Consider the following 230,686-nt stretch of genomic DNA (forward strand, 5'->3'; position numbering starts at 1 on the left):
ATTTATGTCCAAGGTAGAGAGCTATCGAGAAAAGTAAAAGCGAAAGAACGATCTGCATGTAAGTAAATCCAATTAGACCGGAGATATCATTTTTAATAATCCGGTATGCAGATTGAGAAAGCCAATTGTTCGGCAGCCATTTTACTATTGGTGGTAAAAATTCGTCGAAGTAAGTATCGCGGTCGTAGAATGGGTAATGTTTCATGATAGAACTTACAAGCGATAAAGGAGAATTAATTTTGAAGAAGAGAACAATTATCATAAAGTAAGAAACACCAAGTGCCGCAAAAACTTTTCTCATGCTGAATCTATTTGCGAAGCGGATTATTATCAACAGAATAATCACACCTAATGAACCGGCACTAAACATGAACGGGAAAAAATTTAAGAGGAGTAATAAAAAACCGATTGCATTTATTTTAAAATAAACAACGTACCCCGCAAGCATAGAGAGTAGAACCATTATAAGTGTTGATGAGCTGTAGAAAAAATTATCCAAAAATTTTAAGAAGAATATTTTAGAAGGTAAAATCGGTTTTGTTAAAAGAAAATTAACTTCATCTGATTTATAAAGAGTAGAATAAGAAACTATAATGTTGCCGAGATTCACTGACATAAAAAAGATAAAAAATATCATCGAAATAAATTCGTGAAGAAGAAATAGACCGACATTTATATCAACAAGAAGGAAGCGAATTAAATTTTGTGAAAAGAAAAATGCACCGACAGCAAAAGCAAAGTAGATTAGACCGCTTCCAATGTTCTTAACCAAATAACCGAATGTAAAACGTGATTCGAGACGGATGTAAGAGATCAGTTTGAATTTAAGTATGTGAATTATCTGTTTCATTCTTCATTTGTCAACTGAATAAATAGTTCTTCAAGATTATCATCTTTTCCCTTTTTCAAATTATGTAGTTTATCTATCGTGTCGCTGAAAATTATATCTCCCTTATTTATGATACTAACATGAGTGCAGATCTCTTCAACAACATTTAAACTGTGAGTGGACATAAAAATTGTAATACCGTTTCTTGATTTCTCTTCAAATAATCTTTTAACAAGAAAAGCGCTTTGCGGGTCTAACCCGATCATCGGTTCATCAACGATGATAAAATCCGGATTGTGCAGAAAAGCAGAAGCAATAACAATTCTCTGCCGCATTCCTTGCGAGTATTCTTCCGTTCGCTTGTCTATCCAACTACCAATCTTAAGCGATTCTATTTGTTCATCAATCTTTGTTTTTAAAACATCTTTCGTAAGATTATATAAACCTCCGCAGAAGTAGAGATACTCGCGCCCGGTAAGTTTATCATAGACAAACGGTTGATCGGGTATATAACCGATTTTCATTTTCACTTCAATCGGTTTTTGCCAAACGTCTGTGCTGTCTAAAAAAATATTTCCGGAAGTTGGAGATAGTAATCCTACAATCATTTTTATTGTAGTAGTTTTGCCTGCGCCGTTCGGTCCAAGAAATCCGAATAACTCACCTTTGTTTATTTTTAAGTTAATCTTATTAACAGCTACAAAATTGCCGAATTTCTTTTCAAGATTTTTTAATTCTAACATAGATCCTTTGAGAAGTAAGTGGGGAATTAAATTTTAATTTTTTGAACGTCTTCCAATGTGATTGTAATGAGATCAACATCTTTCTGGTCGTAAATGTTGAAAATCCTTTCTTCTTGATTAGTAATAGCAGAGTAAAGAATATTTCTTGCAGTTATACCGTTTTGAAATCCGTTGTTTTCTTTTTCTACAAGAGAAGAAAAGATATCCAGCAATTCCTGTAGAGCGCCTTCATCAAGTATGTAACCGTTTTTCTCTGCTAATGAAGAACAGATTGCAAGAAGCTGACGCGGAGAATAATCTTCAAAATAAAATATGTTTGGGAAATGCTTGGCAATTTCTTTATTCGTCTTCATCAATAAATTCATCTTGCTCTTAATTCCGGTAAGAATAACAACAAGTTTGCCTTTGTATTCTTCCGCTCTCTTAAGAATTGTTTCAATTGCTTCATGCCCGTATGTATCATCATTCGAGAAAAAAGTATGAACATCTTTGATGAAAAGAATTCCGCCGATTGCTTGAGAAATTATCTTTTCTGTGTTGATAGCTGTCTGTCCTTGATAACCGGCAACAAGATCGGAACGGTCTATTTCAATGATGTTACCTTTGGAAAGTATTCCAAGTTCTTTATAAATCTTACTTAATATTTTAACTATAGTAGATTTTCCCGTACCGGGATTACCAATAAATATTGAGTGCAGATTTCGATCAACTGATTGAAGTCCGCGCTCTTTTTTTAATTGAGATATTTTAGAAAAACTGATCAGTTTATAAATATCTTGTTTAACATTTACAAGTCCGATAAGTTGATTTAGTTCATCAATATTTTCTTGAAGTCTAAGAGGATCGCCTTTCACTTCGAACTGCTTTGCTTCAATATCACGGTTAAGCACTTCATTGATATCGCTAAGTTCGCAAGTATTCATTATTACTTCGGTTCTTTCAACAACAGGAAGTCCGGAAATTCGCAGAAGCATTTTTTGTTTAACTGATTCTAAAATATTTCTAACTATTCTCGCATTACCGAATTTTTTATCACGGTTCTTATATATTTCTTCAAAATATTTTTGAAGTTTATCTTCCGCATCTTTAGTAAATTTTTTCTTTTCACGCTCAAAACTTCTGCGGACAATCTCCATTAATTCGGCGGGGGAGTAATCTTCGAAAGTAAATGATTTGCTGAATCTTGATTTAATCCCTGGATTACTTGCAATAAAACTATTCATTTCATCAGTATAGCCGGCGGCAATTACTGCAAATTTACCACGGTCGTCTTCCATTCGTTTAAGCAGAATATCAATAGCTTCTTTTCCAAAATCATTTCCACTATCATTCTTTTTAGCCAGAGCATAAGCCTCATCTATAAATAACATTCCGCCAAGCGCTTTATCAATTAGGCTAGTTGTTTTTTCTGCTGTCTGTCCAACATAACCGGCTACTAATCCTTGCCGGTCGGTTTCAACGAGGTGTCCTTTAGGTAAAATTCCAAGTGCTGAGTAGATACGACCGAATATTCTTGCAACAGTAGTTTTACCAGTGCCGGGATTTCCTAAGAATAATAAATGTTCATTCAATGTCTTTCGAATATCTTCGCCCTGCTCGCTGAAATAACGGGCAAGTTTAACCATATCTTCAACTTCTTTTTTAAGGGAGGTTAAACCAACCAAATTTTCCAATTCTTTTAATGCATCACTTAGCGCTTCTTCGTTGATCGGAATCTTAATTTCTTTTGACAGAGATTTTTTAAGTGTAGCATTAATTACTTCTCCGGTAATTGTAGTTAGAATTTCTTTAGAACGTTTTTCTTCAGGCAGTTGTAGATAAAATTTACTTAAGTTGAGCTTAGATTCATCAAATAATCTTTTTACCAATCTAACATTGCCGAAAGTTTTATCCCTCTTGCGGTAGAGTGCAATAAATTCTTTTTTAAGAAGTTCTTCAGCCTCGGCAGTTATGATATAATCTTCATTGTGAAGAAGCTGTCTTAATATTGTAATAAGTTCGTCGGGTGAGTAATCTTCAAAAACAAAAGTTTGTGCAAAACGTGATTTAAGTCCCGGGTTTGAATTTAAGAAGGATTCCATCTCTTCGGGATATCCGGCAACTATAACAACAAATTCACCTTTTCGATCTTCCATGCGCTTGAGAAGAATATCAATTGCTTCTTGACCAAAATCCTGAGCACCGCCTTTTTTTACAAGAGTATAAGCTTCATCAATAAATAATACTCCGCCCATCGAATCGTTGATTATTTTTTCTGTTTTCTGAGCAGTTTCACCGATATACTGCCCGACAAGACCTGAGCGGTCAACTTCAATTATATGTCCGCTTGGTAAAATACCCATCGCGTAAAAAATATCACCTAATAGACGGGCAATAGTAGTTTTGCCGGTTCCCGGGTTACCGAGGAACACAGCATTGATTGCTATTTTATCTTCGGCTTTAAGTCCTAATCGTTTTCGTTCTTTCAAAAATTCGAGATATGATATAAAACTTTTAACGGATTCTTTAATTGATGAAAGCCCGGTGAATGAATCGAGATTTGCGATCAATTCATTTAGAGGTTTTACAGAACGCTGTTCTTTAACCGGCTGAATATGATCTTCATCTTTTTTCTTTTCTTGTTTCAATGGTTGCGAGATAGCTTTTTCATCTTCTACAACAGTTTCACCAGCTATATAAAAATTCTTAGTACACACTTTAAAATTATTAATGTAGATCTCAACTTTAGCTTGCCCGTTTTTCCATAACCCTTGATCTTCTGATCCCCATACTTGAATAAAGATTGCAGAATCCCATTCTTTCTTAACATTAAGTTGAAAATTATTTCTTCCTATTTCGAAATCATTTAAATACCAGACAGCAGAACAGTTGAATAATTTATCTGCATCAACATAGAACGGGTTATTAAAAATTACTTCTGCAGCGATTTTCAAAATAGAACGGGAAAAACTTTTGCAATAAATTCTGTGGCCGTGTTTTTTCTCTTCATCAACATCAAAAACCTTGATTGAAATAATTTCGATGTTATCATCCGGGTAAAGTACTGAATCAGTTCTGTAGTTTGATGCTGGTAAAGAAGTTGTAGTCTTTTTTATTTCATTTCTGCTATGTTCAATTGTTTTTCTTTTTTCAACAACTCTGCTAACTTCATTCTCCAATTCCATATGATCGTACTTTTTAAGAGCATTGTATATAATCAAAAAACGATCGTTCTTTTTAAATTTACTTTCCAGTAGGTTTGCTTTTTTTAATGCCGGTTTAATCTGGAAAAGATAGAGCATAGATTCTAGTTCGATTAATTCAGCTTCATCGTTTTTATTTTTTTCAAGGATTTTTCTTGAAGTAATAAGTGAGAACCAATACTCTTTAGCTTTTAGCGCTTTATTAGCATCGTGTAATATTCGTTCAATATTTTTTGAATTTATTTGTGTTTTACTCTTCAGAATTTCTTGAGCTTTCAAAATCCAATTGTTTAATTCTTTCCAATTAGGATTTTGACCGTTATCAATTACTAAAGCAAGATCAAGTGTTTTTTTTGCTTCACCAAATTTGCACAATCCGGCAAATGATTTTGCTTTATTAAGATAAGTCCATGCTAAAATTTCTTTCTGTTCTTCAATCGAATGATCAATATCAGCAATAGCACCTTCAAAAATGCTCATTCGATAAAGAAGGTAAGCTCTATAAACTCTTGCTTTAACTGAATCGTTTTTCAACTCAACAGCAAGATTAGCATATTCCATTGCTTTAGTTGGATTGCCGTTTTCGAGTAGAGCCCATGCAAGACAAATAGTTGCTTCGCTATCATCGGGGCGGGCAAGATATACTTTCTCTGCAGTTGTTAATGCTAGGCGGAATCTACCGTTCCATAAGTGATCGTAAGCTTCAGCTTGTAACGTATTTAATTCATCATCAAACAATATTAATCTCTAACTTTTGTGATGAAATCTATATTTCTAAAAATCAATATAAGAACTTAGATGGATTAACTAAAGAACTATCACATATTGAAAAATCGCTTATAAATAAATTTAGAACTATTTTTAGCTATATCCGTCTAAAGCAACAAAGCTTGGAGGCAGTATGAAAACAAAAATAACGCTTATAATTTCATTGGTTGCATTTATTGTAAGCGGCTGCGGTTTTTGGGGTGTTAGAGGAAATGGACGAGTAAAGGATCAGTCACGTGCGATTATGGAATTTGATAAGATTGATGCAGGAGGCGCATTTACATTAAAAATTAAAGTAGGTCCATCACCTTCGTTAAAAATAACTGCCGAAGAAAATTTAATTAATTATATCCGGACTAATGTAAAAGGGAATACTCTAGTAATTGATACTAAGAAAAATATTTCTCCGCGTAAAGAAATTTATATTGAAATCACTACACCATCTTTAAGAGCTATTGATGCATCTGGTGCAAACAATATTACAGTTTACGGAATCGCTGGTTCTGATTTCGAAGTTGATGTAAGCGGTGCTGGAAATGTAGATCTAAGCGGGGAAGTAGATCGGTTTAGAGCTGATCTTTCCGGTGCGGGAAGTATTAATGCAAGAGAATTAAAAGCCAAAGATGTTAGAGTTTCTGTAAGCGGAGCGGCTAGCGCTGATGTTTATGCAAAAGATTATCTTGATGCTTCGGTTTCTGGAGTTGGTTCTATTAGTTACTACGGCGATCCGGCTAAAATCAGAACTGATGTTTCAGGAGTTGGTTCTATTACAAGAAAATAAAATTAGGATAACTCTAAAAAAGCGGAATTAGTTTTACTGATTCCGCTTTTTTATTTATTATTTTACAATCAGAGATTATCTTTGAAATAGGTTTTGAATTAAATAAAATATTTTTGGAAGGAAAATGAATAAAGTACAAGTCGCAATATTGATGGGAAGTGATTCAGATTATCCGGTTATGCAAAAATCTGAGGAAGTTCTTAAAGAATTTAATATTAGTTATGTAACCAGAGTATTATCAGCACATAGAACACCTAAGCAAACAATTCAATTCATTTCTTCTGCTGAAAAGAGAGGTGCTAAAGTTTTTATAGCGGGTGCGGGCGGAGCGGCACATTTGGCAGGTGTTGTAGCTTCTTACACAGTGAAACCTGTAATTGGTGTACCGATAATGAGTAAATCAATGAACGGATTGGATTCATTACTATCGATCGTACAAATGCCTCCCGGAGTTCCGGTTGCTACTGTGGCAATAGATGGATCTAAGAATGCGGCTTTACTTGCAATCCAAATTCTTGCTATATCCAATAAAGATATCTCGAAAAGATTTTCCGTTTATAAAAAGAAGTTGGAAAAAGAAGTCCTAAAAAAAAATAAGTTGCTTAATAGATAAATTAAGATTTAGCAAGCATTTTTCCGTGAGCAATATATACGGGGTCGCCGATCATTAAAGAAGTACTCCAATTATAATCAATAGACTTTTCTTCTTTCCTTACATCGCATTTTTGGTAATTACAAAACTTACATACTTTATCGTTACAATAATCCATATGTATCCTTACACTGCAGTTAGGAAATACTTCTAACAATTTCTTTTCTATGTAATTTTCTTCTAAATGTGATTCCTTAATTGTAAAGTAGTAGGGTAATAAAAAATGAAAATCAATAACTACCATATCTCCGGATTTCCAAAACCTTAAATGATGAATATCAATCCAAAAATCTTTACGAATGTTTCTTAGTTTTTCGCTAATTACTTCCAGCATTTGTTTATCAGTTTCATTCATTAATCCGCCAATGGACTCTCGAATTAATTTATATCCAGTAACTAAAATATTTAGAGCTACAAGAATTGCAATCAATGGATCCAGTAAAAGAAACCCGGTTACCAAAACCAATATTAAACCAATAACAACTCCTATACTTGTGTAGGAGTCGGTTAGAACATGTTTTCCATCTGCAATAAGTGTTAGTGAATTTGTGGCTTTACCTTTTTTAACAAGATAAAGACCTAAAAAAAGATTGACTATTCCGGCAAAAGCAATAATTATTGTACCTATGTCGAGACTTTTTGTCGTTACGCCATGGATCAAATCCTCTACAGCAAAATAGATAATTGTAAAAGCTGCTATGATAATTAAAAGTCCCTCAATTCCGGCTGAGAAAAATTCAACATTACCGTGTCCGTAAAGATGTGATTCATCTGCTGGCTTTGAGCTTAAATAAATACTATAAAGAGCCATTGTTGTAGCCACAACATGAACAACCGATTCTGCTGCATCTGAGAAAATCGCACTAGAACCGGTTAAAAGATAAGCAGAGATTTTAGAAGCGAACATTCCCACTCCCACAATTAATGAAAGCCAGGCTGCTCGCTGTTTATCCGATAACATATTTGTTGAGGTATCCATTTATCAATCTAAAATAATTCATTTATAAATTAGAAAAATTTGATCAAGAAAAGAAACAAATGATTCTATTTCTGGCTTTCTTATTCATTTTAGATAATTAAATTTCGAAAACAAAAGAAAATCGTTCTCATACTTAGGAAATGAGACTACTTCTCTTGGTAAAATAACCATTTATTAAAATGAATCATTAGAACGGGTTGATGGCATATTATATGCTCTCTGAAAAGTGAAGATTACTAATTAAGAGAAAAAGATGAACAAACATTTTATTAATGAAGAAGCAAACATAGAGGTAAGTGATCTATTCAGAAAAAATATAATAAGAGTTTGCCGCGGTACAATTTGCCACATTAAAAATTCTGCTAATATTCTTAAAACACTTGAAAACGAATTGAATAAAAGAGCAGGTGAAACAAACGAAGATAATAATTTTGAAATCGAAATTGTTTCTTGCATTAATGCATGCAGTATATCACCGGTTATAAGTATTAATGATGATTTTTACGGAAGAATAACTATAAATGAAATACCAAAAATATTAGATAAATATAAGAAAGAAGAAATAGTTAATTACAGTATTGAACAAAATGTGAGTGTTTAATGAATTCTTCAGATCATAAACGAGAAGACATACACATTAGTAACATTCAATATTTTTGAAGTTAACAATTAGGAATACTTAAAAAGTTAAAATAATTGTTAGGTAAATTATTTTTTGCAACGTTTGCTGATTCAATATCTTTAAAAATACCATAAACAGAAGAACCGCTTCCGGACATCAAAGCAAATAGAGCCCTGTCTTTATATAACTGTATTTTTATCTTTTCAATTTCCGGATATTTTCCAAAAACAAATTCCTCAAAATCATTTTTAACTCTCGATCTAACTAAATCATAGTTTAATTTTTCTTTTTGTATTACCGATTGGAAATCAATATTTGAATTGTTAGCGGAAATATTTTGGAATGCTTCTTTAGTGGAAATATTAATCCTTGGATAAACAATTAGTATTGGTTCAGTTATTTCAAGATCAACATACTCTAATATTTCACCGCGGGAAGTTCCGATAGCCGGTTTAGATTTAATAAAAAATGGAACATCAGAGCCAAGCTCTAAAGCTAATTCATTTAATTTTTTATAATCTAATTCCAGTTGGAACATTTCATTTAGAGAAATCAAAGTTGCTGCTGCATCTGAACTTCCGCCGCCAAGTCCGGCTTGAAACGGAATATTCTTCTCTAAATTTATTTTAACATTTATTTTCTTTCCGGATATTTTTTCTAAAAGATTCTTTGCTTTTACAACAAGATTAGAATCATTGTTAGGAACAGTATTTGTGTTACAATTAAAAACGAATTTATCAGACATTTTAAATGTTAATAGATCATAAAGATCAACAATAGGGTAGAAAAGAGTGGAAAGATTATGGAAATCATCTTTTCTTTTTTCCAGAATATTCAAACCGATATTTATTTTCGCCGGCGCTTTAATTTCTATATACTTCATTGAAATATTCCTTAATTGCTTTTGTATGATTCGTATTAGAACCGCAGCAAGTTCCGACGAATAAAGGATTAGAATCCAAAAAGGGTTTAATCACTTTAATATAGTCTTTTGGTTCGATACCGCATGAAATATTTTTATCTTCAACACTTCCTGCTCCACAATTCAAATAGAATCCCCATGATTTAGGAAAAACATTATTCTCCGAATATTTGAAGAATAGTTCAGGCTTGATACAGTTGAATCCAATACTAACAGGTGAATAATCTTCCACCATATTTATCGCTTCAGTTAAAGGTTCACCGCTCAAAAGATTAAATTCAGAAGTAAAAAAGAAATTCAATACGAAAGGAATGGAATTGGATGAACAAAATTTTGAAATGATCTCAATCTCATCCCATTGACTCTGAGTTTCATTCCAAATAACATCAACTCCGTTTTCCCATAAAAGTTCGATATGTTTTTTATGATTGTACTCAAAATCATACTTTGTAATTGTCCGCTCGATTTGATAGCAATCTTCCGCCGGTGGATTTGAACCTGCAATAATAATTTCCTTCCCGTTGCGCGCATCTGTTGCTAGTTGAACACTTCTACGGACGAATTCTTCATTCGATAAATTAATATTCGAATGTCTATACGCAGTAGGATTTGTTCTAAAAGTGTTAGTAGTTATTATATCCGCACCGGAAACTATATACTCTTTGTGTAGAGCAATTACTTTTTGCGGATTTGTGATGTTAAGAATTGATGACCAAAGAATATTATCTTCGAATTTTGTGGCTTGCTTTAGCAAACTTCCATTGGCACCGTCCAGAATAAGTGAGCGGTTAATTGATTTCTGTTTTTTAATAATATCAATTCTGGACTTATCCACTTCTCTTGCTGTCAAAATATTTTGTCATTTCGTTTACAATTTTTTCAAGATCAATCATTTGAATGCACTCTAAATTATAGGGGCAAACTTTTTTCCAGCAAGGTGCACAGAAAAGCCCATCCGGAATTAGTTTTATACCGCGATCATATAAATCAATTTCGGTCCAGCAGCTTAAACCAAACCATGCGATAACATATTTTTTCATTGCTATAGCCAGATGCATTCCAAACGAATCACCCGTAATTATAACTTGTGGAATGCTTTCGTAACAAGCTCCTTTACGAACGCCGTCTTTAGTTGGAGTATTAATAATTTTTCCGTAGAAATTAGATGTAATTTCATTATTGCGTTCTTCATCTTCGGGACCGCCGAGGAGCATTATCTTAAATCGTTTAAGCGATAAAAATTTTTCAATTAGAGTTACATGCTGTTCAATAGTCATTTTTTTATTTGGATAGAGATTGGAACAGCCGGTGTTGAAGCCAATAACTTCATCCATATCACTAATATTTATTTTCTTCTTGTACTCATTAATGAATTGTATCTCAGATTCACTAAAGTTGAAGACGTAATCATCACGTTTGTAACTGAGATTAAATGTTTCAGCAAGATAATCCTGCCCTAATCGTTTGTTCATTTTAAACTTTAGATTATCATTCATGCCAAGTTCGTAATTATACTCAGAGCCTTTATTTAGAGGAATTATCTGTCCATGTTTATTGATTCCAAATCCAAGTCGTTTTTTTGCATTCACCTGCATTGCAATTGAACCTGAGCGCAAGGATTTATCTACGTTCATCACAATATCAAAATCTAATGATTGAATAATCGAAAGTGTTTCAAAAGAGTAGGGCATTACTTTATCTATGAATGGATTATTTTCAAGCAGACCAACAGCATTATTAAGAGTGATCCAATAAATAGTTGATTGCGGATATTTTCTTTTGATAGCTGGAAGCTGGGCAGTTGTCATTAATACGTCGCCCATAGCATCGAGATTAATAATTAGAATTCTTGTTCCCATCGGATTATATTCTTTACATCCGTCTTTCCAACAATCATGATCGGGGAAGCAAGGTTTATAACCGCTAAAATTTTTACACGTTTTAATCTGTTTTAGTTTATCTTTCTTCGGCATTTAAGTTAGACCTATTTCGTTTATCAGACTCTTCAATTTAATAAAAACTTCTTGAACAGAGATGTCATTTATATTTTCAGTAGATGACTTAATTGAGCGGTAAGCAATACGATATGGCTGCCAGCTGATATAATTCCATTCTGGGTTTGGATAAAGTGCGAGTGTAGGAATACCAAAAGCAGAAGCGATATGCACTGCAGAAGTATCCGGAGTAATTAGCATATCTGAAGATTTTATATAAGTGGCAAAGTGTTGAATGGAAGCAAGCTTACCTTCGATACAGTTTTCAGTTCCTAAAGAAAATGCAAGTTGTCTCTGCAGCATTCGATCTTTTTCTGTTGAGAGGAGAAGGAAGAAACAATTCTTGTACGCATCATTGATGGAATGTAAAAGTTGATTCCATTTTTCAATATCCCAGTAACGGATCTTTGCACCGGCAGAAATATTAACGGCAATAAGATGTTTACTTTTTTCCATAGAGCTAAGCTCAAATTCGACTTCAGAGAGTTCTTTCGAACCTAAGTAAAAAAAAGGCTTTACAAGTTTTTCGTCAGCTATAATTCCTAATTGAAAAAGAAAATTATTCATGCGCTCGATGATGTGAGAATTTTCATTCTTAATCGGTGTTATTTTGAAATTGATATACCGTTCATATTTAGAAAAATTATAACCTGCTTTGATCCGAGCAGACAAAAACTTAAAGATCAGTGCGCTTGTAGTGGATGGACCGTCATTGAGATCAAGAATCATATCGTAAGATTCTTTGCGAAGCCCGGTTAGTTTTAGATAAAGAGAAAGATTTTTTTTAGTATAGATGACTTTAGTTAATCTTGGATTATACTTTAACACATCTTTGTTAGAAGTAAGAGTAAGTAAGTGAATTTCCAGATGAGGGTATTTTTCCTTTAAGACTTCAAACACAAAAGATGTAACAACAAGATCGCCGATCTTTCCCAGACGTACAATCAAAATTTTCTTGATAGAAGAGAAATCAACTTTTGTTATTGACTTTGAATTATCCATGCGAAGGAATCACGATATTATTTTTTGATATGAGTGACTCGACTTTGCTCAACACTTTCTCAACCGGTAGATCGCGGAAACATTCATGCTTACGCGGACATACAAGCAGATTACATTCAATACATTCCAATTCATCCAAACGGATCCATTCATTTTTGTCGCCGAATGGTCCATGCCTATAAGGATTTGTAGGGCCGAACAAACCTAAAATCGGCGTTCCGACTGCTGAAGCTATGTGCATTGGTCCGCTGTCATTGGCAATTAAAATTTTACATCGTGCAATCATTGCAGCAAGTTCTTGGATTGTTGTCTCAGGAGCAATAAATGATTTCTCTCCAAGAAGTGAATGTATCTTGAACGCATCTTCTTTATCAGATTTCCCCCAAATGATAAAAATTTTTGCATTGAATTTATTTATAAGAACGTTCGCAATCTCGGCAAATTTATCAGGGTCACATTTCTTAGAAGCCCAGCCGCCAGTGGGACAGATCCCGATAACAAAATCATTTTCTATGAAATTGTTACTAAAATACTTCTCCGCCGTATGTAACGCAGATGAGTTAATGAAATAATGAATTTCTTTATAAGAATGGTTTAAGCCGAGCAACCTCAAAGTTTCAAGATGAAATTGTGTAGAATGAAATTTCTTCCCGAGCTCTTCCGAGCCGAATAAATTATAAGCGTATTTTCTTCCGCGGTAGGGAAATCCTACTCGGTATTCTGCTCCGCTAAGAAAAGTTATTAATGCAGTCGAGGGATTGGTAAAGAAATCAAGAACTAAGTCGTACTTGGTTTTTCTAATTTGAAAGATTAGAGAAACCTTTTTCCAAAAATCATTCCGTTCAAAGAGATGAACCCGGTTAATTTCTTTCAAACCGCGTAGTCCCAGTTCTGATGGCGCTTCGACAAGATAATCTATCTGAGCATTTGGGAAATCTTTTCTAAGATTATCTAACACAATAGTTGTAAGAACTACATCACCGATTCCGCGAAGATTGATGATGAGTATCTTATTGATCTTTTCTTTGTTGAGTTTTGTCAATCTATAACCGTATTTGAATTTAGAATTCAGACTTATTGGAAAATGATGGAGTTAAAAATGAAAACATTTTCACAAATCTTGTTTTCAATTTACGAAGTTTCAATTACTCCATCAATGAAGTGCCAGAATAAAGAATATTTATAATGTTTATTTTCAAATACAACAGTATAGAAAAATAAAAGGGGAGGAATAATAAGCAACATAAAACTTTTTGAATCAAAAAAAATCCGTTCCGTTTGGAACGAGGAAGAACAGAAATGGTATTTCTCTGTTGCCGATGTTGTTGAAGCATTAACGGACAGCACAGATATTAAACAGTATGTCAAAAGACTTCGGCAGCGTGATGAACAGTTGAATTCCAACTGGGGGACAATTTGTCCCCCCCTTGAGTTGGAAACAAATGGGGTACAATTTGTACCCCCTTATCAATGAACTACTTGGAAACTATCATTAGAACAACCTAAATGGAGCCACAATGGACTTAAAAGGAAAGACTGTCATCGTAATTGAGGATGAGCTGAGAATTGGTTTGGTGCTTTAATACAAATAATATTTTTTCAACTGTGTTTGACTAAATTCGAGTTTTCAATTTTTCTCATCGCTCTTTCACTTAATGCAAGAATAGTAAGAGACGGATTAACACCTGGATTTGCAGAAATCATTGAACCATCGCACACATATAAATTCTGATAACCAAATACGTGATTATCTTTATCAATTACACCTTCAGATCTATCTTTTCCCATTGTTGCACCGCCGAGAATATGTGCGGTTGTTGGAATTCCTAATATAATTTCCGATAACAACGCCCCCGGTGTTCCGTTAACAATATTTGCATATTTTTTTACCAGTTTATTTGCTTCGGGTAGAAATGCGGTTGGCAATGTTCCTTCTCCCAATTTAGTTTTCATTCTAAACCAACCTTTTGTAAATCGAAGCGTTCCGCTTATGGTACGCATATATAATAGTATCTGGGTCTTTTTTGCCCAGTCCCAAACAAAATAAAATTTAAAATAACGGACGGGGTGTTTATTAATTTCCCAGATTGCTTTTACTAAACGAATAAAAACATTACTTCCTATTACGAGCGGTGCAATTTGTAATCTCCAAAAACCTGATCCAGAAGGATAACGGACGGGTTCAAGATGACTATGTTCATCGGTATGAAGAATTGATCCTATAGCAATGCCATCTGAAAAAACAGTTTCTTTTTTAGGTGATACAACACCCATTAAACTTTCTGAATTTGTGCGAACATTAAAACCGATCATATCGGATAAATTTGGTAGGGTAGTGTCTTTCAATTTAAGCAAGAGTGGAATCGTTCCTAATACGCCGCCGGCAAAAACAATTCCTTTGGATCTAAACTTACCTTTTGATTTGAAAAATTTTGTTGATCTTTTCCATTCAACTTCATAACCATTAACGCCATCTTTATTCTCTAAGGGAATTATATTGTAAACTTCAGACTCGGCTTGAATAACAGCTCCTTTTTTCTGAGCTAGGTAAAGATAATTTTTATCAAGTGTGTTTTTTGAATTGTGCCGGCATCCTATCATACATGCGCCGCAGAATGTACAGCCTGAGCGATCCGGACCTTCACCATTAAAGTAGGGGTCACTTACGGTTTTTTCCGGCTCTCCAAAAAATACTGCTACATCAGTCGGTTCAAACTGATCTTCTTTTCCAATTTCTTTTGCCAAATTCTTTAATGCTTTGTCGCCGTTTTCCAATCTCGGATTTATTGTAACACCCATCATTTTTTTACTTAGTTCATAAAATTCTCTTAATTCATTTTCCCAATCGGCAAGATGAGACCACGAACCGGTTTTGAAAAATTCTTTCTTGGGAATTGGCAATGTGTTTGCATAAACAAGAGAACCGCCGCCAACTCCAACACCGGATAAAATTCCTACATGACGATAGAATGTTATTTTGAATATGCCGTGAAATTTTACTAATGGAATCCAAAGCCAGCGTTTCAAATTCCAATTTGTTTTGGCAAAATCATTTGAAGAAAACCATTTGCCTTTTTCGATCACTAAAACTTTGTAACCTTTTTCAGAAAGACGAAGAGCAGAAACCGATCCGCCAAATCCGCTGCCAATTACGATGTAATCGAAATCATATTTTTGTTGATAAGTTGCCATGAGATAATTTTTTTATTGAACTAATAACTTTGTCGTTAATTCTAATTAATCTTAATTTAATATAAAGAAAAGGTTGCAAAAAACGCTGGTAATGAGAATAAATTTTAGACACAAAGATTTATGATTCTTCTTGGCGTACATAAAAGTATGGAGAGTTGGAAGGGAAGGATGTAAACAAAACGAATCGACTTCTTACATCTTAGATAATATTCCTAACTTTATTTAGTAATACTTCTACTAGGTAGTGTTAGAAAATTTGAAATAAATAAATTCATTATAAAATTTAGATGTCTAGAAAATATAAAACATGGAGTAAGTACAGTAACAGAAGCGAAAATATTTTCCACCCCGAATATATTTTTCAAGAAAATCCTTTTAAAGACATAAGTGTTGAAGAAAAAGATAATATATTGAAGGAAATTGGTGAAAAAGTTTCAATAGAGTTACCAAAGTTATTCCAAGAGCTAAGGGAACAATTGCTCGAATTCATGCCCCTGCATCCTTTATGCTTACTCTCTTATTATTTTCTTACTAAACCAGTTGGAACTAATAAAAAAAACATCATTAGGATAGAACAATTTCAAGTGGAATTGTTACAAGCTTTCTTCCTAACAATTCCGATCGAGGATTACAAACATTTTAAACCCTTGACCCCTGATAAGGTAGATCCTTTTATTGAATTGATCAATAAATTTACTAGCTATAAAGAGTTATTAAAGGTTACAAACATTGATAGAACTCTATCTCAAGAGGAACTGAGTAAAAAAATGATTCTTGAATTGATAAGATCAAATACAGAAATTGTTCGGAATTGGGCATATCCTGAAGCTACTTATAGAATGTTAACAGAAATTTATTCACTCGTGAATAATGAAATTTATCAGAAAACAAAAATTGATATTCTGGTTTTAATAAATTTTTTTAAAGAACTAACAGAATCTATTGAGGAAAGGATCAACGAGCATTGGAGAAAACTTAAAGAAATAATGAAAATGAATGATAAAAAAGAGATTATTTCAAAATACATTAAATATTTTCCTTTAAAAAACACTGCTGAAGAATTGCTTGAATTTAGTAGACGGTTTCCCTCAAGAAAAGATTTTAAATACTGGTTGTTTGGTCATTCAGACATTTTGTTGAATGATTTATTTAAAATTGATTTCGATAAATTCGAGAAAAAGTATGCAGATAGATTAACAGATAACTTTATAATATTGCTAGACCATCTTTCCAATAAATTAGGAGATCTTAAAGAATTCAACACAGATCATATTTATTTAGCCAATCCTATTTGGCTAAAACCTTTTATTAAAATAAATGATAAAGAATATTACTATACAATACCGAATATGTTTCAACATAGTAGTTTTCAACTTATAGAAAACTTAATCTATCCAAAAGATGAAGAAATCAAAAAAAAGATCGGAAAGAAAAAATCAAGTTTTCTAGAAGATTCAATTGAAAAATTATTCATTAATTCCTTCCCAGATGCAATAATTCATAAAAATCTTTATTGGTTTAGTACTGATGATATGAAAGATTATGAGAATGATGTTTTAGTAATAATCGATAATGTCTTTATTATCATTGAAGCAAAAGCCGGAAAATTCAGTGATTCTTCTAAAAGAGGATCGCTTCTAAGAATTGAACAAGAGTTTAATGAATTAATATTAGAACCAGCGATTCAATCAAAAAGATTTGAAAAATTTCTTGAGGTACAAGTTGGGATAACGAAATTAAAAGATAAAAATGGGACTGAGATTAAAATTGATTGTAATAATATTCGAAAGATTATTCGATTAAGTATTACTTTAGAATTTATTCCAATTTTATCGAGTAGTAAAAAGGATTTATTAGAATCTGGATTCATTAACGATATTGAAACGCTCACTACGACAATGTCATTAAATGATCTGGAAATAGTATTAGATTTATTACCAAAACAAAGTGAAAAAATACACTATTTTTCAAGAAGATTTGATTTTGAAAAAAATTCCCTTTTCAATGGTGATGAGTTAGATATTTTAGTATTCTATCTAGAAACTGGTTTTAATATTGGTGACACAGAGTTCAATCAAGAAATGCTAATGCTACAAGGAAATTCTGAAAAGTTGGATGATTATTATCTTTTTCATTATAAAGATAATACAATTCTAAAACCTACTTCGAGAAGAACCCCATTTTGGAATGACATTTTAGAAAGATTTGAGAAAACACAGAAACCAGGTTGGACAGAAATAGCTTATTCTTTATTAAATGTTAATTATGAAGATCAAATAAAAATTCAAGAAGCAGTAGAAAAACAAAGTAAAATTGTAATTCGAGATTGGGGAAAACCAAAATTAAATAATGCTGTAATACTAACTTATGGTCCACCTCAAAGAAAAGAAGTTTTTGTTTGGTTTCTTTATCTGGATATGCCGAAAGAAGAGCGTGATAAGCAAGTTCATAATATTGTTGGAAAAGAAATGGAAGAATTAAATGTTTCTAAGGTCCTAGTCATAGGATCAAATTTATCACATAGTCATAGTCATTATCCTTATAGTTTCATTGCTTTGGTAACATCAAATATTACTGCTAATTCTGAATAAATTAATCCAACAAAATCAATTACCTAAACTGAACAATACTTTGGAAGTGAAGAGAAAAAACTTAATCCACAACCATCACACAACTAGTCGGCATTTCAGGTTTAACAGAAAAAGAAATAAAAATTTAGAAAGCAAAAAGAGTTAATTTCAATCTTAGATAAAAAAATAAAAGACAAAATAGCCAACGTGTGGGGAGAATAGGAGAAACATGAAAACATTAGCAGAAATATATTTACCGGCAGAAGAACTATTGACGAACCAGTTGTTCAATATGATTCTGGATATAATAAAACAGAAGAAGAAAATTCCATATCTGGATTCAGATAAAAACCCTAAAGAAGAGTATCTGGAATATTTCATAGTAACTGATGCTTTGATTTCTTTTAATAGAAAAGGCGGTAACAAAAAGAATAATAAAGTCACTGGCAAACAATTAAAGGATGCTATTAAATATGCTTTGAGAACCGATGAAGAATTAACCAGGCAAAGCTTTAATAAAATGTACGGTACCTCGGTGGGTACTTCACTTTATTCATTTATTAGCTTGGTTAAAAAAGAGATTACAAAATGTAGAATAGTCGGACACGAAATTTCTCATCAATCTTTTGGTAATGGTCTAATCTCCAAGATCGAAATGCAAAAGGAATTTGTGTGGTTTAAGTATAATGATGATCTCAAAATGCTTTCTATGGATCACTTCTCACTTGGAAAAGAAGATGAGCAAAAAATTAAAAAAATATTAGACAGCGAGTGGGGAGAGTAAGATGGAAGAAATAAAAATTGTAGAAGGTAACTGACCACCCCCTTTAATTTCCCCTCCTTTTTTTAAGGAGGGGAACGAAAGCCTGCCCGCCGTTATTTTGGCGGGGGGTGGTCAAAACAAATACAACATTACAAATGAAAAACTCTAACATAGAATTTATAACGTTGAAAAGGGGGCTTTAGATGAGCAACATAAAACTCTTCGAATCAAAAAAAATCCGTTCCGTTTGGAACGTGGAAGAACAAAAATGGTATTTCTCTGTAATTGATATTATAACTGTATTAACAGAAAGTAACCGTCCAAGAAAATATTGGAGCGATTTAAAAAAGAAATTACTTAATGAAGGTTTTGAGCAGTTGTCCGAGAAAATCGGACAACTGAAATTAGAAGCAGATGATGGTAAAAAATATCTCACCGATGTTGCAGAAACTGAAACGTTAATGCGGTTAATCCAATCAATTCCATCCCCCAAAGCCGAACCGTTCAAACTATGGCTCGCAAAAGTTGGCTACGAACGTCTGGAAGAAATCGAAAATCCTGAGCTCGCTTCAAAAAGAATTAGAGAAATATACAGAGCAAAAGGTTACAGCGATGAATGGATTGAAAAAAGAATACGCGGTATTGCAGTTCGTGATGAATTAACTGATGAATGGAAGAAGCGTGGTGTAAAAGAACATATTGAGTTTGCTATTTTAACTTCCGAAATAAGCAAAGCTACATTTGGTTTAACCCCTTCGGAATATAAAGAAGTAAAAAATCTGCCCGGTAAAAGTGAAAATCTTAGAGATCATATGAACGATCTCGAATTAATTTTTACAATGCTCGGCGAAGCTTCAACAACAGAAATAACAAAAGAAGCTGATGCAAAAGGATTTATTGAAAATAGAACTTCCGCAAAGAAAGGCGGTAAAATTGCCGGCGATGCAAGAGAAGCTCTTGAAAAAGAAACGGGCAAGAAAGTTGTTTCGAAAGAAAATTATCTTCAGTTAACTGAAAAGAAAAAACGGAAATTGAAATAAAAATTGTAGAAACTAACTAACCACCCCCTTTAATTCCCCCTCCTCAACAGAGGAGGGGGAGCGCATAATTTCCCCTCCTTTTTTTAAGGAGGGGAACACAAGGGGTGGTCGAGAACAAGGGGATAAACATCATGCCGAGATTACACAACAAAAAAATATTAATCACACATAGGAAGCAGTTAAGAAACGATGCCACACAAGCAGAAAAAATGCTTTGGTACGAACTGAAAAATAGCCAATTAGACGGACGAAAATTTAGGAGACAACATAGTGTTGGAAATTATATTTTAGATTTTTATTGTTCGGAAGAAAGATTAGCAATAGAATTAGATGGTGAACAACACGAGAACGATAAACAAAAAGAACATGACCAATTAAGAACTGAATATTTGAACAGTCTTAGAATATCTGTCATTCGATTCAAGAATACAGATGTAATATTCGGAAGAGATTCTATTGTTAAAAAGATATTAGAAAAATTTAAGGGAGACAAATAACCTCACCGGTTCCCGATAAATCGAGACCACCCTCTCCTTACAAAGGAGAGGGGTAGGGGTGAGGTCAAAAAAGAAATTTAATCCATCACCATCTCACACCCAACCGGGATTTCAGGTTTAGATGAAGAAGAAATAAAAATTGTAGATGGGCAATTAATATAGAGACGACATACATGCGTCTATACAAAAATAAATTCCGCCGTAAATAATTTGCAGCGGAATAATGTTTTGTTTAAAAAATTTATTATTTCATCAACATCATTCTCTTTGTTAAAGTTAAAGAGTTAAATTGAATTCTGTAGAAGTAAATTCCGCTGGCTATCTTATTTGCGTTAAACTGAATTTGATGTGAACCGGCATTTTCAATTCCGTCTATTAATGTTGCAACTCTTTGTCCAATCATATTAAAAACCTCCAGAGTAATATATCCTGTGTTAGGCAATGAATATGTAATTGAAGTAGAAGGATTGAACGGGTTTGGATAGTTCTGATTCAAGATAAAATTATTTGGGATTATCTCACTAATAGTTTTTACATCGGTAGCATTATTGACTGTTATGGTACCTTTCATCCCAAAAGATGCATGGGGTACACAAACATAATAGTGTATGCCTACTTGATTAAGCACAACTATTCCGCCGCCATTGGGAAGGTCAAATCCTCCATTGGAAGTTGTTCCATTCGCATTCCAAGTTGCCTGACTAACCTCGCGTGCATTATGAATCGATTCAAGAACAAATTTTACAGTATCACCAACATTGATCGTAATACTGCCGGGTGAGAATGATGTACCGGAATTGTTAATGATATACGTCTTTGAAAAACTAATACTTGTGGCTGTAAGTGTTATTAGCAAAACAATAAACGTTTTTTTCATATTATTTCTCCTGTTGATACCTAAATAACACTTTTAAAAGCAATTTAGTTCTCAAACATGCATGCCAATATTTTGGTGGGGTGTGGTTAAATATAAAAGATGAGAAGAAACTCAATCCGTTACCATCTCGCAGCCATTCGGAATTTCAGGTTTAATAGAAGAAATAAAAATTGTAGTAGGTAAATGACCACCTCATGATTCTTTCAAAACTGCGGTAGATACTACTTCATTAAGTGGTAAGTAATTCTCTTCCAATCACTATGTAAAAGATGTAGTCCCTTTTTCATCCCTTTGCTCTATTGAATTTACGTTAAAATTAGTGGCATCTTAATTGCGTAGTTAGTGAAGAATGCTAAAACAAAATAGATAGGGAAAATCTAAAAATGCGAAGAATCTATTTTTGCAATTTTGGGTTTGTTCAAAAAGGAGAGTTTTCAATGAAACACAAGAAAGAAAATTTAATTCGTTTGGTTGTCACTTTAAGTTTTTTTGCAATAGTTATATTCATTTTCGGTTGTTCTACATCGCCTGAAAACGTGCAGGGACAAATAAGGATTACAATGGTTGATGCCCCTGCTAGCTTTGATCACATAAATATTGTTGTTACCAGAGTTGAAGTTCATAAAGCAAACGCTGATTCAAGTAGCGGTTGGGTTGTAATAAACAATGTTACAACAACTTATGATTTGCTCACTTTAAGAAACGGTGCAAGTGCTATTCTTGGTAATACCTTACTTGATGCCGGGCACTATACACAAATAAGATTAATACTTGGAACAGGAAGTAATATTGTAGTAAACGGTACTGTATTTAGTCTTGATGTATCAAGTGGTGCGCAAACAGGAATAAAATTAAATCATGAATTTGATATCCAACAGGGACTTGTTTACGAATTAACGCTTGATTTTAATGCTGAACATTCAATAGTACTTACCGGAAACGGACAGTATAAGTTGAATCCTGTTATTAGAGTTGCACCTATGGTAATCTCCGGAACCATTTCAGGCACGATAAACCCAGTAATCACTAAAGCATCTGTCTATGCAATAAGCGGAACAGATACAGTAAGTACAGTAGCAGATATAACCACGGGAACTTTTAAACTAATGGCAGTAATTCAGGGAACTTATACTGTAAAAGTTGTTTCAGGAAATGCTCTCTATAACGATAAAACAATTGCTAATGTAATCGTTGTTGCAAAACAAAATACTGACTTAGGAACGATCAATTTAGTCCTGAAATAATATTGATTTATAATCTAAGAAGATTACATTCAGCTATCGGGTATTTTCCACCGGCTGAATTTAAATTCTTTTTCTTAATATCTTCCCCTCTTTTTTTTAAGGAGGGGAACACAAGGGGTGGTCAAGTAATCATTTCATTGAGAAGCGAGATATATTAATCCGTAACCATCTCACAACCATTCGGGATTTCCGGTTTGACTAACAAAACTTTTTCTTTAGTTACCGTAACTTGTCCGGGTTCGTGCCTTGCATTTTTTACTACATATTTTTTTAGCGTATAAGTTACGGGAACAAGTTTGGAAGTTTTTGCTTTACTGTAAAATGCGGCTACGGAAGCCGTCTTATGCAAAATATTCTTTGGTACAGTTTCTTTTGTGTTTTCAACTCTTAGAACAACATGCGAACCGGAAACAGAACGCGCATGAAACCAGAAATCATTCTGCTTTGCAAATTTAGTTGTAAGCATATCGTTGTTCTTGCTGTCCTTGCCCACATAAATGTGGTACTTGCCGTCAATTAAAAAATGTCTGTATAACATTTTATCTTTTTTGTCGTCTGTTTGCGCTGACTGTGGTTTCATCTTCAATTCTTTTTTTATTTGGAGAAGTTCTTCCTGATCTTCCGTGCGCTCAAATTTATCTCTTATTTTTATTAACCGTTCATATTCTTTTGCATTTAGATTTAGCAGTTCACTCGATCTCTGATATTCAATCTTTTCTGCGCGTGATTTATCATAATAGCGGTCAACATTCTGATTCGGTGAGAGTTTTTCATCAAGCTTTATTTTATATTTTTCACCTGTGGAATAATCTTCCAATTCAATTTCTTTCATTCCTTTTCGCAGCAAATTTAAATTTGCAATCAACAGATCGCCGTACTGATGATAAACTTTTTCCTTAGTGCCGGCATCAACACGTCCTTTTAAGTTATTCAACTTACCAGTTAATGATTCAATGGATTTTGTAAGAAACTTCTCAATTTCTTTTCTCACATTCTTAACCTTCGTTTCCGAGAAGGAGAGTGTGAAATATTTGTTCAGAGCGCTAAAGTAATTATCAAATAAGAAGTGCTCTATAGGAATAGGATGTGAAATGAACGAAGCCGGATGAAAACTTGGTTTGCCAAGATCCTCATCATAGTAAACTGCTATCTTTTCTTGAATAATTTCCCACAACACGACGGAAAGATTCTTTCTAAAATCATTCTTACGAGAATCTGCTTCTCTTAGAATATCTTTACCAATGGAAGGTAATTTCCGAATTAAAGAATCATCTGCTGTACTTTCTATGAATGAAGTAACTAAAGGAAACGAATCGGTAAAATTCAAAGCCGGCAGTTCATTAAGAAATCTTTCTCTTTCTTCTTTATCAACCTTCTTGAATGGATATAAATTATTCACAGAGTCTATAAGATATATATTGCTTTGTCCGCCGCGGAATACAACATATAATTTTGAATTGTTGAGAGTGAATTCAATTATACGGTCGCCCAATGCAATTTTTATCGAGTTGACTTTAGCCGGTAAATAGGTTTCAAAAAAACTTATTGTGTTTTTCTTTGCCTTATGATGCACATCTTTAGTTGTTATATAATGCTGCTGAGGATTTGTTGAAATGATTACATGGAATAAAGGTTTATCTTTTAACGGGATATGAAGAAATAGTTTGTCTTTCTCCTGAGTATAAGCTTCAAGTATTTGCTTTTCGTGAATTGCGGCAGATAATTCTTTGATACATCTGAAAATAAAAAAATAATTTTTATACATAAGTTAGAGAATAATCTTGAAAGGGAATTGATAATTAAAAATTAGTCACGTCTATCATGCATTGTTAACTTAAAAACTTCTTTGAGTAAATTAATCTCAGCTTCTGAAAGATTCACACTTCTTCTCTTTGTAACAATATTGGCAACTTCAATTGATTTACTAATATCATTGGTTCGTAAAAAAGCAGATCCGCCCCAGCTGAATGACGGGATATTACGTGCGGGAAATCCTGCGCCAAAAATATTACATGATACACCTACAATTGTCCCGGTATTAAACAATGTACCAATTGCAGTTTTAGAATGATCGCCCATAATCAAGCCGACGAATTGTGAACCGGTATCAACATTTTTACCATTGAGCAGAACAGTAATATTCTCGTAATTATTTTTGAGATCGCTGTTATTCGATCCCGCTCCGATATTAACCCAGCTTCCTAAATAAGAATGACCAAGGTAGCCATCGTGCTGTTTATTAGAATAAGAATGAATGATTGAAGATTCTATCTCGCCGCCGACTTTACAAACTTCACCAATAGAAGTACCGTGATAAATTGATGCATGAGTTTTAATAATTGAACTATCACCAATAAAAGCTGGACCTTGAATATGCGATTGAGACATGATCTTTACATTTTTGCCAATGTAGATCGGTCCATCTGATGCATCTAAAAATACAAACGGCTGAATCTCCACACCTTTTGAAATAAAAATTTTATTCTTATTAAGGAATTCAACAGAACGATATTTTTTTGAATCAATTTTAGGAATCTTATTTACTAGTAAATTGAAATCATTAACAATTTCCTCCCCGTTAGCATTTACCAAATCCCAAGCATAGTTTATTAACGAACAATCAGATTCTCTTTTCGCTAAAATATTCAAAATATGAAATGGTAAAAATTCTTCTTTGCTTGTAATTAGAGTTCTTAAATTATCTCCTGAAAGATTTGCAGCTGCAATAATTCCGTCTTTCACAAGTGCCGAATTATTACCAAGCTTTTTTATCTCTTTAGCAATTTTCTTATTAATTAATAATCTGCCATTAATAAAAAGAATATTATCTGCATCGTATTTGTTAATAGGAAAGCCGGGATACCTTTCCGTAAGAACTTTTTGTAAAGAGGTCCTGACATGAAGTATTACATTTTTAGAAGTTAATTGTTTAGTAATCTTCTCCCTTAATGTTATCATACCGCACTTCAGATCATAAACCGGATGTAAATATGTTAACGGCAGGAGATTACGAAATCCTTCATCTTCGAAGATGCAAATGGCTGTTTTCATAAATATGCAGTTTGTTATAAAATATTTTGATTGCCTTAATAAATTAATCAAAAAGTAGAACTATAAGCAAAGGGGGAAAGAGTCTATTTACGTTCTAAAATTGAGATGTTTCTTCCGATGAATCGGGAGAAGAATCTAAAAATTTTAATTGTTCAATTATCAGATTCTTCACTCCTCCCGACAAGTCGGGATCCGTTCAGAATGACTCCTTGCTTAACGTGAGTCACTTTAATTATATTTCAGTTATGAAAAAGCCCTCAAAAATATTTTGGAAAAAATTACTGTACGTCTTTGGAGGCATCTTAATCTTTCTTCTTGTAATTGATTACATCATTTTACCGCTTTATGTAAGCGGAAGTGAGCATCAAATACCTAATGTTATCGGTAAACAAAAAGATGAAGCAATAAAAATTCTTGAAGATGCCGGTCTTAATCCTATTATACAAACATCCCGATTCGATCAAAAATATCAGAGAGATCATGTAATATTTCAAAATCCGTCTCCTAATATGGCTGTTAAAACTAATCGAAGAGTATATCTAACAATCAGCGGAGGAGATCCGCAAATCAAGATGCCTTCGTTAGTTGGTAAAACGATTAGAGATGCAACTGTAACTCTTGAACGACTTGGTCTTTCTATCGGAAAAGTTGATTCAGTAGAATCTGAATTTCCTGCCGGTATAATTGTAGAGCAGCAATTTCTTCAAGGAAAAGAAATTTCAAAAGGATCGGCGGTTAATTTTAAACTAAGTATTGGACCTCAGGTTGGTATGGTTCGTGTCCCAAGTCTATTTGGGCAAACATTATCGGAAGCAGAAAAAATCCTTAAGAATAATTCACTAAGAGTAGGTAATAAAGTATATATCTTCTCACAAAATTATTTACCAAACACTGTTGTAGATCAATATCCAAGTATAAATACGTTGACTAAAATTGGCGACAGTGTGACAGTTACTTTAACAAGAACAAAATAGAGTGATATAAATGAGTCCAAAGAAATTAATAGCTTCATCTATTTTAACCGCAGATTTTTCTAATCTTTCACAGCAGATTCGTTTTACAGAACTTGGCGGAGCTGATTGGATTCATTGTGATATTATGGACGGTAAGTTTGTTCCTAATTTAAGTTTTGGACCTGTTGTAGTACAAGCCGTAAGAAAAATTACCAAACTTCCGGTTGATGTTCATTTAATGATTAAAAATCCCGATGCTTTACTGGAAAAATTTGTTGAAGCCGGAGCTAATTGGGTAACAGTTCATCAAGAAGAAGTTGTTCATCTTAACAGAACGTTAACAAGAATTAAAGAGTTAGGAGCAAAAGCCGGAGTTGCAATTAATCCTTCTACACCAATTACAACTTTAGTAGAAGTAATCAATCTTGTTGATTTGGTATTGATTATGTCGGTCAATCCAGGTTTTGGAGGTCAAAAATTTATTCAATCCTCAATTAGCAAAATTCAAGAACTTAATAATTTAAGGACAAAAACTTCTTCTAACTTTTTAATTGAAGTTGACGGCGGTATCAGTAAAAATAATATCAAAGGACTTGCGGATGCCGGTTGTGATGTATTTGTAGTAGGGAATTCTATATTTGGTCAGGATAACATCACTGCTGCTACGATCGAATTGAAAAATATGGTCATGTAAGAAAAGTATCTTTCTTATTCTTTTCTCAAATCCATTCAAGATTTTTTTTTAATTTATATACGAAATTTGTGAAATTCTGTAATCTCATTAGTAAGAGGTTAACTGTTGACTATCCAGCTTGTTGATATTTTTTATCCTAATGTCTTTCGAAGATATAGTGCAAAGTATAATATTTTTCGTGAATTATATGAGAAAGATCTTGTTGGAATTGAGATACGCGGGATTGAATTCAAACTTGCTCAAAATATAAAACGAATTATTCTGACCAATAAAGAGATCTGCTATACAACCGGTAAGAAAGGCGATCTTATATGTGATCTATTGGTGATTGGCACATATGGTATTTTTAGAGAGTTATCAAAAGAAATTATTTCAATCGGCAACGAAGATTTAGGGCGGAAAGTAGCACGTATTCTTCAGAATATTACAGATTATGAAAACCAGACTATACAAATTGGTAAACTTACTTTTCCGTTAGACCGTGCATACACTGTTGGAATTCTAAATGTTACACCGGATTCGTTTTCCGACGGTGGAAAATATTATCAAAAAGAAAATGCGGTCGAACATGGACTTAAATTATTAGAGCAAGGTGCTGATATTCTTGATATCGGCGGCGAATCTACAAGACCGGGCGCAGATCCTATAAGTGAAGAAGAGGAGATTAAGCGGGTAATACCTGTAATCGAAGAAATTATTAAAGCAAAACCGGATTCGCTAATTTCAATTGACACATCAAAATCTGAAGTAGCTCATGAGGCATTACAAAGCGGTGCTAAGTTAGTCAATGATATTAGTTCATACACATTAGATCCAAAAATTTTAGATGTCACTAAACAATTTAATGCAGTATTGATTTTGATGCATATGAAAGAAATTCCCAAGACAATGCAAGATTCTCCGTACTATGAAGATGTTGTTTCTGAAATTTATGATTATCTAAAAGCCAAAGTTGAAACCGCAAAAAAAAATGGTATAAAAAATATTATTATAGATCCCGGAATTGGATTCGGGAAAAGAGTAATGGATAATTATGAATTAATAAAACGATTAAATGAATTCAAAGGAATAGGGCAACCGATTCTTGTGGGGCTTTCTAGGAAATCATTCCTTGGCAAAGCACTTGAACTTAATATTGAAGAAAGAGGTGAGCCTACTCTTATCGCTGAAACACTTGCAATTAAAAACGGTACACGCTTTATTCGTACTCATGAAGTTAAGAAAACAATATATGCATCTAAGTTAAACCGCTTTTTTGATAATCCGGAATTACTGCAGAATGTTTGAAATAATCAAAATAGGATTTCTTTCAATATCATTCCTTGATCTAATTGATATTCTTCTGGTTGCTTTTATTTTTTATAAAGTATATACAATTATTCGTGCAACAATTGCAGCTCAAATATTTTATGGTTTGATCTTTGTCCTTATTCTTTCTTTTCTAGCACAAGCGGCTAATTTTAAAGCTCTCGGATGGCTGCTTAGATTACTAACCGATATTTGGGTAATTGCATTTGTAATCCTATTCCAACCTGAAATAAGAAGATTACTAATAATTATAGGAAAGAATCCGATTTTTAGAATGTTTATAAAAAGTGACGAATCAAATCTTACAGATGTAATCACAGAAACGGCATTTGAATTAGCTCAACACCAACACGGTGCTTTGATAGTTATTGTAAAATCAGTTGGTATCCGTAGTATTGTAGAAACGGGTGAATTGATCAATGCAAAAGTTACAAAGAATTTATTGCGTTCTATCTTTTTCCCGCATTCACCTTTACACGATGGCGCAGTGATTATTATGAATGATACAATTGAAGCTGCACGATGTACGCTGCCGTTATCAAGTGAGTATGCAAAAAACGGCAAACCTCTTGGAATGCGCCATAAGGCGGGTCTCGGTATTTCAGAACAAGCAGATGTTATTAGTGTCATTGTATCAGAAGAGACAGGCAGTATTTCTGTCGCCGAAGACGGACAAATTAAAACCGGTTTATCTAAAGAGGGACTAAGAAATTATCTAAATAATTCACTCAGTGATTCTAAAGGGAAAGGTTTGAAAGTGATATCACAAATGTTTAAGAAGAAAAAAATGTTTTCTGATTTAGAGTAAATAAAATTCATCATCTTAAAATTGAAATGATTAATTTTATTGCTGATAAGACATTAGTAAATTTCTATTAGAATAGGAAAGAGGGAAACAATGAAATTAAAATATTTTTCTCATTCAGCATTTCAGATCACAACTGATGCCGGTAAGAAAATATTGATTGATCCGTTTTTGGATGGCAATCCAACCTCTCCGGTAAAATCGAAAGATGTTGATGCTGATTTTATTATATTGACACACGGTCATGGCGATCATATTGGTGATTCATTTAGCATTGCAGAAAGATGCGGTTCACTTTTTATTTGTTGTAATGAATTAGCCAATTATTGTTCTTCGAAAGGATTCAAAGCACATAGTATGCATATTGGCGGAAGCCATAATTTTGAATTCGGCAAAGTTAAATTCACAATTGCTCATCATGGCTCAATGACTCCCGATAATTATTATGCCGGTGAAGCATCGGGAGTGATCTTATCAATTGACGGGAAAAATTTATATCATACCGGTGATACAGGATTGTTTTACGATATGAAATTAATTGGAGAAATGACACCGCTTGATTATATGCTGCTGCCAATCGGAGATAACTATACAATGGGAATAACGGATGCAGTCAAAGCAGTTGAGTTAGCTAATCCTAAAACTGCAATTCCAATCCATTATAATACATTCCCGGTGATACATTCAGATCCCGAAGAATTTAAGAAAAGAGTTGAAGCTCTCGGGAAAAAAGCGATTGTACTTAAGTTTGGACAAGAAATTTTATTGTAATTTAATTATGTAATTAAAAATTCCTATTTATGGCCAAAAAAATTGTTATTGCAAATCAGAAAGGCGGAGTTGGAAAAACAACTACCGCTATAAATTTATCTGCATCTGTTGCTGCGGCAGAATTTAAAACACTATTAATTGATATTGACCCTCAAGCAAATTCAACTTCGGGAATCGGTATTGAGAATTATAAACTTTCCGTTTATCAAGCTTTAATCGGAATAGAAGATGCAGAAGACTGCATTATAAATACATATATGCCGCATCTTGATATTATACCATCAACTATAGATTTAGTCGGCGCAGAAATCGAATTGGTTTCTATGGAAGAAAGAGAATATTTATTAAAAAAGGCGGTTGCAACTATAGAATCACGATATGATTTTATTTTTATTGATTGTCCTCCTTCACTCGGTTTACTAACACTAAATGCTTTGACTTGTGCTGATTCGGTTTTAATTCCTGTTCAGTGTGAATACTTTGCATTGGAAGGTTTGGGACAATTATTAAACACAATTAATATTGTTAAGAAAAATCTGAACAATGATCTTTCCATTGAAGGCGTGTTATTAACTATGTTCGATACAAGATTACGGTTGTCCCATCAAGTTGTAGAAGAAGTAAAAAAATATTTTGGGACAAAAGTATTCCAAACGATCATTCATAGAAATGTTAGATTGTCTGAAGCGCCGAGCCACTCTAAACCTGTAATACTTTACGACGCAAGTTCAGTCGGTGCACAAAATTATATAACGCTGGCATCAGAATTAATTCAAAGAAATAATCTAGAACAAAAGAGTATAGCTAATTGAGTAATTTGAAACCGGGATTGGGAAGAGGATTAGACGCATTAATTAATCCTCAAATGAAAGATAAAATTGATGCGCCTGTAGCGATCTCTAATAAAGACTTGCAAAAAGATGACGGCACATCTTACGATGTATTAGCAAAAATTCCAATCGGCTCCGTAGCTCCAAATCCTTATCAACCAAGAACCGAATTCGACCCCGAAGCTCAAGATGAATTAAGAAAATCAATACTCGAAAATGGTTTGATCCAACCTGTAACTGTTCGAAGAGTTTCAAAAGACCATTACGAACTAATTTCGGGTGAACGCAGACTACGTGCTTGTAAAGATGTTGGATATAAAGAAATACCAGCATACATAATCAAGGTAGAAACAAAAGAAGCGATGCTTGCTCTTTCCCTTATTGAAAATCTTCAGAGAGAGGAGTTAAATTCAATTGAAATTGCAAATGCATATAAGAGATTAATGGAAGAATGTAATTTAACACAAGAAGAAATTGCCGATAGAGTAGGGAAGGATCGAACAACCGTAACCAATACAATTCGCTTATTAAAATTACCACAGAAGATACAGCAAAGTTTGATCAAGAATGAAATTTCAGCCGGTCATGCACGAGCTTTAATAAATATTCCAAGTGAAATAATCCAGTTAGAGATCTTAGATAAAATTATTAGTCATAATCTTTCGGTTAGAAAGGTTGAGGATATTGTACGAAAATATATAAACCAAAAAAACGGATCGAAGAAAAAAGTTTCTGTTCATGTAAAAAGTTTAGGTAATTTATCTCAAAAAGATCTAGAAGAAAAACTCCAAAACATTCTTGGCACTAAAGTAATTTGTAAGCAAAAGAAAAATGGAGCCGGCGAATTAATAATTGAATATTATTCATTAGATGAGCTAGAAAGATTATTTGAACTATTTGAGATTATCAGCAAAAACAATAATTAAGTTAATCATACTTATTTTCTTACTGCATTTATCCGCTGAAAGCACATCTGCACAAGTGCAACCTTTGGATTCCAATAGCGTTAAAATTGATACAAGTAAATTTGTAATGAAAAAGTCTGCATGGGGAGCTGTGATTAGAAGTGTTGTAATTCCCGGTTTCGGCCAATTTTATAATGAATCTTATTGGAAAATTCCTGTTGTATGGGGATTTTTGGGCTGGTTCGTGTATCAGTGGAACACTAGTAATAATTCGTATATCAATTATCGCGATCTCTATAACAGAAGCTTAAGCCAAAATAGTACCGGTAATGCATCTTATCTGAGTATACGAGAGTTTTATAAAGATCAGCGTGATCTATTTGCAGTATTTTTTGGATTAGCTTATTTACTAAATTTAGTTGATGCTTATGTAGATGCACATTTATTTGATTTTGATGTCTCGAAGATTAGAACAGATGATTTATATCGAGTTTCTCTTAAAATAAAATTATAACCGCAGCAAATATGAAAAATGTTTTAGTCTGTAATAACTGTAATAAAGAAAATGCATTTTATTTAATGATTTGTTCGAACTGCAATTCGTTTCTAAGATCCAAAATACCAAATATTGATTTATGGGAAACTATCGGTAAACTTATCGAATCACCTTTACAAGCATTTGATAGAATAATCCAAGCGGAAAATAAAAATTTTGTTGTGACATTGATGATCATTGTTTGTGTTAAATTATCATTGACTGCTATTATTATTCACAATGCACTATATAGTGTAAATGGTGAGCCAATTACTTTTCTGAATGGATTATTGCTCGGAGGAGTGCCATCAATCGTTTTACTTTTGGCTTTTTCTTTGATTATTACTTTCTCAAACAAATTATTTGGTATTGAAAATAGATTCAAAGATAATTTTGCAATTTATATTTTTGCTTTTATTCCTCTTATTGGCGGAATGGTTGTTTTAACTCCGATACAATTTGCTCTATTTGGAGAATATTGGTTTACATTTAATCCTTCTCCTTTACTAATGAAACCCACACCTTCTTTGATTCTTCTAATAATTGAAGGATTACTATTCTTGTGGAGCAGTGTACTTTTTATTGTTGGAACATACTCTCAAACGAGAAACAAAATTTATTCTATTTGTAGCGGTATGATTTTAACGTTGTTGGTAATGGGTGTAATTTATTTTAGAAATATAGTAAGCTATTTTTAACTAGAAAATCAACTACAACTCCATATCTTAATCCTTTTGTACTTACTCTAACTTGATCAATATTTATTTGTTTCATAAACGAAACTAGTATTAAACAGCCAGCCAAAAGAACATCTTCTCTTCCTTTTACAACTTGACCATACCTTTCCAACACTTGATTTTTAGTTAAGTTACAAAGTTGTTTGATAATAGTTTCTATGTCGTTTAATTGTATGATAGAATTCTCTACTTTAACTTCATCATAAACTCGAACATTTTGCTTGATACATGAAAGTGTTGTTGGTGTTCCAGCAACAGCAATTGTGTCAATACTTCTGGAATAATTGCCAACTATTTCAGAAAATATTTTCTTTGAATATTCCAGAGCATGTACAATTTCTTTTTCTATGGGGGGATAATTGCTAAAATATTTTTCTGTTAGAGAAACAACTCCTATGTTAAAGCTTTTCTTAAAATTAATCGAAGAAGGATTCCCATGAATAAACTCGGTACTGCCACCTCCGATATCAATTACATTATTCACCGAATTAATTTGGAAAGGGAAGATAGATCCGAGAAATGTTAAACGTGCTTCTTCATCTCCGGATATTATTTCAATATCCCAACCAAACAACTTGTTGATTTCATAAATGACCTCATTACTATTAGAAATTATTCTGAATACATTAGTTGCAACAATCAATACTTTTTCACAATTAAAACTTTCAATATGTTGTTTATAAAGACTTAGAACTGTTATCAAAGAATCAATTTTATCTCTTCTAAGTTTATCACCCAAGTTTATTCCTTCACTTAATCTTGGTGATTCGTAAAAATTGACTAAAGTTTTGATGTTGTTTTCTTTTGTATTGTATTCTGCAATAAGCAGCAAAATTGTATTTGATCCGATATCAATGGAAGCAATAGTCATATTTTTTTTTTATTTTTGAACAAATGAAATCATACATGAAGGATCTAAGTATTTTTTCGAAAACAGTTTTATTATTCACAACTATTTTTTTTACTATTTGGCTAGGAGGATATATAGCCCGTCAAATAGCTGTGTACCAACTATTTGAACCTGTTGAATTAAATCTTAAAACATTTTATAATTCTAATAATTTATCATCAGCAGTTTCTCTTTTAGTTCCGTTAATTATTTCAAATTTCATAACATACACGTGTTTTCTATTATTTTTTTTGACTTTTATAGTAACATCAAAATTAAATCTTAGAAGAAACGGCTGGTTATTTATTGTAACCTTGATAATAATTATCACAGCTCCATTTGAAATATACTTATCTTTGATTGATTATAAAATTATTAGACTTGGATTAACAAACATTAATGAATCAAATTTTATTTTAGAATTAACAAAAGAACGGCTTACAAAATTGAATAGTTTCTCTTTAATAGAAATATTTTCTTACTTGGCAATTATTTTTCTAGTACTCTTTAGACCTCTTCAAAAGTCGAATGAAAATTAAAGAAAAAGAATTCGAGACAATACTTCAAGACTTAAAACTGATTGCACAAGAACTTGGAGCAAAAGTAAGATTTGAGAGAGGGGATTTTAAGGGCGGTTATTGTATTGTGAAAGAAGATAAAACGATTGTCATAAATAAATTATCAACTCTGCAAAAAAAAGTAATGATCCTTACATCTGCATTAAAAGATCTTGGTATTGATGAGAAATATCTTCCTCCAAGAATTAGAGAAATAATAGAAGAGATTACTGAAAAATGATTAAGATACTTGTTATAAATGGTGTTAATCTTAATAAGTTAGGAAGCAGAGATAAAATGAATTATGGTTCTCTAACTTTAAATCAATTAAATTCTCTCATCAAAGAAGAATTTAATGAATTAGATTTTACTTTTTCCCAATCGAATCTTGAATACGAATTAGTTAATAAAATTAACGAAGCTTCCAATTACGATGGGATCGTAATTAATCCAGGAGGATTTACACATACCTCGGTAGCAATTCGCGATGCACTTGAGAATATAAAAATTCCAAAAATTGAAGTACACCTTTCAAATTTAGCGACTAGAGAAGAATTCAGGAATACATTACTAACAACTTCAAAATGCGATGGTTTCATTTCCGGTTTTAAGGAAATTAGTTTTCTTTCTGCTGTTTATACATTGACAAAACTTATTAAGAAAAATTGAATTAGATTTAAACACAATTATTGCGAATATATTTTTCTTCATCTATCTTAACTATTAGATTTTAAGGATAAAGCCATGAAAGATTTTGGACTAAAAAAGTTATACTACTCTATAAGTGAAGTTAGTAAGTTAGCCGGATTAGAGCAGTACATATTAAGATATTGGGAGACTGAATTTGAACAATTAAAACCCGGTAAGAATAGAGCCGGTAATAGAATTTATACAAACAAGGATATTAAACTGATTCTTCAGATAAAAAGATTATTACGTGAAGAAAAATATACTATTGAAGGTGCTAAAAAGATTTTAAGTGATCTTGTACTAGAACCTAATTTGCAAAACACACCAAATGAAAGTGAATCAAATAAACAAAAAATCGTTTCACCGCGTCCATTAAAAAAAGATTTAGAAGAGCTAAAGAACTTTTTACAATATTTACAGGCGGCAATGTAAAAACCGGAACGTAGCGCAGCCCGGTAGCGCACTTGAATGGGGTTCAAGGGGTCGCGGGTTCAAATCCCGCCGTTCCGACAATATACAAGGCACATAGAGAATGTGCCTTTTTCATAATTGACTAAAAATTTTAGGACCATGATGATTGATCTTACAGCTGACAAACCAAGATGTAATTGTGGAGTATTTGGATTTTATGGCGGTAAAGATGCAGCGATAACAACTTATTATGGTTTGTTGGCATTACAGCATAGGGGACAAGAAGCTGCAGGTATTGTAACGCTTTCAAAAAATGAATTAGGAAAATCAATTTTTAATATTCATAAAAGTTTAGGTTTAGTTTCTGAAATTTTCAATGATGAAAAAATTTTTGAAAATCATCTTTCAGGAAATGCAGCTATAGGACATAACAGGTACTCCACTACAGGAGCTTCTGATTCTTCAAAGAATATTCAACCATTTACTGTTAATTACCGATTAGGAAATTTAGCAATAGCCCATAATGGAAACTTAACGAATGCTAAATTACTTCGAGAAGAACTTGTGAACGATGGTGCAATTTTTCAAACTACAAGTGATACTGAAGTAATTTTACATTTAATTGCACGGAGTAAATTAGAAAATCAGATTGATCAGATCAAAGAAGCATTACAAAAAGTGCAAGGAGCCTATAGTATTGTCATTCTAACAAATGATAAACTAATTGGTGCGAGAGATCCGAACGGTTTCAGACCATTATGTATTGGAAAATTAAACGGTTCGTTCATCATTACTTCTGAAACATGCGCATTAGATATTAATTCAGCCATACTTATTAGAGATGTTGAGCCAGGCGAATTGATCATCATTGATCAAGCATCTTATCAATTAGGTGAGTTTAATTCGCAATTTATTTTTGATTATCGTGTTCAACCAAAACACTGCATTTTTGAGTACATCTACTTTTCACGACCAGACAGCAGAGTGTTTGGTTCTAATGTAGATAAGATGAGAAGAAAATTGGGAAAAGTACTTGCTCAAAAACATCCTGTTGTTGATAAGGATGGAGATAAAATAATTGTTATAAGTGTTCCTGATAGTTCGAATACCGCTGCAATAGGATTTCAAACACAATTAGCTAAGCAAGGAATTAATTCACGACTAGAAATTGGTTTAATCAGAAGCCATTATATAGGTAGAACATTTATTCTTCCTGGGCAAAAGGCAAGAGAAGTTGGTGTTAGAATTAAATTTAATACCGTTAAAGGTGTCTTGGAGAATAAAACCGTTGTTCTAATTGATGATTCAATAGTACGTGGGACTACATCAAAGCAATTAGTAAAATTATTGAGAGAAGCTAATCCAAAAGAAATACATTTAAGAATATCTTCTCCACCAATTATTAGTCCATGTTATTACGGAATGGATTTTCCATCTAAAGAAGAATTGATTGCAAACAAATTTAATAGCGATATAGAGGAAATAAGAAAATATCTTGAAGTTGATAGTCTTGAATATCTGACCATAGATGAACTACTCGAAGCAATGATTGACCATTCACCGGAAGATTTTTGTACAGCATGTTTTTCTGGAAAATATCCATTAGATGTTGATATGACTATTACAAAAGATATTTATGAAAGTTAATAATATATCCGATTGCAGATCATGAAAATAAACTATAAAGAGATTATACTTTTACCAAATTTAATAAGTTCATTCAGATTGCTGCTATTTGTTCCATTCCTATATTTATTTAATAATTATTCTTCAAACCAAAATGTTCGAATTTATATTTTCATATTAATTATTGTTGCTTTCATTTCTGATCTGCTGGATGGTTATGTAGCAAGAAAAACAAATTCAATATCAGAACTTGGAAAGATAATAGATCCGCTTGCAGATAAAATTCTTGTTGCTTTGATAATAATTAATCTTTATTTGCTAAATGAAATACCTGTGTTTTATTTCTGGATTGTAATAACAAGAGATATTTGCATCTCAGTAGGAGGAATTATTGTATCCAAAAAAATTGGGAAAGTATTATCTTCAAACTTACTCGGCAAGTTAACTGTATTATCAATCGGAATATTTATTATAACAACTTTATTAAATTCTAATCATTTCGATATTTTCTATAAATTAATATTAGTTATAAGTTGCGCTCTGTGTGTGACATCTTTAATTGGATATTTAATGAGAGCAATTGAAATGATAAAATGGAATAATAATGAAAATATTTCCAAACCAGACTCTTAATAAATTAAAAGAGGGTTTATCAAAAACTCGTAATAATCTTTTCAATAAGATATCTGAAGTAATTTCAAGAAAAGCAATTATAGACGATGATACATTTGATGAACTAGAAGCAATTTTACTTAGTAGTGATTTAGGGAGTGAACTTACAGAGAAAATAATCAGTAAAACACGCACTTCTTTATTAAACGTTAACGACAGATCTCTTGAAAGCATCAAAAATACTATGAAAGATGAACTATTAAGTATTTTTGATAGAGGTATTAATCCAAATTATCACTCAGAACTAGAAAAGTTCAAACCTTATATAATTTTAATTGTTGGTGTTAATGGGTCTGGCAAAACAACTACAATAGCAAAACTTGCTAATAAATATAAATTAGAAGGGAAGAAGGTTATAATTGCTTCTGCTGATACTTATCGTGCAGCCGCAAATGCTCAACTAAAGACATGGTCTAAACGAGTTGGTGTTGAAATTGTGGAAGTTAACTCAAAAGATCCATCTTCTGTAGTATTTGAAACTATAAATATTGCATTGAATAATAACTACGACATAGTTTTAATTGACACAGCAGGACGACTCCACAATAACAAAAATCTAATGCTGGAACTAACAAAAATTATTAAAGTAACTAATAGATTATTACACTATGCTCCTAATGATGTACTATTAGTTCTCGATTCTAACTCAGGTCAAAATATTATTTTACAAGTTGATGAATTTAATAAGAGCACAAAAATTTCAGGTTTAATACTCACAAAGTTGGACGGTACTGCTAAAGGAGGTGCAATTTTACAAATAGCTTCTCAAAATAAAATGCCTATCAAATATTTAGGAATTGGGGAGGCCATAGAGGACATTCAAGAATTCAATGCTGAGTTGTTTATAGATGCAATAATTAATTAAACAATAATGCAGTTTACATAATATACATTATGCGCATATATCAATATTCAAAAAAACCAGTTTTCGTTTTTCTCCCTAATTTTCCCGCATTTACCATTTTCTTAAGTAATGGGCATGGTCGGTATTTAGAATCATTAAATCCCTCATATAATACTTCCATTATAGCCAGACATACATCTAATCCTATGAAGTCAGCTAATGTTAAAGGGCCCATTGGATGATTCATTCCTAATTTCATAACGATATCAATATCTTCAGCTTTTGCTACTCCTTCATATAAAGCAAATATGGCTTCATTTATCATTGGCATCAAAATTCGATTAGAAATAAATCCAGGATAATCGTAAACCTCCACTGGTTTTTTATTAATTTTTAATGTTAATTCGTAAATGGTTTTAAATGTTTCATCAGATGTAGAATATCCTCTTATCAATTCAACTAATTGCATAACTGGAACAGGGTTCATGAAATGCATGCCTAAGAATTTATCACTACGAATATTTTTACCTAATTCAGTTATTGAGATTGAAGATGTATTTGAAGCTATGATACAATTATTATTTAATAAATTATCTAATTCCTTTAATATCAATAATTTAGCTGGTTTATTTTCATATATTGCTTCTATTGTAAGATCAACATTTCTATCAATATTTTTATGCCCAATTATAGGAATAACATTACTTAGAAAGCTACTTTTTTGTTCAGAAGTTATTGAACCTTTCTTAATCTGCCTATCCATGTTATTATTAATGGTACTCAATCCTCTTTCAAGAAAAACTTGCTCCGAATCAACTAAAAAAACTTTAAATCCATATTGTGAAAAAACATGAGCTATACCACTGCCCATTGTCCCTGCACCAATTACTGCAATCTTATTAATCGTACTCATATTTAGCCTTTTATTATTTTATATAAAGTATGCTGTACGAAAACAGAGGTGTTCTTCTATGAAGCTACTTCAAAGGAAAGACAACATTTCAATTTACCACATGGACCACTAAGTTTTCCCATGCTAGAAAGAAGGTTTTGTTCATTAGCTAACTGTGTAGATATCCTCTTAAAACTAGATAAGAAGGATATACAGCAATATTCTCTGCCGCACGTTCCTACTCCACCAACTTTTTTAGCTTCATCTCTAACTCCAATCTGCCTTAATTCAATTCTTGTTTTAAATTCCGCTGCTAATTCTTTTGCTAATTCTCTAAAATCAACCCTTCCATCTGAAGTATAAAAGAAAAAAAGCTTTTTACGATCAAATTGATAATGAATACTGACAAGTTTCATATTTAGACTGAATTTATCAACAGAAGTCCTGAAAAACGGAACTGCTTTTTCTTCATCTTGAATATTTTTCCTTACTCTTTCAAGATCTTCCACAGAAGCTTTTCTAACCACACTAGGTAGATAATCGTCATACAATCCTAAATATTGTCTCTTAAGTTTTACCATTTCACCAATTAACTTAACCTGAGCAACTTCTATAGAATCATTATTTTGAACAATAATGAAATCTTCAGGATAAAGATTGACATCTAAAATAGCGGGTATTTCTACAAAACAATTATTTAATAATCCACTGCAAGAAATTTCAACAATATTCCTATTATCAGTTATTATTTTATCACTGTAACAAATTCCACAAGCGAAACATGAACTGACATTAATATGCCTGGCATTGATGTTATTAATTACAATAGATTCAATAAGGGAATTGTTAATAGAATTATGCTGATTATCATCTGTTGGAATAATTGCAGGTTGAGTGTATTTAGGATCTATATGAAACAAAACTTATTTCCTAATTGATATAGAAGCTATTTCAAATATAAGATTAAGACATACTACATTCAAGTTGATGTTTTTATCTTCACATTCTTCGATTTTATCAATTGAATCAAATATATTCCAAACCATTGTCTGATTAAATCTCTCATTAAATTTTTCAAGTGTTTCCTTATAATCCTCAAAAAAGTATTTCATTAAAGAATATTTGTTTCGCACTACATCATTTAACCATACTTTAATAAGTCGAGTAATTATTTTTATTGAACCATTCGGGCTTTGTTTCGAGATAAGATTAAGTTCTCTATATGCTAGATTATATTTTTTGCCAAGTGAATACCTCAAAAACGATATTGTTTTTTCAAGTAAAAAATTAAAATCAGTATTCAGTAAGCTAAGTGCAGAAGTAACTGACCCTTCTGAAAAACTAGATATTTTAGCAGCTATTTCTTTTCCAATAGAAAAATATAGTATAAGTATACCTCTAATGAATTCAGCAGATAAAGGTTCGAAATTAATCTGCCAGCAACGTGATTGAATAGTTGGTAAAAGTTTATCTTTATTTGAGGTTAATAGAATAAATATTATACCATCCGGCGGTTCTTCTAAATTTTTTAATAATGCATTTTGAGCTTGATCGTTCATCAAATGTGCATCTTCAATAATTACAAATCGATATTCAAGTTCTTCTATTGCAGTATTAACAAATTTTGTTATCTCTCTAATACTATTTATTTTAATATTGTTGGCATCTTCAATAAATATTTTATGATAAGGATTATTAATTTTTTCCCCAATTTCATCTGTTATAGTTAATAAAACTTCTTTAGATAATTTTTCTGTTGCATTATCATCCCCTGTTTCCCCTTTCCCTCTTGGAAGTGGTATTATTAATTTCAAGTATGGTTCTTGTAACGAAGAGATTTTACGATAAATAATATCTGACTTTGTTTGATCTAATTTCTGATTTAAGATATTTGCGAATTGAATTGCGGTAAAAAACTTCCCTATACCATCATGTCCACAAAAAAGAAAGGCGTGTGGTACACGCCTAGATTCACAAATTTTAGCTAAAATTTCTTTAGCTTTTATCTGTCCTGGTATTTCATCCCATAACTGGTTCATTCTTTTGCCAAATATTACGACTTAAATTCGTCATCATCACTGTAAAAGAAATCTTCATCACTTGGGTAATCTGGCCATATATCTTCGATTGTCTCATAAGGTTCATCCGAATCTTCTAACTCCTGCAAATTTTCAACTACTTCAAGCGGAGCTCCAATTCGTTCTGCGTAATCTATTAATTCTTCCTTAGTAGCCGGCCACGGAGCGTCATCTAGATAAGATGCTAATTCGACGGTCCAAATCATTGTCAATTCTCCTGAAATGGTTTATTATTTTTTGACAACTTCAAAAATATTTACATCATCATAAATAAAATTTCGTGGATCTAATGCGATACCATTATGTCTTACTTCGTAATGAAGGTGGGGACCTGTAGACAGTTTCCCTGAATTTCCAGAGGTTGCGATTAAATCTCCTCTTTTTACTTTTTGCCCTTGCTTTACATGTATTCCATCTAAGTGAGCATATATAGTTCTATAACCATAACCATGTTCAATTTCTAATGTAAGTCCATAACCACTTCTCCATCCAACAAAATCAACAGTTCCACCACCCGGACAATATACTTTTGTTCCTATATCAGTAATAAAATCAATACCGTTATGCATTCTCATAATCTTAAGAATTGGATGAAATCTCATCCCGAAATCATCAGCCTGAGTTCCTTCACAAGGTCTTATTGCAGGAAGTGCATCATACATTTTTTCGTTTTCTTTTAATGTCTTTTCTATTTCTTCATAGTTATTTTTCTCTAGTTTTACTTTAAGTGATATTTTATTTACAAATGCATCAACATCTTCAAGATAGTTATCAATTTTACTTACACTTGATGTTTTAATCGGTTCAAAAATACTTCCGCCAATACCATAAGAGTTTTGATCGGTTTGAAGGGGTTCTAGATTTGCTTTTAGTCTTAAATCATGACTCTGATTTGAAATTGCTGATATTCTCTCATCTAACTGTTTGTAATTTTCTAATAGGTTATCAAATTTTTCTCTAAGAAGTGTATTGCTCTTTTTAAGCATTTTAACTTCAGAATCGGGATTGATAAATTCATTGAACACCATAAAGATGCCAAACATAAAGAAAGACACCAATACAGAGAAAAATAAGACGAGAAATACAAATTTCTTATAGAAACTGTGTATTTCTACGAATTTCAGCTTAGTCTTTGAAAAGTAGTAAAATTTTTTCATATCAAATTAGGGTGCGAAGATAATAAATGATCTCCCTGTAGTCAAGAAATAAAAACCGGAACAATATTATTCAAAATCATGCTCAAAATAATCTATTGCCCGATTCATTTCCTCATTTTTTAACTGAATTTTTTGGGTAATTCTATCTTGTAAAACTTTAGCTGCATCATAACCATAATGTTTAAGTAGATAATTGAGAGCAATTATTTCAGAGATAACCGTAATATTCTTACCTGGTATAATTGGTAACTTCACGTATGGTATTTCAATATCCATTAATGTAGTAAAAGAGTCGTCCAAACCGGTTCTTGTATATTCTGTTTGATCATTCCAAACTTCTAATTCAATCATAACCTCTAATCTTTTTTGAAATCGTATGGCTCTGACTCCAAACATACTTTTTATATCTATTATTCCAATACCGCGTAATTCCATAAAATGTTTTACTAGATCCGTACCGGAGCCCATTAGAATGCCTTCACCTTTTTTAGTCAGGATTACAACATCATCAGCAACTAATCTATGGCCTCTTTCAACAAGATCGAGTGCAACTTCACTTTTACCGATTCCTGAATTACCTACAAACAACATTCCCACTCCATAGACATCAACAAAAGATCCGTGAATTGATAAGCGCGGTGCGAACTGATCGTCTAGAAAATCTGTAATAAGGTAAAATAATTTTGTTGTTGAATAACCTGAACCGAAAATTGGTGTTTTATATTTATTAGCTAACTGAATCATCTCGGGAGTTGGAGAATTATCATTTGTAATTATTAGGCAAGGTATATTGTATTTAAAAAACCTATCAAGTGATTTTACCCTTTCTGCTTCAGAAAGATTAGATAGATAACGCATTTCTGTATTACCAAAAACTTGAACGCGGTTATGCGAAAACAATTCCAGAAAACCAGCTAATGGAAGACCTGGTCTATGTAGATTAGGTTCTTTAATAAGTCTTTCAAGACCAACCTGATCGTTTAGTAGTTTGATCTTGAATCTATCTTTTGTGCTTTTGTAGAAAAATTCTACAGTGATATTTTCTTGTTTAGTAATATTTTTTTCATCAACTTTCATTTTTTGGCCTTGTTAAGCGCTTAGTTTTTATTTTTCTTAATTGTTTTCTAATTTTCTCTATCGCCATTGGAATTGATTTTTCAAACTCATTACTTTCTGTGGTAACTGTTATTATTTTCCCCGGGATTCTAACTGTGATTTCTGAAGTTTTAATGCTATCCTTCAAATGTGTGAAACTCAATATAACTTTTACATCTAAAATCTGATCATTAAATTTTTCTAAGGATTTTACTTCTTCGCGGATAAAATCTTTTAATGAATCTTTAGCTTTAAATTTACGGGATGTGATTCTAATATTCATAGCGTCTCCTTTAAGATTTTGGATGTGCTTTTTTGTATGATTTCTTTAATCTCTCGATACTAACGTGGGTATAAATTTGAGTTGTTGAGAGATTTTCATGACCTAAGATTTCTTTCACTGCCATAATATCTGCTTCCCTATCAAGCATATGTGTTGCAGCACTATGCCGTAATATGTGAGGACTTTTTTTATCTATATCAGTAACTAGCGACAAATAATGCTTTACAATATTATAAACCGAGTGACGAGAAATTCTTTCTCCGGATTCGTTCTTAAATAATGGCTCTGATCCGTTGGATGAAGATGTACTTTTAAAATACTCTTTTAGTACAACAGCTGATTTCGATCCTAAAGGAACAATTCTAACTTTCGATCCTTTGCCCAATACTCTTATACTCATACTATGAAAATCAATGTCTGCAAAATTGAGAGAACATAATTCAGAGACACGAAATGCACATCCATATAGTAATTCAAGTATTGCTTTTATCTTAATTGATGATTCGTCCTTCTTTTCATCCAGTAATCTATAAATTTCTAAAAAAGAGTCAAGACTAATTATTTCCGGTAATTTTCGTTTTACTTTTGGATTAGGGATTTTTGATATGGGATTATTTTCGATAAGATCATTTCTTAGTGCAAAATTAAATAATCTTCTTAAGGCAGAAAGTTTTCTGGATATTGTGCTTTTCGTGACTCCCTTCTCACTAAGGTTTATTACAAAATGCCGGATTGTCTTTTCAGTTATCAGATTGAACGATGAGATTTCTCTATCATTACAAAATTTGATAAATTCATTTAGATCTCGAGTATAAGCATCAATTGTATTTTGTGATGCGCGGCTTACACCGGAAAGTTCGGACAGCATTTGAGTTAATATTTCTTTAATCCCGAGCTGGATCATTTATAACCGGGTTGTTAGTTTATTATTAAAACTCTTCTTCAGATGTCTCTACTGTTTCTTCCTCTTCTTTAGGTTTTGGCATTGTCCAACTTGCAAAGTCACAATCGGGATATTTATTACAACCGTAAAATATTTTTCCGCGTTTGGTTCTTCTCGTTATTACTTCACCATCACTGCATTTGGGACACTTTAGACCAAGTGTTACAACTTTTGTGAAATCACAATCCGGATATTTTTCACATCCGATAAATCTTCCAAATTTTCCTTCTCTAAAAACTGTTTTTGATCCGCATTTAGGACAAATTTCACCAGTCTCTTCTGGTGCACCTCCGTTTGGTGCAAAATCTTTAAGCGATTTTATATTCTTGCATTCAGGATAATTTGTACAAGCCAAAAACTTTCCAAAGCGGCCCATTTTAATATCCATATCCGAACCGCATTTATCACATTTTATTTTTTCAAGATTTGATTCTACTTCAGCAAGTGTTTTGGAAAACGGTTCATAAAAATCATTTAATACTTTTAGGTAACCGATTTCTCCATCTGCAATGAGATCAAGCTCCCCTTCCATCTGAGCCGTAAAGTTCACGTTAAAAATATTTCCAAAATTCTTTACTAAAATCGTATTTACTTTTCTGCCAAGTTCTGTAGGAACTAATTTACGGTCTTGTTGCTCTACATACTTGCGGTCTATAATTGTCCCCATTATCATGGCATAAGTACTGGGGCGACCGATACCATTACTTTCCAATTCTTTAATCAGAGAACTTTCGGTATATCTTGGAGGCGGTTTTGTAAAATGTTGATTCGGAGTCAACTCTTGTAAATTCATCTTCTGATTTAATTCTAATCCGGCTGGAATTAATCCGCTGTTTCCATTCTGATCATTACTGTCTTCCAGATCTTCATCATAAAGAGTTAAGAATCCATCAAACAAAATAGTTGTGCCGGAACTTCTGAAGACATATTCATCAGCCGCAATACTAACAGTGGTAGTTTCCAAACGTGCTGATTCCATCTGGCATGCAATAAATCTTTTCCAAATTAACTCATAGATTTTGAATTGAGCTTCATCTAAATATTCCTTTACAAATTCTGGTGTATATTTTAGTGATGTAGGTCTGATAGCTTCGTGAGCGTCTTGAGCATTCTTTTTATTTTTAGATTCATAACCTTTTGCTTTTTCCGGTAAATAATTTTGACCGTACTTTTCTGAAATAAAACCTCTCGCTTCTGATACAACATCTTCACTTAATCGCATAGAATCCGTTCTCATATATGTAATTAATCCGGTTGTTCCTTCACCACCAAGATCAATTCCCTCATATAGTTGTTGTGCCAGCATCATGGTTCTTCTTGGACGATAACGAAGTTTGCGTGAGGACTCTACCTGTAGACTACTGGTAATAAACGGTGGATAAGGATTTCTCTTGCTCTCTTTTTTTGTAAGATCACTGATTGCATAATTATTTTTTGATCTTAGAGTTTCCGCAATTTTATTTGCTAACTCAGCTCCGGAAATTGCAAAGTTGGTTTTTAAGAATTCCTCCCAATCTCCTTCAGTCATTTGTGGTCTTGGAGGAACTTTAATTTGCTTTCCATTAACCTCATATAACTTTGCTTTTATTTCTTCGCCTTTTTCGGTTTTAAAAACTGCTACTATAGACCAATATTCTGTTGCAACAAACTTTTCAATTTCATCTTCGCGCTCACAGATCAATCTCAATGCAACTGACTGCACTCGTCCCGCAGAAAGCGAACTTCCGTATGCTTCAATAACTGCTCGCCATAAAAACGGACTAACTTGATAACCAATAATTCTATCCATAACACGGCGGGCTCTCTGAGAGGTGACGAGATGATCATCAATTTTAATGGTATGATTTAAAGCTTCATTAACAGCTTTCTTTGTAATCTCATTGAACATAACACGTTCAATTTTTTCTTTCTGTGCATCGGTTAAAATATCAACAACATCTTGCGCAATAGCTTCACCTTCACGATCAGGATCGGTTGCGATATAAATTTTATTGGATTTTCCGGCTAATGATCTGATCTTCTTAATCACATCACCTTTACCGCGGATATTTACAAATTTCGGTTCAAATCCGTTTTCTAAATCGATCCCGAGTTTTGTCTTTGGTAAATTTCTGATATGTCCAACAGTTGCTTCAACAATATAATTTTTACCGACGTACTTATTTATAGTTTTTGCTTTGGAAGGCGACTCCACCAGTATAAGATCTTTACTCATTATGAATTACCTTTTAATTGACAGTATCTGAAGAGTATAATGTTAATCTGCTTCCAGGTAAAATACCGGATTCATATTCAACCAAAGATAAAAGAATTATCCAGTTGATTTCTCTTCTGGAAACTCTACTCTCAGGAAACATTGTTATTTGATCTAATATCAGTTCCAGATTCTCAGCATCTAATAAACCTACATTTAATAAGTGCATTATGTAGTTATAATTTTCTAAACCTAATATTTCTTTTTCAAGTTCCGATAATAAGCGAATACTTTTACTATTTAAATTTTCTTTATTAGTCTCAACTGTTTTTCTCGTTAATATTTTATCATAGACTAAACTAAATGCGATCCCTAATGTTTTCTTGTCGAATTTTTTATTCTTCATCAATTTACTATTTATATCTTCCATCGAAGAATTATTGCTCAATCCTTCTAATATTTTCGCTAATACTTCAACAATTTTGCCGGTCATGTTTTTTCTACTAATCCTTTAGAAAGATTTTGTAATTTTTGCACAAGAACATCTTCAACTTTTTTCATCTTTTTTCTTTTTGCTAAAGTAACGTCATCATAACCTGCCATATGAAGGATTCCATGAATTACTAATCTTAATATTTCATTGTTAAGTGTTACATGATACTTCTTACTGTTCTCAAGAGCATCATCAATAGAAATAAAAATTTCGCCGTCTAAATTATTCCTTTCATTCGAATAATCAAAGGTGATTATGTCGGTGTTGTAATTATGATTCAAATATTTTTTGTTTATTCCCAGTATCGTTTCAGATGGAACAAAATTTATTTCAAGTACAGATACATTGATTTCAAGTTCATTACATAATAGTACAACTATTCTATGCAACGATCTTTTATTTATTTTAATTCCCTTCTCAGTGTATATAAATAAATTCTTCACGTTCTTTTTACTCTGTTGGATATATTACTTTGAAAACCCGCTTAACTTCTCAGCTTCGTCGAATAATGAAGCTGCTTTCTGAAATTGATGATCTGATTTTAACAAAGTTAAATACCAGCCGTTATTCTTAAAGAGATCACGCGCAATAAATGCTTTTAATCTTTGTCTAATATTTTCTTTATCCTCTTCATAACCTTTAGCATCATATTTCACTTTTAGTGATTCCGCATACTTAACAAAACTTTGCATCTGTTCATTACTGATCTGAAATTCATTTTCGAACTTTCTAAGATCACTGGAGTATTTTTCTCTGAGTACTGTGCCGTCTTTATCAAGAAATTTTCTTACAAATTGATAGTAAACATTATTCTTTCTTAACTCTGCGGAATAATTGGAAACTGTACCGGGTTCTACAATATAATCCGGAGTGATACCGCCGCCGCCGTATACAGTACGTCCGTTCTTAGTCTTAAATTTTGGTTTAGTAGAATCCTTTTCTGTTTTGTGATCAACATTATCTCCTTCAGTTTCTTGTCTATCCATTACCTCTTCATAGTATTTATTCTTGTCTTTATAATCTCTCTGAATTTGTCTTCCCGAAGGTGTAAAATATTTTGCAATTGTTATTCTAACTGCAGAGCCGTCTTTTAATTGTATTGGTGTTTGCACAAGACCTTTTCCAAAAGTTGTTTCACCAACAATTAAACCTCTATCCCAATCCTGCACAGCGCCGGATACAATTTCGCTCGCTGATGCAGAACCGCGATTTACTAAAATTATTAACGGAATTTTTTCATATGGATAAGATCTTCCGGCATGATATTCTTCGCTTGATTGTTTTGATCTACCTTTATTATAGACAATCATCTTATTGCCATCTATAAATAGATCAGCGACATTAGATGCTTGTACTTCATATCCGCCGGGATTATTCCTAAGATCGAGCACTAATCTCTTCATTCCTTTTGATGTAAGATCCTGGAGCGCATTTACCATCTCTTCAGTTGTTGTTTCTGAAAAGCGTGTAAGATTTATATAACCCGTTTCGTTATCATACATTAATGAAGCATCAACAGAAAATAAATTTATTTTATCACGTGTAACTTTAAATGTTGTTACTAATTTCGAACTTGGTCTGAAAATAGTCAGATCCACATTTGTTCCTTTACTGCCGCGTAATTTTTTTATTACATCTTCGTTTTTCCAGCCGATACTACTTTTACCATCTATCTTAACAATACGATCGCCTGAAATAATTCCTACCATTTCACTCGGTCCGTTTGTAATTGGTGATACAACAGTGATCGTATCATTTACAATTTGAAACTCAACACCGATTCCCTCAAAATTTCCTCTGAAAGATTCTTCTTCGGCAGTTTGATCTTTTGCAGAGATATAAACTGTGTGCGGATCTAAACCGCTGAACATTCCTTTAATTGCATCTTCCGTTAATTTTTTCGAATCAACTTTATCTACATAATAATCTTCAGTGAATTCCATTACATCGCTGATCTTCTTTAGCTGCTTTTTACTTTCAGAAAATGAAACGACATCGCTCAGTTTCAAACCGATAAATAAACCTAAAAGCAATCCAACAATTATGTACGGAAGATGCTTACTTATATTTTTCATTATATCCTTTACTTTTGGGGACGCATTTGTGGGAATAAAATCACATCGCGGATGGATGGTTGATTTGTTAGAAGCATAATTAATCGGTCAATCCCAACTCCAAGTCCGGCGGTTGGCGGCATTGCATATTCAAGTGCACGCACAAAATCTTCATCAATCTGATGAGCTTCTTCATCACCGGCTTCTTTCATTTTTGCTTGATCTTCAAATCTGGTTCGCTGATCAATCGGATCGTTTAATTCTGTGAACGCATTACATATTTCACGACCGAGAACAAATCCTTCAAATCTTTCAACAAGTCCTTTTCTCGATCTGTGTTTTTTTGCAAGTGGTGAAAGTTCTACGGGATAATCTGTTACAAAAGTTGGTTGAATTAATGTCGATTGAATTGTTACTTCGAAAAGAAGATCAATCAATTTACCTTTGTTTTCTCCGCCTTCCATTTCAACATTTTTTGTTTTCAATAATTTTATCAACTCTTCATTTGATGCTAGAAGAACATCAATACCAACTTTTACTTTTAATTCATCAACCATGGAAATTCTTTTCCACGGTGGATTGAAATTGATTTTGTTTCCTTCAATTTCAAATTCTGTTGTGTTAAAAACATTTTTAGCAATATTAGAAACCATATTTTCTACGAACGACATCATCCAGAAATAATCTTTGTATGCAACGTACAGCTCAAGCATTGTGAATTCCGGATTATGCGTTTTATCCATTCCTTCATTGCGGAAGTCTTTTGATATCTCATAAACTCCGTCAAATCCTCCAACGATCAAGCGTTTCAAATAAAGTTCATCTGCAATTCTAAGATATAGGTCTATATCAAGAGCATTGTGGTGAGTAGAAAATGGACGGGCTGTAGCGCCTCCGTATAACGGCTGTAGTATCGGCGTTTCAACTTCAACTAATCCGTTTTCATCTAAATATTTTCTAATCTCGGTTACAACTTTCGATCGTGTTTTAAAAACCGATTTAACTTCCGGATTTAAAATTAAATCCAGATAACGCTGGCGGTAACGCATTTCTTTATCAGCAAACTGATCATGCACAACTTTATTTCCGCTTTCATCAGTTGTCTCTTTCGGAATTGGAAGCGGTCTCAATGATTTTGACAGAAGAGTAAACGACTTAGAATGAACCGAAATTTCTCCGGTCCTTGTTTTAAAAACAAATCCTTCTACTCCAACTATGTCGCCAATATCAAGAAGCTTAAATACTTCGTAAGATTCTCCAACGTCGTCTTTCTTTAAATAGATCTGAAGCTTACCGTCTTTATCCTGAATGTGTGCGAAAGATGCTTTTCCCATTCTGCGTATAGCCATAATTCTTCCGGCAACTTTAACATCTTTGTTCTCATACTTTTCAAAATTGTTTTTGATGCTTTCCGAATAATTATCAACTTCAAAACTGTAAGCAAACGGCTGAATACCTTTTGACAGCAATTCTCTCAACTCGTCATGTCTTCGTTGTATGAGCGCATTAGGATCTAATTCTTGATTTATTGGTTCCAATATTCCTCCAAAATTATCTTCCTTAAAATATTTTACGAATTAATTTCTAATAAAATTTACGAGACGGTGACAAACATTATCCTCTATATAATTTGCAAGTGCCGGCGGAACTAAATAATTATTGACCAGCATAGAAAAAACAAGCTGCTCGCCGGAAACTGTTTTTAAATAACCAGAAAGTGCGGAGACATTATTGTTGTATCCGGCTTTAGCTCTAACGTTGTTTTCAGCAGAAGTTTTTTTCATTCTGTCAATTAATGTCCCATCAACTCCTGCTATCGGTAATGATTCATAAAATTGTAAGAACTCATCGCTCTTATTCATGTATGATAAAAGATTTACAATCTGCCTTGGCGTTACCAAATTTAATCTTGATAAACCTGAGCCGTCTGCCATTACCATATTCTCCGGATTAATTCCCATCGTATTAAAAAAATCATTGCACGCTTTAACTCCGTTTTCTATTGTACCGAAATTGTAAATCTCAAGACCAATTGTTTTGAGAATCTGTTCTGCATAAAAATTATTGCTGTTCTTATTTAATTCTTTAAGGATCATTTTTAACGGAACAGATCTGTGTGTAAAGATCGGAGTAAGATCATCGGATGGAATATTTTTTTCTGCACTGTCAATTCCGCCAATCCTTCCTTTTATAATAATTCCCTTTTGTTCTAACACTTCTTTAAGAACTGTTAGGAAGAACATTGTAGGATCAGTTATTGAAACATGCTCGCTAATCGGTTTGGAATCTTTTTTAATATTGCCGGTTACACTAATTAGATTTGTCCCGCGCAGTCTGCGAACGGAAACAGATTGTTCCGAATTCTCATCAACAGTAATTACTTTTGGCGCAAGCTGAACAAATTTAGTATCCGGAATAATAGAAATTTTTGCCGGATAATTAATTTCGCTTGGATCAATCTTTATTTCAATACTGTTATCGTCAAAACTTAAAGCGCCGCTCGGAGCTTCGAACCAGCTTGATTCGTAATCAAGCGTCCAACCTTTTCCGAGTCCTACATTATCGAAGTAAGAATCATCGCCGTAAATATTTCCTGTTATTGCCCAGATACCTCTTGCTTTAAGCGAGTCAGCCCAATCTTCAAAAATTTTTGTCCGCGAACCTTCATAAAACCGGTTTGATATTGTAGGATCTCCAGAACCTTGTATGATCAAATCTCCTTTAAGTAAACCTTTTTCGATATCTCCGTTCACGTAAAAATTTGTTTCATAAGTGAAATCGGAACCGAGCAGAATTATTGCAGCAGCGCCTGTAAATAATTTCATGTTAGAAGCAGGAATAAAAAGTTTATCGGCGTTCCGTTTGTAAATTACCTCTCCTGTCTTCAAAGATTTTATCATTACACCCCAAACAGCATCGCTGAAATTCTTATCGTTGAAATAATCATCAAGTTGATCACGTAATTCTAAGAGAGAATTTAAACTTTGTCCGCTCTTCTTTTCATTTAATGAATCTTTCTGCTGTGAGAATAGAATTGAGGTGAAGACGAGCAGAACAAGAAATATTTTACTTACCGTATTTATCATAAATATTTTTTATCTCTGGTTGAGATAATTTTCTATAACCGCCTTTTGGAATTCCTTTTACTGTAAATCCGCCGAAACTTTCCCGGTCTAAATCATCTACAAAATATCCGAGCGCAAGAAACATATTTTTTACAAAATGATTTCTTCCTTCAACTGTTGTTACAACCAATTTGTCGTAACGGTTTTGTGAGACAAATTTAATTGCTTCAAAACGGCTTCTTCTTCTATCAAGAGAAATTCCTTTGAGCAGCTTAAGTTTATCTTCTTCTTGAAGCGGTTTATTCAAAGTTACTTTGTATTCCCGCGGAACATGATTGCTCGGATGAGTAAGAAAATTTGTAAAATCGCCGTCGTTAGTTAAAAGAAGAACGCCGGTTGTGTCGTAATCCAATCTTCCCACGGGAAAAATTTTTTGGTTTGTATCTATAAGATCAAGAACGGTCTTTCTTCCTTTATCATCATCCGTTGAAGTGATAATTGCTTTCGGCTTGTTCAAAAGGAAATAAACTTTCTTCTGCGGTTTTATTTTTTCTCCGTCTAAGGCAATTTGATCAGTCTCAGGATCAAGAAAGAAAGCAAGATCAATAACAGTTTTTCCGTTTACCTGAACTCTGCCTTCTAGAATAAACTCTTCGGATTTTCTTCTTGATGCAATCCCGCACTCGGAGAGAAACCTATTCAATCGTATTTTCATTATCTTCTTCTAATTCTGATTCTATTTCGCTGTCTCGCTCAAGCTCAGACTGTAATTCTTCTTCTTCAGCTTTTTCTTCCAAACCGCTCATCATTATTCTTCGTTTCTGTTCAAGGAAATCTTCATCTTTCATTATCTCTTCAATCTCACGCGGTTTTGGCAAATCGCTTATCTGTTTCAATCCAAAATATTTTAAAAATTCATCGGTAGTTACATAAAGAAGAGGACGGCCGACAGTCTCTGCTCTTCCGGCAATAGTAACAAGATTTTTTTCCAATAAAGTATTGAGAGTATAATCCGAATTCACACCGCGTATTGATTCCAATTCCGGTTTAGTAAGCGGCTGTTTGTACGCTATCATTGCAAGCGTTTCAAGTGAAGCGGGACTTAATCTTCTTTTTGTTTTTTCTGTTGAGAGATATCCAACATACTTTGCATGGTCCGGTTTTGTTGCGTGGATATAACCGTGTGCGATCTTCAAAATTGTAAATGCAATTCCGTTCTGATCATATTTTATATTTAACTCATCAACGGTTTTTTCTATATCATCTTCAGTGATTTCACTATCCGATCCGTCAATTTCTTTGATCGCATTAATAATTTCAAGCGGAGTCAACGGATCATCTGAAGCAAAGATCAATGCTTCAATAACCGAGTTGTAAATATTATCCATTTGCTAATCCATAAATGATAAAATCATTTAGTTTATTTGATGCACGCAAACCAATCTTACCTGCTTTAACCATTTCCAGCATTGCAATAAAAGTAACTACAATTTTAATTTTTTCACGCAGATCAATCATTAATTCAAGAAAACCAATTTGATTATTTTCTCCGAGTTTTGCGGAAATATAATCCATCTGCTCGTCAATCGTTATATTCCACTTTTTAATTTGATGAACCGGTTCAGCAGGTTTATCAAGTAAAACTTTTTTGAATGCTTTTATCAAATCATAAATTGTAATATTCTTAAGAAGAACACCGTAATCTGTTGTCGTTTGTTTCGGATCTTCATCAAAATTACTGCGGTAATTATATTTTCTCTGGTTCGCTTCCATATAAGAAAGTTCTTCCGACATCTCTTTATATCTTTTGTACTCAAGAAGCGCTCTAACCAATTCAGCACGCGGATCAACTTCTTCCCCTTTCTCATCAATTTCTTTGGGCAGCAGCATTCTAACTTTAATCTGCATCAGCGTAGCAGCCATCAAAATAAAATCACCGGCGACTTCAAGATCGAGTTGTTCGAGAAGATGCAGATATTCCATAAACTCTTTCGTAATCTTTGAGATTGGTATATCATAAATATCCAATTCATCTCTTCGAAGAAAGAAAAGAAGCAGATCAAGCGGACCTTCAAAATCTTGTAAACTTATTTTATACACATTAACCCATTTTCATTTTTTGATGAACTTCGTTCATTGTCTGCTGTGCAATTACTTTAGCTTTTTTCTCGCCGTCATTCAAAACATCTTTAACAAGATTAAAATTCTTCTCGTAAGTTTTTCTTTTTTCAAGTATCGGCGCCAATATTTGATTGATCTTTGAAGCGCAATTTAATTTACAATCAACGCAGCCGAGCACGCCGCTTCTGCAGTCTTTTTCAATTAGCGGAATTTCTTCCGGATTAAATTTTTTGTGATAAGTAAATACCAAACAGACTTCCGGTCTTCCCGGATCGTTCTTTCTTAATTTCTGCGGATCGGTTACTGCTTTACGCAATTTTTGTTTTACTGTTTCAGCATCATCAGAAAGTAAAATTACATTGCCAAGCGATTTGCTCATTCTATGACCGTCTAAACCCGGCAGGCGCGCAAAGTTTGTTACCATTCCTTCAGGTTCAGGAAATACCGGATCATTAGGAGCGTACTGCGTATTAAATCTTCTTGCAATTTCACGAGTGATCTCGATATGCGGAAGCTGATCTTCACCAACAGGAACTGCATCGCCTTTGTATAACAAAATATCCGCCGCTTGAAGTACCGGGTAACCGAGATGTCCGTAAACTAAATTCTCAATATTCAGATCGCGCACTTGCTCTTTAACTGTAGGATTTCGTTCAAGCCGTGCTTTTGTGATCAGCATAGAAAAAATTAAAAACAGTTCAGTATGCTCTTTGATCTGCGATTGCCTGAACATCGGCGATTTTTCGGGATCCAAACCTGCTGAGAGCCAATCTGTGACCATTTCAAGTGTGTTCTGGTAGATCTCTTCGGTAGATAGATCAGTCGTTAAAACATGATAATCTGCAACAAGATGATAATTCTGATATTCATCCTGAAGTTTTATCCAATTTTCCAAAGCGCCTACATAATTGCCTAAATGCAATTTGCCTGTAGGACGCATTCCGCTAAGAATTCTTTTCTTTGCCATAATAGGATTTTATTGAAATTTAATTAGATGTGCAATAATAATGAAAAATTAGTTCAATTTACGATTGGAACAGGTACTGTTTCCATGATTCATCTAAACGTCCCGCGTTATTCCTAATAAACATTATATGGTTAGGTGCATACGGTTTAATTTTCATTTTCAAGTGAGCTTCATCAGGAGTGCGGTCTCCTTTTCGATTATTACAAGGAAGACAAGCCGCAACAAGATTTTCCCATGTATCATCTCCGCCTTTTGATCTTGGAACAACATGATCAAGCGTCAACGGAAGATCGGCTCTGCCGCAATATGCGCATTTATGTCCGTCACGTTTCATAATATTTCTTCTGGTTAGAATAATTTTTTTGTAAGGTAATTTTATATAATCATTAAGCCGGATAATACTTGGCCATGGGAAAGCTTTGTAAACTGTATGAATGCTTTTTTTTTCGTTATTAACTACAAGTTCTGCCTTACCGAGAAAGATAAGGACAACAGCTTTTTTTACATTGCAGATAGTTAGCGGTTCATAGCTTTGATTGAGGAGTAAAACTTTAGCGTTAAGTGATCCATTTGTTCCGAATTTCCGTTCGAAGACTTACCTCCAATTATAAAACGATTTATTGTTGGTTTAATATCTCACCTTAAAACACGTTGCAAATATCGTAATTACATCCAAATAATGAAAGTCTATTGCTAATTTTTTCTAATTATCCCGCCGGCAAGGACATAACCCTGTTCATCGTACAAAACGAGCGATTGACCCGGAGTAACTGCATTCTTAGGTTCTACAAATTTTACTTTAATTTGATTTTCATCCGCATAAATTATTTCTGCGGCGGTTGCTCTATCACTGTAGCGGATCTTTCCGAAAACAATTTCGCCCTTATTCAATGATGATTTGCTTACATAATTGATTTCATCAGCAACGCAGAAGCTTTCAAGCAATTCTTCTTTGTCTCCTAGCTCAACAACTTTTGTATCTTGATCAATGTTTTTAACATAAACCGGTTTACCGAAAGAACCCAAACCTTTTCTTTGTCCAATTGTATAGAACGGGATTCCTTTGTGCTTGCCGACTTTCTCTCCGTGATAAACAATATCTCCTTCTTCAATTTTTTCCATTACTTCCGGAATTCTTTCTCGTAAGAATCTTTCATAATTATCATCGGCAACAAAACAGATTTCCTGGCTATCGGGTTTCTTTGCGGTTTTCAAACCGAATTCTTCTGCAAGTTTGCGTACTTCATCTTTTGTGTAACCGCCAAGAGGAAAAAGTGTGCGGCTTAAACTTTCTTGAGTTAATCCCCAAAGCGCGTAAGATTGATCCTTCTTCTGATCGGACGAATACTTTAATGAATATCTGTTCAATACAGGGTTGTGTTCTACAACTGCATAATGACCGGTGGCAACATACTTTGCATCGAGAGAATCTGCTTTCTTAAGAAGTTCTTCCCATTTTATTTTTCTGTTGCAGACAACGCAAGGATTTGGTGTTCTGCCGTTTAGATATTCATCAACAAAATTTTCTATTACAGTTTCTTCGAATGCTTTAGTGAAGTCAACTGTGTAATGCGGGATGTTGAAAGAGTTTGCAACGTTCTTCGCATCAAATATTGCATCTAATGAACAGCAGCCGGATTCATGTTTAGGAGCGCCGCCCACTTCCATAAAGCCCCAAGTCTTCATCGTAATGCCGATTACTTCGTATCCTTGTTTATGAAGCAATGCCGCTGCTACGGATGAATCCACACCACCGCTCATTGCTACTATTACTCTCTTATCGTTCAAGTGATCCCTTTCTTATAATGTAAACCGTTGAACTTGTCTACCGTAGGTAGAACGGTTAATCAAGGTTTGGTTTCTGTTAACCCCCGACTTAAGTTGGGGGTTACTAGTAAAAAACCATAGGTTTAACTGTTTTAACAGTTTCAACTTATTAACAACAAATATAAAGAAATAGTTTAGCTTAATAATATTGTTTGAATGATTTGGTTTTTATGCTAATTTAAAACCGAATTAAGGGGAACTTCTGTAATGATTAAGAATTCTACTCTGCTATTCTCTAAATGTAAAACCAGTTTATTCCGGATGATAGATATTCAACTGCATAGTTTATTCCGATTTGTCGGGAAATATCTACGTTCCTTAACTAATCATTTCATGCAGTATAAGTAATAGTTAGGTGGTTGAAATGAAAATATTCTTTTTTTGTGTAATTATTATTGCCATGCCAGCTTGTTCCTTAATTCAAGTTGGTGGATATAATCCTCCTTCTAAAAATGAAGCCCTTTCGAATTCATTATATAATTGGCAAAGAGATTCTACCAGTCATTTTAATTATTACTATGAGCTAAATTCAATTTGTGCCAACTATGTCGATTCAACTAAAATATATATGGAAAAAGGTTATCCAGAATTACTGGAATTCTTAGGAGTAAAGAATTATAGAAGTAAGCTAAATTTATTTATGGTTGATTCAAGGGAGAGAATGAAAAAAATAATTGGAATGGAAACTAATGGTATAGCAAAGGTCGAGGATAACACAGTTTATTCAGTTTTCAGCCCAACTATTAGAATATACGGCAAACATGAATTTTGCCATGTTATTACTTGTAATGAGTGGGGAATGTATAAGGAAATCTGGTTAAGTGAAGGATTAGCTGTTAATTCAGATAATAAATGGTGGGGGTATGATTTACATTCATTAGCAAACTATTTGAAAGTAAAAGGCAAACTTATTCCTATGAATGAAATAGTAGAAAACTTTCACAAATATGAAAGTTTTATAACTTACCCTGAATGCGGAAGTTTTGTTAAATATGTCAAAGAAAAATATGGACTCGATATTATTAAAGAATTGTGGAAAGCAGGAAGAATTGGGTTTGAAAATAAATTAGGCAAAAATATATCAGAGATTGAGAAGTATTGGATACAAGAAATAAATAAATATGATTATGCTAAGATCGATTATGAGGAAAAAGTATTTGCGATGTTTGGACAAAAGTTATAACAACTACCACCTATCTCGCGCCTCAACAACGACCGCTTCTCCACCTGAGGTGGACAAGTTCGATGCGGTTATATTGAGTCGCATTCGGATTTGGTTTTTCAGTCCGTCTTCGGCGGATAGTTTGTTGTGTAAAGTTGATTTAGTTGTAAAAGCTGATTTATAAATTAAAGTTGCGTTGACAAAACTTAGCCGTTTGTTCTGGGCGGCGTGTTAGGCGCAACGCCGTTATAAGTCTTTAATTATTTTAGAGGAAAAATGAAAAAGATATCATTTTACTTAATAATAAATCTTATTCTCATTTTATTAGGCTGTTTGTTAGATAATAATTATGGACAGAATAAAGAAACGGAAATTTTTAACAAGTTGAATCAATGGATTTCTGATGAAAAAGAAATTGATTCAGTTAAAAATTATCTTATTCAATTTGATAAATTAGAATTTGCCGATAGTAGAATGTATTTTGTTCATAATTCCTTTGCTCAGTATTTTATTTCAAATGATAAACAAGACATAAGTTATTATAAGAATTTGTTAAAATTTCTTTCAAGCGATAGATTACCAATTCTATCAAAACTGACGAATTCCTTAAATATTTATTGTGAAGCTAAGAGCTCAGATAAATCCATTAAGAGTATGCAAGATTATGACAAAAAGCTTGTTTTCTCGGATGCATCACTATCAGAAAGATATAGAATATTACTTTTTAACTTGGATCCAATAATTCAGAATGAATATTTATTAGATGAAGTAATTACAAATTCTAAAAACTATCTGGCTTCTAATAATTATGATAAAAATGATCGTAGCTTATACAGATATTTTATTTCTCATTCATATTATCTAAAATCAAATCTCGCGACAAAAAGTGCCGATAAAAATAAGGCATTACAATTTCTTGAATTATCAAGTCAATTTAGCCCCGATGCAATAGATATGAAACTGCCATTTAAATATTTTTACGAGATTCATTTTTTAAATGGGAAAGAAGATTATACTCCTTTTTTTGTTGAAAAATTATTAATAAATGGTGATTCAACTAAAGCACTTAATTCTTTAGCCCCAAAGGCAATATATGATTTTAACTACATTGATAAAACAAAATTACTTTTTGAAAAACTTTATCCCGACTCAGCATTTATGAATTATTGGAAAGAAAGACTACATGAACAATTACCGGAAGCTCCCTCGTTTTCACTTAATACACTTAATGGGAGAAAGATAAATTCAAAAGATTTTCTTGGAAAATGGATAATATTAGATTTCTGGGGAACATGGTGTGGTCCATGCCGAAAGGAAATGCCTAAAGTTCAGAAGTTATCAGACAAAATAAAAACTGACTTTTCGAATAAAGCAGTTTTGTTCACAGTAGCATGTAAGGATAAACAAAATTTAGTTGAAAAATTTATGAAAGATTACAAGTATGATTTCACAGTATTGCCCTCTGATATAACTATTGAAAAAGAATTCAATATCACTAATTATCCAACAAAGTTATTAATTACTCCAACTGGGCAATATTTTGAAATATACTTCTGGACTAATTGGGAAAAGATTATTGAAGCATATGTTTTTGATGATAAATTGTACGGCTTATAACCCGTCGCTCAACACGGACAGCGTTTATCAGTGCGGCATTTGTGTAATTGTAAAGTTGCGTTGACATAGTTTAGTTGCTCTTTATGGTAGTTTATTCTAAAAACATTTTTACAATTAAAAGTAGTTGTAACTATTTGGCATTGTTGTTCTGGGCAGCGATTTAGTTGCAACGCCGTTATACGTTTAGGAGATATATGAAAATCGGAATCATTTTAATTCTACTTTCAGTTTTATCGTTTGCACAAGAACGAAATGAAAATTTTATTTCCCGTAGTTTCCAACCGGGATTACCAAAAGAAATTCCCTTCAAATGGGATAAAACTTCTTATGCACAAATTAATTCTGGTGATTCATACAAAGCTATATATATTGTTTCTCGTGATTCATTGCTCACTCCAAATGAATGTTTACTAATCACTATCGGGAAAGATGGCATTAGCCGTAATCAAATTGAGTTTTCGAATGACGGCAAAAATGAAAGCACAATTAGTTTGTTCAATGCGGATAGAGATGAATTAACTCCTTTAAAACTAGTTCTAGATTTGACTAAAAGAGAAATCAATTATAGATGGAAAAGTGAAAAAACAAATGAATATGAGAAACCATCAATTGTTAAAGAGTATAATTTGAAGGTTGGGAAAACATTCCCAATTATTAGAATCAAAACAGAACTAGGTGATTGGACAAATGATCATAAGAATAAAATTATTGTGATTAATTGGTGGGCAACATCATGCTTGCCTTGTAGAGAAGAAATACCTGATCTAAATAAACTTGTTGAAAAGTATGGTGGTAGAGATATAGAATTCGTTGCAATTATTTATGACAAGGAAAATCTTTTAAGATTTCTGAAAAAATATAAATTTAGTTACCAACAAGGTTACAGTGATAATGATCTTTCATTACTTTTTGAGAAATCATTCCCACGACATTTGGTAATTGATAAAAATGGTAAGATAATATTTAATGTTGGAGGATTACCAGATATTTATGAAAAACTTGATAATATTATCAAATCAGTTTTATAAACGTATAACCCGCAACTCAAAGCGACCGCCCGTCGAAGCCGTGTAAACTTCTTCGATGCGGCCATATTAATAATTGGAAAGTAGGTTTATAAAATTATAGTGAGAGAAATGAAAAACTGTATCAATCATCCCGAAAGAAAAGCAATTTCTGTTTGTCACATCTGCGGCAAAGAGTATTGTGAATTATGTTTGGTAGAAGGAAAAGAATATTATTACTGCAAAGATCCGTTATGCCAAGACTCACTTAAAAAAGAACAACCTCCGATATTACCTTCACAAATTGTTTGTCCAAATTGTAATACTGCAACAAAACCATCAAAAGAAGAAAGAAGAACAGGAAAATTCCACTGTCCGGAATGTGAGTTATTCATAGATTATAATTATGACCCTCCAAAAAAATTAGAAACGCAAAGTTATACAGAACTGCTTCCTTCACTGAATCAAGGAGATATCTCATTAATAAAATCGGTATTAGAAGACGCAAAGATTAATTACTACGTAACTGGCGAAAACTTTTTAAGCGTTGATCCGTTAATCGTTCCGGCAAAGTTCTTTGTTTTATCAAATCAGCTTGAGGAAGCAAAAGAATTATTAAAAGATTTTAAACTTCACATCTTCGGTACATCCAATAGAAATGACATAATAGAATAAACGATTTATAAATATTAACGGAGGAAATATGACATATAATTTCCAAAAGTTAAATTTTTGTTCACACCTCACCGTACTCACTTTTATCCTAGTTTTCAATGTTCAACTTTATGGTCAAGATGATGATGAAAAGTCATATAACAGATTTTACTTAATTGTTCAATCATCAATATTTGCCGGAACTAATTATCCAACTTTCTTTGATGCATACAAGGCAACCGGTCCGGCAGCTGCAAATTATTTTTATGCACGTGAATTTGGGACATCAAGCAGTAAAGTGGGATTTGGCGGAGGTTTCGGGTACCAATTACGCAATGATATTTTTATGATTTCAATGGAAGTGAATTATTCAATTAATTCTCATCCGGATAGTAAAGAAGTATTATCAGAAGAATTATTTAATGGGACAGATTTTTCGCGTCAGAATTTTACAACTACTTTCTCTCAAACAGAACTCAAAAATTCAAATTTACTTTTGTTTGGAAGTGCTGGAGTATTTCCATTTGCACAATTAGATCTATCATTTTATATAACAGGCGGTCTTGGATTTGAATGGCAATCATTTAAATCTGATGCCGCTGCATATGCAGAAACCAGAGGTTATGACATCAGTACAATTGGAAAAGCTGATTGGTATGATTTAGGTGATTATGAAAGAGGAGGAAAATTCAGCAGAAGTTCTTTTGCTATGATGCTTGGTTTAGGATCAGAGTTTTTTATTACAAACAATATAAGTTTAAAAGCGGATTGGCAATATATCTTTAGTTCGTACACAAGAGAAAATGTTCTTATTAGTAGCGGTGCAGTAAATGTATATCAAAATAGTAAGGACTATGAATACAAAGTCGGCAACAAATTAGCTCTTGGTGTAGCATATTATTTTAATATTGGTGAATAAAAAATCTAAAAATGTTTTGAATTGTTGTAAGATTTTATGACTTAGGATGAAGAGTAAGAATTGCAACGCATGTAACATAATGTTCGGAATGGCTCATAGAGATTTTCAATTCTTTACCGTGATTAAGATAATCTTTAAGTGCGCCGTAAAATTTTACTTTCGGAAGTCCGTTTAATTCATTGTAGATTTCAACATCCTGCCAGCTGTAAGCTGTATTGGTATCGTTGGAGAGTGCTTTGTAGATCGCTTCCTTTGCGGCAAAACGTGCGGCAAGATGTTGGTATTTATTTTTTCGTGAAAGCGAGTAATCAAGTTCTGTCTTTGTGAAAATCTTTTTTAAGAAAGCATCGCCGAAATTATCAACGCTCTCTTTAATTCTTTCGATCTCGATTATATCTATTCCAATTCCGAGTACCATCTTACCATCCTTCCGCTTTTCCGTAACCGCGCGGATCAGTTGCACCGTAAAATGTATTTGTACTGTGATCTATTATAATGCCTTCCATCCTTCCCAAAGATTTTTCTTTACCAATTTTGTGTCCGCGTGCAAGAAGATTTTTTTGTACATCATCAGAAAGAGCGAATTTTTCAAAATCAATTTCATCCGGCAGCCATTGATGATGAATTTTAGGAGCCGCTATTGCATCGTAAATATTCATATTGAAATCTAATACATTTAAGATTGTCTGCAGAACAGAAGTAATAATTGTAGAACCGCCGGGAGAGCCAATAATCATAAAAGGTTTATCGTCCTTCAGTATTATAGTAGGCGTCATCGAGCTTAACATTCTCTTTTTCGGCTGGATGGAATTGGCTACACTTCCAATCAAACCATATAAATTCGGTTCGCCGGGTTTTGAACTGAAGTCATCCATTTCGTTGTTGAGCAAAAATCCAAGTCCTTCAACAACAATTCTATTTCCATACCCGCCGTTAAGAGTGTAAGTTGTAGCTGCTGCATTACCAAATTGATCTGCAACCGAGTAGTGAGTTGTCTCTTCATGTTCTCTAAGTTGATGGAGTTTTAGCGCTTTTATTTTTTCTGAAGGTGCTGCTTCTTCAGTAATCTCATTTTTTATTTGTTTGCCGTAACTTTTCGCAATCAATTCTTCAACCGGTACGGGGTAAAAATCCGCATCGCCCATATGCTCGGCGCGGTCAGCATAAATTCTCTTCATCACTTCAACCAGCGTGTGAATATATTTAGAACTTCCCCACTCATTTTTCTTAAACGAAAAATTTTCCAAAGCATTCATAGCTTCGATCAAACAAATTCCGCCTGAAGATGGAGGCGGCATAGAAATTATTTTGTATCCGCGGTAAGTTCCTTCAATTGGTTCTCTTTCAATTGCGCGATAATCTTTTAAATCATTCATCGTAAATAATCCGTCATGCCTTCGGGATTCTTGAACTAACTTCTTAGCAATCTCGCCTTCGTAAAAAGCGTCTCTACCGCCGTTTTGTATTAATCGTAAAGTATTTGCCAAATCTTTTTGAACGAACAGATCACCTTCTTCTAATTTCTTTCCGTCTTTTGTAAATATTTTTTTTGTTGATTCTATTTTAGACAATTCCACAAATGCAGATTTTCCAGTTTCGTAATTTTTATAACTTAGTGCAAATCCTTTTTCAGCAAGATCAATTGCCGGCTGAATAACATCTTTCAGTTTCATCGTGCCGTATTTTTCAAGTGCATAGATTAATCCCGCAACCGTTCCAGGAACACCGGAAGAAGTCCATCCATCCTGGCTAAGAGCAGGAATAAAATTACCAAGACTATCTAGAAACATTTTTTCATGTGCAGCTAATGGTGCTGTTTCGCGGAAATCAATTGTAGTATTTTTTCCATCGGCAAGATGAATTACCATAAATCCGCCGCCGCCGATATTTCCGGCACTCGGGTATGTAACTGCAAGTGCAAATCCAACTGCAACTGAAGCATCAACTGCATTACCGCCTTTTTTTAGAATTTGCACACCAACTTCAGTAGCTAAATTATTTGCGGTAACAACCATTCCATGTTTGGATCTTACCGGATTTTCCGCAAACGAAATAAGAGAGTTTGAGAAGAATAATAAGAAGAGAAGTGTTGATCTAATTTTAGAAGATGTGAGCATTTACTTCAACACCTTTAGATTTCAACTGATCAATAAGGATTTTTGTTAGATCTTTTGCCTGCTGAATTGTTGTTTTTAGATCATTCATAAGACCGGTATCATTTAAAAGTTTACCAAAATTATTTTGATTCGTATTTGTCTTATCCATGAAATCATTTAATTTGGTCAAAAGTACTTTTGATGTTTTCATAACATCGTGAACCGAATTGATCGTTAGAGCGAGAGTATCGCGATTTGCATCCATGAAACTGTTTAAGTTTTTGGTCACTTCATTTCCGGATTTCAATAATTTATTTAATTCATCTTTATTGTTTACAATAAGTTTGTTGAGATTATCTGTCAGTATGGCAAGATTATTAACGGATGTTTTAAGATCACTTGTAAATTTTTCATCTGTGATCGTTTTGTTCAATGCGGTAATTGAAATCTTCACTTCTTTAATAACATCTACCAGATCGTTCTGAACAGAACCAAGCATAGACATTGCTGAGGCAATATCGCCTTCAAAGTTGCCTTGCTGAAGTTTTTTATAATCCAATTCATTAATTGATAAGCCGGGATTAATTTCAACTTTCTTCCCGCCCATAAGATCAAGCATCATAATAGAAAATTTTGCGTCTTCTTTTATAATTATATCGGATGGAAGATTTAAGAGTGTTATTACTTTACTGCCGTTAATTATTATATCTTCTACATATCCTTTACGGACACCGTTAATCGTTACCGGATCGTTAACTTCGAGTCCTGCAACAGAACTAAACTCAACGGAGATCTCTTTACGATTTGAATTAAACGACCAATTTTTTGCCCAGCCCAGGACCCATAAGAAAATAATTATAGCAAGTAAGAATGTTACGCCTACTTTAATTTCTGTTTTTCTCTGATCTTTCATAACGTTTTATTATTTGTTTTAAATGATTAAAATCCGCTGAATCAACTATCCCGTCGTGATATAAGAAACGGGCTTCATCCATAACATCTTGTAAACGCGAAATCGCAGAATCAAAATTATATTTCTTTGATTCATCCAAAAAATTATGAACAGCTATTTTCATTGAATCGCGGTAAACCGATGCTTTCACATCTTTTAATTTCTTATCGAAATCATCAACAGCTGCACCAATGATCTTATCTTTCGAAAAATTCTTAAAAAAATCTTTTTTATATTTTACAAAATAAACCACAGTCCCTACAAGAATTGTAAACACAACAACAGCAGAAATAAAGCATCCTTTTTTCATTTATATAAGTTAGTTTACTTTTTCCACAAGAACTTTGTTTACCCGTTTGTTGACAACTTCTTTAACAGTAAATTTATAGTTATTGTGGATTAAGTGAAACCCCTGCTGTGGAATTATCCCGGCTTGATTAAATATAAATCCGCCGACAGTATCATAGTCGTCATTCTCTGATGAGAAGTCTAGATTCAGCAATTCATTCAATTCATCAATTGAGACCTTGCCTAAAATCATAAAACTATTTTCATTCAATTTTACGATTTCATTTTCTTCACGGTCATATTCATCCCTAATTTCACCAACAATTTCTTCAAGAATATCTTCAAGCGAAATCAAACCCGATGTGCCGCCATATTCATCAACAACGATACCTAGATGCATATTCTTTTCTTGGAAATCATGAAGAAGAACATTAATAAGTTTTGTCTCCGGAACAAACATTGCTTCCCGGGCAATATTTTTAAGTGAAAGTGATTTACGAATTTCCGGATTACTTAAAAATGGAAGCAGATCCTTTGCATAAATTATTCCAATTACTTTATCTAAGCTATCTTCATAAAGAGGAATCCTGCTGTGACCAGATGCATTAATTATCTTCATCATCTCATCAAAATCAGTATTAAGTGAAACAGCTATGATATCCACACGCGGAGTCATTACTTCTCTTGCCGTTACAGTTTTAAATGAAACAATTCCGTGGATCAGCTCATGCTCGCCTTCTTCAATTGTTCCAGTTTCAATACTTAGATCAGCAAGATCTTTTATATCGGTTTCATGAAGAGCACTTTTAGTTCTATCAAAGTTTATTTTTGAAGAAAGCAGTCTTAGAAGGTCAGTTAGTATTTTTGATATAGGATATAATATGATCCCTAACCAATATAAAGGCACAGCAGTAATTCGTACACATTGAGCCGGATACTTATTAGCCCATAACTTTGGAGTAACTTCACCAAATAATAAAATAAGAATTGTTAAAAGAGGAATTTGAATTAATAATGCTAGTTGAACAGAAATATTAAATATGCGAGCAGCTTCGAGTGCAAGCATTACTGCTATGATCGAAGCTGCTACATTTACAACTGTATTACCAATAAGAATAGTTACAAGAATTCGGCGCGGATTTTCTAATAGTGATTGTAGATAACTGCCGATAATTTTATGCTGCTTCTTAAACTCTCGTAACTTCTTTTTATCAAAAGAAAATAATGCAACTTCAGAGCCGGAAAAAAAAGCCGAAAGAATAAAACAAATTAATAAAAGAAGAATTTTTATAGACCAGCCATATTCCAACTAAGATTGTATCCTTACTTGTTCAACATACGCATTAAAATGGAAGATCATCATCAACACCTTGTGAAGCTGCATCCGGTTCACTTGCTGAAAATCCGGATTTATCTCCAGAACTTTCTCCTCCGCCTGCTTCTCGACCTTCAAGAGGTATAAGTTTTTCAGATATAACTTCAGTAACATATCGTTTAACACCTTCTTTATCAGTATAATCTCTTTTTTGAATTCGACCTTCAACATAAAATTTCTTTCCCTTCTTTAAGGATTCTTTATAAAAATCCGGAAGGTTGAAAGAAACTACATTATGCCAAGTTGTTTCATTCACCCAGTTACCATCTTTCCCTTTATAGCTATTTGATGTAGCAATTGAAAAAGATGTAACTGATAAATTATTGGTAGTAAATCTTGTCTCGGCATCATTACCGAGGTTACCAATTAACATTACTTTGTTTAATGAGAAAGCCATAACGCCCCCTTATTTTAGTTATTAATGATTACCATGATTAATTTATCATAAAAAGAGATAATAGACAATCATTGAAGCAAAAGGAATTAAAATATTATCTATGTCTTTTGGGCTAAATCCTTCAATAACTGTAGTTACAACTGCTGCTGTAATTAATAATAATATATTTATTTGTCCGAAGAATAGTAAATTAAAAAACAATGCACCGATAAATCCGAAGAAGAAGAAAGCAATGCTTCCTTCAACGGTTTTATCAGAAAATATATGATATGTATGTTTGCCAAATCTTTTGCCGAAAACCGGTGCTAATCCATCACCCCATCCAAGAAAACCCATTGATAAAAGTGCACCCGGTGAATAAAAGAATATTGTACCCATAATATTCATAACTAAGGAAAATATAACGGACCTTTTAGAAGTTCTCTTCTATCACCTGTTCTTGTCATAATTTTAACAGCTCGATCATCCGGCTTAGCAGTAAATCCTTTTATGAGAAGTAATATAGTCCAGATTAATGCCGGAGTAATATTTAAATATTTAGTCCAATGATCTGGATCTTAACTGCAAAATCCATTATTGCAACTATTCCAAACACATATACTAATCCCCCGAGAGTAATAAGAATATTTTGTAAAACCGGATTCATAGATTATTCGACTGTGATAATAAAAGAATCTTTGAAAGACGGGATCTGCCAAAGATTATTGCGGGTCTTTTCTGCATCTTCCTTTGTAGCAAAAGACGGAAGTTGAACTGCGAAAAGTTTTATTTGCTCACGATAAATTATGTTCATAACTAATTCAGTCTTGCTTTTGTTTTCATTAATAAACGCTTCCGCTCTTTCTTTAGTCGTGAAAGCACCTAATTGGATAATAAATTTTTTCACACTAACTGTCTGTTCCGTTTTTACCGGTTCTGTTTTCACAGGTTCAGCTTTTACTTCTTGAACAGATGGAACCGCTTTAGTAGTATCATTAATATTAACTGCATCTTTCTGTACGTCATCGAAAATATAAACATCCGGTTCTTTCTTCTCAGATTGTTTAGTAGTTTCTTCAGAAGTAGAGCATCCAAAAAATCCTATTATAATAAAAATCAAAAAAACTTTTAAAGTTTTCATAACATAACCTGTATAAATTAAAAAAGGATGACTAATGTCATCCTTAATGTACAAAAACAAAAAATAAATCGTGTAACTAACTCGTAAATCAAAAGAGGGATGAATAGTATCCATCCCTCATAGCTAAGATATTATAAACTATAATTTAGACTAAAACCAAATAGATGTGCACTTTCAGAATATGTTCCGTTAAATTTAAATATTGAATTATTAACTATTCTATCACTAAAACTGAGATACATATATGAAAGATCCATGCTTAAATGTTCAGTAAGCTTTCCGCCAAATCCAATGTTGAATCCCAATCTGTCAGCATCAGGTAATGATGGCTCAACATATTCGTCTGTAACCGGATTATGATCGTAAAGAAGACCGAATCTAACAGCGAAAGCATCAGTTGCTTTATATTCAAAACCTAATCTTGCTATGTAAGTATCTTTATAATTTCTATCGACTGAACTTGTATAAGAACCTGTGAAAGTCGGACTTGTAGGATTATAGTTATCAAAAGTAACAGCCAATTTATCGTAACTTGACCATCCAACATATTGGAAATCAAAAGTTGTTGTCCAATCTTTATTCGGCATCCAAGCAATACCTAAAGTAGCACTTGCAGGTGTTGTCAAAGGAGCTGATACTCCACCATTAGGCCAAGGAACTGTTACAGAGACATGATATACTGGATGTACGAATGTGAAATTTGTAGGATCACTAACTACAGTTCCGGTAAAGTTGAATTTAGTTTGGCTTCTATAACTTAAACCAAATTGCCACATATCGTTTAGTTTATATAAAATACCAGCTGTGAATCCAACTGCAGTAGATGTGTTACTTTCTAAAGTAGTTAAAAATTCAGGGTAAGCAGCATTGACCCCATTTACATTTTTATGAGAAATTTTGACACTAGCCATAGCAATCACTGGTCCAGCACTTACAGAAAGATTATCAAATAATTTATATGCTAGTACAGGAGTTAAGTAAAATGATTTAACTGATGTTTCGACTGCTAAATATCTTCCAACCCAATTCGGATTCCATCTTGTACCTAATCCAAACTGATTATTAACTCCTAATCCAACAGAAAATTTATCTGAGAATGCATGAGTTAAATAAAAATTAATCAGAGTGAATACCTGACTATCCATATCAGTTAGTGAACTACTTGGCTTTGGAAGCTGAAAACTTGCTAATGGCAGAATCATCGTTGAACCCAGCGAAAAGTTTGTTCCGCTAAGTTGTGTAATACCTGCTGGATTAAAATAAATTGCAGAAGGATCGTTAGCCAAACCGGTGAAAGCACCGGCCATTGCCATTGCTCTAGCACCTTGTTCGTTTAATTGAAAACCGCCGGCATAGGTGCTTCCGGCAAATATACTGCATACTAATAATAATGTAAGTAATTTCTTCACACAACCTCCTCTTGAATGAATTAAGTTCTTAGAAAATATAAGTAATTGTATTCTAAAAGCAAATAAGATTTCTTATTCAAATGTCATAATAATTGAATTCTTTTCTACCGATTGCCCTTCCTTAAAGAGTATTTCTTTTACTATTCCATTGACCGGAGATCGTATTTCATTCTCCATCTTCATTGCTTCCAGTATTAATAATGGTTCTCCTACTTTTACATAATCACCAATACTTTTTCCCAATTTTAGAAGTAACCCGGGCATTGGTGCTTTAATATTCAATTTTCTAGCTGATATATTTTTTTTCTTTTGAAGCTCATTAGCCCTTTCCTGAAGTTGTGTATGGACTAAAGCTTCAAAGTAACAGCCGTCTATTACCACTCCATATTTATCTTTATTCAGTTTGTGAGCTGTTATTTCGAATACTTTATTACCTAATTTTAGTAAATAAGCGTTGTTGTTAATTTGTGATACTTCCGCGTGTATCTTTTTATTATTAATTATAACTTCATTTCCGTTATTAATTTTAACAGAATGTTTTCTATTATTGATCGTAATTATCATTTCATTCATTATTCTGATCCCGCCATAAGTTACTAATATCAATCTGATTTTTTGATAATGATAATTCCTGTTCTTTAGATTTCAATAAAGCAGATAGCACTGCAGCAGCATCTTCATACTCCTTCGATGAAGTGTCTTTCCATTTTTCTGGAACAAGCGGCATGAAATCATTATCAAGAAAATTAATATCGAATGTTCCGTCTAAAAAAACTTTTTGTTTAAAAATCCATCTGAAAACTGGAATGTTTGTAATGACTCCGCTAATTTGATACTCACCCAAAGCTCTTTGCATTCTAACAATCGCTTCGTCTCTATCTATTCCCCAAGCAATAACTTTTGACAACATAGGATCATAATAAATCGGGACTTCACTCATTACATCAATTCCTCTGTCAATTCGGATTCCTGGACCGGAAGTTAAACGATGATGAACAATCTTACCTGTTGATGGTGCGAAATTATTATCAACATCTTCAGCATAGATCCTGCATTCAACAGCGTGACCATGAATTTTAATATCCTCTTGTATTAGAGTAAGCTTTTCACCGGAAGCAATTTTTATTTGCTGCTTTACTATATCTATCCCGGTTATCATTTCTGTAACGGGATGTTCTACTTGAAGCCGTGTATTCATTTCTAGGAAATAAAAACTTTTGTCAGAATCCATTAAGAATTCTATTGTTCCGGCATTGTAGTAGCTACAGGCTTTAGCTGCATCTATAGCAGCGTTTGTAATTTTTTTTCTAGTTGATTCGTCAACTGCTATGGAAGGGGCTTCTTCAATTACTTTTTGATGCCTTCGCTGTACAGAACATTCCCTTTCAAATAGATGCAGATAATTTCCGAATTTATCTGCCAGTATCTGTACTTCAATATGTTTTGGATGTTCGATGAATTTTTCAAGATAAACATCATCATTGCCAAATGCTTTAAGTGATTCATTCTTAGCTCGGTTATATGCGGATTCAAATTCTTCTTCACTAGAGATTTTCCGCATTCCTTTGCCGCCGCCACCCGCCGCTGCTTTAAGCATTACAGGATAACCAATTTCTGCAGCGATTTTCTTCCCTTCATCTATACTTTCAATCGGTTCAGTTGTACCGGGTACGATTGGGACATTATTTGCTTTCATCAATCTTCTTGCAGAAGTTTTTTCTCCCATCATCAATACAGATTTGGATGAAGGACCAATGAAAATAATTCCCGACTCTTCCACCATTCTAATAAATTCCGCATTCTCAGATAGAAAACCATACCCGGGATGGATTGCATCCGCACCAATTTCTTTTGCTAGTTTAATAATCTTTTCTTTGTTAAGGTATGATTCACTTGCCGGTGAAGGTCCAATTAGATAAGCTTCATCAGCTCTTCGAACATGCAATGCTAATTTATCAGCTTCAGAGTAAATTGCTGCAGACGTTATATCTAACTCCCTGCAGGCTTTAATTATGCGATGAGCAATTTCTCCGCGGTTTGCAATTAGTATTTTTTTTATCATAAAATTATTTGAATTCAACTATTGTAATACCATCCCCGCCGTACTCTATGTTTGCAAAATAGTAATTTTTTACCGTATGATTATTCCTCAAAATTCCAAGAACTAATTGTTTAAGAGCGCCTGTTCCCTTTCCATGAAGTATTTCAACTCTATCGGTACCACTTACATACGTGTTGTCCAAAAATTTTATTATTTCAAATTCAGCTTCATCGGCTCGTTTGCCACGGATATCCAAACGATAGCTTATTTCATCTTGACCTATGTTAAATGATCTTTTCTCTCTGTGGTCGAATTCGGATTTTTTTGCATGAACTAAGTCAGAATATTTTGTTTTGATTTTTAAAGATCCAACACTAAGTACAGCTTTATTTTTTTCTTTATTTATTTCTTCGATTACACCAACTGAAGTTGTATCCTTAATCGAAGCATAATCTCCCTTCCTCAAATCAACTTTTTCTTCTTTGCTCTTTTTCTCTTTTTTAAAAATCAGAGTGCTTTCTTGTTTAATCTCTTCAATCTTTTTCTTCTCTTCTTTTATTACTTCTTTCTTTGCTTGAGATTCGCGAATGTTTCTAATTGACTCTTCCACCTTTTTATTTACTTCGCTTAGATATGTTTCAGCTTTCTCTTTTGTCTGAGCTAATATTTCCTTTCTCTGATTTTCAAGTTTTTCAATCTTATTTTGATAGAGATTTGTTAATCCTTTCAGTCTGGAATTCTCTCTTTCGGTTTTACTCAATTGTTCTTTTAAGTTTTTTGATTTCTTTTCAAGTGCAACTAGAAAATCTTCAATCTTTGTTTTATCGGTATCCAAATATTCTTTTGCAAGTTGAATAAATTTTTCATCGAACCCGATCCTATTAGCAACCTCAAAAGCGTAACTTGAGCCGGGCATTCCTTGATTAAATTTGTAAGTCGGTTTCAGTTCATCAGTATCAAATTCCATAGATGCATTTTGAAATTTATCCAACTGATTTGCAATCAGTTTCAAACTGCCATGATGAGTAGTTGCTAATACTTTAGCGCCTTTATCACGGAGTGTTATTAACATTCCGGCTGCAATCGCCGAACCTTCTGCCGGATCAGTACCTGTTCCAATCTCATCTAGAACTACTAAAGTTTTATCATTAGCTTCTTCGATAATATGTTTAATATTTTTTAGATGTGAACTAAACGTGCTTAGATCATCTTCAATAGATTGCGCATCGCCAATATCAACTAAAACTTTTTCAATAAAATGAAAATTGGAATCCGGATGTGCGGGAATCGGAATTGCGGCAAGAGCCAGACAGATGAGCAGACCGGTTGTTTTTAAAGTTACTGTTTTGCCTCCTGCATTCGGTCCTGTAATAAGAATAATATTTACGTTCTCCAACTTCAAGTTCATTGGTACCGTATTCTTATGCCCGATCCGTTTTATAAGAATTGGATGATGTGCATCAATGAATGCAAAAGGTTTGTCTTCGTTGAATCCAGGATGAGAGCCGATAATTTCTATCGAGTATTTTGCTCTTGCAAATATTGAATCCAAATCAGCAATTGCTTGAAGTGAATTTTTTAACTCAATACTGATTTGCCCGATTCTTTCCGTTAATCCTCTTAAAATTTTTTCGATTTCCCTTTTCTCAGCAAAGCTGAGCGACAATATTTCATTGTTTAATTCTAAAGTTTCTTCCGGTTCAATATAAACCGTCTGCCCCGATGAAGACTCTGAATGAACAAATCCTCTTACATGTCTCTTATGTTCCGACTTAACCGGCAAAACAATTCTACCATCACGCTGAGTGATATATTCTTCTTGAACTAAATAAGAATCGCTAAGTTGTTTCAGTAATTTTTGAACTTGTTTGCGAAGAGCAGCATCTTTTTCTCTTATCTCAATTCTTATCTCTCTAAGCTTTGGACTTGCATCATCTCTAATCTCGCCATTCTCAGTAAACACTTTTCCTATTTGATGCTCAAAAACTTTATCCACTAAAAGTTGATCGGTAAATTCTTTTAAATATGTTTGTGAATCATCTTTCGATTTTAAGAATTGAAAAAGTTTTCGTGAAGTCTCGGCAAGTTTCAGCACATCTAAAATTTGTTTTGAAGTAAGAACTGCACCTTCTATTCTGCTTCGAGAAAGGATATCATTTAGATCGGGCAAATATTCGAATGGCGGTATATCATTCTTAATAAGAATTTCTTTAGCTTCATTTACTTGCTCGCCTCTTTTTTCAATTTCATCAATCGATTCAAGCGGAACCAAGTTTTGAATAGCACTTTTCCCGTTATCAGTAGAACAGTACTTCTCGATATGGGTTATAACTTTATTAAACTCTAATTTTTCTAAAACGTCTTTGGTTATCATTTTTTTAGAGGAAGTGAGTCGATTTGTGATGTATTGTCAATATCTTTTTTTTCTATGTATTGTTTTAAATAATCAGATGCTTTTGATTTCTGACCCATTGCAAAATCTATCGTCGTAGGAATTAAATTAAGAACAAAGTTATATGAAAGTGAGTTATTCCTTTGTTCGGTCTTAGGAAATCCAAAAATATTAAGAAATAAAAATACAGCGCTCATAAAATAAATAATCTGAACAACACCAATTACACCACCAAGTAATTGGTTTATCATACGATTTACTTTATCAAACGGGTGTACAATTCTTTTTATAATTGTTGCTACGAGAATGACAATTAGAAATATCAAAATACCGGCAATTACATTAGCTAAGTATTCGTCATTGTTAAAGAAACGAGTTAGAAATTTTCCGACACTTCCGGAGAACTGAACTGCTAATGCAATCCCGAAAATCAATCCAAGCAATCCAATGATCTTTCTTACAAGTCCGTCCTTAAATCCAAGTAAAAAACCGATCAGAATTATAACAATGGTTATATAATCAAGATAATTCAATTACCGCTCAACAATTTTTCAACGATCTCTTTAACAATTTTTCCGTCTGCTCTACCTTTAAGTACTTTGGCAGCAACGGGCATTAATTTTGGGAAATCTTCTTTTGCCTTTGCACCAACTTCAGAAGCTATTTTCTTTACCTCTTCTAAGATTTCATCTAAAGTAAGCTGTTTTGGTAAATATTCTTCAATGATCTTCAATTCGGCTTCTTCTTTCTCGGCAAGTTCATTTCTCCCACCGTTGCGAAATTGCTCGATTGATTCTTTCCTTTTTTTTGCGGCTGTTGTTAACATTTTTATTTCTTCTTCGGAATTTAATTCTTTACCGCTTCCACTCTTTTCAAATTCGAGAATCAAAGCACGGATTGAACGAATTGTCTCTAATCGAATTTTATCTCCAGAACGCATTGAATCTTTTAGATCTTGATTTATTTTTTCATTTAGACTCATAATTACTCCAATTATTCAAACCAGAATTATTTTACTAAACAAAATAACCTTTTCAACCGATACTTCCTGGAAGTTCAACAATATTTCCGGTAACGGTTTTATAGTTTTGGAAAAATGAATGAGCTATGTTGCAAATTTCAGAAGTAGTAACCAATTGTGTAGTATCTTCGACCCATTCACGATTTGCAGCACTATCAATGATGTACGGGGCAACAGCGTTAGCACTTAAATTAATTCTCTTCCCTTCAAATGAAAGTGTCTTAACTAAAAAATTAAGTGCATGTTTGGAAATATTATAAGCTGCTCTATTTTCTTCCGGATATAAACTTGATTGTGCACTTGTAAAACATATCGAAGAGCCGTTAGAATTTTGAGTTAGCTTAGAGAAATGTTTTGATATTAAAAATGCAGTACAAAGATTTATGTTAAGCATTTTTAAGAAATCTGCATACTGAGTATCTATTATTGGTTCACCACCTATATAAGCGCCGATTGTACTAAATAGAAAATAATTTGCTTCTTCTTTACGAATAACATTTTGAAAAGCTTTTGCAACATTTTCTTCTTTTACCATATCTGAAATTAAAATCATCTCATATTTTTTGTTGGAAGATTTCAAATCATATTTCTCTCGGGTAAAGAAATAATATTGATCATAATCTTGATTTAGGAAAAAATCTACTGCAGTTCTTCCCAAAGCGCCGGAAGCGCCAAATAAAAGAAATACCCTTTCGGATTTCATTTTTTCCCTTTCACTCTAAATTTTGCACCAACGGGATAGTGGTCGCTATAACCGCCTACATAAATATTTCCGTTAAAAGTTGGAATTGCGCCTCCCTCTCGATTTCCTTTTTGTGAAATCATAAATGGCGGTTTTATAATATCAAATGAATTACACTCATACTCAATATGTTTTCCATCTAAAAAAGTTGTAGAAATAATTATTTGATCTATCATATCGAACTTTCCACCGAAAAGATAAGAACCCTCTTTATTCGAAAATTTCTTATAAGCCAGATTTACAAATGTTAAATTAGTTTTACTGCCGCAATTAAAATCTTTTGCACCTAAATGCTGTTCAATAGATTCATTATTAGGTTCATCGTTAAAATCGCCAAGAATAATTACATTACTTTTCGGCGCAGTAGATGCTAATGTATCCAAACTGCTTTTTAATACTTCTGCCGCTGTAACACGATTGATATTTGATTTTTGTTCTCCGCCTCTTCTCGAAGGCCAATGGTTAACATAAACATGGACTTTTTCTTTACTTTTTTTATGAATCAAAACAACATGGAGAATATCTCGAGTCGGATTGTGATCAGGCAGTTCAACATGAATTGCAGCTAAACTATCAATATCAAATATACTCCTATCATAGAGCAGTCCCACATCAATTCCTCTTGCGTCCGGAGAATCGCGATGAGCAATCATATAATCTCTGTCTCTTAATTTATATATCAATCTTTTGAGAACGACTATGTTTTCAACTTCTTCAACAGCTAAAATATCCGGGCCGCATCCGTTGTTCATATAATTAATAACCTTAGCAAGATTGGTAAGTTTTTGTTCAAATTTTTCATCGTTCCACTGACGTGGTGAATCCGGTAAGAATTCTTTATCATCTTTTACAGGATCATGAATTGTATCAAACAGATTTTCCACGTTCCAATTCGCAATGTAAAATGAATCTCTCTGAACATTTTGACAATTCGAAATTAATGGAAGAAAAAGAACAAGTATGAAAGATACTTTTAAAAATATCCGCATAAAGAATTTCCTATTGTTTTGTAGATATTGTGTGAATGTAACTATATTCTCTATCGAAAATATAACCAAAATAACTAAACGAGTTAAGATGGTCACCGTTAAAAAATCAAATGACAGCAGCAATTCAATAAAGAGAAAATTCGTGATTATTGATGCTATGGCACTTGCCTACAAAGGATACTATGCATTTATTTCCCGTCCTCTTATAACAGCAGCCGGCGAACCAACATCTGCAGTGTTTGGGTTTCTTAATCAACTCTTCAAAATTATTGAAGACACTAAACCTGATTATTTGGCAGTTGGTTTTGATTCTAAAGAAAAAACTTTTAGACATGAAAGATATGAGAATTATAAATCATCACGCCAAGCAATGCCTGAGGATATGATCCCGCAAATTCAAAGGATCAAAGAAATTATTGAAGCGTTTAACATTCCAATTTATATTTTACCAGGTTACGAAGCCGATGATCTAATCGGCACAGCAGTTAAAGAAGCTGAGAAACAAGGATTTGATTGTTATGCTATCACTCCGGATAAAGATTACATTCAACTAATCTCTGAAAATATCAGAGTTGTTAAACCGGGTAAATCAACTGATGAGATCGTAATTCTTGATGAAGATAAAGTACGAGAAGAAATGGGTTTTGAACCGATTCAAATGATAGACTATCTTGCTCTGGTTGGAGATTCATCCGATGATATTCCGGGAGTTGCGGGAATCGGTCCCAAAACCGCTGTTCCACTTATTCAGAAATTTAAAACACTTGAGAACATTTATAAAAATTTAGATCAGATTGATAAAGCAAGTATTGTTAACAAACTTACAGAAAGCAAAGAGAATGCATTCCTCTCGAAAGAACTTGCAACGATTAAGACAGACACACCTTTCCATATGAATTTTGATGAAGCAAAATTTCATAACCCAAATATTGAAAAACTTCTAAAAATATTTGGTGCGTTAGAATTCAAATCATTTGCAAACAAACTTAAAAAACTTTTTCTAGAAGATAATCCGGAAAAACCAACAGAGATAAAAGAAGAAATTAAACAAGTGGCAATTGCAGAAGTTGAAAATGAAGAGGTCTCTGTGTTTGATAAAGGTAAAGTTAGGTACAAACTTATATTGACATATAAGGAAGCAAAAGAATTAGTACAGAAATTATCGATTAGTGATTTATTTGTGTTTGATACTGAAACAGATGGACTTGATACATTGAATGTAAATCTTGCCGGATGTTCTTTTGCAGTAAAACCTAAAGAAGCATTTTTCGTTGCAACTAATCCTTCTGCTGAATCTTCTTCCCTGTTCTCAGCAGATATGTCTGATCGTTTACCGACAGATGACTTTGTAAAACTTTTTAAACCGTTATTTGAGAATAATAAAATTAAAAAAGTCTGTCAAAACGGTAAGTATGATATTGGAGTACTACGTCATTACGGAATTGAAGTAAAGAATTTTTATTTCGATACGATGCTTGCAAGTTATGTTATTGATCCGGATGAAAAACACGGTATGGATGATTTATCAGAAAAGTATTTGAAGTACCGCCCCATCGCCTTGCTTGAATTAATCGGCTCTAAAAAAACTCCAGAAAAAATATTTGAGGTTGACCCGAACCAACTTTCCGATTATTCTGCCGAAGATGCAGATATAACATTTAGACTTTACGAGCTATTGGATAAACAACTAAGAAAAGAGAAATTAGAAAAACTTGCATACGATATTGAATTCCCTCTTGTACCGGTATTGGAAGATATGGAACGAACCGGGATAAGAATTGATACTAAAAGTCTAAAAATATTTAGTGATGATCTACAAATTCTGCTTGAGAACTATTCCAAAGAAATAATAAAACATGCCGGAGAAAATTTTAATATAAATTCCACACAGCAACTTCAAAAAATACTTTTTGAAAAATTAAAACTTCCCCAGACAACTAAAACTAAAACTGGATATTCTACTGATGCAAAATCTTTAGAATATTTACGCGGCACACATCCGATCATTGATATTATTTCCGATTACCGCCAGGTAGCAAAATTAAAATCAACTTATGCAGATTCACTTCCGTTACTGATTCATTCTAGCACTGGAAGAATACATACGTCTTACAATCAAGCAGCAGTTTCAACCGGAAGATTATCAAGTAATGATCCTAATCTTCAAAACATTCCTATCAGAACGGATCTTGGAAAAGAAATCCGAAAAGCGTTTGTGCCGCGAGATAAGAACTACGTAATTCTTTCTGCAGATTACAGCCAGATTGAATTAAGAATTATGGCAAGTATTTGTCACGATGAAACATTAATGAATGCGTTTCAATCCGGAGAAGATATTCACCGAAGAACAGCCGCATTAATTTTCAAAGTTGATCCAAAAGATGTTACACAAGATATGCGCCGCAAAGCTAAAGAAGTAAATTTTGGGATTCTTTATGGACTCGGACCATTTGGCTTAAAATCACGATTAGGTATTACGCAGGCAGAAGCGAAAAATATTATTGATGATTATTTTTCTTCATTCAAGAATGTAAGAAAGTTAATGGATGAATTAATTGCCAAAGCCAAGAAGAAAGAATATGCAGAAACACTTTACGGACGAAGAAGATATTTAAAAAATATTAATAGTAAGAATAGAGTTGTTCAGCAATTTGAAGCACGTGTTGCTATTAATATGCCAATACAAGGAAGCGCAGCAGATATGATAAAACTCGCAATGATAAAAATTCATAATGAGTTGGAAAAAAGGAAGGCAAAGACAAAAATGGTTTTACAAGTTCATGATGAATTGGTATTTGATGCACACAAAGATGAGGTTGAAGAGTTGCGTCCGTTAATTGTAGAACTTATGGAGAATGCTTTACCATTAGATGTACCGGTGGTTGCAGAGACCGGTGTTGGCGATAATTGGTTGGATGCACATTGAAATTTTTACTGTGGAGACGCGATATATCGCGTCTCTACAAATATTTTTTATTAGACAACGTTTACCATCCTCTACAACAAATCATAGATATTTTCAGAATCATCTTTTTCTAATTCCCATTTTAGCGGGTTCTGTTCAATATATTTTCTGATGTTATATAATTCTTTTTCGTTTCGAATTATGCGGTCATAAAACCGTGGTTGCCAAGCAAAATTAAGAGACCCTTTATCACGAGCAGATTGTGTAACTGCAGATTTGAAAGAACCAACGATATTTGATAATGAAAGTTTTTTGTTTTGTAGAGACGGGGCATGCCCTGTCTCTACGTTTGGGTTAATGATAATTATTCCGTGAAGATGATTTGGCATTATTACATAATAATCTAATTCAGCATTGGGAAAATAAATTGGAATATCATCCCAACATTTCTTAGCTAATTTCCCTAATTTATTGAATATCATTTTTCCATTTTCAACTTGACCAAAATAACTAACATGATTCTTCGTATTTATTGTTACATAATACCACCATGGATTTGAGTAATCCCATTCTTCTAATCTTGCTGATTCAATGCGAAATGTTTCTTTGAATTTTGTCATATTAATTAACTAGGTGTTAAATGTAGTACCTCAACCCCAAAACGTAAAGACTCACTACAAACAAATCTTTACAAAGATTAATCTGTTAAAAACTTATAGATCAAATAACCAAAATTTATTTGCAACAATCCGAAAGCCACTCCGCTGTATAGATCCAAATGATCTACTTCATCAAGTGTAGATTGATTTTTTGTTTGAAGATAATCATCATATTTTCTATCGGCTTTGATCTTGAAATATGCCGCAACACCGCCTAATACAGTTGCACTTCCAATCAAAATCTTAAAAGCATTCGAACTGAAGAAATTTTCCGTTTTGTTTTTATTTATATACTCATAAATGTCTGGTTGAATGGAAGAATATTCAGTCGGTTTCATATTATAGTTGAAATGATAATCTTTACCACACTCCGGAATTCGAAGAGTATCATAAATATTTTTTTGGCCCCATTTAAAAGAGGAATTTTGAATAAATAATAAATGATTTCCTTTGGTAAGATTAACCTCAGCTTTCTCCTTCCCAATTAATAAAGTATCAACATAAATACGGGCATCAGGTTTGTTCGTAACAATTTCAACCTTACTATTACAGTCCTGTGCGAAGCAGTTTACAGAAGAAAATATAATAACCGCAATAAATGTTAGTGCTAAATTATTATTCTTTATTTGAGATCTGATACGCATTAATTATTCCCTTATCGGCACCTAAATATAAAATGCCGTCATAATAAACAGGAGATAGTTTAACTCTCTTTTCAAAATCATAAGTTTTAGTTATCTCTCCGCTGTTAGTATCAATAAAATAAATTTTTCTATTCAGATCAGGTTGAACAAGATAATTTTTGAAAAGTAAAGGTGTAGTATTTATCACTCCGCCGGTCTCTATTTCCCAATTTATCTTGCCCGATGATTTATCGATACAAAATATTTCTCCTGCAAGATTTCCAACAAATACTTTATCCTCATTTATAACCGGGGTAGAAAGAATTTTACTTTTTGTATCAACTGTCCAAACAATTTTCCCATCATTAACTAAGACACAAAATAATTTTCCGCTGTTATCTCCGAAGTATGCATAATCCCCATCGATCGAAAAATTTCCTTCAATGCCATTACATATATTTATTCTATATTTTATTTCACCGGTATTAGACGAAACTGCGATCAACTCCCCCTTTTCATTTCCAAAAAGAATTAAGTTTCCGTTAGATGCGGGTGAAGATTTTGTTGCAGTTTTTATATTCAAACTCCATTCTCGTGAACCGATAAAATTAAATTTAATTAATTCTCCTTGATCTGTAAGCACAACAACACCATCATTCAATTTTATCATTTCATTTTGTACGCTGCCGTAAAGATTTGATTCAAACAAAACCTTTCCATTTACGTAATCAAAAATTTTAAGTACTGAATATTTTTCATTGAACTGATTTAGCAAAATAAATACTCTAAAATTATTAATGATTGGAGCAATAGAAAGAGAGCCGGAATATTTTTCATAACCGAACATTTCGCCTGAGGTTCTATCAAACGCATATAACTTGCCGGATAAATCTCCAACAAAAAGAATATTATCATAAATAATAACAGATGTATTAGCTTGGCTACCATTTGTTTCAGCAAACCATTTTAATTTTATGTTGTCTTCAACTGATATATTTTGAAAAAACTTTCTTTCTGAATTTTCCCCAAACATAAAATAACCGGAACCACCGACTATCATATTTTTCAAAACAATTGAATGAGAACAACTTAAAAGAATTAAGACAATAAATGGTGAGATATATTTGATATGTGTCTTTTTCAAAAATCCCATCCGAAGAAAAACTGATAAAATAAACCCTGTTGTAGTTGAGTAAAATCTTTTTCAATTTTTTTGCCAATATCATACCTCAAAGCAAAAACATTGAATATGTTTATTCTAATTCCAGCGCCGATGCTTCCTAATGTTTCTTTGTAATCTTTATCCCATGCGGCACCGGCATCAAAAAATACCGCTCCTCTGATCTGGGAAAAAGATAAACCTAAGAATGGGAAATTAATAGTGAATTGATCAACAAGCGGAAATCTTAATTCTATAGAGGATAACCACATTTTCTCACCACGTATAGACCAAAGATTCCAACCGCGCAAGTCCCAACTTCCGCCCGCGAAATACCTTCTTGCTTCTTTACCATCATTAATAAAAATTGCTGCTCGAGTTGCTAAGCTGCTTCTTAAACCTAAGCGGAAATATTTTCTATAATCGGCTATAATGGAATAGTAGTTTACATTACTGTATTTCACATCGCTGGTGTAGCCGAGTAATAATCTAAATCGTGAACCGTCAACCGGACCGGTAGCAACCCAAATTGCATTATCATGAACAAAAGAAATAGTATTAGTTACCAGAAGAGATTTTCTAGTAATGAAACTTCCGGATAATTCTTTATCAGAATTTGCAATATCCATTTCAGCTTCAAGACGCTGGAATGTTGAGAACGGATAAACAAGAGAAATGTAACCACCGAAAACTCTTTCGTAAAAATATTCGTCTGACTCTCTAATATCGTAGCGTCTTCCCGAATAGTTGAAAACCCCGAAACCGTAATTTGTTCTATCTTTCAAACTAACACGGGCAAGTGATAAATTAAAATTTTTCAGAATCTCACTTTGTACTTCTGCTGTATTAGAAATATAAAATACATATTGTTCATCGCCTAAGAGATCGCTTAAGCTTAATAACGCACCGCCTCTTGTTCCGTAAACCGGATCGGTTACTAATTGACTAACTGCATAATCTAAATTGTATTCCTTTTCATATTTAAGTCGGTCATACTCGGCAGTTAGTTTGATCCTATCAGAAGTCCACATCGATCCTAAATTATCAAAATTAAATGATACGTACTTTTCGTTTTTTGTAGTATTTAAATCAAGAGAATAAAATTGAAACGAAAAATTTTCAAATCCGGAAGTAACAAGAGTATTCTTATCAACAAATGAAAAATCATAAACACTTGTTATGAACTTTGTAACTTGAGTCATTCCGTTTGCTCTATCTCCGCTTACGGGAATTTTCCAAATATTATAAGTGCCGTCATAATCGCTTGTAAAGTAGAGCTCTGAAAAATCCGGTGAGAAATGCGGAGTAGAAATATTTGCGTTAACATTTGTTAGGTAAGATATTTCATGTGTAGTCAAATCGTATTCAAACAGATTATACTTTTGCTTAAAAAGTCCGTCAGTTCGGTCTGACGAAAATATTATTTTACTTCCGTCTTTATTAAATGTAGGATCAATATCTTCGTAATAATCATTAGTTAAACGAGTCAGTTGTTTTGTATTTAGATTATAAATAAATAAATCGCTAAAACCTTTTGTATCAGTTGCAGTAAAAACGATTTGATTGCCATCTGTAGAAAAACTTGGAGCTTTAATTCTGATCAATCCGTCAAACTGAAAAGTATTAATTAGCTTTTCTTCTTTGACTGAATAAACATGCAGAACATCGGTAGCTTGGCTTCTTGTAATGAAAGCAAGTAATCCGTTGGAAGAAACTGAAAAAGTATTTTCTAGTAGATGGAATGCTTCAAAAATTGCATCACGTTCGCCTTCAATTAAAACTTCAGCTTCGGCATAATCTGAACTATCCGGTTTATAATCCATCCGCATAACGGAAGTGTAACCGACATGATTACCGATGAAATAAATTTCTTTTTTATTACCATTCTGAAAAAATCTTGGAGCAAAATTGAAACCGGCATTAGTAATTTTTTTTGCTTGAATGAAATGCGGATAGTTTTCTTTGTATAGTGGGAAATATTTTTGTCTTAAATCGTAGGTCCACTTATTATCAAGATCATTTATTTTTTCACCGGTTACAAATTCTAATAGATCTGTGAATTTATTAAACCTCCAAAAGTTTTCTAACAAAGCAAGTATTTTATCTTCACCGTAATTCTTTCCAACAAATTCAAGAAATTTTTGTCCTTCTTTATACATTAAGTATCCGGCGAGATATTCAAGATCAGTAAGTGGAATAAAATTTCCATTAAGAACAGCATCACGCATTACCATTTCGGATTGTGTGTCCCAATCGGACGACCAATATTCTGCCAGACCTTCTACAAACCAAAGCGGCGGCATTTTATCCGTGTTGATTCTGTGATCGTTCAATTCATTATAAATTTTGTTTGTCATGAAAACATGAACCAACTCATGTCTGATCACATGTTTAAATTGTGCAAGATTTCCTAGATAAGGAATAACAACTCGTCCTTTCATAAATTCAAAAAAGCCGCCGATACCTTCAGGAATAAATCCAGGAGAAATATTTGTTTGCTGGAAATGTGTATGCGTGTTGTAAAAGATTAAAGGAATTTTATTTGTTACGTAGTGATTGAATTTTGTTTTGTGGGATTCGAATGCTTCTTCGGCATACTTAGCACCTATCTCAGCAATTTCTGTAAAGTCATCATAATAATAAATGTTGAAGTGTTCAGTCTTAAGAACTTTCCAATTAAATTTTTCGTATTGAACTTTGTTACGTCCGAAGAAGTAAAATTGGGCGGAAATAATTTGAGGAGTTAAAAATATAACTAGTAAATATATCCGCCAATTTTTTATCAAAGATGAGCCTTTAAGTAATTTATACTATCAATACTTGTCGGATCAAATTCGCGTAATACTGCGTGGTAAAAAGTTGCCCAATCACCTAAATAAATTAAATCAACCAATCTTAGTTTTGCATTCGCTTCGTTACTTGTAAGATTAATAACTTCCGCTCCGGCTTTTCTAACCATTTCGGAAGTTAGATCAAATCGTTTCTTAACTTGTGGATGATAATCTTCATCAAGAATATTAATTAATTTTAAATTCATTGTAGGTTTATATCCTTCCCAACCTAAAATCTCATTGTGATCGAGTTCCGGTAAATATCCAAAGAACGCATGATGTTTTGCATTCTCATTAAACTGCCCTTTTATTCTTGTTCCCACAACAGATGTATAATCGCTAACTGCATAAATCAATGGAATAAAACCAAGCATCTGTTCGGCTAAATTCAATGCAGCATTATTTTCTTTCGAATATTCTAATCCTTTTCTTTTTAATAACTCGATGACTTGTTTAACATTCTTAGTTTGACTGGGAACTAATTTCAATGAATGGACAATCTTAAGCAATGTAAAAAAATTTATCCAAAGAGCAAATCTTGGTTGATAACCTTTTAAAAGTTTTGCAAATGGAATTTTCTTTTTCATTGCAATCTCTTCAAGCTTACCACCGGTTGATAAACAAACAATTTGGCATTTCTTTTTTATTGCTTGATTCAATGCTGAAATTGTTTCTTCAGTATTGCCTGAGTAAGAAGATGCAATTACTAAAGTATTTTCATTTGCATAAGGAGGCAGTTCGTAATTTCTGTTAACGGTGTAAGGATATTTTAATTCAGTGCGCAAATAATTTTGTAAAAGATCACCGCCGATTGCAGAACCGCCAAGACCAGTAAGAATAATATTTTTGATCTTAGAAGTTTTAACGGATGATACTCTAAACTTATTGTTCCATGCATATTCCACCTGCACATAAGAATCAGTTAATACTTTGAATTGATTATGGACATCATATTTCGAAATCATTTCTTGTAAGTTCATTATAATCCTCAATAAAGATTTATTATTTGGTTTTTTATTTTTCTGTTATAATACTCATGAATTGCATCGTTTATTTCTTTTTCAGTCTTGAGTTCTAAACATTTATTTGCCAAAAGTTCTACTTCTTTCAGATCAATGCTTCTTATTATTTTTTTAATGTGAGGAATAGCAGAAGCTGAAACACTTAACGATTCCAATCCTAGTCCTATTAATAACGGAACTGCAAACGGATCGGCAGCCATTTCACCGCACATACTAACCGGTGTTTTCGTTTTTTTACCATTATTAATTATGTGGTAAAGCGTTCTAACTACAGCAGGATGAAATTCTTGATAGATATTCGAGACAATATCATTTCCTCTATCAACTGCAAGTAAATATTGAATTAAATCATTTGTACCAATGCTGGCAAAATCAACTTCATCAGCAAAATCTTGCATCATCACAGCTGCGGACGGAATCTCGATCATAATTCCAACGCTCATATGCTTATCGAAGTGTTTCCCTTCTTTTTTTAATTCGGATTTACATTGATCAATAATTTCTTTTGAAGTTCGGATTTCATATAGAGAAGAAATCATAGGCAGCATAAATTTTATATTTTTATGTGTACTTGCTCTTAAGACTGCACGTATTTGAGTTTTGAAAAGTTGAGTATTATCTAACAACAAACGAATTCCTCTCCAGCCTAAAAACGGATTTGGTTCTTTTAGATCAACAGGCAAAACTTTATCTCCGCCGATATCAAATGCACGGATTATTACAATTTCAGGATAGATCCTTTCCGCAATATTTTTATAAACACTGAATTGTTCTTCTTCATCAGCGAATGTTTCGTAGACTTCGAACAATTGTTCTGTGCGTACCAGACCAACACCTTTTGCCCTGTTCTGTACAATAAATTCCATCTCTTCAATTAGATCAAGATTTGCCAACAGTTGAATCTCTTTCCCATCTAATGTCGTTGCAGATAAATCGCGGAGTTTAATTAATTCATGATCTTCTTTCGTAAGCTTATCAATTTTCTTTTGATAGTGTTGAAGCTGTTTATCGTTAGGATTAATAATTACTTCACCTTTATATCCGTCAATAATTATAAGATCATTTTCTTTAATCCTATTAGTTGCATCATGCAGACCAACTACTGCCGGAATATTTAACGATCTTGCAACAATCGCAGCGTGAGAAGTTAAACCACCAAAATCCGTTACGTATCCTTTAACATTTACACGTGAGAATAAAACCGTATCTGATGGAGTTACAGTTGTAGTAATTACTACAACATCATTAGTAATTCTGGATTTCCATTTTTTCTTTTTGAGATTTCTAATAATTCTATTCTTTATGTCCTCAATATCATGAGAACGCTCTTTCATATAAGATTCATGCGAGAGGTTCATAAGATCTGTGTATTTAGAAATCTCATCATTTACAATGTATTCAGGGACGCGTTTCTCATTTTTAATTCTACTTTGAATAGTTGCTACAAGAATCGGATCGTCAAGAATCATAATTTGGGCTTCGAATATTGCGGCTCTCTTTTCACCTAGTTTATCAACAGCAAGAGAAAATATTTTTCTTAATTCTTTTTTTGATTGGTGCAGAGCTGTTTCAAGATTTTGTAGAGCTTCATTTACATCTGTGATTGGATCATTAACAATTTCTTCTTTTTCTTTTTTGTAAAGAAATGCCTTCGATATTGCTATACCAGGTGCTGCAGCAATCCCTTTTAAAATATTTTCTGATTCAGATTTCATATTATAGCTCGTCAAATCCTCTGTTGAAATAATCTACTATTTCTTTTGAAGCATGTTCTTCATCTTCCCCGTCAAAGATCAACAATATTTCAGATCCTTTTTCAGCAGCAAGTGTCATAACACCAATTATACTTTTTCCGTTTATGTGAAGACCATCTTTATTTAGGAAAAAATCGCATTTGTACTTTGATGCTAATTTTACAATTGTCGCTGCCGGACGGGTGTGCAAACCGGCATTATTTATAATTTTAATTTTATATTCGATCATTTGTTCCTTGTAATAAGAGCATTAGCTAACCAGATCATTAAATTTTTACCATCACTATCTTCTAATGAAGATAAATTCTTTAATGCCAATTTAGTGTATTTCATAATCTCGTGCTCAGCATCTTTAATAACTCCTAATTTCAAATAGAGATTACTATACTTATGAATTTCACTTCGTGAAATTCCCTTTTGCTTTATAACTTTGATAAGTTCAGTCCGATCTTTAACATTAGATTTTTCAAGTGCACGTAAAAATAAATAAGTCTTTTTCCCTTCAACTAAATCACTTCCAATTGTTTTCCCAATTTGATCTTCTTCGCCAACAATATCGAGCAGATCATCTTGTATTTGAAAGGCCATGCCGAGATTTTTACCATAATTTGAAACTGCTTTAATTTCTTTTGCTGAAGCACCACACAGTTGTGCACCGATGGAACAGCACATTTCAGCCAACGCTGCAGTTTTCTTATAGATCATTCTTTGGTATTCAGTTATAGAAACGTTTTGTCGAAGTTCAAAATCTTTATCTAAGCTTTGCCCTTCACAAACTTCAATTACACCATGTGTAAATGCTGAAACAATTTCTTTTACATTATTCTTACAATCTTTTAGAAGACTATCGTAAGCAAGTGCAATTAAATTATCACCAGCGAGTATTGCAGTGTTAACATCATACTTTTTATGAAGAGTTTTTCTTCCTCGACGTTTTGGGGAATTATCCATTATATCATCATGTGCGAGAGTAAAGTTGTGAAGTATTTCAACTGCAATTGCTGCATTATATACATTCTGGAATTTTCCACCAATAGCTTTCGATGAAATTAGAACAAGAAACGGACGAAGACGTTTTCCTCCTCCATTTAGAATATAAGAACAAGGTTCATACAGAGATTTTGGTTCTTTCCCTTTGAGAAGTAAACTTAATCTCTTTTCAATTATTGAAATTTCAGCGTGATAAATGTTATTAAATTTTCCCGAATTAGAATTCAATACAGTTCCTCTTTTCTTATCAATCCAACTTTCTTGAAATTTTGAATATTTTTACTTCCTGTTAAGTACATAATTCTTTTTACTATTGAGAACCAAGATTGAATTAATTCTACAACACTATTTATATCATTCTTCACAACTTTTTGTAAAATAATTCTTGCAGATGCAGCAAGATCAGCACCAAGTGCAATTGATTTCGCAATATCAGCTCCGTTTGAAATTCCGCCGGAAGAAATAAGTGTAAAATCAAAATCTTTTTTTAATTCCTTAACTTTTCTAACACAATATGATGTAGGTAAACCCCATTCTTGAAAATAATTATCGGTTTTATTACTTCTTTTTAATTCCACAGCAGCCCAGCTTGTTCCACCTGCACCTGATACATCAATTCCTTTTACACCAGCTTCCAAAAGTTTTTTTGCTGCCAGTTTGCTTATTCCGGAACCAACTTCTTTAACAATCACCGGTGTTTCTATTTTTAAACAAATCTTCTCAATATTTTTAATCAAACCCTTAAAATCCGGTGCACCTTCTGCTTGCAATAATTCTTGAAGTGGATTAACATGGATGACCATTGCATCAGCTTCAACGAGATCAATTAGCAATTTGATATCGTTAATCAAATTTTTAGATTTTGCAACTTGAGCTGCGCCAATATTTCCGAGTATAGGAACCTTTCCGGCATTCTTTCTAACTACTCTATAAGTGGAGTGATACTTTTTATCTTCTAAAGCCTGTCTTTGGCTGCCAACTCCAATTGGAATTTGTAGTTCATTAGCCACGATTGCCAATTTTTCATTAATTCTTTTAGCTTCTTCAGTTCCGCCAGTCATACAAGAAATTAAGAATGGATAATTAATTTTCTTTTTAAGGAACCTAGTTGATAGATCAATTTTATTAAACTCAACCTCAGTTATTGCGTAATGTTCAAATTCATAGTTCTCAAATCCATTAGTCTTTGTCTTGAATGAAACCTTCTCAGAAAGACAAAGTTCTATGTGATCTTTTTTCCGCTTTGATGTATTACTTTCTTGCATGAATATTACTTTTTTATTTCGTGAACAAAATAAATATTTTTTAAGTGAGATTCTTTGTTTGCTTTTATCTCATTTAACAAGAATCTATTTTTTTAAGTCTATTGTTAATTCTTTTCTTAGAATTTTATATAACAATCGGTTAAATTGCTTTTAAAATAATTATTAAATCATAAGGTAACTTTATGGCAAAAGTACGATTAAATTTCTGGCAAGTTTGGAATATGAGCTTTGGGTTTTTAGGAATACAATTCGGTTTCGCTCTTCAGAATGCAAATGTCAGTAGAATATTTGAAACATTGGGAGCGAGCATAGATCAAATTCCAATCTTATGGATTGCAGCCCCTGTAACTGGATTAATCGTTCAGCCAATCATAGGTTATTTAAGCGATAGAACGTGGGGAAAATTAGGCAGACGTCGCCCATATTTTCTAATTGGTGCTATACTTGCTTCTCTTGCATTATTAATAATGCCCAACTCTCCAGCACTTTGGGTCGCCGCGGGTATGTTATGGATTATGGATGCATCAATAAATATTTCTATGGAACCTTTCCGTGCTTTAGTTGCTGATCTCCTGCCTTCAGAACAACGAACTACTGGGTTTGCTGTTCAAAGTTTTTTTATAGGAACTGGAGCAATCATTGCATCAGTCTTGCCATATATTTTTACCAACTGGCTTGGAATTAGTAATACTGCACCAGCAGGACAAATTCCACCATCAGTACGCTATTCTTTTTATATAGGCGCATTTGCATTTATATCAGCAGTTGGTTGGACAGTCTTCCGAACTAAAGAGTATCCTCCAGAGAATATAGAACAATTTGAACATAACAAATTGCAAAGTAAGGGTTTACTTAAGGGAGTTGCTGAAATATTTAAATCTTTTATTGGAATGCCTAAGACAATGATTCAACTTGCTGTCGTACAATTTTTTTCTTGGTTTGCACTTTTTGCAATGTGGATTTACACTACACCTGCCGTTACTCATCACATATATGGTGCAACAGATACTTCCTCTAAACTATTTAATGAAGGAGCAAATTGGGTTGGAGTTTTATTTGCGATCTATAATGGTTTTGCAGCACTTACAGCATTTTTACTTCCATGGATTGCAAAAAGAACTTCCCGCAAAACTGTACACATGATTAGTCTAATTTGTGGAGGAATCGGGCTTGCATCATTTTATGTTATTAAGAATCCAAATCTTTTACTCATTTCTGAATTAGGAATTGGTTTAGCTTGGTCATCAATTCTTGCAATGCCTTATGCAATACTCGCAGGTTCCATTCCTTCTGAAAAGATGGGTGTTTATATGGGCATCTTTAATTTCTTTATTGTAATACCCCAAATTACTGCTGCAGCTATACTTGGTTTTTTTGTTAAACATTTTTTCAACAATGATGCTATATACGCATTACTTATTGGAGGTGCGTCAATGATTATTGCAGCTGCTTTAGTAATGTTTGTAAATGATTTAGATGAAGTGAAGTGAAATAAAATGCAATGAACTAAATAGACAAAAAATTCATAGGACTATTTTAAGTTCTGTTTTTGTGCTTTGCGATTTATTTTAACTTCAACACTGTAATTATTCTTATACTTTTGGTTTGATCCGGTATAATCATATAATTCAACAACTATGTAGCGAGGTTTATCTTTTACATTTTCAGTAAATGTAACAGACTTTTCTTTATAATCTTCAATAGTTAGCCAGTTGGATGATTTCATTTGCCATTCTTTACCAACACACAATTTAATTTTGTCAGTTATTGTTTTGAAAAAAATTTCAGCTTTTTGTAATTCATTGCTATTGTAAAATGATGCATTATATGAACCATCCTCTTCATCAATAAACGCATCTACAGCATCATTGAGTTTTACTAGTTGTTGAGTTGCCAAATTCGGGTTCTCTAATAAAAAGAAATATGCAATAGAGTGTGCAACTAGAAAATCTAATGTAGAGCAGAAATCTGATGTGCTGTCAAGCGATAAAGCATTTGGTTCTGCTATTGCAGTTTGCAAAATGTAATTTCCTAAAGAATTCTCGGATCCAATTACGTACAAAACATATTTACCTGAGATTGTAATTGTGGTTACTATATTTCCATAACCTTTATTATTTCGATCACTTTGTTTGAATATCTTTCCTTGAGAATTAACCAATGCAAGACTCGGTTGAAATTTTTGTGTGTACACAACAAAATTTACAGCTTCTCCTTCGAAGAGTTCAATTTCATAACCATCATACCGACCAAAATCTTTTTTATATAAATCCTTGGCTGTCAACTCTCCTTTAATTTCATTAAAATCAACTTGGATTTTTTTGGGTTTCTCTTGAGCATAATTGATCTGAGAAAGAATTATCATCAAAACAAAAACATATTTCCATACTTTCATTTAATTGCCTCTTGAATTCAAAACTAATGTCCTTTTGCAAATGATTTTTCACTTACAGTTTTAACTTTTGAATCATGTACCATTAACCAGAGTAGAGCGGACACGGCTAATGAAATAGCACTTATAATAAAAATAATATTCTTGTTGCCGGCATTTTGAACAAATGTACCTAAAACTAAACTGACAAATAATTGTGGCAACACAACCGAAAGATTAAATACGCCCATGAATAATCCCATACGATTCTTATTTACTTTTTCAGACATAATTGCAAACGGTAAACTTACTATTGCGGCCCAACCAACACCAGCGACAGCCATTAATATCCAAACAATTAGTGAACTAGTACCCATCAAAACTATTCCGAAGTAAGCAAGCGACATCACAGCTAAACATAAAAAGTGAGTTTTTACTCTTCCAATTTTTTCTGTGATCGGCTCAAGAACAAATGCCGGTAGAATAGCACCTACCGCACTCAATATTAGAAATGAAATTGATAATATTTGTCCAGTCTCAACCGGTGAAGATGGATTTAATTTCTGTTCGATATAACCGATCATATAAACAAACATTGTTTGCACACCGATCCACGAAAATGAATTTGCGGCTAGAACTTTTTTATATGAAACTATCCCATACTTATCATTTTTATCATCTTCTTTTTTAACAACTGTTTTTAATACAAAGAATAAAGAAACTATTAGGAGCCAAATAATAATATACTGATTAACATCAGGTGATAACTTTACAAATGAAGAAACTATAAAATGAATTGCTAACAGAATAAAACCATATAGTGGTTCTAAGATAGATATGAATTCTTCGAATGAATACGTAGAACTTTTGGAATCTTTTTCAACTTCTGAAATCAATTCACGAGGTTCATCAATAAAAAACATTGGTATTAATGAAAAAGCAAGGACAAGAAATACTCCAAAATAGATCAAAAAATAATTTCCAAAGATTGCCCCGAGCGCATAAGCAAGAACTCCAAATGAACCGGATATTGTTTGCATCCAGGTATAACCTTTAGTTCTTGGTACACCTTCGGGAGTAACATCAGCAATTATAGCCCTTGTTGGATTAAATGAAACGTTGATCGCCAAATCCAAAGTGAGAGCAACAAAGACTGCGACAACAATTATATTACTCACTCCAAAAAATCCGCTGATCTTGTCAATATTGGGAAGTGCAAATAACATTAATGCCGCTATTGTTCCGCCAATTAAAATAAATGGTCTTCTTCTTCCATTCCAGAACCAAACTTTATCACTTATTAATCCTACAATCGGTTGACCGATTATTCCGGCTAAAGGTCCCGCTGCCCAGACAAAGCCAATCTCATGAAGATCTAAATTATATTTTGTCCGCATTAACCAACTAAGTGCAGCTATTTGAATTGACAGAGCAAAGCCCATTGCTGTGGAAGGTAAACTAAGTATTGAATAAAAAGTATTGGAGAGTTTCTTCTGCATCTCTGACATTATGACCTCTAACTATTTCAAGTTTTGTGTAAAGATATTGATTGCATAATTAATTAAAAAGGTTTTTTCTGTAACAAAGTTTCGCATCCAAAAGAAATATACTCTTTTAATATTGGAATCTTCGGGAGTTTGATCGTTGGTAAACCAAATCGTAAAGCGTATATAGGTCTAAACAGAAAAAAATCTTTTTTGATCGGTATGAAATTCTGCAGTAAACACTGAAATTCAAACTCGTGAACGGTACACCCTGTGCCGTAATGCAGCTTGATTTCATCAATATATCCTGCATCCTCACCTAATAATTTTGCAACTGGTTTTAAAATAGACTTTGGAAGAATGTGTAAATAAGGAATCGTCTTTAAGAAACTTTTTCCGATTTGCTGATGACCGGCAAATGGTGATCGTTTTGGAGGAAAGCTTATAAATAGAAATCCATTATAGTTAAGTAGTTTACCAAGGTTGTCAAAAGCTGCTTTTTTATCCGACACATGTTCTATCACTTCACGGATAATTATTACATCAAAGGTTTCGGATAATTGTCCCGGTAGTTTTGAATCAGTAATATCTCCAACTATAATTTTAAGATTATGATTTTTCTTTATGGCTGTTTCAGCACGTGTGGGACTTAGCTCAACTCCAACTACATGCATTCCGATCTCTTGCAGAGTTTCCAATAAACCGCCTTCGGCACATCCAACTTCTAAAACTTTCATTTTATGAAAATCCGAAATCATTTTTTGGAAATAAGGAAGTAAATATTCTTTTGTATATTGTTTTTGTTCGTAGAAATGTTTTTCAGCCATAGTATTCTTTTAGAAGTTATATGAAAATTTAATCAAACATTTCGAACGAGCCAAAATTCCTTAAGCAATTTGGCTCATAAAATCTTTTTTTTGTGATAATGTTAATTCCTTGCAATTAACTCGCAATAAAAATAAATTTTGCCATCAATTATAGAATTATGACTGAGAGTTCGACAGAAAAGAACATTACCGTTAACCGAAAAGCAAAACATGATTATTTTATTCTTCAGACTTACGAAGCGGGTATTGTTTTAGTAGGAACGGAAGTAAAAGCATTAAGACAGAACAAAGCTAATCTTGTTGATAGTTACGCAACTCTGGCAAACGATGGAGTTTGGTTACATAATGCAAACATATCCGTCTATGAACAAGGTAGTATAAACAACCACGATCCGGTTAGAAAAAGGAAATTACTTCTTAATAAAAGTGAAATTAGAAAGTTGGACAAAGCTGTTACAGAAAAAGGAAATACATTAATTCCTTTACGGCTTTATTTCAAAGATGGTTTAGTAAAAGTAGAATTGGCAGTAGCAACCGGCAAGAGACAGTACGATAAACGCGAAGATATTGCCAAGCGAGATTTAATTAGAGAAATGCAAAGAAAATTTAAGTAGCTTTTTCAGGAGACAATATTGAATAAAAAAACTCTCTTCCCACCTCTTAAAGAACAGATGGACTTGATCAAAAGAGGCGCTTCTGAAATTATCCCTGAAGAGGAATTAGTTCAGAAATTAGAAAAATCTATAAAAGAAAATAAACCGCTTAACATCAAACTTGGCTGCGATCCTACACGTCCAGATCTCCATCTCGGTCATTCAGTTGTATTACGCAAGTTAGCTCAGTTCCAACAACTCGGACATACAGCAATTTTAATCATTGGCGATTTTACCGGAATGATTGGTGATCCGTCCGGCAGAAACAGTTCACGTCCTCCCCTTTCTTTTTCGGAATCGCGCGAGAATGGAAAAAGTTATTTTGAACAAGCATCAAAAATTTTAGACCAAGTAAAAACAAAAATTGTTTACAATTCTGAATGGCTTGGAAAGATGACTTTTGAGGATGTGATTAAACTTGCTTCGAAATATACTGTTGCAAGGATGTTGGAACGTGACGATTTCACAAAAAGATATAAAGGCGGAATACCAATAAGTATGCATGAGGTATTATATCCATTAGCACAAGCGATGGATTCGGTTGCAATTCAAAGTGATGTTGAGTTAGGCGGAACGGATCAAAAATTTAATTTACTTGTAGGACGTGATATTCAACGTGAGTTTGGAATGCAGCCGCAAGTGATTCTTACTTTACCACTGCTAATTGGTACTGATGGCGTTGAGAAGATGAGCAAATCTCTCGACAATTATATTGGAATAAATGAAACTCCAAAAGATATTTACGGTAAAACACTTTCAATCTCTGACGCTCTGATCTATACTTATTTCGAATTAACAACTGATATTTCAAATGATGAATTAATAGCAATCAAACAAAATCTTTCTGATAAGAAAGTCAACCCGAGAGATATTAAAAGAACTTTGGCAAGAAAATTAGTGGAGATGTATCATTCGGTAGAAGCAGCAATCGAAGCTGAAACCGAGTTTGATAATATCTTTGTGAAAAAAGGTTTACCGGATGAAGTTGCAGAATACAAAATAGATCCTAACACGAAGGCAATGGAGATAATAGATTTAATTGTAGAAGTAGGATTTGCACCATCCAAAGGAGAAGCAAGAAGACTTGTGCAACAAGGCGGTGTAACAATTGACGGAGAAAAAATCAGTAATATTAAAGAAGTAATTCGGTTTGATAAAACTAAAATTCTTAAAGTAGGAAAAAGAAATTTTATTAAAATAATAGGTAAATAAAATGGAGGATAATAACTTGTACGTTCCAACAAAAATCTTTTTTACGAAAGGTGTCGGTAAACATAAAGAGTATCTTGCATCATTCGAGCTTGCTCTTCGAAATGCCGGCATTGAAATATGTAATCTAGTTTCAGTCAGCAGTATCTTCCCTATCGGCTGCAAGAGATTGAGCAAAGAACAAGGTTTAAAATTACTCAAGCCGGGACAAATTACACATTGTGTGATGGCACGGAACGCAACATGTGAACCGAATAGATTAATTGCCTCCTCTCTCGGTGTAGCAATTCCTGCCGATAAACAAATGTATGGATATCTATCAGAACATCATCCTTATGGAGAAACCGAAAAAATTGCCGGAGATTATGCTGAAGATCTTGCCGCAACAATGCTTGCAACTACTTTAGGAATAGATTTCGATTCTGATAAAGCATGGAACGAGAGAGAGCAGGTTTATAAAATGTCTAGAAAAATTGTTAACACTTTTAATATTACTCAATCTGCTCAAGGTGATAAAAAAGGACTTTGGACAACTGTGATTGCAGTTGGAATTCTACTTCCTTAAGAAAGATTATGCATAATCATTTTATTTTTTGGGTAATATTTTCAGTTATCATCATAGTTATGTTTTATATTGACCTTTCTGTAACTGCTCATAGAAAAGGTAAGATCAGTATAAAGTCAAGTCTGATCTGGAGCGGAGTGTGGATTGGTACAGCACTTCTATTCAATCTCCTTATACTTCTTTTTTTAGAAAACGGGAAACAAAAAGCGATTGAATTTCTTGCCGGTTACCTTGTAGAAAAATCACTTTCATTAGATAATCTTTTTGTTTTTCTTATGATTTTTAATGTGATGGGCATTAAAGATGAGAACCAACCTCACGTTCTTAAGTGGGGAATTATTTCAGCCATTGCAATGAGAATCCTTTTTATACTTGCCGGAATTGCTCTCATAAACATGTTCCATCCGATTATTTATTTCTTTGGTGCTCTTCTGCTTTATGCTGCATATCATATGGCGTTTGGAGAAGAGACACAAATTGATCTTGAAAACAACCGATTAGTAAAATTTGTTTCGAAGGCATTTAGAATTTTACCAAAGTATGAAGGTAGAAAGTTTTTTCTTACACAAGAAGGTAAATTATTTTTTACTCCGCTTTTTTTAACTTTAATTTTAGTTGAAGCTGCTGATGTTATATTTAATCTTGATTCTGTTCCTGCGGTTATAGCTATCACAACAGATTCATTTATTGTAATTACATCTAACATATTCGCCATACTTGGTCTTCGTGCATTATATTTTGCTTTAGCAGGAATTGTTGATTTGTTTGTTTATCTCAAATATGGTGTTTCAGTTATTCTTACTTTCGTAGGATTGAAAATGTTGGTTGCAGATTATGTTGTAATATCCACAGCTTTATCATTAGGAATAATTATTCTTTGTATTGCTGTTTCTGTTATTCTTTCTTTGATGAAAAAGAAACATGTTTCTTAAAATTAATTATTCCAATTACATGGACAATAAAAACGAATAATAATCCGGCTATCATTGGCTCGATTTGTTGTAATAATTCGTTTTTCAATTTCTCTCGTACAAAAAACCAAATCACACTTGAAGTAACTCCTCCTATAATTTCTACTATAGCATAATTTTTTGAAACTCTTATTTTTTCATAGTAAGCACCAAAGACAAGAAAAATAATTCCCGGAATACAAACACTTCCGATCAAATACCAAATAGTAATTACTGATTGAATAAAATATGCGATTAGAATACTTATACATGCCGTTACGATTAATCCAACTCTTGTATAATTTGGAATTTTTTCTATTGTTGATTTCTTTTTGAGCTTAAAAACAAAATCTCTTCCGAAAGTAGTAGCACTAAGAAAAATGAAACTGTTAAGAGTTGAAATTATAGTTGCGAACATTGCTGCGTAAAAAATTCCTTTAATTCCGCTTCCTAATATTTTTTCTGCATAAAGTGGAAATGATTGAACAGGATTTGGAAGATTTGGTAATGAAGCTCTTGCAAATAGGCCGGTTGTTGTAGTAAGAAAATCAAACAACCCCATAAATAGAACTGAAATAATAATTCCCCACTTAGCAACGTTTCCATTTTTTGCCGCATAACATCGCTGATGGAATCCTGGATCAGCGAAGGTCCAGAGTGCTATTAAAAACCAGACTAAAATGTAAATTGGAGAAACATTTGAAGTTAATGACAGATGTTCTTTCGGCAAATTTTGTTTTAAGAAATTCAGATCACCTACTTGAGAAAATGAAATGTAAACAATCAAGATGAATCCAATAAACATTATAAAAAACTGAAAGACATCGGTATATAAATCTGATTTATACCCACCTTTAAGTAAGTAAATTCCGGAAACAATGAAACTAATGATTAAAGCCGGAAGTAAGTTAATGTTGAAAATCATACTAAGAAGGCTAGCTACCATTAATAAATATGGCGCAGGCGAAACAAGTATGAATACAAGAACTGACGAGAATATCCCTACAGTTTTTCCATAGATTTGTTCTAACTTATCGGGTATAGTAAATAATTCTGCACTACGAATTTTTTTAGCAAAAAATATTGCGAACAAAATTGCAAATATGTAGTAAGGTAAACCTTGAGTGAACCAACTCAACAGTCCGTACCGATAAGTAAATTCACCCACACCAAGTATTCCACCATACCAGGTTGAAACATTTGTCATTATGAACAGAAATAAACCAACATTTCTACTAGCTAATAAATACTCGGAAAAATTTCCTTTCGGTTCTTTCTTAGGCAAGAAACCAATTAGAAATAGGATAGCAAAGAACACAGAAATAATAATAAAATCGAGTAGACTAAAAGAGACCATGTTTTTCCAATAAATCAAAATCACGTATAACAAAAATTATTCCGCCCTTAATTTGTAATTGCACTTTGTTATTAACTGCAATATTACTTGTACTTTCCTTTTGCCCAAACGGAAGAGTAATATTTTTCAAAGGATATTTTAATCCGGATGATTTAACACGAGTTTTAAAATCAAATCCATAAAGTGAAATGATTTCGTTTGGGATAGTTGTTAGAATAATATTTCCGGTATATGCTGATAGTAATGATTTTTGATGAATGATCAATATTTTAATTTTATTAAAATATTTTAATACAATACCAAGATTACAGAAAGAATGATCCAATCTGTCTCCAGTTGCACCAAGCAATATCACTTCATTATATCTCTTCTTCATTACAAATTTTAAACATTTTTCAACATCAGTATCATTCTGCCGATTAATTTTTATTATGTCACACTTGTTACTGTAATACTCATAAACATCCGGTCTTATGGAATCAAGGTCTCCAATAATATATTTTGGAATTAGATTTAAAATTTTAGCTGAATTAGCACCACCATCGGCACATAATAATGTTTTATAACCTTTATCTTGCAAAAATTTGACTGTATTCTTACTAGGAAGAAACCCATTAGCAAGAATTATACATTTCTTCATTATAGACCTAATTTAATACCAAATAAATAATTTCTTTCAGCTGCCGGGAAAAATTCTTTACCAATGCCATAAGCTGCATATAAATTATTAAATACATTAGTAATTTGGAAAAAGATTCTCATATTCTTTGCTGCTGGTTCCATTGTCAAATTATAAGATAAAAAAAGATTCGCAACAAAATATGGATCTACTCTATTATCCGAGTAATCAGTAAATCCCGGATAATTATTATTAAGTGATGAAAGTTGAGTATAGTAGTTATCTGTATAAAACTCGCTTACATATTTTGTAGAAAATTGCAAAAGGAAATTTTCTGAATGATATTTTAATATTGCATTAAAAGTAAAGTAAGGAAATCCGCTTATGGAGTTTCCATCAAGATTAAGCACGGCTGATTTACTATTACCATTTTGCTGATCAGTGTAATTAATAAAAGCAACACCTTTACTAATGTAATTCTTCGATAAAGATGCATTAGAAATAAATTCTATATTCTCGTTTAATTTAAAATTACCAAGTAGTTCAGTTCCATAATGAATTGTCCTATCCATATTGCCGGTTATTGGCTGGCCGAAGCGATCAACCTGACCTTGTTGAACAATCTCGTTATTAAATATCATATAGTATAAATTAAACGACAAACTCATATTTGTTGAAGAATACATTGAACCAAATTCAAAATCATTCATGGTTTCAGGTTTAACTAAAGGTTTTGAAAAATCATAATTCCCTAACGAATTAATTTCGAATAGTGGAGCAGCTCCTCCGCTTGATTCTGCGGCATCATAATAATTATTCAATCTTGGTTCTCGAGATACTCGAGCATAATTTAGATAAAAGTTAAAATCGGGTGATACTTTAAAATTAAAACCTAACCGTGTATTTAGAAAAGTATTATCAACTTTAAAATTATTATCTAAATACTTTTCATTAGATAGTTTATAAATGCTACTTATAAGCTGAACTTCTGCTTGTAAATTTGTTTGTTCATTTAGGTTATACTTTTCATTAACATAAAAATTGAAAATATCTTTACCACCGTTGTATTCATAATAACGATAATTTTTATTCAATCCGTCAGGTAATCCGTCCGCGAACAAAATGCTCCCCCAGTGAAGGGATTTATGAAATCGTAATTCTCCGCCAACGATTAATTCCCCATTATCATGTATAATATTTATCCTAGGAATCCAGCCCCATTGTTTATTCTCAACCATAGCTCTTATTAAAGCATTCCCGGGATTTTGTGTTGTATTGAATCCGAAGTTTTTAGTTATTCTGAAATAATTTGTATCAGCCCAAGATCCATCATAATCAAAGAAACCATTTCCAAGTACTAGAAAAAGTGCTGAGTTGAAAGTTATTTTCTCATTTAGTTTCAACTCGTTTAATAATTCAAAATGCGGTTGAGAAAAATTTTCAATCTCTTCAGGGCGTCTATCAATTGAATAAGTAATTTTCTTATCATTTGCTTCCCAGTAAGAGTAGTTTGCTTTTCGTAATTCATTATTTTTAATAGCAAATTTCGGTAAACCAGTATATGCAAGCCCATCCTCTATCGGACCACCATAAATATTAATTTGAGTCGTTAAATCTCTATCATATCTTACTGCACTTAAATGAATAGATTTAAAATCTATCCAGCTAGAATTACGGTAACCACTACTCAATGTTTGAGATACTTTAGCATAAAAAGAATATTTATTCGAAATTAACCCGCTTGAAAATTGTGCAGAATATTTTCGTGTATTAAAACTTCCAATCGAACTCGAGAATTCCATAATAGGTTTATCCGAAAAAGTAGAAGTTATTATATTAATCGAACCTCCTACCGCAGGATAACCAGCCATTCCGGAGCCGGCACCACGCTGAATTTGAATGAGTTCTGTACTTTCTAGTAGATCAGGAAAATCAAGCCAGTAAACATTATTGTCTTCAGGATCATTTTGAGGAATGCCGTTAATCGAAACCGAAATTCTTCTTTGATCGAATCCACGAATACTCAGATAATTATAACCAAGTCCATTCCCGTTCTCAGAATAAAATGTTACGGATGGTTGGTAGCTTAAGAATTCAGGTATATCTTGATTAGTATATGTTTCTCTTAACGTTAGTTTACTAATTTTTGAATATGTAACCGGTGTAGTTCCTTCATTACCGATACTACCCTTAACAAGTATTGTTTGGCTGGTAATAATTTTACTTTTTAGATATACTATATCATTATACTGCTTCTGAAATTGTTCAACACTAACTTTTATTGGCTCAAATCCAACATGAGAAAATAAAATTATCTCATCGGGTTTTATATACTCGCGAAATTCAAAATCTCCTTCTTGATTTGTTGTTACAATTTCTTTTTCCGTTTCAATTGTAACGGTTACAAATGGAATTGGTGATTTATCATCGCTATTTAACACTTTACCTTTGAGGACTATATTTTGTGCTAATATAACAGCAGTATTAAACAAGAAAAGAACAATTAAGTATTTCATTTTATTTCTCCTTTCAGAAAGAAATTAAAAAGCCGTTTGGGAAAACGGCTACACTTAATTATTCCTATCCCGTTTTCCTACGCTGGCATTACCCAGATCAGGTTTAAGGGTTTTTTCTCAGCCACTCTATCTTACGAGGGCACCCCTAACAGCTTGAATTTATTTATTAGAACAATTTAATTTTGAATTTTTATACTTTGACCAATTTTCACACGTTCGTCTTTTAACTTATTCCATTCAATTAAATCTTTTACATGTACTTGATATTTCTTTGCAATTGTCCAAAGAGATTCACCTTCTTTAATCTTATGCATAGTAGATGAACTTTTTGAAGATCTTTCATTAGCATTCTCTTTAGAATTATTTTTACTGACTAACTCTTTTTTGGATTTTTCAACTTTAGATGCATCAATATCAGAATAAATTGAAATTGATTTTCCAGCAACGAGTTTATTACTGCTTAAATTATTCCACTGTTTAATATCAGCAATAGTTACTTTGAACATTTCTGCAATTTCACCAATAGTGTTGCCTGGTTTAATTTTATAACTAACAACATTAGATTCTTTTCGAGTTGTATTATCACCTAACGATTTTGCTATGTCTTTACCGTGTACTGCTAACATAGAACCAATTACAATTTTATTAGATGAAAGTTTATTCCATTTTCTTAATTGAGCTGTCGTTGCACCAAACTTTTCTGCTATCTCACCAAGAGAATCACCTCTTTTAACTTTATATTTTGTAATTCTTCCATTATTGTTACCGCTTGAATTATTGCTCGCGATTCTCTTTGTATCACCTGAATAAATCATTAATTTTTTACCGCGCACAAGTCTATTACTTTTTAAGTTATTCCATTCCTTTATTTGTGAAGTGGAAACACCATATCTATTTGCTATACTTGAAAGTGATTCACCATTTCTAATACGGTGCTCTACCCAAGTATCACCAGAATTAACAAATATTAGATTATTCTTTTCTGCTTCACTCATCTTATCTAATGAAGAAAAATATTCGACTTTTTCATTCGGTTCATAAATGCTAAGTTCTTGCCCTACTTTAATTGTAGTTGTATAAGGCAGATTATTCCAATTTCTGATATCTGTTACACGAACTTTGAACAAATCAGCAATATCAATTAAATTATCTTTACTTTTAACAGTATAAGTTACCGGCGATTTTCCTTCCGGTTTAATAAACTTAACTGAATCACCAGCCATTGCTTGATACATTTTTGTAAATTTATCCTGATCAACATTATTTGTAAGTTCTAATTTATACGATGGACTTTCACCTAATGATTTAATTTCTTCTTCAACTGCAGGAAGAATATCAGTATTAACTGCTATATCGTTCTCATTTATTTTGGATACCGGAATTCTTAATTCGGTACCGGGTTGAAGTTTTGTTCGTGTAGAGATATTATTCAAATCAGCAAGTTGAGTTATGCTTACATCGTACTTTGCTGCAATTCCAGATAATTTTTCTCCGTGTTTTACAGTATGTGATGAATATAAAATCTTTGCATTGTCTGGAATATTTTTTAGATTTTCTACAAAAGCATCAAACGATTTTGATGGAATGCGCAGTGGATAACCACCGTCGTAATCTGTAGGAGTAATACTTTGAGTAAGTTCCGGATTCATCTCACGCAATAGTTCAACACTTATCCCGGCACATTTAGCTAAAATTCCAAGATCAATCGCCTCATTAATTTTATAAATAGTAAACTCATGGGGTTTTTCATACTGAATATTTGTAAAGCCATATTTTTCATGTTGACTTGCAATAAGAGTAACAGCTATATATTGTGGAATATAATTTCGTGTTTCTCTAGGTAAGTACGGCCTGATAGCCCAAAAATCACTTGAACCTGATCGTCTCATAGCTTTGCGAACTCTTCCTTCACCGCTATTATATGATGCTACAGCTAAATACCAATCTCCTAATGAAGAATATAAATCTCTAAGATGTTTGGCAGCAGCACGTGTCGCTTTTGCAGGATCTCTTCTTTCATCAATATTAAAACTTACACTTAGATCATACAAACGTGCTGTTCCTTTTACGAATTGCCACATTCCTACTGCTTTTGCCCATGAACGAGCAAACGGACTCAGACCGCTTTCAGGCATACTTAGAAAGATTAATTGCTGAGGTACTTTTTCTTCTTCAAAAATTTTAGCCATTAATGGAAAATATTTACCGGAACGAGAAAGCCAACTTTCTATATAATGTCTTCCTTTGCCAGTAAAATATTCTATGTACTGTTCAACATAGCGATTAACTTCTAATGGAAAGTCTCCAACAACAACTATAACACTCTTTTCAACCGGTACAGGTTTTGTACTATCTTCCTCTGCTATAACATCCGGAATTTTCTTATTCATCCACTCGTCTAAAGCACTGATAGATGCATTTTCAGGTAATTCTTCCAAACCTTCAATATACTTTTGGTAATCTTCCACAATTGAATTTTCTAACTCAACGTAGGTTGTGTTTTCTTCTATATCTGGATAATAGCTAAGTTTATTTACTGAGGATAGAGCTGATTCAAAATAATTAAGAGTCTCAACTTTAAAACCGAGTTTTTGTTGGTATAACGCATTAACATAATCTTTACGGGCACTTTCCAACAATTCATTAATATTAGAAGAAGATTCTACTGTGCGTACCGTATCTTTAATAGTTTGTGTTGTAAATTTTTGTGATGATTTGAAAACTGAACATGAGGACAAAACAACTGTAACAAACAAAACTATTGGTAGGAATAGCAGTTTTTTCACACAGACTCCGTTGTATTGAATTTTGATTGCAATTTAATCTCTTACGTTTGGATTGTCAAGTTACTTATCATATTCCTGAACTTTAGTAATTGATATTAAAGGAGTTATAAAAATAATTTTTCGCCGAAAAGAATTTACTAAAGTGGAATATTACAATGTTTTTTCTTTGGATTTGTATCAACTTTCGTTTTTAGTAATTGAAATGCCTGAATGATCTTGATTTTTGTTTCTCTGGGGATTATAACTTCATCAATATATCCACGTTCTGCTGCAATATAAGGATTCGTAAACTTTTCTATATACTCGGATAGTTTTTCATTTAATTTAGCTTCGGGATTTTTATCTGATGTAATTTCTTTCTTGAAAATAATTTCAACAGCTCCTTTCGGACCCATCACAGCTATCTCAGCACTTGGCCAGGCAAAATTAAAATCGCCTCTAATGTGTTTTGAATTCATAACATCGTAAGCACCACCGTAAGCTTTGCGTATTATTACTGTGACTTTAGGAACTGTAGCTTCACAGAATGCAAAAAGCAATTTGGATCCATGACGGATAATACCATTCCACTCTTGCTCAGTACCAGGTAAAAATCCCGGTACATCTTCCAAGACAAGTAACGGAATATTAAACGAATCACAAAAACGAATAAAGCGGGCTCCTTTTACTGATGAATTAATATCCAAAACTCCTGCTAAAACCATTGGCTGATTTGCAACAACACCAACTACTACTCCGCCAACTCTTCCAAATCCTACAATAATATTTTGAGCATAATTTTCATGTACTTCTAAGAAATCACCATCGTCAAGAAGCGTGAAAATAATTTCTTTCATGTCATATGGTTTATTGGGGTTATCTGGAATTATTCTGTCTAATTTTTCTTCTATAAGATTTTTTGTTAGATCAAAATCCTTTTCAGGGGGGAGATCTTTCCAATTCAATGGAAGATAACTTAAAAGCTTTCTGATATTATCCAATACTTCCACTTCACTATCAAAGATAAAATGTGCAACGCCACTTTTTGTTGCATGAGTATCGGCTCCTCCAAGATCTTCAAAACTAACTTCTTCATGAGTAACTGTTTTAACTACGTTGGGACCAGTAACAAACATATGGCTTGTGTTTTTTACCATGAATACAAAATCTGTAATAGCCGGTGAATAAACAGCTCCGCCTGCACATGGACCCAATACAGCAGAAATTTGGGGTACAACACCTGAAGCTAATGTATTACGAAGAAATATTTCTGCATATCCGCCAAGACTGACAACCCCCTCTTGAATTCTAGCACCGCCTGAATCATTTAGACCAACAACCGGAATACCAATCTTCATTGCCATATCCAACACTTTACAAATTTTTTCTGCATGAGATTCTGATAACGATCCGCCAAAAACTGTAAAGTCTTGACTGAACAATGCAACTTGTCTTCCGTTAATTTTTGCAAAACCCGTAATTACTCCATCTCCGGCAATTTTTTGTTTGTCTAATCCAAAATCACTTGTCCTATGTTTTACGAACATATCAATTTCATTAAAACTTCCTTCATCAACTAATAATTGAATTCTTTCCCGTGCGGTTAATTTTCCCTTACCATGTTGTGCTTTTATTCTTTCACTTCCACCGCCGAGCTTCGCTTCTTCACGCAGCTTTATAAGTTTATCAATTTTTTCTTTCACAGATTAATTCCTTTATATAGAAAGATTGAACAACTGTGAATCATTTTTTTTGAAGGATTTTTCGATTTGCGATCTTAACTGAATAAATTTTTCGGAATCATAAATTAATTCGTTACGTTCTTTAGGAAGATCTACCATAAGATCAGCTATAATCTCTCCAGGACTTTTTCCCATTAGGTAAATTTTATCGGATAAGAATAGCACCTCGGTAATATTTGTAGTAGCTAAAAGGAAAGTTGTTTTCAATGTCTTTTGTGTCTCTCGTATCAGCAATAAAATTTCTTTCTTAGTTTGAATATCCATTTGGTTGGATGGTTCATCTAATAGAATTACCGCCGGGTGATGTGCCAACGAACGAGCCAAAGCTATTCTAAAACGGAAACCAAAACTTTTATTATTCGGATGAAACGAATCATATCCTTCCAATCCGACAAATCTTATAATACTTTTTATTTCCGAAGAATCTTTTTTTAGTAATCCAAGAGAAATATTTTCCTTAACATTTAACCAAGGGAATGATGACGGCTGCGAAGGTATATAAACAATTTTGTGATCCCCATTTTTCATAACATCGCCATGCGTTGCATATTCTAATCCGGAAATAATTTTCAGTAATGTAGACTTTCCTGAACCGCTTGGTGCAATAATAGAAGTGATTTTCTCAAAAGGTACTTTTAATGAAATATTATTCAACAAAATATTTTTGAATCCATTATCATCAGTATATATTTTGGAAACATTTTTAACTTCAATCATTCGGCACCCCAGTAAATAATTTTATTGTTGACAAATCTTATTACTGAATTACCCAGCCAAATCAATAACGACAATATTATTGCTAAAGTATATAATCCTGTAAAATCTTTATAATCTAATGCTGTACGGAATATAAATCCAAAACCATGAGTGTTATCAATAAATTCATAAGTTAAAATTAATGTCCAAAGCGATAAGTGTACTTTCTCATAATATTTTGTCAATGCTGGCAATGCGGATTTCCAATAAACCTTTTTATTAATATCACTTTGTGATAAGTTGAGATTCCGGGCTACGAGTAAATATTCTTCTTTTATTTTCTTTGATTCATCAAACAATTTATTCATGGAGAAGAAAGCAGTAACCGAAAATCCAAATAATAATTCTGCAAACAGATTATTAGGCAACCAGAAATTGAAAAGTACAACAATAAAAAATATCGGTATGAATCTGAATATTTGGAATGACAGAATTGAATATCGCATTTCAATAAATAATTTTATAAAGTATTTAGCTCCGACATAAACAAATAATACGCTTAATGTAATAGCGACATATATTACAGATGTGGTTGTAGTAAACGCAAAAAGTAATTTATAATCTGACCAAATATGAATGAAGGATTCATACAGTGAGCTTGGTTTAGGCAGTACTTTGTTAATCGGCAATATGAATTCGAATAAAACGATATAAACAAAAAGTAGAGTAATAAATAATACAACACTATTTTTGAGTAATATTTTTTTCTCTTTCATTACTTTTGAATTGCATCCTTAATATTTCCGTAATCAATTTATCCATTAATCGCCGTTAAATCAATTATCACTTTTTGAAAAAAGGATTGTTCTTTTTCTCATCTACAATCGTGCTTTGTGATTCATGCCCGGGATAGATAATTGTTTCACCTGGCAATGTGAAAAGTTTTGTCCTTATGGAATCTAGCAACATTTCATAATCACCGCCCCAAAGATCAGTTCTACCGATGCTTCTTCTAAATAATACATCACCGGTAAAACATATTTTTTCTTTTTCGAAATAAAGACAATATTCTCCGGGCGTATGTCCTGGAGTAAGAATAAATTTTCCTATTGATTCACCAAGAATGAATGGCTCTGTTTCATCAATGAATTTATCTGGTTTAGGCGAAGGTGAAAAATCCACTCCATAATTTTTTGCGGCATCAATCATTAAATCTAGCATAAATAAATCTTTTTCCGGTGCTAAAAATGTTGGATTATATTTTTCTTTTACGTAAGCATTACCAAAAATATGATCAATGTGGCAGTGAGTATTAACAAGATATTTTATTTGCAGCAATTCTTTTTTAATAAATTCATTTAATACACTTCTTTCTTTATCATCGTTACATCCCGGATCAATAATTGCCGCATACTTTGTACTTTCATCCCAGATTAAATAAGTATTTTCATAGAAAGGACTGAAGACGAATCGTTGAATATTGAGCATCTATCCGCCGCTCCCAATTTTCTCAACTATCTTATAATGTGTAATTGTTTGGCCAATCATTCCGGCAGCCCGACTTTCTTAACGAGTTCTTTAAATCTGGGATCATTGCGAATAGGATCGTAGAGTGGGTTTACGCTAAGCTCAACAAGTTGCTCATCGCGCTGCTCGTATGCCTTCTGCAGCGCATCGAATGCATGAACAAGCTCACCCAACTCGATATAAATTTCAACAAAATAAAGTGCACGCACAAATTGTTTTTTTTCTCTGGTATGAAGCTCACTAATGATCTCCTGTGCTTCGCTTTTTTTTCCTATTTTTGCATACACCCGCCCCAGGGCAAAAAGATTATCATTCGTACGACCATACTTGGTTGCATTGCGTTCAAGCAAAGCGAGTGCCTCATCATACCTTTTTTGTTCTGCGTAGCAATCCGCCATGTATAATTCGTCGAGGGCGGGATCAATATCAAGATCCACCATGTTCTGAAACTGGTTGAGCGCACTATCATACTGCTTGGTGTAATATAAAATCGTGCCTACAAAATAATTAGCGAGAAATGAACGTCGATCAAGATCTAGTACTCCCTTGGCTTCTATGAGAGCATCATCGCTCTTTCGTTCAATAATCATGCGGTAGTAGGCATGCCAAGAGTGTGCCTCTGCATCGTTCGGTTTTAGCTCGATTGCTCGCTTGTATTCCTTTTCTGCCCCTTTCCAATCCCAATCGTAAAACATCTTTACAACGCCAAGGTAGAGATGTGCTTCTTGAAGATTGTCATCGAGCGATAGAGCCTTTTCGAGAAATTCTCGTGCTTTGGGCATTCCCTCTGTATGTGGAAAGAGTATGCCAGATCCATCGTAGTAACCTTTTCCCAGTCCTGCGTAACCGAGGGCGAAATCTGGATCAAGCTCTACTGCCCTCTGGAGATAGTCCAAGCCTTTCCTTGCCCCATCGGGCGTCCAGAGAGATGTCTGATACCGCCCTTTCAGATAGAGTTGATATGCTTCTGTGTTTTCGGTAGAACGTTTTGTAAGTTTTTTTTCGTCTTCGTCGATTAGTTTCAAGCTCAGTTTTTGGGATATTTCTTTCGATATGTCTTCTTGCACAGCAAGTATATCCGACAGTTTCTTGTTGTACTGCTCGCCCCAAATGTGAGTGTTGTTCGAAACGTTCACAAGCTCGGTGCTGATCTGGAGATTGTCTCCCCGCTGAGTGACCCTGCCCGCAAGCACAGCCTTCACACCCAACTCCTTGCCTATTTTCTGCGGATCAATGTCTTTACCTTTGTAATGGAACACAGAACTTCTCGACATAACTGTGAGATTGGATAACTGCGACAGTGTATTTATGAGGCTTTCGGTGATACCGTCGCTCAAATATTCTGTGTTCGGGTCGGCACCGACATTCTCGAAAGGCAAAACTGCAATGGAATCTATTGATTGATGCTTACCGAAAAATGATGTGTACCCAATGAACCCAGCAATAAGAAGAACAAGAATTATCCCTAACCCAACGAGTAGTCGAATTCGTTTTTGTGATTGAATTGTTTTCCGAATTCCCGATGTAGTGTGTTCGATGTCAGTCAATTCATTAGTCTTCCCACCAGATGGATAGACAGATGTTTCTCCAAGCGTTTGGTGGGAAACTCTATTCGATTGTTTTTGTACTCTTCGTAACTCGCTAACCATGTCATCAATGTGCTGGTAGCGATCCCCGGGATCTTTTTCCAATGCACGGTTTAGTACATGTAGCATTTCTGATGAGACTTCCGTTAAATATTTATTTATCGGTTCTGGTTCTTCATTCATTAACGAGTACATCATTGATGCATGATGTTCTCCCCTGAACGGCAGTCTGCCAGACAACATTTCATAAAAGAGAACGCCTAAAGAAAATATATCTGCTCTTCCATCTATTTTTGAATTTGATAACTGTTCAGGTGCCATATATGAAACCGTACCCGAAGTGCTCATTGTTCGTGTGACACCTAATCCTTCTTTCAACTTTGCAATTCCAAAATCCATTACCTTAATTTGGTTCTTGCTGTTGATCATTATATTATCCGGTTTTATATCCCGGTGGATAATTCCCTTTGCATGTGCTTCTTCTAATGCTTCTCCTATTTGTATTGCATAGTTTATAGCTTCTTCGATGCTCAACCCTGTATCTTTTATTTTTGTTCTAAGTGTTACTCCGTCAACAAATTCCATCGCAATGAATTTTGCTTCATCAGCTTCTTCTATATCATAAATAGTACAAATGTGAGGATGATTTAACTTTGCGGTCATCTGCGCTTCGTTGAGCAAGCGCGCATTGTCTTCATTAGAAATAGAAAGATGATGCGGTAAAAATTTAAGCGCTACTGTTCTGCGAAGTTTAGTGTCTTCTGCCTTATACACAACACCCATCCCGCCTTCACCGAGTTTTTCCAAAATTTTATAATGTGAAATTGTTTTGCCAATCATTTTTCCAATCCCATTTTCTTTAGCAAAGTTGTATAGCGGGAATCGGAGCGGAGATTGTCCCACATAGGATGAACCTTAAGAAATCCCAAATTCCTATTTTGCTCATTGTATCCTTTCTCGAGCCACTCGAATGCCTGATCCTTATCATCTAATCCCGCATAGACCATGGCTATTTGATTCGAGAGTGTATAACCCTTCTTTGAGAATTCGAACAATTGATTGAGAACCTTAATTGCCTCATTCTTCTTTCCTGATCTTGCATACGCATAACCCAAGTTTCCCAAGCCAAAAGGATCGTCAGATCCAACGATCTGTCTGACTTTTTGATGTTCACTGATAGCTTCATCAAATTTGTTCTGCTGTACATAGATATTACCTAGGAATACGTGCACATAAAGAAAATTCTGATCGAGCTCAAGGACCTTTTTTATTTGCTCTATCGCCTGATCGTAGTGCCGCATGTAGTAAAGAACTCCCCCCGCCAAAGTGGCAATAATAGGAGAAAGAGGATCAAGTTCTTGTGCCCGTTTAATTTCAGATAAGGCTTCTTCTAATTTGCCCTGTTGTTCCAGAATTTCTCCATACCAATGATGAGCTGTAGGATAATTCGGATCAAGTTCTATGGCTCGTTTATATTCTCTCTCTGCACCTTTCCAGTCCCATTGATTATTCATATTATATCCAAGCGCAGCATGGGGTTCAGCCAGTGTTGCATCCAATTCCATTGCTTTCATTGCCGCCTTCTCAGCTTTCGGTATGAAATCTTTAGGCGGTTTACCTGAATATTCCGGAAGAAGACTATAGGTCGAAGCTAAACCCGCATATGCAAGTGCATAGCCCGGATCCTTTTCAATCGCTAGATTGAAATAGTTAACAGCTTTTTCAAGATGATCGGTGTTGCGTTTGTTCCAGTGAAATCTTCCTTTGAGATAGAGCTGATATGCTTCTGTGTTTTCGGTGGAATGTTTTGTAAGTTTTTTTTCATCTTCGTCGATTAGTTTCAAACTCAATTTTTGGGAAATGTTTTTCGATATTTCTTCCTGAACTGTAAGAATATCAGAAAGTTTTTTGTTGTACTGCTCGCCCCATATGTGACTATTGTTTGAAACGTTCACAAGTTCCGTACTGATCTGGAGGTTATCGCCCCGCTGAGTGACTCTGCCTCTAAGCACGGCCTTTACACCCAACTCTTTGCCAGCTTTTTGCGGATCGATGTCTTTCCCTTTGTAGTGGAACACAGAGCTACTCGACATCACTGTAAGATTGGATAACTGCGACAGTGTATTGATAAGGCTTTCTGTTATTCCGTCGCTCAAATATTCTGTGTTCGGGTCGGCACCGACATTCTCGAACGGCAAGACTGCGATTGAATCTATTGATTGATGCTTACCGAAAAATGATGTGTACCCAATGAATCCAGCAATAAGAAGAACAAGAATTATCCCTAACCCAATGAGCAGTCGAATTCGCTTTTGTGATTGAATTTTATGATTGGTTTCCGATGTGTTGCGTTCTATGTTAAGTGTTTCAGTAGTCTTTTCACCTGATGTATGGACAGATGTCTCTCCAATCGTTCGCCGGGAAACTCTAGCCGATTGTTTTTGTACTCTTCGTAACTCGCTAACCATGTCATCAATGTGCTGGTAGCGATCCCCGGGATCTTTCTCTAATGCACGGTTAAGCACATGAAGCATTTCTGATGAGACTTCCGTTAAATATTTATTTATCGGCTCAGGTTCTTCATTCATTAACGAGTATATCATTGATGCATGATGTTCTCCCCTGAACGGCAGTCTGCCCGACAACATTTCATAAAAGAGAACGCCTAAAGAAAATATATCTGCTCTTCCATCTATTTTTGAATTTGATAACTGTTCTGGCGCCATGTATGAAACCGTGCCTGAAGTGCTCATCGTTCGTGTGACACCTAATCCCTCTTTCAACTTTGCTATTCCAAAATCCATTACTTTAATCTGGTTCTTGCTGTTGATCATTATATTATCAGGTTTTATATCCCGGTGGACAACTCCCTGTGAATGCGCTTCTTCTAGTGCTTCACCAATCTGAATTGCATAGTTCACAGATTCTTCAATTGTAAGGTTATTCTCTTTTATTTTTTTTCTGAGTGTTACTCCGTCAACAAATTCCATTACAATAAATCTTTCTTCATCTGCTTCTTCAATATCGTGAACAGTACAGATGTGAGGATGATTTAATTTTGCAGTCATTTGGGCTTCGTTGAGCAGGCGCGCATTATCTTCATTAGAAATAGAAAGATGATGAGGTAAGAATTTCAGTGCAACAATACGCTTGAGTTTGGTGTCTTCTGCTTTATAAACTACTCCCATTCCCCCTTCGCCGAGTTTTTCCAAAATCTTATAATGAAGAATAATATTCCCTATCATTTTAATATCTTTATTTCTTAGTTAAGGTTTGATTTTTTATTTCATCGGTCCAGTTCAGAACTAATGATATATTTTTGAAACTTATCCCTTTAACCAGGCTTGTTGTAATAAAATACTTTCCGTCAGAAGTTATATCGAATGTTATTCCGCTATCTACATTCATAGCCGGGAAACCACTAAACATCACTTTTGGTATTCCGGCTGCAAAGGTAGGCGATGTGGAAATTGGGACTGAGAACATTTGTGAACTTTTTCGATAGTAAATAGTTTTTCCGTCCGGTGACCATCTTGGTTCTTCAGCCACATCGGTGGATATCTGCCATTTACCTTCTTTGTTTGGAAATGAGCGAACATAAATTTGGTACAAACCTGATTCATCTGTCAGATAGGACAACCATTTTCCATCAGGAGAAATACTAGCTTCATATTCATCTTTCTTTGAATCTAAATATTTCCACGGTTTCTTGTCCCCTTTTAACGGAACAACAAGAAGGTCAGATTGGGCACCATTAGTTAGATTATCAATAATTAAATTTGCACCATCTCGTGTCCAGTAATCTAAATATAGTCTCGTGTCCCCTCTGTATACTTCAACTTCATTTCCGCTACCATCATACGATTTTATATAAATCCCAAATTTTCCTTTTTCAAGTTGTTTCATATACGCAATATTTTTACCATCCGGTGACCATTGCGGTGTTCGATTTATACCTCCAAATGTTAACCTGTTTAATGCTTTTCTCATTATATCAAAAATCCAGATGTCAAAATTTTCTTCATCACGAATTACAAGAGCAATTTTTTTGTTATCTGGAGAAAGTCGTGGTTCGAGATATGGATGCCCGACAGAATCTAAACTTGTAACTTCACCTTTCATATTTATTTTTACAATTTTTCTGCTTCCTCCTTCTATGGCACCGGGTATATAAGCTAGTGTGCCATTATCCGAGACCATATAGTTAGTAATTCCAGTTGTAGTTTCACTGAATACTCCCTCAACCACGGGGACAGGCTCACCTTTAACCTCAAGTCTGTCTACATCAAATGGAACTAAATAAAGAACTCCGGAACGGGAAAAAAGAATATGCCCGGAATTTATGTATCTCGCTGTGCTAGCATTTTTTATAAGTGTTTTTCTCTCGCCGGTTTCTATATCTACAACATCAATAGAAGCATTTTCGTAATAATCGGGACTTGTAAGTGTTCCAACTGTAAATAGAACATGTTCACCATCAGGTAGAAATGAAGGCCAGCGATGAGTCCGTTCTATTTTTTTTGTAGAATCAATTGTCGTAATTTTTTTTGCAGTCCCTCCGGCTTCGGATATGAGCGATAAACCTTCAGTTGGAGAAGCTGAATAAACAATACTGCCATTTTTACCCCAGGTTCCTCCTCTATTATCTCCAACGTCTGCTAGTACAACAGGCGTTCCACTACCTAACGAAATTTTTTCCAACTTTCCATTTGTGAAAAATCCAAGCCATTTATCATCTTGTGAAAAGAAAGGAGTTGAAGCATTTTCTGTTCCCGGTATAAGAACGGGTTCTATCGAATCCATTTTACGGATATAAAATTTACTGTTTGCCTTAAATACCAATTTACTTCCGTCGTGTGATATTGCCATGGCTGGGTATGAATTTAAATCAAGTATTTTATCATCACCGATATCAAGTGAAAATTTTGTTATAATTTTTTCTTGGGATGGTTTGTTAAGAACTAACCAAGTGGAAACTAGCGCTATTAATAATATTATAGAAAAAATCCATGGGAAAATAGATGAGCGGAAGAATTTTGATAAATCAATTCTGCGATTCAAAATTTCAACAGTGAATGATCCTGAAGGAGTAACAGCTGTTATTTGTCCGGTTGCAGTATTAAATAAAGCGGGATTAACATTATATTTTTTACTTGTTCTTTGTCCAGAAGATTTTTTTATTTTCCTCAAATCTTTTGCTAATTCTTTAGCAGATTGACATCTATCATCTTTTTCTTTTTCCAGACATTCAAGAATAATTCCGTCAAGTTGTGGATCTATGCCTTCTTTAACAGAAGAGATTGGTGCAGCATCCACATTTACTATCTCATACATTATTGCCGTTTCATGCATACCCTTAAATGGTGATTCTCCTGCAAGCAATTCATAGAGCACCACTCCAAAAGAAAAAATATCTGTCCTGTGATCAACATCGAGTCCTTGCACCTGTTCGGGTGACATGTAACCCATCGTTCCCATTGTAGTTCCTAGTTTTGTAAGTCGGCTTGCATTGCTTGATGTGTAAAGTTTTGCTAGACCGAAATCCATTATTTGAACGATGCCGTCTTTCCGGATCATTATGTTTTCTGGTTTTATGTCTCTGTGAACAATCCCTTTCTCGTGAGCCGCTGCAAGACCTTCAGCCACCTGTACACCGATATCAAGAATTTTTTTCTCTGAAAGATTTTGTTTGTTATTTCTTAGAGTAACACCGTCTATAAATTCCATTACAATGAAAAGTTGTCCTTCGTGTTCTTGTATGTCATAGATAGTACATACATTCGGGTGGTTCATAGCAGAAGCAGCTTTAGCTTCCTGAACAAATCTTGCTTTCGCATCCTCTGTGGCAGTGATCTGAGATGGGAGAAACTTCAGTGCAACAAAGCGGTCAAGTTTTGTGTCTTGAGCTTTGTATACAGTGCCCATCCCGCCTTCACCGAGTTTCTCCAAAATTTTATAATGTGATATTGTTTTACCAATCATGTCTTAACTCCTAGTTCAAATGAAATATTGGAACGATATAATTCTATAATCACTTCTAGCTGTAACTTTTTACAGCTTCATCCACAGAGGGATAATTTTCGAATACAGTAATAAGCTTTGTGATTACGAGCAGGCTTGTAATTTTCTCGGTTGCGTTAGCAAGCTTTAGATTACCGTCTGCATTCTTTACTGTTGTATATCCGCTAATCAACATTCCTAAGCCCGAACTATTTACATATCCGGTTTCTTTAAGATCAATTATTAAATTTTTCTTCCCCTCTAATATCAACTTACGAAGAGTATCACTAAACTCTTCATTCTTAGTTCCGCCTGTGATATCTCCTTTGAGCTCGATAACAACCGATGTGTACTTTTCAACCACATTGATTTTCATGATAGTTCTCCATTTTATTTTTATTCAATCCGTTTAATTACCATTATTGTTATGTCATCCGATTGTTCCACCCTTCTGGAATGTTCTTTTACTTCATCAAGTATTTTTTGAACAATTTCTTCAGCTGTAGATTTCAAGTTTGTGCGGACAATATCTAACATTTTTTCTTCCCCAAATTCTTCAGCCGCCGCATTCATTGCTTCTGTTACACCGTCAGAGTAAAGAATCAATACATCGTTTTCATTTATTTCAATCATACCCTCTTGAAATTTAGAATTAGGAATCATTCCAACAACCACACCGCCAATTTCTAATTTTTGAGTCTTTGAGTTATCAGTAAAAAGAAATGGCGGATTGTGTCCGGCATTGCAATACTTTATAATATTTTCTTTCGTATTTAGTATTCCATAGAAAAGTGTAGCATATTTGCTAGAATCAGTATTTGTGTAAAGAAGATTATTTGTAAAAGAGATACAATTAGTACAAGATACGTTTAGAAATGTCTGTCCTCGTAAAGTAGCTTGTAGATTTGCCATTAATAGTGCTGCTGGCAACCCTTTTCCTGATATATCTGCAACACAAAATGCAACAGAGTCATTGTCAATTTTCATGAAGTCAAAGTAATCTCCACCAACTTCCTTTGCCGGAATACTTCTCCCTGCAAGTTGATAACCTTTAAACTGTGGTATTTCTTTTGGAAGCAAATCAGTTTGAATCTTATTTGCCAGCCTCATTTCTTCTTGGACTTTAATAAGAGTCTGCTCTCTAAGGGCGAGTCGTGCGTTTTCTATTACCTGTGAAGATTGCCCAGCAATGATTGAAAGTAATCTTTGATCTTCATTAGTGAATTCTCTTTCATCGCGTTTATTGAATAGTGAAACCACACCGATCAATTTGCTTTTCAACATAAGGGGCACTGCTAAAATTGATTTAAGATCGGCTCTCTTTTCAATAAATTTTATTCGGTCATCGTTTTTGAAGTCATTTACAAGAAGCGGAGATTTGTGAAGAATCATCCAACCGGAAAGCTGAGTGTCTAGATGGAAAGAATTTGTATCTATTATACCAGTGTTTTGCTTACGAATGAATGTGTGGAAGGGATTTGTTTCATCAGTCGAATCAATGAGCATAACAGCACCTTGTTCAACATGCAGATGCTTAACACATTTTTGGACAATCAATTGAATAATTTGTTCAAGCGACAAAGTTGAAGAAATTGCGGTTGCAATTTCGTTGAGGATCGAGAGTTCGGCAATGGCAGATTTGAGTCTTTTATTTTCTTCTATAATAATCTGCGCAGAACGTTTTTCATCTTCCATGAAAAGCTCCTCAAAGATTGCTTAGTATAATTTATATATAAGTGTAGAAGGAAAATCAAAGGCTATCTTTAATAATAACTTAAGCAAAATAAATGATTGTTTTGAATTAAAATGTGAGTCTATACTTATATAAAATTCTGTAAGAATTAAAAGAATAGAGCAATAAATAAGATTTTTATAAAGTGCATTATTATTAAAGAGTGTTGGGAAAACAAAGCAATTCCTTCCTTTTACAATCGTAATAATATTGAATCGCTAATTCCTTGTAAAATTTTTCTTGGTTCTGCTATATAGTTTTTCTGTATAATTCTTATAGTTATCCTTAACATCTTCTATCGAGTCGCCGCTGAATTTTTGTAAGAAGAAGTTCGCAATTGTCCAAGCAACCATTGATTCAGCAATAACTGCACAAGCAGGAACAGCAACAAAATCACTTCTCTCTCTTCGTGATTCTATTTTTTTCATTGTTGATAGATCAATTGTCTCCAAAGGATTCATCAAAGTAGAAATCGGTTTCATTGCACCGCGGATTATTATCGGCATTCCGGTAGATATACTTCCCTCAATTCCACCAGCGCGATTAGTTCTTCTCGTAAACTGTTTTCCACTTAAAGTAATCTCATCATGAACTTCTGAACCAAATCGTAGTGCTGATTCAAAACCTAATCCAATTTCAACTCCCTTCACTGCTTGAATTGACATTATTGATCTGGATAACTCCGCATCAAGACGTGAATCGTAATCAACAAAACTTCCAAGTCCAACAGGGACACCTGTTGCAACTACAAAAAAAGTCCCTCCGAGTGTGTCTCCTCTTTTCTTAGCCAGCTTAATTTTATTTATGATCTTCTTTTCCTGTAGAGGATCTAAAACTCGTACACTGCTTTTATCGGATTGACGATTAATTTGCTCTGCACTAAGTGAGTCTACTTCTTTACCATCAAAATATTTATTTGCAAAATCTCCTTTTGAAAATATACCGCCGATGTTTTCAACATAACTTCCGACTTCAATTCCAAATTGACTTAACAATCTACGTGCAATAGAACAAGCCGCAACTCTTGCGGCAGTTTCTCTTGCGCTTGATCTTTCAATGGAATTCCTTATATCATCATAATTATACTTAAGAGTTCCTACCAGATCTGCGTGACCTGGGCGAGGAATAATAATCTTTTCAGTATCATTATTATTTTTTGCAACACTCATTATGTCGGTCCAATTTTCCCAATCTTTATTTTTAATAAACATAGAGATTGGAGAACCAAGCGTTTTATTAAAACGCACTCCGGAAATAATCTCCGCAGTATCAGATTCAATTTTCATACGAAGACCGCGTCCATAACCTGCCTGTCTTCTTTTTAATTGTTCGTTGATATATTCTTCAGAGATATTAAGATTGGAAGGAAATCCTGAAACAACAGAAATTAATCCTTTACCATGGGATTCACCTGTAGTAACAAATTTTATCATAATAGTCTTCTTTGAAGTGTTATGTGCAAATATAAAAAAAGCGCTCATCATTCGAGCGCTTTTATTTTAGAAGATATTATTTTATTTATTTTGGAATATCAATTCCGACTAAACGTGAATTGCCTTTACCATCAACAACTTTCAGAAGAATTGCATCTCCTTTCTTGTTATCATAAATTGCTTTTAATTCTGAGACTGAATTCATTTCTTTTTTATCTGCTGAAATTATTACGGCACCAGCAGCCAATCCTTGATTAAATGCTTTTCCATAATTTTTAACACTAGTTATCAATAAACCGTTTTTAACATTATATTCTTCACGTTCATCACCGGTTAAATTTCTAACAGTAAGACCGATATTATCAAATGACATTTCTTTTGCATCAACATCTTTTCCTTTATTGAGTTTATTTGATGCAGTAACGGCCTTCGATTCATCACCATCGCGTGCTTTCAAAGTAACATCCCGCTCGATCTGCTTTCCATCACGGAAAATTATTAACTTAACAACAGTTCCTGCTCTCTTAGAAGCAACATAAGATTGCAGTTCGTTTGCTTGGTTAGTTTCTTTTTGATCAACCTTAAGAATTATATCGCCTTCTTTAATATCAGCTTTAGATGCAGAACCGCCTTCAACAATATCTTGCACAAGAACACCGCGTGGTTCACCCAAGCCGACAGCTTTAGCTGTAGCTGCGTCAACTTCAGAGATTTGTACGCCAATATATCCGCGGCTTACTTTTCCATTTGCGATTAGATCATTTGCAACTGACTTAGCAAGGTTAATTGGAATTGCAAATCCATAACCAATATATGTCTGAGAATATCCGTTAGTAGCAATAGCAGAATTTATTCCAACTACAGCACCATTTAAATCAACTAAAGCTCCTCCGCTGTTACCCGGATTAATAGCGGCATCGGTTTGTATATAATCTTCAACTGCATATCTGTCTTGATTAATATTTATGTTTCTACTTTTTGCACTTATAATTCCGGCAGTTACTGTTGAAGCTAAAGAAAGCGGATTTCCAATAGCCATAACCCATTGTCCGACTTTTATTTTATCAGAGTCGCCTAAATAAGCAGTCGGTAAACTTTTTGCATCAACTTTAATAATTGCTAAATCTGTTAAAGGATCTGTACCTATTACAGTTGCATCCAATACTCTTTTATCATGAAATGTAACTGTAACTTGTTTAGCTTCATCAACAACATGATTGTTGGTCAAGATATATCCGTCATCCGATATAATTATACCGCTACCCCCGCCCTGTTGTTCTTGCGGTTGATTGTTATCTCCAAATGGTAATTGAAAAAAGAAATGTGGATTGTTTTGATCTTTTTTAACTGAAGAGACAACAGTTATTTGAACGATAGATGGAGTAACTTTTTCTGCCACTTGGATAAAAGCATTATTGAATGCTGAAGCATCTGCATTTAATTGTTCAACCGGCGGTTTATCCGCGCCGATTTTTACATCGCCATAACTTGGTCGGACCCAGCCGAATCCGGATACAAGTACGGCACCGAAAACAATGCCGATAATAATAAGTGAGGCAGTGCCTATTAGATTTTTCTTACGCATATATATTTTTCCTCCTAATATTTAATTCAGATTAAAAGTTTTCAATCCTTTGAATTCATGTAATTGGTACATTAAAAATTTTTCAAGCATTCTCATAATTAGATCAAGATCTTTTTCTGAATATTTAATGTTATTTCTTTTGCTGTTTAGACAAGTTAGTAATTCAAAAAGTTCCTCAGTAAAATTAAAATTTGTTAATCTATCTATACGGCATTCTGTACATATTAGCCCGGTTTCGTAATTGTAAGATGCCTGGTCGCCTAAATTAATTTTCTTCCCGCATACATTACAATGCTCTATCTGGAATTCATAGCCGATTTCCTTTAAGAAAAAGAAAAAATATTTAATAAATAAGTACTGTGGATTTTCATCTATGCTATCCATTAATGTTAGAATACGGACGGTTCCATCGAAGAGTTTAATGTTGTGTTCATTCTCGGATGTCATAGTTGTGAGAAGTTCGATTATAGCTGTTGCATATTTTAATTTTTGAAAATCATCTTTTATATGAGAATAATGTTTGATTAGATCAACTTCGCTGATAAGCTGAACTTCTCTTGCATCTTTTTTATAGAGAATAAGCTGCAGCAGATTAATCGTATCAACCATAGAACCGATTTTAGATTTTGAAGAACGCGCTCCTTTAATTATTCCCGATATTTTCCCAAAGTCTTTTGTGTAAAATAGTGCGATGCGACTGCTGTCACCAAAATTTATTTTACGTAGTACAATTGCTTCTGTTTTAATTATATCAGACATTTTTAAATTCAAACGGTGGATAGTGAATGGATCTTTCCGTGATGATTGCAGTGATCAATTTGTTTGGTGTAATATCAAAAGCAGGAGTGTAAGCCGGATAATCTTCCTTAGTAATTTGCTTCTCATTAAAGTAACTCAGTTCATTTTTGTTTCGTAATTCTATTTTGATCTCATCACCGCTTTTACAATCCTTATCTATAGTAGTCGTTGGTGCTGCAATAAAGAAAGGAATTTTATGATAGTAGCATAGCACAGCAAGATTATACGTCCCGATTTTGTTAGCTGAATCTCCGTTAACGGCAATTCTATCTGCGCCAACAATAACCAGATCAACTTTATTTTGCTGCATAAGAAAAGCTGAAGTTGAATCTGTATTAATTGAGAATGGAATTCCAAGTTTATTTAATTCCCAAGCAGTCAAACGAGATCCTTGTAAAAGCGGACGAGTTTCATCAACATGAACGTGTTCTATTAACCCATTTTCAAACGCTTTGCGAATTACATTAAGCGCAGTACCGTCTCCCCCTGTAGCTAATGCACCAGTGTTGCAATGAGTTAGCACTCTGCTTTTTTTAGTAAAGATTCCCAATCCATTATTTGCAATTCCTTCACACAAATCAATATCATTTTTGTGAATAGAAACAGCTTTTGAAATCAGTCGGTTATAAAGATCATCTTCATTCTTTTTTTCATCAAATACTTTTTTAATTTCATTAAGAGCAAAAAAAAGATTTACTGCTGTTGGTCGTGTAGAAGCTAATCTATGATATGCCTTTTCAAAAACAGTAAAATATTTTTCTTTAGGAATTTTCTTTAGGGAAAGTGCTAATCCATAAGCGGCTGCAACTCCAATTGCCGGCGCACCGCGTACTTCCAACCGCTCTATTGCTGTAGCAATTCTTTCGTAATCGTCGGTAATGATAAATTCTTCAAACAGAGGAAGTTTTGTTTGATTTATGATGTGAAGTTGTTCATTCTTAAATTCAACCGCTCGTTGTGTTTTCATTTTAGCTAAAACTTGATAACTCTCTAAATTCAATAAAGCGATTTCTAATTTCTAATGGACTTAGATTTTCCAAACCTTTTGTGCTAAATTTTTCAACACAGAAGGATGCCATTATACTTCCATATACAACAGCACGTTTTAAGTTATCAAAAGAAAAATCTCTGTTCTTATGAAGATAACCTGTAAATCCACCCGCAAAAGCATCGCCTGCACCGGTTGGATCGAAAATATTTTCCATCGGATACGCTGGTGCTGAGAAAACAGTTTCTGCTCCAAACAGAAGCGCTCCATGTTCCCCTTTTTTTATAATTAAATACTCTGGACCCATCTTAAAAATTTTGTGAGCGGCTTTTATCAAATTTGGTTCATTTGAAAGAAGTCTCGCTTCCGAATCATTGATGATTAAAACATTAACGCGTTTTAGTACTTTAAGTAAATCTTCTTTCGCACCGTTGATCCAAAAATTCATTGTATCACAAACAACAAACTTTGGATTTTGTAATTGATCTAAAACACTTAGTTGAAGTTTTGGTGCAATATTACCAAGAATTGCATAACTGCTCTTCTTGCTTTTATCAGGTAATTGAGGATTAAATTTTTCAAAAACATTTAGGTGAGTAAAAAGTGAATCACGAACATTTAGATCGTAATGATATTTACATCCGTAACGAAAAGTTTTAGCTCCTTCAACAATTTCCAATCCTTCAAGATCTACATTATGGTCTTCCAGCATTTTCATATGTTCTTTCGGAAAATCATCGCCGACTATACCAACTATTTCAATTGGTCCCGTAAAATAACTTGCTGCAAGTGCTATATAAGTTGTTGAACCGCCAAGTGCATTTTGTACTTTATCAAAAGGGGTTTCGATATCATCTAGCCCAATTGAACCAACTATTAATAGTCCCAATGTTTCCTCAAGTGATTGTTTGAATTTTTCCGTCAGAAATATAAAGAATTAGATACGATTTATTCGAATTACTAAAGATGAATTTCTACAAACTTTAGAAAACTTTGCTGGTTCGTAAAATACTCATAGATTATTTCAACAGATTTTCTCTGACCGGGCCATGCAAGTAGTTTTATTGCTTCTTCTTTTATTACCCATTTATATTCTGAATGTTCTTCAGATATCATTACTTTTTGGTTCTTATCAACTAAAACTGCAAAAACCGGTATCATAATAATTACATCTTGTTCCGGAGAATAGAACGAGTTAATATTTGGAACAACCCAGAATTTTATTGGAGTTAAACCTGTCTCTTCTTTAATTTCTCTTATAGCTGTTTGGTGTGCGCTTTCACTTTCGATTGAACCGGTTACCATTTGCCAAACATCGGCGTATTTTTCATTCGAAGCTCTTTTCAAAAGTAAAAACTCTAAATCATTTCCAATCTTTCGAAAAATATGTGCTTCTACTAAAGTTGATGATACATTCATAATTATCTTTCGTTTTTGCTAAAAGCTAACCGCTAATAGCTAAATGCTAAAAATATGCTCTCGCTTCTGCACGCATTGTTTGAATCACTCTGCTGCTGCCCTGAAGTCTTGCATCATAACTCAATGATGTTTGAATAAAGCCGGACAAACGATAATCGAAAAAGACTCTCCAAAAATAATTCTTTCCGATTACATTTCCCCGAGTTATCTCATAAGGAATATTAAAATTATTTGAAGAAGAAGTAAGTTCGGTTCGTTCTGCTTCAATTCGCAATCGTCCTATGTTTTCAAATGAAAAATTTACACGCAGCGTAACCGAATTTTGATCTACAATTGTAGGAGTTTTGGTAAAATCATCTTGGCTTTTTCCGGTCGCAATCTTAAAACCAACTTCAATATCTCTGACGGGTCTGTATGAAAAGTCCGAAGTAAGATCATTTCGTGTAACTGTTCTTGCACGGTTTGATGTAGGAGGAGAAATTAAATTATCGGTTTGATTGATGAACTCGGTTAGATTATTAATTTCTTCAACCATTCTAAATCTAATTCTCAATCCTCTTTCACAAAAGTATCCGCGTTCGACTCCTCCGCTAAATTGATTAAGTGATTTTCTTTGAAGATATCTCAACCGAAAAGATAATTCACTGCTGTTTTGAAAAAGATTTATATCATGCTGAAAAAGTTGTGTACCGCGAATGGTGGTTGAATCATTTAAGAAGTGTGAAAGATTCAGCAGATATATTTTTTTTGTATCAGGTTCTTTACTATTCTCCTCTATCCGCCATGATGTTTCGGTTGCAATTGGTTTCAATACGTTTGCTAAGAAAGTATTATCAGTAAACATGCGTGAAAAATCAATTCGTAAACGAGTGTTTGCTTTTAAATCCATTACCGGAAATAATTTATCCGTTGGAATTGTAACTAAAATAAAATCACCTTCGTAAGATGTAATTTGAAATTCATTTTCATCAGGTATGCCGTTATTATTAAGATCACCAAGATAAATGTAGTTACCTGTTCCTTTGGGTACACGTAAAAATACTTTTTCAAACTTAGCCGATTGTTCCGTAGCTGCTTGATAATAAATATCACCCTGAACTGAGCCGTTCCATAGATTCAGTCTGCTCTGTGAAAGCAGTAACACTGTTTCGTTATCAGAAAATCCTTGTCTTCTAAAATCTTCCGTGTATTTTTTATTTCTGAATGTAACTGAAAGCGATGTTGAAAATTCTTTTAATCCTTTGTAATTCAACTGATAATTCTGAGCAACAGCATTCGATTGTTTGATCATATTCCCTAATAATGGGAAGGATTCTTCGCGAAATGAATAACTAATTCTTCCATCGAACCCGGATATTCCAGTCATTTCTATTGTTGGTGCTATTTCTGAATATTTTAGACTTGTTATAAGGAGACTATCTTTGCCAGAATTTGTTTCCTTTTTGTCTTCAGCTAAAAAATCAATTCCCGTTTTGAAATCACCAAAAGAATAGAATGCTTTTCCGTTTTGCCTTAACCAACTGGAATTAATTGTGTTGTTCTTTGAATTAACATAATCTAGATCATAATTAAGTTCATACAATTTCGGTTCTGATATTTTTAATCCGGAAAATATTCTATCTGAGGAGAATTGATCTCCCTGCTTAAGAAAACCATACTTTGTGTTCAGAGAAATATTTTTTGAGGGCAAATAATTTAAAACTGCCTCCCTTAGTGTTTGATCCTGTAATAACTGAGAAGGAAGATTATAGTTGCGGTTAAATTCTACATCATCAATTCTATCAAGAGATGTAAACCTGCTCTGAATAAATCTATCCTTAAAACTTAGTCCAACTTTTCCCAAAGATAAATTTCCGATCGTCACTTCTCTTGGGATTACGTCTAACAAAATTTTTCTGGCGTAACCGTAATTATCGTTATCATCAATTGCCGAAAACTTATTTTTATCCCAACTACTTCCAGAAAGATCTAAATCAATCTTTATACCTTCCAAAATATTTGCTGATAATGAAATATTACCGAGTTGTTTTAATTGCGGTAGAGGTAGAAATATTATCGGCAAGTAAGAACCGCCGTTCTTACCGACGAATTTATAATTTCCTAAACTTTCTTTTATGTAATCTCCGCTTCCATCACCAACATAAGTGAACGACACATTATAGATAGAAGAAATATTTCCCGGTGCATATTTGTAATACGAAAACTGCTGCGATGAAATTACAGTATCTACTTTCGAATAAACTCCGTGTACTTTTCCTGTAGAATCCGGTAATGCTAAACTAACTCCGGATCTTGCTGCTTTATAACGATCATTACCGGCAGATCTTAAAATATTTAAATCATCTTCGCTGAATGAAAAATCAATCGGACTGTTTTCATCGTCACCTTCTCTGAAATAACCAATCCCGACTTTCAGTTTATCGTTCAAAAGTTTAGTGGAAAAATCAGCACCAAAAAAATTACGACGGTAATTTTGATCCGTGTATTCAAAATCAACAGAAATTCTGCTAGCTGAAGTAATTAATCGTTTAGGAGTAAAAATTATTTCCGCATTGGAATAATCAATTATGTAATCATTACTTTCGCCGCGCTTAAGCTGTTCACCATCTAAATATATTCGTTCACTTCCACCAATAATTATGATTGCTCTCTCATTGTTAATTCCGCTCAAACGATACGGACCTTGATTTCCATCAGAACCGTTAAAGCGATTTGTATTAAATTTTCCGCGTGAAGCTGCAATAGCCACAGTACCTTTTGTATCCCCAAATAAGAATTCACCTTTTAGTCCTTGAAGTTTTCTAGTTATTTGTGAAAACTCATTGTCTCGAATGTTTAATTCATAATCACCAAATGTACCAACAGCATTCTTATGACGGATCTCAATGAATACTTTATCAAGTTCATCAAGTTTTTCCGTATTGCCTTCAGGTTGAATCGGAGTGTTTTCATCGGTTAACGCTGCAACTAAATCAATTTCATCCGAAAGCTTTCCTGAAAGTTGCAATCGTAATCCACTGTTCAAAGTAAAGTCTCTATTTGTCCCGATTGTAAAACCTCTTACAATTGCGCCGCTCTTCTGCATATTACTGCCAAAAATAGTTTCGCTTGTAAAAGGAATTTCTCTTTTCGCAATACGAATTGTATCTAAGTTTTTATCGTCATAACGAACGGTTAAACTTCTTCGTTTGTATTCTTTATTCAGATTTAGTTTTATGGTTTGATAAGAAATAAAAAGTGTATCGAGTAGAGAGCATTTAGAATTTTCTGTTAGTGAAATTACTCCATTTGAGTAATCAATTTTATATTCTGAAGTTGTTAGTAAACGAGAAGATATTCTAATCTTTTCCGTGGATGGAAGAATATTAAGAGATCGAATTCTGTAAGTATTGTTTATGTTGATAAGAAGAGTATCTTTAGTAAAAACTGATGGAGAAAGTCCTTGCGCTGAAATTTGCGAAGCAAAAAAAGAGATATAGAGTAAAAAGATTAGATTTTTTTTCAAGAGTATGTTTCTATTAATTCTGTAAAATAAATCTAAACCTATACTCCTTCTAATTCAAGATGATTTGGAATTACTCGTAACGGAGAGCTTCAATTGGATCAAGATTGGAAGCCTTCATTGCAGGATAAACACCGAATACTACTCCGACAAATGTTGTTACAAGCACACCAATAATTATCCATTCGACAGGTAAGATAATAGAGACACCTAATTGCAAAGCAACTAAATTCCCGCCAAGAACACCAAAAAATATTCCGATTAAACCGCCGAACCAGCTAAGTGAAACTGCTTCAACTACAAATTGAGTTAGTATTGTTTTCTTTCGTGCGCCGATTGCTTTTCTAATTCCAATTTCGCGCGTCCGCTCTGTTACACTGACAAGCATGATATTCATAATACCTACTCCTGCGGCAAGCAAAGAAATAAAAGCAATGACTGCGGCGCCAAGTTTAAAATATTTTGTCAGATCATTAAACTGTTGTATCAACTGTTCATTTGTAATGAGTTCAAAATCATTTTCCTGTCCGCTCCCAACTTTTCTGATTTTTCGCATCGCTCCAATTACTTCATCCATAGTTGCATCGATTAAATTTTTATTCTGACACATCACAATAATTGAAGCGCTCCTTTCGGTACCAAAACATTTTTCAAATGTTCCTAAAGGGATAGCAACAAAATTATCTTGAGATTGACCAAAAATTGAACCTCGTTTCTCAAAAACACCCGCGACTTCAAAATTGAAATTATCTATTTTGATTTGCTGACCAAGAGGTGAAATATTTTTAAATAGCTTATCAACTATATCTGTCCCGATAACAACTGTAGGTCGAGAATATTCATAATCGGCAGCAGATAAATTTCTTCCTTCACCAATTTTTAACTCTCTGGCAGTGAAGTAATCTTTATTTACACCGGCAACACTAACATTCGGGTTTGTTTTTATATTATTATATTTTATGGTTCTGCCACCAGTGCCGATAGCGATTCCGATAGCAGCCGGAAGTTGTGTCATCCCTTTTAATTTTTCACCTTGATCTATTGTTAAATTTTTACGGTTGTGGTTTCTTCCTCTATCATGCGGACCAAGTTGGATTGCAGGCCATTTTGAAACTATAAAATTATTCGAACCGATTTGATTAAAAATATCTTCAAAGCTTTGTTGAATTGCACTGATTGCCGTCATTACAATAATTATTGAAAACAATCCGACTGCGATTCCAAGCAAAGTTAAAAATGATCTTAGCTTGTTTGCTATGATAGAACTAAATGCGAGTTTAATACTTTCAAAAAAATGCATATCAATTACTCATAACGTAATGAATCAACCGGATTAAGTTTTGAAGCTTTCCAAGCCGGTAAAAATCCGGATATTACACCAACTAATGCAGAAATTAATAACGAAATAAAAACAATATCTAAAGGCATTGTTGTAGGCAAAAATTGATTAATAACTAAACTCAAAGGGAAAGAAATAATTAATCCAATAATTCCGCCCATAATACAAAGTATAGCAGCTTCGGTTAAAAATTGAAAAAGTATAGACCACGTTTTTGCACCGATAGCTTTTCTTATTCCAATTTCTCTTGTCCGTTCAGTTACGGAAACAAACATGATGTTCATAATTCCAATAGCTCCGACAAAAAGCGAAAGAGCTGTAATTACTATTCCGGCTACAGCAACAATTCCAATTGTTTTATCATACATATCTTTTAGTGCTTCTTGTTGATTTATTGCAAAGTCATCAGGTTTATCCAAAGGAACTTTTCTGATGACACGCATGGCAGAAATAATTTCTTCTTTTGCATCTTCAAGTTTTGAAACATCACCAATCTTAATATCAATTCTTAATCTTTGATGCCTGTTGCTAATAACTGTCTCAAAAGTTTTCAAAGGCATAATTACCTGTCCATCCATACTAAAAGCACCCATCATACCGCTGCCTTGTTTTTCCAGAACCCCAATAACTTGCATCGGGACATTATTAATTTTTATGTATTGATTAAGCGGACTTTCCGTAGGGAATAATTCATCCGCAATATCTTTACCAACAACACAAACTCTTCTACCGGCTTTAACATCAAGATCACTTAAAAATCTTCCTTCTGCCGGATTAACATTGCCGGTTTTTTGATAATCTTCTGTGGTACCAAAAACTAAAGTTGCTTGAACAGATTTATCTTTCCTTTTTATTCCAGCACCAAACGTACTTTTACTTGGTGCCATTGCTTCATAATTTTTTAGCACAGAACGAAGTTTTTCATACTGTTCATAAGTAATATCTTTTCTGTTTCTGTACTGACTCCAGTCACCCATTGCAAACCAAGGAAACTTATCTACATAAAGTACATCGCTTCCAAAGGATGATATTGAACTAATGAATGCTTCACGAAGACCAACAATAGCCGTTGACATTGTTGTTACGGCAACAATTCCAATTATGATTCCCAATGTTGTTAATACAGAACGGAGTTTGTTTGCACGCATTGCTCGAAGAGCGATGGACAGGATTTCTTGAAATTCAATAAGGAAAATTCTCATGCCGTTAAAATATTTATTACGGACATTAATATGCAATTTTAAAATCAAAAAAAAAGCAGTCCTACATTTATACTTGACTGCTTTTTGTAAAAAAATCTTATTCGTATCTGAGAGCTTCTATAGGATCAAGATTGGCAGCTTTGTAGGCGGGATAAGTACCAAAAGTTACTCCAATTAACACACAAAGAAATACTCCAATAAGAACCCAATCAATTGGAATTACAGCAGATGCTTTTAATAATGAACCTGCTAAATTTCCGACAGCCACCCCAAGGATAATTCCTATTATACCTCCCATCAAACTTAATGCAACTGATTCGATTAAGAATTGAACTAGTATATTAAACTTTCTTGCACCAATAGCTTTTCTAATTCCAATCTCTCTTGTTCTCTCAGTAACAGATACTAACATAATATTCATAATACCAATACCGGCAGCAAGAAGTGCAATTGCAGCTATAACTATTGAACCGATTCGAACACCATTTGTTATACCATTTATCTGAGTTAAAAGTGATTCATTAGAAAAGAAATCAAAATTATTTTCTTCGCTGGCTTTTAACCCTCTTACAACTCTAAAGTATCCTTCTGCAAATTCTATAACATCATTATAGGATTCTTTATTGTAAGTCATTACTGTAATATTCACACTGTTACTTCGTCTTCCATAATAATTTTGAAACGTTGTAATTGGAACGATCGCAATATTATCCTGACTTTGACCAAATACAGCACCTTGAGATTCAAGAACACCAATTACTGTTAATTTATGTCCATCCAATGTAATAATGTTATCTAAAGCATTTTTATTTGGAAATAATTTCTTAGCAACATCAGATCCTAGAACTATGAAATTTTCATACCGTTGAATGTCGCGGTCGTTAAATGCACGCCCGTCTTCAATATTCCATTTGTTATTTGGAAATGCTTCAATTGTACAACCACATATTTGAATATTAGGATTTGTTTCTACGTTACCAATTTTCATTTGCTTACCGAAGTTCCATTGTTCAGCTCCGACAGATTTAGCTTCGACAAGTTTTTCTTTTAGTCTGTAGTATTCATCCAAAGTGATATCCGGTCTGTTGCGGAACTTAGCTCTTTCTGATGGTCCGCCAGTATTGAATGCCGGGAATTTTTGAATTTGAAAAGTATTTTGCCCTAATTGTGATACTCCTTGTTCAATACTTTTCTGCAAAACTTCAATTATGGTACTGATTGCTATAATTGAAAATATTCCGACTACAATTCCAAGAATAGTTAAAGAAGAACGTAATCTATTTGTACGAAGTGAATTTAAAGAGACTTTTACTACTTCAATAATTTTCATTACTCATACCTCAAAGCTTCTACCGGATCTAATTTTGCAGCCATATAAGCCGGTGCAAAACCGGAAAGTATTCCTGTGATTATCGAAATTACGATTGCAAGAATAAACGCATCCGCTTGAATTGATGTAGGAAGAAATTGATTAATAACTAAACTCAGTATTATTGCTATTACCAGTCCTATCATACCTCCTATCAAACATATAATTGCAGCTTCCGTAATGAACTGACCAAGGATAGTTCTTCTTTTAGCGCCAATAGCTTTTCTAATTCCTATCTCCCGGGTTCTTTCTTTAACAGAAACAAACATGATATTCATAATTCCTATTGCACCAACAAATAAAGATAAACCGGTAATGAAGAAACCCGCAATCTGAATTACTCCAATTGTTTGATTGATAGTTTTTAATAACGCTTCTTGTTGATTGATAGAAAAATCATTTATCTCGTTATACTTTAATCCGCGGACTCTTCTCATAATTCCAACAGCTTCTTCTTTAACAGCTTCAACCATGGCACTATTTTCGGCGCGCACGTTGAAAGTAACACTTCTTAAATTTTCATTCTGGAAATACTTAAATACATTTTGTATTGGAAGAAAAGCTTGGTTATCAGGATTAAAATTTCCCATAACCCAACTTCCTTGTTCAGAAAGAACTCCAACAATTTTAAATTTATGTCCTTTGATTTTGACAAACTGATCTAACGCCCCGCCTCTGGGGAAAAGTTTTTTTGCAACTTCACTTCCAAGAACAACAACTTCTCTTCCACCGTTGCTTTCTATTTCATTAAAAAATCTTCCTTCACTAAAAGATAGATTTGTTGTTTTGATGTAATCTTCATTTGTACCTTGAAGGATAATAAACTCAACACTTCTCTCTCTGTATTTAACTGTTTGATTACTCCATACAGTTGGGGCTGTGGCTATTGGTAATTTAGCTAAGTCTTTATACTTTTTATATTCATCTAAAGAAAGATTACGTCGGTTTCTCATTTCCCACCAAGGAATATCATTGCTGAACCATTGCCATTTATCAATGTATAAATTATCCGAACCGAGAGAAGCAACTCCCTTCTGAAAGGCATTGTCAATTCCTTTAATTGCGGTTGACATGATAACAACTGAAGCAATTCCTATTACAATTCCGAGTGTAGTTAAGACAGCACGAACTTTATTGGCGCGGATAGCACGTAAAGAAATTGCCAAACCTTCTTTCAGTTCAAATAAAAAGTTGTTCATTTATATTCCTTTATACCTTTGAGAAACCGTTTTTCTTCGGTACAAATCTCTTTGTTACTATTTCGTCTTTTTCAATTAGTCCATCTCTTAATCGGATGATTCTTGCGGCATGTTCTGCAATATATTCTTCGTGAGTCACTAGAATTATTGTGTTTCCTAATTCATAGATATCGTTGAAAAGTGCCATGATGTCTTCGCCGGTTTTAGTATCGAGATTTCCGGTTGGTTCATCTGCAAGAATAATTGAAGGTTTTGTGACTAATGCGCGAGCAATCGAAACACGTTGTCTTTGTCCACCTGAAAGTTCATTGGGTTTGTGATGAATACGGTCGGATAAGCCTACTTGCTCTAGTGCAAGCCGTGCACGTTCTTTCCTTTCGGATGATGAAACTCCAGCATAGATTAAAGGAAGTTCAACGTTGTGTAAGGCATCCGATCTTGCTAATAAATTGAATGTTTGAAATACAAACCCAATCTCTTTGTTTCTGATTGCAGCGAGTTCATTATCATTCATCTGACTAACATTATTCCCTTTGAAATCATAAATACCTTTTGTGGGAGTATCCAAGCAGCCAAGCATATTCATTAAAGTTGACTTACCGGAACCCGACGGACCCATGATCGCAACGTATTCATTTTTATTTATCTTCAGCGAAACATCTCTAAGCGCATGTACTTCTTCACTACCCACCTGATATATTTTAGCTATGTGTTCAATATTTATAATATTCATTTTTGTTCCGTTCTTTAGTTGAATTACTTTTTCTCGGTTCCTTTACGCTTAGCTTGCATAGATACTTTTGAGCCATCTTCTAATTCTTTTGATATAGCACGATAAGGACCGCTGACAACTTCTTCGTCTTCTTTTAATCCGCTTAGAATCTCGATATAAGTATCGTCACTAATTCCTGTTTTAACTTCAATCATCTTTGTTTTATTTTCTTTAATTACAAAAACAACTTCTTTAGGTTTATTGCTTCTGTCTTTTTTAGCTTTTACTTCGTTTTCAGGTTGCACTCCCTGTGGTGTGCTTGTAATCGGTTTATCAATTCTTGCAGTAACACTTTGTATCGGCACTGTTAATACATTTTGCTTTTTCTCTGTTTCAATATCAGCATCGCAAGACATTCCGGGTCTAATACTGTTTCCTGCATTTACAATAAGCACCTTTACTTCAAAGTTTACAACTTCATCCTGAGTTCCAAGACCTTTTGTTACAGCACTGTTTCCAATTTGAGTAACTACTCCTTTGAAGGTTTTATCGGAGAATGCATCAACATGTACTTTTGCTGTATCACCAACTGAAATTAAGACAACATCATTTTCATCTACATTAACAGTAGCTTCCATTTTGCTTAGATCTGCTACGGTTAGCATTTCAGTTCCTGGACTGAAACCGCTTCCTAAAACTCTTTCGCTCAGATCAATATTTCGTTTGCTTATCGTTCCATTCATAGGAGAATAAACAATCGTTTTATTAAGATTTGTAATAGCGTCTTTCAAAGAAGCTTCTGCTTGAGTTACACCGGATTTTGAAGATTCGTAATTACTAAGTGTTTGCAGATAAGTTGATTTAGCAGCTTCGAGTTCAGAATCGCTTGCCAATTTTTTCTGAGCTAAACCTTGAATTCGTTTATAATCGGATTCAACTTTATCAAGCTGTGCTTTTGTAGAACTCAATGATGACTTGGCTTGATCAAGCCGAGCCGCAGCCATGTTACGTTGGGCTTCATAATTATCAGGCTTTATTCTTAAAAGTAACTGCCCCTTTCTAACAACGTCTCCTTCTCTCACAGCCAGATCAACAATTTCTCCGGTTGCCTCGGCACTAATCTTAACTTGATAGACAGGATTTATTTTGCCGGTTGCAGAAACAACTTGAGTTACATTTCTCTTTTCCACTTTTTCAGTTTGGACTGTTACGATATCTTCTTTATTACCGCTGAAGACAACAAGCAAGAGTATAACAAGAAGAAGAAGTCCCAATCCTCCAAATATAAAAAGTTTCTTTTTTGATTTTTTCCCGTTAGCCATTGTAATTAACTCCTTAATATAAATTTATTCATATTTTGAAAATTCTAATCTACCGATAGCATTGTTTAGCTTATCGTGCTGGCGATAGAAATCATAACCAGCATTAATTTTATTTCGCAGTGCATCTTGATAATCTCTGCTTGCTTGTAGAACATCAAGTATAGTAGCTGAACCAAGGTTATATCTTTCTTGATTAATTTTTCTAGTCTCTTCAGCAGCAAAAACGCTCTTAGAAGCAACGTCTAAACTTTTTTTAGCCGCAACTAAATCTAAATATGTTTGTTTGATTTCGATTTTAATTTGTCTCTCTAATGCAAGAAGATCTTCTTGAGCATTTAAAGCGTTAACCTTTGCAAATTGTATTTGGCTTTCAATCCCGAAATTTGAAAAGATAGGAACATTTAGCGAAAGACTTACAGACAGCTGTTTTCTGTTAAAGAGATCGCCGGTAGTAATTGCACTGGTGCCGTAAGAATAATTACCACTTAAGGATGGGAATATTCCGCTCTTAGCAATTGTAACTCCGCTTTCTGCTGCACTTAGATTTAACTGTGAACTTTTATAATCAAAACGATTATCCAAAGCTGCATTTACCATAGCTTGTATATCTTCAAAATCTTTCATGTAGGAATCAGTATCTAAAGTTTTTTTGGCAACAAAAGGATCTACAAGTGAGTAATCCTCGAGAACATTTAATGAAAGATAATTTAACAGTGCTGCTTTAGAAGATTCATAATTGTTCTGAGTTTGAATAAGTAATAGTTCTGCACTTCCCAACTGAACTTGGGCCGAATAAACATCCGCAAGTGTAATAGATCCTAAACGATTTCTTTCTTGAACTGTCTCGTAAAATTTTTGGAAATACTTAACATTTTCTTCACGAACATTCATAAGTTCTTCTGCATTTAGCACAACGTAAAAATAATCTGTTGTGGTAAATACAATGTTCTGTTTTAGTTTTGAAATATTATACTCGCTTGCTTTCACATTATCTTTTCTTTCAGAAATTGTAGCGTAGTTTGCAAGACCATCAAAAAGTGTAACACTACCACCAACACCAACACTGTAACTTCTATTTTCGGCAATTGATGCAGGAATATCAGTTGTGTTTCCGAAGAAATCTCTCTGGACTCCACCTTTGTCATCTGTTCTTTGCCAGTTCCAGCTAGCAGAAGCTCCAAGACTTGGTAATAATGAACCATACGCATTCTTTAATTGAGATTCACTAGATAAAAGATTGTTCTTAGACTTAATTAGCAAAGTATTTTTTTGAAGAGCAATTGAAATTGCTTCATCTAGAGTTAGCTTTTTCTGAGCATATACCGGTAATGCTAACAACAAAACAATAAATAAAATTAAATATCTTTTCATTAGTCTCTCCTTTTGAGAACAATTAAGATTTACTTTCTTAAGTATTATGACGAGATAAGTACTGAAAAAGTTACATTCTAAAGATAAGAAGATGTTTACTTTTTATTTTTAAGATATTCATCTTTTATTGATAAAAAATAAGCATAAGCTTCTTCATAATTATTACCAATTTTGCCATCAAGAATTGCTTCCTCAATTGTAGTCTTTATATCCCCAACAAGTTTTGAAGGAGGAATGTTACAGATTTTCATAATTTCTTCTCCTCTAACCGGAGACTGAAACGCTCGTAATTTATCTCTCTTGCGAACATCTTTAACTTTTTGCATTACAATTTCATAATTCTCAAGATACTTCGTTACTTTATTTGGATTCTTACTTGTAATATCAGCGCGGCAAAGAGTAATTAAATCATCCAGGTCATCATCAGCAGTAACTATAAGTCTTCTAATTGCTGAATCAGTTACTTCTTCATCCACCAAAGCAATCGGTCGTAAATGTAACCGAATTAACTTTTCAATGTAATCTAATTTGGTAAGAGGAAGTTTCATCCTTTCAAAGATTGATTTCATCATTCTTGCACCGAGTTCTTCATGCCCATGATAAGTCCAACCTGTTCCCTCAACAAATTTTTTGGTTGGCGGTTTTGCAATATCATGTACTAAAGCCGCAAACCTCAACCAAATGTTATCACTAACTAAAGCAATATTATCAACTACTATACATGTGTGGTAGAAAACATCTTTATGGTGAAAATCATTTCTTTGTTCTACTCCGGCAAGATTATGCAATTCGAGAAGAATTACTTTTAAAACTCCGCTCTCAAATAATAATATTAACCCGATCGAAGGTTTATCAGCTGCAAGTATCTTCATTAATTCATCTGTAATTCTTTCTTGAGAAACAATCTTAAGACGGTCAGCCATTAAGCTTGCGGCTTTCATAACAGATTCATCAACTTGAAAATTCAACTGCGCAGCAAAACGAAATGCACGCATTATTCGAAGTGGATCGTCATCAAAAGTTTTTTCAGGTCTCAGTGGTGTACGAATTAATTTTCTCTCGATATCATTTATTCCGTCAAACTTGTCAATCAACTTTCCAAATGTATTTTCATTTAATGAAACAGCTAAACTGTTTATTGTAAAGTCGCGTCGATTAAGATCATCATCAAGCGTACCTTTTTCTACTTTAGGATTACGACTGTTGCGTTTATAAGATTCTTTGCGAGCCCCAACAAATTCAAGTGCTATTCCTTGATAATTAAAATGTGCTGTCCCGAAATTTTTATAGACAGTTACTTCTTTTATTCCCAGATCATTTGCTAATTGCTCGGCAAAATTAATTCCGTCACCTACCACTAAAAAATCCATTTCATTCTTATTTCGTTTTAATATAATATCACGAACAAATCCGCCGACAAGATAAAGTTCTTCGTTTCTCCTCTCAGCGAGCGATGAAGCAATTTTTAAAAACTTATATTTATTTAATATTGTTTTAAAATCCATTACATCACTTTGTATAAGTTATTTTTATTTCTTCATGGTTATTCTTAAACCAATTTACCATTTTTAAGTTTTCTATAAACATATGATCACTATTATCATCTTTCCTAAAATCTAATGATCTTACTGCAAAATATTGTGCTGTTTCATAATCTAGATTTCTTAAAGCGTACTTTGAAATTTCCAATGCTGCATAACTTGAGGAGTAATCCTGAACTTTAATGCTTCTTTTAAATTCAGTTACTAAATCTTCTAAACTATTGTTGTCATTCGTAGAATAATTGATCAGAGTTGGTATTAAAAAATATTTTATTCCTTTCGAATTAAGAGATAGTAATTTTTGATACTTCTGTTTTTGATTATAATTCAAGTATTTTTTTAAGGAATCAACTCCTTCTTCTAGAATAGATTTTCTAATTAACACTTCATTTGTAAAATTGATGTGGGGACTCTGTACAATCAGCGAATCATACTCAGAAACCGCTTTAACATATTGATTCGTTTGGATCAACAAATCCCCTAAGATCAATTCTAAATTATAATAGAATTGACTTGTTCTAAAATTAACTATTTGATTATTCAAAAACTCTTCAGCTGTTGCATAATTTTTTTCAGCTGAATATGATGATACTACCCCCAATAATGACTGATAAGAATTTGAATAATTGTAAACATTCTTAAATAAGTTAAAAGCTTCCGAATATTTTTTATTTTTATATAATTCCCAGGCCTTATTAACTTCGGACGCAGCCATTCGAGGGCAATATTTTTTAAATATACTTACTCCGCCGAAATAAAGTTGAGCTCTACTCTTATTGAATTCAATTTGATAATTCTCCATGAATAATTCGTAATCTTTGACAAGTTCATTAAGTTTTTTCCCATATACTTTTTGAAAATCATTTACTTGATATAAATATTTAATTTTTGATATACCAAATTTATCTTCAAGATATTTTAGAAAAGACCCGGCATATATATATGAGATTGATGATGTCCGTGAAAAAAAATTAATTCCGCTAAACAGTTTTGCAATAGGGTATTTATAACCAGCTGTAAAAGCAAGTTTAGCCATGTATTGAATCGGGTAATCATCATAATTATTTTCAATTGCCATAGCCAAACCTTCAATCATTGCCGGATTAAAGTCTGCCGAAACTTTGAATGGTGTTTGACCAAATTCCCCAGCTAAAATATGTACTAGTTCATGTTTTAGAGTTCTTCCATAATTATAGTAATTCGAAAAAATTTGTTTCAACCATGGTTTTGCAATATCAGCATTTCCTGAACCTAATAATTCTCTTTTACTTTCTTTCCCGGGAAATAGATATGAATCAATATTATGCGAGAATGGTAATGTAAGTTGAATCTTAATCTGGTCTAAGTAATATTCATGAAGAAGCGCATTATATCGGTTTTCTTTATCTCCTCGAAGTGAATCTGGTAAATGAATTTGGAAATTATTTGTAATTATGGTTGAAGCAAGTTCTTTTTCAATACGTTTTTTATCAGTAGCAAAAAATAATTTCGGTTTCAATATCGAGAAGAAAAATGAGAGGAAAATCAGAATAAAAACAATAAGAGTTTTATTCTTTTTCTCATTATTTAAGACTATTCTTGATGAGTAAAACAGTAGAATGAAAAAAGCTACATTGAAAATTCTATATGCTAATAAAATGCGATCAACGGATAAATCTTCATCGTAAATAGTACCAGGGAAATAACCAAATATTGGATTATAGAAATAGATTTGCGGATTAAAGAAGAACTCTGTTAATGGAGAAATTATTAATCCAATAGAAATTATAATGAAGAAATAAAAAGAATATTTTCTTGATAATGCTGTGCAGAAGTTCCCTAATGCACCGCCAAAAAAAAAGGAAGGAATTGAAATAACAAGATAGAAAAGTATACCATCTTTAATTGGGCAATTAGAGTTTAGGACACTTGATAAAAATCCAATTAGAAAAGGAATGATAATTGAAAAAGAAATAAATAATTTGTTCTTCAGCAATAAATCTATAGCACCTATTACAAAATCTTTTCTTTGGACTATAATAATCTGTAATCCGCCAATGATAAATAAGAAAATTCCATTAACAACAGAAAATTCGTAACCTAAAGTTTTTGTAAGAGGCAAAAATGTTAATAAAAGATTTATTAAAACTAGAAAGAAGACTAAAATTTTAGAAATATTTGAATGAAATTCTTCTAGTGAAATTCTCAAATTAAAATTCCGATGTTGAAACACGTTCTATATCAGCGCCTAAAGCTTTTAATTTTTCTTCTATTCTTTGGTATCCTCTATCAAGATGATATACTCTTAAAACTTCTGTGGTTCCTAATGCTGCTAATCCAGCTAATACTAATGAGGCACTAGCTCTAAGATCAGTAGACATTACTTTTGCACCTTTTAACTCTTTCACTCCTTTTACTACTGCGCTATTATTTATGATTTCAATATTTGCTCCTAATCTATTGAGTTCTGGGACATGATTAAATCTATCGTAGTAAATTGACTCTGTAATTGTGGAAGTACCATCAGCAAGAGACATGTATGAGGTCCATTGAGCTTGCATGTCAGTTGGAAATCCTGGGTAAGCTGAAGTAGTTATGTCAACACTTCTAGGGCTAATTGATGTGGCATCTATTTGCACTAACTTATTGCAATATGATAGAATAACTCCGCTATCTTCTAGTTTAGATAATATCAATTTAGCATTCTCAAAATTGCGGTAAACAAGATTAATCTTACTCTGTGTAATCGCAGCTGCCGTTAAAAGAGTTCCTGCTTCAATCCTATCAGCAATGTTTTCGATCTTTGAGGAACTTAATTCATCCACTCCTTCAATCTCAAGTATCGTTGATCCTATACCAGATATTTTTGCTCCCATCTCTCTTATATACTCAGCTAATAATGTTATCTCAGGTTCCATTGAAGCATTAGTAATTAATGTTGTTCCTTTAGCAAGTGAAGCTGCCATTAAAGCATTTCCCGTAGCTCCTACAGAAGAAATATCAAAGTGCAATTTAGTCCCTTGCAGTTTTTTTGATTTAGCTATTATGTATCCCTCTTCCAATTGAATCTCTGCACCTAACTTTTTCATAGCTTCTAAATGAAGATTTATAGGTCTTGGCCCCCATGCACAACCTCCAGGCATAGAAACTTTTGCATATCCATATCGTGATAATAAGGGTCCTAGAACATAAACAGATGCTCGCATTTTTTTTACATGTTCATAGGGTGCAATTTGATTGATAATGTGACTTGTATCCAGCGTTAAATTATGATCATGAAAGTTAGTTGCAACACCTAAATGATTAAGTAATTTAATCATTGTGTAAATATCACTTACTTCCGGTGTGTTATTAATGATATTTTTTCCTGAATTAAGGAGAGTAGCCGGCATTAAAGCTAACGCTGAATTTTTAGCCCCGCTTACTTCAACTGTACCGCTTAGTTTCTTACCGCCGTTTATTACAAATTTATCCAATGAATACCTTACTGAATTTTGAACATCATTCCTTTAACACCTGCTAAAAAGATTTGTCCCATAGGACTAATGGATAATCCATTCATATTGGAAGAAATTTGAGACTCAACTTGACTCCAATTTTCTCCTTTATCCTTCGATACTAATATAGTCCCAAGGTTTCCAATAATTATAGCATGGTCTTCCGAAATGTATTTTACTTTCTGAAATCCGCTTGTCAATTTAGTTTCAACTTTTTCCCAAGAATTACCGTAGTTATTTGTCCATAGTACAGTCCCATTACCACCTACAATCAAACCATATCCATTTTCTCTTAAATCAATTGACTTTAGATAATTATCAGTTAAAGAAGTCTCCACTTTATTCCATGAATTACCACTATTTGTAGTTGAAAGTATAATTCCATCCCATCCTACTGCAAATCCTCTCTTTGAATCGAAAAAAGAAAAATCGAAAATAATTTCATTAGTATTAGTAGTTACTTTATTCCAATTGACTCCACCATTTGTAGATTTTAGAATAAGTCCTTTATTGCCAGTAATAAAGCCAGTATTATTATCTACAAATTTAATCTTAAAATACTTATAACCTTTTTCTAAAGGTATTGATTGAAGTGAGTCAAGATTATTAATTCCTAATAGAAGAGAAGATGAATCTCCAACTATTAGAGCCTTTCCATTGGGGAATATATAAACATCACTTAATGGAATTGTTCGGTTAAGATTTTTACTTACCCAAGATTTTCCATTATCAGAGGAAGTTATTATCGTCCCAGAATCACCAACAGCAACGACAAATTTTTCGTTTGCAAAATAAAGAGAATTCAAATTGTTCTGCACACCACTTTCAACTTTAGTAATCTCACTAAATTTGAATTGCTTACTCTCTGATGAAAAGAGTTGCTGAATACTGTATTTCTTAAATTTATCTAATTGATTTGATGTTATTAGAGCATTCACTTGATTATAAACAAAATAAGAAAGTGCTATCATTAGAATTGTAAAACCCACAAATGCTGATACGGCAAATATTTTATATCTTTTTGAACGTGGTTTTGAACGGTTGAAATAGCTGGTATATAGTTTAGCAACATGTTTATCTAATTCTTGAACATCATTAAACATTTCTTCACATGAGCTATATCTATTCAAAGGGATCTTTTCCATAGCTTTAAGTAGAATCTTATCAACCAGTTCAGGAATTCCAGTCATCTTTTCAGAAACTCTAGGCGCAGTTTTTTTAAGATGACTATCCATAACTTCATATTCGCTTTGATAATCGAATGGAGGTTGACCGACTATCATTTCATAAGCTGTGCATCCTATAGAGTAAATATCACTCCGGTTAGTTACTTCTTCTCCTTTAACTTGTTCGGGACTCATATAATAAACAGTACCAATTTTAGAACCGGTTTTAGTCATATCATTTTCAACAAGCGATTTCGAAATTCCGAAATCCATTATTTTGGTTATGCCTTCCTTATTTAAAATGATATTTGACGGTTTAATATCTCTGTGAATAAATCCTTTGGAATGTGCATAACCTATACCGAGCAATAATTGTTTGATAATATAGATTACATCATACAAATTAAATCTGCCCTGCCGCTCAATAACTTTTTCAAGACTTTCTCCTTCTACATACTCCATCACTATACCAAGCAGATTTGAATATTCGATAAAACCGTGTACTGTTACTATATTGGGATGAGATAGTTTAGCATGGTTCTTAGCTTCGCGTTTAAATCTTTCAATAAATCTTTCTTTATCTAAGACTTGCGAGTTTAACATTTTAATTGCTACATATCTGTCGAGCTTTGTGTCAAAAGCTTTATAGACAATCCCCATGCCTCCTTTTCCAAGAACGGAGACAACTCGATAATTTTCGATCATTTTACCAATTAAATTATCCATGCCTTATCACTAACAATTTTTATTTTCAATATAACAATTTCTCCTTTTTCTTTTGTTATTACAAACTGAAATAAGTGTCAAAATCGGTTTCTTTGTTTTTTCTTATCATTTAACTAATTTTGCGAGCCCAATGCGAGACTGGCGGAATTGGCAGACGCGCTAGACTTAGGATCTAGTATCGAGAGATGTGGGGGTTCGAGTCCCCCGTCTCGCACTAATTACTAATTAAAACACTACAATAACGAGGTATTTTTGGACATTAAAGTGAATCAACTATCAGATTCTCAGCAAGAAGTTGAAGTAAATCTGAATTACGATGAAATCCTTCCGGAAATCAATGATGCTTACGATGAAGAAAGAAAGACCATTACCATAGACGGTTTTAGAAAAGGGAAAGCGCCGATGGGAATGATTAAAAAACTTTATGGAGAAGCTATTGAATATAAAGCAAGTGAAAAAATTGCGAATAAAAAATTTTGGAATGCTATTGATCAACAAAATTTAAAACCTATCAGTACTCCGCAAATGATGGATCTCGATTTTGTCCCGGGGACTAAACTATTCTTTAAGGTTAAGTATGAAATAAAACCAAAACTAAATCTTAAAAGTTATAAAGGTTTAGAAATTGAAAAACCCATTTTCAAAATAAAAGACGGTGAAGTAGAACGTGAAATTGATTTCTTATTAAAACCGCATTTTAAATTTGAAGCTGCTGATAAAATAGAAAACATAAATTTTAGGATAACAGTCAATCTGCAAAGAATGGATGCTCAAGGTATACCAATGATTGGACACCGAAGCGAGAATATGATTATTGATTTAACTGACGAAAAAGTTAATCCGCAAATCAAAGAAAACGCACAAGGTAAAAAGGTTGGTGAATTATTTAATTTTACTTTTACTGATGAACATTATCACGGTGAAGAACTTCATAGAGAAGAGTTTAATTATTTAGCTGATGTTATTAAGATAGAAAAACAAGTTAAGCCTGAACTCACTGAAGAAATTGTGAAAAAGATCTCCGGTGATAAAGCTTCAACTCCAGAAGAACTTAATTCATTCCTCAGAAAAAATATTGAAGATTACTACATCAAACAATCTGATGAGATTTTTACTAACAATTTGCTCGGTGAAATTGTAAAGAATAATGAATTCACTCCTCCGCCCGGTTATGTAAGTTCTGTTCATAAGAGAATGGTAGAGTTGGAAAGAGAAAATTCTAAACGTTATAAAATGCCTAACTTTGATGAACAAGCAGTTACTGAATATTATAAACCAAGAGCTGATTGGAATTCTAAATGGCAAATCATTTTAGAAAATCTTGCCGAAGCTGAAAATATTAAAGTTGAAGATTCAGAATTAGAAGAATTAGCCAAGAAGGAAGCTGAAACAATTGGAATTTCAGTTGCCAAGCTTGTAAAATATTATAAAGACACTAATCGTTCGGAAATGTTACTGGAAGAAAAAGTGATTAAGTACTTGAAAGAACAAACAAAGATCAAAGAAGTTAATGCTGAAGAAAAAATTAAAGAGAAAAAGGAAAAATCAAATGAAGCATAATATTCTTACACAAACTCAAATGAACCAAAAATTTGAAATCTATAACCAGCTTGTTCCTTATGTAATTGAACAAACAGGCCGCGGTGAAAGAGGGATGGATATTTTTTCCCGTCTATTGAGAGAACGTATCATCTTCCTTGGAACTGCAATTGATGATCATATTGCAAGTTTAACAATTGCACAATTACTTTTTCTTGAAGCAGAAGATCCTGATAAAGATATTTATCTTTATATCAATTCACCTGGTGGAAGTGTTTCTGCCGGTCTTGCAATTTATGATACAATGAAATATGTTCGCTCAAAAGTCTCAACTATTTGTGTTGGATTAGCAGCAAGTATGGGTGCTGTTCTGCTTGCCGGAGGTGAATCAGGAAAACGTTCTTCCCTTCCAAATTCTAAAATCATGATACATCAACCATGGGTTGGCGGATTGCAAGGACAAACTACTGATATCGAAATCCACGCAAAGGAAATGATCAAGACAAGAGAAACACTTTATAAAATTCTTGTTGATAATACCGGAAAAACTTATGACCAGATTTCGAGAGATTGCGACCGCGATTATTTTCTTAATGCTGAAGAAGCAAAAGAGTATAAGTTAATAGACAATATTTTGGTTCATAGAGCCAGTCCAAACAATAACAATAAAAAGTAACTTTTCGAAGGGGTTTATAAACCCCTTTTTTATTTTAAACATAATTTCATTACTAATACTGATATTGGAGAATTAACATGAATCCTCTAAAAATGTTTACTGTTTTATTATTTGTAATCTCAACTCAAATAATTCCTCAGGAAAAACTTTTTACTGTAGAAGATGTTGTCCAAGGTTCATTTAACAGATCGGCTTTATCAGGCATGAGACAACTTAATTGGATTCCAAATACAGATAATTATGTTTGGACCGACGGAACGGATGATAAATCCGTTTTACTAGTTTCAACACCAAAAAGTGCAAAAGCTGATACTCTTCTGAAATTAGCTGAACTAAATTCATTTTTTACTAAGCAAAATGAAAAACCATTACTCTCTATGCCATCTGTTATTTGGTCGTCTGCCAATGAATTTTACTTCCGTAGCGGATTAAAATATTATTCCTTCAATTTGAAATTTAAAAAACTGACAAATGTAAATTCAGTTGCAGATGGAGCAGCTGATCAAACACTTTCACCTAATAAAAAATTAGTTGCTTACACAAAAAGGAATAACCTCTTTCTTAGTCTCGGTGATACTCAAATCATTCAAATAACTGCTGATAAAGATACTAACATAGTTAACGGGCAATCAGTGCATCGGGATGAATTCGGAATTAACGGGGGAATTTTTTGGTCGCCGAATAATAACTACATAGCATTCTATCGAATGGATCAAACTATGGTAACAGATTATCCGTTGGTTGATCTCACTTACACTCCCGCCCGTTTAAAATTCATTAAATATCCTATGGCTGGGCAAGCAAGTCATCATGTTACTGTTGGTATTTACGAGATCAAAACTGGAAAAACAGTCTGGCTGAAAACCGGTGAACCGCTTGATCAGTATTTAACAAATCTTGCATGGTCCCCTGACGAAAAAATACTTTTTATTGCTCACCTTAACAGAGATCAAAATCAAATGCAAATGAAAAAGTATGATATAGCAACTGGTGAAGTGATCAAAATTTTATTTGAAGAAAAAGATAATGAATATGTTGAACCGTTAAATCCAATCGTATTCTTACCGAATTCTAATGATAAATTTATTTGGGAATCGCAGAGAGACGGATATAATCACATTTATCTTTATGATGTTGAAGGCAATTTAATAAGGCAAGTAACAGATGGTCATTGGGTTGTAACATCATTTAACGGATTTGATAAATCCGGTAAAAATATTTTTATATCTGCAACAAAAGAAAGTCCACTGGAAAAACATTACTACAGAGTAAATATTGAAACCGGTAAAATGGATCGTCTTACAAAAGAAATCGGAACACATAATGTTGTTGTAAATTCAAGTTCAGAATATTTTATTGATACTTATTCAAATGTTACAACACCGCGTTTAGTTAATCTTCTAAACAAAAAAGGTGAATTAGTTAGAAATCTTCTAACTACAGATAATCCATACAAAGATTACAGGATGGGAAGCACAAAACTTTTCAGTATTAAAAACGATGAAGGGACTGAACTGTTTTGCAGAATGATTACACCGCCAAATTTCGATCAGACTAAAAAATATCCGGTAATTGTTTATGTTTATGGCGGACCGCATGCTCAAGAAGTTACAAATATTTTCGGCACTGGAAGATACTTTTTATGGTTCTATTTAATGGCTCAGAAGGGTTTTATAGTTTTCACTTTGGATAACCGTGGCTCAGCAAATAGAGGTCTAGATTTCGAACAAGCAGTCTTTCGTCATTTAGGAACAAATGAAGTTAAAGATCAAATGGCAGGTGTTAATTATCTTAAGTCACTTCCATATGTTGATGGAAATCGTTTTGGTGTTTACGGCTGGAGCTACGGTGGATTTATGACGACTTCTTTAATGCTAAGAACAAACGGCGCTTTCAAAGTTGGTGCTTGCGGCGGTGCTGTGATTGATTGGAAGTTTTATGAAGTTATGTACGGTGAAAGATATATGGATACTCCTCAGACAAATCCTGATGGATATAAAGAAGCGAGTTTGCTCAATTATGTAGATAATCTAAAAGGAAAACTCTTATTAGTTCATGGAACAAGCGATCCAACTGTAGTTTGGCAAAACACACTTCTATTTGCTAAGAAATGTTCCGAACTAAACAAACCGCTGGATTATTATCCATATATAGGATCAGGGCATGGTGTTGGTGGAAAGGATGCCCTTCAACTGTATTACAAAATAACCAACTACTTTTTAGATAACCTTTGATGCAATTTTACCGGGCAGAGATGTGAGTTAAGTTTGCCTGGCATTTTCAAGTCTTCAATAAAATGGTTATTTTCAATTTAGAATCTGTTAATAATTTTGATAATTTTTTAAAGTGAGATTTTTTTGACCGGTGCAAAATTAGACCTATTAATAAAGCTAAATGAACTTGCCGAATATGCTCGCCGTGGAGATGAATTTTTACCGGATGAGATATGCAATTTCCTTTCCAATGAATTTGATCTAAATGGCGCTGCTCTTTTTTCTATAGGTGATAACAATTCTTTTCATCCAATAGGTAAATCTGCCGGTGTTAAGAAAAATCAGCTCAAAGGCAATTCTTTCATCTGTCCTAACTGTAAACATTTCGCCGGAGTTCAAAGCAACACTTTAATTCTTGATAGTAATTGTTCAATCCAAATTTCAGATAACATAAGTAATGAGGGATGTTATTTGATCAATCTTTCAGATTTAGATAAGATGATGATCAAAGTAGCTAAAAAAACTGCATTTAAACAAAACGATAAAGACAACTTAGAAAAAGCCATTCAGCTTATTTCATCATTAATATTGTTATGGTTAGAAAAACGCGGTGGTACAAAACATTCAACAGCTTCTCTTGCTAGAATTGTTACAGAAACTACTAATGAACTTAAGACTAGTTCCAATAACATAATGAGTTCTACTTCCGCATTATCAGGCTCAGCATTATCTCCATCGAATTCTGAAAGCATTAATTCATTAAAGAAAAATGCTCAGAATATTCTTTTGAACATTAATGATCTTAATGAAATTTCTAAGATCGAATCTAACTCTGTTACCAGAAATCAAAAAAGTGTAGAACTTATTCCGTTTATCAATGAGATAGTAGAATTATTTAAAAGAAATCTTGGTAATCGTAAAATTACGTTTTCAGTTAGCGTAGATAAGTTATTAAATAAATCCGTGATATTAGATGATCAGAAACTGCGTTACATCTTGAGCAGTTTCCTTTTTGTTTCAACAAACCTTACAACTAAAGGTGAAATTTCGGTTATAGCTTCTGTCATTCAGAATAATTTAGTAAGATTTGTTATCTCTGATTCCGGAACTGTTATTGAAAGTAAGATAATTGATAAACTATTCGATCCATTTACTCTTTTTCAAATGGAGGGATTTAAAAACTCTCCTTTAACAGGACTCAGTTTAACATTGGTAAAAAAATATGTACATTATTTGGGTGGAGAAATTTCAACAACAAGCACTGCGGGGAAAGGAAATACTTTCACGTTCACTATTAATGGAGAAGTAATGGCTGAAATAGGAAACAGTATCTCACAATTACCCAAACCAACTTCGGTAAATAAAGTTCTTGTTATTGAGGATGATTATGCAACATCGAAGCTTTTAACAAATTACCTAAATAAATGGGGTTATAATCCAACCATTGTAAGTACAGAAGAACAGGCTTTTGGCGTTATCAATAAAGAACCTCTACTCGCCATTATCTTAGATATCGAACTTCCGAATATAAACGGTCTCGAATTATTGAAGAAACTACATGATAATCCTCAGACAAAAAATACACCGGTAATTGTTTGCTCTATTGAACCGGAACAACAAAAAGCATTTATGATGGGTGCCGTAGAATATTTTATTAAACCGATAAATTACAATTACCTTGTTGAAGTTCTAACAAATTATAAACTGAGAAAAAATTCAAATGTCCTTTGTGTTGATGATGATTTACCTACTCTAAATTTAGTTAAGCAGGCAATTGAATCTGCAGGATTTATAGCTATTGCTGAAAATGTTTCTGCAAAAGTTATGGATAGAATTAAAGATAAAGATGTTGATTTGGCTATTGTTGATCTGGATATGCCAGAGCCAAACGGATTTGAATTGATCAAACTGATTAAGTCAGATAAAAAGTTTGCACACCTCCCAATTATAATTTATACCGGTAAAGAGAATTACAGAGAAGACCTCTACAAGATTGAAGGATTATTTGAAGAACTGCTTGATAAACACTCTACGAATATTGAAGATCTCGCAGATACTATAAGTGCAATGATCAACCGCTATGAAACACCTCCTTCAGTTGAAGAAGTAATGCACAGAGATAATGTGATAAAGATATTATTAGCAGAAGATTATAAACACTCACAAATAATTGTTACACGATTGTTAAAGAAAAATGGTTTTGAGAATGTTATAGTTGTTGAAAACGGCGAAGATGCGGTTAAAATGGCTCATCAAGAAAAATTTGATTTGATCTTGATGGTTATGCAAATGCCCATTATGAACGGCTTTGAAGCAACAGAGAAGATTCGCGAAATACCCGAGTATCGAGAAGTTCCGATAATTGCATTAACAGCTTTTGCTATGAAAGGTGATCGTGAAAAATGTCTAGAATCCGGTGCAACCGATTATATTCCAAAACCAATCGACAGCAAAGAATTCATCGAAAAAGTGAAATACTATACAAATGTTTCTGCCTAATTATTGATTGAAGTTATCTTCTGATAAATAAAAAGTCCCGCATTAGCGGGACTTTTTTTACATCAATATTCAAACAAATATTATTTTTTCTGTATGGCCATTTTTGGTAACGAAGTAGTACTTGGTTGAAAATCATTAATAGTAGTTATCGTCACTACACCATTTGCATCTACATTTAATTCGAATACTCGCCAAGTATTATAACCGTTCGGATTGCTTGTCGGAACACTAAATGCGTAAAGCTGTGCGCCAATTATTAAAGTTACCTTTGCATTAGAACCAGCTAACGGTGCAGAGCTTTCACCCGAATAGTTGTGAACTATGTACTTATACACTCCCGGGAATTTTCTGTAAATAGTTACTACTTCCGGTCCATAACTATACCTATCATCAGTATCTAAACTAGCAAAAGGATAACTAGTAGCAGATCCCATTGAACTCCAATAAACATGTCCCGGACCTTGTGAATTATATGCAGGAATATATAAATGACTGTCAACATCATAAGGAGTTAGTCCCCATGTTAATGTAATGGAAGCTATAGGTGGAGATAAAACAATATCACCAATAGCTTTTGTTCCGCCATTAGTTGTAGGTGTCGTTATTGTTAATGGTGAACTTGTAGTACCATCTTTTGTAGCTTTTACAATTACTGTTGAATTAGCACGTACTCCGATTGAAAATGTTCCATCAGAACCTGTATATCTGTATGATCGTCCGGTATAATCAACTCCATCTGCAGTTACATAAGCATTTTGAATAGGAATACCATTACCATCAATTACTCTACCTGTAATGTAACATACATCATAAACACGATCCCAATTCCATGAGGTAAAATGTGTAACAGGACCTGTGTAACTATTTCCTGATTTAGTGGCCACACCTTCTTCTCTCCATACTGCTGCCGTTGTATCATACCACCACATAGATATTGTAGCTGGTGCAGAACTTTGCAAAGATGTTGGAATTGGAATTGTTAGAGTAGCTGTCTTTCCGCTGGCTAATTTAAGAGTAGCACCGCTTGTGGATTTTAAATTAGCATCTATAAAACCAAATGATTGGATGGCGGCTTCCGTGCCGGATGTAGTTATGCCGCTAAAATTACCCGGGAACACTTGATTATATGTTGTGCTTGTTGGATCAAAATATTTTGCTGAAACCATAGCCGGTCCTGTAAATGGATTCCCGTTAGCATCTGCAAAAGAACCGGATGGGAATGTAATCTGTCCACCTCCGGTAGGAGTTATTGTCCCACCAGTGTTGGCAACAGTTTGAGAAGTTGGTGCTGTCGCCAAAGTTGCATCTATAAATGAACTTTGTCCAGTATTCACATCAACGACTTTATAAGTTGATATATATCCGGATTTAGAGAATGAAACTTGCTTTTTGGTACCTGCGGTCAATTCAGAAACACTAAACCACCCCTGTTCATTAGTTAGTACCGTTTTACCTTGAATAGTAACAGTAACAGAACCTAATAATGTTCCGGATTCATTTTGAACTCTGCCAAGAAGTAAAGCGTAATTTTGTGCAGGAGGATTGTTAGTGTTGTCTGGTCCGCTTGGATTGTCATCTTTTTTGCAACTTGATGTTAGAATTATTGCAAAAAGCGTTAACAGTACGAAATAATACCAAGTATGTTTCTTCATCCCTTCTCCTTTGAAGTTTATGAATATTTATATTAAAGAAAAGCTGAGTTTTTTATTTAATAAACAGAGCACAGGGTAATTCAATAATTATTAACTGTTACTACAATTTAACATATGGAATTTTTATTCAAAAGAAAATAGATGATGATAGCTATCACAAAGTTTAATTCAGATTCAAATGTAAACACCGTTCAAATTATTATAAGAAACACATTAACTTTTTTATATTTGTAAGAAGACATTTTTCTAAGGAGTATTAGTGAAGTCAGTTCGTGTTCGATTTGCCCCAAGTCCTACAGGATATTTGCATGTAGGCGGTTTAAGAACCGCATTATATAATTATTTATTTGCTAGAAAGAACAACGGTAAGTTTGTCTTAAGAATAGAGGATACCGACCGCAACCGCTTTGTAGAAGGTGCCGTTGAAAATTTAATATCTGCTTTAAAATGGTGCGGACTCGATTTTGATGAAGGGCCGGAAACTGGCGGCAAGTTCGGTCCGTATTTACAATCTCAGCGTCTCGGTATATATCAAAAATATATACAAGAATTAATTGTTAAAGGAGATGCTTATTATTGTTTCTGTACCCACGAGCGTCTCGAAGCGTTAAAAGAAGAACAACAGAAGCAAAAACTTCCTCAGGCAAAATACGATAAACACTGCCTTTCTCTTAGTAAAAGTAAGATCGAAGAAAATCTTGCAAACAAAATTCCGTTTGTCATACGTTTGAATGTTGTACCGAATCAAAAAATTATTTTTGATGATATTGTCCGCAGCCGTATTGAATTCGAGAGCAATAATGTTGATGATCAAGTTTTGATAAAAAGCGACGGCTACCCAACTTATCATTTTGCAAATGTTGTTGATGATCATTTAATGGAGATAAGCCATGTTATCCGTGGTGAAGAATGGCTTTCATCAACTCCGAAACATGTATTGTTATATGATTCGTTTGGTTGGGAAAAACCGATCTTCGCACATCTTCCGTTATTATTAAATCCTGATCGATCAAAATTAAGCAAAAGACAAGGCGATGTTGCAGTTGAAGATTACCGTGCAAAAGGATTTTTAAGAGAAGCTCTTGTAAACTTTGTCGCTTTATTAGGATGGAACGCCGGTGATGATAAAGAATTTTATTATATGAATGAATTGATAGAAAATTTTTCTTTAGAACGGGTTAACAAATCCGGAGCTGTATTCGATATTGAAAAATTAAATTGGTTAAATGCCGAACATCTTCGTAAAAAATCAAACGATGAATTATTAACAATGTTAAGAATAGAAATTCTCAATTCTCAATTTTCAACTCTCAATTTGCCTGATGCTTATCTGCTAAAAGTAATTTCTACTATGAAAGAAAGGGTTAGTTTTGTTAAGGAATTCCTGTCAAATTCTCCCTACTTCTTTGAAGCTCCTTCCGAATATGATGAAAGCTCTGTTTTGAAAAATTGGAAATCTGAAACTCCTGATCAGATGAAAAAACTTTATGAATCGTTTGCAAAACTTAACACACCTGTTAAAGAGGATTTTGAAGCTTCTCTAAAAGAAACTGCTGCTGAATTAAACATAGGTGCTGGGAAATTAATCCATCCCCTTCGCCTTGCAGTTTCCGGTATGAGCGGCGGACCCGGAGTTTACGATATTCTGGTTATCATAGGATTAGAAGAAACACAAAAGAGAATTGACAAAGCAATAAATACTATTTCTGTTAACTAAATACTTTTAAGACAACATACATTATGATTAACAATAGAAGAATAATAGTAGTGCTTCCGGCTTATAATGCTGAGAAAACTTTGGAAATGACCTACAAAGAAATTCCCTTTGATATAGTTGATGATGTAATTCTTGTTGATGATGCAAGTCTAGATTCAACTTCCATGGTTGCTAAACAGCTGGGAATTAAATATGTAATAAGACATGATCGCAATCTTGGTTATGGCAGCAATCAAAAAACATGTTACAAAAAAGCTCTTGAACTAAATGGAGATATTGTGATTATGCTTCATCCGGATTATCAATATACTCCCAGACTTATTCCTTCAATGGCTTGGTTGATTGCTAATGATGTTTACCCGGTTGTATTAGGGTCTAGAATTTTAGGCTTAGGAGCTTTAAAAGGCGGTATGCCTTTCTATAAATACTTCTTCAATAGAACACTTACATTAATTCAAAACTTGCTTGTAGGTCAAAAACTATCTGAATATCATACAGGTTATAGAGCATTTTCAAAAACTGTATTAGAAAATATTAATTTCCAAATTAATTCGGATGATTTCATTTTCGATAATCAAATGCTATCTCAAATTATTTATGCAAAATTTGAAATTGCAGAAATAACTTGCCCCACAAAATATTTTGATGATGCTTCTTCTATAAACTTTAGAAGAAGTGTCAAATATGGTTTAGGTGTACTTTCAGTTTCATTTAAACACTTTATGCAAAGAATGGGACTGGCAAACTTTAGTATTTATAAAAAATAATTCAGAATATTTTTTATTTGTTTTTTGGAAGCCGTTTAAAGAAAGCAAATCCCCCCTCTTCTTTCATTAATTCAATATTTGGTAAAGTCTTATAATCATTTTGATCTTGAACTTTGCATACAGAATAAACTGGTTTATCTATTTCGCCTTCTTTAAGCCATTTCTCATAAACGTCTTGATCCAGACCTAATGCCTTAGAACTATTTTTATATTGTTTTTTTGAATAGAATAAATGAGCATAGCTTTTAAAACCAAGAACATTCAAATAAACATCTTCACCAGCAATGCTTTCATAAAAAGCAATTGGTGCACCTTGAACATGTTTTTCTACTTTTGGTACCACTATCGGTAAAAATAATGAGAGTGCAATAATTGTATTTAAAAATAGTAAGTACAATCCTTTTCTGTATTGCTGCTTAAATAGGAACACGACTGACACTATCAACAAAATCAAGAAAAGAACTCCAATTAAATACTCTAAACCGGACCAATTCACATTCATGCTTAAGTTGCCTTTAACAAAATCATCTGTAATATATGGCATCAGTTTATTTCGGTAAATAAATGCCAGAGGTAGCGCAATCAGCAATACAGAGTATATTAATCCTAATAAAATTATTCCCGCATAATGCCCTGCATTAAGTTTTCTCTTCTCTTTAATAAGATCATAAATAGTTATGGTTGATAAAAATGTAATTGGGTAATATGCTAAAGAGGAATAATGAATGATCTTTGTTGTGACTATTGAAAAAATAACCAAGACAACTGCTAAAAGAACAATCATTATTATTCGTAAATTATTTTGATCATTTTCAATATGCTTCCCTTTTCTAAAATGATTAAATGCAAAGATTGAAGCAGGAAAACAGCCGATAAGTAAAATGACAAAATGATAATAAAATGGTCCGCTATGACCGGCATCTCCGGTAGTCAACAGCCTTATTTGATACTTAATAAATTCATTAATGAACCAGGTCCCATTCGAAATTATTTCAATTCCGAACCAAATTAAAGAAACAAATACTGTAGTTATGACAAAAAGTATTGCATCTATAACCGGAATTTTTATTTCCTTGCGGTTAATTATCCAGAAGATGAAAAATGTAATTGATGGGATTAAAAATCCAACCGGACCTTTTGTTAGTACAGCCAATCCTGAAAATACTCCGGCAAGTAAAATCGGAGTTCTGTTTTTGTTTTTCGGCAGATAATTTTTATAGATGAAATAAGCAGATAAGAACATGAAGAGATTAAACATTGGGTCTATAATTCCGCTCCTAAAATAGAAGAGAGGTAAAAAAGAACCTAGGTATACCAAACACCATGTCCAGCCAAATTCTGTATTAAATACTTTTTTCCCAATGTTGAATAATACTAGTAAAGTAATTATTCCTATCAAAGCGTTTGGTAACCGTGAAGCAAATTCATTTATTCCGAATATCTTCATAGAAAGGACTTGAGCCCATATAAAAAGCGGCGGCTTTTCCCAAAAAGGCTGATAATCAATTTGAACTCTTAAATAATCACCAGTTGCTATCATCTCTCTAGCACACTCGGCAAAATTGATTTCATCCCAATCAAAAAGATGAACCCTTCCTAATAGAGGGATTAAAATCAATGATCCAATAAAAATAATTACAGCATAAGAGTTTTGGCTGAATAGTTTTTTCATATCTTAATTTATAGAATTTTTTCAAAAATAATAGTTAATTATTTCATTACTAATTTCAGTTTTTCTTATTATGCGCTTACAATATTACACCAACCTTGGGCTACAAGCCAAATATTATTAATAATTAAAAAGGTGATTTTTTCCTTTTGAAGAAATTAAAGAAAATTTTAAAAATAATAGGACTCGTTATTAGTTTCATAGTGTTGCTTCTATGTTTCCCCTATTTAATCAGTCCTATTTATGATTTTCCTGCGGCGCATAGCTTTTCCGGTAATAAGCTTTATAATCCTTATTCAGAATTAAATGGTATTAGAATTAAAGCTAATTTTCACGCGCATACAAAAGCATTTTTTGGTCTTACTGCTGGGAAAGACGAACCGGACAGTTTATGGAATGCATATAAAAAATTAAATTACGATTTACTTTCTATCAGTAATTATCATTCATTGACTCCTAGATTGATTTCCCAAAACATTTACATTCCAAATTACGAACATGGCATAAATCTTTTTAAGAACCATTTTTTAATGATTGGCGCCCGTTCAATTGATTATTTTAATTTTCTTTTCTATCAAACTATTCATCAGAAACAATTTCAAATAAACAGATTAAAAGACAAATGTAAATTCTTAGTTATCAATCATCCTAAGTTACGATATGCTTATTCTTCGCACGAACTAGCTAATCTAAATGGTTACGATGCTCTTGAGATTTATTCCCATTTTTCTGAAGCAGAAGATTTTTGGGATTCCGTGCTTTCTAGTGGTAGATGTGTTTGGGGTTTTAATGATGATGATTCACACGATAAGAGTAAATATTTAGAAGTTGGTAGTTACTGGAATAATATCTATTCAAGTTCGGAAAAAGAAGATGACATTATCTCTGCATTAAAACTTGGTAGATATATTGCCGTTCAGGGCCACATGGGATTTGAAGATAATTATCTAAAAAATTTTACTCTTGTAGATTCTACAATAAATATTGGATTAGAAAAACCGGCAAAGCTTATTACTTTTATTGGTCAAAATGGGAAGGTAAAGCACATAGAGAAAAATAATTCTAATTCTTCTTATACATTTACTTCTAACGACACATACATTAGAGTCGTTGTTAAAAATGATTCATCTAAGTTTTATTTTAATCCCGTTTTCAGATATAAAACTTCTCCAATCCAAATGTCTACCGTAACAATTAATTATTTCTACTCTATCATTTATTGGATTGTAAGTTATTCACTATTTCTTTTTATTGGATTTATATTAATAAAAAGAATCAGGTTGTTGGTTAAGAATCGCTAACTTATTAACTTTTTTCTCAGTTAGATAATCCACAAAAAGAAGATTACGAATACACCTTGACAACATTAGCTGAAAAATTAAATATCGGCAAAGGGAAACGTATACATCCTCTCCGTCTAGCGATTTCGGACTTAAGAACCGGACCAGAAGTTTTTATATAGTTACAATACTTGGTAAGAATAAAATTAATAAACGAATTGACACAGAATTGGATAGGATCAAATAGATGGGGAGCTGACTATAAATTTTTGCGGATAACATACTTCGAATGCAGTTCCATCTTTCTTTGTTGATGTAAAAGAGATTATCCCATTCAAATATTTTTCAGTAAGAAATTTCATACTGTAAATTCCAATTCCCCGCCCAGCTCCCTTTGTAGAGACAGAACGATTGAATAATTGCAATTGGATATCTTCCGGAATAAAAGACGGATTGTGAACAGAGAAATAAACCATACCTTCTCGATTACCACAGTTCAATGTAATTGTTTCACCTGCAGAAGAAGCTTCGATTGCATTCTTTATCATATTACTTACTACTCTTCCAAGTAAAGTTTCATCAGTATCTATTTCAGAATTTTTACTCTCAGGAGATATCTTGAGTAATTTATTTCCCAAGATGTCTGAGTGATTAAATGAATCATACAAGCGTTTTAGAAAATTGATCGAACTAATTTTTTGTACATTTAGTTTGATCTTACTCTTTTCGGATGACACAAGGTGACGATGAGTAATTATTTCATCTATGATTCTTTTTGCGATTTCATCTAATACTTTCATTAACTCTTTCCGCTCTTCGCCGCCTAATGTATCATCATCAAGTATTTCTAATATATTGTTTAAACTGCCGGCAGTATTTAAAATATCATGGAAGAATATTCGCTCGATCTGTTTACGTTCGGTAATGTCTTCAAATATTCCTACACCACCGCTGATCGTTCCGTTATCAAGTATGATTGGTGCAAAGTTTACTCTAACTGGAGTGATCTTACCGGAAGTTTTAGATAGATATTCACCTTCGTAATGACCAATCGTTCCGGCAAGTGTATGCTCGATTGCAGAGACCATATTAACATCTAAAGCTTCAGAAAGTAACGCGCCGATTATTTGTTCTTTTTTTGTATCGCTTATACTGATAAAATTATCATTGCAGGCGGTGATTCTTCCCGTTGAATCAAAATGGAGAATGCCGAGCGGTACATTTGAAAATACCATTCTGTACTTCTCTTCACTTTCGCGAAGAGCTTCTTTAGTTTCTTTTAAATCGGTTATGGATTGGGCAACAACATCTAATTCGATAATTGATTCCGGAATAGAATCGAGCACATCAAAAATGATTTCTTTATTCTTATATGATGAATCTTTTTCCGGAGAATTATCTTTCATAAATTATTTTTTACCCCAACTGTCTTTCAACGTAACAGTTCTGTTGAAAACTAATTTTTCATTCGAAGTAAATTTTGTATCAACACAAAAATATCCATGTCGCTCAAACTGAAAACGATCTCCTTTAATAGAATCTTTAAAATACGGTTCGATCAAAGCGTTAGGTATAATTTCCAATGAGTTAGGGTTCATAAAATCTAAGAAACTTTTTTCTTTATCAGAATCCGGTGACTCAATAGTAAATAATCTGTCGTATAAACGGACTTCAGCTTTCAATGCATGTTTGGCAGAGACCCAATGAATTGTTCCTTTAACTTTCTTTTTACTGGTGCCCGTTCCGCTTCTTGTATCGGGATCGTAAGTACAACGGAGTTCTATAACTTCACCTTTATCATTCTTAATTACTTCTTCACATCTAACTATATATGCGTAACGTAAACGTACTTCTCCTCCTTGAACTAAACGATGATAACCTTTCGGCGGATCTTCCATAAAATCTGTCTGCTCGATATAAACTTCATTTGTAAACGGAATCTTTCTTATACCCATTGATGGATCTTCAGGATTATTTACTCCATCTAGTTCTTCTTCGCCTACATAATTTGTAATTACCACTTTAAGAGGACGGAGAATAGCCATAGCACGTTGAGCATGTTTATTCAGATCATCTCTAATAGCAAATTCAAGTAGAGCGATATCAGTAAGTGCATCGCGTTTAGCTACACCGATTATCTCTGCAAAATTCCGTATTGATTCCGGTGTATAACCTCTTCTTCTAAATCCGCTTATCGTTGGCATTCGTGGATCATCCCAGCCATCTACATAATTTTCTTTTACTAATTGTAAAAGTTTTCTTTTACTCATTACTGTGTAGCTTAAATTGAGTCGTGCAAATTCAATCTGCTGCGGATGATGAATTCCAAGTTCATCTAAGAACCAATCATACAACGGACGATGATTTTCAAATTCAAGTGTACAGATCGAATGTGTAATTCCTTCAATCGAATCTTCAAGTCCGTGTGCCCAATCATAAGTCGGGTAGATGCACCATTTGTTCCCTTGACGATGATGTTCATCATGAACTATTCTGTACATGATCGGATCGCGCAAATTTATGTTTGGAGAAGACATATTGATCTTAGCACGCAAAGTTTTTGCACCGTTGGGAAATTCTCCTTTACGCATTCGTTCAAAGAGATCAAGATTTTCTTCAATGCTTCTATTTCTGAATCGAGATTCTTTACCGGACTCTGTTAATGTTCCGCGTGAAGAGCGTATTTCGTCTGCGTTAAGATCATCAACATAAGCTTTCCCTTTTTTGATCAGATCAACTGCCCATTGATACATCTGTTCAAAATAATCCGAACCGTATAATATTCTCTTCTCAAAATCAGCGCCGAGCCATTTTACATCTTCTATTATTGAATCAACATATTCTTGTTCTTCTTTTTCGGGATTTGTATCATCAAAACGTAAATTAAATTTGCCTTTGAAGTCGCGGGCAATCCCGTAATTAAGACAAATTGATTTTGCATGCCCGATATGAAGATAACCGTTCGGTTCCGGAGGGAAACGTGTACAAACATTTCCTCCCCATTTGTTGGTCTTCATATCTTCATCTATAATTTCATAAATAAAATTCTTCGGTTTTGATATTTCTTTGGATTCATTACTCATTTTATTCTCGTTATTCATATTTTCTATTTTATTCTATAATTGTAAAATTACTGAATTACAATTCAGCGCCCAAACTTTCTATAAAGCGTTTTTCCCTTTATTACCCTGAAAACTGCGATTAATCAACTAAACATTTCATTCGTTTATAATATAATAGAACTCCTTTCTCCACTACTAATAATATTTTGATTGACTATCAAACTGATATCAGATAATTTACTTACGAATTCCATTCCTCAAATTCAAAATACTTTTTGAAAGGAGTAACAAATGCAGCACAAAATTAAATTTTTGTTTATCTGTTTTCTAATCTTGTTTACCAGTGTTAATTTATTCTCACAGGAGAATAAAAAACCAACCAGATTACTGGTATTACAAGATGTTGTATTCCCATATAAAGTTATGGAATATGAGAACGCACAGAAAGGGATAAACGAATTTTTTAAGAAAAATAATATGGGTATTTCATGGGATGTATTACAAACAGACGAATTTACCTATATGTATCTGGTACCATTTTCCGGATTAGGTGAAGTTGATGAATTATTTAAAATGTGGGACGATAAAATTAAAGCTTCCGACCAAAAAGAATTCGGTAAGTTATACAGTGCTTTTGCCGGTACAATAGATCGGAATAATACTCTTATCGTAGAATTAAAAGAATCATACACACCAAAAAATCCTTACTTGAAACCGGAAGATGCTGGTTTCATTCATTGGGACTTTTTTGAACTATTGCCTGGTAAAGAAACGGAAGCTAATGCTTTGCTAGTCGATTATAAAAAAATGAATGAGAAATTGAATATCCCGGTTGCTTACAATCAATGGTCAGTTGTTTTCGGAGATAACAGTACAACTATCGTCTTTACTACCCGTGCAAAAGATGATGTGGATTTTTATACTCACAATAAAGAAACTGATAATAAGATGAATAAAGAACCGGGCGGAACTGAAATGTATATGAAATTTTTGTCATCAGTCCGCAGTTTCCATCATATCAATGGGAAACCAAGACCGGATTTATCTATTCCTGCTAGTAAATAATTATAGCGAAGGGTCTTCACAGAAGACCCTTCGTTTATTTCTTTTCGAAAGAAGTTTACATTCCATTTGGATATGCATTTTAAGTTTTTTAGTTTTCCAACCCGAAATAATGTTTTCAAAAATATATTTGCCGAAGTGGCGGAATTGGTAGACGCGCTGGACTCAAAATCCAGTCTGGCTCACACCAGGTGCCGGTTCGAGTCCGGCCTCCGGTACTAAAGCTCAACAAAAAAACTGTTGAGCTTTAATTTTAGGTATACTATTTATGTTATAAAAAGTTTAACGAAGAAATTTACTTATGTTGGATTTACAAATAATCTTTAACCTGCACCCCGAAGTACTGTGAATATATAAGACAGACTTAAATTATAGAATGAGTTTTGAATAATCAGATTATTATTTTAACTTGTAATAAGAACACCCAAGGATAAAATAAATGCTTTTAAGAAGAGAGATGAATACACTCCGAAATAACCTCTTCGAACAACTCCAAATTATTCTCATCATAAATTGTTATAGCTACTGCTCAGAAGATATAATTCAAAAAAGTAAATTATTCGTCTTTTATAAATAAGGCGGTTGAATGTTACGTAAACAGTCTAACCGGAAAAACAAATAACTAAAAAGGAGAATAAGACTATGGAATGGTATCTAAAAGTTGTAAAAGATAACTACTCAAACTTCAAAGGGCGCGCAAGGCGGAAAGAATATTGGATGTTTGTCCTGTTTAATCTCCTCTTTGCTATAGTTGCAATTATTCTTGATAATATTTTGGGCACAACATTTAAAATTAGTGGTGTATATTCTGAAGTGAGTATGCCTTACGGCTGGATATACTTAATTTATATTTTAGCTATCATTATACCTGGTCTTGCTGTTGCTGTTAGACGACTACACGATGTTGGAAAGAGTGGCGGATGGATATTTATTGCATTAATTCCGATTATTGGTGCTATATGGTTATTAGTGCTTTTTTGCACAGAGGGAAATAATGGTGATAATATATACGGACCATCACCCAAAGCTGTATAAAAAATTGTTTAACTAATCAATTCAATTCGACCGCTTCTTGGAAGCGGTCTTTTGATATTATTTTTTGAATCACTCGACTTACTGATGGGTTATGGAATTAAGTAAAATTCGTTTACCTATTGTTTTTAAATAAATTATCCATCAGCATTACGAGTTAGGGAAATTTGAACACTGAGTTAATTATTATTGTTTACCTTTAACTATGTTATTGGTTACTGGATTTAGCTTTTAAAATCGTTTCTTTTAGTGTAAGAGATTATTTGAGTAAGATCATTTTCTTGGATTGGATAAAATCACCGGTTTTAATTCGATATAAATACACTCCACTTGGAAAAGCTGAACCATCAAAGCTAACTTCGTGATAACCGACTGAAAGCTCTTTGTTAATCAGTTGCGCTTTTTCTTGCCCCAATAGATTATAAACCTTTAGCGATACATGAGATGATCTAGTTAAAGTAAAATTTATTTTTGTGTTTGGATTAAATGGATTAGGATAATTTTGGTATAATTTAAACTCAGTTGGTACAACTTCATCCTTAGAAACATCTGTTAATAAATGAATTGGTGTATATTTGAAATTACTTATAATTAATTCAGCATCTTTCTGATTTATTGGAGCCAATCCCTTCATTAACCAAAAATTAATATGAGGTTTTAATTGATTTGGTATTGGAATGTTTGAACCTCTATAAGACCATTCTTTAATCAAATCACCCGATGCTTGATAACTTTGAAACTTTATACCCTGCTTTGTCCATGTAAATTTATGAGTAGAAGATGACGCCGTAAGATTTAAGGGAAAGGAATGTGAGCTTATTAATGGTTCTGATGGTTGCACAACATACAAACCCGCATTACTACCGGCATCACCCCATCTTGAAAATTCAATATCAATTTCAGTTGAATCATTCTCATAAATAAATAAACCTACAATTATATTAGGGTCATACAGTTCTACATTACTTGAAACAGAAAATGAATATTCGCCGTAACCCGTGGTATCTTGGGCATAAATACTAGAGCAATACCATTTATCACCAATTTTTCTAATTGTAAGGTGTAGGTTTTCTGAATTATCAATCCATATACTATTTATTCCGTTAAACCAATTATTTGGTCCGGGTCCGCTAACACCATTACTCACATTCCATTTTAATCCTGCAAAATTTCTTGTAGGTATTCGTGTTTCATTAATCATAGTAGTAAAACTTCTTACGGACCAATTACTTGTTCCTCCTAAGTTCGTAGCATTTACTCTCCAAAAATATGTAGTACCATCTGATAAAGCTGAAGTTACATTTAATGAAGTAACGGTTATTCCACTTAGATCAAATATATTACTGCTAAAAGAAGAAGTGGTTGATATCTGTACTTGATATGACGAAGCTCCAATCGATGCGGCCCAACTTAAAGAAGGCGTTGTTGATACTTCCGTCTCTAAATTAGAAGGCGATAATAAAACTGGTGGTAATGGTGCTGAAGTCCCATCTATGTTTTTTAAAGTAAGAGTAATATTTCCTGTTTGGGCATAAAAAAATAATGATGATCCTGAAACAAAGAAAAAGACACTGGTTGTAATTAATAATTTTTTAATACTTCTCATTTATTTCGAATTCCATTTACTCAAAGTTTTCTCAAATTCTTTTTCCAAATTATTAAACGCAAAAATCATTTGAGAAGTAGGCGGCATATCACTTTGCTGTAATAAATTATGCAATGAAGTGAATGCCCTTAAATACTTGGAAAATTCTTTCCCAATTTCAGAAGACCTATTATCTTTCATTTCGGAAATTTCTTTTAACGCACTTCTACATTTTTTGTTATTAATATAGCAAGTTAAACTCAAATCATGTTGAAGTTGCAAATCCTTTTCGCTTGTTTTTACTCTTGGATCCATCTTTATATTTAGCGTTTGAGTAAATTGTTTCCCATCAACTATTAATCTAACAGTATAAGATCCAGACATAACCCAAGGTGATGTTGGATTAGGTACAGTATTCTTATAAATAGCTGACATTGGATATGATGGCGGAACGTTAAGAGGTGTATATCTCATATCCCACAAAAATCTGTGTGAACCTGCTTCTGCTGAAAGTATTTTCTGAGGACGGATCCAATATAGTGGAATATTTAGATCCGGAATCTTGTATAAGGTATCATTATTAGTATACATCCTAATGATTGTTCCTTTTGAATCTAAAATTTCTAAACTAACATTATTTGCTTTGATATCTAAATAATAATTTATAACAGCTCCTTCCGGTGGATTTTGCCCTGCAGGTTCTTCCTGCGGTAACGGTGTATCAGTATTCATATTCCATCTTACTCGATAAGCATTTTGCGGTTTAAACAAAATCGTGTTCATCTTTTTTGATTCGACACTGAGTTGACGTAATGGAGTTATATCATCTAATATCCAAAAACTTCTTCCATGAGTTGCTATAACCAGATCATCATCTTTAATTATTAAATCTCTTATAGATGTTGCAGGCATATTTAATCGTAAGGATTGCCAATTTTCTCCATCATCAAATGAAACATAAACAGCAGTTTCACTGCCGGCAAATAATAATCCTTTTCTATACGGATCTTCTTTTACAACATTGATTGGATCGTTGGGTAAACCGTTTACAATTTCTTTCCAGGTTTTACCGCCGTCATTTGTTCTATAAATATACGGGCGCATATCATCTAACCGAATACGGTTCACTGCTGCATAAGAAGTGTTTATATCAGTATGGCTTGCATCCATCAATGAAACTTTACTCCAACTTGTTATTTCCGGAGGAGTAACATTTTTCCATGTCTTACCTCCATCTCTAGTAACATGAATTAAACCATCATCCGTACCGCACCAAATAGTATTTATATCAACATATGATGGAGCTACCGTATATATAACTCCCCGTCTTGGCATTTTTTTCATTTCGTCTTTAGTATAAATACCAACACTAGCCGGTATATCCCAACTTTCTCTTGATAAATCCGGACTAATTATTTCCCAACTGTTTCCGCCGTCTAAAGTTTTAAATAAAACATTTCCGGCATAGTACAATGTTTTATTATCTATAGGATTGAATAAGATTGGCGCGGTTCTAATAAAACGAGACTTCCCGCTGCGAACTGCTTCAGGTGATATATTTTGTGTCTGTCCGGTTCGTTTATCATACTTGGAAATTTTCCCGCCATAAATAATATTTGAATCTTTCGGATCAGCAATAACGTAACCATATTCTTCAGCACCCACCGGATGCCATTCTCTAAAAGTTATTTGTCCGTCATTGCCACGCGATGCAATTCCGATCGAACCGCTCTCCTGTTGTCCGCTATATACGTTATAGGGGAATGCATTGTCTGCGCTAACATGAAAAAACTGAGCAGTTGGTTGATTATACCAGCTTGAAAAAGATTCACCGCCATTAACTGTGACGATAGCACCCTGATCACTTGCGATCAGCATGATATTACTGTTATCAGGATTAATCCAGATCCGGTGATAATCATCTCCGCCAGGTGCACCGCGGAATCCGCTCCACGTTTTTCCTCCATCAACACTTTTCCATACCACTACATTTGCAGAGTAGACAATGTCTGAATTAAAAGGATCAACTTTTATTTCAGCAAAATCATCACCTCTTCCCCAAAGTCTTCCATCAGAGTTGATCATTGTCCAAGATTCGCCTGCATCGTCACTTCTGTAAATGCCGCCGTATTTTCTCGAATCAACTGTTGCATACATTCTATTGGAATTAGAAGGTGCAATGCAAAAACCGATTCTTCCTAATCCTTGCTCTGTAGTTGGCAAACCCTTAGTTAATTTTTTCCAGGTCGAGCCACCGTCTGTAGATTTAAATAGTCCGCTTTCCTGTCCGTTCCATTCGCCATTTTCCCACGGACCTTGTCTGCCTGCCCAAAGATCAGCATAAATTATATTAGAATTATTTGGATCAATACTAACTTGGATTGCACCTGTGTTTTCATCTTTGTATAAAACTCGTTCCCAAGTTTTTCCGCCATCGAGAGTTCTATAAACTCCGCGTTCGGTATTTGGTCCGTAAGGATGACCAAGAGCTGCAACAAAAACACGATTTTCATTTTTAGGATCTATTGCAAGTCCGCCAATCTGCTGAGCATCTTTTAATCCGGTATTGATCCAAGTTTTACCCGCATCGGTTGATTTATAAATTCCATCACCGATAGAAAGGTCCGGACGCTGCACACCTTCACCGCTTCCAACATAAATTACATTTGGATTTGAAGGTGCAACTACTATATCACCAATTGAGCCTGTTGGTTGCTGATCAAAAATCGGGATCCAGGTTCTGCCGAAGTCATTTGTTTTCCAAACGCCGCCGTTATTTACACCGATATAAAAAACATTCGGTTGCTCACGTACACCAACTGCGCCAACAGTTCTTCCTCCACGGTGCGGACCAATCATTCGCCACTGAAGACCGTTGAAATACTTTTGATCGATAGTTTGCCCGTTGATGATTTTGAAAAAGGAAAGGCTCAAGAGAAAACAAGTGAGATATTTAACCAATAGATCTTTTTTCATAACCTACTTTTTAAGAATATTGTTGATAAATTTAGTTAACAATTGCGCATAAAAAAAATCGGGAGAGAAAAAAAATCTCCCGTCTTTTTTTTAAAACACTATTTTTTAATAATTATTTGATCAATAACATTTTCCTTAACTGCATAAAATTACCGGCAGAGATCCGATAAATATAAATTCCACTGGTTAAATTACTCGCACTAAAATTTACTTCGTAAAATCCCGCATATTGAAAATCATTCACAAGTTTTGTTATTTCTTCTCCCAGGATATTATAGACAGTTATAACGACATTACTTACCTGGGGCAATCCATATCTAATTTTTGTAGTTGGATTAAAGGGATTCGGATAGTTTTGTTCAAGTCTATATGCATCTGGAATACCTAAATTTAGATTTTCAACGTAGGTTACAGCTGCACCTTGCCTGATCTCAACACTCTTTGGGCTACCAGTAATGCCCTCGGCAGTGATCGTTATTGTTCCGGCTCTCGAAACACTGTTATTCTGATTATAACTTATATCAATGATTCCATTGTTAGTGCCGTTAGCTCCGCTAGTAATTTTTATCCAAAATATATCTGATATAGCGATCCAATTCATTGTTCCGCCACCGGTATTAGATACATTTATCGAAGCAGTACCGGCAATCGGACCTATAGAAAGAAAATCCGGTGTAACTGTTAAGATTGGTAGCATCATAAAATTAGCCACCAAATCTTGGCTGTTGGTGATTATAAATGTATAAGTAGATGAAGTTGAGACTTCAGTACCTCCGCTTGTCCAATTAACAAATGAATATCCTTTGCTTGGAGTTGCAGTCACACTGACCGAATTACCGTAATTAAAAGTACCGCTTCCACTCGTGGTTCCACCTTCAGCAGGGTTTGAGCTTGTTGTCACTGTGCACTGTATGATCGCAAAATTAGCAATCAACAATCTGTTAGAATTGATTATGAAAGTATAACTCGGGCTCGTTGAAACTACCGTTCCTCCTTCTGTCCAATTCACAAAAGTGTACCCAGTGTTTGGAGCTGCAGTAACTGTTACAGAATTTCCCGGATCGAAAGTTCCACTACCATTGGTTGTTCCTCCATTGGGTGGATTTGAGATAAGAGCAACTGTATATACTGGAGTAATGTTTATAGTACGGGTTACTTCATTACTTTCTTGATACGGATCAGACGCTTTAAAACTAACTGTTCTAGGTAGTGTACTTGGGCTACTGCTAATATTATGGTATGTAACACTTTTTAATGCAGTCTCATAATTTGATAATGATAAACCTAAATTCAGGACTAATACTCCTTGAAAGGGATACCATGTTCCTACAATTTTATTTTGCTTTGTGAAACTAAGAACATCTTCGTTGTTTTTGTAATTGTTAGAAATTTTAACAACTGCATATTGTAAGTTAGGAATTCCATTGTCAGTTATTGTTAGTCCATTTGTTATTATTGCAGGATTATCACCTTGTTTATATTCTAATGGGTTTGATTCCACTCCTGCCAGGACAGGCGGTGTGTTCCCTAAGTTAACTTCTCTGCTAACAACATAACTGTCAGACGCGCCGTCATTTACTTTGAAACTGATTGTCCTTATGTATAAGTTCGAAATGGCACCTTCTGTATATTGATAAGTAACGCTTCTTAGTGCTGCTTGATAATTAGTTATTGATGATACACCAGTAAGTGTTATGGTTCCATTTGAAGCATCCCATGTTCCTATAATTCCGTTAGCATTAGTAAAACTCAAAACATCATTCCCATTTTGATAGTGAACTGCTATTTTTACTTCAGCACTAGCCAAATTGATGTTATCAGGATCGCTTAATGATATAGTCTGCGTAATTGTAACTGCCGGGCTTCCGGTTGAAAAAACCAGTTGGGTTTCTTCCAATGATGTTATTACTGGTGAATTGTTAACTACTACAACATTTATGTTTCTTGTTACAGTATTACTATTTAACGCCCCATCATTTACAACAAAGCTCACTGTGCGGACTGATGTATTAGGATTTTGAGAGGTGTTCTGATAAGTAATACTTCGTAAAGCTGTCTGATAATTCGCCTTTGTTGTTACACCACTTAAACTCATTGTCCCGGTAGCTGCAGTCCATACACCCGTTATTCCATTCTGATTTGTAAAGGAGAGAATATCTTGACCGTTTGAATAGTTACTAGTTATTTGAATTATAGCGCTACTAATTGTTGTATTGTCAAAGTCGCTCACGGTTATGGTATCAATAATTTGTTTTGCAGCCTCTCCTTCAGTGTAATTCAGATTTGGGGCCTCAATAGCGGCAAGCGAAGGAGCGTTGTTAACAGACGTAACAGAAATATTTCTTGTAACAGTATTGCTGTTTACAGTTCCATCATTGACTGTAAAACTTATTGTTCTATGCGAAGTATTTGGAATAAATGATGTATTCTGATATGTAATACTCCTTACAGCAGTTTGATAATTTGCTACTGAAGTTGTTCCACTAATAGTTAATGTTCCAGTAGTTGCATCCCAACTCCCGGTAATGCCGTTTTGATTTGTGAAACCGAGTAGGTCTTCTCCGTTTTGATAATTGCTTATAATCTGAATAACTCCACTTACGAGGTTAGCTTCTACTGCTGCTACAGTTGTTGCACTTGTTATCGGAGTCGCATCATCTCCTTCAGTATAATTTAATGTTCCGGCCTCCATTGCATCTAATAAGATTGCCGTCGGTTGAAATGCGTAATTAGTACCAGTAACAGTAACTGCGCTTACTGTTCCCGCTGATACAGTAATATTCGTTTCTGTAAAAGAGGGTTGAACATTTGAAGTTGCACCTGTCACGGATAAATCAATGTCTGTCACAACAAAAAAATTTGTAGGAGTATCTGATAACGCTTCTGAAAATCCGCTAATTTGAATTTCTGTGGCTGTCTGGTTAATTGTAAGTCCCGATACTTGAGAATTATCTCCACTTGTGGAATAATCATTATCTGTGGATTTGAAAACTTTGATATTAGTTAATTTGCCGACTGATGTTGATGATGTCTGCACATTAATTGCTGTGAAGTTTGGAGTTCCTTCAGAAGTAAGTGAAAATCCTATTGTTGCTTTATTAACATGCCCGCCAGATAAAGGGGAGGTAGCAATACCATTTGTGAGCTGAACTGTCGTTGTTGCAAATGGACCAACTGTTCCACCAATTGCTAAACTGTTAGTTGTAACGGCCGATCCATATCTTCCGATAGCAAATGTTCCTCCAGTTGTTGTAGCTCCCCACGCATACAAACGAATCGTAATTGTTGTACCGCTTAAAACATTTTGTAAGGCCGATATAACAGTCAAATTTATTTGTGATTGATCCACACCGTCTACGGTGCTAGTAAAGCTCACATCGCTTCCAATATCTGTAAAGTTCGTGCCGTCTACACTGTATCGTCAAATATAGGAGTTGGGACCAGTGCCTGACCGCCTGAGCCTAACGTCTAATGTTGAAAGTGAAGCTTTATACCATGATTGTGCACTTATTGTAAATTGGAAAAACCTGTTGTTGGTAATGGCATCGGCTTTTGTCCCTGACGCCGGAAAATTAGTGGCAGAAAACCCTCGTGCCAGAGTAGACACATTTATTCCGGTGCCTCTAGAAAGAGTTGAAGTATTGAGGTTAGCATTGTTAGTGGTTGCGTTGTAAATCACTTCACTACCCGTAGACGCAGGACTGCCAAATTGCCAGGCAGCTATCTGCCCCCAAAGCAAACTATTAAGCAGTAATAAAACTAAAATAGTAAATGTTCTTTTCATAACTACCCCCGTAAAAATCTAAATATTTTAGAATACACTTATCTTCATACTTATCTTTTCAAATGTTCAGAAAAATTATTTTATCAAAATCATTTTCTTTCTCGAAAGTAAAAGAGACATGTAATAAAAATTCAAATGCAGAAAACATGGATGGATCGTTGTATAAATTGCTGAATTTTCCTTGAACATTTCGATGAGTATTTTGCACCATCGCTGAGATTTCGGAAACGCCAAGCAAAATGGAACTAATTCATCAATGATCAAGCGCCATGCTTTAGATTTAGGTAATGTCCAGAGTCTTTTATGCCCCATTTATCCCCCAAAACAAAAATCAATTTCATGTATACTATTCGGAACTAAAATAATTTACATTTTGATTCTCTTCACCAATAATCGGTTGACTACTCTCAAGTGTGTTTAAATTAATTATACTCTATCAAAAAATCAATCATTACATCCTTTTTAGCTTTATAAAACTTTGAGAGGTTTTAGATTTTGTTCTTTCCATGTTCTTTTATATTTAAAAAATAATTTATGAGGAATAAACAACAAATCACTACTTTCCTTTCGCTCTTTCAACGATTGGTCTTTTTCCTTTATCCTTAGAGTTGAGCTTACTCAAAATAATTTCGGATTCTTTTGGCGGTACGTTAAAGAATGAAAACGCATCCGATATTTGAATACCTGTAACTAATTCAGGACTAACATTGGCTTTTTTCTTGAGCATCAGTAATAATTCTTTTGGATTAAGATCATCTTTCTTGCCTAATGCAAGAAACATTCTAGATTTACCTTTATCAGAGCTAAATTTTCCTTTTCTTTCAAAACGATTTTCTCTTGAATCACCTCTTTCATTTCCTTTTTTACGATCATCCCTACGTGAATATTCTTTTCTTCCCATCGGGCGATCATCTCTAGAATCGAGTGATCTTTTTCTTTCAAAGAGATCGTGGATCTTTGCATAATTTTCTTCTTCAAGTTCGTTCTGATATGTGTATTTTATCAAAGCTGCAACAACATCTTCCGGATTGTGATTCTTGATCATCTCTTTTGCTAGTGATACGTAGTTATGCGCCAATCCTACTTCCATCATTGATTTCAATTGCGCAGCGATTTTCTCTTTCTTAAAATTGATCACATCATGAATTTGAGGAATTCTTTCTTTGCGTATCTCGGTTTGTGTAAAGTTTTTTATAAACATTAACTTACGATATTCTTCCGGAGTGATAAAAGTTACAGCTGTTCCCTCTTTGCCGGCACGTCCGGTTCTGCCTATTCTATGTAAATATGCCTCTGGATCTTGCGGCAATGCATAATTTATAACGTGTGTTAGTTCCTCAATATCGAGACCGCGCGCTGCAACATCGGTAGCAATCAGCACGTTTATTTTTTTATTCCTGAATTTCGTTAATATCCTTTCACGAACATTTTGGGTAATATCACCATGCAAACCTTCCGTATCATAACCCCGGTCATTCAGTTTAGAAGTAACATGATCAACATCATTTTTTGTGCGGCAGAAAACCAATCCGTAAAATTCAATTGTAGTATCAATAATTCTGCAGAGTGCATCTAATTTATCGGATTCTTTTACTTCATAATAGATTTGATCCGTAAGCTCTGTTGTCTCACCGGAATGTTTTGTGCGGATAATCTCGCGTTTGCCCATATACTTCTTAGCAAGTGTTGCAATTCTTTCGGGCATCGTAGCCGAGAAAAGAAGTGTTCTTCTATTAGGATTTGTTCTTGAAAGGATATCTTCTATATCTTCGACAAAACCCATGTTGAGCATTTCATCAGCTTCATCAAGAACAGCGAATGCAATTTCCGAAAGGGACATACTTTTTTTATTGAGTAGATCAATCATTCTACCGGGAGTTCCTACTACAACATCCACACCTTTCTTCAATCTTCTAAGTTGAGTATCGTAAGATTGCCCGCCGTAGATCGGAGCCGCATGAATATTTTTATTCCCCCGAAGAGAATTAAATTCCTCGGCAACTTGGATAGCGAGTTCGCGTGTAGGTACGAGCACCAATGCCTGAAGATGACCAGCTCTTGGTACAAGCTGTTGTATAATAGGAAGTGCAAATGCGGCAGTTTTGCCCGTTCCTGTCTGAGCTTGTCCTATTAAATCAACTTTATTTTCTAATATAAGAGGGATAATTTTTTTCTGAATTTCGGTCGGTTCTTCAAATCCTTTTGAATGGATCGCATGAAGTGTTTCTTCCGTAAGTCCAAGATCTTTAAAGCCATTTTTAAGCATATTTTGTTTATCCTAAACATTTATAATAATCCTAACCTTAATATACGGTTATAAATTGAAAATGTTTTTTAGTTGTTCGTTTTTCGATGTATTCAGCAACTTTCTCCAATCTTTAGGGAATAGAAATCGGCTAAAATATCGTGTCTTAATTTAGGTAAGTTAAAATTAGAGCGGATCAGAATTATTTAATAGCTTAGTAATTTTTTTGATATTGATAGTATTCTCATGAAACTGACCCATCCATCTCTGGCAGCGATTGGCATCTAACTGGAGACCGATTACAGGGACATGAGCTTTTTGGCACATTCTCATTCCATTAACTAGTTCCGGAATGCATGCTACACCTAATACTCCAACTTTTTTATTTTCAAGTTTAAGAGTTCTAAATAATTTTTTAAGATCGGATTGCATCCAGAGATAAGGTTTTATTTTATTTTTTCTGAGGAGTTTACTCATTTCATTGATGGGACAGATTTTTGAACAAGCTTTGCAGACATAATCAAGATTATCGGGAGCCGATAAACATTCTTGCGAAAAATCCCTCATGCAATGCGGAAGGAATGCGTATTTTAATTCACACTCTAAAAACTTTTTTTGATTGAGTCTATTTGTCAATTCAATTTCCAACATGGACAAATGATATTGCTCAGTGGTTAATGTTTTAATTTTTTCAAATCTCTTAATAACCGAGAGTGTTCTTAAATGTTCTTTGACGGCTTCAGTATAAACTGAGAGATTTTCGTTTAACTCATGAATAATCTGTGATAGAATCGTTTGATTATTATTTTTTAACAGACTTTTTAAAAAACGTTTTTGGCCACTAGCTTTTTGAATTATGGCGTGAAGTTCTTCTGTACTATTTATATTCTTTAGAAATCTACTAGCTAAATCAGATATTAATTCAAAATAAGAATCACTTGAGACCGAATTTCCATAAAGTGAGTATGTCTTGCCAATAATCGGTTCAGTTATTGTTTGAGAGGAATGCATTCGGTTTATAATCTGCGATTAATAATTATTACGAAATATTTTGAAAAAGTTTAAATAAAAAAAGCCATTAGGCAGTTCAAATCTAATGGCTTCTATAAATTAATCAAATATTAATTAAGCGATTTATAGCTCTGTAAAGTTTTCATATAGTTTGCACGTTCAAACGCCGCAGGCTGAGCAATTTTCTTTTGACTCATACTTCCCTTCATCATATCAATCGAATTATATTCTTTTTCTTCCATCCATTTTTTCATTCCGTCTAAAATTTGTGTAATGCGTCCAACACCATTAAGTAAAAGTTCAGAAGCCATCATTGCGACATCGCCGCCTGCCATCATAATTTTTAATACATCTATATGATTATGAATTCCGCTTGTAGCTCCCAAACTTGCTTTTATATTTCCGTGAAGAATTGCGATCCATCTTAACGGAAGTCGCATTTCCCAATTTGTACTAAGTAAAAGATTTGGAACAACTTCAAGTTTATCAAGATCAAAATCGGGTTGATAAAATCTGTTAAAGAGTACAAGGCCGTCAGCACCCGCATGATCGAGTTTACGTGCCATGTTCGACATCGAAGTAAAAAAGGGACTTAATTTTATAGCAACCGGAATCTTCACGTTCTTTTTTACTTCTTTTAAAACATCAACGTACATATTCTCAACTTCAGGCCCGGTAATATTCTGATTTGCAGCAACATAATAAACATTTAATTCAAGAGCATCGGCGCCGGCTTGCTCAATATTCTTAGCATACTTAATCCATCCGCCGGTACTAACACCGTTCAAACTTCCAATGATCGGAATATCAACAGCTTTCTTTAAGTTGGCTATATGATCTAAATACTGATAAGGTCCAAGAGGAAATTTTTCCTGCTCGGGGAAATAACTAAGTGCTTCAGCAAAACTATCAGTTCCAACGGAGAGATAATGATCAAGCTCACCGGATTCATGCGTGATCTGTTCTTCGAATAAAGAATAAACAACAACGGCAGCAGCTCCTGCATCTTCCATTGCTTTTACAGTATCAATACTTTGTGATAGCGGAGAAGCAGAAGGAACGATCGGGTTCTTTAATTTCAATCCCATGTATTTTGTTGTGAGATTCATTTTTACTCCTCAAATATTTTTTAGAATATTCAGACACCTTCCCGATTATCATCAGGCTCGGAGTGACTTCGTCAGTTTTTAGTTTCCTCTTTTCCGCTACCGTCTTTGCCGACTTCGAACGAAGACATCTGTTCGTAGAATTTCCATTTCTTAAATACCTCTTCCTGAGCTTTTACTAATAATTCTTTTGCTTCGGTCGGATGAGATTTAGTTAGCATCTTGTATCGTGTCTCTTTGTAGATATAATCTTCGAGTTTGATCTTAGGAGCTTTTGAATCTAACTTAAGCGGATTCTTTCCTTCTTTGAAATTTTCCGGATTGTATCTGAACAACGGCCAGTAACCGCTATCAACAGCTGCTTTCTGACTCTCCATTCCTTTCGCCATATTTATACCGTGTGCTATGCAATGGCTGTAAGCAATAATCAAAGAAGGTCCGTTATAAGCTTCGGCTTCTATGAATGCGCGCAATGTTTGAACATCGTTGGCACCCATTGCAACTTTTGCAACGTAAACATTTCCATAAATCATTGCCATCATCGCCAGATCTTTCTTAGCATTTGGTTTACCAGCTGCGGCAAATTTTGCAACTGCACCCATTCCAGTAGCTTTAGACATTTGTCCGCCGGTGTTAGAGTAAACTTCAGTATCTAGGACTAAAATATTTACGTTCTTGCCGGATGCAATAACGTGATCAAGTCCGCCGTAACCGATATCGTAAGCCCATCCGTCGCCGCCGATAATCCAAACGGATTTTTTAACGAGGTAGTCTGCAACTTCCAATAATTTTTCTGCGTCTTTAGATTTTATTTTTTCAAGCTTCTTTTTGAGCTCTGTTACTTTTTCTCTCTGTTCATAAATTCCGGCTTCGTCTTTTTGATCTGCATGAAGAATTGCATTTGATAATTCATTTCCAACTTGATCTTTTAATTTTGAGATCAGTTCAATTGCAAACTCATTTTGTTTATCAATCGAGAGGCGCATTCCCATTCCGAACTCAGCATTATCCTCGAACAACGAATTAGCCCAGGCTGGTCCCCTTCCTTCATTATTTTTTGACCAAGGAGTTGTAGGTAAATTACCGCCGTAAATTGATGAACATCCAGTTGCATTTGCAATTATTGAATGATCACCGAATAACTGAGATACTAATTTTACGTATGGAGTCTCACCGCATCCAGAGCAAGCACCCGAGAATTCAAATAACGGCTGCTGTAATTGCTGAGCTTTAATAACACCAGTGTTGATAAGTCTTCTATCTAATTCTGGCAACGTCAAGAAGAAATCCCAATTTGCTCTCTCTAATTCTCTGATCGGAATTTGAGGAGTCATATTAAGCGCTTTGAGACGCGTTTCTTTTTTATTTTTTGCCGGACAAACTTCTACACACATTTCGCAGCCGGTACAATCTTCAACGGCAACTTGAATTGTATAAGCATAACCATCGGGGAATTCTTTTCCTTTTGCATCCATCATTTTAAAAGTTGGAGGAGCTTCATCCAAATATTTTTTGTCATAAGATTTAATCCTGATACAAGCGTGAGGACATACCATAGCACATTTACCGCATTGAATACACCATTCCGAATCCCATGAAGGAACATCGAGTGCGATATTTCTTTTTTCCCATTGTGTAGTAGCAGACGGAAACGTTCCATCAATCGGCATTTCACTAACTTTTACATTATCACCTTTTCCTTCCATCATTTTGCCGAGAACATTGCGTACATAATCCGTAGCTTTATCAGAAACGATTGAAGGAATTTCGATCTTGCTTGTTACTTTTGATGGGACATCAATCTTAAATAAATTTTCAAGAGTTTGATCAACAGCTTCAAAATTTTTCTTTACGATTTCTTCGCCTTTTGCACCGTAAGTCTTCTGAATTGATTTCTTGATCTGTTCAATCGCTTCATCTTTAGGAAGTATTCCCGAAATAGCAAAGAAGCATGTCTGCATGATTGTATTAACTCTGCTACCCATTCCGGTTTTATTAGCAACTGCATAACCATCAATCAAGTAAAAATTTAATTTTTTATTTATGATCTGCTGCTGAATTCTGATTGGAAGATTATCCCAAGTCTCATCTTTACTGAAAGGACTATTAAGTAAGAATGTTCCGCTGTTTTCAATATTTCCAAGTACGTCAAATTTTTCTAGAAGTCCGAACGTATGACAGCCAACAAATTTTGCAGTTTGAATTAAATATGTTGAACGGATCGGCTTCTTACCGAATCTTAAATGCGATACTGTTGTGGAACCGGATTTTTTAGAATCATATACGAAATAACCTTGTGCATAATTTTCAGTTTCTTCACCGATTATCTTTATCGAGTTTTTATTCGCGCCGACTGTTCCATCAGCACCTAATCCATAGAACAAACACCGAACTACTTCATCACCTTCGATCATAAAGTTTTCATCGTAATCAAGACTTGTGAATGTTACATCATCATTTATTCCAACAGTGAAATGATTTTTCGGCTCCGGTTTTTTCATATTATCGAAAACTGCTTTTACCATTGCCGGAGTAAATTCTTTTGAAGATAAACCATAACGTCCACCTACGATTTTCGGCATCTTTGCAAACGGAGGATTGTTTGAACTCATTGCCTCTGAAATTGCAGTTACAATATCAAGGTATAATGGTTCGCCAAGCGAGCCCGGTTCTTTTGTTCTATCAAGTACGGAAATGTTTTCAACTGTTTTTGGAATTGCAGCAAGTAAATGTTTTGCAGAGAATGGTCTATATAATCTTACTTTTATTATACCGACCTTTTCTTCCATTCTTTGTGATAAATAATCAACTGTCTCTTCTGCTGCTTCAGCTCCGGATCCCATCAAAATAATAACACGCTTAGCATCCGGTGCACCGTAATAATCGAACAAGTGATATGGACGACCTGTAACTAAAGCAAATTTATCCATCGCTTTTTGAACAATCTCAGGACACTCGTCGTAGAATTTATTTACCGTTTCTCTTCCTTGGAAATAAACATCAGGATTCTGTGCTGTTCCCCTTATGAAAGGATTTTCCGGCTTCAAAGCTCTCTGCCGAAACTGTTTTATTTTTTCATCATCAATCATAGCACGAATATCTTCATCGGTTAACTCTTCCATCTTAACAACTTCGGCTGAAGTTCTGAATCCATCAAAGAAATGAATGAATGGAATTCTTGATTCTAAAGTTGCTCTGTGAACAATTGCAGCAGTATCCATAACTTCTTGAACTGAATTCGAACATATCAAACCAAATCCGGTTTGACGTGTTGCCATAACATCACTATGATCGCCGAAAATTGATAAAGCCGCGGCAGCAATCGAACGAGCGCTAACATGAAAAACGGCAGGAGTTAATTCACCGGCAATTTTATACATGTTTGGAATCATCAGAAATAATCCTTGAGAAGCTGTAAATGTTGTAGTAAGAGCACCGCTTTGCAAAGAACCATGCACGGCTCCGGCAGCACCGCCTTCACTTTGCATCTCTGTAACGCTTGGAACTGTTCCCCAGATATTTTTTATTTTTTTAGCCGACCACACATCAGATAACTCACCCATTGTTGAAGATGGTGTTATCGGATAGATAGCAATAACTTCGCTAACACGGTACGCAACGTGAGCGGCAGCTTCATTTCCATCAATCGTAATTTTCCTTCTTTCCATTTAATCCTCAATAATTTATATAATTATTTTTCCCGATTTTAACTTGTTACGAAATTCAAATATCTTGCCATCAAGAAGAGTTTATAATCTTTCTTTTTTGTCTAATTTCTCAAGATTCTGTAAAAATTTTAAGGAAAGCTTCTTTGTTTTAGAAATTATCCTACCATCAATCTTGTTTTTAAGAAAACTTTTAAAAAAGGCGATTGAATAATAGAAATTAATGGAGTTAAAATAAAGACGATGAGGTCGAAAAATGGATGGGAATAAAAAAGTTTTGCGATTTTTGTAATCAATAAACTATAGCTGGTATGTTACAACTATTTAGCTAAATCTTAAAATTAGCTCAAAGGATAATATGGAGTTTCTAACATACACTCAGTGAGCAGACACCAAATAAATATTCAAAGTCTTTCCATGTTTCTTTTGATAATGGTTTGAAGGATATGTTATTCATTTGATTCCAATAAAATATTTATAAGATCAGTTCCAACTGTTTTTCGTTGTTGCTAAATTTTTGCTCGTGATCTAAAAGCCATTTCTTCCGCCACAATCCGCCACCATAACCAGTTAGACTACCATCGCTTCCAATTACACGATGGCAAGGAATGATGATCGAAATTTTATTTTGTCCGTTAGCATTTGCAACTGCTCGAATTGCTTTTTGATCACCGAGTATTTTTGTGATTTCCATATATGATCTTGTTTCACCGTAAGGTATTTTTAATAATTCATCCCAAACCCTTTTTTGGAAATCCGTTCCTTCTGGTTGAATATTTAGTTCAAATATTTTCCTCTTACCTTTGAAATATTCATCAAGCTGTTCTACATATTTTTCAATATATGGATTCGATTTCGCATCGGGATTAAATTCTTCATCTATAAAGAACAATGATGTAATTGAGTTTTCCGTCCCTCCTATCTCAATTAATCCAATCGGAGAATTGTAAAATGTCTTATAATTCATAACCTGACAAAATAAATGATCGTCTACGATTCAACCTATTAAGCATAGGAAGAAATGTCAAGCGAAATAATTTGTGAATTATTAAATGCAGTTAGAAATGAAATCAGGTAAAGAGAGTTTTTAATACTTCCATTAATTTATCTCTTAATAATGGTTTAGAAACAAAATCATTGAATCCGGCTGCAATAAAACTATCGCGAGCACCGGGTAATAGATATGCGGTTGATGCAATGACCGGAACATTTTTATAACCGGGCATCTTCTGAATAATTCTTAATGCATCTAGTCCGTTATACTCTCCTTGTAAATTAATATCCATTACAAGGAAATCGAATTTTTTTGTTTTGAGAAGAGGCAATGCATTTTCAAAACTTGGAGCGAATTCAATATTCTTAAGGTCTTTCATCTGACTCTTAAACAGCATTTGTGAATCAACTTGATCTTCCAAGTAGAGACATGTAAGCTGTGTGAGATCCAACGGTTTCTTTTCTACTGAGACTAAAGACGGAGTAGAAACTTTTTCCGGTTGTTTGCCGCTAACTTTTTGCTGAGGAACAGTTTCCACTTCTAATTTTTTCATATCATTAATAACTAACTTAAGCGGTATTACCAATGCAAATTCAATCGGATCAGCATCTTTAGTAATCGTTTCTTTCCTAATTGATAATAAATCAATCAATTTTTTGGCGAGCTTAACAGAGAACCGTGAGAAGCCGTAATTTCTTCTGGTCATATTCTCTTCATCCGCGAAAATATCATTAAATGCTTTTAACAAGTAAGGAGTAATTGTTTTAGAAGTATCCTTAATGCTGACTGCGCAGTAATTATCCTGATAAACAGAAGCCGAAAGAAATATTTTGTCTTCTTTGGTAATCTGGATTGCAAATTTGATAAATAAGCTTAGTAATGAAACGATCTTCTGACGATCTGTTTCGATTTCCAATGCAGAAGAAATCTTGCCATATGAAAGTTCAACTTTTTTATCTTCAGCAGTTTTCTTAGTATTCTCTTTAAGTTCATTTAACATATCTACGAACTTGATATGTTCGGACTTAAGTTTTACAACTTTCTGTTCAAGTGTTGAGTATTCAACGGCGTTATCCATAATCTGAAGAAGTAATTTTTGATTTTGTTTTATAATATCAACAGCTTCTTTTTGTTCTTCATTTGGTTTTTGAATGCTTTCTCCGAGCTCTTGTGTAAAACCGAGTATTACATTAATTGGTGTTAGAAGCTCATGAAAAACATTTGAAAGAAACGGAGGATCAATCTTCTCGATGGAATCTTCTTGGGTTTTCTTTACATCTTTAGTTATAACTGGTTCATCAATCGGTTTGATAACCCAACAGAATGAATCTATATCGCCGCTGAAATTTTTTATAGGTGTTGCAATCGAATTAGTTTTAACAAATATTCCTGAAGGTTTTTTTATTTCAACATCTAAAATGGTCGGCTTCAGAATTCCAGAATGAAAAATATTTTTATTTATCTTAGCACGATCATCATCTGCGACGAGAGAAATAAAAGGACGTGTCTCCAAATCTTTTTTTGAGTAGCCAAAGCGTTTTGATACCGGTTCATTAATTTCAGTAATAAAACCATCTTTGTCAGTTATAATAACCGGATCGCTTGTATTATCAAATGCTGATTCTATAATCTGAGTTCTTTTTTTAGACTCTGCTTGTTCGGAAACATTCCTTACAAGATTTAGATGTGATTTCTTCCCTCTAAACTCAAGTGAAGATCTTCTTAATTCAACCAAAACAGAAGTGCCGTCATTCTTCTTATGTCTCCACGGTCCGCTGTAACTTCCCTGAACAATTTTACTATCACCGGTTTGAATCAATGTTTGGATATCTTCGGGAGCGTAAAGATCTGTCAGATCCATATTTAAAAAATCATTTCGTTTATAACCATATAATTTTAATGCAGCATCGTTCACATCAAGAAATTTTAAATTCTCTATATCATAGATAAACATGGCTTCTGGTAAATGTTCAATTAATGCTTCGTACATTTTTGCTTTTGTTTCTATCTGTTGATCCGCATCCAGTTTTTGAGTTATAATAATCTGCGTCCCGTAAAATTCACCGTTCAGATCAAATATTTTCTTAAAGCTTACTTCTGTATTAAATTGAGCTTTTTCTACAAATAAGTAATTGGTTTTTACGTCCGGATGTCTATCTGCATTTTTCAGATAATTTTCGAATTGAGATATAAATCCCTTTTCAAATATTTTACTTAAATCCATCAGTGATAAATCTACTTTATCATTGAGGTTTAACAGACGAATAAACTCTTTGCTGTAAGATGTTATTTTAAAATTTTTATCTATTAATAGAATAGCAACAGGCAAATCCTTAAATATAAAATTGCCCGATTCAATTTTAGTCTCTTGAATATGATGTTCTTTCTTTTGTGAAAATCCGATAATTGCAACTACATTATTATCAAGATCGCATAGAGGAAATTCTACAACAGAAATATTTCTATTAGTACCGCTTGTAACCGGAGTAACAATGCCTTCAAATATTACTGAATTTGTAGAATCAATAATATATGCATCAACTGTTTTATAAAGGTTTACCAAATATTTCGGAAGGTAATCCTGTTCATTTTTGTTTTCTAATTGATTGGACTTAAATCCTAACGAATCTGCGTATTTATCATTTACCAAAACTAATTTTCCGGATGACTCTTTAATCCAGAAATAATCATCAAGTTCATTTATATCTTTTTGAACTTTTGCCTTTTCAATAAATGAGAAAGGATAATTAAGCTTGATTTTATTTACGATCGAAACAATTCTTTTATCATAAGCGATCTTTTCGAGTTCCGACGTAGATATCCAAAATTTTTGTGTCTCGGTTGTATTTTTAACAAATGATTCATGATTAAGATTTATCAGGAAGTAAACATTATTTTCACTACGCAAAGGTGAGAATACAACTTCAAAATTATATTTAACTTTATCCATTTCAAGATCTATTATATCTCTTACGGGAGTATCATATTTTCTTACATCAATGAACATTCTTTGAAGTGTTAGTAATTTTACTTCATCAAAAAGTTCGAAGAAATTAGATTGCGGAGTTATTGAAGGTAATATTTTTTTAAAATCATTACTAAAGGCAATAACTCGACCTGTTTTATCAATAATCAAACTGGGAGATATATTAGGGCTATCTATCAGAGTTTTATATTTTGTTTCGCTGTTCATAATCATCAATTAAGGAAATCGGAGTATAGCTGAATATGGTGTATAAACTTTATTACCGAGCTTTTGCCTGACTCTATAAGAATATGTTGTACCGCTAATAATTGTTCGATCGGTAAACTCAAAAACATCTGAAGCCGTACTCCCGATCTCTATAAATTGACCATCCGGTTCTACCTTTCTTTCAATCACCGTTCCTTTAGAAAGATTCTTACTGTTATCGGTCCATGTTAATTTTAGAGCAGGGCCCGACAAAAGAAAAGCGCTTAAATTTGTCGGTGGTAAAACGTCAGTGTAATAAGTAGAAATAGATACTTCGTTTGAATAACCACTTTGAGTAGTTTGTGTGAAATAAGCTACACGATATTTATAAGAATTACTAGCAGTAACAGAATTATCTATATACTCAGTAACATTGGGGCCCGTAATAGCAAGAACTTTATAATTATTTGTTGATGGATCTGTTCTTTCAATTTGAAAACCTAGTTCGTTAACAACAAAATCAACCCATGTTAATCGTACTAAATTTGTTCCGGTTGCTTCTGCTTGTAAATTCCATGGACCATCGGGTAAACTGCTTGTACTTATCTCGTTACTATAATCAGAAAGACCGGATTCATTGACCGCTCTAACTTTATAGAAATAATCAATATATGGAGATAAATTGCCATCGGTTGTACTAATTGTATTTACAGGGAGTGTTTTAATTTTTCTATAATCTATTACTGTACCGTTACCAAGATCTTTTCTCCATAATTCAAAACTGGTTTCGTTTATTGAATTATCATTCCATTTAAGAGTAACTGAGAAATCATTTATTCGTGTTAATAAAAGATTTGAAGGAGCAATCGGTAACTTATCCTTCACAAAAATATTTTCTTGTAATTTACTTTCTTTAGACTTACCGATTGTATTAAAAACTTTCAAAGAATAATTAATTCGAGTGTGAATTAAAGTTGAATCAACTTCGAGATAGATTATAGGGTTAGTCCCATCGGTATTCTGTGTATATTTTTTTACAAAAGTTTTATTTACATACAGTTCATAAAAAGAAAGTCCTTGTCCGCTGGAACCATCGGCTGCCTGATAATTAATCGTATTTTTCCCGACTTTAACCGTGTCATTAGTCTTTGGACTCCAAACATCAATTGTCGGTGTGGTAGAAGTTTGAGTATCAGTAATTGATTCAACACAACCAAATGTAATTGCTAATAGAAGGAAAAGAATAGACTGAGGAAATTTTTTAATATAGTTAATCAATTTCATTATTTCTCTGTGAATGATTTTTTTACAATATTCAATTTAATAAATGGATATCAGTTTTGATAATTATTATTAAAAATGATTAGACTTTTAATAGTACTACACAACTGCAAATTATACAAAAAAGAATAATTCTGTTTAAAAATATTGGCAAGCTTTTTTGGCTGGTACTCCCTTTTTTGTTTAGGGTGAAAAGTGCCATTGCAATTGTAAAAATTTCTTATCAGTGTTTAAATAAGTTTTAGTCGTTAAATGTCAACGTTATCAAAATCTATTAACAACGAACGTGTTTCATGAGCTTCCATTTTATCTAAATAGAAGTAAATAGTTTTGGAATCGATATCTAACTTATATTTTGGGATCCTAGTATTAATTATATCAGATGAAACAGAAACATTTTTTACTCTTTTATTAATATTTACCTGTACAATTAAGTCAGATGCTTTTTCATCACGGGGATTATTTAGCTCAACAGCAATTCTTCTTTTACTTCTCGTTTCATAACGGACTTCAACACCCAAGCGATGAACCCACCAACCTCCTAATTCTTGAAGTGAAGTGACCCAAATTTTCTTGCTCTTTGCATAATTAATTATATCTTTTATAACCGAGGAATATTGAGGCTGTAATTGGTATTCAGTATGAACTTTAAAAACATAAAGTCCACCCTCAAATAACACACGATCAATATCTTCTTCGTAAGTATATCTTTGAAATGCAGGATTTACTAAACCATAATTGCGAACAACTTCATAATCATCGCGTGCTGTTTTGGTAATGATCATGATCGGTTTATTATTTCTTATACGTATTTCAGGAACAGAGCGGTCAGTTAGTGAATCAGTGACCAAGAATTCATAATTTAGCTGAGACATAGATTGTAACGTATTATCATCATAATAACCATTTAACGGCATTAATGCTTTTACAGTTTTTCCTGACACTTTCTTTAACGTATCAGCTGCAAATTTTAAGGTAGAGTATTGGACTTCCTTGCTAAAAAGTTTATTGACTGTATCATCTGCAGATTCAAGAAATCCAATATCAACAATAGCGCCGAGATCTCCTTTTTTTGCAATTGATTTTAACAATCCGGGATTTTGTTTTGCAAGTAATGGATCAACAAAGATAGTTGTAGGGGATTTAGTAAAGCTTAAAACATTACCAAGATAATTAATATTTTCAGACTGTTCTTTTACTGTTGGAACTATTATCATAGCAGCATCATAAGAAGTCGGCCAATCATTTATGAAAGCTGTGGGTTGATAAATAAGCCAATTAACGGAATTGTTGAAAAGTCTTTCGAAGTAGATATAATCTTTTTGAACACCAAGAACGGAATTTAATTCAAAACCATACCAAACAAATCTGCCTTTACCGTAACTACCGTATGCTATTCCTGCACTCTTCTGAATTTCTTCTCTAACAAGTCCCGCTTCCCTTCTGAAATCATACCAGAAACTAACTTGTGTAGTACGCGGTTCTAATACTTCTGCATAAATAGGTCTATCCCAGGTGGCGATCTTAAGAGCATATCCGGTTGGAATTTGTGCAGTAAGCGGTAAATTGCCTCGCAGTGTGTGAACTTTATATAATTCTTCCGGTTTGATTTCTCTGTTAAAGTTCATACCAAAAACTTCTTTGAAAAAATCCCATCCTCTCCACTTGCCTTCATCTGAATATGTTGCAGGACCGCCAGTAACGAACAAACTACCACCATTTTCTACATAGCGTTTTAATTGCATAATTTCTTTGTCGGATAATGATTTTGAACCGGGAAGAACGATCATCTTATAATTAAAGTGTTCACCTAATTCAATAGTCTGATCTGAGATAACATCATAATCTAATTTGGAATTTTTGATAAATTTTTTCCAAGTATCAACATTATCTCTTAACCAAGTACTTCCAGAAGGAAGCATAATTTCGGTATACTTTGAATAAAGTATTCCTGCCTTTTCTTTTTTCTCATCGGTTAAAAACTTAAGGTTATTTTTTGTAGGTAGGATTTCTTTCAGTTCGTAATTACCGTATATATTTTTTACGATGAGTAAAAAAACAAGAAAAGCGGTGATAAGTAATACCAATCCGCTTAAGAAAATAATAAGGTAATTAACTTTGAGCCCTTTGGCTTCTCTTACCGCCACCTTAGATTATCCTCTTGTTTACGATCTTGACGCGTTGGTTCAACATAACCTTCATTAGTATAACGCATATATTTCTTCTTAGAGCCTGATGCCGAACGTTCAGATTCGTTAGTTCGAGCATTTTCACCAGTTCCTCTTTGGCCATTAGTCGGAGCCGAACCAACGAATGTAGGTTTTAGCTCAGGACCTCGCGATTGTTCTTCTTGAGGAATATATGCAGGTTGACGCTGATACTCATAACCATACTCTTGTTGAGGAGATTGCGGCTCAAATGTTCTTCTCTCAGGAGTAATGATTCTTTGCTCTTGCATTAAAGGTGCAGGAGCTACAAGTTCGGCAGGAATTGCAGAAGGCTGCGCAGCTTGAGCTGTAATACCTTTACGTTCCCTAACCTTATAGAGGATATATGCACCAACAGCAAGAATAAAGGTTGAGATAGTTGCGACCAAAATGATTAATGAAAGTATAGGAATTAATTCCATATTAACCTCTGTTAAGTCTTTTCATTTTATCTGACACCGGCTGTATTATTTGCTGTTTTTGGTAATCCTCCGAGTCCGGTTCGCTCGAGTTTTCCCCATATCATTCTTATACCAAGAAATTCTTCCACTGTTGCCATTGCTTTTGTAACATCAATTAAAAGAATGAATACTACACGATAAATAATTGCATATGGTACCAATCGAAATTCTTCTTTTTCAGCAGCTATGCAATAAACTGCCGCCATTAAATCAAGCACGGCTATACCCATCCACCATAAAAAGATAAAACTTGATAATCCATAAAATAAAGCTACGATAATAAAATAAAGATTAACAAAAATATTCATAGTCGGCCAAATTAGTGCTTCATAAAACATTTGCCATAATATTATACTATTGTTAAAATTTACTGTTGGATTGATTAAGTGTCGTTTATGTTTTCTAATAGCTTGTAATATACCGCGTGTCCATCTATATCTTTGTTTCAATAATTGATAAATTGAAGCAGGAGCTTCAGTAAATGCGATAGCATTTGGTTCATAAACAATTTTCCAATTTTGGGCAAGGATTTTCAATGTTATATCTGCATCCTCAGCAAATGTATCGCTTGAATAAAAACCGGCATCTCTCAATGCTGCTTTTCTAAATAAACCGATTGGTCCAGGTATAATGTTAACCATTTGAATAAAGCCCTGGGCGCTTCGCGGCATATTTAGTCCTTCTAAGTACTCAAGTGCTTGAAGATCAGTTAAAAGATGTTTTCTATTTTGGACTTTTACGTTTCCGGCAACTGCACCTACAGCAGGATTTATAAAATGTCTTACAGCCATTCGCAATGAATTAGGTGTTAATTGTGAATCACCATCCATACACAATACAAACTGAGCTTCCGAATATTGTATACCAGCATTAAGAGCTTTTGCTTTACCGCTATTAGGTTTATTTATTAAGGAAATTTTAATTAATCCACTTCTTCCTCTTTGATGACCGACAAGTTCTTCAGCAATAGCAGCAGTATCATCAGTTGAGCCATCATTAACAATAATTATTTCATAATTAGGATAATCAACGTCTAGTAAAGATTCGATTGAATGTTGTAGAACTACTCCTTCATTAAAAACAGGGACTATAATAGAGATGAACGGGTAGAATCCTTCTTTTTCCTGAACAGTATATCTTGCTATATAAAAATAAGCCATGAATAGTGTACCAAAATATCTTATCAATAAAATAAATAAGAAAATCACTAGCGATACGATAGAAGCATAAACAAACAAGCCACTCCAAGTCAATACTGTAAGCGGAAGAGTTAGAATGATCGTGATAATTAAGAAGAGAGAAAAAATACCTGATAAGAAAATCACTTTTAATTTTTCAGCTCCAAGATTTCTATTAGGAGGTTTTAACTCCCTGTTATCTAGAGCTATCTGATATTTTTGATTGTTATTATTCACTTACAAACATCATTTATTAACAATATTGTTAAACAATATGAATGCCATAATTATTAATGATTAAACCAATTTTTCAAGAGTACAACTAGTTTAAGCTGTCCCAACTTCGTACAATATAGTTTTTTGGCTCAATAGTGAACAAATCCTAACGGAATATAATTTTTTTTATAACTTATTGCAACAAAATAAGTTATTCATAAGTGTTAAAGAAAGGATGTAACAAAGTTCTATAAATTCTTTCTTTTTATAGAATGCTATTCTGAATATTTTTTAAAGACGTCAATAAGACTTTCTATAGAATAATTTAACTACTCTATCATTACCTTCCTGTGTTAGTGTTACTTTTCATTTTTTAGATTATTTTTTCTTAATGGCTTAAAAAATACCCCAAAAAGCAAAAGCTGATGCAGTTATGTTTTTGTAGCTTGAGTCATATCTAAAACTGTTTCCAATTCCTATTCGAGCAGTTATGGTTAATCTTAATACGGGATTATATATTGCTTCTCCAAATACTTCATTTATTATATAATCAGCCTTTGGAACGTATCCAATTTTACCGCCTGCCTTCAACTTAAGGTTCTTAAATCCCCAATTCAGTTCTACCCAAATACTATGCGAATCAAAATTTTGAGGTGAAAAATATGAAGGCGAGATAAAAGCAAAATCTGAGAAATAATATTCATAACCAAAAAATCCATTAGAAAAAAATTTCTTACCTAATTTTAACTGAATGTCATTGCCTTCATTATTGTCACCTAAGCTGAAGTAATTATAAAATCCCGACACACGATAAATATGATTATAAGTATATAATCCACTAAAACGATAATAATTTGCGTTCAATCGAACGTTAATTAGATTTTGAGAATAAAGAATTGTACGGGCATCATTATTTTCAAAAGAAAGTACAAACGAAAAGTCATTCTCTTGTTCATACCGAAGTGATATATCTCCAATTCGTCTATTAGGTTCTCCAAATATGTTTAACGCTCCGTAACTGCCGGATAAGATTAAATTTTTTTGTAAAAAAATTGATGCAATTCCCTTAAGCTGAGTAAAGTTACTATTAATTGTCGAGTTCCCTAAAATAGTCATTGACCATGAAGCACCTAATGATAGGAATCCAATAAAATTACCATCTAACTTCATACCAGAATTAAATAATTTAAAATTCTGATTATCAATGTAATAAGTTGAAAAAGGTGATAATTCAATTTTTGTCGGAAGAAATAGAAAAATGAAATCCCTTATACTTGATAAGCCGTTACTTAATCCTGATTGCGGCAGCCAATTAATTCTCTCTTTAACAATTCTAACTTCCGATGTGTCTTGTACTTGATTTAATAAATCTTTGTAAACACTTTTTGCATCACCATATCTTCCTGCTATGACATATGAATCACCTAAGAATAATCGGTTAGTATTTAAATTTTTTCTTACATCTGGATTTGTTATTTCCTTATCCATCTCATCAAAAATTTCCTCGGCTTTCTCATATCTTTTTTCCTTAACAAAATATTTACCGAGGTAAACCATTCTGGGAATGATTATTTCCTGCTGCTTTGCATCATTTTGCATTTTTGATTTAAGATCCCGATAGATTGCTTCTGATTTATCGAGTTGATTTGTTACAACATAAGTGTCAGCTAAAATTATTCTTGCTTCGTCATCTTCAAGGATTAATTTGCAAATATTTTCTAATTCTTCTAATGCTTTAGTAGTATCCTGATTAAGATAATAATTTTTAGCTCTATGAAGAGCTGCTGTATAATCAAATTGTTCGTTTAATATTTTATTGTAATACTCAATCGCTAAAGAATATTCTTTAGCACAAGAGGCAATAGCAGCATATTGAAACATTTCATCACGGGTTAATGCGGTTCGTTTGGAACGATAGTCATCGTACTTTGCTAAAGCTTCTTCACATTTGCCTGCTTCACTCAATCTTTCGGCCTTATTTCTTATCTCAAAAACTTTTTGTCCCTCATATGCTGCTAAATGAATTTCATAATTACTTTGTGCGCTTTCAACTTCAGGACTATTGGGTGAGATTTGACGTGCTATATCTAAATATTTTTTGGCTTCGCTAAAATTTTTCTTCCATGCATAAAGTGAGGTAAGTGAAATTAGAGGACTCATTTCTCTGGATCTTACATCATGTACGTTAAGTAAATATTTTTCTGCAAGATCCAGATCCTGCGCAGTCCATACTCCAATTTGCCCCCGCAAAAGTTGATAATCCAAATTATTTGGATCAAGCTGAAGTAATTTATCTATTTGTACAATTGCTTTTTCCCATTCATAGTTCCATGCGGAGTACTGAGCATATTTATAACGTGCATCAAGATCTTGATCTTCCGGAATATCTTGAAGATATTCTCCAAGTACCTCAATTGCACTATCGTAATAGAACAAGTTTGCGTATGATTCTGCAAGTTTCATAACAGCTTCTTTATCTGAAGGATTTTCCTTCAAAGCAGTTGTATATTGTTCAACATTTTTATTAAACGTACTATCTCTGTATTCAGTTACATTTTTCCAAAGCTGCTTAAACTGATCTTCTTCAGTATGTTTTGGTTGTAAATATTGTAACTGTTGATAAGCTTCTTCATAGCGATTTTTTGCTATCAATTCATTAATCAAATCAAATCGAATAGGATCATTTTCTGGATCTTTTTCTAACAACCGATAAAATTTGTCAATGGGATATTCTATTCGTTCGAAAGCCCTTGGAACATTTTGTGTTGTTAAATAACCTTCCCGTTTAGCAAGATCTAATCCGTCTTCTGCTTCCTTAAAAAATGGTTTAAAATCAAGAGAAGTCTTAAAAGCATCTTCTGCTATTTTATATTTGCCGAGCCATAAAATAAAATATCCATACCTACTCCAAATGCGCCAATCGTCAGGATACCGTATTGTATATTTTTTTAATATTCTTTCTCCCTTAATTATTGATCCGGTCTTTGCTAAAATTTCTGTATAGCGAATTATCTCATCTGGCGAAGCATTATCATCACGTTTTAAGTATTCATCATACCAAATTTCTGCATTCCTCCACTCTTCCAACCAACGGTAAGATTTTCCAATTTCTAAATAACTGAATGCATAATTAGGATCTATTGCAATGTCTCGTGTGTGGCCATCTATCTTTTGATAAAGTTGTTTGTGCCAAATTCCAATTACACGGTTAAGGTCTTTTTTGATTTCGGAATTTTTAGGATCTAATCTTACTGCACGGCGTAAATCAAGAACGGAGTATTGATATTCTGGTCTTTGTTCGTAACATAATCCTCGTTTATGATATCCATCGGCTTCACGTGGATTAGCTGCTATATATTTATTTAATTGATCAATCGCTTCGCTAAATCTTCCTGCTGTCATCAGCAAAACTGCTTGACTTTTGAAAATTTTATACTTGTTTTGAGAAAAAATAGGAAGTGCGATAATAAATAAAAATAAAAAAAATATTTTTAGATATTTATTCATTACCCAATATACTTATTGAGCGGCTGATAACTCTGCTGTAAATCAGCATCAGAAGCAATAACAAATTCCATCATTGTTTCAGCGTTATCAATCCGATCATCAACCTCTAAATTATATATTGAAATATACCCTAAAATTGCATTAATATAATCCTGATCATGGCTTGGTAGATTATTTTGCATAGTTGTCATAAGATCAATAGCGCTTTTTAAACTTCCTCTAACCAATAAAACTATAACTTTGTTTTCAACAACACAGATTTTATCTTTTTTGCTGGTAGAGAGACGAATGGCATTTTGTAATTGGTGAACACTTAATAATCCTCTCATCTGAGCAGCAGGGTCTAATTTGAATGAAATCAAATTGAATGATTGTCCCGTACTTTTATATAATGCAATCTGATTATTAAGTATCAAAAGAAAATCGTTATAATTATAAATGTTTGAATATGCATATGGTTCAGATGGGATTTCTATTCGAGTCGGTTTGTTGAAATTTCTACTTTTCGGCATACTCGGCAATTCTTCCGTAACATGTGTTACTGGAGTAAATTCTGTAGTAACACCTTTATAAGGTTCAATTTTATATTCTGCAGTAAATTGACCTTCTGTATGTCCAACATTCGGTGTTATAGTAACTAATCCGCCTTGAAAGCGATCTCCTTTTTCCGATGTTTCTTTTTTCAGTTGAATTATTGCAGTAACATACTCCGATAATCCATTAATGATGGATTGAGCTTTTGGTGTAGCCGGTTCACTAATTAAGAATAAACTTGTTATATCTTTCTCTTCAATAGTTTCCAAAGTTCTCACAAATGAATCTCTTAAATAATTTTGATTCTTAAATCCTACAAACGGAGTTAATTCATCAAAGATTATTCTAGTCGGATGGTATTGATCTACAACAGTAATAATGTCATTAATATATTCAACAAGATAATCATCAGGATTATACATTTCATAAACGTTATTAGGTGGAAGAACACGTACTACGATTAAAAGATTCTGATTCATGTACGACTGTATATCAAAATTCAATGAAGCAGCTTGAATCATTAAATCTTTCGGACGCATTAGTGTAAAATACAAACAAACCTCGGAAGACTTTGCAGTTTCGAGAGCAAATTGCAGACCTAATAATGTTCTACCGGATTTTCTAGGTCCGATCAATAAGTAGCTTCCGCCTCGGTAGATTCCTCCCCAATTTTTATCAATAAAGGAAAATCCAGATCGGATTAGCTGTATAGAATTTGTCATTTAAAGACCTGTATTAGATTTTAGACATCGGATAAAAGCCAACTCCTATGCCAAAGAAAATTCATTTTTCAGTCGAAAATGTTAATTTTTAATACACTGAGAATCTAAAAGTGAGAATAGAGAATTGTGTGCATCAAAATAAAACACAGATTTATTTCTTCTTTCCAAAAGACAAATTCCCAAAAACGAATATGGCAGTTGCATTTCCTGTTATTGTCGGTTCATTTGTAATATAATCCATTCTATCGTCACGGTAATAATCATTTTCTGTCTGAAATTTTAAATATTTATCTGGCTTATTATAACTGATTTTTGCTTTATCTACAAATGCTTTAGCTGCAGGACCAGCTGAAAAGCCACCGGGCAATTTCCCTTTCAAAAAAGAAATTTGGTGATGAAAATTTTTCGTGTAATTCTTACCAAAGCCCGATACAAAACTTACACCCCACGGATTTTTTCCTAATATATAATCTCTCTGTGAAGATGCAACTGAATCGTATTTGGAATCATTTGTTAATTTTTTATAAAGAATATTCTGTAAAGTTATTCCTAACAAAGTAACATTTGTTCCCCAAGCCAGGTCAGTACCTTTTTCAAAAAGATTCTGTTTCTTTTTTTTGTTGAACTCTTCTAAATTTTTTACAATAAAATCCGTGAATCGGGTAATAAATTTTGCCAATCTGTAATGTGCAAGAGAATTCAGATTACCCCAGCTCCACCAAAAATCAGAACCGGCTTGGTCTGCTAATAAAGTTGCATCATTTAAATAATTTGTTTTAAATGTTGTCATATAAAGTTCAACAGCACCGAGTGCAAGTTTCCCTTCATAATTTTTGTCAAGATACATTCCGCTCCCGCTGCTATCTACGTCCTGAACTTGATTTCTGATCGAGTAAATATTTTCAGCAGCAGTTAAACATTGCTTTGAAAATTCCGGAAAGTGAAATTTATCATTCCATATTCGTGAAGCTAACGCCATTGTTGCAGCGTAAATTCCAATCAGGTTTTTTCCGATACCAACAAAAGCTGGACGGTCAAATCCAAGCGTATCTTTTTCCGGCATACGCCAACCGACTTCATGATCGCGTAAATCCTGAACTTGTGTAACTAATTTATTTTTTGAGTAGTAACTTCGAAGCATCCAATCCAGACCAACTTTTGCTTCTTCGAGAATATCAGGTGTTCCGTTATTGTTTGAATCAAATCCGAATTTATCAGGATCGAATTCATAAGAAAATAATAACAAGTAAGTTGCAACAGCAGTAGTATTAAGAAATTTTACATAATCACCTGCGTCGTGCCAACCGCCGGTTACATCTATAGTTTTTGTAATTGTTTTTTTCCCATCAATAATACTTGTCGCATCTGAGATATGACAGACTTTATGTAAGAGCGGATCTGTATACCCGCATCTTTGAACTCGGAAAAATTGAAGAAGAGAATCAGCTAATCCATTATAAATATTTTCACTAATTCTGAATGTATAAGAATTTTGCTGAGCATATTTAAAATAATATTCTCCTATAGATTTAACCGAACTGAAATCAATTGTATAAGTAAAAGGAAAATTACCATATGCACCAAGATTATTTCCAAACTTTGTTGTAAAGACTTTTTCTTTCCCTTTATTGCTATAAACAAATATTGATTTTCCTTCCAGCTTATTGTAAGAAAGTATTACAGCTGTCTTTACATCGTTTGGAAGATAACCCAACTGATTGAATCTGATATATATTTCAGGCTCAGCCTTCAAGTTCAACGTACAACTCGGAAGAGAGAACATAATGACCATACTAAGTATTATCGAAACACGGAGCGATCTCAATTTCAGTCCTTGTTATTCTAGTGGAAAATTTCTTGGATAAAAGGAATTTAATTCACAAAATATTTCTTACTCAACCGGTTCATTCACAATGCTGTCTTTCTCCGGAAAGGTTGTTCCAAAAACATAATCCCATGTAGGTTGACTAACGCCATATCCTAGACCCGGATTTCGATAATGATGCTTTGAATGATGGTTTTTTATCGTCAACAAAAATTTGTTATGCATATTAAAATGATGAATAGAATAATGAGTTATATCATAAAACAAATAACCAACTAGAAATCCGGCAAAGAATGGAAGTACATACTCATTATCCATGATAGTGTCAAACATAATAAAAAATAATGCAGCTAGCGGAAGACTAACTGATGGCGGCATTACTAATCTTTTTGAATCCTTTGGATAATCATGATGTATGCCGTGAATCAAAAAATGAATTCTTTTGCCCCATTCACTCTTGGGCATATAATGGAAAACAAATCTATGTAGAAAATATTCAGTGAAGGTCCAAACAAATAATCCAGCTAATACTAACAACAATGAACTGGATATTGATAAATAGTAAATGTAAAAACCGCGGAATAATAAAAATGAAATAATTGGTACAAATACCCATAATGGTACTGTCCAATGAACTCTTGACAACGCTTCCAAAAAATCATTCTCAAACAATCTAATTGTTTCATCTCTGTTAGAGACATAATTCTTCGGCATAATACGCTCCTCATTTTTAATGGCAAGAATATAATCAAATGAATAAATAAACTAAACTGAATTGTATGAATTTTCAAAACTACAATTCGGTAAAAGGTAAGTCCTCTTTTAAATCAATGCCAAGACCATTTTTTCCAGATAGATGTAATCTACCATCATCTACTGTAACCGCATTAAAAGGATCATTTGTAAGCAGAAGATTTCCATCAAGATCGGCAAAATCAACCAACGATGAAAGCTGAGCTGCTGCACTTATTCCACATGAAGTTTCAGTCATACATCCCATCATAACCTTCAAATCACATTCTTGAGCTTTCATAATCATTTTATATGCTTCATTAATTCCGGTACATTTCATTAGCTTGATGTTGATTCCGTTAAACGAGTTTTTAATTTTTTCAATATCGGAATATCTTTGCACGGATTCATCTGCAATAATTGGAATTGGAGATCTTTCTGATAACCACGCTGATTTTTCGAAATCATTTTTATTGAACGGCTGTTCGATCAATAAAATATTTTGCTGATGCAACCACTCAGACATTTCCAATGCAAAATATTTATCTGACCAGCCCTGATTAATATCAGCATAAAGTGGTTTATCGGTTTCTTCTCTTACTGCTCGAACAATTTTTTTATCATCTTCAGTTCCAAGCTTTATTTTGAAAATCTTAAACTTACTTGCTTCGGCAATTTTCTGTTTCAATATTTTCGGCTCATCTATTCCGATCGTAAAAGAGGTCATAGGTAAAAAGTTAGTTGTAAGATCAAATAATTGATAACATGGTTTTTGATTTATCTGCCCGAATAAATCGTGTAAAGCAATATCAACAGCAGCTTTTGCGGCAGTGTTATTTTCAGCACTTCCATCTATTGTATTAATAATATTTTTATAATCGGAAATGTTGCCGATATTTTTTTTTGCAATCGATTTCAAAAAAGTAATTACTGTTTCTTGTGTCTCCTGTAAATAAGGCGGAAGCGATGCTTCTCCATATCCAACAATTCCATCATGTTCAATTTTAATCAGTACAATTGGAGTTGACTTCCTAGAATTATAAGAAATTGTAAACTGATGCCTCAGTTCTAATGAGTATTTCGAATAAGATATTTCCATTTACTATCTGAAATTATTTATTGAAATATAGAAGAGTCTATTGGTTTAAAGCAAAAAGGTCATCCCGACAAGCCGGGATGACCTTTCATAAATCTATGATCTTCTAATTATATATCAATTAGAGTTATGCAAAATATGCCTGGTGACAAGCGTAAAGGGCAAGACCAATTACTGCTATAACAACCAGGAAGAATATTGTTGCACTTAATTTTTTCATTTTATCCTCTACTCTTTTTGAGTTATCTGATATTTTCAATTATTTAATTAATACCATTTTTTTAACTGCAACAAAGCTGCCTGCGGTAATTCTGTATATGTAAGTTCCGCTTGATACTTTGTAACCTAAATTATTCTCTCCATTCCAATCTACACTATGATTGCCTGCCAACGTCTCATTATTTACAAGAGATTTTACTTCACGTCCTAGCATATCGTAAACTTTTATGCTTACGTATGAATCCTTAGAAAGTGAGTATGCAATCCTTGTAGTTGGGTTGAAAGGATTCGGATAATTTTGTGATAACTCAAACTGAGTTGGGATAACTTCTTTATCATCTACTGCTGTTGTGCCGCTTGTCTTAAATGTTCCCGTTGAAGAATAATTCGAGACCGAACCGCTGTCGTTCTTCGATAATACTCTCCAATAGTAAATTGAATTTGATTCTAATCCGGTTACCTGTGTTACCGGTTCATCTATATTCGTTCTACTTACTGAATTACTGAAATCCGCATTCTTGGAATACTGCACATCATATTGAAGATGTGTCTCTGATGGAACAGGAATTCTCCATGTTAAAATTGCGGAAGTATTATTAATCGGCTGTAAGTAGTTCGGACTGATTACTAGAGGAACTACTGATGAAGATCCAGCGGCGGTTGAAAAACTAGCGATCATTGACCAAGGTGACACAACTAAATTATTTGCTGTTAATCTCGATCTTGCCTGCCAATAATAAGTAGCACCAGCGGTTACAGTGTATGGTATCGCAGTTACTAATATTGAGTTAGTTGGATCAGTAACAACAAATCCGGAAGAAGTTGCCAGAGGGTGATTTAACTTTCCAAGTCCGTCTACACTCGAACTTTGTGCTATTACTATTTCATAATCAAGAGATTGTGTTGATGATGCAGACCAATATAATGTTATTGCAGAAAGAGGACTGTCTATTATTTGTCCTCCGACCGGGGTAGAAGGAATTGGAGTTGTAGCCGCTCCGCTTGCTGTGACCGCAACAACAAAATTTGCCGCTGAAGACCATGCAGAAATTGAAGCATGATTTGCTGCCAATCTTGATCTTGCGTGCCAATAATAAGTCGTACTTGGTATTAATGAAGTCGTTCCTTCTGCGAATAAGTTTGCAGACCAACCTAAAATTACTGGAGATGTTGTAAAATTACCTCCACCATCAACAGCAGAACTTGAAGAATATTCAACTTGGAATTCTAAACCTGTTGCGTAAACATCAATGTAATAATAAAACGTTGGAGGATTAACATAAACTGTAGATCCGCCGTTTGGCCACGCTGTATATGGTATAACCGGAGAACCTGCTAAACTGGTATACATTACAAATGATGAATCACCTGCTGTTGACCAGAGGGACTTATTACCGCCGATCTTAGATCTTACCTGCCAGTAATAAGTATGACCCGCTATAAGATCAACAAGAAGTGTCTTATACGTATGGTTCGATGTTGATGTTATCTGCGGTGCAGGATAAACTTCACTAGCGGTAAAATCTCTGTACCGAATTTCATAATCTAATCCGGGTTCATTTCCTTTTATGTACCAGAAGAATGTCGGCTTTAATGCATAACTTGTCGCGCCGTCAATTGGATAAGATCTGTAACATATAGGCGGACCTGTCGGACTGAATCCTGTGGTTACTGTTGAGTAAGAAATAATTATTGTACCTGCAGTATTCTTAGCACGTACTTGAATATAATATGTTGAGCCCTGTGTTAATCCAGTTAATGTGTACGTGGTTGTATCTAATCTTGTAACAGACGTATAACCACTCATGTTTGCGCTTGTAGACCATAAGAGATCATAATATAAACCTGAAGAGAACGGCACAGGATGCCATGATATAAAAGCTGTTGTCACTCCAGATATTACCGGATTTATAATTGGTTTGGCTGCATTGACTGTTGTAAATTCTCTCGTCGGAGTCCAATCGCTGTTAGGCGGACCGGTTTTTCTCACTCTCCAATAATAAGTTCTACCATTTGCAAGTACACTGCTGCTAGTTGTACTATAAGTGAAATTATAAAAAGCGTTAGTTGCAACGTAAGCTGGATCAAGAGCTATAGGGGAACTAAAATCACTATTATCATCTATTTGAAATTCCCAGGTTGTACCGACTGACCAAGCAAATGATGGAAGAACTGTAACGCCTACTGCGTAATTTGCCGGACTTGCACCAATTGTAGGCACTGCAGGACCAGTAGTAGGATTTTGTGATCCAGAATTTCCACTTGTACCGCTTGCATTGTAAGCACGAACTTGATAATAATATGGTGTATTAATAGCTAAACCAGTGACAGAATAAGTTGTAACGTTACCCACATTTAAATTACTAAACCCAGTAACAAAGGATGCGAAATTACTGACTGTTGAAACATCTAAATAATATCCTGTAGCACCAGTTGAAGCACCCCAATTTGCTGAGAAACTAGTCCCTGCAATACTTGAAGCCGCAGAAGAAACTGGTTCTAGGGGTACTGTAAGAACTGTAATAGTATTAGAATATGGTGGTGTAGCAGCAGCTGTACTTACTCTATATAATAATAAGTTGTACCGGCTGTTAAACCACTTACCGGAATAGTTGAAACTGCACCAAAGTCAAAGGCTCCATTATAATTACCTCCTATGTTACCGGCAAAAGTTGGTGAAGTTGAAACTTCTAAAAAATTATTTGCAGCAGCTACTGCCCAATTTGCCTGGAAAGATGTTTGTGTTATCAATGTTGCTGCATTTGCAAGAGGACCAGTAGTTGTAGTTTGTGGTCCAGAATTTCCACTTGTTCCGCCGCTACTGAAAGCTCTTACTCTATACCAATATGGTGTACTAGCAGATAAACCTGTAACAGAATAAGTTGTAACAGCACCAAGAGCTAAGTTGTTAAATCCTGAAACAAATGAAGCAAACCCGACATCGGTTGCAACATCTAAATAATATCCTGTTGCCCCTGTGGAAGCGCTCCAATTTGCTGAAAAACTAGTCCCTGCAACATTTGTAGCCGCCGCAGAAACTGGGTTAGCAGGAATCGTTGTAACAGAAATAATATTTGAGTTGGCGCTCGGACCGTTTGAACGCACCTGGTAAAAATATGTTGTACCGGCTAAACCAACAACCGGAGATGTAGTTACTAATCCTACACTCGAATTATTTAATATATCAGTACCGCCGGAAGTTGTTCCGACATCAAGAAAATATCCTGTCGCACCTGCTACAGAATTCCAATTAGCTGAGAAGCCAGCATTTGTAACGGAAGTTGCTGCCGTTGCAATTGGAATACCAGCTACTGTAATTGTTGCAGAGCTTGCGCTGCTTCCGACTCCGTTTAATCCTCTTACACGATAGTAGTAAGTTGGACCGGCAGTTAAACCGGTAACACTAAATGTAGTAACTAAACCCACATTTAAATTATTATAACCGGAGACAAATGAAGCAAAAACATTACTAGTAGATACATCCAGATAGTAAGCTGTTTCATTTCCCGGTGCTCCTCCCGAAGCCCAGTTTGCAGTAAAAGAAGTAGCAGTTATTGAAGTTGCCGCAGATGCTGTTGGTACTGCGGGAACTTGAGCAAATACAACGTTAAAACTTATTAACGTCATGATTGCAAAAACAGTTAATTTGTTTTTCATAAGTACCCTCTTATATGTAGAAAAATTTTTACTACTCGGCTGTTATTTTTTTTCGGCTGTTGGCTGGCGAAAATTTGTCTTAATACTTTAGAACAAGAACTCTCTTTCATGATATATTTTATTATTTATACCTGTGATATCAAAAAGAACTAGAATCTTGTCGTTTCGGCTGGAAACCGAAAGCAACATAATTTTATAGATTTAAATAGTCAAGAAAATTTTTATTTAATTATTAATCCCATAGAATAGAATGTCTGATTATCATTTTATCAAGGGGATATTGCTTGTATTTCCATGTTATAAAGTCTATTGGGATATATAAAAGGTAAAATATATTTTTCACCCGAAGAAAGTACTTGCAACCTCAAGCAGATTAAGATCAACAGTTTTTAATTGCCCTGTTGCTTCGGCAAGACTTACAGCAACAATCTCATTACCTTTTAATGCTGCCATCATACCCCACTGCCCTTTCTCAGCAAGCTCTGCAGCAAATACTCCAAACCTTGTAGCTAATACTCTATCAAATGCTGTTGGACTACCACCTCTTTGAATGTGTCCAAGTACTGTAGCCCGAGTTTCAAACCCGGTTCTTTTTTCAATTTCCTCAGCTAGCATATACCCAATTCCACCAAGACGGACATGACCGAATGAATCTAATTTTTGATCTTGAAGAATCATATCCCCTTCTTTACCACTATTAGATTTTTTTGCTACAGCACCTTCAGAGGCAACAACAATACTAAAACTTTTCCCCGTTGTGTGCCTTTTCTTCAAAAGATCACATACTTCTACAATATCATATTGCTGTTCAGGAACTAAAATAATATCCGCACCGCCGGCAATTCCTGAATAAACTGCGATCCATCCTGCATGACGACCCATAACTTCCACAACCATAACGCGGTTATGTGATTCAGCAGTGGTATGAAGACGATCAATAGCTTCAGTTGCTACATTAACTGCAGTGTCAAACCCAAATGTAAAGTCTGTTGCGCTTAGATCGTTATCAATTGTTTTAGGAACACCTATTACATGAACACCGGCTTTAAATAATTTTGAAGCAACACCCAAAGTGTCTTCACCACCGATTGCAACAATAGCATCTATATGTGCTTCAAGCATATTTTTTATTACTGTTGCCTCACCATCTTTCTCTTTATAAATATTTGTCCTTGATGTACCGAGAATGGTACCTCCACGATGTAATATACCGGATACAGAATCACGATCTAGTTTAACAAAATTTTTTTCTAATAATCCTTTCCAACCTTCACGGATTCCAATTATATCATGATTTGATTGCAAAGCTTTTCTTACAACGGCTCTAATTACTGCATTTAATCCGGGACAATCACCACCTCCGGTTAATACACCAAGTTTCATTTTAGATCTCCAAGCAAATATTTATATGATAGATCATTATACTAGTTTAAGATTTGCAAACTTAGTTAACAATTGTTTTGGTCCAAATTCCTCAAAAGAAATCGTCACTCGCTGCATATCTCCTAAACCAGTTATCTGTAAAATTTTTCCCATCCCAAATACTGAATGTGTTACTCGGCTTCCAACTCGAAGTGAACGTCTTTCCTGATCATACTCATCGTAACTTCCCTGATAAAATTCATCGTAATAAGTTTTTTTCTTTCTGCCCGCTTTTCTACCGCTGGCTCCGTTCGCCTCTTCGTATGTGGATTCATCTAATTCATCTAAAAATCTTGATTTACTTTGATAAGCAACTTCACCAAAGCGATATCTTGAACGTGCATAACTTATAAATACTTTTTCTTTTGCGCGCGTTACTGCGACATAGAATAATCTTCTTTCTTCTTCCAACTTTGAATCGTTATCAAATTTCTGACTAAGCGGGAAAATATCTTCTTCGCATCCAGTTACAAATACAACAGGGAATTCCAATCCCTTTGCACTGTGTATTGTCATCATTGTTACGGAATTTACTTTTTCATCATATTGATCAACACCGGCAATAAGTGAAACTTCAGAAAGAAAATCGTCAAGTGCAGCATCCGGATTTGATTTGCTGTAATCTTGAACCGCAGAAACTAATTCTTGAATATTATCATACCTTGACATTGATTCTTGAGTGCCTTCTTCTTTATAAATTTTTAGAATGCCAAGTTCATCAACTAATGCTGCGGTTAATTCACCGATTGATAATTTATTCTTAAGATCAATATATTTATCAAGAAGAAGTTTGAACTGCTTAACATTTTTTTGAATCCTTTCTTTCACTTCAATGACTTCAAATACTCTAGACATAGTTGTGAATAACGAAATTTCCAATTTACGGGCAAAAGCAATCATTTTGGAAATTGATGTATTACCAATTCCCCTTTGCGGAAAATTCATTATACGTAATAAACTTTCTTCATCATTTTGATTTGATAGCATTCTTAAGTATGCTAATACATCTTTCACTTCTTTTCTTCTATAGAATTCCACACCGCCTACAATTTTATATGGAATTTTTTCTCTTCGAAATGCATCTTCAAGTGCACGTGATTGAGAATTTATTCTATAAAAGATTGCTATATCATTCAACGATAATTTACGAGCAGATATTTCTTTCTTAATTCTTTTTGCTATCTGGAATCCTTCGTCTTTTTCATCAGAAGCTTTTAATATTGTAAGCTCTTCACCGTCATTATTATTGGTCCAAAGTGTTTTTGGAATTTGCCCGACATTATTTTTAATAACTGAATCTGCAGCCATTAAGATCATCTTAGTTGAACGATAGTTCTGTTCTAAACGGAATATTTTTGATCCTTTAAAATCTTTTTTAAAGTTCAGCATATTTTTTATTTCAGCACCGCGCCAGCTATAAATACTCTGAGCATCATCTCCGACAACACAAACCTTATCTTTTAGAGGACTTAACATTTTTAAGAGTTCATACTGAGCTTTGTTTGTATCTTGATATTCATCAACCAAGATATATTTAAACATCTTTTTGTATTTGTTCAGAATTTTTTCGTCGTTCTCAAAAAGTTCAATCGGTTTTAAAAGCAGATCATCAAAATCCATTGCATTGTTTTCAAATAATCTTTTATTGTATTCAGTATAAATCTCGCCAACTTTTTTATCTGATGGAGTAGTTGCTAAATGTTTTAAATACTCTTCCGGTGTAACCATCTGATTTTTTAAGTAACTGATTTTATGCTGAACTCCATTAGGAGAGAGATTATCAATATTGATGTTAAGATTTGACATAATATTGCCAACAAGCGATTGCGAATCTTCACGGTCGTAAATCGAGAAATTAGATTTGTAATTAAGTTTATCAGATTCCACACGTAATATTCGAGCAAATATTGAGTGGAATGTTCCCATCCAAAGGTTTTCTGCCTTTTTACCAATTAGCCCTTTGATTCTTTCTTTCATTTCTTTAGCGGCTTTATTCGTAAATGTTAATGCAAGAATTTCGGCTGGATCTAATCCTTTGTCGATTAAAAAAGCGATTTTATGCATTAAAACACGTGTTTTACCGGATCCAGCACCGGCTACAATCATGTGTGGACCGGAATTGTATTCAACAGCTTGACGCTGTGCATCATTGAGTTGGTTTAGTATTTTCATATTCTTGGGATTTTTTTGGTCGGCAAATATACGAAAATTAGCGGTGGCTTTTCAATTTTATTTATTTCAAAATTTTAGGCGGGAATTAATTCTAGATTTGAAAATTAATTATATAAGCAGTTTTCCATTTTTCATTATCATTTTTTCATCAAAATAGACCGTTGGTTTTTTAACAACCCCGTCTAAATGAATAGGAACATTTACCAATCCGCCCATGGATTTGTTATCACCTAATGCAATATGTATCGTTCCCATAACTTTTTCATCTTCAAGTAATATACCGCTCAGTTTAGCTTTATAATTTGTTCCAATTCCAAATTCTGCGATATTTCTTGCAAGCTGATCATACTTATTTAAAGTAGTATCCAACTTTTTTGCTTGATTTCCACCGGATACATTTACAGCATATCCATCTTTAACTTCTATTCTAATTGGTTTTCCTTTTATAACACCGATGCTTGCCATTGAACCATCAACATAAAACACACCGTTGGTCTTACCTTCTAACGGTGCTATGTATGCTTCACCTGTTGGCAGATTTCCGCTTTCACCTTTTTTGTGGAATAAACCTTTACTCGGTAAAGCTTTTCTTCCGGAGATATCCATTGTAATATCGGTTCCGATGGAAGAAGTAACTCTAATAATATTAACATCGTTCATAATTCCTTGCAGTCTGATTGTAAGCGTAGCAATTTTATTATAATCAGCATTTAAACCGCGGATCATAATATCTTCGGTTATTCCGGGGAACGTTGCAATGCGGGCTCCAAGTGCTGATGCATTTCTGCGAGCATTTGTATGAGTTAGAGATTTTGCAGTTGGACATAAAACTACATCAAACAGTTTCATCATTTCTGCAATTTGCTCTGGAGGTTCCTGACCGTGCATTTCTCTTGATTTAAATTCAAGATAAACCGTTTCATGCCCAAGTTGTTTTGCATTTTGATAAAGTGATAAACCAATTTTTCTTTTGAACTCATCCGTTACAATAAGAACAGTTTCGTTTGGTTGTGTTCCCATGCAATCACGGATTGCTATTACTGATGCTTTGTCAAGTTTTGATAATTTCATTATTCGATTATTGTTAAAGTGGAAATCCTACATTTAGTTGTAGAGTAATACTTAAGTTCCCTTTTTCAATTGCTTTTTTAGAAGAAGAAGCTGGTGGGATTGTTGTTATTGTTGTTCCGGAATCGTAACTAAATTTATCTATTTGAATAAAATTAAAACCTGCAGTTCCTTCTACGCTGATATAATCCGGAACAAGATGTAAGACGAGTCCAGTACCAATAAAATATCCAATATTATTTTTATCAGGTTTGAATTTTATTTCACCTTGAGAAACACTGCTTAAAAATGTTTCTTGAGAAAATTCGGTATTGTAAAACGTTACGTTGGCTTCAGCAATTTTCCAATCAAGAATCCAGAACAAAGGTACGCCAAAATCAATTCCAACTCCCCAATGGTTCATAGTTAACTGATATTTTTCTCTCGTATCTATATTTTGTAATTGAGCAGAAATTTCATGTGATTCTTTTAGAAATTGATAATAACCTTTAGCAGAAATAAAGAATTTATCCCACTTTGCCCTAAAAAAATTTGCACCGACTCGATAGCCGGTTCCTTGTGTAAATTCTACTTTATCAGTAATTATAGTTTGGCTTTGGCTGATGTAATCATTTAAGCCAGGACTATCATAATTTTGTTTTGAGAATCCAGCATAGAATCCGCTTAGACCTAAACAACCGAAACCAAATGATTGAGCATTTACATTAACACCGGTAAGAGCAAAAACCGCAATAAATATTATTTTATTAAAAGATTTCATCGAATAACCATTCAATTCAAAACCAATTTAATAAAAATTATCTTGTTTTGGAGATTCCTTTTTCGAGTCCATGGCCATGCGCCCCTAACTCACTACGTCTAAGTAAAAACGCAAATAATAATCCAAAGAATCCAAGTGAAGAGAAAATCCACATTCCGGTTGTATATCCGCCGCTAAAATCATTTGCCCAGCCGACTAAAAAATTAAATCCGGCAAGACCAATATTTTGAATCATGGTCATCAGTCCGTAAGCAGTTCCGAGTTTTGCTTCATCTACAATTAATGCAACTGAAGGCCACATCACCGCCGGAATAAGTGAAAATGCAATCCCCATCATTGCCATTGGTACATAAAGTGAAATATGTGTATATGCCATTAATAAATAGACAGGAATTAAAATTAATGAACCGAACATCATCAGCAAAGATCGTTTTCCTATGTAATCTGCAAGAAGACCAAAAAGCGGAGTTAAAACCATTGCAGAAAGTGTCAGCATGCTTGAAAGAAATCCGCCCATCTCTCGTGTGGTACCGTGTGTCTCCATGAAAAATTTAACGGCAAAAGTTTGGAATGGAAATATCCCCGAGTAAAAAGTAACGCACAACATTACAACGAACCAATATGAAGTAGAGAAACTAAAAATCTCTTTAAAAATAATTTTGTCCTGCTTAGGAACAGGACGCAATGAAAAATTTTTCTCTGAGTATGCATCCATTCCCCAATAAATTATTACTGCCGCAATAGAAATTACACCTGCAACTACGGAGATTAAAAGAGGTGTCTGCCAATATTCATAAAGTGATTTAGCCCAAGTTGGAGAATTAAGTGCGGCGAATGAACCGAGCCGAGCAAGTGTAAGATTCAATCCGAATGCAAATGATAATTGTCTTCCTTTGAACCAACGACCGATAACAGTTGTAACTGCAACTATCATTGATTCAGCCCCGAGACCAAACACAAGACGTCCAATAGCCATCATTGTTATATCGCTGAAAGATGCTGTGATGATTGCACCAGTTAAACAAAGCAGTGTAAAAATAAAAGTAGAAATACGTGTGCCGATTTTATCTATTATTATTCCACCAATAAGAACCATAAAAACATTTGGTACGCTATAAATTCCTTGAAGTAATCCAATATTGGAATCAGAAAATTTTAATTGTTTTGCCAGAAGGTCTGCAAGCGGACTTATGCTATCATAAATGTAATAATTGCCGAACATTGCAAGACTTACAAAGAGTAGAATTCCCCACCGGAAGAAAACACTTGGTTCGGGTTTAATAGTGATTTGATTTTCCATGTAATCTCGAATTAGTCTTAATAATAATCTTGCTCTTACTTTTTCTTAATCGGAATTAGATTAAGAGCACGAGTAAGAGCAAGATTTAAGTAGATTATTTTGAAGGCACATTCTTTAAAACTGCTGTGAGAAGATTCCAGAATTTATTTACAGTGCTAATTAGAATTTTTTCATCCGGTGAGTGAACATCCATGAGTGTTGGACCGAACGAGATCATATCCATATCAGGATAACGTTCTTTAATTATTCCGCATTCAAGACCCGCATGAATTGCTTTAACTTCCGGATCACTTCCATACATCTGATGATACACATTCTTCATGGTAACAAGCACCGGTGAATGAATATCCGGTTTCCATCCCGGGTAACCATCACCCTGAATTACTTCTGCTTTTGTGAGTTTTAAAAATGCAGCAATTGAATTTGAGATATCATTTTTCTCAGATTCAACAGAACTTCGCTGACTCAGAGTAACTTCAACTGCTTTTCCTTTTGTTACTACAACGGCAAGATTTGTTGATGTCTCAACTAAACCCGGAATATCAGCGCTCATTTTTATTACACCGTTAGGAACTGCGTAAAGCGAATCAATCAAAATTTTCGCTGTGGTCTTATCCATTATTTTAGACTTTGATTTCGATTCTGCAGCGGTAACATTTAAGTTTGGTTCAACCGTAGCTAGTTCTGCTTGCACGATTTTATTATATCTTTCGATATAAGCGAAAGTCTCGGCAACAATTTTTTTAGCCACGCGAATAACAGCAAAAGTTTCTCTTGGAATTGCGTTGTGTTTACTTCCACCGCTAATATTTACAAGACGGATACCAAATGTGTAGTTCAATTCGTGAAGTAAACGTGTCATCAATTTAATTGCGTTACCGCGACCTGAGTTTATATCCAGTCCGCTGTGTCCACCTTTCAAACCTCCAATTTTAATTTCAAGGGCAATTGTATTTGCCGGAACATCATTCAAATTAAATTTGTATTTCACAGAAGTAGTTTGTCCGCCGGCGCAGCCAATATATAGTGCACCATCTTCTTCGGAATCTAAGTTCAGCAATATTTTTCCGTTTACAAATCCAGGTTTAAGCGCCTGAGCACCGAATAATCCGGTCTCTTCATCAAGTGTAAATAGTGCTTCGATAGGACCGTGTTCAAGATCTTTCGATTCCATAACCGCTAAAGCAGCAGCAACGCCAACTCCGTTATCACCACCAAGAGTTGTACCTTTTGCTTTTACCCAATCGCCATCAATGTACGGTTGAATCGGATCTTTGTCAAAATCATGTTTAACATCTGCATTCTTTTCAGCTACCATATCAAGATGACCTTGCATAACCACCGGAGTTAAATTTTCTTTTCCAGGTGTTGCAGATTTACGAATTACAACGTTGCCAAAATCATCAGTCGCATATTGTAAATTATTTTTCTTTGCGACAGAGATTACATATTGCGCAACTTTTTCTTCTTTACGAGAAGGACGTGGAATTTTGCATAGTTCTTCAAAATGATTCCATAATAAGTTCGGTTTTAACTGACCTAAAATTTCTCCCATAGTTAATCTCCTTTATTTATTTCTTGGAATGTAATTAGACGCTGTTCATAAAGTCCGGTTAAAAATCTTGTTAATCTTTCATTAACAGGTTCAATTTTATCACCAAACTTGTTCAGAAGTTGTTTTGCTATTTGATCTACTGTTTTTTCCCCGTCAAGTGATAACCAAACTGCTGAGCCGAGCTCATCTAATTTTAATTTGAATACATCTGATTTTAATTTGGGGACAATAAAACGTACAACAAATCTATTCTGAAATTTTGGAATTAGAACTGTAACTAAATTTTCTTCTGAAATTTCTTCTTTGTGCAATCTTAAAGGAGTGAGTTCCAAATAGTTCGCACCTTTTAATATTCTTCTTCTTTCGGAAAAACTTAACTGCATAGAGTTCCTTAAGGAAATTAAATGTCCCGATTATACTATCGGGACATTATAAAAGTTACATAGAAACTTGAGGAGGTGCAGGATCATCCGGCTTACCTGCATTCTTCACAGGAATTCTGATTAGCAGCCATGCGATCAATGCAAATACTAATAAGCTTACATAGAAACTTGGCACTTCAAAAATATGAAAGACCGGGATTTCAAAAAATGCCAACCCGGCAAACAGAAGACCTATTAACGCTTCCCCTGCAATTAGTCCGGCTGCTATCAATATTCCGTTATTTTCTACTCTTGATTTTTGTGCATCATTAAATTGTTTTTTCGCATTTACTTTTTCAACAACTCCTTTTATCAAACCACCAAGAAAAATCGCAAATGTTGTTCCTAAAGGAAGATACATACCAACACTTACCAACATTGGACTTTTGATGTTCATCATAATGAATCCGACACCCATTAACATTCCCGTAAATATTAAGATCCATTCCATATTTCCGGAAACAATTCCTTTAGAAAGAATTGCCATCAAACTAGCTTGAGGCGCAGGAAGATGTTCTCCGCCAAATCCTGTTCCGCCCATTTTTATATCACCTTCATGTAAAATAATTAACGGTATGAACATAACTGCTGCTGCAACAGCTACACCGATAAGATCACCAACTTGCATTTTCCAGGGAGTACCGCCAAGAATATGTCCGGCTTTAAGGTCTTGAAGCATTTCACCGGCAACAGCTGCAGCAACACATACAACCGCCGCAACTCCAAGAACAGCAGCCACACCTTGTACTCCTTTCATACCGAGTGCAACCATTAACAATGCTGCTATTACTAATGTTGAAAGTGTAAGTCCGCTTATCGGATTATTTGATGAGCCAATAATGCCAACAAGATAACCTGATACAGCCGCAAAGAAAAATCCGGCAACAATCATTACTACGGTTGCAACTAAAGCTGCTAAAATATTTTGTGCGAAATAATTATAAATAAAAAATGTAGCAACACCGGTTAAAAGAATTCCAATAACAATCCATTTAAATGAAATATCTTTTTCTATTCTATCAACAACATGCTCTCCTGCGGCAGCCTTTTTAACATCACCTATCGAGCGTGAAATTCCAGTTATTAAATTTTTTCTCATTCTCCATAATGTAAATGCAGCACCAACTAACATTCCACCAATGGCAATTGGTCTTACATAACTTTTCCAAACTTGAACAATAGTTGCAGTCCAATCAAAAATTTTTGGAACAACAGTTTCATGACCAAAAGCTGCTAACCATGCAGCTTCACCATTTGGTAGAATAGATCCAAATTTGAAATAAGTAATAAGCGGAGCTAATAAACCCCATGCAAGAACACCACCACTAAAGTTCAAGGCGGCTAAACGTGGACCAATAATATAACCCACTCCCATGTAGGCAGGACTTACATCAGGAGAACGGAATAATATATTTCCTTTACTTAGTGAGATCAGCCCATCGGCACTGGTAGCAAATAATCTAAATTGACCTAATGCTTGTATAGCGGCACCAAAACCCATTGCACCAAATAAAAATTTTGAACCGGTTCCGCCGTGACGACCAGCTTTATGTATTTCTGCAGCAGCAACAGATTCTGGAAAAGGAAGTTCAATATCCTCAACCATAACTCTTCGTAACAATGCAACAAACATAATTCCTAGTACACCGCCTGCCATCATTATTGCTGCAGACAGGACATAATTACCAGGAGTAAAGAACGGATTCCAAATTCCGGCTATAAAAAAAGCAGGTAATGTAAAAATTGCACCTGCAGCAATTGATTCCCCTATTGAACCAACAGTACGAGCAAAATTTTCCTCAAGTATGGTTCCTTTGAAAAGTTTAATGATTGCCATTCCAATCACAGCGGCAGGATAAGTAGCGGCAATTGTCATTCCGGCTTTTAATCCTAAGTATGCATTTGCAGCACCTAGAACAACCGCAAGAACAAGTCCAATAACAAGAGCACGCAATGTAAATTCTGCCATGTTTGTTTCTGATGAAACAAATGGAACATGTTTCTTTTGTTCCGCCATATTTTTCTCCTGTAAATGGTGATGTAGTTTATTTAGTGAAGATCATTTGAAAACTATTTCATAATGCGTTGGCTAATATAAATACGAATAAATAACCGAGCAACATCATTATTCAGTAATTGTGAATTGAGAATTGCAAATTGAGAATTACAATTATTCTCTATTTGTATTTTAAAAACTCATCCTTCTCATTCCAATGTGGCAAATGGCAAAATCATATTTTACTGGATCGCAAGGATCAAACTTTCTTAATTTTTCGGTTATTTCTTCAGCCATTTTCCATGATACTGCTTTTTGCTTTGTAAGTTTAAGTTTTGTACAAATCTTTGCTACATGTGTATCTACAGGGATTACAAGTTTAGACGGAGGAATTTCAGTCCATAATCCAAGATCAAGTTCATCTTTACGAATCATCCATCTAAGGAATAAATTCATTCTTTTACATGCGCTTCCTTTATAAGGATCAGGAAACATAAATTTAATCCCATGTGTTACTCTTCCCTTCTTAGAAATAATCTCCAAAAAGTGATGTGAGAAAAATGATATTGCATTCTTGAGATTTAAATCTTTTTCGAAGTAGTAAAGGAGAAAGAAATATCTTGATGAACCGTAATTGCTGTAAATATAATTCAAAGCAAAAAATAAATTTGCAATGTCTTCGCTTGTATAGAAACGGTGCTTAATTGAACGAAATAATTTCATCCCACTTTCGAAAGAATAATCCGCGACAAACTTATACGGTTGATTATCCATCAGTCCATGAATTTTTTCTAGAGAGTTGATAATTTGTTTTACATTTCCATACGCAAAGACAGAAGAGATGAATGCGGAGATTTCTGCATCGTAAAAATTTTTATACCTGCGCGGGAATTCTAATGGATCAGGAGAGATTTTACTGCTATCAAAATATTTATAATGATGATCTAACTTTTTCTTGAGCAGAATTTCTTTTTGTGATAAAGACAAAATGTTATCTTATTTTCTTATTTGTTCTAAACGAAATTGTCAGTCCGTAGATTAATCTATGGACTGATATAAATGCATGAATATTTTTTTCTAAAAAACCGATTCATCGGTTTTAAGAAATTTTTATTTCATTCTTACCAACGCAATCATTTCTTTTATTGCTTGCTCAACACCAACAAAAACTGCGCGGGCAAGAACAGCATGACCAATACTAACTTCATCAATTTCTGATATTGCGACAAACTCTTTCATGTTATTGTAATTCAATCCGTGTCCGGCATTAACACCAAGACCAAGTTTCTTTGCATGTTTTGCCGCAATACGCACACGTTCTAGTTCATCAAAAATATCTTCCTCTCCAATAGCGTTCGCATAATGCCCGGTATGGATTTCAATAAAGTCGGCATTAATTTCTGCCGCCGCATCAATTTGATTAATATCAGGTTCAATAAAAAGAGAAACAGAGATTTCTGCATCATGTAATCTCTGAATTGTTGTGCGGATATTTTTTATATCATCAAGAACACTTATTCCGCCTTCAGTTGTTAATTCTTGTCTTCGTTCAGGAACAAGAGTCGCAAGTTCGGGTTGAACATCACACGCAATTTTAATTATCTCATCCACTGCTGCCATTTCAAGATCAAGTTTTGTAGTGATAAGTTCGCGAAGCAATCGTACATCGCGTTCGTTGATGTGTCTTCTATCTTCACGGAGATGAACAACAATTCCATCCACACCATACTGTTCTGCAATTAGAGCAAATGTTACAGGATCGGGTTGTGTTTCTCCACGTGCATTTCGCAATGTTGCAATGTGATCAACGTTTAAACAGAATCTCATTTAATTACCTTTCACTTTTTTACAAATCTAATAAATAAAGAAATCAGATATAAGAAATAAGGAATCAGAAATAAGAAGTAAGAATTAATCGCTACATAATTCTGACTACTGATTTCTTATTTCAGACTTCTGTTTCTCACAAATCAAATTTAATTCCTTGTGCCAGCGGAAGTTTAGTACCAAAATTGATTGTGTTAGTTTGACGACGCATATATTGTTTCCATGCATCTGAGCCGGACTCACGTCCACCTCCGGTTTCTTTTTCACCACCAAATGCACCGCCGATCTCTGCACCTGATGTTCCGATATTCACGTTCGCGATTCCGCAATCACTTCCCCAATGAGATAAAAATGTTTCGGCTTCTCTCATATCTGTTGTAAAGATCGAAGAAGATAATCCTTGTACAACTCCGTTCTGAATTTCAATTGCGTTTTGAACATCACCTTTGTATTTGATTAAATATAAGATTGGCGCAAATGTTTCTTCTTGAACAATCTTAAAATTATTTTCAGCTTCAACAATTGCGGGTTTAACATAACAACCAGATTCATATCCGTTCTCACTCAAAACTTCTCCGCCAAAAATTATTTTCCCGCCTTCCTTTTCAACTTGTTTTAGCGCATACTTAAATTCTTCAACGGCTCCTTTATCAATTAAAGGTCCAACATGATTTTTTTCATCAAGCGGATTACCAATTTTTAAACTTTTATATGCATTAACCAAAACATCTTTTACTTTTTCATAAATCTCTTCGTGAACTATCAATCGTCTCGTTGATGTACATCGCTGCCCGGCAGTTCCAACGGCACCAAAAACTACAGCCGGAACAGCAATTTTGAGATCGGCATTTTTTGTCATGATGATTGCATTGTTCCCGCCAAGTTCAAGAATTGCTTTGCCGAATCTTTTCCCAATTACTTCCGATGCATGTTTACCAACATTTGTTGATCCAGTTAATGAAATGAGAGGAACTCTTTTATCATTTAAAAACTTTTCTCCAATTGTAGAACCTTTACCAATAATAAGAGAAAATAATCCTTCCGGTAAATTATTTTCTTTAATAACATCTGATAAAATATTTTGTACAGCAATTGCACAAAGCGGAGTTTTCGAAGACGGTTTCCAAAGATTAGAATCACCACACACTGTTGCAAGTGCGGAATTCCAAGCCCACACTGCAACCGGAAAATTGAATGCAGTAATTATTCCAACAACTCCAAGCGGATGGTATTGATCGTACATTCTATGATTCTCGCGTTCACTCATCATTGTGTTCCCATAAAGTTGGCGCGAGAGCCCTACAGCAAAATCACAAATGTCAATCATCTCTTGAACTTCGCCTAATCCTTCCTGCAATGATTTTCCCATTTCGTAAGAAACAAGCGTACCAAGCGGTTGTTTATATTCTCTAAGTTTCAAACCGATCTGACGAACAACTTCTCCGCGTTTTGGTGCTGGAACAGTTCTCCAATATTTAAATGCTTCGTGTGCTTTCACTACGATATTATCATAATCTTTTTCTGAAGCTAGAAAAACTTTAGCGATCGGTTTATTGTCTGTTGGAGAAATAACATTAATCACACCTTGATCTTTTGTATGAAACCAATTTAACCCGGTTGAAGCTCCAAAATTTTCTTCTTTAATACCTAATACTTTTAAGAAATCCATGATTACCTCTTTATTTCAAATTAATATTTCGAAACAATTACAAGTGAGCCTACATTGCAGAATTTTTCTTATGCAAGTTAATCAGAATGGATTTCTATTAGCAACTTTGGATGGAGAACAAAACTTAAATACAAATATTATTATGATGTGAATATTTACATCGGTTGGATAGAACCAACGGAAGATTTAATGGAAAGTTGGGCATTCTCTAAAAAATCTTTAGGAATTGTATAATCAAATTGGATCATATCGCCTGAGGGATTTTCAAAGACAATTTTGAAAGAAATGAGATTTTCTTTCCGGAATTTTAATTGTGTAAAATAAATTTTTGAGTGAACAAAATTTCCAATAGTGAGATCATTTTTTTTATACTTCGTGTTAAGAAGACCTTTGTAATAATTCAACCGTGCGTTTTTCGATATAGTAGTATCGCTCGTTTCTACTTTGCCAACACTTAATAATCCGCCAGTTGTATTATCGAAGAAAACATAAATTGGCTGATAGAAAAAATTATCATTTGGGTTTGTAGAAGAACCTCGTGATTCAACTTTTCTGGAAATGGAAGATTGTTTAAGTTCCCAGCCGTTCGGAGGGAAAAATTTTATTCCAAGACTTTGATCAACTACTTCAATTCCAAGCTTTGATTTATCAAAAGCGATAAAATCGCTCAAATCTGTTTCGTCGTTTTTTCCCTTTCCGCATGAGATCAGAAATAAAGACGATGAAACAAAAAGTAAGACAAGATGGAAATAATAATTCTTTTTACCGAAACTGCTTTTCATATACTTTCCATTTTTTACAAGATTATCAGTAAAATTGAAAATACGATCAAATATAAGTATCTTTAAGGAGAAAATTGAAAAAGCTATGCATAAGTATAAAATTTTTTTCAGAATAACAGGCAGAAAAAACCTTCGTAACTACATTGCTTCCCGTTTTGAGCAAGTATTTTAATTTATATCCACCTTTTCTTTTTCACTCAACTATTTCATTCACACTTTATTTTGAGGTGGAATATGATGGATACATCAATCAATATAATGGAAACAGAAAAAATAAATTCTAAAATTACAGCACAAAATGTGCATGATGTTCTTCGGAAGAAAATGCTCGTTGACGGTTTTAATTTTGTACTCGATCTTGAAAGAAGTCACGGATTAACAATAGTTGATAAAAAAACCGGAGATGAATATTTAGATTTCTTTTCTTTCTTTGCATCGTCACCTGTAGGATTAAATCACCAGAAGATAAACACGCCTGAATTCCGCGAAAAACTTGCTGATGCTGCTATGAATAAAACATCTAATTCAGATATTTATACAGTAGAAATGGCAAAGTTTGTTGATACATTTTCACGAATAGCCGTACCGGATTACTTCAAACATTTATTCTTTGTAGATGGTGGCACCTTAGCAGTTGAAAACGGCTTAAAGGTTGCTTTTGATTGGAAAGTAAAAAAGAATTTTATCCGCGGATATAAAGAGGAACGCGGGACACAAGTTATCCATTTCCGTGAAGCGTTCCATGGTCGTTCCGGATACACAATGTCGTTGACAAATACTGATCCGGCCAAAATTGCACTATATCCAAAATTTAATTGGCCACGAATTACAAATCCAAAAATTACTTTTCCACTGAGTGAGAACATAAATCAGATTATTAATTTAGAAAATCAAGCAATAGACGAAATACATACAGCAATAAAATATAATCGTGATGATATAGCTATTATTATAATAGAACCGATACAAGGTGAAGGTGGTGATAATTTTTTCAGAAAAGAATTTTTTATGAAGCTTCGCCAGATAGCAGATGAAAATGAAATTCTATTGATGTTTGATGAAGTTCAAACCGGACTTGGAATGACCGGTAAGTTGTGGGCATTTGAACATTTTGTTGAGCCAGATATAATTTCTTTCGGTAAAAAAGTACAAGTCTGCGGTATTATGGTGAATGATCGGATAGACGATATCTCCGAAAACGTATTCAAGAAATCGAGCCGCATTAATTCCACATGGGGCGGAAATTTGACGGATATGGTTCGATCAGAAAAAAATCTCCAAATTATTGAAGAAGAAAATTTGGTCGAGAATGCTCGTATCATAGGGAATTATTTGCTGGATAGTCTTATTGATCTACAAAATGAATTCCCAGAATATGTTTCTCAAGCTCGCGGTTTAGGATTGATGTGCTCGTTTAATTTACCATCTAAAGAAATTAGGAATAAATTTTTAGCTGAACTTTATGAAAATAAGATGATTATGCTCGGCTGTGGAGCTCATTCTGTACGGTTCCGTCCTTCTCTCATCGTAACCAAAGAAAATATTGATGACGGAATCTTAAGAATTAAAAACGTATTGCATAATCTGCATAAATCTTAAAATTGAATTCTTCAAAGAAAAACTCCGATTGTTATTGGGGTTTTTTTATTTTTGTAAAAAAGAGTTATAGATGGATAACGGAAAATTATATGTTGTAGCTACACCAATCGGCAACCTTGGTGATATTACATTCCGAGCAGTTGAAACATTGAAATCTGTAAATTTTATAATTTGTGAAGATACACGCGTAACAAAAATTCTGTTAGATCATTACCAAATCAATAAACCGCTGCTTGTTGTAAATGCCCATAACGAATCAAAAAGTATAGAGAAAATTTTGACAAAGATAATCTCCGGAGAATCTTGTGCGCTAGTTTCAGATGCCGGCACACCATGTATATCAGACCCGGGGGTTCGTCTAATAAATAAAGTATTATCGGAAAACATTGAAGTTATTGGAATCCCAGGTGCGAGTGCTGCAATTTTAGCGTTAAGTATTTGCGGACTTCCAACTGATTCTTTTGTATTCGAAGGATTTCTTCCTCAGAAAAAAGGAAGACAGAAGAAACTAAAACAACTTTCAGAAGAAGAAAGGACAATTGTCTTGTATGAATCAACATATAGAATTAAAAAACTGCTGGAAGAATTAAACTTAAGTATGCCGGATCGTTTAATAGTAGTTGTTCGAGAATTAACAAAAAAATTTGAGGAAACTTGGCGAGGGACAGCTTCTCAACTTTTGCAGAATTTTGAGAAAAGAATAACAAAAGGTGAATTTGTTATTTTGTTAGCACCTCTGAACTGGAAAGAAATTTAGTCTATTCAGAGTCGTACTGAATTATTGAGCGTACATCATAATTTTTTAATTTTTCCCTACCACTTAAGAAATTGAGTTCAATCAGAAACGAAATCTGTACAACTTCCCCGCCTAATCTTTCCACTAATTTACACGCCGCTTCCATTGTTCCTCCTGTTGCTAGAAGATCATCATGGAGCAAGACTTTGTCATCTTTTTGAATTGCATCTTTGTGAATCTCAATTTTATCAGTTCCATATTCAAGTGAGTAACTTTCTGAGATACATGCGGCAGGTAATTTCCCGGGTTTTCGAATGGGCACAAATCCCGCTCCGAGCTTTTGAGCAACAATTCCACCTAATATAAAGCCACGCGATTCTATTCCAGCTACCTTTGTTATGTGTTTATTATGAAGGAAGTTAAGCAATTCTTCTACTACCTGATTAAGACCTATTGGATTTTTAAGAAGTGTAGTTATGTCCTTAAAAATTATTCCTTGTTTCGGAAAATTAGGTACATCGCGTATTAAACTTCTAAGTTCCATTTTAACCTCAACGATTAACTAATATTTTCAATTTGTTCATGGTATTTGAGTTTATTAAGATATCCTAAAAGAATTTCTTCTATGGGAGCATATTCAGTTTGCTTGTAAAGTTCTTGCCTTATTTCTTTAGAATTGTTAAGACCTTTCAAATAACCGGTATAATATTTCCTAAAAGGAATTATAGCAGTTTTCGTTTCTTTCATTTCTAATGAATATCTAAGATGGCGCAATGCAGTATTAATTCTTTCTTCAACAGAAACAAAATTAATATTTTCCCCACTTAACAATTCTTTTGCCTCTCTAAATATCCAAGGATGTTCTATCGCTCCTCTGGCTATCATCACAGCATCAGAATTTGTTACCTCAAAAGCTCTTTTGACATCTTCTGCAGTATAAACTCCGCCGTTTAAAGCCACTGGAATTTTTACAACTTCTTTAATCCTAGTAATCCAACTCCAATCCGGTTCTCCAGTATGTCCTTGAGTTTTAGTTCTGCAATGAATTGTTAAAGCAGCAGCTCCTGCATCTTCAATCCTTTTAGCTACTTCCAATATATTAATTGAATCCGCATCCCAACCAATTCTAGTTTTAACTGTTACCGGTATTTGTACTGCTTTCACTATTGACTCTACCATTGTTTGCATATAACAAGGGTCCTTAAGGAGCCCGGCACCAGCTCCCCTGTTTGCAATCTTTTTTACCCAGCAACCTGCATTAATATCAATTATATCAGGATTTTTCGATTCAGCAATTTTTGCAGCTTCAATCATTGGATCAAGATTTCCACCATAGATTTGAATTCCAACCGGATGTTCATCTTCTGTAATTTCAAGTTTTCTTTCTGTTTTTTTATTTGACCGAATTAATCCGTCTGAATTGACAAACTCTGTGTAGACTATATCAGCACCTAATTCTTTACAAAGTCTTCTGAATGCAATATCTGTTACATCTTCCATCGGAGCTAGAAGAAGTGCTTTTTCAATATTTATTTTTCCTACTTTAAACATTTTCTACAACTTTCATTTTATAAGACTTCAACATGAAAAAAGAAATAATAAATGTTATTAACGTAAAAAATGCACCAGTAATAAATGGAAATTGGTAACCTAAAACATCATAAGAAAATCCACCCCACAGCGGACCAAGTACTCGTGCCAATGCGGATATTGATTGGCTGAATCCTAATACAGCACCCTGCTGAATTTCAGGAGAGTATTTTGAAATCATACTAGGAATAATCGGTTGAAGAATTCCTGTACCAACAGCCATAATTGAAATTACTATTGCAACACCAGAGAAATTACCACCGTACGGAAGAAAACCTAATCCAATAATCATGAAAAAAATGCCGATAAGTACAATTGTTTTGTCTTTTAATTTTTGAGAAATCAATCGGATAAGTCCGGCTTGAACAATAGCACCAACTAATCCCACAATACCAAAAAGCATTCCGTTTTGCTGATCTGTAAAATGATAGAATTTGTAACCTAGTATGGCAAAAGTTCCAAAAACATTTGCTATCGAAAAGATGATTAGAAATAAAAGAATAATTAAAAAACTAATTGAAGGATTTGTTAATACTTGTTTGGCAAATGTAAAATCAAAAATTTTAATTTTAATTTTTTCATCATTCTTTTTTTCTTTTAACGACTCGGGCAATCTAAAAAACGCAAACGAGAAAGCACTTAGAGTGAAAAATGCACTCCCTAATCCTGCAACGTGATAACCGTATTTTGCAAGATATGCACCAATAACAGGTCCAAAAACAAAACCTAATCCGAATGCAGCGCCAATAATTCCCATTCCTTTTGCACGTTCTTCTTTTGTTGTAATATCTGCAATATAAGCCTGGGCAACGCCAATGTTACTTCCGCCAAGGCCGGCTAACATTCTTGAAAAGAAAAGGAGTAAAAAGGAATTTGAAAATGCAAAAATTAAATATGAAATAGCAGTCATCAACTGTGTTACTAATATTACCGGGCGTCTTCCAATCTTATCAGATAGTTTACCCATAATCGGATTGAAGATGAATTGCATCAGAGAATAAGCAGCAACTACTGATCCGATTCCAAAATTTGATATTCCAAGTTCTTTACTTGCAAAAGTTGGCAGAATTGGAATCAGAATACCAAATCCCATCAGATCAATAAAAATTGTTAAGAAGATTATGCCGAGCGTTGCTTTATTTTTATTAGCCATTAATTTTCATTTAGAATTTGTTACAAAGATAAAAAGAAATTGTGACTTAATTATACGAACAACTCATTCTACTTTTTTGTTCATATACTTAATGGAATTATTTTGAACTTCTTCCAAGATTTTGCGGGTATCTTTTTCAGATTGTAAAAGTTTTACTCTATCACTCTCAGTTAAATAATTCGGTAGAGAATTAATTGTAGTTGAATCAACCGGAAGAATTACAAATTGATTTTTATTTTCTTTTTTCCCTTTGAAAACCCAAGTAGTGATAATTGTCTCATTTGTAAGTTTAATGTCTTGAGTCAAAATATTTTTTGTTATTGTAATATTAAGGATTACTCCGGCATCAGAATATCGCCATCTTTGATTTGAAATAAAATTACCAAGAGAATAGGCAATCAGACCTTTGCCAATTTTATTTTTGATTGAACTGAAATATTCTACCGGCTGAATTACATGAGGATGACTGCCGATAATTAAATCCGCACCATAATCAATCGCTCGTTTTACAATTTCTTTTTGAAACGAATTTGGTTTGCACTGATACTCATCTCCAAAATGAAAGTAAACAAGAATTACATCTGCATTTTTATTACGAGCATTTAGAATATCTTGTTTCATTAAAGTTGTATCAATTACATTAACTAAATATTTTTCATTCTTAGCGATGTAATTCCCGTTCAATCCGTAAGTATAAGAAAGAATTGCGATCTTGATTCCTTTAATGCCAAATACTCGAATTGAATCCCGGTCTTGTTGTGAATGATAAGATCCGATTGATTCCATCCCATTATTTTTAATCATATCCATGGTTCTTAAAGCACCTTTCTTTCCTCGATCTAATGAGTGATTATTTGCTGTCAACAAAATATCAAACCCCGCATCTTTCAAAGCTTCAAGATATTCATTAGGCGAGTTGAAAAGCGGATAACCACTATATCTACTTTCCTTACCTGAAATAGTAGTTTCAAGATTTCCAATTGTTAGATCTGCTTTGGTTAAATATTTTTTTATTTCACGAAAGGCGGGTTTGAAATCAAAACTATCTTGTGATACTTGCGCAAATTTAAATTGCGGTGAATGGCACATTAAATCACCAACAAAAGAAATTGTAACGGAAGTTGTAGAATCTTGATCAACTGATTTTCCATCAAGTTGATTCAAAAATAAATGCGATGAAAAAATAACCGAATAAAAAAGTATAAATAAATTCTTCATATTAATATTGAAAGAATAATTCCGCGTTTGATAAATAGGTATATAAATAAAGGTTGGGCTATTTCTAACCCAACCTAAAACAAATCGAAAACTTAAAAATCAGCTTCCGCCTTTTGCAGCTTTGCGTTGTGCTTTTACTTCTTGCACATCATTACGCAAGTCTTGAGCAAACTTCTTTAGTTCGCTAAGACCTTTTCTTAAACGAGTACCGGCGGCTGACTGTCCTTTTTCGTAGAACTTTGCTACGTCAGGTTCCAGACCTTTTAAGAAGTCGATAAGTTTTAAATATTTTTCGTTCATGATACCTCCTGCTTTTAGTGAATGAATAATTTATAGAATAGTGTTCTCGAGAATTATTTCTGCAACATCTTTGACAATTACTGAATCTGATTTTTCAAATGATTTGATACCGTCCGTTAACATTGTCATACAAAACGGACAGGCTGAAGCGACTGTGTCTGCTTTAGTACTTATCGCTTCTTCTGCTCTATTATTATTTATTCTTGTACCCTCCTTTTCTTCAAGAAACATTCTTCCGCCGCCTGCACCGCAGCAAAAACCTTTTTCACGATTTCTTTCCATCTCAATCAGCTCGGTTCCATTTATCATTTTCAAAGGATCGCGTGGTGAATCATAAATATTATTATATCTGCCGAGATAACAAGAATCGTGATAAGTGATTTTAGATTTAACTTCTTCATTTTTCAGTTTGATCTTTCCTTCTTCGAGAATTTTCCGGATCAATTCTGTATGATGAACAACTTCAAAATTTCCACCGAATTGCGGATACTCATTCTTCAGAGAATTATAACAGTGAGGACAACCAGTAACGATTTTTTTCACTCCATAGTTATTAAGAGTTTCTACATTTTCATGCATCATCATTTGAGCAAGATATTCATTACCAAGTCTTCGGGCAGTATCGCCATTACATTTTTCTTCAACGCCTAAAATTCTGAAATCAATATTTGCTTTCTGCATTAGTTGAGCAATAGATTTTGTAACCTTCTGATATCTGGCATCGAAAGAACCTGCACATCCAACCCAAAATAAATATTCTGTGTTTGGATCTTCAGCCATTGTTTTAATATTCATCCCCTCAGCCCAATTTGCTCTATCCTGTGCATTGAAAGCCCAAGGAGTAAAATTTGTTTCTATGTTTTTGAAAACAACATTTAGTTCCGGAGGAAAATTTGATTCACCAAGAACTAAATTCCTTCTCATATCAACAATAGAATCAACATGTTCGATCGTGACCGGACATTCATAAACACAAGCCATACAAGTAGTACATGCCCAAAGTTCTTCATCAGATATGTAATTGTGAACTAAAGTTTTTTGAATTAACTCGTTTTCTTCGCCAACTTTTGCTATAAGTAACGGTGCTTTTTCCTCTGTACGATGACGGATACTAACAATAATTTCCCGTGGCGATAATTTCTTTCCTGTAGCAGCGGCAGGACATGATGCGGTACATCTTCCGCATTCGGTACAAGAGAACCCATCCAGCACTTGCTTCCATGAAAGATGTTCAAAATCTGCAACTCCATATTGCGCAACATTTTCATCTTCTAGATTTAATTTTTTAAGCGCGTTTTTATTCGTGCCAATCTTAGAGAAATAAACATTTGGTATAGAAGTAAATACATGAAAATGTTTTGAGTATGGTAAGAAATTCGTGAAGCCAAAGATTATTAGAATGTGTGTCCACCAAAAAACTTCATACAAATCTTTTGAAGATTCACTTACACCGTTAAAAAATAATCCGGCTAACTGTGATGAGATCGGTCTAACTTCAAAATCAGTAAGTACAAAATTTGAATTAACTATATGTGTAATGTTCTGACCGAACATTGACACAACAACACCAAGAATAAGAAATAAAATAATTGCCGCATCAAGTTTATGTCCTTTAACATCGAGTCGCGGTACCTTTTGGATAAATCTTCTGAAAAGCGCCCATAGCACAGAAACAATTACCAACAAACCAAAAATATCTTGCACAACTGTTATAACAGAAAAAATTGGTCCTAGAAAATGAAGTGAGAATGCAGGATAGAAACCTTGAATGATTGATTCAACCACAGCAAATAGAAAAAGTATGAATCCCCAAAAGATCAAAAAGTGGATTATGCCTGCTGTCGGATCTTGCAAAAGTTTTGACTGACCGAATGCAATCTTCAAAACATTTTTTATTCTTTCGTTAGGATTATTGAAACGGTTTTCCTGCTGACCAAGTTTAATGTAAGAAAGAATTCTTTTCAGATTATAGAAAAGAAATCCAAATGCTAGAAGAAATATTATAGAAAAAATTATCTGTTTCATTCGGTCGTATGCAACACTTATGGAAGTTTAGGATATTTTTTTGAAACAGCTTTATAAATACTAAATGCAGCTACAGTTTTTATAATATCCCAAACTGAAAAGATAATTGCACCGCTGAATAACGCTTTATAGAAATCCCCGCCCATAAATACAGAAAGATACAATGCCCCGGCAAGAAAAATTAAAAGTTGTCCGGCAATAAATGAAAGTATTATTAAAATTGAATTATTTTTCCCTTCAAGAATATATCCGACTAAAAATGCTGCGAATGGAAACGTGAGTAGATATCCACCAGTTGGTCCAAATAATTTTGCAATACCAAAAGTGAAACTAGCAAATACCGGCACTCCCATTACACCAACAGCTAAATATAATATTTGACTATATGCACCATTACGCGAACCAAGAAACGCACCGGAAAGTAAAACCAGCATTGTCTGAAGTGTAAAAGGAACAGGTTGAGTTGGAACCGCTACCTGTGCTGATAATGCTGTTAGAACTGAAAATGTTATTATCCAAAATAATTCAGAGCTTCTCACATTAATAAGTGTTGTTAACAGTGAGTTATTTTTTACTTTTTCTTTCGAAGCCATAAATTCCTCTAATTAAGATGATTTACAAAAAAATTAGTTGTTTTATCTAAAAGTTTGTCAAACTTCTCAGATGTACCGTTAAACGGATGAACAATATCAAATGTGTGACCGGTACTAAATAGTTTATAAAATTCTGTTCTCGATTTATCAGACCATTTATAAAGTTGCTCTGCTTCTACGATTGGAACTGCAAGATCCTGTTCGCCATGAGCAATGAGTAATGGTATATTTAGATTTTTTAATGCGTTTTCAATATTTAAAGAACTATTTGAGTTATTCTCAATATCATTAAGTAACTTGATATCTAATCTCATCATTTGATTAGTGCGTGTATTCAAAATTTCAAAAAAACCTTTTTTCCGCCATTCTTGATTTTGCCTTTTTGAATAGCGATCTAACCTCGATATAGCAGCCCAAGTAACAATTGAATCAATATCATTTCGTTTTGATGCTGTTAAAAGAACTATTGCCCCTCCACGGCTATGACCAATCAACCCTAATGGAGTGTTTCCTTTTACTTCAAAAAAATCATTTCTGAAAGCAGAAATGATTTCATTTAACTCTTTAATCTCACGAGAGAATGTGTTTTTAGCAAATTTCTCAAGCTCTGTAAATTCTGTTTTATTTTCACCTACTCCATTATGCGAAAAATTAAAAGTAATTACAAAAAATCCTTTATTTGCTAAATATTCGCCTAAGTAAGGACCAAATCCCCAATCCTTAAATCCTTTGAATCCGTGAACAAAGACAAGAGTTTTACCGAAGAAAAGACTTTTATCTAAATAAGTTGTTATTCTAAGTTTTTCTCGGTCAGAAGCAGAAAAAATGTAGTCTTTATTCATACAGTGTCAAATATGAGGTTTTGAGGCGGTAAAGTCAAGAATTCATTCACGCGAGTGTTATAACCAAAAACAATAGTATTGAATAACTTATTTGTTTATTTATTTGATTTGAGAGATTGGTTCGATGTATTAAATTTTCTTTTAACTCCCATTTCCCTATTTTTCAATTGTCACTCAAAAAACTTCCTTAATTAAATGGCAAAAATCTTAGTTATACCTTCGATTGATATACAAGACGGCAAAACAGTTCGGGTCGTACAAGGTATTCCGGATTTAGGTTGCATAGAATACGCAAATGATCCGGTTGATATGGCTATGATTTGGCGGGCAGAGAATGCAAAATGTATTCATGTAGTAGATTTTAATGCGGCACATGAACATACACATACAAATTTTGAAATTATCAGAAAGATTTGCGAATCCGTTGTTATCCCGATTGAACTTGGCGGCGGAATTAGAACTTTTGATGATGCAAAAGAAGCATTTGATTTAGGAGTTGCACGGGTTGTTATTGGATCAATGGCATTTGAGAATCCAAGAGAGTTCATAAAAATATTAGATGAATTTACTCCGAATAAAGTTGTTGCTGCTATTGATGTTATTAATGACGAAGTCATTACCAGAGGAAGACAACAAAGAACTCACTTACGCGCAATTCAATATGCAAAATTCTTAAATTCTTGCGGTGCAAAAAGAATTGTTGTAACTGATGTTTCTACTAACGGTATGATGACGGGACCAAACATTGAGTTATCAAAACAAATTGCCGAAGCTGCTGAAACAAAAGTAACTCACTCAGGAGGTATTGGCAGTTTTGAAGATTTGATTAAATTACAGCATACTGCTTCTGAATATGTTGATTCTGTTATAATTGGACGGGCGCTTTATGAAAATAAATTTCCGTGTCAAAAAATTTGGCGCGTTGCCGAAGCCGGAATTTTTAATTAAGAGGTGATTATGGAAAACAATTATCAAGGGATGACAAAAAGCAGTTTTTGGGCAAACCTTTTTAAGACCCCGACTGAAAAAAGTGAATTAGAAGAAGTATTACTTTCCATGCCTCCCTTTAAAAATCTAAATAATAAAAAAATTAAACTATTGATGAAGGTAATTCATAATAGAATTTATGCAGCAAACGAGTATGTTTTTTTTCAAGACGATCCCGGAATTGGATTATATATTATTATTAGCGGAGAAATTTTAATAACACAAGCTACTATCGGCGAAAGATTTGATCTTGCAATGTTAACACGCGGCGATTTTTTTGGTGAACTTGCCTTACTTGATGAAGAAAAAAGATCTGCATCGGCAATTGCATTGAAAGATTCTCAATTAGCTGTAATATTTAAACCCGATCTTGATGAGTTCGTTGAAACTCATTCTAAAGAAGGGATACAAATATTAAGAGGTATATCGCAAATTATTGCAACAAGATTACGAAATTTGAATCAAGATTATTTTACTCTTTACAATAAAACACTTTCAAAGTAAGGAGAAAGCCATGGAACAGATAAAAAAAATCTTAGTGCCAATTGATTTTTCAGACTATTCAAAGAATGCACTTAAGTATGCAGCCCAGTTTGCAAAACAGTTCAACGCAAAGATCTATTTGATCTATGTTGTAGAGCCAATGATCTACCCAGCGGATTTCAGTATGGGTCAAGTTGCAATTCCATCAACCGATATTGATCTTCATTCACGTGCAGAAGAGGAATTAAAAAAACTTTCTAAAGATATTATCAACGGTAATTTAAAAGTAGAAATTTTAATCAAAACCGGAAAACCATTCGTTGAGATTATCGAGACAGCTTCTGCTAATGATATTGATCTGATTATAATTGCTACTCACGGACACACTGGTGTTGAGCATTTATTATTTGGCAGTACTGCAGAAAAAGTAGTTCGCAAAGCTCCTTGTCCGGTATTAACTTTAAGGGAACCTGTAAAGGGATTTCAGTATAATTCGAAGATGTAGAATTCTTAGATGAATTTTGACAAAAAAAACCCAACATCTTAAAGAAGTTGGGTTTTTACTTTGCTGATGATAAATTATTTTTTCGGAGGCATCTGATCGAGTTGTTTTGCAAGTTCTCCCGCCATATGTCCGATTTGTGTGTTTGGGTATTTCTTCGCTAAATCAAGCCAAATACTTTTTGCTTTTTGAAAATCTCCTTTTGCTTGAGCTAAACCACCAAGATTATAATTAGCAATCATATTGGTTTTATCAATACCTAAAACTTTATTATTGTACTCTTCCGCCTTTTTTAAGTCCCCTTTATTGAAATAAAGAAAAGTAAGTTCCAAGAGAAGATCTGTTCTTTTTGGTCCAACTTTTAAAATATTTTCATAAAGTTTGATCGCTTCATCAGGATCGTGAGCTTGAACCATTTCCGCATATTCACGGACTTTTAAAGTATCATTGGGATTTTTTTCAACTGCAGCTTTAAGTGTGTTCATTTTTTCGACAGCTTCTTTCATCACATTAGATTTTGATGGCATATCGCCGTTGCCCTGCTCTGTCATCCCTTTATGAACACCGTCGCTGGGTATTTGTGCATTAGGATTTAATTCTCTTGCCGTATTAGAATTTTTTGCTGCATTCGAAAAGAAAAGAACAGCCGCAATAAAAATCACAAATACACCTAAATAAATGTAAATCGGTTTAATCTTCATAAATTCCTCTTAAGTTGAGACTAATTTGAGTAACTAATTGTTGAATCAGTGGTTGCAAAAATAACTTTTTTTAATCAGCAAAAAAATCTTTATTTTGTTATAGGACAATACGAAGTAGAATGAACAAAATTTATAAAGAAATAACGAAAAAGTTTGCTTTTTTTATTCTATGTCTGCAATTGATTTTTACATTAAGCGGATTTATTGCAAATGTAAATCCATCCGATTGCTGCCACAATAAAAAAGAAATCAAGAAAGTTCATTCATGCTGTGAAGAAATAAATGAGATGGCTGATGAAACTCATTCAAGATGCGATATCAACGAGCCATTTACAAGTCACAGTCTCTCTAACTGCGGATGTATTCACACCAATATTGATAAAAATTCAGATTACACTGTTCAGAA

Annotated in this window: 190 protein-coding genes, 3 tRNA genes and 1 riboswitch (2 of these 194 only partly in view); of the genes, 53 read left to right on the forward strand and 140 right to left on the reverse strand. The window is 33.8% G+C overall.

Annotated elements, in window-relative coordinates; all coding sequences use genetic code 11:
• The 3 genes in view from NTZ27_02925 to NTZ27_02935 are tightly spaced (at most 26 nt apart) and all read right to left on the reverse strand, a layout consistent with a single transcriptional unit that may run on beyond the window.
• On the reverse strand, positions 1 to 850 hold the 5' portion of the coding sequence (locus NTZ27_02925; protein MCX6173688.1) for a hypothetical protein. 839 nt of this gene lie to the left of the window's left edge; only the first 850 of its 1,689 coding nucleotides appear in the window; it begins with the start codon at positions 848 to 850; its stop codon lies off the left edge, out of view.
• Positions 847 to 1,572, reverse strand: a complete 726-nt coding sequence (locus tag NTZ27_02930; protein MCX6173689.1) for an ABC transporter ATP-binding protein — start codon at positions 1,570 to 1,572, stop codon at positions 847 to 849. The genes NTZ27_02925 and NTZ27_02930 overlap by 4 nt, the downstream gene beginning before the upstream one ends.
• Before the next feature lie 26 nt (positions 1,573 to 1,598).
• Complete coding sequence (locus NTZ27_02935; GenBank protein MCX6173690.1) at positions 1,599 to 5,492, reverse strand: AAA family ATPase; 3,894 nt, start codon at positions 5,490 to 5,492, stop codon at positions 1,599 to 1,601.
• Between the two features lie 163 nt (positions 5,493 to 5,655).
• Here NTZ27_02935 and NTZ27_02940 point away from each other — a divergent pair, with 163 nt between their 5' ends.
• A complete protein-coding gene (locus NTZ27_02940; GenBank protein ID MCX6173691.1) occupies positions 5,656 to 6,303 on the forward strand; it encodes a DUF2807 domain-containing protein in 648 nt (215 codons plus the stop codon).
• Positions 6,304 to 6,427: 124 nt separating this feature from the next.
• A complete protein-coding gene (purE, locus tag NTZ27_02945) occupies positions 6,428 to 6,916 on the forward strand; it encodes a 5-(carboxyamino)imidazole ribonucleotide mutase (protein ID MCX6173692.1) in 489 nt (162 codons plus the stop codon).
• A 1-nt stretch (position 6,917) separates the two neighbouring features.
• On the opposite strand, the gene NTZ27_02950 is transcribed toward purE, so the two are convergent.
• On the reverse strand, positions 6,918 to 7,934 hold the full coding sequence (locus tag NTZ27_02950) for a cation diffusion facilitator family transporter (protein ID MCX6173693.1): 1,017 nt from the start codon (positions 7,932 to 7,934) through the stop codon (positions 6,918 to 6,920).
• Between the two features lie 253 nt (positions 7,935 to 8,187).
• Here NTZ27_02950 and NTZ27_02955 point away from each other — a divergent pair, with 253 nt between their 5' ends.
• A complete protein-coding gene (locus NTZ27_02955; protein ID MCX6173694.1) occupies positions 8,188 to 8,535 on the forward strand; it encodes an NAD(P)H-dependent oxidoreductase subunit E in 348 nt (115 codons plus the stop codon).
• Between the two features lie 61 nt (positions 8,536 to 8,596).
• On the opposite strand, the gene ispE is transcribed toward NTZ27_02955, so the two are convergent.
• The 6 genes from ispE to NTZ27_02985 form a co-directional block, all read right to left on the reverse strand.
• Complete coding sequence (ispE, locus tag NTZ27_02960; GenBank protein ID MCX6173695.1) at positions 8,597 to 9,439, reverse strand: 4-(cytidine 5'-diphospho)-2-C-methyl-D-erythritol kinase; 843 nt, start codon at positions 9,437 to 9,439, stop codon at positions 8,597 to 8,599.
• Positions 9,420 to 10,313: a homocysteine S-methyltransferase family protein gene (locus NTZ27_02965; GenBank protein MCX6173696.1), complete on the reverse strand. Its 894-nt coding sequence runs from the start codon at positions 10,311 to 10,313 to the stop codon at positions 9,420 to 9,422. The genes ispE and NTZ27_02965 overlap by 20 nt, the downstream gene beginning before the upstream one ends.
• The gene (locus NTZ27_02970) at positions 10,306 to 11,451 is read right to left on the reverse strand and encodes a lipopolysaccharide heptosyltransferase family protein (protein ID MCX6173697.1); all 1,146 of its coding nucleotides are present in this window, start codon (positions 11,449 to 11,451) and stop codon (positions 10,306 to 10,308) included. The genes NTZ27_02965 and NTZ27_02970 overlap by 8 nt, the downstream gene beginning before the upstream one ends.
• Positions 11,452 to 12,474 (reverse strand): glycosyltransferase family 9 protein, encoded by a 1,023-nt coding sequence (locus NTZ27_02975; GenBank protein ID MCX6173698.1) that lies wholly within the window; start codon positions 12,472 to 12,474, stop codon positions 11,452 to 11,454.
• Positions 12,467 to 13,516, reverse strand: a complete 1,050-nt coding sequence (locus tag NTZ27_02980) for a glycosyltransferase family 9 protein (protein MCX6173699.1) — start codon at positions 13,514 to 13,516, stop codon at positions 12,467 to 12,469. Before NTZ27_02980 ends, NTZ27_02975 begins: the two co-directional genes overlap by 8 nt.
• A gap of 557 nt (positions 13,517 to 14,073) precedes the next feature.
• Entirely contained in the window at positions 14,074 to 15,666 is a 1,593-nt protein-coding gene (locus NTZ27_02985; protein ID MCX6173700.1) for a GMC oxidoreductase, read from the reverse strand.
• 287 nt (positions 15,667 to 15,953) lie between these two features.
• Here NTZ27_02985 and NTZ27_02990 point away from each other — a divergent pair, with 287 nt between their 5' ends.
• From NTZ27_02990 to NTZ27_03005, 4 genes are all read left to right on the forward strand, one after another.
• Positions 15,954 to 18,257 carry a hypothetical protein gene (locus NTZ27_02990; protein ID MCX6173701.1) on the forward strand — a complete coding sequence of 768 codons (2,304 nt, stop codon included), beginning with the start codon at positions 15,954 to 15,956 and terminating at the stop codon, positions 18,255 to 18,257.
• A 208-nt stretch (positions 18,258 to 18,465) separates the two neighbouring features.
• Positions 18,466 to 19,020, forward strand: a complete 555-nt coding sequence (locus NTZ27_02995; protein ID MCX6173702.1) for a hypothetical protein — start codon at positions 18,466 to 18,468, stop codon at positions 19,018 to 19,020.
• Between the two features lie 182 nt (positions 19,021 to 19,202).
• On the forward strand, positions 19,203 to 20,039 hold the full coding sequence (locus NTZ27_03000; protein MCX6173703.1) for a BRO family protein: 837 nt from the start codon (positions 19,203 to 19,205) through the stop codon (positions 20,037 to 20,039).
• A 131-nt stretch (positions 20,040 to 20,170) separates the two neighbouring features.
• Positions 20,171 to 20,536, forward strand: a complete 366-nt coding sequence (locus tag NTZ27_03005) for an endonuclease domain-containing protein (GenBank protein MCX6173704.1) — start codon at positions 20,171 to 20,173, stop codon at positions 20,534 to 20,536.
• A 244-nt stretch (positions 20,537 to 20,780) separates the two neighbouring features.
• Here NTZ27_03005 and NTZ27_03010 read toward each other — a convergent pair whose 3' ends face one another.
• A complete protein-coding gene (locus NTZ27_03010) occupies positions 20,781 to 21,413 on the reverse strand; it encodes a T9SS type A sorting domain-containing protein (GenBank protein ID MCX6173705.1) in 633 nt (210 codons plus the stop codon).
• A 437-nt stretch (positions 21,414 to 21,850) separates the two neighbouring features.
• Between NTZ27_03010 and NTZ27_03015 the strand changes: the two genes are divergently transcribed.
• Positions 21,851 to 22,657 carry a DUF4382 domain-containing protein gene (locus NTZ27_03015; protein MCX6173706.1) on the forward strand — a complete coding sequence of 269 codons (807 nt, stop codon included), beginning with the start codon at positions 21,851 to 21,853 and terminating at the stop codon, positions 22,655 to 22,657.
• A 154-nt stretch (positions 22,658 to 22,811) separates the two neighbouring features.
• Here the strand turns inward: NTZ27_03015 and NTZ27_03020 are convergent, their stop codons facing one another.
• Positions 22,812 to 24,422: an NFACT RNA binding domain-containing protein gene (locus NTZ27_03020; protein MCX6173707.1), complete on the reverse strand. Its 1,611-nt coding sequence runs from the start codon at positions 24,420 to 24,422 to the stop codon at positions 22,812 to 22,814.
• 41 nt (positions 24,423 to 24,463) lie between these two features.
• The gene (locus NTZ27_03025) at positions 24,464 to 25,708 is read right to left on the reverse strand and encodes a putative sugar nucleotidyl transferase (GenBank protein MCX6173708.1); all 1,245 of its coding nucleotides are present in this window, start codon (positions 25,706 to 25,708) and stop codon (positions 24,464 to 24,466) included.
• A 245-nt stretch (positions 25,709 to 25,953) separates the two neighbouring features.
• Here NTZ27_03025 and NTZ27_03030 point away from each other — a divergent pair, with 245 nt between their 5' ends.
• From NTZ27_03030 to NTZ27_03070, 9 genes are all read left to right on the forward strand, one after another.
• Positions 25,954 to 26,682, forward strand: a complete 729-nt coding sequence (locus NTZ27_03030; protein ID MCX6173709.1) for a PASTA domain-containing protein — start codon at positions 25,954 to 25,956, stop codon at positions 26,680 to 26,682.
• A gap of 10 nt (positions 26,683 to 26,692) precedes the next feature.
• A complete protein-coding gene (rpe, locus tag NTZ27_03035; GenBank protein ID MCX6173710.1) occupies positions 26,693 to 27,355 on the forward strand; it encodes a ribulose-phosphate 3-epimerase in 663 nt (220 codons plus the stop codon).
• A gap of 105 nt (positions 27,356 to 27,460) precedes the next feature.
• The gene (folP, locus tag NTZ27_03040; protein ID MCX6173711.1) at positions 27,461 to 28,642 is read left to right on the forward strand and encodes a dihydropteroate synthase; all 1,182 of its coding nucleotides are present in this window, start codon (positions 27,461 to 27,463) and stop codon (positions 28,640 to 28,642) included.
• Positions 28,635 to 29,471: a diadenylate cyclase CdaA gene (gene cdaA, locus NTZ27_03045; protein ID MCX6173712.1), complete on the forward strand. Its 837-nt coding sequence runs from the start codon at positions 28,635 to 28,637 to the stop codon at positions 29,469 to 29,471. The genes folP and cdaA overlap by 8 nt, the downstream gene beginning before the upstream one ends.
• Before the next feature lie 90 nt (positions 29,472 to 29,561).
• On the forward strand, positions 29,562 to 30,239 hold the full coding sequence (locus tag NTZ27_03050; protein MCX6173713.1) for a metal-dependent hydrolase: 678 nt from the start codon (positions 29,562 to 29,564) through the stop codon (positions 30,237 to 30,239).
• 29 nt (positions 30,240 to 30,268) lie between these two features.
• Positions 30,269 to 31,051 (forward strand): AAA family ATPase, encoded by a 783-nt coding sequence (locus tag NTZ27_03055; protein MCX6173714.1) that lies wholly within the window; start codon positions 30,269 to 30,271, stop codon positions 31,049 to 31,051.
• Positions 31,048 to 31,995: a ParB/RepB/Spo0J family partition protein gene (locus NTZ27_03060; protein MCX6173715.1), complete on the forward strand. Its 948-nt coding sequence runs from the start codon at positions 31,048 to 31,050 to the stop codon at positions 31,993 to 31,995. Before NTZ27_03055 ends, NTZ27_03060 begins: the two co-directional genes overlap by 4 nt.
• A gap of 106 nt (positions 31,996 to 32,101) precedes the next feature.
• Positions 32,102 to 32,488: a DUF5683 domain-containing protein gene (locus NTZ27_03065; protein MCX6173716.1), complete on the forward strand. Its 387-nt coding sequence runs from the start codon at positions 32,102 to 32,104 to the stop codon at positions 32,486 to 32,488.
• An 11-nt stretch (positions 32,489 to 32,499) separates the two neighbouring features.
• Positions 32,500 to 33,207 (forward strand): YIP1 family protein, encoded by a 708-nt coding sequence (locus NTZ27_03070; protein MCX6173717.1) that lies wholly within the window; start codon positions 32,500 to 32,502, stop codon positions 33,205 to 33,207.
• Here the strand turns inward: NTZ27_03070 and NTZ27_03075 are convergent.
• A complete protein-coding gene (locus tag NTZ27_03075) occupies positions 33,182 to 34,117 on the reverse strand; it encodes a hypothetical protein (GenBank protein MCX6173718.1) in 936 nt (311 codons plus the stop codon). The two genes, NTZ27_03070 and NTZ27_03075, sit on opposite strands and share 26 nt — an antisense overlap.
• Positions 34,118 to 34,152: 35 nt before the next feature.
• Between NTZ27_03075 and NTZ27_03080 the strand changes: the two genes are divergently transcribed.
• The 8 genes from NTZ27_03080 to ftsY all read left to right on the forward strand — a co-directional run bounded on the left by NTZ27_03080 (position 34,153) and on the right by ftsY (position 38,956).
• The gene (locus NTZ27_03080; protein MCX6173719.1) at positions 34,153 to 34,674 is read left to right on the forward strand and encodes a hypothetical protein; all 522 of its coding nucleotides are present in this window, start codon (positions 34,153 to 34,155) and stop codon (positions 34,672 to 34,674) included.
• Positions 34,664 to 34,933 (forward strand): hypothetical protein, encoded by a 270-nt coding sequence (locus NTZ27_03085; GenBank protein ID MCX6173720.1) that lies wholly within the window; start codon positions 34,664 to 34,666, stop codon positions 34,931 to 34,933. Before NTZ27_03080 ends, NTZ27_03085 begins: the two co-directional genes overlap by 11 nt.
• Positions 34,930 to 35,361 carry a 3-dehydroquinate dehydratase gene (locus NTZ27_03090; protein MCX6173721.1) on the forward strand — a complete coding sequence of 144 codons (432 nt, stop codon included), beginning with the start codon at positions 34,930 to 34,932 and terminating at the stop codon, positions 35,359 to 35,361. The genes NTZ27_03085 and NTZ27_03090 overlap by 4 nt, the downstream gene beginning before the upstream one ends.
• 75 nt (positions 35,362 to 35,436) lie before the next feature.
• Positions 35,437 to 35,814, forward strand: coding sequence for a MerR family transcriptional regulator (locus tag NTZ27_03095; GenBank protein MCX6173722.1), 378 nt, complete (start codon positions 35,437 to 35,439; stop codon positions 35,812 to 35,814).
• 4 nt (positions 35,815 to 35,818) lie between these two features.
• Positions 35,819 to 35,892, forward strand: a tRNA-Pro gene (locus NTZ27_03100).
• A gap of 63 nt (positions 35,893 to 35,955) precedes the next feature.
• Positions 35,956 to 37,440, forward strand: coding sequence for an amidophosphoribosyltransferase (gene purF, locus NTZ27_03105; GenBank protein ID MCX6173723.1), 1,485 nt, complete (start codon positions 35,956 to 35,958; stop codon positions 37,438 to 37,440).
• A 21-nt stretch (positions 37,441 to 37,461) separates the two neighbouring features.
• Positions 37,462 to 38,052, forward strand: coding sequence for a CDP-alcohol phosphatidyltransferase family protein (locus tag NTZ27_03110; protein MCX6173724.1), 591 nt, complete (start codon positions 37,462 to 37,464; stop codon positions 38,050 to 38,052).
• Positions 38,024 to 38,956 carry a signal recognition particle-docking protein FtsY gene (gene ftsY, locus NTZ27_03115; GenBank protein MCX6173725.1) on the forward strand — a complete coding sequence of 311 codons (933 nt, stop codon included), beginning with the start codon at positions 38,024 to 38,026 and terminating at the stop codon, positions 38,954 to 38,956. Before NTZ27_03110 ends, ftsY begins: the two co-directional genes overlap by 29 nt.
• 40 nt (positions 38,957 to 38,996) lie before the next feature.
• Here ftsY and NTZ27_03120 read toward each other — a convergent pair whose 3' ends face one another.
• The 20 genes from NTZ27_03120 to mnmA form a co-directional block, all read right to left on the reverse strand.
• Positions 38,997 to 39,848, reverse strand: coding sequence for a 3-hydroxybutyryl-CoA dehydrogenase (locus NTZ27_03120; protein ID MCX6173726.1), 852 nt, complete (start codon positions 39,846 to 39,848; stop codon positions 38,997 to 38,999).
• Positions 39,849 to 39,904: 56 nt separating this feature from the next.
• Positions 39,905 to 40,747 carry a regulatory iron-sulfur-containing complex subunit RicT gene (ricT, locus tag NTZ27_03125; protein MCX6173727.1) on the reverse strand — a complete coding sequence of 281 codons (843 nt, stop codon included), beginning with the start codon at positions 40,745 to 40,747 and terminating at the stop codon, positions 39,905 to 39,907.
• Between the two features lie 3 nt (positions 40,748 to 40,750).
• Positions 40,751 to 41,866 carry a hypothetical protein gene (locus NTZ27_03130; protein MCX6173728.1) on the reverse strand — a complete coding sequence of 372 codons (1,116 nt, stop codon included), beginning with the start codon at positions 41,864 to 41,866 and terminating at the stop codon, positions 40,751 to 40,753.
• Positions 41,867 to 41,880: 14 nt separating this feature from the next.
• On the reverse strand, positions 41,881 to 42,111 hold the full coding sequence (locus tag NTZ27_03135; protein ID MCX6173729.1) for a DUF2795 domain-containing protein: 231 nt from the start codon (positions 42,109 to 42,111) through the stop codon (positions 41,881 to 41,883).
• 24 nt (positions 42,112 to 42,135) lie between these two features.
• Positions 42,136 to 42,948: a peptidoglycan DD-metalloendopeptidase family protein gene (locus tag NTZ27_03140; protein ID MCX6173730.1), complete on the reverse strand. Its 813-nt coding sequence runs from the start codon at positions 42,946 to 42,948 to the stop codon at positions 42,136 to 42,138.
• Between the two features lie 180 nt (positions 42,949 to 43,128).
• The gene (hprK, locus tag NTZ27_03145) at positions 43,129 to 44,139 is read right to left on the reverse strand and encodes an HPr(Ser) kinase/phosphatase (protein ID MCX6173731.1); all 1,011 of its coding nucleotides are present in this window, start codon (positions 44,137 to 44,139) and stop codon (positions 43,129 to 43,131) included.
• Positions 44,129 to 44,440, reverse strand: a complete 312-nt coding sequence (raiA, locus tag NTZ27_03150; protein ID MCX6173732.1) for a ribosome-associated translation inhibitor RaiA — start codon at positions 44,438 to 44,440, stop codon at positions 44,129 to 44,131. Before raiA ends, hprK begins: the two co-directional genes overlap by 11 nt.
• A gap of 10 nt (positions 44,441 to 44,450) precedes the next feature.
• The gene (locus NTZ27_03155) at positions 44,451 to 45,344 is read right to left on the reverse strand and encodes a tyrosine-type recombinase/integrase (protein ID MCX6173733.1); all 894 of its coding nucleotides are present in this window, start codon (positions 45,342 to 45,344) and stop codon (positions 44,451 to 44,453) included.
• 25 nt (positions 45,345 to 45,369) lie between these two features.
• On the reverse strand, positions 45,370 to 47,598 hold the full coding sequence (gene topA / locus NTZ27_03160) for a type I DNA topoisomerase (protein MCX6173734.1): 2,229 nt from the start codon (positions 47,596 to 47,598) through the stop codon (positions 45,370 to 45,372).
• 13 nt (positions 47,599 to 47,611) lie between these two features.
• A complete protein-coding gene (locus NTZ27_03165; GenBank protein MCX6173735.1) occupies positions 47,612 to 48,070 on the reverse strand; it encodes a DUF494 family protein in 459 nt (152 codons plus the stop codon).
• Complete coding sequence (gene ybeY, locus NTZ27_03170) at positions 48,067 to 48,513, reverse strand: rRNA maturation RNase YbeY (GenBank protein ID MCX6173736.1); 447 nt, start codon at positions 48,511 to 48,513, stop codon at positions 48,067 to 48,069. Before ybeY ends, NTZ27_03165 begins: the two co-directional genes overlap by 4 nt.
• 24 nt (positions 48,514 to 48,537) lie before the next feature.
• Complete coding sequence (locus tag NTZ27_03175) at positions 48,538 to 50,145, reverse strand: S41 family peptidase (GenBank protein ID MCX6173737.1); 1,608 nt, start codon at positions 50,143 to 50,145, stop codon at positions 48,538 to 48,540.
• A gap of 8 nt (positions 50,146 to 50,153) precedes the next feature.
• Positions 50,154 to 51,653, reverse strand: coding sequence for a lysine--tRNA ligase (gene lysS, locus NTZ27_03180; GenBank protein ID MCX6173738.1), 1,500 nt, complete (start codon positions 51,651 to 51,653; stop codon positions 50,154 to 50,156).
• A 48-nt stretch (positions 51,654 to 51,701) separates the two neighbouring features.
• Positions 51,702 to 53,210 carry a D-alanyl-D-alanine carboxypeptidase/D-alanyl-D-alanine-endopeptidase gene (dacB, locus tag NTZ27_03185; GenBank protein MCX6173739.1) on the reverse strand — a complete coding sequence of 503 codons (1,509 nt, stop codon included), beginning with the start codon at positions 53,208 to 53,210 and terminating at the stop codon, positions 51,702 to 51,704.
• Positions 53,191 to 53,904: a pseudouridine synthase gene (locus tag NTZ27_03190; GenBank protein ID MCX6173740.1), complete on the reverse strand. Its 714-nt coding sequence runs from the start codon at positions 53,902 to 53,904 to the stop codon at positions 53,191 to 53,193. Before NTZ27_03190 ends, dacB begins: the two co-directional genes overlap by 20 nt.
• Positions 53,885 to 54,577 (reverse strand): SMC-Scp complex subunit ScpB, encoded by a 693-nt coding sequence (scpB, locus tag NTZ27_03195; GenBank protein ID MCX6173741.1) that lies wholly within the window; start codon positions 54,575 to 54,577, stop codon positions 53,885 to 53,887. The genes NTZ27_03190 and scpB overlap by 20 nt, the downstream gene beginning before the upstream one ends.
• On the reverse strand, positions 54,570 to 55,289 hold the full coding sequence (locus NTZ27_03200; GenBank protein ID MCX6173742.1) for a segregation/condensation protein A: 720 nt from the start codon (positions 55,287 to 55,289) through the stop codon (positions 54,570 to 54,572). The genes scpB and NTZ27_03200 overlap by 8 nt, the downstream gene beginning before the upstream one ends.
• 1 nt (position 55,290) lies before the next feature.
• The gene (gene trpS, locus NTZ27_03205; GenBank protein ID MCX6173743.1) at positions 55,291 to 56,277 is read right to left on the reverse strand and encodes a tryptophan--tRNA ligase; all 987 of its coding nucleotides are present in this window, start codon (positions 56,275 to 56,277) and stop codon (positions 55,291 to 55,293) included.
• 58 nt (positions 56,278 to 56,335) lie between these two features.
• Positions 56,336 to 56,611 (reverse strand): HNH endonuclease, encoded by a 276-nt coding sequence (locus NTZ27_03210; protein ID MCX6173744.1) that lies wholly within the window; start codon positions 56,609 to 56,611, stop codon positions 56,336 to 56,338.
• 359 nt (positions 56,612 to 56,970) lie between these two features.
• Positions 56,971 to 58,065: a tRNA 2-thiouridine(34) synthase MnmA gene (gene mnmA / locus NTZ27_03215; GenBank protein ID MCX6173745.1), complete on the reverse strand. Its 1,095-nt coding sequence runs from the start codon at positions 58,063 to 58,065 to the stop codon at positions 56,971 to 56,973.
• Between the two features lie 403 nt (positions 58,066 to 58,468).
• Between mnmA and NTZ27_03220 the strand changes: the two genes are divergently transcribed.
• From NTZ27_03220 to NTZ27_03240, 5 genes are all read left to right on the forward strand, one after another.
• On the forward strand, positions 58,469 to 59,287 hold the full coding sequence (locus NTZ27_03220) for a hypothetical protein (GenBank protein ID MCX6173746.1): 819 nt from the start codon (positions 58,469 to 58,471) through the stop codon (positions 59,285 to 59,287).
• 255 nt (positions 59,288 to 59,542) lie between these two features.
• Positions 59,543 to 60,883, forward strand: coding sequence for a TlpA disulfide reductase family protein (locus NTZ27_03225; GenBank protein ID MCX6173747.1), 1,341 nt, complete (start codon positions 59,543 to 59,545; stop codon positions 60,881 to 60,883).
• A 194-nt stretch (positions 60,884 to 61,077) separates the two neighbouring features.
• Positions 61,078 to 61,911, forward strand: a complete 834-nt coding sequence (locus NTZ27_03230; GenBank protein MCX6173748.1) for a TlpA disulfide reductase family protein — start codon at positions 61,078 to 61,080, stop codon at positions 61,909 to 61,911.
• Positions 61,912 to 62,019: 108 nt separating this feature from the next.
• Positions 62,020 to 62,562, forward strand: a complete 543-nt coding sequence (locus NTZ27_03235) for a hypothetical protein (protein ID MCX6173749.1) — start codon at positions 62,020 to 62,022, stop codon at positions 62,560 to 62,562.
• A 28-nt stretch (positions 62,563 to 62,590) separates the two neighbouring features.
• Entirely contained in the window at positions 62,591 to 63,460 is an 870-nt protein-coding gene (locus NTZ27_03240) for an outer membrane beta-barrel protein (protein ID MCX6173750.1), read from the forward strand.
• Positions 63,461 to 63,494: 34 nt separating this feature from the next.
• On the opposite strand, the gene acpS is transcribed toward NTZ27_03240, so the two are convergent.
• The 16 genes from acpS to NTZ27_03320 form a co-directional block, all read right to left on the reverse strand.
• Positions 63,495 to 63,878 (reverse strand): holo-ACP synthase, encoded by a 384-nt coding sequence (gene acpS / locus NTZ27_03245; GenBank protein ID MCX6173751.1) that lies wholly within the window; start codon positions 63,876 to 63,878, stop codon positions 63,495 to 63,497.
• Between the two features lies 1 nt (position 63,879).
• Entirely contained in the window at positions 63,880 to 65,577 is a 1,698-nt protein-coding gene (gene ggt, locus NTZ27_03250; GenBank protein ID MCX6173752.1) for a gamma-glutamyltransferase, read from the reverse strand.
• Positions 65,561 to 66,469: an MlaD family protein gene (locus NTZ27_03255; protein MCX6173753.1), complete on the reverse strand. Its 909-nt coding sequence runs from the start codon at positions 66,467 to 66,469 to the stop codon at positions 65,561 to 65,563. The genes ggt and NTZ27_03255 overlap by 17 nt, the downstream gene beginning before the upstream one ends.
• Complete coding sequence (locus NTZ27_03260; GenBank protein MCX6173754.1) at positions 66,441 to 66,818, reverse strand: hypothetical protein; 378 nt, start codon at positions 66,816 to 66,818, stop codon at positions 66,441 to 66,443. Before NTZ27_03260 ends, NTZ27_03255 begins: the two co-directional genes overlap by 29 nt.
• Before the next feature lie 9 nt (positions 66,819 to 66,827).
• Positions 66,828 to 68,105: a hemolysin family protein gene (locus NTZ27_03265; protein ID MCX6173755.1), complete on the reverse strand. Its 1,278-nt coding sequence runs from the start codon at positions 68,103 to 68,105 to the stop codon at positions 66,828 to 66,830.
• Between the two features lie 34 nt (positions 68,106 to 68,139).
• Positions 68,140 to 68,568 carry a single-stranded DNA-binding protein gene (gene ssb / locus NTZ27_03270; protein MCX6173756.1) on the reverse strand — a complete coding sequence of 143 codons (429 nt, stop codon included), beginning with the start codon at positions 68,566 to 68,568 and terminating at the stop codon, positions 68,140 to 68,142.
• Positions 68,569 to 68,613: 45 nt separating this feature from the next.
• Positions 68,614 to 68,946 (reverse strand): hypothetical protein, encoded by a 333-nt coding sequence (locus tag NTZ27_03275; GenBank protein ID MCX6173757.1) that lies wholly within the window; start codon positions 68,944 to 68,946, stop codon positions 68,614 to 68,616.
• Between the two features lie 271 nt (positions 68,947 to 69,217).
• Complete coding sequence (locus NTZ27_03280; protein ID MCX6173758.1) at positions 69,218 to 69,688, reverse strand: SPOR domain-containing protein; 471 nt, start codon at positions 69,686 to 69,688, stop codon at positions 69,218 to 69,220.
• Positions 69,689 to 69,819: 131 nt separating this feature from the next.
• Positions 69,820 to 71,097, reverse strand: a complete 1,278-nt coding sequence (locus NTZ27_03285; protein MCX6173759.1) for an outer membrane protein transport protein — start codon at positions 71,095 to 71,097, stop codon at positions 69,820 to 69,822.
• A gap of 72 nt (positions 71,098 to 71,169) precedes the next feature.
• Positions 71,170 to 71,670, reverse strand: coding sequence for an acetyl-CoA carboxylase biotin carboxyl carrier protein subunit (locus NTZ27_03290; protein ID MCX6173760.1), 501 nt, complete (start codon positions 71,668 to 71,670; stop codon positions 71,170 to 71,172).
• Entirely contained in the window at positions 71,663 to 73,159 is a 1,497-nt protein-coding gene (locus NTZ27_03295; GenBank protein MCX6173761.1) for an acetyl-CoA carboxylase biotin carboxylase subunit, read from the reverse strand. Before NTZ27_03295 ends, NTZ27_03290 begins: the two co-directional genes overlap by 8 nt.
• Before the next feature lie 4 nt (positions 73,160 to 73,163).
• Positions 73,164 to 75,512 carry an endonuclease MutS2 gene (locus NTZ27_03300; protein MCX6173762.1) on the reverse strand — a complete coding sequence of 783 codons (2,349 nt, stop codon included), beginning with the start codon at positions 75,510 to 75,512 and terminating at the stop codon, positions 73,164 to 73,166.
• The gene (locus NTZ27_03305; GenBank protein MCX6173763.1) at positions 75,509 to 76,063 is read right to left on the reverse strand and encodes a CvpA family protein; all 555 of its coding nucleotides are present in this window, start codon (positions 76,061 to 76,063) and stop codon (positions 75,509 to 75,511) included. The genes NTZ27_03300 and NTZ27_03305 overlap by 4 nt, the downstream gene beginning before the upstream one ends.
• Positions 76,060 to 76,512 (reverse strand): GatB/YqeY domain-containing protein, encoded by a 453-nt coding sequence (locus tag NTZ27_03310; protein MCX6173764.1) that lies wholly within the window; start codon positions 76,510 to 76,512, stop codon positions 76,060 to 76,062. The genes NTZ27_03305 and NTZ27_03310 overlap by 4 nt, the downstream gene beginning before the upstream one ends.
• Positions 76,513 to 76,564: 52 nt before the next feature.
• Positions 76,565 to 77,254: an SDR family oxidoreductase gene (locus NTZ27_03315; GenBank protein MCX6173765.1), complete on the reverse strand. Its 690-nt coding sequence runs from the start codon at positions 77,252 to 77,254 to the stop codon at positions 76,565 to 76,567.
• Positions 77,251 to 78,282: a hypothetical protein gene (locus NTZ27_03320; protein MCX6173766.1), complete on the reverse strand. Its 1,032-nt coding sequence runs from the start codon at positions 78,280 to 78,282 to the stop codon at positions 77,251 to 77,253. Before NTZ27_03320 ends, NTZ27_03315 begins: the two co-directional genes overlap by 4 nt.
• An 88-nt stretch (positions 78,283 to 78,370) precedes the next feature.
• Here NTZ27_03320 and polA point away from each other — a divergent pair, with 88 nt between their 5' ends.
• Positions 78,371 to 81,208, forward strand: a complete 2,838-nt coding sequence (polA, locus tag NTZ27_03325) for a DNA polymerase I (GenBank protein MCX6173767.1) — start codon at positions 78,371 to 78,373, stop codon at positions 81,206 to 81,208.
• 71 nt (positions 81,209 to 81,279) lie between these two features.
• Here the strand turns inward: polA and NTZ27_03330 are convergent, their stop codons facing one another.
• From NTZ27_03330 to fni, 9 genes are all read right to left on the reverse strand, one after another.
• Positions 81,280 to 81,807, reverse strand: coding sequence for a hypothetical protein (locus NTZ27_03330; protein MCX6173768.1), 528 nt, complete (start codon positions 81,805 to 81,807; stop codon positions 81,280 to 81,282).
• Positions 81,808 to 81,884: 77 nt separating this feature from the next.
• The gene (locus tag NTZ27_03335) at positions 81,885 to 82,490 is read right to left on the reverse strand and encodes a hypothetical protein (GenBank protein MCX6173769.1); all 606 of its coding nucleotides are present in this window, start codon (positions 82,488 to 82,490) and stop codon (positions 81,885 to 81,887) included.
• Positions 82,462 to 83,613 carry a PQQ-binding-like beta-propeller repeat protein gene (locus NTZ27_03340; protein ID MCX6173770.1) on the reverse strand — a complete coding sequence of 384 codons (1,152 nt, stop codon included), beginning with the start codon at positions 83,611 to 83,613 and terminating at the stop codon, positions 82,462 to 82,464. Before NTZ27_03340 ends, NTZ27_03335 begins: the two co-directional genes overlap by 29 nt.
• Positions 83,610 to 86,414, reverse strand: coding sequence for a hypothetical protein (locus tag NTZ27_03345; protein ID MCX6173771.1), 2,805 nt, complete (start codon positions 86,412 to 86,414; stop codon positions 83,610 to 83,612). The genes NTZ27_03340 and NTZ27_03345 overlap by 4 nt, the downstream gene beginning before the upstream one ends.
• Positions 86,411 to 87,439, reverse strand: coding sequence for a bifunctional phosphoglucose/phosphomannose isomerase (locus NTZ27_03350; GenBank protein ID MCX6173772.1), 1,029 nt, complete (start codon positions 87,437 to 87,439; stop codon positions 86,411 to 86,413). Before NTZ27_03350 ends, NTZ27_03345 begins: the two co-directional genes overlap by 4 nt.
• 8 nt (positions 87,440 to 87,447) lie before the next feature.
• Positions 87,448 to 89,196 carry a phosphoenolpyruvate--protein phosphotransferase gene (gene ptsP / locus NTZ27_03355; protein ID MCX6173773.1) on the reverse strand — a complete coding sequence of 583 codons (1,749 nt, stop codon included), beginning with the start codon at positions 89,194 to 89,196 and terminating at the stop codon, positions 87,448 to 87,450.
• A gap of 1 nt (position 89,197) precedes the next feature.
• On the reverse strand, positions 89,198 to 89,464 hold the full coding sequence (locus NTZ27_03360) for an HPr family phosphocarrier protein (GenBank protein MCX6173774.1): 267 nt from the start codon (positions 89,462 to 89,464) through the stop codon (positions 89,198 to 89,200).
• Entirely contained in the window at positions 89,461 to 90,453 is a 993-nt protein-coding gene (locus NTZ27_03365; GenBank protein MCX6173775.1) for a polyprenyl synthetase family protein, read from the reverse strand. The genes NTZ27_03360 and NTZ27_03365 overlap by 4 nt, the downstream gene beginning before the upstream one ends.
• Positions 90,450 to 91,490, reverse strand: a complete 1,041-nt coding sequence (gene fni, locus NTZ27_03370) for a type 2 isopentenyl-diphosphate Delta-isomerase (protein ID MCX6173776.1) — start codon at positions 91,488 to 91,490, stop codon at positions 90,450 to 90,452. Before fni ends, NTZ27_03365 begins: the two co-directional genes overlap by 4 nt.
• 182 nt (positions 91,491 to 91,672) lie before the next feature.
• Between fni and NTZ27_03375 the strand changes: the two genes are divergently transcribed.
• Positions 91,673 to 92,980, forward strand: a complete 1,308-nt coding sequence (locus NTZ27_03375; GenBank protein MCX6173777.1) for an MFS transporter — start codon at positions 91,673 to 91,675, stop codon at positions 92,978 to 92,980.
• A 41-nt stretch (positions 92,981 to 93,021) separates the two neighbouring features.
• Here NTZ27_03375 and NTZ27_03380 read toward each other — a convergent pair whose 3' ends face one another.
• Genes NTZ27_03380 through NTZ27_03390 form a run of 3 tightly spaced genes read right to left on the reverse strand, consistent with a single transcriptional unit; the run spans position 93,022 to position 96,172 of the window.
• Positions 93,022 to 93,885, reverse strand: coding sequence for a hypothetical protein (locus NTZ27_03380; protein ID MCX6173778.1), 864 nt, complete (start codon positions 93,883 to 93,885; stop codon positions 93,022 to 93,024).
• A 23-nt stretch (positions 93,886 to 93,908) separates the two neighbouring features.
• Positions 93,909 to 95,369, reverse strand: coding sequence for an MFS transporter (locus tag NTZ27_03385; protein MCX6173779.1), 1,461 nt, complete (start codon positions 95,367 to 95,369; stop codon positions 93,909 to 93,911).
• A gap of 53 nt (positions 95,370 to 95,422) precedes the next feature.
• Positions 95,423 to 96,172, reverse strand: a complete 750-nt coding sequence (locus tag NTZ27_03390) for a methyltransferase domain-containing protein (protein ID MCX6173780.1) — start codon at positions 96,170 to 96,172, stop codon at positions 95,423 to 95,425.
• Between the two features lie 158 nt (positions 96,173 to 96,330).
• On the opposite strand from NTZ27_03390, the gene smpB reads away from it, so the two are divergent.
• The 4 genes from smpB to NTZ27_03410 are packed head-to-tail and all read left to right on the forward strand — an operon-like array spanning position 96,331 to position 99,531.
• Positions 96,331 to 96,786 (forward strand): SsrA-binding protein SmpB, encoded by a 456-nt coding sequence (gene smpB, locus NTZ27_03395; protein MCX6173781.1) that lies wholly within the window; start codon positions 96,331 to 96,333, stop codon positions 96,784 to 96,786.
• A gap of 18 nt (positions 96,787 to 96,804) precedes the next feature.
• Entirely contained in the window at positions 96,805 to 98,037 is a 1,233-nt protein-coding gene (gene tyrS, locus NTZ27_03400) for a tyrosine--tRNA ligase (protein MCX6173782.1), read from the forward strand.
• Position 98,038: 1 nt separating this feature from the next.
• On the forward strand, positions 98,039 to 98,599 hold the full coding sequence (locus NTZ27_03405) for an arginine decarboxylase, pyruvoyl-dependent (protein ID MCX6173783.1): 561 nt from the start codon (positions 98,039 to 98,041) through the stop codon (positions 98,597 to 98,599).
• A gap of 8 nt (positions 98,600 to 98,607) precedes the next feature.
• Positions 98,608 to 99,531 carry a TerC/Alx family metal homeostasis membrane protein gene (locus NTZ27_03410; protein MCX6173784.1) on the forward strand — a complete coding sequence of 308 codons (924 nt, stop codon included), beginning with the start codon at positions 98,608 to 98,610 and terminating at the stop codon, positions 99,529 to 99,531.
• Here NTZ27_03410 and NTZ27_03415 read toward each other — a convergent pair.
• From NTZ27_03415 to NTZ27_03565, 31 genes are all read right to left on the reverse strand, one after another.
• Positions 99,494 to 100,906, reverse strand: a complete 1,413-nt coding sequence (locus NTZ27_03415; protein MCX6173785.1) for a sodium:solute symporter family protein — start codon at positions 100,904 to 100,906, stop codon at positions 99,494 to 99,496. The genes NTZ27_03410 and NTZ27_03415 overlap by 38 nt on opposite strands.
• A complete protein-coding gene (locus NTZ27_03420; GenBank protein MCX6173786.1) occupies positions 100,893 to 101,546 on the reverse strand; it encodes a thiamine diphosphokinase in 654 nt (217 codons plus the stop codon). The genes NTZ27_03415 and NTZ27_03420 overlap by 14 nt, the downstream gene beginning before the upstream one ends.
• A complete protein-coding gene (locus NTZ27_03425) occupies positions 101,546 to 104,041 on the reverse strand; it encodes a TonB-dependent receptor (protein ID MCX6173787.1) in 2,496 nt (831 codons plus the stop codon). Before NTZ27_03425 ends, NTZ27_03420 begins: the two co-directional genes overlap by 1 nt.
• 57 nt (positions 104,042 to 104,098) lie before the next feature.
• Positions 104,099 to 104,198: riboswitch (TPP riboswitch) on the reverse strand.
• A 19-nt stretch (positions 104,199 to 104,217) separates the two neighbouring features.
• Positions 104,218 to 106,827, reverse strand: a complete 2,610-nt coding sequence (locus NTZ27_03430; protein ID MCX6173788.1) for a LysM peptidoglycan-binding domain-containing protein — start codon at positions 106,825 to 106,827, stop codon at positions 104,218 to 104,220.
• 137 nt (positions 106,828 to 106,964) lie between these two features.
• On the reverse strand, positions 106,965 to 108,509 hold the full coding sequence (locus tag NTZ27_03435; GenBank protein ID MCX6173789.1) for an acyl-CoA carboxylase subunit beta: 1,545 nt from the start codon (positions 108,507 to 108,509) through the stop codon (positions 106,965 to 106,967).
• A gap of 12 nt (positions 108,510 to 108,521) precedes the next feature.
• Positions 108,522 to 109,265 carry an ATP-binding cassette domain-containing protein gene (locus NTZ27_03440; GenBank protein MCX6173790.1) on the reverse strand — a complete coding sequence of 248 codons (744 nt, stop codon included), beginning with the start codon at positions 109,263 to 109,265 and terminating at the stop codon, positions 108,522 to 108,524.
• Positions 109,262 to 110,020 (reverse strand): ABC transporter permease subunit, encoded by a 759-nt coding sequence (locus NTZ27_03445; protein MCX6173791.1) that lies wholly within the window; start codon positions 110,018 to 110,020, stop codon positions 109,262 to 109,264. Before NTZ27_03445 ends, NTZ27_03440 begins: the two co-directional genes overlap by 4 nt.
• 67 nt (positions 110,021 to 110,087) lie before the next feature.
• Positions 110,088 to 110,732, reverse strand: a complete 645-nt coding sequence (locus NTZ27_03450; GenBank protein MCX6173792.1) for an MBL fold metallo-hydrolase — start codon at positions 110,730 to 110,732, stop codon at positions 110,088 to 110,090.
• Between the two features lie 56 nt (positions 110,733 to 110,788).
• Complete coding sequence (locus NTZ27_03455; protein MCX6173793.1) at positions 110,789 to 113,197, reverse strand: protein kinase; 2,409 nt, start codon at positions 113,195 to 113,197, stop codon at positions 110,789 to 110,791.
• The gene (locus NTZ27_03460) at positions 113,194 to 115,602 is read right to left on the reverse strand and encodes a protein kinase (GenBank protein MCX6173794.1); all 2,409 of its coding nucleotides are present in this window, start codon (positions 115,600 to 115,602) and stop codon (positions 113,194 to 113,196) included. The genes NTZ27_03455 and NTZ27_03460 overlap by 4 nt, the downstream gene beginning before the upstream one ends.
• A gap of 10 nt (positions 115,603 to 115,612) precedes the next feature.
• Positions 115,613 to 118,339 carry a protein kinase gene (locus NTZ27_03465; protein ID MCX6173795.1) on the reverse strand — a complete coding sequence of 909 codons (2,727 nt, stop codon included), beginning with the start codon at positions 118,337 to 118,339 and terminating at the stop codon, positions 115,613 to 115,615.
• Positions 118,340 to 118,394: 55 nt separating this feature from the next.
• Positions 118,395 to 118,733 (reverse strand): STAS domain-containing protein, encoded by a 339-nt coding sequence (locus NTZ27_03470; protein MCX6173796.1) that lies wholly within the window; start codon positions 118,731 to 118,733, stop codon positions 118,395 to 118,397.
• 20 nt (positions 118,734 to 118,753) lie between these two features.
• The gene (locus NTZ27_03475; protein ID MCX6173797.1) at positions 118,754 to 120,052 is read right to left on the reverse strand and encodes a SpoIIE family protein phosphatase; all 1,299 of its coding nucleotides are present in this window, start codon (positions 120,050 to 120,052) and stop codon (positions 118,754 to 118,756) included.
• A gap of 255 nt (positions 120,053 to 120,307) precedes the next feature.
• Complete coding sequence (aroC, locus tag NTZ27_03480) at positions 120,308 to 121,522, reverse strand: chorismate synthase (GenBank protein ID MCX6173798.1); 1,215 nt, start codon at positions 121,520 to 121,522, stop codon at positions 120,308 to 120,310.
• A gap of 85 nt (positions 121,523 to 121,607) precedes the next feature.
• The gene (locus NTZ27_03485; protein ID MCX6173799.1) at positions 121,608 to 123,107 is read right to left on the reverse strand and encodes a Do family serine endopeptidase; all 1,500 of its coding nucleotides are present in this window, start codon (positions 123,105 to 123,107) and stop codon (positions 121,608 to 121,610) included.
• 21 nt (positions 123,108 to 123,128) lie between these two features.
• Positions 123,129 to 123,866 (reverse strand): DNA repair protein RecO, encoded by a 738-nt coding sequence (gene recO / locus NTZ27_03490; protein MCX6173800.1) that lies wholly within the window; start codon positions 123,864 to 123,866, stop codon positions 123,129 to 123,131.
• Positions 123,859 to 124,872, reverse strand: a complete 1,014-nt coding sequence (gene mtnA / locus NTZ27_03495; GenBank protein MCX6173801.1) for an S-methyl-5-thioribose-1-phosphate isomerase — start codon at positions 124,870 to 124,872, stop codon at positions 123,859 to 123,861. The genes recO and mtnA overlap by 8 nt, the downstream gene beginning before the upstream one ends.
• A 1-nt stretch (position 124,873) precedes the next feature.
• Positions 124,874 to 125,782, reverse strand: a complete 909-nt coding sequence (locus tag NTZ27_03500; protein MCX6173802.1) for a PfkB family carbohydrate kinase — start codon at positions 125,780 to 125,782, stop codon at positions 124,874 to 124,876.
• 71 nt (positions 125,783 to 125,853) lie between these two features.
• The gene (locus NTZ27_03505; protein MCX6173803.1) at positions 125,854 to 126,312 is read right to left on the reverse strand and encodes an NUDIX pyrophosphatase; all 459 of its coding nucleotides are present in this window, start codon (positions 126,310 to 126,312) and stop codon (positions 125,854 to 125,856) included.
• Positions 126,313 to 126,358: 46 nt separating this feature from the next.
• Positions 126,359 to 129,817, reverse strand: a complete 3,459-nt coding sequence (locus NTZ27_03510; GenBank protein ID MCX6173804.1) for a hypothetical protein — start codon at positions 129,815 to 129,817, stop codon at positions 126,359 to 126,361.
• 70 nt (positions 129,818 to 129,887) lie between these two features.
• Complete coding sequence (locus NTZ27_03515; protein ID MCX6173805.1) at positions 129,888 to 131,114, reverse strand: ABC transporter permease; 1,227 nt, start codon at positions 131,112 to 131,114, stop codon at positions 129,888 to 129,890.
• Positions 131,115 to 131,119: 5 nt separating this feature from the next.
• Complete coding sequence (locus NTZ27_03520; protein ID MCX6173806.1) at positions 131,120 to 132,301, reverse strand: ABC transporter permease; 1,182 nt, start codon at positions 132,299 to 132,301, stop codon at positions 131,120 to 131,122.
• Positions 132,302 to 132,452: 151 nt separating this feature from the next.
• Positions 132,453 to 133,685, reverse strand: a complete 1,233-nt coding sequence (locus NTZ27_03525; GenBank protein MCX6173807.1) for an ABC transporter permease — start codon at positions 133,683 to 133,685, stop codon at positions 132,453 to 132,455.
• On the reverse strand, positions 133,685 to 134,923 hold the full coding sequence (locus NTZ27_03530) for an ABC transporter permease (GenBank protein ID MCX6173808.1): 1,239 nt from the start codon (positions 134,921 to 134,923) through the stop codon (positions 133,685 to 133,687). The genes NTZ27_03525 and NTZ27_03530 overlap by 1 nt, the downstream gene beginning before the upstream one ends.
• A gap of 10 nt (positions 134,924 to 134,933) precedes the next feature.
• Positions 134,934 to 135,650 (reverse strand): ABC transporter ATP-binding protein, encoded by a 717-nt coding sequence (locus NTZ27_03535; GenBank protein ID MCX6173809.1) that lies wholly within the window; start codon positions 135,648 to 135,650, stop codon positions 134,934 to 134,936.
• Positions 135,651 to 135,679: 29 nt separating this feature from the next.
• Positions 135,680 to 136,957, reverse strand: coding sequence for an efflux RND transporter periplasmic adaptor subunit (locus tag NTZ27_03540; protein MCX6173810.1), 1,278 nt, complete (start codon positions 136,955 to 136,957; stop codon positions 135,680 to 135,682).
• 24 nt (positions 136,958 to 136,981) lie between these two features.
• Positions 136,982 to 138,328, reverse strand: coding sequence for a TolC family protein (locus tag NTZ27_03545; protein ID MCX6173811.1), 1,347 nt, complete (start codon positions 138,326 to 138,328; stop codon positions 136,982 to 136,984).
• Between the two features lie 95 nt (positions 138,329 to 138,423).
• The gene (locus tag NTZ27_03550) at positions 138,424 to 139,833 is read right to left on the reverse strand and encodes a CCA tRNA nucleotidyltransferase (protein MCX6173812.1); all 1,410 of its coding nucleotides are present in this window, start codon (positions 139,831 to 139,833) and stop codon (positions 138,424 to 138,426) included.
• 4 nt (positions 139,834 to 139,837) lie between these two features.
• Positions 139,838 to 142,057 (reverse strand): hypothetical protein, encoded by a 2,220-nt coding sequence (locus NTZ27_03555; protein ID MCX6173813.1) that lies wholly within the window; start codon positions 142,055 to 142,057, stop codon positions 139,838 to 139,840.
• Position 142,058: 1 nt separating this feature from the next.
• Positions 142,059 to 143,324: a UDP-N-acetylglucosamine 1-carboxyvinyltransferase gene (gene murA / locus NTZ27_03560; GenBank protein MCX6173814.1), complete on the reverse strand. Its 1,266-nt coding sequence runs from the start codon at positions 143,322 to 143,324 to the stop codon at positions 142,059 to 142,061.
• An 8-nt stretch (positions 143,325 to 143,332) separates the two neighbouring features.
• Positions 143,333 to 145,237: a protein kinase gene (locus NTZ27_03565; protein ID MCX6173815.1), complete on the reverse strand. Its 1,905-nt coding sequence runs from the start codon at positions 145,235 to 145,237 to the stop codon at positions 143,333 to 143,335.
• 132 nt (positions 145,238 to 145,369) lie between these two features.
• Here NTZ27_03565 and NTZ27_03570 point away from each other — a divergent pair.
• From NTZ27_03570 to NTZ27_03590, 5 genes are all read left to right on the forward strand, one after another.
• Positions 145,370 to 145,451 (forward strand) — tRNA-Leu (locus NTZ27_03570).
• 50 nt (positions 145,452 to 145,501) lie between these two features.
• Positions 145,502 to 146,797, forward strand: a complete 1,296-nt coding sequence (tig, locus tag NTZ27_03575; GenBank protein MCX6173816.1) for a trigger factor — start codon at positions 145,502 to 145,504, stop codon at positions 146,795 to 146,797.
• Between the two features lie 19 nt (positions 146,798 to 146,816).
• Positions 146,817 to 147,452, forward strand: coding sequence for an ATP-dependent Clp protease proteolytic subunit (locus tag NTZ27_03580; GenBank protein MCX6173817.1), 636 nt, complete (start codon positions 146,817 to 146,819; stop codon positions 147,450 to 147,452).
• A gap of 77 nt (positions 147,453 to 147,529) precedes the next feature.
• The gene (locus NTZ27_03585) at positions 147,530 to 149,686 is read left to right on the forward strand and encodes a S9 family peptidase (protein ID MCX6173818.1); all 2,157 of its coding nucleotides are present in this window, start codon (positions 147,530 to 147,532) and stop codon (positions 149,684 to 149,686) included.
• A 123-nt stretch (positions 149,687 to 149,809) separates the two neighbouring features.
• Positions 149,810 to 152,164, forward strand: coding sequence for a response regulator (locus tag NTZ27_03590; protein ID MCX6173819.1), 2,355 nt, complete (start codon positions 149,810 to 149,812; stop codon positions 152,162 to 152,164).
• Positions 152,165 to 152,244: 80 nt separating this feature from the next.
• Here NTZ27_03590 and NTZ27_03595 read toward each other — a convergent pair whose 3' ends face one another.
• Positions 152,245 to 153,816, reverse strand: coding sequence for a carboxypeptidase regulatory-like domain-containing protein (locus NTZ27_03595; protein ID MCX6173820.1), 1,572 nt, complete (start codon positions 153,814 to 153,816; stop codon positions 152,245 to 152,247).
• Positions 153,817 to 154,075: 259 nt separating this feature from the next.
• Between NTZ27_03595 and gltX the strand changes: the two genes are divergently transcribed.
• Both gltX and NTZ27_03605 read left to right on the forward strand, forming a co-directional pair.
• Positions 154,076 to 155,533: a glutamate--tRNA ligase gene (gene gltX, locus NTZ27_03600; GenBank protein MCX6173821.1), complete on the forward strand. Its 1,458-nt coding sequence runs from the start codon at positions 154,076 to 154,078 to the stop codon at positions 155,531 to 155,533.
• Positions 155,534 to 155,556: 23 nt separating this feature from the next.
• Positions 155,557 to 156,300, forward strand: coding sequence for a glycosyltransferase family 2 protein (locus NTZ27_03605; protein MCX6173822.1), 744 nt, complete (start codon positions 155,557 to 155,559; stop codon positions 156,298 to 156,300).
• A 13-nt stretch (positions 156,301 to 156,313) separates the two neighbouring features.
• On the opposite strand, the gene NTZ27_03610 is transcribed toward NTZ27_03605, so the two are convergent.
• Positions 156,314 to 157,972, reverse strand: coding sequence for a glycosyltransferase family 39 protein (locus NTZ27_03610; protein ID MCX6173823.1), 1,659 nt, complete (start codon positions 157,970 to 157,972; stop codon positions 156,314 to 156,316).
• A gap of 146 nt (positions 157,973 to 158,118) precedes the next feature.
• Between NTZ27_03610 and NTZ27_03615 the strand changes: the two genes are divergently transcribed.
• Complete coding sequence (locus NTZ27_03615; protein MCX6173824.1) at positions 158,119 to 159,270, forward strand: hypothetical protein; 1,152 nt, start codon at positions 158,119 to 158,121, stop codon at positions 159,268 to 159,270.
• A gap of 218 nt (positions 159,271 to 159,488) precedes the next feature.
• Here the strand turns inward: NTZ27_03615 and NTZ27_03620 are convergent, their stop codons facing one another.
• Entirely contained in the window at positions 159,489 to 160,655 is a 1,167-nt protein-coding gene (locus NTZ27_03620) for a PAS domain S-box protein (GenBank protein ID MCX6173825.1), read from the reverse strand.
• A gap of 3 nt (positions 160,656 to 160,658) precedes the next feature.
• Positions 160,659 to 162,332 carry a glutamine--tRNA ligase/YqeY domain fusion protein gene (locus NTZ27_03625; protein MCX6173826.1) on the reverse strand — a complete coding sequence of 558 codons (1,674 nt, stop codon included), beginning with the start codon at positions 162,330 to 162,332 and terminating at the stop codon, positions 160,659 to 160,661.
• Positions 162,333 to 162,602: 270 nt separating this feature from the next.
• Here NTZ27_03625 and NTZ27_03630 point away from each other — a divergent pair, with 270 nt between their 5' ends.
• The 3 genes from NTZ27_03630 (at position 162,603) to NTZ27_03640 (ending at position 164,408) form a co-directional block, all read left to right on the forward strand.
• Entirely contained in the window at positions 162,603 to 163,376 is a 774-nt protein-coding gene (locus NTZ27_03630) for a hypothetical protein (protein MCX6173827.1), read from the forward strand.
• Between the two features lie 129 nt (positions 163,377 to 163,505).
• Positions 163,506 to 163,591 (forward strand) — tRNA-Leu (locus tag NTZ27_03635).
• Positions 163,592 to 164,015: 424 nt separating this feature from the next.
• Positions 164,016 to 164,408, forward strand: a complete 393-nt coding sequence (locus tag NTZ27_03640) for a DUF805 domain-containing protein (protein MCX6173828.1) — start codon at positions 164,016 to 164,018, stop codon at positions 164,406 to 164,408.
• A 256-nt stretch (positions 164,409 to 164,664) separates the two neighbouring features.
• Here the strand turns inward: NTZ27_03640 and NTZ27_03645 are convergent, their stop codons facing one another.
• From NTZ27_03645 to NTZ27_03810, 34 genes are all read right to left on the reverse strand, one after another.
• On the reverse strand, positions 164,665 to 166,011 hold the full coding sequence (locus tag NTZ27_03645) for a T9SS type A sorting domain-containing protein (protein ID MCX6173829.1): 1,347 nt from the start codon (positions 166,009 to 166,011) through the stop codon (positions 164,665 to 164,667).
• Positions 166,012 to 168,966, reverse strand: a complete 2,955-nt coding sequence (locus NTZ27_03650; protein ID MCX6173830.1) for a hypothetical protein — start codon at positions 168,964 to 168,966, stop codon at positions 166,012 to 166,014.
• 112 nt (positions 168,967 to 169,078) lie between these two features.
• A complete protein-coding gene (locus NTZ27_03655) occupies positions 169,079 to 172,342 on the reverse strand; it encodes a T9SS type A sorting domain-containing protein (GenBank protein ID MCX6173831.1) in 3,264 nt (1,087 codons plus the stop codon).
• Positions 172,343 to 172,387: 45 nt separating this feature from the next.
• Positions 172,388 to 172,750 carry a hypothetical protein gene (locus NTZ27_03660; GenBank protein ID MCX6173832.1) on the reverse strand — a complete coding sequence of 121 codons (363 nt, stop codon included), beginning with the start codon at positions 172,748 to 172,750 and terminating at the stop codon, positions 172,388 to 172,390.
• A gap of 75 nt (positions 172,751 to 172,825) precedes the next feature.
• Entirely contained in the window at positions 172,826 to 173,062 is a 237-nt protein-coding gene (locus tag NTZ27_03665; GenBank protein ID MCX6173833.1) for a hypothetical protein, read from the reverse strand.
• 244 nt (positions 173,063 to 173,306) lie between these two features.
• Positions 173,307 to 175,016, reverse strand: a complete 1,710-nt coding sequence (locus NTZ27_03670; GenBank protein ID MCX6173834.1) for a DEAD/DEAH box helicase — start codon at positions 175,014 to 175,016, stop codon at positions 173,307 to 173,309.
• 165 nt (positions 175,017 to 175,181) lie between these two features.
• Positions 175,182 to 176,006, reverse strand: a complete 825-nt coding sequence (locus tag NTZ27_03675) for a DUF116 domain-containing protein (protein MCX6173835.1) — start codon at positions 176,004 to 176,006, stop codon at positions 175,182 to 175,184.
• Positions 176,007 to 176,116: 110 nt separating this feature from the next.
• Entirely contained in the window at positions 176,117 to 177,115 is a 999-nt protein-coding gene (locus tag NTZ27_03680; GenBank protein ID MCX6173836.1) for a dihydroorotate dehydrogenase-like protein, read from the reverse strand.
• A gap of 71 nt (positions 177,116 to 177,186) precedes the next feature.
• Positions 177,187 to 180,780: a pyruvate:ferredoxin (flavodoxin) oxidoreductase gene (nifJ, locus tag NTZ27_03685; GenBank protein MCX6173837.1), complete on the reverse strand. Its 3,594-nt coding sequence runs from the start codon at positions 180,778 to 180,780 to the stop codon at positions 177,187 to 177,189.
• A gap of 472 nt (positions 180,781 to 181,252) precedes the next feature.
• Positions 181,253 to 181,744 (reverse strand): methylated-DNA--[protein]-cysteine S-methyltransferase, encoded by a 492-nt coding sequence (locus NTZ27_03690; GenBank protein MCX6173838.1) that lies wholly within the window; start codon positions 181,742 to 181,744, stop codon positions 181,253 to 181,255.
• 103 nt (positions 181,745 to 181,847) lie between these two features.
• Positions 181,848 to 184,964 (reverse strand): PAS domain S-box protein, encoded by a 3,117-nt coding sequence (locus tag NTZ27_03695; GenBank protein ID MCX6173839.1) that lies wholly within the window; start codon positions 184,962 to 184,964, stop codon positions 181,848 to 181,850.
• Positions 184,965 to 184,973: 9 nt separating this feature from the next.
• Positions 184,974 to 186,227, reverse strand: coding sequence for a fibronectin type III domain-containing protein (locus NTZ27_03700; protein MCX6173840.1), 1,254 nt, complete (start codon positions 186,225 to 186,227; stop codon positions 184,974 to 184,976).
• A 245-nt stretch (positions 186,228 to 186,472) separates the two neighbouring features.
• A complete protein-coding gene (locus NTZ27_03705) occupies positions 186,473 to 188,371 on the reverse strand; it encodes a hypothetical protein (GenBank protein MCX6173841.1) in 1,899 nt (632 codons plus the stop codon).
• Complete coding sequence (locus NTZ27_03710; GenBank protein ID MCX6173842.1) at positions 188,362 to 188,853, reverse strand: hypothetical protein; 492 nt, start codon at positions 188,851 to 188,853, stop codon at positions 188,362 to 188,364. Before NTZ27_03710 ends, NTZ27_03705 begins: the two co-directional genes overlap by 10 nt.
• Before the next feature lie 26 nt (positions 188,854 to 188,879).
• Positions 188,880 to 190,307 (reverse strand): glycosyltransferase, encoded by a 1,428-nt coding sequence (locus NTZ27_03715; GenBank protein ID MCX6173843.1) that lies wholly within the window; start codon positions 190,305 to 190,307, stop codon positions 188,880 to 188,882.
• Positions 190,308 to 190,682: 375 nt separating this feature from the next.
• Positions 190,683 to 193,793: a tetratricopeptide repeat protein gene (locus NTZ27_03720; GenBank protein ID MCX6173844.1), complete on the reverse strand. Its 3,111-nt coding sequence runs from the start codon at positions 193,791 to 193,793 to the stop codon at positions 190,683 to 190,685.
• A complete protein-coding gene (locus NTZ27_03725; protein ID MCX6173845.1) occupies positions 193,793 to 195,049 on the reverse strand; it encodes a hypothetical protein in 1,257 nt (418 codons plus the stop codon). The genes NTZ27_03720 and NTZ27_03725 overlap by 1 nt, the downstream gene beginning before the upstream one ends.
• A gap of 151 nt (positions 195,050 to 195,200) precedes the next feature.
• Positions 195,201 to 196,808, reverse strand: a complete 1,608-nt coding sequence (locus NTZ27_03730) for a glycoside hydrolase family 9 protein (protein MCX6173846.1) — start codon at positions 196,806 to 196,808, stop codon at positions 195,201 to 195,203.
• 132 nt (positions 196,809 to 196,940) lie between these two features.
• Complete coding sequence (locus tag NTZ27_03735; GenBank protein ID MCX6173847.1) at positions 196,941 to 197,588, reverse strand: sterol desaturase family protein; 648 nt, start codon at positions 197,586 to 197,588, stop codon at positions 196,941 to 196,943.
• A 79-nt stretch (positions 197,589 to 197,667) separates the two neighbouring features.
• Positions 197,668 to 198,705 (reverse strand): dipeptide epimerase, encoded by a 1,038-nt coding sequence (locus NTZ27_03740; protein ID MCX6173848.1) that lies wholly within the window; start codon positions 198,703 to 198,705, stop codon positions 197,668 to 197,670.
• Positions 198,706 to 198,961: 256 nt separating this feature from the next.
• A complete protein-coding gene (locus NTZ27_03745) occupies positions 198,962 to 201,274 on the reverse strand; it encodes a fibronectin type III domain-containing protein (GenBank protein ID MCX6173849.1) in 2,313 nt (770 codons plus the stop codon).
• A 206-nt stretch (positions 201,275 to 201,480) separates the two neighbouring features.
• On the reverse strand, positions 201,481 to 202,578 hold the full coding sequence (locus NTZ27_03750) for a hypothetical protein (protein ID MCX6173850.1): 1,098 nt from the start codon (positions 202,576 to 202,578) through the stop codon (positions 201,481 to 201,483).
• 339 nt (positions 202,579 to 202,917) lie between these two features.
• Positions 202,918 to 203,961, reverse strand: coding sequence for a 6-phosphofructokinase (locus NTZ27_03755; GenBank protein ID MCX6173851.1), 1,044 nt, complete (start codon positions 203,959 to 203,961; stop codon positions 202,918 to 202,920).
• 36 nt (positions 203,962 to 203,997) lie between these two features.
• The gene (locus NTZ27_03760; protein ID MCX6173852.1) at positions 203,998 to 206,172 is read right to left on the reverse strand and encodes a UvrD-helicase domain-containing protein; all 2,175 of its coding nucleotides are present in this window, start codon (positions 206,170 to 206,172) and stop codon (positions 203,998 to 204,000) included.
• Between the two features lie 108 nt (positions 206,173 to 206,280).
• Positions 206,281 to 207,243, reverse strand: coding sequence for an aminopeptidase (locus NTZ27_03765; GenBank protein ID MCX6173853.1), 963 nt, complete (start codon positions 207,241 to 207,243; stop codon positions 206,281 to 206,283).
• A gap of 13 nt (positions 207,244 to 207,256) precedes the next feature.
• Positions 207,257 to 208,000, reverse strand: a complete 744-nt coding sequence (locus NTZ27_03770; GenBank protein ID MCX6173854.1) for a hypothetical protein — start codon at positions 207,998 to 208,000, stop codon at positions 207,257 to 207,259.
• 37 nt (positions 208,001 to 208,037) lie between these two features.
• Positions 208,038 to 209,300 (reverse strand): MFS transporter, encoded by a 1,263-nt coding sequence (locus NTZ27_03775; protein MCX6173855.1) that lies wholly within the window; start codon positions 209,298 to 209,300, stop codon positions 208,038 to 208,040.
• 94 nt (positions 209,301 to 209,394) lie between these two features.
• Positions 209,395 to 210,855, reverse strand: a complete 1,461-nt coding sequence (locus tag NTZ27_03780) for an aminoacyl-histidine dipeptidase (protein MCX6173856.1) — start codon at positions 210,853 to 210,855, stop codon at positions 209,395 to 209,397.
• Positions 210,856 to 210,857: 2 nt separating this feature from the next.
• Positions 210,858 to 211,238: a PqqD family protein gene (locus NTZ27_03785; protein MCX6173857.1), complete on the reverse strand. Its 381-nt coding sequence runs from the start codon at positions 211,236 to 211,238 to the stop codon at positions 210,858 to 210,860.
• 55 nt (positions 211,239 to 211,293) lie between these two features.
• Positions 211,294 to 213,294: an oligopeptide transporter, OPT family gene (locus NTZ27_03790; GenBank protein ID MCX6173858.1), complete on the reverse strand. Its 2,001-nt coding sequence runs from the start codon at positions 213,292 to 213,294 to the stop codon at positions 211,294 to 211,296.
• 171 nt (positions 213,295 to 213,465) lie between these two features.
• Positions 213,466 to 214,260 (reverse strand): TIGR02757 family protein, encoded by a 795-nt coding sequence (locus tag NTZ27_03795; protein MCX6173859.1) that lies wholly within the window; start codon positions 214,258 to 214,260, stop codon positions 213,466 to 213,468.
• A 123-nt stretch (positions 214,261 to 214,383) separates the two neighbouring features.
• Positions 214,384 to 215,100 carry a pyridoxine 5'-phosphate synthase gene (locus NTZ27_03800; protein MCX6173860.1) on the reverse strand — a complete coding sequence of 239 codons (717 nt, stop codon included), beginning with the start codon at positions 215,098 to 215,100 and terminating at the stop codon, positions 214,384 to 214,386.
• Positions 215,101 to 215,236: 136 nt separating this feature from the next.
• The gene (locus NTZ27_03805; protein ID MCX6173861.1) at positions 215,237 to 216,769 is read right to left on the reverse strand and encodes an aldehyde dehydrogenase family protein; all 1,533 of its coding nucleotides are present in this window, start codon (positions 216,767 to 216,769) and stop codon (positions 215,237 to 215,239) included.
• 155 nt (positions 216,770 to 216,924) lie between these two features.
• Entirely contained in the window at positions 216,925 to 217,551 is a 627-nt protein-coding gene (locus NTZ27_03810; GenBank protein MCX6173862.1) for a hypothetical protein, read from the reverse strand.
• Between the two features lie 237 nt (positions 217,552 to 217,788).
• Here NTZ27_03810 and lat point away from each other — a divergent pair, with 237 nt between their 5' ends.
• Both lat and rsmI read left to right on the forward strand, forming a co-directional pair.
• Positions 217,789 to 219,150: an L-lysine 6-transaminase gene (lat, locus tag NTZ27_03815; protein MCX6173863.1), complete on the forward strand. Its 1,362-nt coding sequence runs from the start codon at positions 217,789 to 217,791 to the stop codon at positions 219,148 to 219,150.
• Between the two features lie 70 nt (positions 219,151 to 219,220).
• Positions 219,221 to 219,907, forward strand: a complete 687-nt coding sequence (rsmI, locus tag NTZ27_03820) for a 16S rRNA (cytidine(1402)-2'-O)-methyltransferase (GenBank protein MCX6173864.1) — start codon at positions 219,221 to 219,223, stop codon at positions 219,905 to 219,907.
• Position 219,908: 1 nt separating this feature from the next.
• On the opposite strand, the gene NTZ27_03825 is transcribed toward rsmI, so the two are convergent.
• The 8 genes from NTZ27_03825 to NTZ27_03860 form a co-directional block, all read right to left on the reverse strand.
• Complete coding sequence (locus tag NTZ27_03825; GenBank protein ID MCX6173865.1) at positions 219,909 to 220,430, reverse strand: adenine phosphoribosyltransferase; 522 nt, start codon at positions 220,428 to 220,430, stop codon at positions 219,909 to 219,911.
• A 14-nt stretch (positions 220,431 to 220,444) separates the two neighbouring features.
• Entirely contained in the window at positions 220,445 to 221,437 is a 993-nt protein-coding gene (gene dusB / locus NTZ27_03830) for a tRNA dihydrouridine synthase DusB (GenBank protein MCX6173866.1), read from the reverse strand.
• Entirely contained in the window at positions 221,430 to 222,629 is a 1,200-nt protein-coding gene (locus NTZ27_03835) for an MFS transporter (protein ID MCX6173867.1), read from the reverse strand. Before NTZ27_03835 ends, dusB begins: the two co-directional genes overlap by 8 nt.
• Positions 222,630 to 222,692: 63 nt before the next feature.
• Positions 222,693 to 223,847: a CapA family protein gene (locus NTZ27_03840; GenBank protein ID MCX6173868.1), complete on the reverse strand. Its 1,155-nt coding sequence runs from the start codon at positions 223,845 to 223,847 to the stop codon at positions 222,693 to 222,695.
• Positions 223,848 to 223,946: 99 nt separating this feature from the next.
• The gene (locus NTZ27_03845) at positions 223,947 to 224,147 is read right to left on the reverse strand and encodes a histone H1 (GenBank protein ID MCX6173869.1); all 201 of its coding nucleotides are present in this window, start codon (positions 224,145 to 224,147) and stop codon (positions 223,947 to 223,949) included.
• A gap of 30 nt (positions 224,148 to 224,177) precedes the next feature.
• Entirely contained in the window at positions 224,178 to 226,172 is a 1,995-nt protein-coding gene (locus NTZ27_03850) for a (Fe-S)-binding protein (protein MCX6173870.1), read from the reverse strand.
• Positions 226,173 to 226,189: 17 nt separating this feature from the next.
• Positions 226,190 to 226,765, reverse strand: coding sequence for a biotin transporter BioY (locus NTZ27_03855; GenBank protein ID MCX6173871.1), 576 nt, complete (start codon positions 226,763 to 226,765; stop codon positions 226,190 to 226,192).
• 8 nt (positions 226,766 to 226,773) lie between these two features.
• Entirely contained in the window at positions 226,774 to 227,607 is an 834-nt protein-coding gene (locus NTZ27_03860; GenBank protein MCX6173872.1) for an alpha/beta fold hydrolase, read from the reverse strand.
• Between the two features lie 195 nt (positions 227,608 to 227,802).
• Here NTZ27_03860 and hisA point away from each other — a divergent pair, with 195 nt between their 5' ends.
• Genes hisA through NTZ27_03875 form a run of 3 tightly spaced genes read left to right on the forward strand, consistent with a single transcriptional unit; the run spans position 227,803 to position 229,582 of the window.
• Complete coding sequence (gene hisA, locus NTZ27_03865) at positions 227,803 to 228,555, forward strand: 1-(5-phosphoribosyl)-5-[(5-phosphoribosylamino)methylideneamino]imidazole-4-carboxamide isomerase (protein ID MCX6173873.1); 753 nt, start codon at positions 227,803 to 227,805, stop codon at positions 228,553 to 228,555.
• Positions 228,556 to 228,564: 9 nt separating this feature from the next.
• Entirely contained in the window at positions 228,565 to 229,098 is a 534-nt protein-coding gene (locus NTZ27_03870) for a cyclic nucleotide-binding domain-containing protein (protein ID MCX6173874.1), read from the forward strand.
• Between the two features lie 10 nt (positions 229,099 to 229,108).
• Positions 229,109 to 229,582: a universal stress protein gene (locus NTZ27_03875; GenBank protein MCX6173875.1), complete on the forward strand. Its 474-nt coding sequence runs from the start codon at positions 229,109 to 229,111 to the stop codon at positions 229,580 to 229,582.
• A gap of 74 nt (positions 229,583 to 229,656) precedes the next feature.
• On the opposite strand, the gene NTZ27_03880 is transcribed toward NTZ27_03875, so the two are convergent.
• Positions 229,657 to 230,280: a tetratricopeptide repeat protein gene (locus NTZ27_03880; GenBank protein ID MCX6173876.1), complete on the reverse strand. Its 624-nt coding sequence runs from the start codon at positions 230,278 to 230,280 to the stop codon at positions 229,657 to 229,659.
• A gap of 119 nt (positions 230,281 to 230,399) precedes the next feature.
• Here NTZ27_03880 and NTZ27_03885 point away from each other — a divergent pair, with 119 nt between their 5' ends.
• On the forward strand, positions 230,400 to 230,686 hold the 5' portion of the coding sequence (locus tag NTZ27_03885) for a hypothetical protein (GenBank protein MCX6173877.1). 151 nt of this gene lie beyond the right edge of the window; only the first 287 of its 438 coding nucleotides appear in the window; it begins with the start codon at positions 230,400 to 230,402; its stop codon lies beyond the right edge, outside the window.

Source organism: Ignavibacteriales bacterium (assembly GCA_026390775.1).
In the GTDB taxonomy this organism is placed as follows: domain Bacteria; phylum Bacteroidota; class Ignavibacteria; order Ignavibacteriales; family Melioribacteraceae; genus Fen-1258.

Coding starts and splice junctions, on each gene's coding strand:
- NTZ27_02930 (MCX6173689.1), bottom strand. CDS start 1,572: ATGTTAGAATTAAAAAATCTTGAAAAGAAATTCGGCAATTTTGTAGCT.
- NTZ27_02940 (MCX6173691.1), top strand. CDS start 5,656: ATGAAAACAAAAATAACGCTTATAATTTCATTGGTTGCATTTATTGTA.
- purE (MCX6173692.1), top strand. CDS start 6,428: ATGAATAAAGTACAAGTCGCAATATTGATGGGAAGTGATTCAGATTAT.
- NTZ27_02950 (MCX6173693.1), bottom strand. CDS start 7,934: ATGGATACCTCAACAAATATGTTATCGGATAAACAGCGAGCAGCCTGG.
- NTZ27_02955 (MCX6173694.1), top strand. CDS start 8,188: ATGAACAAACATTTTATTAATGAAGAAGCAAACATAGAGGTAAGTGAT.
- ispE (MCX6173695.1), bottom strand. CDS start 9,439: ATGAAGTATATAGAAATTAAAGCGCCGGCGAAAATAAATATCGGTTTG.
- NTZ27_02970 (MCX6173697.1), bottom strand. CDS start 11,451: ATGCCGAAGAAAGATAAACTAAAACAGATTAAAACGTGTAAAAATTTT.
- NTZ27_02975 (MCX6173698.1), bottom strand. CDS start 12,474: ATGGATAATTCAAAGTCAATAACAAAAGTTGATTTCTCTTCTATCAAG.
- NTZ27_02985 (MCX6173700.1), bottom strand. CDS start 15,666: ATGGCAACTTATCAACAAAAATATGATTTCGATTACATCGTAATTGGC.
- NTZ27_02990 (MCX6173701.1), top strand. CDS start 15,954: ATGTCTAGAAAATATAAAACATGGAGTAAGTACAGTAACAGAAGCGAA.
- NTZ27_02995 (MCX6173702.1), top strand. CDS start 18,466: ATGAAAACATTAGCAGAAATATATTTACCGGCAGAAGAACTATTGACG.
- NTZ27_03000 (MCX6173703.1), top strand. CDS start 19,203: ATGAGCAACATAAAACTCTTCGAATCAAAAAAAATCCGTTCCGTTTGG.
- NTZ27_03005 (MCX6173704.1), top strand. CDS start 20,171: ATGCCGAGATTACACAACAAAAAAATATTAATCACACATAGGAAGCAG.
- NTZ27_03010 (MCX6173705.1), bottom strand. CDS start 21,413: ATGAAAAAAACGTTTATTGTTTTGCTAATAACACTTACAGCCACAAGT.
- NTZ27_03015 (MCX6173706.1), top strand. CDS start 21,851: ATGAAACACAAGAAAGAAAATTTAATTCGTTTGGTTGTCACTTTAAGT.
- NTZ27_03020 (MCX6173707.1), bottom strand. CDS start 24,422: ATGTATAAAAATTATTTTTTTATTTTCAGATGTATCAAAGAATTATCT.
- NTZ27_03025 (MCX6173708.1), bottom strand. CDS start 25,708: ATGAAAACAGCCATTTGCATCTTCGAAGATGAAGGATTTCGTAATCTC.
- NTZ27_03030 (MCX6173709.1), top strand. CDS start 25,954: ATGAAAAAGCCCTCAAAAATATTTTGGAAAAAATTACTGTACGTCTTT.
- rpe (MCX6173710.1), top strand. CDS start 26,693: ATGAGTCCAAAGAAATTAATAGCTTCATCTATTTTAACCGCAGATTTT.
- cdaA (MCX6173712.1), top strand. CDS start 28,635: ATGTTTGAAATAATCAAAATAGGATTTCTTTCAATATCATTCCTTGAT.
- NTZ27_03050 (MCX6173713.1), top strand. CDS start 29,562: ATGAAATTAAAATATTTTTCTCATTCAGCATTTCAGATCACAACTGAT.
- NTZ27_03055 (MCX6173714.1), top strand. CDS start 30,269: ATGGCCAAAAAAATTGTTATTGCAAATCAGAAAGGCGGAGTTGGAAAA.
- NTZ27_03065 (MCX6173716.1), top strand. CDS start 32,102: ATGAAAAAGTCTGCATGGGGAGCTGTGATTAGAAGTGTTGTAATTCCC.
- NTZ27_03070 (MCX6173717.1), top strand. CDS start 32,500: ATGAAAAATGTTTTAGTCTGTAATAACTGTAATAAAGAAAATGCATTT.
- NTZ27_03075 (MCX6173718.1), bottom strand. CDS start 34,117: ATGACTATTGCTTCCATTGATATCGGATCAAATACAATTTTGCTGCTT.
- NTZ27_03080 (MCX6173719.1), top strand. CDS start 34,153: ATGAAGGATCTAAGTATTTTTTCGAAAACAGTTTTATTATTCACAACT.
- NTZ27_03085 (MCX6173720.1), top strand. CDS start 34,664: ATGAAAATTAAAGAAAAAGAATTCGAGACAATACTTCAAGACTTAAAA.
- NTZ27_03090 (MCX6173721.1), top strand. CDS start 34,930: ATGATTAAGATACTTGTTATAAATGGTGTTAATCTTAATAAGTTAGGA.
- NTZ27_03095 (MCX6173722.1), top strand. CDS start 35,437: ATGAAAGATTTTGGACTAAAAAAGTTATACTACTCTATAAGTGAAGTT.
- purF (MCX6173723.1), top strand. CDS start 35,956: ATGATTGATCTTACAGCTGACAAACCAAGATGTAATTGTGGAGTATTT.
- NTZ27_03110 (MCX6173724.1), top strand. CDS start 37,462: ATGAAAATAAACTATAAAGAGATTATACTTTTACCAAATTTAATAAGT.
- ftsY (MCX6173725.1), top strand. CDS start 38,024: ATGAAAATATTTCCAAACCAGACTCTTAATAAATTAAAAGAGGGTTTA.
- NTZ27_03120 (MCX6173726.1), bottom strand. CDS start 39,848: ATGAGTACGATTAATAAGATTGCAGTAATTGGTGCAGGGACAATGGGC.
- NTZ27_03130 (MCX6173728.1), bottom strand. CDS start 41,866: ATGAACCAGTTATGGGATGAAATACCAGGACAGATAAAAGCTAAAGAA.
- NTZ27_03135 (MCX6173729.1), bottom strand. CDS start 42,111: ATGATTTGGACCGTCGAATTAGCATCTTATCTAGATGACGCTCCGTGG.
- NTZ27_03140 (MCX6173730.1), bottom strand. CDS start 42,948: ATGTTTGGCATCTTTATGGTGTTCAATGAATTTATCAATCCCGATTCT.
- hprK (MCX6173731.1), bottom strand. CDS start 44,139: ATGAAAGTTGATGAAAAAAATATTACTAAACAAGAAAATATCACTGTA.
- raiA (MCX6173732.1), bottom strand. CDS start 44,440: ATGAATATTAGAATCACATCCCGTAAATTTAAAGCTAAAGATTCATTA.
- NTZ27_03155 (MCX6173733.1), bottom strand. CDS start 45,344: ATGATCCAGCTCGGGATTAAAGAAATATTAACTCAAATGCTGTCCGAA.
- topA (MCX6173734.1), bottom strand. CDS start 47,598: ATGAGTAAAGATCTTATACTGGTGGAGTCGCCTTCCAAAGCAAAAACT.
- NTZ27_03165 (MCX6173735.1), bottom strand. CDS start 48,070: ATGACCGGCAAAATTGTTGAAGTATTAGCGAAAATATTAGAAGGATTG.
- NTZ27_03175 (MCX6173737.1), bottom strand. CDS start 50,145: ATGAAAAATATAAGTAAGCATCTTCCGTACATAATTGTTGGATTGCTT.
- dacB (MCX6173739.1), bottom strand. CDS start 53,210: ATGATAAATACGGTAAGTAAAATATTTCTTGTTCTGCTCGTCTTCACC.
- NTZ27_03190 (MCX6173740.1), bottom strand. CDS start 53,904: ATGAAAATACGATTGAATAGGTTTCTCTCCGAGTGCGGGATTGCATCA.
- scpB (MCX6173741.1), bottom strand. CDS start 54,577: ATGGATAATATTTACAACTCGGTTATTGAAGCATTGATCTTTGCTTCA.
- trpS (MCX6173743.1), bottom strand. CDS start 56,277: ATGGCAAAGAAAAGAATTCTTAGCGGAATGCGTCCTACAGGCAAATTG.
- NTZ27_03210 (MCX6173744.1), bottom strand. CDS start 56,611: ATGAAACGTGACGGACATAAATGCGCATATTGCGGCAGAGCCGATCTT.
- NTZ27_03220 (MCX6173746.1), top strand. CDS start 58,469: ATGAAAATATTCTTTTTTTGTGTAATTATTATTGCCATGCCAGCTTGT.
- NTZ27_03225 (MCX6173747.1), top strand. CDS start 59,543: ATGAAAAAGATATCATTTTACTTAATAATAAATCTTATTCTCATTTTA.
- NTZ27_03230 (MCX6173748.1), top strand. CDS start 61,078: ATGAAAATCGGAATCATTTTAATTCTACTTTCAGTTTTATCGTTTGCA.
- NTZ27_03235 (MCX6173749.1), top strand. CDS start 62,020: ATGAAAAACTGTATCAATCATCCCGAAAGAAAAGCAATTTCTGTTTGT.
- NTZ27_03240 (MCX6173750.1), top strand. CDS start 62,591: ATGACATATAATTTCCAAAAGTTAAATTTTTGTTCACACCTCACCGTA.
- acpS (MCX6173751.1), bottom strand. CDS start 63,878: ATGGTACTCGGAATTGGAATAGATATAATCGAGATCGAAAGAATTAAA.
- ggt (MCX6173752.1), bottom strand. CDS start 65,577: ATGCTCACATCTTCTAAAATTAGATCAACACTTCTCTTCTTATTATTC.
- NTZ27_03255 (MCX6173753.1), bottom strand. CDS start 66,469: ATGAAAGATCAGAGAAAAACAGAAATTAAAGTAGGCGTAACATTCTTA.
- NTZ27_03260 (MCX6173754.1), bottom strand. CDS start 66,818: ATGAAAAAAGGATGCTTTATTTCTGCTGTTGTTGTGTTTACAATTCTT.
- ssb (MCX6173756.1), bottom strand. CDS start 68,568: ATGGCTTTCTCATTAAACAAAGTAATGTTAATTGGTAACCTCGGTAAT.
- NTZ27_03275 (MCX6173757.1), bottom strand. CDS start 68,946: ATGGGTACAATATTCTTTTATTCACCGGGTGCACTTTTATCAATGGGT.
- NTZ27_03280 (MCX6173758.1), bottom strand. CDS start 69,688: ATGAAAACTTTAAAAGTTTTTTTGATTTTTATTATAATAGGATTTTTT.
- NTZ27_03290 (MCX6173760.1), bottom strand. CDS start 71,670: ATGAATGAAATGATAATTACGATCAATAATAGAAAACATTCTGTTAAA.
- NTZ27_03295 (MCX6173761.1), bottom strand. CDS start 73,159: ATGATAAAAAAAATACTAATTGCAAACCGCGGAGAAATTGCTCATCGC.
- NTZ27_03300 (MCX6173762.1), bottom strand. CDS start 75,512: ATGATAACCAAAGACGTTTTAGAAAAATTAGAGTTTAATAAAGTTATA.
- NTZ27_03310 (MCX6173764.1), bottom strand. CDS start 76,512: ATGAGTCTAAATGAAAAAATAAATCAAGATCTAAAAGATTCAATGCGT.
- NTZ27_03315 (MCX6173765.1), bottom strand. CDS start 77,254: ATGAAATCCGAAAGGGTATTTCTTTTATTTGGCGCTTCCGGCGCTTTG.
- NTZ27_03320 (MCX6173766.1), bottom strand. CDS start 78,282: ATGCGGATATTTTTAAAAGTATCTTTCATACTTGTTCTTTTTCTTCCA.
- polA (MCX6173767.1), top strand. CDS start 78,371: ATGGTCACCGTTAAAAAATCAAATGACAGCAGCAATTCAATAAAGAGA.
- NTZ27_03330 (MCX6173768.1), bottom strand. CDS start 81,807: ATGACAAAATTCAAAGAAACATTTCGCATTGAATCAGCAAGATTAGAA.
- NTZ27_03335 (MCX6173769.1), bottom strand. CDS start 82,490: ATGCGTATCAGATCTCAAATAAAGAATAATAATTTAGCACTAACATTT.
- NTZ27_03350 (MCX6173772.1), bottom strand. CDS start 87,439: ATGAACTTACAAGAAATGATTTCGAAATATGATGTCCATAATCAATTC.
- ptsP (MCX6173773.1), bottom strand. CDS start 89,196: ATGAAATCTGAATCAGAAAATATTTTAAAAGGGATTGCTGCAGCACCT.
- NTZ27_03360 (MCX6173774.1), bottom strand. CDS start 89,464: ATGATCGAATATAAAATTAAAATTATAAATAATGCCGGTTTGCACACC.
- fni (MCX6173776.1), bottom strand. CDS start 91,490: ATGCAAGAAAGTAATACATCAAAGCGGAAAAAAGATCACATAGAACTT.
- NTZ27_03375 (MCX6173777.1), top strand. CDS start 91,673: ATGGCAAAAGTACGATTAAATTTCTGGCAAGTTTGGAATATGAGCTTT.
- NTZ27_03380 (MCX6173778.1), bottom strand. CDS start 93,885: ATGAAAGTATGGAAATATGTTTTTGTTTTGATGATAATTCTTTCTCAG.
- NTZ27_03385 (MCX6173779.1), bottom strand. CDS start 95,369: ATGTCAGAGATGCAGAAGAAACTCTCCAATACTTTTTATTCAATACTT.
- NTZ27_03390 (MCX6173780.1), bottom strand. CDS start 96,172: ATGGCTGAAAAACATTTCTACGAACAAAAACAATATACAAAAGAATAT.
- smpB (MCX6173781.1), top strand. CDS start 96,331: ATGACTGAGAGTTCGACAGAAAAGAACATTACCGTTAACCGAAAAGCA.
- NTZ27_03405 (MCX6173783.1), top strand. CDS start 98,039: ATGGAGGATAATAACTTGTACGTTCCAACAAAAATCTTTTTTACGAAA.
- NTZ27_03410 (MCX6173784.1), top strand. CDS start 98,608: ATGCATAATCATTTTATTTTTTGGGTAATATTTTCAGTTATCATCATA.
- NTZ27_03415 (MCX6173785.1), bottom strand. CDS start 100,906: ATGGTCTCTTTTAGTCTACTCGATTTTATTATTATTTCTGTGTTCTTT.
- NTZ27_03420 (MCX6173786.1), bottom strand. CDS start 101,546: ATGAAGAAATGTATAATTCTTGCTAATGGGTTTCTTCCTAGTAAGAAT.
- NTZ27_03425 (MCX6173787.1), bottom strand. CDS start 104,041: ATGAAATACTTAATTGTTCTTTTCTTGTTTAATACTGCTGTTATATTA.
- NTZ27_03440 (MCX6173790.1), bottom strand. CDS start 109,265: ATGATTGAAGTTAAAAATGTTTCCAAAATATATACTGATGATAATGGA.
- NTZ27_03445 (MCX6173791.1), bottom strand. CDS start 110,020: ATGAAAGAGAAAAAAATATTACTCAAAAATAGTGTTGTATTATTTATT.
- NTZ27_03450 (MCX6173792.1), bottom strand. CDS start 110,732: ATGCTCAATATTCAACGATTCGTCTTCAGTCCTTTCTATGAAAATACT.
- NTZ27_03455 (MCX6173793.1), bottom strand. CDS start 113,197: ATGATTGGCAAAACAATTTCACATTATAAAATTTTGGAAAAACTCGGT.
- NTZ27_03460 (MCX6173794.1), bottom strand. CDS start 115,602: ATGATAGGGAATATTATTCTTCATTATAAGATTTTGGAAAAACTCGGC.
- NTZ27_03465 (MCX6173795.1), bottom strand. CDS start 118,339: ATGATTGGTAAAACAATATCACATTATAAAATTTTGGAGAAACTCGGT.
- NTZ27_03470 (MCX6173796.1), bottom strand. CDS start 118,733: ATGAAAATCAATGTGGTTGAAAAGTACACATCGGTTGTTATCGAGCTC.
- NTZ27_03475 (MCX6173797.1), bottom strand. CDS start 120,052: ATGGAAGATGAAAAACGTTCTGCGCAGATTATTATAGAAGAAAATAAA.
- aroC (MCX6173798.1), bottom strand. CDS start 121,522: ATGATAAAATTTGTTACTACAGGTGAATCCCATGGTAAAGGATTAATT.
- NTZ27_03485 (MCX6173799.1), bottom strand. CDS start 123,107: ATGCGTAAGAAAAATCTAATAGGCACTGCCTCACTTATTATTATCGGC.
- recO (MCX6173800.1), bottom strand. CDS start 123,866: ATGTCTGATATAATTAAAACAGAAGCAATTGTACTACGTAAAATAAAT.
- mtnA (MCX6173801.1), bottom strand. CDS start 124,872: ATGAAAACACAACGAGCGGTTGAATTTAAGAATGAACAACTTCACATC.
- NTZ27_03505 (MCX6173803.1), bottom strand. CDS start 126,312: ATGAATGTATCATCAACTTTAGTAGAAGCACATATTTTTCGAAAGATT.
- NTZ27_03515 (MCX6173805.1), bottom strand. CDS start 131,114: ATGCATTTTTTTGAAAGTATTAAACTCGCATTTAGTTCTATCATAGCA.
- NTZ27_03520 (MCX6173806.1), bottom strand. CDS start 132,301: ATGCGTGCAAACAAACTCCGTTCTGTATTAACAACATTGGGAATCATA.
- NTZ27_03525 (MCX6173807.1), bottom strand. CDS start 133,685: ATGAAAATTATTGAAGTAGTAAAAGTCTCTTTAAATTCACTTCGTACA.
- NTZ27_03530 (MCX6173808.1), bottom strand. CDS start 134,923: ATGAACAACTTTTTATTTGAACTGAAAGAAGGTTTGGCAATTTCTTTA.
- NTZ27_03540 (MCX6173810.1), bottom strand. CDS start 136,957: ATGGCTAACGGGAAAAAATCAAAAAAGAAACTTTTTATATTTGGAGGA.
- NTZ27_03545 (MCX6173811.1), bottom strand. CDS start 138,328: ATGAAAAGATATTTAATTTTATTTATTGTTTTGTTGTTAGCATTACCG.
- NTZ27_03550 (MCX6173812.1), bottom strand. CDS start 139,833: ATGGATTTTAAAACAATATTAAATAAATATAAGTTTTTAAAAATTGCT.
- NTZ27_03565 (MCX6173815.1), bottom strand. CDS start 145,237: ATGGATAATTTAATTGGTAAAATGATCGAAAATTATCGAGTTGTCTCC.
- NTZ27_03580 (MCX6173817.1), top strand. CDS start 146,817: ATGAACCAAAAATTTGAAATCTATAACCAGCTTGTTCCTTATGTAATT.
- NTZ27_03585 (MCX6173818.1), top strand. CDS start 147,530: ATGAATCCTCTAAAAATGTTTACTGTTTTATTATTTGTAATCTCAACT.
- NTZ27_03595 (MCX6173820.1), bottom strand. CDS start 153,816: ATGAAGAAACATACTTGGTATTATTTCGTACTGTTAACGCTTTTTGCA.
- NTZ27_03605 (MCX6173822.1), top strand. CDS start 155,557: ATGATTAACAATAGAAGAATAATAGTAGTGCTTCCGGCTTATAATGCT.
- NTZ27_03610 (MCX6173823.1), bottom strand. CDS start 157,972: ATGAAAAAACTATTCAGCCAAAACTCTTATGCTGTAATTATTTTTATT.
- NTZ27_03620 (MCX6173825.1), bottom strand. CDS start 160,655: ATGAAAGATAATTCTCCGGAAAAAGATTCATCATATAAGAATAAAGAA.
- NTZ27_03625 (MCX6173826.1), bottom strand. CDS start 162,332: ATGAGTAATGAATCCAAAGAAATATCAAAACCGAAGAATTTTATTTAT.
- NTZ27_03630 (MCX6173827.1), top strand. CDS start 162,603: ATGCAGCACAAAATTAAATTTTTGTTTATCTGTTTTCTAATCTTGTTT.
- NTZ27_03640 (MCX6173828.1), top strand. CDS start 164,016: ATGGAATGGTATCTAAAAGTTGTAAAAGATAACTACTCAAACTTCAAA.
- NTZ27_03645 (MCX6173829.1), bottom strand. CDS start 166,011: ATGAGAAGTATTAAAAAATTATTAATTACAACCAGTGTCTTTTTCTTT.
- NTZ27_03650 (MCX6173830.1), bottom strand. CDS start 168,966: ATGAAAAAAGATCTATTGGTTAAATATCTCACTTGTTTTCTCTTGAGC.
- NTZ27_03660 (MCX6173832.1), bottom strand. CDS start 172,750: ATGAAAAGAACATTTACTATTTTAGTTTTATTACTGCTTAATAGTTTG.
- NTZ27_03665 (MCX6173833.1), bottom strand. CDS start 173,062: ATGGGGCATAAAAGACTCTGGACATTACCTAAATCTAAAGCATGGCGC.
- NTZ27_03670 (MCX6173834.1), bottom strand. CDS start 175,016: ATGCTTAAAAATGGCTTTAAAGATCTTGGACTTACGGAAGAAACACTT.
- NTZ27_03675 (MCX6173835.1), bottom strand. CDS start 176,006: ATGCATTCCTCTCAAACAATAACTGAACCGATTATTGGCAAGACATAC.
- NTZ27_03680 (MCX6173836.1), bottom strand. CDS start 177,115: ATGAATCTCACAACAAAATACATGGGATTGAAATTAAAGAACCCGATC.
- nifJ (MCX6173837.1), bottom strand. CDS start 180,780: ATGGAAAGAAGGAAAATTACGATTGATGGAAATGAAGCTGCCGCTCAC.
- NTZ27_03690 (MCX6173838.1), bottom strand. CDS start 181,744: ATGAATTATAAGACATTTTACAATTCTCCGATTGGATTAATTGAGATA.
- NTZ27_03695 (MCX6173839.1), bottom strand. CDS start 184,964: ATGAACAGCGAAACAAAATATAAAACTCTGATAGATAGCCCTAATATA.
- NTZ27_03700 (MCX6173840.1), bottom strand. CDS start 186,227: ATGAAATTGATTAACTATATTAAAAAATTTCCTCAGTCTATTCTTTTC.
- NTZ27_03710 (MCX6173842.1), bottom strand. CDS start 188,853: ATGGAATTAATTCCTATACTTTCATTAATCATTTTGGTCGCAACTATC.
- NTZ27_03720 (MCX6173844.1), bottom strand. CDS start 193,793: ATGAATAAATATCTAAAAATATTTTTTTTATTTTTATTTATTATCGCA.
- NTZ27_03725 (MCX6173845.1), bottom strand. CDS start 195,049: ATGACAAATTCTATACAGCTAATCCGATCTGGATTTTCCTTTATTGAT.
- NTZ27_03735 (MCX6173847.1), bottom strand. CDS start 197,588: ATGCCGAAGAATTATGTCTCTAACAGAGATGAAACAATTAGATTGTTT.
- NTZ27_03740 (MCX6173848.1), bottom strand. CDS start 198,705: ATGGAAATATCTTATTCGAAATACTCATTAGAACTGAGGCATCAGTTT.
- NTZ27_03750 (MCX6173850.1), bottom strand. CDS start 202,578: ATGAAAAACAAATTAACTGTTTTTGCAATCATGACGTTAATAAGTTTT.
- NTZ27_03755 (MCX6173851.1), bottom strand. CDS start 203,961: ATGAAACTTGGTGTATTAACCGGAGGTGGTGATTGTCCCGGATTAAAT.
- NTZ27_03760 (MCX6173852.1), bottom strand. CDS start 206,172: ATGAAAATACTAAACCAACTCAATGATGCACAGCGTCAAGCTGTTGAA.
- NTZ27_03765 (MCX6173853.1), bottom strand. CDS start 207,243: ATGAAATTATCAAAACTTGACAAAGCATCAGTAATAGCAATCCGTGAT.
- NTZ27_03770 (MCX6173854.1), bottom strand. CDS start 208,000: ATGAAATCTTTTAATAAAATAATATTTATTGCGGTTTTTGCTCTTACC.
- NTZ27_03775 (MCX6173855.1), bottom strand. CDS start 209,300: ATGGAAAATCAAATCACTATTAAACCCGAACCAAGTGTTTTCTTCCGG.
- NTZ27_03780 (MCX6173856.1), bottom strand. CDS start 210,855: ATGGGAGAAATTTTAGGTCAGTTAAAACCGAACTTATTATGGAATCAT.
- NTZ27_03785 (MCX6173857.1), bottom strand. CDS start 211,238: ATGCAGTTAAGTTTTTCCGAAAGAAGAAGAATATTAAAAGGTGCGAAC.
- NTZ27_03790 (MCX6173858.1), bottom strand. CDS start 213,294: ATGGCGGAACAAAAGAAACATGTTCCATTTGTTTCATCAGAAACAAAC.
- NTZ27_03800 (MCX6173860.1), bottom strand. CDS start 215,100: ATGAGATTCTGTTTAAACGTTGATCACATTGCAACATTGCGAAATGCA.
- NTZ27_03805 (MCX6173861.1), bottom strand. CDS start 216,769: ATGGATTTCTTAAAAGTATTAGGTATTAAAGAAGAAAATTTTGGAGCT.
- NTZ27_03810 (MCX6173862.1), bottom strand. CDS start 217,551: ATGAAAAGCAGTTTCGGTAAAAAGAATTATTATTTCCATCTTGTCTTA.
- lat (MCX6173863.1), top strand. CDS start 217,789: ATGGATACATCAATCAATATAATGGAAACAGAAAAAATAAATTCTAAA.
- rsmI (MCX6173864.1), top strand. CDS start 219,221: ATGGATAACGGAAAATTATATGTTGTAGCTACACCAATCGGCAACCTT.
- NTZ27_03825 (MCX6173865.1), bottom strand. CDS start 220,430: ATGGAACTTAGAAGTTTAATACGCGATGTACCTAATTTTCCGAAACAA.
- dusB (MCX6173866.1), bottom strand. CDS start 221,437: ATGTTTAAAGTAGGAAAAATAAATATTGAAAAAGCACTTCTTCTAGCT.
- NTZ27_03835 (MCX6173867.1), bottom strand. CDS start 222,629: ATGGCTAATAAAAATAAAGCAACGCTCGGCATAATCTTCTTAACAATT.
- NTZ27_03840 (MCX6173868.1), bottom strand. CDS start 223,847: ATGAAGAATTTATTTATACTTTTTTATTCGGTTATTTTTTCATCGCAT.
- NTZ27_03845 (MCX6173869.1), bottom strand. CDS start 224,147: ATGAACGAAAAATATTTAAAACTTATCGACTTCTTAAAAGGTCTGGAA.
- NTZ27_03850 (MCX6173870.1), bottom strand. CDS start 226,172: ATGAAACAGATAATTTTTTCTATAATATTTCTTCTAGCATTTGGATTT.
- NTZ27_03855 (MCX6173871.1), bottom strand. CDS start 226,765: ATGGCTTCGAAAGAAAAAGTAAAAAATAACTCACTGTTAACAACACTT.
- NTZ27_03860 (MCX6173872.1), bottom strand. CDS start 227,607: ATGAATAAAGACTACATTTTTTCTGCTTCTGACCGAGAAAAACTTAGA.
- hisA (MCX6173873.1), top strand. CDS start 227,803: ATGGCAAAAATCTTAGTTATACCTTCGATTGATATACAAGACGGCAAA.
- NTZ27_03870 (MCX6173874.1), top strand. CDS start 228,565: ATGGAAAACAATTATCAAGGGATGACAAAAAGCAGTTTTTGGGCAAAC.
- NTZ27_03875 (MCX6173875.1), top strand. CDS start 229,109: ATGGAACAGATAAAAAAAATCTTAGTGCCAATTGATTTTTCAGACTAT.
- NTZ27_03880 (MCX6173876.1), bottom strand. CDS start 230,280: ATGAAGATTAAACCGATTTACATTTATTTAGGTGTATTTGTGATTTTT.